This is a genomic window from Olivibacter jilunii, assembly GCF_900607235.1.
Lineage (GTDB): Bacteria > Bacteroidota > Bacteroidia > Sphingobacteriales > Sphingobacteriaceae > Olivibacter > Olivibacter oleidegradans.
Map to the genome: position 1 here is coordinate 1036764 of NZ_LR027849.1, position 230467 is coordinate 1267230.

Genomic DNA, 230467 nt, shown 5'->3' on the forward strand with positions numbered 1-230467 from the left:
AAATAAGCGAATTATTTTCACGAATGGCTGCTTTGACATCATGCATTGCGGGCACACACACTACCTACAGGAAGCAAGAAAAATGGGCGATGTACTAATTGTTGGTGTAAATTCCGATGAAAGCGTGCGCCGTTTAAAAGGAAAAAGCAGACCGATTAATATACTGAAAGATCGAATGCATGTTTTAGCGGCATTCTCATCAATTGATTATATCATAAGTTTTGGTAATGAAAATGATGAAGATAACCCAGCAAATTTAATACGGGCATTGAAACCCGATATAGTGGTGAAGGGAGAGGACTATAGAAACAAACAAATGCCCGAATTGCAAGCTATAAATGAAGTTGGTGCCAAATTGGTGCTCTTACCTTTTACGCATGGAAAGTCAACTACCAACATAATTAGACGTATCCAGGAAAATTCATCGCCAAACCAAGTCACCAAAATGAAAGCTTAAATGACTACATGGCATGGCTGTAAAAATATACTCGTGATTCGAGCAGATAATACAGGAGACGTACTCATGTCGTCTCCTGCAATCCGAGCGCTTAAAGATAGCTTTAATTGTAGGATTACATTGTTAACATCAACAGATACATCAGAAGTCGTTTCACTGTTGCCTATGGTTGATGAAACCATTGCAGTCGATTTGCCCTGGGTTAAGTTAAAAGCCAATCATGCAACTCATATAGTAGAAAAACTAGTTTCACAATTGAAAGTGGCATCGTTTGATGCTTGCGTGATTTTTACCGTTTACAGTCAAAGTCCGTTACCCGCAGCAATGTTAGCATGGATGGCGGGAATTCCGAGACGTCTAGCATATTGTCGAGAAAATCCTTATGAGCTTTTAAATGATTGGATTCCTGAGAAGGAACCCTACGAACTTATTAAACCTCAGGTCGAACGTGATCTCGACTTAGTTGAGCGTGTTGGGGCTGTAGCAAAGGAGAAAAAAATAACAGTAGCGATTAAGGAAAATGCCATTTCAAGCGTAAGAATCAAACTCGAAGCTTTGGGAATAAATCTATCGAAACCTTTCATTGTACTACATCCAGGTGTGAGTGAAGAAAAAAGGCAGTTTCCCGAAGAAAAATGGGAAGAGCTCGCTAAAGAAATGTTAAAGCTATTAGATACACAGATTGTGTTTTCCGGCTCGGATAGTGAAAGTTCAATAACAAACCGCTTGAAAGATCGTGTGAAAGATAACTCTTTTTCAACCGGAGGCCTTTTCCGAATAGATGAGTTTGCAGCACTTCTCCAAATGTCCAAACTTGTCATATCTGTCAATACAGCTACCGTCCATTTAGCGACGGCCGTTGAGACTCCTCTAGTTGTACTTTATGCTCAAACAAATCCACAACACCATCCTTGGATGGGTAATGCACGCGTGCTTGAATATAGTATTGATGAACAGATCAAAAGCAAAAATGAAGTTATTCGCTATGTTGATCGAAAATATTACGCTGACTACTTGCCTTTACCATCGGTGAATGATATCATGCAAGCGGTATTGTCTATGTGGTGATTTTATATATTACACAACACTGTATTGTTGAAATGTTGAAGCACCTTTTCGACATTTGGCTTTCTTTGACAATCTATTATTTGCTGCCTTGTAGGAGTTAGGGGGCCCCACCGATGAGGTTCACCATCCATACTAACGACCACTGCAGGCACCTGCAGTGCATAGGCTATATGGGCTACCCCTGTGCAGTTGGATAATAATCCCCTCGCTTGTTTAAGTAAAAGGGCGATCTCATCTAAATCTGTTTGACCGACAAGAAATAATGGCGGGCGGTTCATATGTGCTGATAGTTCGTTGGCAATCGTTTCTTCCTCTTTTGTCCCCGTAATAGCGACATCATAACCCGCTTCTAAACAACGGTTGGCTATTTGCGCAAAGTACTTTGGATTCCATCTACGAGATTCGCCACGTGACCCAGGATGTATACAAACGAAATTCCCCGGCGTTAAATGGAATTTTTCGCAGATATGACGATCGTCTTTTAGAAGCGGAAATTCGAGTTGTTTACCTGCATCAGGTATGCCGAGATGATGCATCAAATATAAGTGCCGTTCAATCTCATGCAAGTGTTCAGGATAGGGAACAAAATGTTCATTGTTTGGTCGAAAGAGTGAATCCTTGAAAAAGCCAGCCAATTTATTTGCATCAAATAATGAAACGAGTGCATTAACATAGGTGCCATTTCCCTGCATTTGTATTACCAAATCAAATTTACGCCTCTGCATATCTTGTAGAAAGGCCAAAATCTTTTTCGGTTCAATGGGCTGCTCAGGCAGCCCCGGATAGCCGGGGAAGGGAATGAATTCATCAATATAATTGGCAAAACGATGTTGCAGATGTTGTGTACCCGGCAGTCCTATCCAAGCAATACGCGCATTCGGATACGCTTGTCTTAATGAGCGTATTGCCGGTATCGCACATAAAAAATCTCCTAATTGTAAGGCTCTGAAAATTGCGATTGATTTCATTTTCCGATCTTAATATTATAAACGGTTCGGTATTTAATAGAACCATACAGCTGCCAAAAAATAGATAAGTACGGTATTAGTATTGAAGTAAAAACCATTTCTGCAATATGAGAGGGTGATTTACTGGTTCCTCTCAGACGTATTAAAATAAATTTAGCGGTAAGAAACAACCAAAAACTTAGACTGGCAAAAAAGGCCCACTTCAGGTTCACATGCCATAAGAGAACCATGGAAATCAATAGCAATAAAAGACTGTAATATAAAGCATTTGTTGGATGGCCGATTCGGGCTTGATAGAGACTTGGAAATTTCTTTGCCAATAACGCATTATATATGCCTTTCTTTTGTTCTTTTATGCTAATTCCCCATTTGGCCTTTCTAGCTGGATGAATAACAACGGCTTTGTTAAGTTTTATTATTGGGATTTTTGCACGGAGAAGCTTAAAATGCAAGTCGCTGTCTTCTCTCCATGCCATTTTAAATCGTTCGTCAAAACCTCCGACATGGTATAGCGCTTGTTTCGTACAAATACAATTAGCCGTGATAAACTCTGCAACCTCCAATTGTGCCGTATTCCTTTCAAAATCTGTCGGGCTCTCGGGGGTTGGTACATATACTGATCCTGTATATACGATTTTCTCCTCACCGTTATAGGCGTCAAAAATTTCCTGAAGCCAAAGTTCATCGGGAATACAATCATCATCAGTGAACGCAACCAGGTGTCCATCAGCGTATAACCATCCTAGGTTTCGGGCTGCAGCCGGTCCTTTTTTGCATTCAGTATAAAGATAAGTTATACGATTTTCAAAAGCGGTATTAAACGTAGCTACCAGCTCTTCCGTTTCTTTGTCATAACCATCACCCACCACAATAATGTCATATAAACGCTGATTAAGTGTTTGTTTAGTCAAAGCGTCTAGACATCGTGACAATAACATCGTTCTTTGGTAAGTCGGAATTACTACAGTTATCCTAAACATATCCATACGGCACCCTAAAAACTAACAAGATTTTCGTCCAAGACCATTCTTTCAGGAACATTGACATAATCCTTCTGAATTAGAAAGGATCCTATGATAAGCGCATCGAAGGGGGATGTCCAAAAGCATTCAATAGCATCTCTTGGTGTGCATACAATTGGCTTTCCCAATGTGTTAAAAGAGGTATTTACGAGTACAGGCACTCCTGTTTTCCGTTCGAACGCCTTGATAAGTCGGTAATAAAGTGGATTTTGTTTTTCATTAACCGTTTGAATACGCGCAGTACCATCGACGTGCTTTACGGCTGGTATTTGCGTCGCTTTATCGGGAATCACATCATAGATGAACAGCATAAACGGTGACTGTTTTGCTCCCACAAACCAATTTTCGGCGTCCTCTTCCGTTACAACAGGTGCGACGGGTCGAAAGTCTTCGCGATCCTTTACCTCATTTAATTTGGCTTGCATTTCAGGACTTAACGGCGAAGCCAAGATAGAACGACTTCCTAAGGCTCTTGGGCCATATTCCATCGCACCCTGAAACCATCCGATAATTTTATCTTGAGCAAGTAACGTTGCGGTCTCTTCCACTATGTCATGCATTTTGATATAAGGAATTTTATTTCGTTCCAAAATACGTTGTATGTCACTATCGGAGTAAGAGGGGCCTAAATATACGTCCTGCATGATCGAAGTCTTTTTACTTTCTCTACGTTCTTCCCGATCTTTTAATATAGCAGCCCCTAAAGCTGTACCGGAATCACCGGCAGCAGGCTGCACCCACACATTCTTGAATGGACTTTTATCCCTGATACGGGCATTTAAAACACAATTGAGAAATACACCGCCGGCGAGACAAAGATTTTCTTCCCGCGTCACCTCATAAAACCAATTCAACAACTCCAATATACGCTCTTCTAAAACATACTGAAGCGAACGTGCAATGTTAAAATGGTGTGCGGTAAAGGGAGCGTTTCTTAAGCGCTGTGGGCCAAATCTCTCAGAAAGTCGCAGATCGCTTATTTCATATTGTCCGCTTCCTGTTAAGCGCACAATCTCTCTAAATTCATCAACAAAAACAGGCTCACCATATGAAGCTAAAGCCATTACTTTATATTCGTCAGATGATCGTAGAAATCCGAGATGCGCTGTGATATCTTCATACAACAGGCCTAGGGAATGGGGCAGCTGTACTTGTTGTATCAACTCCAAGCCATTTTGGTTTCCAACGTAATAAGAACTTGATGCTGTTTCACCCCGACCGTCCATAACGAGCACGGCTGCTGCCTCAAAAGGAGAAGGAAAAAATGCACTGGCTGCATGGGACAGATGATGATCCGTAAAATGCCAGATCCAATCGTTTGTCCTTGCATTTAAAAAGGAGGATTGCAGATGGTGTGGGTAACCATCAACCAATTGTCGTGGAGCATTAATGATAGAGGAAAGAAAAAGATTTCGCCACGGCTCGGAATCTTTATCGTGTTCTGTATTTCTAACAAAAGGAATATCTGCCCATGGCCTCTTCTCATCCCCAGGGTTAACCAATAAAAAGGGATCAAACGAATAAGCGATGTGATCAACCGCAGACAAGGTGATTCCTGCTTGCTTTAGACAAAAATCAATTGCATGATAAGGTAGTTCATAGGTCGAAAATGGAATGGGGCGTTTACCATGTTTGATTTGCGTGAATCGTTCATCTTCGGCGGCTGCAATTAGGTGTCCATTTTCGATTAAACAAGCTGCGGAGTCATGAAAAGCTGCGTTAATTCCTAAGGTATACATATCTTTCATTTATAGGGTTAAATAAGAATCGGATTCCATATACAGTGCCACTTCTCTACGCCCTCAATTTTGTGCTCAAGAACCCTTTTTCATTTAGTTATTTGTTCTTTAAAATTGAGTTATTGTTATATCTTCTCGTCGAATGGGTACAGCACTATGCACTTTTTAGGACACTAATAAAATGTTGCCAATATTGCCTTCAACGGCACCGCATTGCTTGAGCTAAGGATTTTTGCATGAAGTATACTTGTGTATGTTTATAGGTTCAATAGTTGCTTATATAGGTGGTAAATAAGGATGTCATGGGATTGAAAGAACCTATATTAAAAATCTTACGTAAAAAATACGATTGCATGTCGCTCATAGCGTGTTCTTGCAATCAATACGAACTAAGTTTTAAAACTGACGAGTCCAGCGATCCAATACAGGTCTTTTTGGAACGCAAAACGTCCAAAGGAAACGTAAAGGGGCAGGGATATATTCGATGTATGATTCATGACGCTTCGGGTAGATTAAATAAAGATTACCGGCTGCCACGCAATGAATTTAATAGATTTATTATTTAACGCAAGACGCTATGTTTGCACCTATTTTATTTGGAATTATCTTTTTGTTAGCTATCGGTATCGTATACTACTTTTATAGGAAGCACTAACGTGAAATATGATATTTCACACAATGCACAGAGGTTTGTGACTTTTTAGCACCGGCAACCTAAAATATGGTATGACGTAAACAAACGAAAATGCAAACTATCGCTTATCATGCATCTCATGAACAATTTAGCCCAACAGACCTATTAGGTTGGGCTATACTAGCGGAACAGTGCGGCTTTACGGCTATACATTGCTCTGATCATTTTCATTCTTGGAGCATAACCCAACAACACAGCGGCTATGCTTTCACTTGGCTAGGCGCTGCCATGCAATCTACCAGGCTTCCTTTTGGTTTTGTATGCGCCCCTGGGCAGCGTTATCACCCTGCTATAATTGCCCAGGCTATTGCGACGCTTGGATATATGTTTCCAGATCGGTTATGGGTATCTTTGGGTAGCGGCGAAAATATCAACGAACACATCACAGGAGACAACTGGCCCGATAAAAAATTCAGAAATGAACGTTTGAGAGAATGCGCGACCATTATTCGCGCTTTATTGGGAGGCAAGGAAGTAAGCTACGAGGGTCATGTGCGTGTAGACAGGGCCAAACTTAACACGCGACCCAACAAACCCATTCCAATTTTCGGCGCTGCTGTAAGTGTGGAGACGGCGGGTTGGGTAGGTAAGTGGGCAGATGGTTTGATTACAATTAGCAGGCCGTATAACGAATTGAAGGAGGTAGTGACTGCATTCAGGAAAAATGGCGGAGAAGGGAAACCTATGTTTTTAAAAGTGCAATTGTCGTATGCAACATCAGAGGAACTGGCCCTTGTAAATGCGTACGAACAATGGAGGAATAATTTACTAGATCCAATACTTCTAAGTGATATAGCCACGATAGAAGAATTCGATGCGCTTGGATCATCCGTTAGCTTTGAGGATATACCCAAAAAAATAAGAGTATCCAGTAATTGGCAGGATCAGCTACAGTGGTTGGAGCAAGACTTGTCTCTTGGCTTCGAACATCTTATTCTTCATAATGTCAACATCTATCAAGAAGAATTTATCCGTGATTTCGGAAAATTCGTTGTCCCAAGGCTAAAAAAGCGCTAGGTTTTGTCTTGTGTGTTATCCACTCTACCGTCAAGCCCTTCCAGAAAACTAAGTCCCAGCGCATTTATCTCGAGCATTTTATTTGGATAGGGACAATCATCAGCGATGTCTACTGTAAGAATGTAGCCGTTTTGCTCCAGTATGTAGGTTGCCTTGAGAACGCTTTCAGGGTCCAATTGCATTTCCTCTGCAAACTTACCTATGGATCCAACTGACCACCTTCTTAGTAAACGAAGAAGGCGTAGGGCGTTCGAACTTAAAAACATCATAATTTATATCATTTATAATCGTAGAAAATATTTTAACAGTCTCTTGTTTCAGCAAACGATGTTTGGAATAGGTTGGGCTTAGCTTATACTTTTTTTGCTTATCCGAAACTTTCTCTTTTATTTTACTTGTGTTCCGATTAAAAAACCATAAGACTCTAAGCCTGGTATTTGGCCGCAGATAATCTTCATGACACATAGTAGAGGGATGGCCAAAATCATACCGGCGGTTCCTACACGGCTTCACCTGCCACTAAGCCTACGATCATAAGGAGTGGATTAATATTCACTTGACGGCTTACTATTAAAACTCCAATATATGGTCTGAACGAATTGCACGATCAGGTCTACTGCGGCCGATGATGCTATGGTACGCTTCAGCCCACGTTGTTCAACCAATTGCTAACTTCAATGAACAAGGTGGCCATAATGGCTGCCAATGCTATGGGTACGAGAAAGCTGCGTCCAAAATATAAAACAATAGTGCTCAGGATAGTAAACAGTAGAATATAAACAACGTATGTTAAATTTCGCATAACTAGAATTTTTACTTAAAAACAAAAAAGCGTTTAAACTGTTATAAAATAAAAAACAAAAGCCATGTATTATTTAGTTTGTTACGATTTGGAGACGGCTGTTGCGGTGGACGATGATATTGATCCTACAAACTTGAATAGTAAGCACTGTCCTCATTTAAAAAAATTTTTGCAAAAGGTTGGAAAGAAGCCAATCAGCAAAATTGACCACAATTATCCAAGTTACCGTGCTGTTTTAGATAATTATCATATTATTGGAGAAGGAAAACGTTATTCTCACTAAGAATTAGCATCTTATTTTTGAAGAAGACGTATTTACCCTATTATGAAATTTATTTTCCTAAAAAATATATTTTTTGATTTTTATCTAGCTTTTCCTTCTTTTTGGCATAAATATTGAAAATTAATAGGTACCAAGAAAGCTCCTATTCATCAAGGGCTTCCATGTTTCGGGAAATTATTTACAGTACATATATATATTCTTTTTATCTAATGAAAAACTATGAAAAAACGGGTATAGTTTTAAGAAAACTATCCCTAAGCGAGGCACGTGAGTTTTGCCATTTACATTCTTTCCCGCAGCAGTATGGTACTTACTATCAAGATTTATACGAAAATGATGAATCGCCGGAAGAATTTACAAAGCGCTTGTTATGGCTAGCAAAGTGTGTGTATACCATTCGTTTGAAATCAGCACCTGATAAAATTATCGGGTCTTGTATGATTTACAAAGGAGGAAAGAACAGGAAAGATATGTATGTGGGTGGAACCTTACTTCCGGAATATAGAAACAAGGGTTTAATGGTGGAGGCCTTCAATCAGATGTTAGAGATGGCTAAATACTTTTATGGAGTCAATGAAGTAAAGATTTTACTTAATTCTATAAATGACCAGGTTATTCAGATCATGGATAAATTGGGCTTTATGATGGATAAGAGTAGTAATGCCAATATTTACAGTAAAATATTACAGCAATATATTCCGAGAAGAACGACCAATTTACTTTATTAATGGTTTACGTATATTTAATCGGACTTAAAATCAAGTCCGATTAATTTTTTCTACCTAATCTATCACTATCGCAGTACACATGCCGGTTTTCAGAACCATTACTTTGTTAAGGGTACACTGATATTGTAAGAAACCGTTCGGTCAAAGCAGATACTTCTTTCGAACGGTTCCGGGCAGGTACTAAAGAGTGCAAACCAACGATAAAATCGCTAAATCTAATTTTGTATGAACTCTTTATGCAGACGATAAAATATCAGACTTAAATTGTCTTTCGCCCCAGTTTTTGTGATGAGGTTTTGACGTAAATCTTCGATGTTGCGTTTTGTGGTAAATAAACGGTAAGCAATTTCTTTATTGGCGTAGCCGCATACCATTAAATCAAGCACCTCCTTTTCTTTGTCAGATAGCGCGAGATCGGTGTTCAGCGTACTAATATGATCTTCAAAGTCGCTTAGTTTATTAAAAAGTCGTACCGTTAGGCTTGGATCAACGTATTTTTTACCTTGCAAAACATAGCGGATTGCAAATAAAAGTTCTTCTTTTTGAACCGATTGCGTAATGTAGGCGTGCGCCCCCGCATGCATTGCTCGGATCGCAGGCTGTAAACCATGGTCGTTGTCTAAAATTATAATCTTTAAATTACCGGATCCTTTCAACTTAGCTATCAATTCCTTGTCGATAGAATAGTTAAGATCATTACCCCAAATCAGTACGTCGACATCCGTTAGATGCTCTTTTAAGGTTTCTAGACAGTTATTGGTGTAATTGACATCTATATTGTCCTGTTGTAATATAGCTCGGATACCATCTCGACGTATAGGATTATTGTCCGCAATCGCTAACTTGGTTTTCATAATTGAGAATTAGATAATTAACCACTAAACTTTTCTGCGCAATTCACGTCGCAGTTATGCAATCTGACTGCCAACAAAGGTCGTGATTAAAGGAAACATCAATTACGTATAAATACCCAAAATTAGCTTCGGTAAATACGGTAATATACATTATTTCAGGATACCATTTTGATAAGCGTACTTTATTAATGCAGCAGTATTTCTTACACCTGTTTTTTCAATAAGACTTTGGCGGTATCCTTCTACTGTCCGTTTACTTGTAAACAAGCGTTCTGCGATTTCCTGATTCGTAAATCCATCAGCTGTGAGGGCCAAAACTTCCATTTCACGGTTATTTATTTGTAAATCAGTAGCATTTGCACTGGCTGATGAAGGGACTACTTTCATAGCTTGTCGCAAAAGTTTAAAACTAATTTCCGCGCAAATATAGGGTTCACCCTGGGCGGCAAACCGAATCGCGAACAAGAGTTCATCACGGCTTACGTTTTTGATCAAATATGCTGTTGCACCAGCCTCAAAGGCTTGGGAAACATATTTTTCATGATCCATCATTGAGAGAACGATGATATGAATACCTGGATAAAGATTTTTAATATGCTTAGTTAAGGTTATACCATCGGTATCCGGCATATTGATATCCATAACGATCGCATCCACCGTTTGTCGCTCGTCGAGGAGGAAAAGCAGCTCTTCTTGTTGATCCGTTTCGCCAACAACGGTAATATCCGATTCAATTTCCAATAAGGTCCTAATGCCTTGTCTTACAATATGGTGGTCGTCAACTAGAATAATGTTAATCATGATATCTCATTTGGTTAATGGCCAATCGCTTATTGATTCACGATAATGTGACAGCTATTTAATAAAGTGTTTTATCATGCCTACGTGTTAATATCCTATCTGTATTTTTGTCTATTTATGTGGTACGTCTAATAGATAATAGGGCTTGGCTTGATCTTCATTTCTAAGTATTGGCAAAGCCACATTGAAGACCCGGACACCGCCCGAAGTCACACCGTCGAGCTGGCCGGCATGAGCGTGGCCGTGAAAGGCAGCATAGACCTTTCTCCTATGTAAAGGGTCTGCTAGTCTCGAAGAGCCTAAAAAAGGAAAAATTTGCTCAGGTTCTCCAATTACGGTTTCCTTAATAGGTGAATAATGTAATAAAGCGATTTTGAGAATATTAGGATTGTCTTGCTCCAATCTAGCAAGTGCACGATCCAGCTGCAACGATTCATTTACGGCCTCTTGAACAAAAGATTTCATAGACTCTTCACCAAACATAGATAGCATATATTCGTCAAAGCCACCACCAAAGCCCTTTACACCCGCAAAACCAATATTATCAATAACAATACCTTCGCCATCTAGAATGACCATATTACTGTCTTGCAGAATCTGACGAATTAATTTATGTCTACCTTTTTCGTAATCGTGATTTCCCAATACACCTATAACCGGTATATTGCATGATTTTAATTCAGCAGCCAAAACGGTCGCCTCATCTTCATCTCCTGTATCGGTAAGATCGCCACAAATTAGCAGTACGTCAGCTTTGTTAGCTATTTCCTCGAAACAATCTGCCCAGCGGCCTTTATCACTCACTCGAATGTGAATATCTGCTAGCGCAGCTATTGTGGTTTTAACTTTCTTTCCCATCATTAAATTGTTGTAATTGTAGATGACTTATAATTCCATTCTTTGATATCCACCTCATATTGCGTTTGATCAATCAAAGGACCTCTACATACCTTCTCAACGGGAGGCGGTAGCTCGTATTGCTCTTTCGCTCGCTCTATGAGTTCATCAAAAAGCCATTTAGGTACTATGTGCCGATAGTCGGCCGGATAAACGAATTGAAAAGTTATTAATTGCGCTAGTAAAATGTGCCAATGTTGATCTAGGCGATTTAAAAGATGCTTCCAATCAATATGCTTTCCATATCGTAAAAAGGTATGATTGATATCAGCACTGTCGTTTCTTTCTCGATTCCTAACATACATTTTACACCAAATCAGCTCTTCAGCGGGAATAAATTTGACTGGTACACCAACAAATTCGCCGGTACTCGCACGTACGTACCAGCTGTCGTCTACCGTACAAATGTTATTAACGGTATCGAAAATAATATCTATAAAATAATCTCCCTTAAAGACTTTGGCTAGCCACCTCGCATCGGTCAATTCGGTTCGATAACCATTCAAGGCGAAATGCTTCAGGATTTTTGGATATTCACTGCTTTTACAGAAAATATCGAGATCCTTTGTATTTCTAAAAATACCGGTATAATGAAACATGGCAAAGGCGCCACCTAGCATGTACGGACTACCGCTATCATTTAAAAGTTTTAATGCTTCTTTAAAAAATGCATTGGAAATATCTTTTTGCTCCTGTGTTTCTATCATAAGTTTAGCATTCTATAAGGTTATAACAGCATCTCCGCCTTTTTTGTTCTTTTTCCGTATTGAATATACTTCACTCATGAATAACGAGATTAAAAGGAGTTTTCCTGAACCTCCTAATCTGCTATAGCTTTCAAACCTTAACCGAATCTATTTGTTTGACAACACAATAAGGTAATATTCAAACTATTATGTCTGGAAGAAAAAAAGTATTAATACCATTGAATTTCTCAGTAAAAACCTTTTATGTTCTGCAGTTTGTATTAAAGAAAGCGAATCTCTTCGATTGGTCGGTATTCATTATTTTGTCGTTCGAAAATGACAAATCTGAGAATAAAGAGGATATTGATCAAAAGCTTGAACACTTAATGAGGCAGGCGAAAAACGATTTTCCGCTTGTCCACATTAGGGGAGAGGCAATACAAGGTGACATCTTGCAGTTCCTTTTGGATTTAAACAGAAGCGAACACTTTGATCTCATTGTGTCCGGACAGTATGCAGATATTTTACATTATGCGTCGCGCGACCTTACTGAGGGATTAGTAGAGCAGTGCTATACGCCTGTATTGGTACTTCCCGAAAGCCAGCACTTGCCAAATCTTCGTCATGTTGGCGTGATGACGAGTTTTCATGAAAACGAAATAGAAAGCATTAAACTAGTTGAACAGTTATTTGATGGGAAACTAGATATAACGGTATTTCATGTGGCAAATGAGGAAAAAAAAGAGTTGGCATACGAACGAATGCGTGAATGGGAGCTTGACATTAGGGGAAATATCGAGAAGGTTGATATTCACTTTTTAGTAGTAGAAGCAGATACCGTCCTTGAAGGAGTTAAACGGGCGATAAATGAAGAGGATATAGATGTATTAGTTGTGACTTCAATTGCCAAGACCTTTGTGAAAAAGATATTGTCTAAAAATCTTTTTAAGGAACTTACGCAAGTTCAGGTAATACGACCAACATTATTCGTAAAATGTGACTAAGTCAAAATTATATAGCTATGCCCTCCACTGTTATAGATTCCGTTCATTACAATGCAGACACCGAAGTTCTTCAAATCGTTTTCACTACTGGCTTGCTGTATCTTTATTACAATGTTCCACCCATAATTTATGAGGAACTGATCCACGCCCGTTCGAAAGGTGCTTTTTTCAATAAAAAGATACGGGGAAACTATCCATTTAAAAAAAGAGAATCACAAATTTGAACATAATTAAAACAGGATATTACAGCCATAGCGCGCTCAAAGGATTAAAACAGAATACATAGCATGACTACATTTTTTGTCGCTGTTCTACTTGGAATAATTTATGTGCTATATGTGTGATTACCTTAATAAAAAAAAATGGCTATAAGAAAAGACAAGCGCTTATCCCCTTTAAAAAACAAAGCCTCTAAAAAGAGGGAAGAAGAGGACAAGCCCGATTTATCCTATGAAGCGGGAGTAGATCCACAGAAGGACCAGATAAATGAGGTTCCAAAAAATACAGAAGACTGGCAGAATGCAAATGATGAGGACAAACTAGGGGAGAAAAATAAAAGTTAACGGATACAAACCGATACGAAACTATTCTACAATTTCCTGCCTTTTTCATTAATAATAAGTGCCTCCTTTTCAATTGCAGGTTGCTTAATTCTGCCAGGCTTTTTGTCTGGGTTCTTTTTCTGTAGCATACCGTTCCGTTCGTCTGTCCCACCATTGTTCAGTTGCTGATTACGTTCATTTTTCTTTTTCCGATCCATATAATAGTCATTTTATCTTTCTAAACTTATAGCAAACGCCGTTCCGCTACCCTCACAATTGACCAATCGCATCTCATCTTCCGGCCTGGTTTTATAGATGTACTAATAAATGGATAAGTTGTTTATTTATCCGGAATTCTTTCAATCTCCAACGCGTCTTATTGTTAGTAATCTTCTAATAGATTTTATTTTTTTATTCATTTCAGTAAAAAAATATGCTTGGCTCGGTTTTTTAGCAATGGAAGTAAAGTTTAGTTGAATTTATAATATATCCTTATGAAAAAGTTATTGTTTACAGCTGCAGTAGCAGCATTTATTTTTATTGGATGCGGTAATCGTCAAGGCGATACAAACGATGGTATGGGAGCTGGGGATGGAACAGATACATTACAAGAACCCATGCATCCCAATGATACTTCAGGAATGGCAGCACCGGTTGATACCGCAATGGATACAACATCGATGCCTTAATTAACAATGAACCAACAAGAAAGGAAAACCCATATAATGGCACTTTCTTGTTTTCTATTAACCTTAATGAGAAAAGTAATGAGCAGTTCTAATCAAAATGTACAAGATCCGCAAAAAAAACACCCGGTACCGCCCTTCCCTCAACAAGAGCAGGAGGCACCCGGAGTTGAGCGGGAAATGGAGCCAAAGGCTGACCATGGAGAAGAAAGTTATCGAGGGACAGGTAAGTTGAAAGGAAAGAAAGCCATTATTACAGGAGGCGATTCGGGTATTGGAAAAGCAGCTGCAATCGCCTTTGCACGCGAGGGCGCTGATGTTCTCATCAGCTATTTGGCAGATGTTGAAGATGAAGATGCGAAGGACACCGCCCGATGGGTGCAAGAAGCAGGAACCAAAGCGCTCCTCGTAAAAGGTGACATAGGCGAGGCCTCCCATTGTCGATCGCTAGTTGAACAGGCGATTACCGAATTTGGACAAGTAGATATTCTTGTGAACAATGCCGCATTTCAAATGGGACGAGAAAGCTTACAGGATATACCGGAAGGAGAATGGGAACACACCTTCGCGACAAATATTCATAGTATGTATTATTTATGCAAGGCAGCGGAACCTTACATGAAAAAGGGCGCAAGTATTATTAACACCACTTCTGTAAATGCCTATTCTCCCACACCCATATTATTAGCATATGCAGCTACAAAAGGCGCGATCCAAAACTTCACGTCGAACCTAGCACAATTATTTCTAGAGCAAAAGAAGGGTATACGAGTCAATGCAGTTGCCCCGGGTCCTGTATGGACGCCTTTAATTCCTTCTACGATGCCTAATGCGGATAAGTTCGGTGAAAATACGCCAATGGGACGTCCGGCCCAACCTGCTGAAATGGCTCCGATTTACGTTTTTTTGGCGTCTGACGAAAGCAGCTATATCTCGGGGGCAACGATACCTGCTACCGGTGGACGAGTTACTATTTAGTATAGACAGATTTTAAATTTATTTCTTCTTAACAATGTACCAAGAGCAATTGTGGTGGCGTCATGGCATTATATATCAGATTTATCCTCGTTCGTTTAAAGATAGTAACGGGGATGGTATAGGCGATTTAAAAGGGATTATCCAACAGTTAGATTACCTAGAATGGTTAGGAATTAGAGCGGTATGGCTGTCACCAATTTATCCTTCGCCGATGGCTGATTTTGGCTACGATATATCAGATTATAAACAGATTCATCCTATATTCGGCGAGATGCACGATTTGGAATCACTCCTTGATGAACTTCATAGGAGAAACATGAAGTTGATATTGGATCTAGTGCCTAATCACACATCCAGCCAACATCCCTGGTTTATCGAGTCCAAGTCATCAAAAGATTCACCAAAGCGTTCTTGGTATATTTGGGAAGATGCCAAACCAGATGGCTCGGCTCCTAATAATTGGCTTAGCGTATTCGGTGGAAGCGCTTGGGAGTGGGATGAAGATACACAGCAATATTATTATCATGCATTTTTAAAAGAACAACCAGACCTTAATTGGCGAAACGAAGATGTTCAAAAAGCGATGTTGGAGGTAATGCAATTTTGGTTGGAAAAAGGCGTTGACGGGTTCCGCGTTGATGTTATGTGGCATTTAATTAAAGACAAACAACTTCGGGATAATCCGCTCAATCCTGATTTTCAAGAAAGGGATGCTAATTATAATCGTCTGCTCCCCGTATATTCTACCGATCAGCCGGAAGTGCATGAGTTAGTTGGACAAATGCGTGCGCTACTCGAACAGTATCAGGAGAAAGTGTTGATCGGTGAAATATACCTGCCAATCCAACGGCTAGTTACCTACTATGGAATTAATTCGAGTGGTGCGCATTTGCCTTTTAACTTCCAATTACTCACATTGCCGTGGGATGCCCAACAAATTGCTGTTGCCATTGATGAATACGAGGGGGCAATTCCGGAAAATGGTTGGCCCAATTGGGTTCTAAGCAATCACGATAAGCCGCGTATAGCTAGTCGTATCGGAGGCCAACAGGCAAGGGTTGCTGCATTTTTACTACTTACACTAAGGGGAACGCCAACAATTTACTATGGAGACGAGATTGGCATGTACGATGTTCCTATACCAAGCGATGAAGTGCAAGATCCCCAAGGACTAAATATGCCCGGTAAAAATTTAAGCCGGGATCCCGCCAGAACCCCCATGCAATGGAACAATGGTGAATTCGCCGGTTTTTCAACAGTTAAACCATGGCTTCGAGTCGACAAGCGTTTTAAACGGGAGAATGTAGAGATTCAGAAAGATAATCCTTATAGTATGCTTACCTTGTACCGGAAGCTTATCAAGCTGAGGAATGAAGAGCCGACATTGCAATACGGCAACTATGTTCCTATATTTAGCGATCAGCAGTTGATTATTTATAAACGAGCGCTCGAAGGATATCCTACCTTTCTTATCGCATTGAATTTAACGCCAAGACCCGCTTATTTTAAACAACAAGGCAAGACCGTTTTAAAAGGCGAGGTAATTTTAGCAACAACACCCGAGACTGAGGGTCTATCACTTGAAGAAGAAATCTATGTAGGTGGGGATGAAGCACTGGTTATTCGATTAGAAAAAAACAAAACCGTTTCTGCACCTGTTCTTAATACATGAAAGACCTATGCTCTCAACATTGGTTAAAAGAAGCTGTCATCTATTCGTTGGACGTTCGAAGCTTTAAAGATGCTGACCACAACGGATTAGGTGATATTCAAGGGCTTATATCTAAATTGGATTATCTTCAATATTTAGGTATCAATTGTATTTGGCTAGTACCTTTTTATAGCTCAGACGAAAAGGATGGGGGATATGATGTGGTTAATTACTATACAGTTGATACTCGGTTAGGAACACTGCAGGACTTTGAAGTACTGGTAAAATCGGCCGCAAAAAGAAATATTAAAATAATTATCGACTTGGTAGTTAATCATACAAGCAATCGACATCCTTGGTTCCTTGAAGCAATATCCGATAGAGGCAGCAGATTTCACGATTTTTATATATGGAAGGATGAGAAACCGGAAAATGACAAGGAAGATTTGGTATTCAAGACTGTCGAAGAAAGCAATTGGGAATATAATCACCAGGTGAATCGTTATTACTACCATACTTTTTATCACTTTCAACCCGATTTGAACGTGTCAAATCCCGCAGTTCAGGAAGAGATTCTTCGAATTTTAAACTTCTGGATGCAGTTTGGCATTTTTGGTTTTCGCATTGACGCCGTTCCACACATACTTAAAAACAAAGGCGACGAGCGTTTTGAAGGAAACCCCTATGACGTTCTAGATCGATGGAAGGAAGCTGTTCTTAAAATCAATAAAGACGCGATTCTTATTGGAGAGGCGGATGTTGAACCGGAAGACTATCCCCGTTTTTTTAACAAAGGGAAAAAACTTGATGGATTATTTAATTTCTTCCTGAATAACTATCTGTTTCTCGCTCTTGCAGAACACTGTGCTAAACCGCTAATAAACGCTTTTAAACGCTTACCCTTCTCAAATGGCCACGGTCAGTATCTGAACTTTCTTCGAAACCATGATGAATTGGATTTGGAACGATTAACAAACGATGAACGAGCCCGCGTTATGGAAGTTTTTGCACCCTGTCCATTTATGCGAATCTATGATAGGGGCATTAGAAGAAGATTGCCTCCTATGTTGAACAACAATCGAATGCATATTTGTTTAAGTATGAATCTTCTATTAACACTCCCTGGAAGCCCTGTAATTCGTTATGGTGAAGAAATCGGAATGGGAGATGATTTGGACTTGCAGGAACGACAAAGCGTGCGAACAGCTATGCAATGGGACGATACATTCAATGGTGGTTTTTCTTCCGTTTCACCACCCGAGCTTAAGTGGACAGTGATTGATGGAGGAGTTTATGGATATCAAAACATCAATGTTTCCAAAGAAATGGATGACGAATTTTCAATATTATGTCAAACAAAAAAAATAATCGCCTCTCGAAAGGAGTATAAGCTGGCTTTTTGCAGTTCGTTTCAAATCTTAAAGAATGATCATCCGCAAATATTCATTTATCGATATGATCTCAATGACTATGGAATACTTATCATTAATAACTTTTCGTATACAAATGCAGACGTGGAAATAGATCTAACGAAAGAAAAACCGGTGCTAACCTGTGTGTTGGGCAGCCCCTTATCAATGAAAGAATCTGCCGGAAAAATAAATCTCATACTCTCTCCTTACAGTTACCTTTGGTATAAGCTGTCTAAACTGGAATAGCAATTGTTTACCTATTATTAAATATATTTTTAAACAAATAAATTTTATACCTATGAGCACATCGAATCAAACAAGCAATCACAATGAAATAAAGCAATGGGCAAAAGAACGGGGTGGTGTCCCGGCCAGAGTAAAAGGAACAGGAAATGGCGAAGATGCAGGTATTTTAAGAATCCATTTTCCTGAACATAGTGAGCATAATGACGACCTGGAGGAAATAAGCTGGGAAGATTTCTTTGAAGAATTTGAAGAAAATAAACTGGATTTTCTTTTTCAGGAAAAAAAATCAGATGGCGAACAGAGTACTTTTCACAAATTCATTCAGCGAAAATAAAGGAGATGGCAACAACAGCAAAGCGAAAACCGGAAACGAAGAAGAAAGCGCTCGAAGAACCTACGTTGGAAATCGAAAAAAAAAGGCAAGCTCCCGGAAAAAAAGATCTTTCCAAATCATATAATGCCTTTAAGCAATATGGCGGCAAGCAATATACAGGAATGGCAATCGGCAGAAGTCACCATTGGGAATATGACCAGGGTGACTGGAAAGAAACAAAGATTACACCGGACCTTTGGGAGATTTTTTATGCAGTAACTAAGCGACGGAAGGGACATGCGCCAAAAGGGTCGGGTGTTCCGGTAGGAACGGAATACCATTGGTATATTTTGGCTCATCAAAACGTAAAAAAGTTAAATGCGAACGACTATTCCACGGAGATGTCCGGTTTAAAATTTAAGCTTGCTCATAAACGTGCAGATAGCGATAAGTGGAGTACTAAGGCACCCACCCAACGTAAGCACCTCGTTAAATTTCTTAAAGAAATCATTGCCCAGCTAGAAAGCGACCCTATTCCATTAACCTTCGATTACGAAGGAGTGCATTACGAAGGCGAGGGAATACCAATAACCGAAACATGTCATGAAGGCGTGTGTTACGAGTTATCCATTACCTTAAATGATAAAAATTTGGGCATTATCCGTTGCGCCAAAAGCGGTTGGAAAATGGACGGAGTTGAAAAAGGGCTTGTGAAAGCGATAGGAAATCAAATCTTTTTATATTTCGAATGAACGAGATCTCATGGCAAAAAGGAAAGGAGTAGCGTATATTGGGACCTCTGGGTGGCACTACAAACATTGGAAAGGGCCGTTTTATCCCGAAGGACTAAAAGAATCGGAACAATTAACATACTTCGTAACGAAAATTCCGACGGTAGAGCTCAATAATTCCTTTTATAGACTACCTTCTTCCGAAACGTTCAGCAATTGGTATCGCGCGGTGCCGGCGCATTTTAAATTTGCAGTAAAAGGAAGCCGATTTATAACACACTTAAAAAAACTGAAAGTACAAAAAGAGGTTGTTGACGAGTTTATTGAGCATGCGGGACACCTTAAAGACAAATTAGGGCCAATACTTTTTCAATTACCTCCAAAATGGAATATTAATGAGCAGCGGCTGATCGATTTTCTGAAACTTTTACCGAAAGATCATCGCTTTACCTTTGAATTTAGGGACGGGTCTTGGTATGAGGATCGAATTTATCATATACTTGAAAAAGCGAATTGTGCCTTTTGCATCTATGAATTAGCTGGTCATCAATCACCAATTATTGTGACTGCCGACTTTGTTTATATCCGATTGCATGGCCCGGGCGCTAAGTATCAGGGCAATTATACCGACGAACAGTTGCGCAAATGGGTTGATCGATGCCAAGAATGGCAAAACGAGGGTAGAGATGTTTATGTATATTTCGACAACGACCAATCGGGCTTTGCTGCATTAAATGCCCAAAGCATGCAAAAAATGCTTACCGAATAACTTGCCATCCAAGAATCGTATGCGGTATGACGAGCCGTCTTTATATTTTACAGAAATACCCTTAAAATATGGAAACCATGAACAGCGATGATGATAAAATAAATGTAAATACCATTGAACGAATTATTTCAGTAGGTTTCGGCGCATTGCTTTTGCGAAGTTCATTGAAAAAATTCAACCTTTTGAAGACAATTCCTAGTATCTATTTAATATATAGAGGAATTACAGGTAGGTGTTTATTATATAATGCGATTGATCTGGATAGCACTGAAAGACATAATGTTAATGTTAGGAGTTATTTTACTATTAATAAGCCTCGTGAGGAGCTTTATCAGTATTGGAGAAATCTAGAAAATCTTCCTTCATTCATGGAACATCTTCTATCGGTAAAAGTTCAGGAGAATAAATCTACCTGGACTGCTAAAATACCAGGGTATCACCGTGAGATTACATGGGATGCGGAAATTGTAAAGGATGAACCAAATGAGCTAATCGGATGGCAATCGATTCGTAATCCACTGATTTTTAACGCCGGAAAAGTGGTATTTAAAGATGCTCCAAATAATCAAGGTACCGAAATAACGGTCATCTTTAGCTATAGACCTCCCGCCGGTATTTTAGGAGAAGGGCTTGCAAAAGTACTAAATAAGCCTTTGGAGTATTTAATAGCAAATGAAGTAAGGGGCTTTAAACAAATAATGGAAACGGGAGAACGAGCGACGAACAAACTGAATAAAGAATAAGTATTTACAGCATGCTGTTGTTCGATTCAACAATCTAAGATGATGTATAAACACTCGCCGAACAGGTGACACGATAGAATTATAAATATGAAAGCATTATGTTGGAATGGCGTTAGGGACCTCAAGGTAGAACGTATACCTGATCCTACTATTGTAAATCCAAAGGACGCAATAGTTAAAGTTACGATGAGTTCGGTTTGCGGGTCCGACTTGCATCTTATAAACGGTTTTGTCCCGAGCATGAAAGCAGGCGACGTAATCGGCCATGAGTTTATAGGAGAAATCGTAGCGATCGGAAAAGAGGTAAAGGGATTACAAGTAGGCGACCGGGTGGTACCGGGTGGTGGTTGTTTCTGTTATCGGCTGTGGAGAGTGCCACTATTGTAAGCAACAAACCTGGTCGCTTTGCGACAATTCGAATCCAAATGCCGGATTACAAGAAAAGATTTATCAATATCCGACAGCAGGTATTTTTGGATATTCGCATTTATTTGGAGGATACGCAGGTAGTCATGCCGAATTTATACGCGTTCCATTTGCAGAATACGGGGCCTTTAAAATTCCGGAAGACATACCTGACACCAAGGCAGTTTTCGTTTCCGACGGTATTCCCACCGGCTTTATGGCGGCAGAAATGGCCTCCATAAAGCCAGGAGATATCGTGGCGGTTTTGGGCGCAGGAGGTGTCGGACAAATGGCAATACAGAGTGCTTACTTAATGGGCGCTGAAAAAGTTATTGCAATTGATCGATTTGACTACCGTTTGGCAGCGGCTGCCACCTATAGCCATGCAGAAGTGTTAAATTATGAAGCAACGGATATATTGGAGGCGTTGAAGGAGTCAACAGGAGGAAGGGGCCCGGACTGTTGCATCGATGCAGTCGGGATGGAGGCCCATACGACTGGGATGGAACATTATTACGATCGATCCAAGCAATTCTTAAGACTGCAATCCGATCGCCCGGCGGTGTTAAGACAAGCTATAACGGCCTGTAGAAAAGGTGGAACGGTATCAGTTGTGGGCGTATATGCCGGTTTAGTTGATAAAATCCCAATGGGTCTGTTTTTGAATAAAGGTCTGACAATGCGAGGTGGACAAATGCACGGGCAACGTTATGTCCCTCGGCTTTTTGAGCATATCCGCAACGGAAAAATAGATCCATCTTTTTTATTGACACACCCGATGTCATTGGAGGAAGGAGCGTATGCATACCGCATTTTTAATGATAAACTAGATAATTGTATGCGTGCAGTGTTCATACCTTCTCAATCATTCGTTGGCGACTAATGAAAAAATTTCCATTGAAGCAATGAACAAAGCCCTTCAAGCTCTGGAAAAACACTAAAGGCATTTACGCCCAATGTGTGTAATTCATCGCGAACGGACTCTTGACATTTTCCAGGAATCATGATTTTGAGTAACCGAGATGCAAAGTCTTCTTCCTGATGTAGGGAAAGTCTTTTTTTAATGGATTCCGTGCTTTGAACAGTAAAAACACCTGATTGATTATTGATACGTTGCTTGATGATCCGAGGTCGGAACAACCTTGTCTTATTTACCGTAAAGGGATTATGATTCTCTTTCATATTTAAATAGTGTGCTTCCGTAGCCATCAATATCCATATAGTAGCATAGGGTTGCCGGGATCGCTCCATCTTATATTGCTCGGTAGCAAACCATAGCGCTGTTAAGGCATTATTCGACCAATCTAAGAGGCGTGTAGGCAGTCCATAATGTTGACCCAGGGTGAGGTAATCCCAATCATTCATTGCTTGATGTTCCTTCACCAATAAGAAATTTGCCCTTTTAAACTCTTCAAGTAATTGTTGCTCAACTTTCAGAAGATCTCCCTTAGGGCGTAATCTAAGTAATTTCGAAACCAGAGGATAATCAGCCGCCTGGCCCCTAAAAAGAAAGTCATGGCTTTCCCTTTCGTTCTGTTTTCTCTTAAAATCTTTAATGGTATCAAGATATTCGTTGACAGAGGTAATTTCTGCTTCCATCACATGATGTTTCTGAAATATATACTAAAAACGTACCGAAGGCCGTACAGTCTGTGAAAACCGGCATGTATATCGCTTTTTATTACATAACATAAACTTGTGATATGAAACCAACAAAAGCTTTTTTTCCAAGCATTGTCGGCACCACAGCAATGACGATCTTCAGCTATGCTGTTTCCGGCTCAGGAGAGGAAAACTTCAAAGAACCGAAACTTCTCGCTGAGCTAACATCAGATTTTTTTGCAAAAGAATACAAATACATAGCTAAGCCGGGTGGTTGGGGTATGCACTATGCGATGGGACTTGCAATGGCGACTGTTTTTCAAGAGTTTTGGAAACAAAGAAAGCGGAAGCCTAATGTAAAGGATAGCGCTTATGCGGGGCTAATTAGCGGTTTAACCGGTATTCTTATTTGGCAAACTCTTTTTAAGGTGAGTGCTAATTCACCAAAAGTTTCTATTAAGCGTTATTACGGCCATTTAATTTTAGCACATTTGATTTTTAGTGCCGGCGTCGCGTTAACAAGCAGATTAGTAAGCCCTTTTAAAAAATATAGGTAGATTCATTCAATCGCCATAAACTTAGTACCGTCGGGTACAACGGCAGCGCCGCTCACTTTCATTTTACTTTTCATCATTGGAAAGTGCACCTTTTCCAACCTCCGTTCTTTCTTCTTAAACAGATAATCACTTAACAAAGGAAGGCACTATAATCATATCCACAAAACAACTAATATCTAGGCCTTTAATAGATCGCCACTGTAGGTAGTTTTGGTCGGTGGGAAGTGCTGTTTTTCTACCGGTTATATCAGAAATTAGGACATAGAAAAAATCTTGCCAAATATGCATAAAAAATAATATGAAAAACGAATATCGACATCCATACAGTGGATGCTGTAATAAACACATCTTATCAGCCAATTTTAACCTCGAAGAGTTTCTGTTCTTTTTTTTACGAAACCAACCCGCTATTTAGGCACAAATCCTGTAACTCTATTATCAACTAATCTTATGAGAGATCAAAACAGAACAAGTATGGGAAAAGATAAAAATGGCAGTTTCGTGCCACCAAAAGGACGTCCTTCGGGCACAGGCCGAGAAAGTAGCGGACTACGTGATGCGTTTGCCGTTACTGGGTTAGATGAAGACAATGAACTGGCGGAAAAATATACCAGCGGTCCGGATAAGCCGGCAGCAGGTATTACAATTAGGCATCAAAATAGAAATGTCGACAAGGGACGGGATAGAGAAGAAGAGCGGTAAATTAAATAAAAATCGGTGAACATAAAACAGTAAGATTATGGCAAATTCAAAAAAAAACACAGAAGGAATGCCCAATGCGCATCTGCATGAATTATTTGTAGACGAATTGCGAGATATTCTAGGAGCCGAAAAGCAACTTTTGAAAGGTTTGAAAAAGATGGCCTCCAAAGCCAATGGTGAAACCCTAAAAAACGCATTTCAGGAACACCTATCGCAAACAGAAGAACATGTGGAGCGATTAAAAAACGTATTTGATTCCATAGGTCTAACAGCAAGGGGAAAAAAATGCAAGGCAATGGAAGGGCTGTTGAATGAGGCGGAAGAAATAATGGAAGAATTTGAAAATGGGGAAGTGTTAGATGCTGCTTTAATATCCGCAGCCCAAAAAGTGGAGCACTATGAAATTGCAAGCTATGGATGTCTGGTAACCTATGCCAAATTGATGGAACATTCGGAAGCGGAGGAATTGCTAGCCACTACTCTTAATGAGGAAAAGGAAACAGACGTGAAATTAACGGACATTGCCATGTCTGAAGCCAATGTTGCTCAATAGTTCATTAGTTTTATTTAAGTGCAAAGCCCCAGTCAGTTTTAGATTGGGGCTTTGATTTATTTCATACCCCGCATGATAGGAGCAATATATAATCGTAATCAAGTAAATTTTAGCGTATGGGCACCCCTTAAGGAAACAATGGTGCTACACATTGTATCACCTAAGGAGGCGAAATATAACATGAAACCAACTAGCGAGGGCTATTTTTGTTACAAGCTGAAAGATGCAACCGGTATCATTCGATATTTTTATCAACCTGATGATAATGAAAAGGATTATCCTGACCCGGCCTCACGTTTTCAACCAGAAGGTGTACACGGTCCCTCTCAGGTAATTGACCATGCGCGGTTTCCATGGGAGGATGCCAACTGGCGCGGCATTGCTTCCCACCAATTACTTTTATATGAGCTACACGTGGGTACCTTTTCAGATGAAGGGACATTTGAAGGGGTGTTATCGAGGCTTGACGACTTGAAAACCTTAGGCATTACCGCGCTGCAGCTGATGCCTATTTGCCAATTTCCCGGGTTGCGAAATTGGGGTTACGACGGAGTTTATCCCTTTTCGGTTCAAAATTCTTACGGTGGTCCGATGGGGCTCAAAAAACTGATTAACAAATGTCACGAAAAGGGGCTAGCTGTTTTCATTGACGTAGTCTATAATCATTTAGGCCCGGAAGGAAACTATCTTGGCGAATATGGCCCGTACTTTACTGATAAGTATATGACTCCTTGGGGCCAGGCGATCAATTTAGATGGGGAATGGAGTGACGGTGTCCGTAATTACCTTTTGGCAAATATTGCGGAGTGGTTTGTTCATTACCACGTGGACGGTTTGCGAGTTGATGCTATCCATGCCATGTTTGATAATGGATCAGTTCCTTTCTGGGAGGTGGCCTGTGCCTATGTAAAGGAGCTTGAACGTGAGTTGGGGCGCCGATTATATATGATCGCTGAAAGCGATTACAATCATCCCCGGATAATTCAGCAAGGGAGCGGAGGACTTGGTTTTGATGGACAATGGTTAGACGATTTCCATCACGCATTATATACGCTGGTCTTTCCGGAGGGGAAAAAATTTTATCAAGATTTCGGAAAGATAGAACAGCTTTCCAAAGCATATAAAGAGGGCTTTGTACACACCGGTGAGTACGTGGAAGCGAGAAAGAAAAGATTCGGTGCTTCCTCTGCCGGTATACCGGGTAGTAAATTCGTGGTCTTTAATCAAAATCATGATCAGATAGGAAATAAAGGGCAAGGCGAACGTCTATCAACCAGTTTGGACTTTGAAAGACTCAAAATAACGGCAGGCGCTGTTATTCTATCACCCTACATTCCGATGTTGTTTATGGGAGAAGAATATGGTGAAAAAAATCCATTTTCTTATTTTATTAATCACGGTGATCCACAGCTGATAAGAGCGGTAAAGGATGGTAGAAGAAAGGAATTTGGAACGTTTATGGATAAAGAGGATGTATCAGCACCGGAAGATCCCGACGTATTCGAACGCTCCAAATTAAATTGGGATAAGCGAACAATAGGAAAGCACGCAATGATATTGGATTGGTACAAAAAACTGATCAAGCTTCGGTTTTCTGATCCGGTTTTTTCTAACTTTAATAAAAAAGATATACAAGTCAATGTGATCGATAGGCTTCTTGTCCTACAACGAGTGAACGAAGGAGGAAGAGATAATACATTATGTCTTTTTAATTTCTCCGAAGACGAAACTATGTATAAGATACCTATCGGCTTCCCTTATTGGAAGGAACTACTTTTTCATGATCACTCACCGGTTTATTACCAAGGGACTTCGGTGGCTATTACACCGTGGGCGGTGTGGATATTAAAGACTCTCGAAGCGCAAGAAGAAGTATATTAAATAGCATTTGCCAATCATCTCCATACGAGTGATTATCGCATTTCTTCGAATAATATAGGATATGCGATCAATCACTAAGGGTTCTGACGGCCGACAAAGTCATTGATAATCTGTATGCTCATTTTGCTATTTTTTTCGATAGACGTAATAATCTTTTGTATATCTTCCTCGTTCAATGATTTCAATCTTTCGTTTAGCAAACGGGATAGATTTTTGATGTTGCCCAAAGGCCCACCTAAATCATGCAATAGAATATGAAGGATGGAGTCTTTTTTATCATTCAGCTCATTCAAATAGTCTATATCTTCCTTTATTGTTGTGATGTCAGTCACATAACCTAAAAATAGTTCTTTATCTAAACTATTGTCAATACGTGCATATAGAGAAAGGATACATGTTTTCTCGTTAGGGAGTATCGTCCTGAATTCAAAATCGGTGAGCGAATTTCCCTGACGTAAAAATGGGAGATATTTTTTCAAACGCCGGACATCATCCGGATGAATAATACGAGTGAGTTTATTTATACTCTTATCGCCGGAGCGGATGCCGAAAAAAGACTCAAATGATGTGTTAGCATAGCAAAAAAGCTTATCTGTTAAACTGTATATGAAATAATAGCGATTGTCTTCCGCAATAAGTGAAAGTAAAAGTTCCTCAATATTCTTCATAAAGAGTGTATTTGGAAGTTAATCGTTTGTTACCCCAATATTAAATCGGTTAAATTAACAAAAAAGAATTGCAATAGCTACAAAGTTTGTGAACATTTGGCCCCTATGTACTTCATAGTAAATCAATGACAGGCTACAATCTAACTGTTGTATAAAATTCCGTTTAATATAAACGACTGAAACAACGAGCTTGGTTTTTGATTACATAAATTCGTAGTTTTGCATTAAATTCTCTCAGTGTACATTAGTAATAATTGCGGATACATTATTGGAAACACCCTTTCAAACAGCGAAACTGGGCAACAGACCGATTATCTTCCTTAAAAAAAGAATTGAAACCTTCGATTTTAAGGTCTATACATTGTTTCTTTTTAAAATTGATCCCATTGTAGCAAAGGAGGAAATTATACAATATTGCCGAAGCTATAATGCAGATAAACTCTCTAATACGACACTTTACGCATTTATTTTTTTTGACAACGAGAAATATGCTGATTTTCCTAAACGAGCTGCTACCTACATTTATAATACGCTGGAGGATAGCCTAGCTGTCCAACATATTAAAGCTGTATACATCTCCAATGTTATTAACGGTTTTAGCAAGCTTTTTTATTATCCAACAAGTTATTTCTTTGGTCACGCGGAAGAACACTATTATCTGGATGGTTTAACAAAGAATATAAAGTAGGCATACAATAACTGTATCTCTCAAATTTACCGGAAATGTAACCCTGATCACTCGATTATTTTATCGAGATTTGACTTAGGTTAAAATCCGCTTAAATATGGCTAACGATTTACTTAAAGCTTATTTTGCCCTCGCTGTTGTTTGTATAGTATGGGGCACTACTTATTTTGCTATGCGCATTGGTGTGAATACCATTCCGCCTTTTTTATTTTCCGGATTTAGGCAGGTTGTGGCAGGAGGAATACTATTGCTTTTCCTAAAGATAACCGGCAAGTTGAACGCGCTTACCAGGACTAATTTTATACGTCAAGCAATCCCCGGAATACTGATGATTACGCTTGGTAATGGTGTTGTAGGTTGGAGCGAAAAATTTATTCCCAGTGGTTTAGCTGCATTGATTGTCTCTATCATGCCTGTGTACATCGTTGTCGTTAGTTTTGTAAGCGGGGTAGATCGTAAAATGCCAAATATAGCAATAGTCGCAGGACTAATCATGGGGACTTTGGGTATTATACTCATTTTCAACGATAATTTGAGTGATTTGTCTAATCCATCCTATTTTACGGGAATGCTCGTAGCTTTCGGTGCAGCCTTAGCCTGGGCATCAGGAAGTGTGTACACAAAATATAAACCATCAAAGGCTGATCCACTTGTTAACGCCGCTATGCAAATGCTCATCGGGGGCATAGTGCTGCTACTAATGAGCCTTTTTTTAGACGACTTTAAATTAATTCAGCCAGTTTCCAGTGATAGCTTTTGGGCTTTAGTGTATCTGATTGTGATAGGATCGCTTCTATCATATCCCTGCTTTATTTATGCTTTGGATAAATTACCAGTGGGATTAGCTTCCATCTACGCTTACATCAACCCGCTTATTGCCTTAATGCTTGGCTTCTTTTTACTAAACGAAAAATTGACGACGATGTCGCTGCTAGCGTTATTTACGACTTTAACCGGTGTCTATTTTATCAACAGAGGCTACCGTCAGAAAAATCACACGCTTCGTTTGACAAGCTCAAGAAGAGAACCGTAATTATTGGTTATTTTAAATAATTTAAACATATATGTAGCATAATTTCATCAAGATTCGTCTACTAAGTAGTAATGCGTATTACTTTTTGTTTATTATTTATTTATTTAAAAACTAACAGTTATGGAAACTAAAAATCAAATGAAGAAACCCTTCTTTGCCAGATTCTTAGAAGGACAAACAGCTCAAAATGCTAAAAATCAGGATGGTAATCAGCAATCTCCAAAGTCCGAGCTTCATCAATCGCCGGATTGGAATGTTACGTTGAAGTTCCCTTCGGACAGTGACGAGGGTCTGTAAGGTATCTGAATCTTAGCATCTACAAGGGGTTGGCGCCGACCTCTTGTCCATTTTGATTGACATGATCTTATGTATTACCCATTCCAGTGACTTTTATACTATCGACATCGTTCAAAACGCCTTAAATCGTATGGGTGTACCATCAATCCGGTTAAATGTTGATGAATTTGCGATAAATTATAAAATTCATTACGATTTTACGGATAACGGACGGCAACTTTACCGATTAAATATAAACGGGTTAACCATTGAATCTTCTCAAATCACGGCCGTTTGGTATCGCAAGTTATGGGACTTAACAGTTCCCGGCGATTTGGATCTAACTTATCGATCTGTGTTCGTGAAAGAGTACCGTACCTATTTACAGTTATTCTTTGATAGTTTGAAAGATTTATATTGGATAAATGATATGCAAGTAGACCATGCTGTTGGGGGCAACAAAATATATCAACTGAAAATTGCGAATAGCGTCGGTTTACGGGTTCCCAAAACCACTATTAGTAATGAAGCGGCAACTATCCGAGCGTTCTATAAATCCTGCGTAAACGGAACGATCATGAAGCTTCATGGTGCTTTAGAGAAAAGTATGCATGCCAAATCGTTTCTTCCAACCATAAAGCTGGCCGATGAAGACTTGAAGAACCTGGAAGAGTTATCCTACTGCCCTATGATCTTTCAAGAGTATATAGACAAGTTATATGAATTACGGATAATTTATGTTGATGGTGAGTTTTTCACCGGGAAAATTCAGCATAAAGAGATGCAGACTGACTGGAGAATCACTCGGGGGACCTCTCCATCTTGGGAGCGATATCCACTGCCAAATGAAATAAAGCATAAATTACGAAGGATGATGCAACGCTTAAATCTGGGCTTCGGAGCGATTGATATGATAAGGAATAGGGAAGGTGCTTATATCTTCCTTGAAGTTAATCCGCAGGGTGAATGGGGTATGCTCCAAAAAGAACTAAATTATAAGATCGGAGAAACACTAGCAGAAAAACTAATTGAGCACGCAAGGAAAAATGAACAATAAGAAAGTATTAATTATTACCCACGAAGGTGATAACGCCTGTGTAGCAAACGTTACAGATCATATAGAACAGATTGGTGGTAACGTAATACGATTTGATGTAGATAAGTATCCAACAACGGCCTCCTTAACAAGTTCATACAACAAACAGGGGTGGTCTGTTGAGCTAGAAGGAACAATGGCTCAATTGTTGGACGACAATCTTACCGGTGTTTGGTATCGCAGAAGCCATTACATTGGTAGAAACCTTAAAAACCTAATCCATGATGCTTATTTACCCGCGACATTGGGAGAGGTTAAACGGACGCTCTATGGAATGGTAGAATCGTTGCCCTGCTTTCAGATGGAACGTTACAGCACCTATCGACGATTAGATAGCAAAGAAGAACAATTGAAAATAGCACATAAATACGGTATGCAGATTCCTGCAACCTGCATCAGTAATTCGCCACAGAAGATAAAAGAATTTATGCAGCAAGTTGGGGGTGAGTTTGTTGCCAAAATGCAAAGCTCTTTTGCAATTGTTAAGGATAATATAGAACAAGTTGTATTTACAACTCTTTTAGATCCTGAGGATATTGAACAATTGGAAGACATTCAATATTGTCCTATGATCTTCCAAGAAAAGATAGAAAAAAAACTAGAATTGCGTGTGACCATTGTAGGCTACGAGTTTTTCGCCTTTAGCATCGATTCCCAAAAGCAGGAAGACACAAAGATTGATTGGCGTAAAGATGGACTTAGCTTGATAAACGAATGGAAACCTTTTCAGCTGCCGGAGAGAATAAAGAAAAGCCTGACACTTTTGATGGATTATTATCAATTGAACTATGGGGCCATTGATCTCATTGTAACTCCCGATGATGAATATTATTTTTTAGAAATTAATCCGGCAGGTGAATATTTTTGGCTGGACCAAATGTGCGGGCATGCCATTTCACAACAGATCGCCAAGGTACTTATAGGAGCCGCATTAAGAAGAGAGTAACAACATGCAAAAACGATCCGGTGATTTTTTTGTATTAATTGTATATTCTATTAGTCTCTATCAACAGCATAAACCAAGTGTTAGGGGCATGAATAAGAAAGTTAATATTAATAAGTGAAATGACAGCATCTTTTTTGCCTATAGACCTCAATACATGGCCGCGAAAGCCTTATTTTGATTACTTTTATTATCAATTGAAGACCAAGTACAATGTCAATCATCACTTGGAAATAACCGCGTTGCTCAATTCCATTAAAAAAAGACAGCTGAAATTTTATCCTACGTTTCTCTATCTTATAACAAAAACGGTGAATCAAAACGAAGCGTTTAGAATGGCTTTCGATGAAAATGGCATTTTGGGACTTTGGAACTTTTTAGTGCCATCATATACGATTTTTCACAAGGACGATAAAACATTTTCGGATCTATGGAGCCCTTATTACACGGGGTTTAATGACTTTTATACCACCATTTTGCACGACATGGAACAATACCGAGATATCAAAGGTATTCGTGTGAAGGCCGGACGTCCTGCTAACTTCTGTCCCATTTCTGCACTTCCATGGTTAAGCTTTACAAGTATTAGCCAAGACACTTACAGTGACTCGGATCTACTTGTTCCTATCATTAGATTTGGTAAGTACTATCAAAATATGGAAAAAACCCTACTGCCATTTTCTATATATGTACATCATGCAGTGGCCGACGGTTATCATACATCCAAATTTATTAATGAGCTGCAGGACTTATGCCGGGAAATTGATGATTGGATAGATTCGTAGATGCTAAGGGATCGAAAAGTCGCAAAACTGATCATTATTGGAAACATCTTATCAAAGAAGGGGGCACCGAAGTCGCTTGTGGCTGGCTAACAGATAAATTTGGAATAAGTTGGCAGATTATTCCAAAGAAACTGAGTGCATTAGTAGGAAATCCGGAAAAGCCCCAAGGGTGATGGCTGTTTTGATGCAAATGAAAAAAGTTGATCATTGCTGATTTGGAAAATGCATAACTGTGTTTCTGCTTTTCTATCTTCTTATGTCCACCGTATTAAACTCGTCGGGTGCCCTCTTTTTTGAGCTTATATGCGGGACCTGCTTTTACAATGTTTACAGTGACATATAAAGTATACAGATATCTACTGAATATACACATAACGGCATGCCTTAAACGGTTGATTTTCATTGTGGCCTGAGAATTGCTTATATATGCTGATCGTAAAAAGTAGACACGAATGAAGAAGTTGATTTATATTCTTGAAGATGAGTCGGATATAAGGGATATATTATCTATTTTCTTATCTGAATATGCAGAGGTAAAAACTTTTGGGAACATTAAAAGCTTTAAAGAAGCCATGCTGGCTGTTATTCCTCATCTATTTTTACTGGATATAAATCTCCCTGATGGAAATGGATTGGAACTTGCAACTGATATTTCTAAAAATCAATTGGCTAAGAACAAACCAATAGTTATTATGTCTGCCCACGCAAAAGGTGATGATTTGCAAAAAAGAAAAGAGATTAGTGCTTTTATTTCAAAACCTTTTGACTTAAGTCAGATGGAGCAAAAAGTAGTCGAATTATTAGAAGCATCTTAGTGATTTGGATAAAAGAAAAGACGGGCAATATGAAGTCACTGCCCGCCTAAAGGCGCGACCTATGGCCAGGATGTCTCAGTCATGGGAAGTACCATAATTTCCGGGATCACAGTTTCTTTTGGTAGTGATAGCACATACCGAACAGTATCGGCTACATTTTCAGGATCTTGTAGCAAATTAACATCGATGTCGGGGAAACGCTCCAGTAGAAAGGGGGTTTTCATTCCTCCGGCAATTACGGCAGTGACCTTTATACCCTCTTTACGCCCTTCCACGTGTAGGGCATGACTAAAGCCCAGCAATCCCCATTTACTCGCGTGATAGGGAGAGGCGTTAGCCCAAGCTCGTTTGCTCGCTGTCGACACGATATTCACAATATGTCCTTGTCCATTCTTTTTCAAATATGGGAAAGCGCTTTTTGAAACAATAAAGGGGCCACGAAGATTGACACTCATTACTTGGTCCCATTCATTGAGGCTTAATTCTTCCACTGATTTAGTATAATCTACTCCTGCATTGTTTATTATCACATCAAGTCGGCCAAAATGGTCTACTACTTGTTTTAGTACGTTTATCACACTGGTTTCATCACTTACGTCCATCACATATGATTGTGCATTGCATCCGGCAGCTGATATTTCCGCTGACGTATGTACCAAATCATTTTCTCTTACATCTGTTAATGCAATGCTGGCACCGTCTCTTGAAAGCCTCTTACAAATTGCTGCTCCTAGACCACGACCAGCTCCGGTAACTAAAACTACTTTATCTTGCAGTGAATTTTCCATAATATATATTGTTAATAATTTGTCTGATTAGATTGCCTCAATTGCATTGATTTTTCGATTACTAGTTCGAACGCGTCCAGCCAGTCGCGAATGAATCGATCCATTCCAAAGTTTTGTATTGCTGTCTCCCTAGCATTATCCCCCAATTTTTTGGCGTGAAGTGGATCATCGAGCAACAACTGCATTTTATTTATCAAATATGACACATCCGTATGAATGTACCCAGACTTTCCATTGTCTACGGTCATGGCCATCTCCGTAGTCGCTAAGCCTATAATTGGTAAGCCTACCATCATCGACTCACAGACTGCCAAACCTAAACTTGTGTAACGTATCGGATTAAAGAAAAAACGATACTTCGAAATGAAGGATGGTAGCTCAGGAGGCGCTATCTCTCCCAATCCACCGGCCACTTCCGATTCCATACCGATTAGATCTAAAGGAACATACTTTTGCACTTGCTTAAAAATATCGTAACCTAATCGCCTCCCTCGCTTCGCTATGCCATTGATTACTACAACTCCTTTTTCAAGCACTCCGGTATAATTGACGTCTTTAGGGATCAAAACTCCATGTTGGATCACTCTAGTAGGTGTACGATTATTGTCCCACATCAGATTGTTAAAATGGGTTACATGTATTAATAGGACCTCAGGATCATCTACTATATGCCGCGTATCGGTAGGTACCTCTCTCGGTGGATCATGTTCTAAATAAATCTTAGGTAGAACTCTTTGACGTTCATCTAAAATTTCATACTGATCTTCGAGGTAGTTCTTTCTCGACTGGAACAAAATGCAATCAAAATCCATGTCCTTTAGTTCAGAAACCGGTACCTCATATACATTGTCTCCCCATTTAAAAGTTCCGGAGCGACCGCCGTATCCTTCCGGTCTATCAGACATTACCGGTAGATAGAACTGGCACGGTACCTGAGAAAGGTAGTAAAGATAACTACCATGTATATGCCAGGTTAAAATTCTTAATGGCTTTTGCGATATTATTTGCATAACTGTCTATTTATATTTCTTCGTACATTCTTGCTTCTATTTATCATTTAATAAAATTTTCACTTCCCTTAAAACTTCACTTACTTCAATGCCTCTTACGAACGAAAAAAGGTGTTCACAATTAAGATCCCGAGGTTCAAAAGGGTAAGGTTCATTCGGAACGACACCGCACCTAGGGCATTGCATATCCCACGATATAACAAATCGGTGCTTTTTCGTAAATAGCGGTCCCCATTTAGCGAAGTTGGGTGCCCAATATATACCTACCGTTTTAGCGCCAGCAGCCCTTGCCAAATGAAGCGGTCCTGTATCGTTAGAAACGACCAATTCACTTTTGGCAAAAAGTGCTCCGAGCGTTCCCAGGGATACGTTGCGGCAGGCGTAAAAAGCCTGATTTTGCATAGTTGCAATGATTTCCTGAAGGTATTGTTCATCCTCATTGTCGCCAGTGAATAGGACAGTAACCCCGCTTTTTACAAGCTCGTCCGCCAATTGTGCAAATTTATCCGGAAGCCATCGCCTTCGAAGATCCTTAGCACCGGGATGCACAATGATGTAAGGCTGACTAATAACCAAATTTTGCAAAATCTCCTTTGCATTGGCATACTCAGCAGGAAACAGGGTAATTTCGGGCTCTAAAGTATAGAGCAATGCCCCCACTAAATCTATCAGCTCTAAATAGCGCATTACCTCGTGCTGATAATGGACAAAAGGAATGCAGTAATCTGTATCTATGGCCTCCCTGCATGTATGCCCTATTGTCACGCGGGCGTTTAATTTGCTTATAAAGGGATTGGACGCTATACCTCTGCCTTGAAAATGAATAGCTAGATCGAACTTCTCTTCTTGCATACGTTGAAAAAAATGGTCTATTTCTGCTTGATCTGCCTCTTTTCCTTCTTCATCCCGAATACCTTTATACAGGGGAACCACAACAACACGATCGATTACCGTTCGCTTTTTGACAAGAAATTCGGCGTGCCAAGGACTTCCCAGCAGTACAATCTCAGCCTCTTCATAAGCGTGTTTAAGAGCATGAATGGCTGGCAGGGTAACAAGAAAATCTCCAAGAGCGTTGGCTCTTAGAACGGCTATTTTTTTTACCTCTTTCTCTTTAATTTTATTCATCTGTTGTAGCGTCGGTTACTTCATCCGATAAGTCATTTATATATGTGCCACTATCACAAATCCCTACTAAATCAGCAAAGTCAATAATATGTTCTTTCATCAGCTCTTTGATTGTGGCAGGTTCGGTGGCTGCCGATAATTCTAAGCGTGTATCCAGTGCATATAATCTGAATACATAATGATGAATCCCTTTGAAGTATTTTGGGCAGGGGCCTTCATAGCCAAACGTATGATTATTGCACAAACCTTCAATTCCACCGGCAGGTACCTGCCCTTCTTCAATTAACGTAGTGGCAGGAGGAATATTAAAAACATGCCAATGCGTCCATGGGACTGGAGAAGCGTCTATATCTTCGATCAACAATACTAAGCTTTCGGCATCAGAAGGAACACCTTCAAATACGAACGATGGGCTAACATTTGAGCCTAAACATGTAAATCTTTTCGGAATCTCGGTACCTGGTTCAAAAATGCTTCGTATTTTCATCTGTTTTTTTTTTCTTCGTCAAACTATTCATGCATCGTAAAGCGCAAAATCTGCCACGAATACAACCTCGCTATAATCATTTTGATTATCGAAAATTCCGTATCTTAATGATTGCCAGAACCGGACAGACAAGCACAAACTCCTATCCAAAAAAGGAAAAGCTGTGAAGTAACTGCATCTAAAAAAGTCGTAAATAAGCGAAGAGAAGTGCTTTAGGTATAAAATTCAACGTAATTTCTTTTTCAATATCAGCACAACGTCAAGGAAAAATTAGAAAAGGAGAAAGCAGTTTATACAAAGAAGTGAACAACGGAGAACCTTTTTTAGGACAGTAATAAAACGTTGCCACTCCTTGATTAATCTTCATGGCTACGAAGAAGGCCACATCTACGCTCTTTTTCTCATACTGTTTGTGTAAAAGATGTATAATCATATTGTTTCATTTTAATTTAATTTTATATCGCTAAAACAAACTTATTATGGAGAATTTTAAAGCTTTATCAGCCTTCCCTGATCATTTGCAAAAGTACTTGCTTGAGCATCCCGAGGAATTGCCTACTGAAGTCAACATGACAAATTTTAAAGTGAAGCCCTTTCAAAATGCATGGACCGATATCCGGTTAAGTGCAGATTATGAATATACACGTTACATGGATGTCGTTTTTATTGATGGTGAAAAATACCCTAACAAATTACACAGTTATCTGGTTACCTACTCGAGCTCTAAAAATATTATTAATCTGAAGAGAATTATACTTTCTTAGTCCGACACTTATCTTAAGTTATTATCTTGCTGACACTTAATTGGTTTAAACCAATTAACGGTAACCATGGCGACCTTCCATTGAATTGCCCACATAAAGCATCGGCAGTAACCCATATGCAACACGGCGTTACTGCTGATAATTTCAAAATAATCACAACAAAACGCATATATCTTTTACCTTTGCTTTTTACTAAGTAAAAACTAATAGATTTTGGAAAATCTTCACGAAAACACGTCAAATCAGCAAGAACTTAAACGGGGATTATTAAATAGACATATACAGCTTATTGCTTTAGGCGGCGCCATCGGTACCGGCTTATTTTTGGGAATTGGACCGGCAGCCGTTATGGCAGGTCCTGCCGTTGTCTTCGGTTATGCAATAGCAGGTTTCATCGCCTTTCTAATTATGCGGCAATTGGGAGAGATGGTGGTTGAAGAACCGGTATCAGGAAGCTTCAGTCATTTTGCGTATAAGTACTGGGGAGCCTTTCCAGGTTATGCATCGGGATGGAATTACTGGATCTTGTATATCTTGGTGAGCATGTCGGAGCTGACCGCCATAGGCATTTATGTACAATTTTGGTGGCCTGAAATCCCACTTTGGGCATCCAGTTTGTTTTTTTTCCTCGTCATAAATGCCATTAATCTAGCCTCTGTGAAAATATACGGAGAAGCTGAGTTTTGGTTCTCAATTGTTAAGGTGATTGCCATTATTGCGATGATCCTTTTTGGCACCTATCTCCTAATTACCGGGAAGGGCGGAGAAGAAGCAAGTATTCGTAATTTATGGAATGATGATGGTTTCTTTCCAAAAGGTCTGTTTAGTATCGATGAAGGAGGGAATTACCAAGGTTTACTTACGGCTATGGCTTTGATTATGTTTTCTTTCGGAGGCCTGGAATTAATTGGTATTACAGCAGCAGAGGCAGAGAACCCCGAAAAAAACATCCCAAAGGCAACCAATCAAGTAATTTACCGTATTCTAATTTTTTATGTCGGTGCCTTACTGATTTTATTTTCCTTGTCTCCATGGCGAGAAATTACGACCGGTAGCAGTCCCTTTGTTGCTGTTTTTGACACTTTAAAGGGTTTTGAATTTACAGTCTTAGGTAAAACGTTCTCTTTTACAAGCATTATAGCCAATGTGTTAAATATTATTGTACTCACTGCAGCATTATCTGTTTACAACAGTAGCGTTTATAGCAATAGCAGAATGCTGTTCGGATTGGCGAAGCAAGGCAATGCACCCCGATTTTTGTCGAAGCTGAACAGAAACCACGTCCCGATAATGGCTATTTTAGTTTCGGCTATCTTTGCTGCTATTTGCATTGTTATTAATAAACTAATGCCCGAGCAAGCATTGGGGATTCTTATGTCTTTAGTGGTGTCGTCGTTGATTATCAATTGGATTATGATAAGTATTACCCACTTGTTTTTTCGTAAAGCAAAAAATGTTGAGCAGCTAAAATCAAAATTCCCAACGTTCCTATATCCTTTTACAAATTATATCTGCCTATTGTTCCTAATTGGTGTGCTCGTTATCATGTGGCTTACGGGTATGAAAACGCCCGTTGAACTGATTCCCATCTGGTTAATACTATTATATGTGAGTTATTTGGCCGTAAAAAGAAATAAACAAAAAACCACCGACAGATTTTAGGTGTTTTAACCTAAAGCAATTATAGATCGATGACCCTAATATATTGCATAGAAAATAAAGGGATTGCACGCAGATTAAGAATATTATTTATTCTTGCTTTTTCTATCTTGTCACAGCCTATCGAAGCGCAAGAGAAATTAGAAAGAGAATACAGGATAGCGGCGGAACATGTGCCTGAAAAAGCAAAATCCTTTATTAAAGCTACTTATTTGAATGCAAAGGCAAAATGGTATAGAGAAGAAGGTCTAAGCGGTTTTACGTTAGAAGCAAAACTTAAATGGAAGGGACAGCGACACAGTGTAGAATTCGACACATTAGGGAATTTACAGGATATCGAGATAGGCATTAAGTTTGAAGAGGTTGAAGACATAGCCAGGAAGCAAATTGAAACCCACTTACAAACTAACTTTCAACATTATAGAATTGTCAAAACACAAGTACAATTGAAAGGCTCTTCTGCTCAACTTCAGCGAATCGTTGGTAATCAAACCAGGGAAACTACAGAAGAACTCATAATAAATTATGAACTTATTATAAAAGCGAAAAGCAGCGAAGATAAGATCAATAGCTTTTACGAAATTCTTGTTAATAAACAAGGTGAGGTAATTAAATTGTCTAAAATTGTAGAACGTGCCGTAAATCATCTCATATTCTGATTATAAAACACAAATGAAGAACCATTTCCTGTTCGGGTATTTCTTTTTATTTTGCATTTCATCTTTACGTGGGCAGGATCGCTACCAATTAGGGGTTATTCCTCAAATTAATAATGAATTTAGCTTAGGTGACCGATATGAGCTAAATTCAAAAGTAGAGATACGACAACTGTTAAAAGATGGTCCTTCAAACCTTACTGCACAAAAAGGATTTCATTTTGAAAGAAGCGATTTTGAAACAATATTAAACAGAAAGCTAAGCCCTTTAGACGGAGTGGGTGTGGGGTATCTCCTTCGAATTGAAGAAGGAAAGTTAGTCCATCGTTTCATTCAACAATATGCTCATGTTCAAAATAAAATAGGCTTTCGACTTGCCCATCGTTTTCGAAGTGACCAAACCATAACCGATAATGAATGGTCGTTCAGAATCCGGTACCGACTAAGTTTTGAAAAGCCATTAGAAGGTTTAGAGATAGATCCTAAAGAGTTTTACTTAAAAATTAACAACGAATATCTTCCAACCTATGCGAAAAAAGAACTGGATGTAGAGATTAGACTGCTTGCCTCGCTTGGATATAATTTATCTGATAAAATGAAATTCGAGACCGGTTTCGATTATAGAGCTGAAGATATAATAGCAAAAAATACGGAACACCAATGTTGGCTCAATTTGGGGTGGTTTCATAGCTTTTAAACTATTCGACATCTTGGTTGTTTAAAGCAAGTATGAAAACAACTGAAATTGAATGGTTACTTGAACCTAACGATATGATGAGCTTTCTCGTTTCGATCATTTGTGGTAGTATCATCGGACTCGAACGCGAATACAACAATAAATCAGCCGGTTTTAGAACCATTGTATTAATTTGCCTCGGTTCAACAATTTTCACGATCGTTTCAAAATATGGTACCGGAAGTGATGATCGTATTTCTGCAAATATTATTACAGGTATTGGCTTTATAGGCGCGGGTGTTATATTTAAAGATCGACTATCGGTACTGGGCCTCACTACTGCGGCGGTTATTTGGACGGCGGCGGGAATAGGTATGGCGGCTGGAATCGGTTACCACGCTTTAGCTCTGGCGCTTACGTTGGTTACTATTGTAGTTTTGTCCTTGTTTACCAAAATTGAAAATCTAATTGGAATGTACCATAATCGTAAGTTGCTGAATATTGACTTTTGTGATGGCGATCTTCGGCATCTTCATTATGTTGAGCATTTTTTAGAGGAAAGGCACATAAAGTATACAAGAATTTCGTTGCGTAAGCAAAATGAAAGATTATTTGCTATATTAGAGGTACAAGGAAGTGACAAAAAATTAAGGTATTTGGATGAAGAAATAATTCAATTGCCTTATGTACGAGCCTTTAGCTAACCATTAACCATTACATAGTAAACCTAATGAGCACCATTTTAAACAAGGAGGAGTCGGTTCAGTTTCTATCAAAGCTGGGAGTGCCGGAGGGACTTATCCAAGTGACCGCTCACGGTGGTGGCACTTTACATGAGACCTTATTTAGACTTCGACCACCTCATACAATATACGCCTCGCAAGACACCATTCCCTATAAACAGTTAGCGGTTCTTTTCGAAAAAGGGCGCCATGCAATAGCTTACGATTTAATCATGCGACGCTATATTCGTTTCGACTTAGCCTTTCCCGATACTGTTATCTCCTGTTATAAGAACGTTCAGAATGTTCTGGCTGAAGAATTAACCCGATTAGTCGCTGGCGGTTTACCTAAAACCATTTTTGAAAAAGTATCCAATTTGTTAGGCTTCAAATATACAGAACTCCTTTGGGTACATTACATCAATTTTGAACTCATATATCTGTCGGATTACAAAAATTGGCTCGATGATCTCATCATGAAAATCGATATGCACTTGAAAGAAAAATAGATGCACTTCCTCTATCTTATTTCTCAAATATTCATATATTATTGTGAAATAATGTGTATATAATTTATATTAGCAACGTCAACTAAACAAATCATTAACAAAACCAAATAAAGAAATCTGTAAATACCAATTAACATCTCGAACGTCTTATTTCTTACGATCTAAGGAAGATGTTCATTTCTGCTTGAGTTCGATAGTAACGGTTTAGGAGCACACATTCTCCGAACAACCGCCGCTGAGAGTTCACTGGATTTCTTTTTGATTGCATTCTTATGGGGATTTTAAGTTTTTTAAATAGAGAAAAGCGAATAGAAAGTTCAACATCGGCTATTATTTTAGGAATTGTATTATTAAAAGAAGCGACAATGGTACTTGATGAGGTGCTATGGTTACTTCAAAGTGAATTTAAGACCAAAATGGTAGAGCATGAGCGAGGAGAGGAAATGATGGTATTAACGATTGCGGATTATCAAATAGTTATTGCACCCATTTGTGGCAATATTCCGGATGATGAGGTGAATGAGATTGCCAGGTACAATTATTACTGGCCGAACGCCATAGAAGAAACAGCAGAACATAACGGTCATATTATTATATCGCTTATAAATGCGGGAAAAAACGCTTTAAAGGAAAATCTATTGTTCAGTAAAGTTGTATGTGCTATCTTAAAAAGCAGCAACTCTTTAGGTTTTTATATGGGAGGAAGAACACTTTTACTAGAAAAGGACTTTTATTTAAATAATGCTATTGGTGCCTCAGAAGACCGCCTGCCACTGTACAATTGGATTTATTTTGGCCTCAGACAGCTTGGAACAAAGCAATCCATCTATACCTATGGTTTGTCTGATTTTGGAAAGCAAGAAATGGAGATTATAAATTCCGAAAAGACATTTGAAGAATTAAATGCGCTTATGTATAATATTGTACATTATGTCTTGGTTTCTAACGTACATTTGAAAAGCGGCGAGATGGTTGGCTTGTCTTGGAATGAGAAGTTTACTATAAGCAAATCTAAAGGCAAATTTGTTCATGGCACCACACTTAAAATTTCTTATTAAAGATTCTTTATTACGCTAAAATAAAACCAACCAGTTATTGTTTCCCTACATATAACCAAGGTAGCGTCTATTCTCAGTTACCATGAAACCGTTCTCCCCCCTCTTCCCAATACATTAAACGCTCTAAATTTGAGCCCTTTTTGAAAGGAAACGGGTTTTGAATATACCTTACTTTTTTCATTAGGTTCCGTACCGTCTGTTGTATAGCGAATAATTAAACCTGGAAGCTGAACATTGGCATACACTGTGTTTTCAATCTTTTTTAACCCAGGTGTCGGAATTCTATACAAAAAGCCTCCTTTGTAAAAGTCTAGACGAGGCAATTCCCTTTTGCCAACGGTATTAAGAAACACTGACCAAGCGTATAAATACGAGGTTTCCGCTTTCTTCGGCTCAACATCAACGGCCCAACTAGGATCGGGTGCCCAAGCCCGCTCAGCTAAACCTAACAATTTCGGTAACAGCAGATATTCCAAACGATCTTTATTGACTATTTTTTCGCTCCATAATGGCGCCTGAATTCCGACAATATTATCCTTGCCGAATTTTGTTAGCCGTTCCATTTTTACAAAGTGGTTAGCGGGAAGAGCTCTTCCTTTTTCGTCTTCTACCTGATTTTTATAATAGTTGTACGGAATGAATCGAAAAGGTTTCTCCAGATCAACATAGCCACCCCAATATTGCCCGATTTCGTAAAAGCTAGGGTTATAAGCCAAATCAAGATACATGTTGGTAACATTTGTAAGCACAACTTGGTAGCCTGCATTGGCCAGTTTATAAGCAAGGTCTTCATTCCCGGCTAAATTATTCCAAACATCTAAATGAAAGTTATTTTTGGCGAAACGCTGTTCCACAATCATCTTTTTCTTTCCCTTCCCGTCTGCTACCTTACGCAACCCGGCTTCTTCCCAAGCAGAGAGGTACAATGCTTTAGTTGACAAGAACCTCTGCAACTTATTGAAATAATAATACCATAAATCGTCTACCGATTTTATTGTCGGATCGTTGGCCATCAACTTTCTAACGGCAGGAGATTGCTCCCAAACCCCGGAAGGCACCTCATCTCCGCCGAAATGGATGGTCTGAAGAGGCATTCCAGCCTCTTTGTGCATATTGATCAACTCATCGCTTACTTTTTCCAAGAATGTATAGGTTGATGGCAGAGCAACATTTATCACATTATCATTGAACCCTTGAACCGAACGATAATCTGAATGATCTTCCAAGTCATGCAGCAGGTATTTTCGTCCCTCTTCTTCCTTACCTTGTGCTTTAAAATGTTCATAACGGGCTTTCATCGCTTTAATAGCTGCCCGCGCGTGTCCGGGTGTCTCTATCTCAGGTATTACGCGGATGTGTCTAGACTTAGCATATCGTAAGATATCTATATAATCCTTTCGGCTGTAATATCCGCTCCCTGCTGTGTTCGTTTTAAAAGGACCGGAGCCATAGGAGGGAAGAAGGTGATCCAATTCGTTTAAGGTGTGGCCTCTGAACGCGCCGACTTCTGTGAGTTCGGGTAGGCCGGGAATTTCTAAGCGCCAGCCTTCATCCTCAACTAAGTGAAAATGAAAAACGTTCAACTTATACAGGGCCATTAAATCTAAAAGCTTAAAAATTTGCTCTTTCGGTTGAAAGTTCCGTCCAACATCCAACTGGAAAGCCCGATGTTTAAATCTTGGTCGATCTATTATACTAACACAAGGTAAGCTAATATTTTTTTGCGTACCCTTATAATATTCCGGTGCTATAAGCGTCTTAATGGACTGTATAGCATAAAACGCTCCCCTAGGATCGCCCGAATAGATGCTAATGTCATGAGGTGTTATGGTAAGTTCGTAAGCTTCCGGCGTGTTGAGCGCCTTCTTTTCAAACCGTATCGTCGCTTGGTTACGGCTATTAGTTAATATCGCGTTACAATTCAGCAATTTACATAGTTCTACTAAATGCTCTGCTTCCCCTAATATGCTAGAGTCAGCATAAATTTTCAACTCTTCATTAAACGTAAAGCTTCCCGGTTTTCGGTAATAACTTTCCGGAGTCGGAAACACAGGCGGAATCGACATGCTGTCTACGGATACAATCTTGGTATTTTCTTCATAGATTTTGGCATTCAGTGCTATTTCCTGCTTTTTAATATATTTTGGTGTGTCCAATGCTAAAGACAAACTAACTCCCTTGGTGGAATCAGGATTAAATACTGCATAAAAACCATTTGGAAAATCTGTAATATTGCGGATCTTACGTGAAAGCACTTGCATAACGATCGAATCACCGGGTCTAATCTCCGGGAAAGTGGAATCGGGAGCAATTGAAAAGACATCACCATTGATGTGCGCTATTTCAACGTGATTGGTATCGCTATCACTCAATCGTAAAGAGCCCATATTAAAAAAGAGTTTCCAATTCCCCTGTTTTAATGAACGCTTACCCGTATTAATAATGGTGAAAGCTGATTCACTTTCTGTGAGTTTTGCAGAGGAGCTTTCAAGTATTTTCCATTTTAGCTTTAAGGGTTTACTTTCTTCTGTTATACTTTTGCTATTCGAGCAAGCGAAAAAAAGAATTAACCAAAGCCAAAGGAATTGATGATTAATCTTCATATGTTAGCTTTTTGTGTTTAAATATCGGATTAATCTTCAATAATAAGATATTATTAATCGATTTTCATCTGTTTTCACCTGGTATCGATGATATTACGGATACGTACGTTATTCACTTACCTATTGCAGCCGATTGAATGTCCTGTTCAGCAAGTTCTATTGCTCGTTCCAGTATTTCGTCACGTCTTTCTTTTAGCGCCTCAAGCGTAGGTTTCACCTCTATATCAGGTATGACTCCTACTAAATAATGTTTACTACCTGTATTCGTTTTTACCAACGTTCCTGAAAAGCGTAACCTATAACCATGGGGCAAGAGCAAAATATTAACAGCTCCATCTGCACCCGCGGTAGCTTGACCAATAATAGTTCCGAGTTTATGATCCTTTATTACGCTAAGATAGGTTTCCGACACACTTATTGCATTAGCATCCGTTAGAAAGTATGCTTTTGCTTTCCACCTTTTTTGCGCCGGATGAATTAAATGCGTCAGTACTTTATAGTGCACATTCTGATAGTCTGGATAGAGAATTTGTGGAACATAAATGCGATGACCTATAATTTCTGAAGTAGTAAGCTGTTCCTGAATTTGATTAAGCATTTGAGCTGAAGAAATCGTTGCAGGAGGATAGCCCCTCATATCGAAAATGATCGCCTTTGCCTCATCCATTTCTTGCAGAATATAAGGGTTTGTTCCAAACTTATCAGAAGTAAGATCAACATAATATAATGCTTTATTAATCCACCCTGTTGCTCTTTGATACAATGAGACAGAATTGTTTTGAGGCGCTCTCGACATTTCACTTCTTGGAATTTGAATCCTTTTCTCACCTTCCGCCGTTCGTAGTTTCATTTTTAACGAACTGTGTTTCGGGCCGTTGAATAATATTGTTAATCCTTTTGATCGTTTCCACTGTTGAGATCCAGATATTAAATCTTCTTTTTCTCTAAGATACTCCATTGCGGATCGTCCGTTTATATTCATAATTTCATCGCCTATTTGCACGCGTTTTGAAAGATCCTGATCCATCACCATTTTAACGAAAATCCTGTTGTCTATGGATGTCGCAAGTAGTGGTACACTGGCTGTTGCATCATCTTTTGTTTCATTATAAAGGTCCACATACATTTGCCCGTCGTTTAAGGGGACGGTTAATAATTGAAGGGTGCTTAAGAAATCCTGTTTATCAACATCAAAAAATGCTTTTTCGAGCGATCGTTCAAATATTGAATCGGGAGCAGCAGAAGCTTCTTTCCAGTAAGGGAAGGAATGCTTGAGTACGTTCCATGCTTGAATAAGACAAGCTAGTCGTGTTTCAATTGCTTTTTCATCCTGACCTAAGAACTTTACGCTTGCCTTCTTTTGAAATCGGTCAAGCGTAGCGCTGTCAACAACCGGGTAGGTATGTATACCATTACTATATAATGAAAGCGGAATAAGGACACTGATATCAGACACTAGCTCCTTCCTTATTACTTCACCTGCCTTAATTTCCCTATTAAAGAGCGGCTCATGACGTACTTTTCCTATCATAAACGCATATTTCGTACGTTCAATATTTAAATCCCCTGAAAAATCAATTAATTCTGCTAAATCGAGATCTATAGGAATTAACTTGTTGTCGGAATTATGTATAAATAGTTGCGGACTATTTATTTGTACATTTTCGACGGATGGATCAATGTAACATCCAAATTGTATAAGGGGTAAGTTTCTGTCGATCGTTCCACGAAATATGAAACTTTCTTTCACTTCAGCAATTGCTTTTCGTTCTGTATTTAGTTCCTCTAGGTCTTCCGACGATAAACAAGGGCCTGCAAATAAATTGTCTTTATAATTGTCCGACGTCGGTTTAGCTGTAATATCCAAGGTGAATACAAAAGGCTTCCCTTTGTATTTCTCCAATTGAAGTACTTTTGTAACCGAAAAGTAACTTAAGGGGCTTTTGTTTTGGTCGTATTCTATTTTACTGTTTACCCGTATACTTCTAAAAGGGACGGACATGTTTGAATTTAGGCCGAAGCCCTGATGCTGCCAATAAACTAATCGATCTTTACAATTATTGACCGTATCTGTTAACGTAAAGCTATCGATTTTGTCTGAGAAATCAATTTTAGCTTGGGGCACAAGTGGGCAAAATAAAGCACGCAGTTCCGCTATTAATTCCTTGTCGTTCTTTACCGTGAGCATACGCTGTATTCCGTATATGGCTATTGCATTCCAACAAGAATCGTTTTGCAGTTCGTCGGCCGGATAAAAATACCTAACATATCCAAACAATTTGCTGAAAGCCATCAAATTTCGTTTTTGCTGTTTACTTGGTTGCGCATAAGCAAGTGGGTGAAGTTGGAAACAAAGGATAAAAAGGATTAACAACCTATTCATGGTTCCTCATTTTTAGCAGTAAGGTGATTTTATGACAAGTTTATAACCTATTGATAACTAATACAAAAAAGCGGAGCAGAATTAACATTTTATAACATTTCGACGTGATGCTTTGTCTTTCTTCCGGTTACTTGCAAAATTTATCACGAAAATTCTATATTCGTTTCCTTGGATCAGTTTCTATGGCTTTATGAATAAAAATATCGAGAAACTCTATAAAATAGCGGCTAAAGAAGAACGAAATATTATTGGCCTTATGTCAGGAACTTCCTTTGATGGGCTCGATATTGCGTTGTGTCAATTCAAAGGTTACGGACCGGAAACTCAGGTGAAGGTGTTGCATTTTGTAACAAAGGATTATGACACTGCTTTTAAAGAAGACTTAAAATCAGTGTTTGCAAAGAAGATGGTCGACTTAGAGAAAATCACCTTGTTAAACGCTTATATCGGCCGCTATTATGCTTCGCTCGTCTCTGCTTGTTTAAAAGAATGGCAGCTTGAAGCTGACGACATTGATATTATTGCCAGCCATGGTCAAACTATTTTTCACGCACCGAAGCATATGCATGGAAATCAAAAGTATGGCAACGCCACGCTCCAAATAGGCGATGCAGATCATTTAGCAGTAAATACCGGTATTATCACCATTAGTGATTTTCGACAAAAACATATTGCAGGTGGTGGGGAAGGTGCCCCATTAGCTGTGTATGGGGATTATTTGATCTTCTCTCACCCGAAAGAGAATAGAATTATGCTTAATATAGGGGGGATCGCAAACTTCACTTACTTACCAGCCAACTTTTCGGAAAGCGGCTTTTCGACGGATGTAGGCCCCGGTAATACATTAATGGATCAATATATTCAGCTTAAATTTCCTGGAAGATATTATGATAAAGACGCGACGATAGCTTCTGCCGGAAAGATCAATGAAGGCCTTTTGAAAGCTTTATTGGACAACGACTTTTTTAGAGCCCCTTTTCCGAAAACCACGGGGCCAGAGCTTTTTAGTTTGGCTTATTTAAATCGGGCAATTGAACGTTCAGAGCAGCAAGGTTTGAATGATTATGATATCATGGCAACGCTTGTACAGTTTTCGGCAGAAGGTATTGCACAGGCAATCATTTCATCCATAAAAAAAGGCGAGAACTATACGTTATACCTTAGTGGGGGCGGTATGTACAACCCTTTGTTGGTAGATCAAATTGAGCGACTCTTAAACAAAAAAGCAAGAACGACGAAAGAGCTGGGAATTAATCCCGATGCAAAAGAGGCCGTCCTGTTTGCATTATTGGCTAACGAAGCCGTTGCAGGGAGGCAGACCCATTTTGAACAGATGGGTGGTTTACCCGCTGTATCTATGGGGAAAGTTAGTTTTCCGTATTGATCCACAGGAGCTTTAATCTGGGTATACATGGTTTTACAGAAACAACTTGAACACAAAAAAAGTGAATGCTTGTGAAAAAAAGCAAATTTATCTATGTTTGAAAAACTTAACTAAAAGCAGAAGTAAAGGAGTTTGTGTAATTTTGATGCCCCTGTCATATGCTGCAATGCGTAGTGCTTATAGTTTGATCCCAGCTAAAGATTTGTGAAGAGTTTAATTAATGTAACATGTTAAATCAGAATTCGTTACCTAAACAGCCTAGCTGGCTGCTTTCTTATTGGAATGTCGGCGTTTTGTTACATTGCTCAGTTTTTCTTTTTCTACTTGAATCGTATTTCTATTGGTTAAAATTGAAAAGTGCTTATATAGAGGGAGGTATTATTCAAACGTTATTTTGGTTGGGGTGCCTTTTATTTGCTTTTAGCCATGTTTTTTTAGTTATTATGGACGCTTGGTCGAGATTTCAAAATTACAAAAGAATAAAAGACCATCTCTATGTACACGGTTTTACCCCTAAATTAGCCAGACACTACAGCGGCTCCAAATGTCAGCGAAATGCAGTACTTGTTGCTGCTGCTGAATTAGGTCTTCGGAACCAGGTAGAGGTTTATTATAATAAAATAGGAATTAAGTGGTTTCATTTCATACCTCAGTTTATGGTACGTGATCCGTTCTTCCTGTTTAAAAGATATTTCTGGTCGCGTACATTTATGGAGAAGTATTATGAACCGCGTTTCAACTTCCGCGACTTAGGTAATACATTGAATAAAAACATGGTCTATAATGCTTATAGGAAAGAATCTGTCTAAATCTTATCGCTCAAAAATTGCACTAGATAATGTCAGTATACAGGTTGCCCCAGGGGAGATTTGCGGGTTGTTGGGACGTAATGGTGCCGGGAAAACTACACTTTTTAAAATATTAACCGGTTTGATCAGGGCTGATAGCGGTGAAATAATTCTTCAATCACCTCGATCCAAATCTATTGGTGCCATCATTGAGAGACCTGGCTTATATAACTATCTGAACGCCTATGATAATTTGAAAATATTTGCCGGCATACAAGGTGCCAAAGCTGATCCCGACAGCATTCGGGATTACCTTTTAAAAGTAGGCCTACCTACAGATCGAAAAGATCCTGTAGGTAATTTTTCCCTAGGAATGAAACAGCGGCTAGGCATTGCTATTGCGCTGGTAAACAATCCGGGCTGTTTGATTTTGGACGAACCTTTTTCCGGGCTAGACCCTTTCGGTGTGGCATCTCTTATTGACCTTATTCTATCGTTAGCCCAATATGAAAAAATTGCCATTCTTTTATCTTCTCATCTCACGAGTGAGTTAAGTAGGTGTTGTCACTCGTTATATATAATGGACAATGGGAAAATTGTAAATTCAGGTACTACAAAACATTTAATCAGTAAATACATTTATAGCTATTCAATATTAGCAAATAATATCGAATCTTCCGAAGTACTTAGGAAGTATCAGACCGTCTTTGGCGTTAATGAAGTGAAAGTAGTTTGCAATAGCGGGGAAATTACCGGTTTGTTGAACGAATTGTTAAGTGAAGGAGTACAAGTCACAGCTTGTATTCCGGATTTAACCCTGGAACAATTAATAAAGGGAACTCTATGATGAAATCACTTTTCAGTGCCGAATTGTTGAAAATTGTGAAGCAAAGCAAAACCTATTATGCTTTGGGAGCCATTATATTAATAGAATTGCTGATTCTGCTCATCGCGTACTATCAGGGAAGCACGGTCTTGGATTTGCTTCTAGAGTCATTAAAGCAATCATTTTATTTTGAGGGTTCATTACTGAACGGTAACCTCATTATGTACATCGTTCTTAATTCACTTTGGTTCAATGTGCCATTAATTCTCATGATAATTACGTCTGGTTTTCTTACTGATGAATATAAAGACGGAACACTGCAGTCTGTTATGTTGCAGGCAGTTAGAAAAAAGCAGTTCATTTTAGTCAAATATGCAATGGCTATCTTGTTTACAATCCTTGTGATTACTTTTATGATGTTAACGACTTTCGCCTTTGCTTATGCAATTTTCGGTAAAGGAGATTTAATCGTTTATATTAACACCTTAAATTTTTTCGAATCGGGAGATGCTTTTAGACGAATATGCTTTTCATTTATTTCAGGTGCAATTGCTATGATTTTCTACAATGTTACAAGCATGACCCTTGCTATCCTGATAAAGGATTCTTCAAAGACATGGCTTGTATCTGCACTATTTCTTGTTATTACAAATCTACTTTTAAAGGTAGACTTTGGCAATGCAAGTTTCAATAATTTGTTTTTTCCAAAACTGATAGATACATGGCAACAGCTTTTTGTATATGAACTTGACTGGACACGTATTATTGGCAACAACTTTTTGCTCATATTGTACAGTTTGTTAATGGTCTTAATCGGCACATACATTTTTAATAAAAAAGATATCGGATGATTCGCGTTATTTTTGTATTGTTTTTCTTATGGTTAGTCAAACCTATTTTTGGCCAAGAAATAGACACAGATCTGCTGACCATAAAAAAGAGGATGGATGCCGTTCAACAATTCTCTGCAACCGTGATCTTTGATTTAGATGTACCATTCATTCGTATGCCCACTAAATCTGCAAAAATAACTTATTCGAAAGGGGAAAAGATGGGATTTTCCTCAACGGATTTCGTTATGCTACCAAAGCGTGGGTTGGATTTTTCAATGTCGGAGATTTTTAAATATCCGTTTATAACCGTCGACCGGGGTACGGAGAAAAGAAAGGGTTTGCTTTTGAAAGTAGTTAATGTGATTCCCACCGACAAACGCTCCGATTTAGCAATGGCTACGCTATATATGGATGTTCAAGCGAAACGTATCGTGGAATCAGAAATAAATACACGGAAAGACGGTTCTTATATACTATTAATGAGCTACGCCAGTAATAAAGATATACTTCCTAATTATGTCGAAACAACGTTTGCTATCGAACGACTCAAAATACCGTTTAACTTTATGGGAAAGGACACAAAAATCGATCGAAAGAAAATGAGAGCGATGGAAACCAAAACAGGAAAAATAAAAATGCAAATAAAGGATTACCGCATTAAACAACATTGACTTCTCCTCTGTTTGGAACCCATCGCTCTTTTGTTCTAAAGATCCAACTTTCCTTCAATCGAGTCGTCCAGCGTTTTACCTAGAATTGAGCCGACTGACTGCTTCACAAATGCCACAGCATTACCATGTTTATTATCCCAATAATACGCTTCTGTAGGCTCAACTTTGATAACCGTTATTCGCGGGTCGTCTTTTCCTTCCGTAAACCAGGTTTTCAGTAAGGGATTCCAAAGTTCATTAATTTTCTCTCTGTCGTTAACAATGGAAGCTAAACCATAAATATTCAAAAAGTCGGCATATTTTGAGCCTTGAAAAAGTAAATGTACGAAAGGATCTCTTTGAACCTCTTCATTTTTATGACTATCGCTTGCACTTAAGAACCAAAGGTTTCCATCATCATCAACTTTTTGCACCGCCATCGGCCTAATAGATAAAGGAACGCCTACTTTATTCAAGTCTGTGCAAAAAAAACAAGCCTCGGCTATATTTACCAGCTCTTTAACCTTTTCAATAGCCTCTTTTCCGTGTAAATCTTTTTTATTACTTTCTTCTTGTTGCTTATTGATACTATCCATAACTTATTGCTTTTTTAGAGTAACGAATAAATCTTCACAAGGTTTAGATTTCTCGCAATTATTGATTGGGCATCTACGAAACATTCGCGTTTTTAAGCTGTTAGTAATATACTGAGGTTTGGCTACCTTTATTTTTTAATAACCGGTATCCAGCCGAAACAGTGGCCTTCCTCTCCAACGTGGGAGGGGGGCTTTTGTACTTGACAAAATCAGTAGCCCTGTGCGAAACCTTCTCCCCGCAGGAGTATCCGACAAAGGAAACGGCAACAAGTATTTTACATATGGATGTCATAATTAGCTATTTCGGTAACTAGGACCCTGTTTTGATCAAAAAACTTTTACTTTTGCACGGAGCTTGAGCTATTGACTATTTTGTGTTATGAATCATTCTTCCCTTAAGAGCTTGTCCCAAAAGCCTTCTTTTATTATTGCAAATTATGTACTGCTGACTTTCTATGGATATTTTTCGATCGGACTAACATTGGCCGTATTACCGATATTTATCCATCAACAACTGGGTTTCAATACCGTGATAGCGGGAGCGGTTATCAGTATACAATATATAATGACTTTTCTTATGCGTGCATACGCAGGCCATATTGTCGACAACCGGGGGCCGAAACCTGCTGTAATTGCTAGCATGATTTGTTTCCTACTTACCGGCATTCTCTTAATAACATCTTTTACCTTAGCGGATAAACCGCTCTTAAGTCTATCTATTCTTATCATATCCAGATTAGTAACCGGATGTGGAGAGGGCATGGTAGGAGCTAGCCCCGTTAACTGGGCCATGCTTAGAACCGGAGAGAAGCATACAGCAACGGCTATTTCTTATAATGGCATCGCCAACTACAGTTCGATGGCTATTGGGGCTCCTTTGGGAGTCTGGATGGCCGGTTATGTTGGCAATTGGAGCTTAGGCGCCTTAACCATAGCGACCGCAATAATAGGCCTCCTTACAGCTGTTAGAAAACCTGCACTTAAAGGTGATCAGGATACTCCCCGAAAACCATTTTTGAAGGTGCTACGTACAGTTAGCCCATATGGAAGTGGATTGGCCTTAGCCGGAATGGGATTTGGTACGCTATCTACGTTCATCACACTCTATTATGCCTTTAATAGATGGAATCAAGCGGCTATCTGTATCACGGCATTCAGTTTATTCTTTGTTTTAGGTCGATTGTTATTTGCAAAAAGTATAAATCGATTTGGAGGGCTTCGGGTCGCTATTGTAAGTATGGCTGTAGAGAGTATGGGCTTGCTAATTCTTTGGTTAGCTACGAATCCTCATATTGCTGTGTTAGGAGCATCATTTACCGGTTTAGGGTTCTCGCTGATCTTTCCTGCTCTAGGAGTAGAGGCGGTAAGTCGTGCCTCTGCATCCAACAAAGGATCAGCTTTAGGGGCTTATGGCTTATTCATCGACATTTCGTTAGGTGTGACCGGCCCTTTAATAGGCTTAGTAGCTAAAGGACTGGGGATGAACTATATTTTTCCTTTCAGTATGGCTATGGTATTAATTGGCTTGGTAACTTGTGTGATACTGAAAGAAAACACTGGTCGGGAAATAGATACCGCGATGGACTTAACGACGGATAACCCTTAAATATTCATTTTCCAAGGTAAGCTTTAGGCTGCCTAAGTTGTAACATTCGATGGTAATATTACTCCAAAGAAAAATTTAATGCGTCAATCACATGAACAAAATAGCGGTAATCGTTAAAGTATTTTTTTTCAGTTGTTTTTTGTTTTTTCATCCTATAAAACAATCACTCGCACAACACTATCAATATGCTGTTAATCTTAATCAGACGAAGGAGGATAAAGTCGAGGTTTCTCTCATTCCACCGAAATCACAAGATAAAGAAGTCATATTTTCTTTTCCAAAGATTATTCCAGGCACCTACGCAATAAGTGATTATGGCAAATTTATCTCAAATGTAGCGGCATTTGACAGACGGGGTAAAAAACTTCGCGTTGCACGACTTAATGACAATCAGTGGAAAATATCAAAAGCTAGACGTTTGCATACAATAAAATACACCGTAAATGACATTTTTGATGCTGATACACCACATGATATTTATCCAATGGCTGCTACAAACATTGAAGAAGGGAGAAACGTCATAATCAATGCTCCGGGCTTTTTTGGATATTTAGAACATCATACGAAGATTCCCGTTCAAATAACCATTGATAAGCCCAATAATTTCTTTGCATCGTCAAGTAGCCTGCCCATATCATCAAATATTCAGCAAGATGTGTTTAAAATGGAAAACATTGACGATCTTTATGATACACCCATTATGTATGGAATTGCTGATACTGCATCATTGAAAGTAGGCAATTGCGACGTATTAGTTTCAGTTTATTCTCCCAATAAACAAATTCATGCAAAAGAGATTATATCCTGGCTTGGCGATTTACTTAGGGCGGCAAAAGGCTATTTAGGAGGTAAGCTTCCAGCTGACCGTTACGCGTTTCTGTATTATTTTAAAGACCCAAAGATAAAACACTCATTTAAACCGGGACTTGCAGGGGCTTTGGAACATACCACATCATCATTTTACTACCTTCCGGAGTTGCCGGCCAATCAATTAAAAAAAATTGTGACAGACGTGTCGTCACACGAATTTTTTCATATAATAACCCCTTTAACTATAGCATCGAAGGAAGTTAAAGAGTTTAATTACAGCCATGTTGCCCTATCTAAGCATTTATGGCTATACGAAGGCACTACTGAATATACAGCTCATCATGTGCAGGTTAAGTATGGCCTTAACTCTGAGCAGGAGTTTTTAGATAAATTATCGGAAAAAATTGTTGATTCTCGAAAAAATTACAATGATAAGTTGTCATTCACAGAACTAAGTAAACACGCGGCAAGCACTTATGCCAATCAATATGGTAACGTCTATCAAAAGGGAGCATTGATTGCCGCTTGTCTAGACATCTATCTTTTACATCTATCAGACGGCGGATACGGTTTGAAAAACCTAACTCATGACCTTGGAATACGTTTTGGAAAAAATAGCTATTTTAATGATGACCAATTATTTGATGAAATAGAGAAATTAAGTTATCCTGAAATTAAACAATTTCTCATCAGGTATGTTCAGGGAACGGAACCCATTCCATACGATTATTACTTTGGGTTAGCCGGTATACAATATACTTCTGATCATACAAGGCTTTTAATTCCTAATGAGCAGGCAGATACAAACGCACGTCATATACGGAAGATATGGCTGACTCCTCAAGTAAACTAGCATAAGGAGAATAAATCTATCATAGATAGAATTAATGAACACCGGAAAAAAGACAAGTCTCCTAACTTTACTTAAGCCATATAGGCTTTTGCTCTTATTATTGATGCTTCTCGCTTTGATAAGTAACGGTTTAAACCTATGGATTCCCAAAATAATAGGTGAAGGTATTGATGCTTATAACAATCAAAGTTTTTCTTACTACCAAACATTTATACGTTTCGGCTTGGTGGTTTTCATTGTTTTCATCTTCTCTTATTTGCAGATCATCATACAAACCTTTACCTCTGAACGTGTCGCAAGAGATTTACGAAGGCAAATAACAGAAAAAATTGCCGCGCAGGATTTTTCTTATATTAAGGCTGCTAATCCATCAAAATTGCTGACAAACCTTACCGCCGACGTTGATTCAATTAAGTTGTTCATTGCCCAGGCGGTTGTCTCCATCGCCTCCTCAATTTTTATTATAATAGGCGTTAGCATTTTATTGTTTACTATAAAGTGGGAATTGGCACTGGCGGTTATCGCCATTATACCGATTATCGGCGGAACATTCTTTTGGATACTCCGAAAAGTACGGGTACTTTTTATCCAAAGTAGGAGTGTAATCGATCGATTGAACAAAACAATCAACGAAAGCATTTTGGGCGCTGCAATTATAAGAGTTGTCAATTCCCAACAACTCGAGTATGATAAATTCTTAGCTAGTAATCAGCAAGCGAAGCATTATGGACTTTCTATTTTAAAGCTTTTTGCAAGTCTAATTCCGGTTATCGTATTTACCGCCAATATGGCAGGTTTGATTATTTTGTTACTAGGAGGGCATTTTGTTATCACCACAAGTATGAGTCTTGGTGATTTTGCTGCCTTTAATAGTTATTTAGCGCTTCTTATTTTTCCAATTTTAGTAATTGGATTCATGAGTAACGTGATTGCACAGGCTACGGCTTCTTATGATCGGATACGAACGGTTTTGGAGGCGCCTACGAATAAGAAAAACGGCAATCTAAAAGAAGGCGTAAATGGAGAGATTTGTTTCCAATCTGTCTACCTAAATATTGAGCAGAAACCGATACTAAAAGATATTTCATTTTGCTTAAAGCCGGGATCAAAAACAGCTATTATTGGCCCCACTGCCGCAGGAAAGACGCAACTGCTTTATTTGTTAATGGGGCTCTCAAAGCAAGATGCAGGAACGATCACATTCAATGGGCATTCAATAGAAGAATACGAAGAAACGTATTTTCATGATGAAGTAGGTTTTGTTTTTCAAGACAGTATTCTGTTTAATATGAGTATTCGCGAAAACATCGCCTTCAACAAGACCGTAACTAATGAGTACTTGCAAATGGCCGTTAAAACTGCTGAGCTGAATGAATTCGTAAATAGTCTGCCGAATAAGCTGGACACCATGCTATCAGAAAGAGGTTCGGATCTGTCAGGTGGGCAGAAACAGCGCATCATGTTAGCAAGAGCATTATCGCTCCATCCTCAGATATTACTTTTAGACGATTTTACAGCACGTGTAGATAGTTTAACGGAGAAAAATATATTGAGAAATATCAACGAAAACTATCCAAATTTAACGTTGATCTCCGTCACACAGAAAGTCACAACCGCCGAGCATTATGATCAAATTATACTGTTAATGGAAGGTGAAATTATCGCCATCGGAAAACACCAAGAATTAATGCGCTCAAGTCCCGAGTATGTACAGATTTTTACCTCACAGCAAAGTACGAGCGATTATGAACTATAACTTACATGATGAAAGTGGATCCGGTAAGCGGGAATCGTCCATGGCCGCTTTGAAAGGCATTTTTGGTCTGGTTATGCATGAGCGAGGGAAACTGATATTGGCTTTTTTGGCTATGTTAATGAATTCCTTTCTGAATCTACTGAGTCCATTCTTTATTGGGTATACGATTGATCATTATGTGGTAACAAAACAGTACCCTGGAGTACTACTGTTTTCGGGTATTTTGCTGATTATGTACCTCATACTGCTCTTAACCAGTTACCTTCAAACAAAACTTATGGGCGGTGTTGGGCAGCGATTACTATTCACGCTACGTAATGCTGTATTCAACAAGTTGCTACAATTACCGATAGCCTTCTTTAATCAGAATAAAGCAGGCGATCTAATCTCCCGCATTAACAACGATACCGATAAACTTAATCAGTTTTTCTCTCAGGCCCTCACGCAGTTTATCAGTAGCATGGTCATTATGTTTGGTGCCGGCGTCTTTCTGCTGATCATTAATATTCAGTTGGGCTTAGCCGCTTTAGCACCAGCCTTATTCATTCTCATTTTTACCAAAGTTGTATCTCCCTGGGTAAAAAAACGGAATGCGGAAAGCCTGAGAGCAGCAGGGGATATGAGTGCGGAAATACAGGAAAGTTTAGGGAACTTTAAAGTTATCATTGCCTTTAACCGTCGTGACTACTATAAAAAAAGGTTTCAAGAAGTCAATCAACAAAACTATCGCACCGCCTTCCGAGCGGGTTTAGCTAACAACATCTTCTTGCCTATTTATAGTTTTTTTTCTAGCATAGCACAGCTAATTGTCTTAACATACGGAATCTATCTGATTAGCGTGAACGAATTAACGATTGGACTATTAGTAAGCTATCTCGCTTATGTAGTTAATTTTTACAATCCATTGCGACAACTGGCCTCTTTGTGGTCAAGTTTTCAGGTTGCCATGGCTGGTTGGGACCGAATAGCTCGGATATTATCGTTGGAAACCAATTTAAACGTAATACCAAGCACTGGCACTAATTCGAAAGACTGTTTATTGGAGTTTAACAATGTCTACTTCTCTTACCCAAATGGCAAGGAAATTTTGCATGATATCAATTTTAAACTATTACGTGGAAAGACGTATGCACTAGTAGGACCAACGGGAGGTGGGAAAACGACTACAGCATCCCTAATGGCACGTTTATATGACCCCACAGAGGGACACGTTTTTCTCGATGGTCAGGACATTAGAGCATACAGTTCTTCAGAGCGGTCAAAAAAAATTGGCTTTATTCTGCAAGAGCCGTTTTTGTTTACCGGCACGGTAGGCGAAAATATTCTTTATGGAAATGAACTGTATGCGACTTATGACAGCACAGCGTTACATGAATTGATCAAGGATCGAGGATTAGAAGACTTAATTGCTGTTTTTGAGAGCGGCTTGGATACGCCTATTACATCCCAGGAAGATGGTATCAGCTTGGGGCAAAAACAGGTGATCGCATTCATTCGTGCGGTACTCAGAAATCCTGACATTCTTATACTAGATGAAGCGACAGCCAATATTGATACGATTACAGAACGATTGCTCGAGAAAATCCTGAGAAAACTGCCAGCGCATACTACTTTAGTTATTATAGCACATCGATTAAATACGATTGAAAATGCAGATGAAATTTTCTTCGTTAACTTAGGAAAAGTCACCCCTGCAGGTTCATTTGCAGAGGCTGTAAATCGCTTGTTGAACGATAAAAAAAATAGCTAGATCGGGCTGAATCCAACTATCTGCTTCATTTTTCATTAATTGTCGAATTGTGCTTAAGAATTTTTAGATCGGCAATATGATCGGTTAATCGGGACGAGACATAAATATCAAAAACAAACATCAGCGCACCACATAAAATCAATGCAATAGCAACCCCCTGTTTTCCGGATTCCGGTTTGGCGCGTAGTAATAAAAATAAGGCCAATACAGCAACACACATTTCAATAACTACCCTCGTTCTACTCTCTTTGCGGAAAACTTCTGCCTTCCTTATCTCCATATCGTAACGGATGATCTCTTTTGTTTCTTGACTAACTTTCTTTAACGCATCTTTGTAAAATCCTATTCCGATACCGGCAAACAGAAATGAAAAAAGTACGATTATAAGTATAAAACCAAATGAAAACGGCGTTTTTTTTACCGTAAGAAAAAAAACGCTAAGCACTAAAACTATCAAGTTTAATAAAAGAAGCTTAGTTCCTGTATCGAGTACCGTTTTGTAATAATCTACAATTGCTTCCATAGCTTTCGTTTCGTTCGACTTCTTACAATATTAATCAACAACTTTTTTATATCCAGTGAAAATCATTTTTTGAAGAGCATGTCTGACAATGGACTGACTAAAGCAGTAAAGATAATTTTTTTAATCTGACTATTTTATTTGAAAAGTCAAATAGTTAAATTGCAATGTTTTTTATTAGGTTACCGATTATGGAAAAAGAATTGTCCTTATTTCACCAGTCCTCGACTGCAGTTCTTGATGAGTTAGATTCATTCAAGTTTCGTTTCTCTGTACATGAAATGCAAGATTTACATGAAGCTGTTATGTTGAACAGTCCCATAAGAAGTGAATTTTTCTATATTTTCGTCGTCAAAGCAGGCGAAATTTACTTTAAGCTGAATCGAAAGGAATATCACGCAACAGCAGGTGAGTTATGTGTTATTCCTCCATCCGCTTTGATTGAGGTGTCTGCCATTCTGCCAAAGAGTGAAGCCATTGGTATTGCATTCTGTCCCGATTTTTTCTTAAGTCTGGGTCTTCATTACAGCCATCCGCAGATTCTCGAAATTTTCGCACCTGAGCCATCTCCCATCATAGCGGTAGGAGCAGACGAATTGACAACATTAGACTGGCTACTAAAACGGTTGAAGCAAATTAATTATCCAAAATCCGATCATTTGTTCCAAGAAGAGGTCTTAACCAATACGTTTTCACAATTTATATATGAACTGACTCAAGCCTACCATCGGAATAAGGTTGGAACACAGATAAAGCTTCGTCGCAAAGAGAATCTGGTGCTTCTTTTTTTTAAAGAAGTATCAAAATATTACAAAAAGGAGAGGGGAGTTCAGTTTTATGCAAACTTATTATTTATCACACGTAAATATTTAAGCAAAACAGTTAAACAGGTTACCGGAAAAACACCTGGTTTTTTTATTGACGAGGCCGTAATAAAAGAAGCAAAAATGCTACTGGCTGATCCTAAGTTAAGTATTAGTGAAATTGCTCAATCATTGAATTTTGCCGATCAATCCACTTTCGGAAAATTCTTTAAAAAACAGGTAGGATTGGCACCGACCTCATTCAGAATATAGTCAATTTAGGCGTCTTTTAGACTAAAAATAGCGTCAAAAGAGCCTTTATAGTCTGTTCAAACTGTAAGATATTTGAGTAAACTTTAAAAGAGAATAGAGATATGATTTACAATAAAAACATTCGGGAGAGAATTATCGATACAGCTGTTGAACGTTTTAATCACTACGGCGTTGCCAAGACAACAATGGCTGAAATTATACAAACCGTTGGTATCTCGAGCGCAACAATGACGCTTTATTTCTCAAACAAAATCGAGCTAATTGCCGAAATTGTAAAACATACTTTGCAAGAGGAACGCGAACAGATTAATCGGCTTATCCCCAAGGGTATGCGTGTTTTACCTTCAATTTATAAGCTCCTGGAAATAAGAGAAAGAACGAGGGGTAAGTATAACCACACACAACTGATTTATGGTTATGATGGGGTGTACTCGGGTTTACCCGAATCTGTTTTGACAATGATTAAATCCGCAGACGTAAAGCAGCTTACCCTCATTTTAAGGAGGGGGCTTAGAAGCGGTGAGCTCAAAGATTTTCCATTACAATCCATTGCGACACTATATGCTGAACTATTGTACGGACTAAATTTAGGTGCTAACGCGCGAGTTTGCAGGATGACATTGAGCGACTGTTACAATCCGGAAGAAATCGTAGAAAAGCAAAAGGAAATCAGTAAAATTTTCATTAATGGATTACGTCAACCAGTAAACAACTTTTCTTTGACTTAATTTAAAGTTCTTTATGCAATATTTAGAGAATATGCTTTTTTTGCCTACTTTCGCAGCCTTGCAGAAACAATGGTTGTTTCTGTTTAAATATTAAGCAAAAATGCAAAAATTCAATGAATTAAAGGAATTGATTGCTGCAGCAGAACAAGATGCGGTAGCTTTCTATGAAAAGGGAAACAAGGCTGCGGGTACTAGATTACGTGGAGCATTACAGCAAACAAAAACCTTAGCGCAAGATATTCGTAACGAAGTTACCGCTAAGAAAAACGAAAGCAAATAAGTATTTTATTCAGCTCTAGGCCCGATCACTTGCAGTGATTGGGCTTCTATATACGTCCGATCTTCTTGTTGACTCCTTATTTAGTTCATTATTAAAAGACGCGTTCAAACTCCGCCTTACGCGCGTCACAAGTCGGACAATTATAATCTACTAACAAATCAAATGAGGTTCCCGGACTAATCGAATTTATCGAGTCACCATATAAGGGATCATATCGGGTAAAGCAGTGCTTACATTGATAAATTTGCGCAGGAGCATCGTTCTTTTTACTATTTACTTCCTTTTTTGGAGTAACAGAAAGCCGTAATGTACTATGCATCTCATAATAGACATTACACAATCGGATCAGAAGTTCACCTAATTCTTTTATATCACCGGCACTTCCATAATTAACAAATTCTTTGGAATTCGGGTTGAAGTTAGATGTATGCATTACATGATATAACGTTTCTTCCGAAATTTCTTTTTGTATGATAATGGAACCAAAAAGTCCTGTCTGCTTACTGATTTTAATAGCAAAGCAAAGTTTCGACGTCCGGAGATCAGCCTCTTCAAATGCCTTTACCAGCAACCACTTTAGCTCTTTTGCCTCGTCTGAACGATCTTCCAGTTGCCAATTTAACTCATTGGAGGCATGCCGTACATTGATACGATATTTGTTTAACAACACACTCCATCGAATCCTGTAGGATGGAAGGATATTCTTTATCAAAATTGTTTTCCAAGGTGTTGTATATAACTGGCCTATTCTACAATCCATGCACAAGGTACAGATCTCGATTAAAAAGTCTACAAAAAAATTTTCCCACCTTCTGTATATGCCTAACCAAAGCTTATGTTCACCATAATAATTGATCCCCTCATAAAAAGGAAGATGAAAATCGGTGTGCGTCATGGGAAGATCATAGTACTGCGTATGAAAATCCGCCATTCTGTTTAGCATTTGCACAAGCTGATCCCCATCTGCATTCGGCTTATTATAAAAAAGATGATCGTTATCCATGATAATAAGCTCCAATAGACGACTTATCTCCGCGATATCAGCTGAATAAATAAGAGAAGGCCAAGGATAGATTTTATTTGTTTTCGGAAAACGAACGTGTAAATACCAGTGGTTGCTAATATCCGAAGAAATGAAGTTAAAATTCCCGGTAAAAAAAGGAATCAGGTTTTGATGGCGATCAACGATATTAATTTTCAATCTGGGATGATAATTGAACGAATCCAAGATGTCCTTGTAAACACCTTCCCTTAACCATCCGATAGGAGCAAAGACTTCCTCTGTAACGTACGAACTGACGATGTTTGGATAATCATCTCCATTTACCTCCATGATGGTGTTGGGGATATTGAGCCGGAGATGATGCAAATGTTCAGTAGCAGCGCTAAAAAGTAATTGTTGGCGATTACCGAAACTAACGGTCTCGATTCCGAGTTCTTGGAGAACTTTAAGAACACGCAATAAATTGCCGGCAGAAATGATTCCTCCCGGCAAGTTTATTTTGACGATATATTGTTCCTTTGCTTTCATTTGTTTTATATTATTGCGTGCATTTCAAGCACCTCGGAGAGTATCCTCTTTACCTCCGGCTTACACGATCCACAGCCTGATCCGGCACCTGAGTTAGTACATAGCGAATTCAAATCCCGGCTTCCTTCGTTGATTTTCTGTTTTAGATTGCCTTCGCCAACATTATTACAACTACAAACTAATTTACCAATTACCGGTTCTGCCGTTTTTCCGCTTCGCAATAACTTCAGTCTTTGTTCACCCAGTTCTAATTTCTTTTCTATTAAATCTTTGTACTCCAAAAATTCCGATTTGTCACCTATCAGTATAGTACCGACCAAGCGGTCTTGGTAGATAACACATTTTTTATAATAGCGCTGGGCCCGATCTGTAAAAGTCACTTCCTCATAGCCTGGCTGCCCGCTCGGCGCGGTTGGCAGGCCAATACTGCATAGATGAAAGCCGTGAATTTTGATGATGTTCATAAATAAACTACCCTGGTAGATACGCGCAACATCGCCATTTAGATAGTCGGCTACGACGTTCGCCTGCTGCTCGGCAGCGGCTGTGATACCGTATAGCGTATCCTCGTATTCTGCAATCTCTCCAATGGCGAATATAGCGGGATCATTCGTTTCCATGCGCCCATTTACGGTTATTCCACGTTTATAGGTCAAGCCGCAATCTTTTGCTAATTCAATATTAGGTGTGGTACCTATTGCGAATATAAGGGCGTCGCAATCAATCTTCCGTCCGCTTTTTAAGCCCACACCCGTTAAATACTTGCTCCCGTAGTATAGTTGAATTTCATCTTCATAATAAATGTCGCAGCCTTGATCGACCATTTCTTCATGTAATAACTGGCTCCCCAGTGTATCAAGTTGCCTATTTAGGAAACGGGACACACGTTGAACAATCGTGACGCTTAGGTGTATACTTCGCAACGATGCTGCCATTTCCAGCCCTAACAGTCCACCTCCTACAATAACAACATGTCCATTTGGTGGTAAATAGCTTTTGAATTCATCTGCATCGGAGCGGCTACGCATCGTAAATATTCCCTGCAAAAGCGGAACCCCCTTGGGGAGCGTTGGTCTACTTCCAGTTGCTAAAATAAGTATATCATAGCGTGTTTTTACACCTCTCGAATCTGTTACCTTTTTTGATTCACGATCTATCCCCGTGACGGTTATCCCTTTAAGAAGTGTTATTCTGTAATCTTTCTCTTCCTCTTCGCTCATCTTCAACAACTGCTCCCAGTTTTGTTCACCGCTAATGTAATCCGGTAACATAACCCTATTATAGAATGAGGTGTTTTCCTTGCTGAAAACGATAATTTCGTCGATCTGATTTTTTTCACGATAAGATTTAATAAAACCAAATGCCCCAGCTCCGGCTCCAACGATCACAATGCGTTGCTTTGGTTTGAAAAATTTCTCAATACGAACGGCGCAAAATTTAAAATCCGGTTCTTTTGAAATGGGATCTAATAGATTATTCGTTAAATTGTTGGTTCGATTAAGGTCACTGTTCAATATTTTTCCCCAATGCATTGGCAAGAAAACCACACCTTTTTTTATCCCTTTATCTAGTTTACAAGGCACACTTGTTTCTCCTCTACGCGACTTTACATGAGCAATATCGTTTTCCCTTAATCCCAATTCTCGCGCATCATCAGGATGTATACTGAGGTAAGCCCGAGCTATGTGCTGGTTTAATTTGTTTACTTTTCCGGTTTTGCTTCTTGTATGCCATTGGTCGCGTATTCTTCCTGTCGTGAGAATAAAGGGATAATCGTCGTCGGGCTTTTCACTTCCTAATGAGGTTGATGCAGCATAAATTTTTGCTCGTTTATTATTGGTATAGAACTTAAGGTCTGTGAAAAGGCGGGGTGTTGACTTTTGTTCTGTGTATGGCCACTGGATACTTCTATTGCTCCTTAAGATATCATAAGTCAATTCGCTGATATCGATATTCATTCCTTTTGTTAATTGGGCATGTTCTAGATAAACAGCTTCAGCATCAGGGAAATCAAATCCTTTGAACTGCATTTTTTTTGCAAATCGGCAAAATATCTCTTGGTCAGATAAGGCTTCACCTGGAGGCCTATTTACCTTGGGGAGGTAAGTAATGCGACGCTCGGAGTTAGTCATTGTTCCTTCCTTTTCGCTCCAAGCGGCAGCAGGTAAAATCACATCTGCATACGCAAGTGTTTCCGATTTACTACTTATTTCCTGTACTACTACAAATTTCGCATTTTTGAGAGCTTGCTCTGCTTTCCGCACGTCCGGCAAGCTGATTAGCGGGTTCGTGCAACTAATCCAAATAGCCTTCAATGTACCTTCATTGAGCGCATCGAACATTTGAGTAGCGGTAAGCCCGGGCTTTGAATCAATTGTTTTTCCTCCCCAAAAGACCTGCAAATCTTCTCTGTGTTGCGGATTATTTAGATCCCTGTGTGCCGGAAGTAAATTAGCTAAACCACCTACTTCCCGTCCACCCATAGCATTCGGTTGGCCGGTAAGCGATAAAGGACCGGAGCCAGGTTTCCCGATTGTACCTGTCAGTAGGTGTAAGTTCAGTAAACTGACGTTTTTATCGACCCCCACGACGCTTTGATTCAAGCCCATTGTCCACATACTTAAAAATGCATTGGCAGATCCAATGTACTCAGCGGCCCTATAGATATAGTCTTCACTGATACCACATATATCCGATGCCTCACTGACGGAAATTGTCAAAACTAGGTCCCTTAATTCTTCAAAACCGTCAGTATGCGACTCAATAAAGTTCCAATCCACTTTGCCCGCCTCGATGAGGAGTTTTGCAATGACATGGAATAGTGTAACATCTGTACCTGGTTGTATCTGCAAATGCAGATCGGCTATAGCGCAACTATCAGTAACACGCGGATCTATGACAATAATTTTAACAGCTGGATTGCCGGCTTTGTGTTTCTCAACTCTACGCCAAATGATGGGGTGACACCATGCGGGATTCGCCCCTGCAACCAAAATGCAATCACTTAACTCGATATCATCATAACACACCGGTACACTGTCTTCACCTAACGTCATTTTATAAGCCGCAACGGCGCTACTCATGCATAGTCTCGAGTTAGTGTCAATGTTATTGGTTCCAATAAAGCCTTTCACTAATTTATTCAGCACATAATATTCTTCGGTTAGAAATTGGCCTGACGCATAAAAGGCAACACTGTTTGGACCATACTTTTTTATGAACGTTTTAAATACTGCGGCCGTGCGTTCAAGTGCAGTGTCCCAATCTACACGCTGTAAAGGCATATCTTTGTGGTACCGCATTTGGGGAAATAGTAAACGATCACTTTGATCATTCACAGTATGATGAAGATTCATACCTTTGCTACAAAGTAAACCTTTATTTGAAGGATGGCTCTCGTCGCCTCTTACACGAATAGTTCCATCAGATTGTTTTTCAATAACAACACCACATCCCACCCCACAATAGCAGCAGGTGCTTTTTAATTCTTTTGAACTGTTCTTAGCATCTTTCATGTAAGATTGATTAAGCCTGTATAATCAATTCTGTGTCTTCCACCAAACCTGATTTCGATTTTTTAAATGGGGTAGCGAAAATCACGAAAGCCACACCGAGAATAATAAAGCCTATATATTGGAAAGCTTCGGTATAGGTGATCTGGTTTGACTTAAAAAGGAAGCCGAAAAACATTCCGCCCGCATTACCACCGGCCCCTACAATGCCACTGATAAGTCCAACATTCTTCTTGTTTACAAACGGTGTGATGGCATATGTAACTCCGTTTGCCATTTTTAAGAATAGCGCAAAGGTCAACATGGAGACGATAGCAAAAAGAAATGATCCTGCCTGAGCAAACAACAGAACACCAAGACCTTCCAATAGCAGTACGAGGCCAAGCAGCACCCCTTTACCTCTAATTCCGTAAGATAATCCCACTTTATCCGCCGCTATCCCTCCTAAGGCGCGTGCAAATAAATTCATAAAACCAAAGATGCCTGCCCAGAATCCTGCACTACTTTGAGAAAGAGAAAACGCGTCCACAAAATGAAGTGCCGCAACGTTATCAAAAGTTATCTCCATACCAAAACACATCGCATAAGCAAGTGTTAATGCCCATATGCGCCAATCTTTTAAAACTTTCCAATCCGTTTTATGATTTTGTTTTGTATGTCGATCAATTTCATCAAAGTTACCGGCAGGCGTATCTTTGGTGTATCGCCAATAGAGAAAAGCGACGATCAACATCAGTATACCGGGAACAATCATCGCGTAACGCCATGCATACGCCGGCCCGTAACCAAACCCAACAATACCGGCAAATATCAATGGCATAACCATATTGGTTACCCCTCCACCTAAGTTACCCCAACCGCCTGTAATGGCATTTGCAGTTCCTTTAATATTCGCTGCGAACATCATACTGGTATGGTATTGAGTGATGACAAAGGATGCGCCGATAACCCCGATAGCTAAACGAAATAGAAGAAAGGTCTCATAAGAACGCGCTAATCCAACCGAAAACACCGGCACGGAACCGATTATAAGAAGCCAGACGGCAGTTTTCCGAGGCCCTAGGATATCGCATAATCGGCCAATAATTAAGCGTGCTATGATTGTAGATGATACGGAAGCAATAATGATATTTCCGACCTGTTCTTTTGTAAGCCCCATTTCATCCCTGATAGTGGGCATTAGTGGAGCAAGACCAAACCATCCAAAAAAGCAAATAAAGAACATAAGCCAAGTTATGTGGAAGGTGCGCATCTGTAGTCCTTTTAGACTGAACAAGGGCAGTTTTTTTAAAGGTTGGAGAGTCGAGGCTTTCATAAGCATAATGTTAAATTGATTGTTGACTAAAAAGCGTAAAATGAAATTAAATCGTTTTTTTTAAGTATTCGATTCGCACGATGATGACGTGCTATACCATCGGCAAATAGACCAAGTCGTACATCACCGGAACCATTGATTGGGATAGGCGCTAACTTATGTTCCTCAGAAAATTGAACAGGAAAAAAATCGTCGAAGGTTGACTTTCCAATCCGATCACATGCCAACGGAAACTTAACTGAGCTAGTTGGTTTGGAATTTAAGAAAGATCTAATAAACAATATATAGGTTGTCAAACACGAAAATGGATTCCCGGGTATACCAAACACCAAACAGCCACTGGGAAGTTTTCCGCACCATAATGGCTTTCCGGGCTTTATCGCTACATGATGAAAGAGCAATTCTGCTCCGAGTGTTTTCATAACGGTTGGCACCAGGTCGCGATCACCGGCAGAAACCCCACCGTTAACGAGCATGATGTCACTATCCATGCGTTCCATAAAACCTTTATACAGATCGGCTTCAGTATCTTTAATATGCCGAATGGATTCAGGTATAATGCCGTCTTTAGCCAATAAAGCCGTTAAGAGATATTGGTTACTATTTCGTATTTGCACTTCATTTGGACTTTCTTCCAGTCCTACAATTTCGTCGCCCGTTGTAAAAACGCTGACCTTCGGCTTACGGAAAACCACGGGATTAGTTACACCAAGTGTCGCCAATAAACTTATTATAGAAGGCGTTATGTAAGTATTGTATGGGATAACCACTTCGCCACTTTGCAAATCTTGTCCGCGTAAAGCAATATTTGCATGGCTTTTGATCTTTTCATGATGAACAATTGACGCCTTGTTTGCGACATATAGCAAATCTTCGTTACGCACGATCGTATCAGCAGAAGATGGCACTGCAGCCCCTGTCATAATTTTATAGCAATTTCCATGGGTTAATACCCCATCACTAGCACTCCCTGCATAAATAACCTCCTGAATGTTAAAATTTTGCACACCGTCTAAATAATCTTGAAAACGAATAGCAATACCATCCATGGCTGCCCGATTATAGGGAGGATAGGGCCTGTCAGCTCTTACCTCTTGAGCCAAGCGATAACCCAAGGCATCAGAAAGACAGATTGTCATCTGATGGAGTTTTTTTGTGCTTGAGGAAATAAGCCGTAAGGCGTCTTCGTATGAAATCATGGCTTCTCGTCGCGTTTAATAACTTTTGATTTTCGCAAACCCTTGTTCTACGATTTTATACGTAAAGAGAGGTTTATCGTGATCAAATTTAGCATAAAAAAATCTATATACGCAAATTTTTACGTAAATTATTGTTTTATATTAAGTAAATATACTTATTTTTGATAAGTCAATTGAAAGTAAAGCACTACAGTTGACAATTAAGGGGTTCAAAATAAATAAAGAAGTAGGATGAAAAGACCGAAGATTACATTGGTGGGTGCGGGTCCCGGAGATCCGGAATTACTAAGTCTTGCGGGTGCTCGCGCACTCGAAACAGCGGATGTTGTTTTGTACGATGCGCTGGTTAATCCCGCAATCTTAGCATACGCAAAAAAAAATATAAAAAAAATATTTGTTGGAAAGAGAGCGGGGTGTCATTCCTATGTTCAAGACAATATTAATAAAATGTTAGTTGATTTTGCCAATAGCTATGGACATGTAGTACGTTTAAAAGGTGGCGATCCTTATATTTTTGGACGTGGAAGCGAGGAGCTTCAATTCGCCAAATCGAAAAATATTGAAACTTCCGTTATACCGGGAGTTTCCAGTGCTATCGCAGTTGCGGAATTAGCAGGCATTTCGCTTATAAATAAAAACGGTTCTTCTGACTTCTGGGTAATTACCGGTTCAACAAAGGATGGGGGCTTATCAAGGGATTTATATCTTGCCGCCAAATTAGATCAAACCGTTGTAATATTAATGGGAATCCAGCATATAGAAAAGATTGTTGAGCTTTATAAAATGGAGGGCAGGGGCAGTTTACCCATAGCGATTATCCAAAATGGCTCACTGGATAATCAGCGCATGGTATTTTCTACTATTGAAACGGTTCTACACGAGATTGCTGATAAGCAAGTTCTAACACCGGCAATTCTTGTTATCGGGAAATCGGCGGCAATCGAGCGGTGTTAACCCGTTGCTAATCGACTCTCTAAAACTTCTTCCACCGAAAAGGCCGCAGCCTTCAACATCCGTACGCAGGGATTTATGACAACAAGCTTGTATTGATCTTCCGCTAATCTGTCTTGTATTTCCATTAACGTATAACAATCAACACCGCCGCCAAAATCGTTTACAAGGACAGGTGTCTCTTGATGCCGATAGATACTAATAATAGTTGCCATGAATTTTAAGGCATCTATATTTATGTGTTTAATTGCCATTGCAGCATTTGAAGAAGCTACCGCATGAATTTTTTCAACCATTTCTTTTACAGATGGATAAAAAAAACGGGCATCACATACCCAAAAGCTTTCATTACGGTTTCGAATGGTTAAAGGGAAATGGTTCTGTCCTGCAATTCTATTAACCACGTTCACACCGGGAATAATCGATAGCTGATATCCGATCCCTTTTAGATAGCAGACTATCGACCCTTCCTCCTCACTGATGTCGGTATCATTACCACTAATGTGTACAATGTTGCTTGGCAGTCTATCCGGACGGGCTGACAAATAGCTACGAAGTTCATTTATATGGAGTTTAATACTGTTTACAGGTACCAGCTCATTGATTTCATCCGAAATAGCTGAATCGACCACCAAAAATTGTGCTTCGGCAATACATTTCGCCGCTTTTACGGTAAGAAAGCGAAGGTCTTCGGCATCCTTTATGAGTGTGTATTTCATAACATCTTATTTTTAAGTAAAAATACGTAAAATATTTTGCTTTTCATTTGCTATTTTAAAAATATATTCCTTTTTTTGATAAAAATTAAGTTTATATACGTAAAACACCTCTGATATGAAAATTATTATCGTTGGAAATGGCATGGTTAGTTACAAGTTTTGCGAAAAAATACGTAAAAAATCAAACAGTAACCACATCGAAATTACCGTTTATGGAGAAGAACATCGTCCTGCGTACGATAGAGTTCATCTGAGTGAATATTTTTCGGGAAAATCAGCCGACGATTTGCTGTTGGCACCTACCGGCTGGTACAATGAACATCATATTAAATTGGTGACTGGGGAGTTGGTTACCGAAATTGATCCGACAAAAAAGAAAATAACCACTCATAAAGGAACAAGCGATAGTTACGATAAACTTATACTGGCAACCGGTTCATCTCCTTTTATCCCCCCTTTGCATGGAATCGATAAAACGGGCGTTTTTGCCTACCGAACTATCGAGGATTTACAACAGATGGAGATCTACGGCAAAACAGCAAAAAAAGCAGTTGTCATAGGTGGTGGCCTGTTGGGATTAGAGGCAGCTAAAGCCTTGCTGGATATGGGACTGGAAACGCATATTGTGGAATTTGCAGACCGCTTAATGCCACGTCAATTAGATGTAAGGGGAGCCTTCATATTGCGCAATAAGTTATCAGCGCTCGGCTTACACATACATACGTCAAAAAGCACCAAGGAAATATTAGGAACTGACAAAATCGCTGGACTTGCCTTTGCAGATGGAAGTATATTGGATTGTGATATGTTGGTTATTTCCGCCGGGATAAGACCCCGGGATGAATTGGCTTCTAAAAGTGGGATACAAACGGGCAGCAGGGGTGGAATTTTGGTAGATAACCATTTGCAAACCAATTTCCCGGATATCTATGCGATCGGAGAGGTGGCATTACATAATGAAATGATCTATGGATTAGTAGCCCCAGGTTACGAAATGGCCGAAGTCGTGGCTTCCAGGCTATGTGGGGACTATGACAAATCATTTACCGGCTTTGACATGTCAACTAAACTTAAATTAATAGGTGTTGATGTTGCAAGTTTTGGAGACGCACTGGATCCAGAAGAGGAGTGTGTTCCCATTGTTTTTGAAAATAAAGCGAAGGGTGTCTACAAAAGAATTAATGTAACAAGAGATGGTAAGTACCTTAAAGGAGGAATTCTGGTAGGCGAGGCGGATTCTTATAACATGCTTTTACAAATTGCACAAAACGGTTTGCCTTTACCGGAAGATCCTGCTGATTTGATTCTGGGAAGTCGCAGTGCGGGACAAAGCAGTGGACAGGGCGTCGATTCCTTGCCCGATACCGCTCAAATCTGCTCCTGCGAGGGAATTAGCAAAGGGAACATTTGTGAGGCGATTGCAAAAGATGAATTGACTGATTTAGCAGGAATAAAGAAAGCCACGAAGGCCTGCACAGGATGTGGCGGATGCACACCCCTGGTGGCTGATCTTTTAAAATCTGTTTTGGAATCTCAAGGTAAGGTTGTCAAGAAAACACTATGCGAGCACTTTGCCTATACAAGACAAGAACTATACGACCTCATTAAAATTCAAAATATAAAGAGCTATAGCGAGCTTTTGGGTCGTTATGGCGAAGGTGACGGATGCGAGGTCTGCAAACCGGCAGTAGCATCGTTGCTTGCCAGCATATGGAACGAAGTTATTCTTAAACAAAGTACCATACAAGATACGAACGATCGTTTCTTAGCCAATATCCAGAAGGGTGGCTCTTATTCGGTAGTACCAAGAATACCTGCAGGGGAGATTACGCCGGATAAACTACTAGTAATTGCGCAGGTAGCAAAGAAGTATAACCTCTACACGAAGATTACCGGTGGGCAACGTATAGACCTATTTGGCGCCCAATTGCACGAGCTTCCCGCCATTTGGGAAGAGCTTATTGCAGCCGGTTTTGAAAGCGGTCATGCTTATGGAAAGTCGCTAAGAACCATAAAAAGCTGTGTCGGATCAACTTGGTGCCGATTCGGCGTGCAGGATTCAGTTGGTTTTGCCATAGAAATAGAAAATCGCTATAAGGGTTTACGAGCGCCTCACAAGTTAAAAGGAGCGGTTTCCGGTTGTATACGCGAGTGTGCAGAAGCTCAATCCAAAGATTTTGGAATTATTGCAACAGAGAAAGGATGGAATTTATATGTCTGCGGCAATGGTGGAGCAAGACCGCAGCATGCGCAATTGCTGATTGGAGATATTGATAAAGATAGTTGTATACGCTATTTAGACCGCTTCCTGATGTACTACATTAAAACGGCTGAACCGCTCACACGTACGGCTACTTGGTTGAACAAGTTAGAAGGCGGACTACCTTATTTATATGATGTGGTCGTTAATGATGTGCTGGGTATAGGAGCTGAACTGGAAGTTGAGATGGAAAGCTTAATTGCGAACTATGAATGCGAATGGAAGCATGCTGTCGAAAACGAATCAATAAGGAGACGATTCAAACATTTTGCTAATAGTGACGAAGGCGATCCTTTCCTGCAATTTGAGGAGCTTCGTGGACAACGAATTCCTACTAACTGGAATGTTATTGTGTAACGTTTTAAATGAATAAAAATGCAAAAAATAGATTATTTGAGTTATAAACCATCCGACGAACAACATGTAGATCATTGGTTGAAGGTTGGTACCAGTGATGAGTTTCCGGAAAACGGCGGGCTGTGCTTCAAGCACAGAGAGCTCCAGATTGCCGTATTTAATTTCACTAATCGGAATGAATGGTATGCGTGCCAAAACCTTTGCCCTCATAAAATGCAGATGATTTTATCGAGAGGCATGATCGGCTCGCAGCAAGGAGAACCTAAAGTGGCTTGTCCCTTTCATAAAAAAACCTTTTCATTGAAAACAGGCGAATGTCTAAACGGAGACGAGTGCCATATAACCACCTTTCCTGTCAAAGAGATCAACGGGGAAATATATGTTGGGTTAATAGAAAGAGCAGAACATGCAATTCAGCAGGACCTGAAAGTATAGCAACATAATTCCGGATTATGGATTATAATAAACCAACACAAATCGCTGCAAGTATGATTCAGGCAGGCGTTGATAAGCTTATGTTAGCGAGTAGAGACTTGCTAATCAGGGGTGTGTTGTCCGGTGCCATTTTAGGCTTTGGTACAACCTTAGCACTAACGGCTACGACACAAACCGGACTCGCCATCGTAGGTGCAGCATTATTTCCGGCTTGTTTTATAATCATCGTCTTAATGGGGTTAGAACTTGTCACCGGTAGCTTTGCCGTGCTTCCCATGGCTTACATGGACAAGAAAACAGATGCGCTATCGGTACTCAAAAACCTACTGTTGGTTTTTATCGGCAACTTACTTGGTGGACTTCTCTACGCCTTTCTCTTTTGCCTATCAACCACCCAATTTGGGCACGAGGAAAAGAATGCGGTGGCACTACTCATTGTAAAACTTGCTGAAACGAAAACCTTAACTTATGCTTCTTACGGTTTTGACGGCCTCTTCAGCGCCTTCACTAAAGGTGTCCTCTGCAATTGGATGGTTACAACCGGTATCGTATTGGGCATGAGCTCAACATCTTCTACCGGAAAGATCGTCGCATCATGGTTGCCTATTTTTATATTCTTCGGACAAGGTTTTGAGCATGCAGTTGTAAATATGTTCTTAATTCCAGCCGGCATTATATTGGGCGCGAACGTTTCTTTTGCTGACTGGTGGTTATTCAATCAACTCCCGGTTACATTCGGCAATTTCATAGGCGGCATCCTATTTACGGCACTTCCACTGTATTACTCATTTCATAAAAAAACAAAACAAACCAGCGACATTGAAAAAAGATACCCATCCTCCAAGCGAATACAAACAGAGGTAAAGGAAGAACAATTTTCATAAAGCAGCGTGGTGTATGATAATAACGCAATATTCGTAGCTTTGGATAATACAAACGAATGCCAAAACATCGTGCGAATATATACACAGCATAATCAATTCAGCAGACTAAGAGCGTATTATCTTCTAGCGCTTAGCATTATAGCCTTAAGTATTATCATAGGGCAATTTTTAGTACAAAGGCACTTAAGGGAGCAGGAAAGTGATGCACATATCGTCAACATGGCGGGTAGGCAGCGGATGTTGAGCCAAAAGATAAGCAAACTCATTTTACTAACAAATAGGTTAAACACAAAAGAACGTGACAGCCTTCTAAAAGAGCTCGCTTCCGTTAACGCGGAATGGATCGAGAACAACACCAGCCTACGCTACGGAAATGAAGCGGCAGCCATACCAATCAGTAAAAGCAAAGCGATCAACAGACTTTTTCTTGAAAATCAACCCGTTTTTGATAGCATTTATTTTGCCAGCAACCGTATTTATTCTCAGTTGAAAAATGGCGATAAATCTAGCTATCCACTTCTTGAAAATGATATGCGAACTGTTTTGAAACATGAGCCCATCTTTCTTCGGCATATGGATTCAATCGTGAACACCTATGAAAAACTTGCGTCGGGAAAGATCGTGAAATTGAAACGAACGGAGTATATTCTCTTTGGTATTTCTCTCCTTATAATCATATTGGAAGTACTGTTGATTTTTATACCTACAACACGAAAAGTAAATGAAACACTCATCAAACTAATCAAATCTGAAAGTGATGCCCAGCAAATGAGCAAGGAAATCGGGGCTCTTTATGCTTCACTGGAGGAATCTTATGAACGCATATCAGGCATTACCTTACCCGTTGCGCCCCCCCGTCTGATTGCCAAATCAGATAAAGGCGGAAACCTTTACTATGTAAGCGATTATTATTTACGCAGCTTCTCTCATGAAGAGCAACGATATAAAACTATTGCCAATTTATTCGGTTTAGCAGGAGAAGCCGCAGATGACTTTAATGACCAATTGATCGATGTGGTATCAAATTTAAAAAACTGGCATAAAGAGCTGGTTTACAGCGATAAGTCAGGCGAGAAACGGCATATGGATATACATATTATACCGATATATAATCAAGAAGGCGAAGTAGATGTGCTACAGGTTTTTGCTGCTGATATGACGCCGAGACGATTAGCCGAACAAGACATGTATAAAAAGGACAGGGCAGAAATAGAGCGGAAAGTTAATGAACAGAAATTCAGATCTATCCTGGTATTAGAAGGACAAGAAGAAGAGCGAAAACGTATCGCCATGAATATACATGATGGCATCGGACAAATGCTTACTTCGCTTAAGTTTCAAACTGCTTCGATCGACCTTTCCAAAACAAAAGAAACTGAGCAGAAATTACTGGATATAAATAAACTTATAAAAGATATCATTCAAGAAGTACGTATCGTTACATTCAACTTAAAGCCGCCTGTGTTGAGTGATTATGGTTTGGTTGCCGGATTGAAAAACCTGGTTCAGGAAATAGATAAACTCAGCAATAATCGCTTAATTTTTGAAAATATAACTGATTTCCAACAAAGGCTTTCGCCAAAAGTAGAAAACAACATATATAGGATTGTGCAAGAGGCTGTGAACAATGCTATTAAATACGCGAACTCACCGACAGTGCTCGTGTCTTTAGAGCATAACACAGATGAGCTTGTTCTTACAATAAAAGATACCGGTGTGGGTTTCGAAAGTAAATCCACCGATCTATTTCACGCAGATTATGGACACGGCTTCCTAAATATGCAAGAACGGGCCACTTATATTAATGGGAAGCTATTGATCGAATCAAAACCTGGATTAGGGACAATTATAAAGCTTTTTGTACCTTTGAAAAATAAACCAGGAAATATAGCTATATGAGTAAAATTACGGTGCTTTTAGCCGACGATCACATTTTAGTGCGTAATGGAATCAAAGCAATGTTGGAGGCAGATGACGATATAATGGTTATAGGCGAAGCGGATAATGGTATGCAAGCGATTCAACGTGTACAGGAGCTTCAGCCTGATTTAGCTATTATGGATATTCGTATGCCTGAAATGAACGGTCTGGAAGCATGTGAGGCTATTACCCAAAACAAGGAAAACACGAAAGTCGTTATGTTGTCTATGCATGATACCGAAGATTACGTACTCGAATCTTTACGGGTTGGCGCATGGGGGTATTTGCTTAAGGATACTGATAAGAATGAGTTCATAAAAGCACTAAAACAAATCAACAATGGTATCCGGTATTACAGCGGTTCTGTATCCAATGTATTGGCCAATCAATTGTTGGGAGGAGCTGGAAGTAGTAGCATACGGGTGAACGAAGCGGTTGAAAGTAACACCGATATTTACGGCCTCTCTAAACGTGAAAAACAAATACTTGGTATGGTCATAAACGGTAAACATAATAAAGATATAGCTGAAGTACTTGGGAAAAGTGTGCGCACAATTGAAACACATCGTTTTAATATCATGAAAAAATTAGGGGTAAACAATGCCGTCGACATGATTAATAAGGCTATGAAGGAAAACCTAATATAAACACGTAATTTTACTTGATTTGTTTTATATATTACGTATATTTACGTAATATATAAAATCTTATGCGAGTTGTATTCCCTTTATTTGTTTTTCTGTTTCTAGTTTTAGATACGCAAGCGCAAATCACGGTAAGCGCGGAAATTCGGCCACGAGCAGAGTTTCGGGATGGCTTTAAAAGACCCCTAAATCAAACTGAGCGTCCTGCCTTTTTTATAGAACAACGTTCCAGAATTTACCTGAGTTATAGTAACGAGAAAATGGATCTCGTACTGGTTCCACAAGATGTGCGCATTTGGGGCAATACGGATCAAGCGGGTAAGACTGATCCGTCGTTGACAAATTTTCAGCAGGCTTGGGCCGGATTTAAATTTAATGGCGCGCAGCGCTTTTTAGTTGGGCGAATGGAATTAGACTATGATAACGCACGTATTCTAGGAAATCTTGACTGGGCTCAGCAGGGCAGAAGTCATGACTTGCTTAAATATGAATATAATGGAAGCAAAAATCGCCTCCACATTGGCTTAGCCTTTAACCAGGACGCAAATAATCCCGAACCCACCAAATTAAGTGAAACCTATTATCAGGGATTAAACAACTACAAATCACTTCAATTCGCCTGGTTTCATCACGACTTCAAGCAAATAAGCACCTCTATTATTGCTTTAAATGAGGGGCGGCAACATGCACCGGACACCGGTTACTTTATGCAAACTGCGGGTTTCAATATGCAAGCATCATTCGCTCCTTTTGTATTTTATGGAGAGGGGTACTATCAAACCGGAAAAAATAAAGACGGTTTTTCAAAACGCGCTTTTTTAGCTTCCTTACAACTGTCTTTTAAACCTACGGGCACTTATAAGATAGAACTTGGAAACGATTATCTTAGTGGCGACAAACAAAGCTCTAAGACAAATGAAGCCTTTGATCCGCTCTATGGAACCCATCATAAATTTTACGGCTATATGGATTATTTCTATGTGGGGAGCGACCATGGCAATAAAGGGCTAAATGACTTATTTTTGAAAGTAAACTGGATCAAGAAAAATTGGACAATATCTATGGATGGGCATCATTTTTCGGCGGCCTCCGCCATAACGGATGAAGAAGGAATCCCTAGATCACGCGATTTAGGCACCGAACTGGATTGGACCTTTTCCTATAGTTTGGCAAAGGAGGTTAACTTAAAAGGTGGTTATTCGCACCTATTTTACACCTCGAGTATGGCGATTATTAAGCAGGCAGGCAGCCTACATGGACAATCATCATGGGCGTGGTTAATGATCACATTCAAACCGACACTTTTTCAGGATGCACAACACTAAATATATAATATGGCCGAAAGCTTGTTATCCGTATACGATCGGGCACATTTAGTTCGAGTATTTGTAAAGGGAGGCATGATTGCCCCCAACTATCTACTATCAGTTCTACGTGCAAGTGAACTGGCGAACAACGATTTCATCCATTTCGGATCTAGGGAAGATATATTGTTTCCGGTCGAACAGAGTAGACTGCCTATCGTAGAACAACATTTAACAATGCATCAAATAGATTTCGAATACGGAAAGCGGGATGCGTTTCAAAATATTGTCAGCAGTGCCATTGCGCTGGATATAACGGCTAATACCTCTTGGTTAAATCTGGAAAAATATCGTTTCATATTGGAAAGCTTCCATTTTGTGCCCCGGCTTAAAATTAATTTATCGGATCCTAAACAGGCTATGGTTCCCCTCTTTACAGGGCATTTAAATTTCGTCGCTTCTGAATATACGGATTATTGGTATTTATACCTACGCAGCGAACAAAATAGACACGAGCTCGAAAAATGGCCTACATTAATTCATTCGTCGGACCTTCCTAAACTTAGTAAATTTATTGAGAGCAAATGGCAGAAAAATCCGAAATTACTACTGCCCGATTTAATCGTAGGTTTGGCGGAGTATCTAAAACTGGATAGTATTGTAAGCAATGACGAACTGAAATTGCCGGACACATTTTTTCCCTATTATGAAGGGCTTAACAATGTTGACGAAACCAACCTATGGCTTGGCTTATATTGGCGTAACAATAGATTTGATATCGAATTTCTAAAAAAATCCTGCACATTATGTATTGAAAGTGGTATTCCGTTTATTTATATCAGTCCATGGAAATCTTTTGTGATTAAGGGAATAAAGTCTACGCACCAGTTAAAATGGGAAAAGTTAATGGGACAAATGGGGATTAATATGCGACATTCCAGTTTAGAGTTAAATTGGCACATTCCGGTACTAGATGAAGAAGCGTTACTATTAAAGAGATACCTAGTTCAAGAGCTTGACCAACAGGACATATGTACCCATGGTCTTACATTTACCATTGAAACGGCTGAAGACAAAAGATGGTTTACAAGTATTGTCATACAAAAAGACAATATATTAAGCAGCCATCATTTGGCAGCATATAATGTGTTATATGCTAAGGGCTTTAACCCCAACAGTACCATCTATTACAGTTACGCAAAATTAGTGGGTAAGGAAATTTTACCAGCCTTGCTTATTGAATTAAGTAAACTCTATTATAAACGGTTCAGAATATAAAGGACCTAGCTGCCCTTGATTATTCATCCTGTTATGCTTAATTAATGATATGTAACATTCTTAACCGGTTGTAAAAATTTGTGCTAAAAAAAATTATTTTTGATAGAGGCTTCCTGTGCTATAGGCAAAATAATAACAATCTCATAGGTTTTGTGGCCGCGGTCCGGCAAGCTGTTGAAATATTTTGCAGTTCACTTTCGGTTCAAATCCAACTTGTCGATGTAGCCAAATTGGAGAAAAGCTAACGGAAAACTAACTGAAAAAGAGTATACAGTGATGTTGAATTGCCTTGACGTGCAGCCATTTAAAAAATGTTTTTTGCATGAAAGAATTACCGATATATTTAGATTATTGCGCAACGACACCCTGTGATCCAAGAGTTTTGGAAAGGATGCTGCCTTATTTTACTGACTATTTCGGCAATGCTGCTAGTAAAGACCACCATTACGGATGGATGGCAAAAGATGCGGTCGAATTAGCAAGAGAACAAGTAGCTGATCTAATTGGTTCAAAACCAAATCAAGTGATATTTACTTCCGGTGCTACGGAATCTGTTAATTTGGCATTAAAAGGACTGATGGAAGGAACTAACCGAAAGCGCAGCCATATCATAACAACAAAAGTCGAGCATGAGGCCGTGTTAGATTCGTGTAGGTACCTCGAGCAGCAAGGAAATACGATTACATATCTCGACGTTGATAAAGAGGGGGGGCTTTCGCTTGAAGCATTGGAACACGCCATTACGCCCGAAACGCTTGCCATTTCAATTATGTACGCAAACAATGAAACAGGCGTGGTTAATCCGGTAAAAGAAATAGGCGCTATTGCACGGAAACATCAAGTTAAGTTCGTATGTGACGCTACACAAGCCGTAGGGAAAATCCCCGTTGATGTTCAAGCGGATGAAATCGATCTGTTATGTTTTTCGGCACACAAAATATATGGACCTAAAGGAGTAGGAGCACTTTTCATTAACGAGAAATCACAAAAGCCACTTGTTTTTAAGCAACAGCACGGAGGATCTCAGGAACGGGGTCATCGCGGTGGCACATTGAATATACCAGGCATCGTTGGCTTTGGTCAGGCTGCAGCTATATGTAAAGAGGAGATGAATGACGAGGGAGCTCGCCTACAATCGCTTCGAAATCGTTTTGAGGAATCACTCCTGGAAAAGGTAGCAGGCTCCACTGTCAATGGAAGAATAAACAGGTTACCTCATATAAGCAATATACGGTTCCCCGGGGTGGATGCAGAAAGATTATTACTGAAAGTTTCCAAATATTTAGCTCTAAGTCGTGGCAGCGCCTGTTCGGGGCTAATGCAGAAAGAATCGCATGTGTTAAAGGCGATGGGTTTAAGTAGGGAAGAAGCCGGCCAAGCGATTCGCATAAGTTTGGGTAGGTTTACAAAAATGGAAGACGTGGTATATGCTATTAACGTATTAACCGATGCTGTAGAAGAAGCATTATCGGGAAATGGATTAAGCGTATTAAAACCGCTAACTTTATAAATTTCATGAAAGAAATAAGGCAAATCTTAAGAGCATATGATATAGCTTGTCAAAAGGGACAGCGTGTAGCCTTGGCGACGGTTGTACACGTCGACGGATCCTCTTACAGAGGGCCGGGTGCGAGGATGCTGGTGAGTGAAGATGGCACCCTTACCGGCGCCATTAGTGGCGGTTGCTTAGAAGGAGACGCTCTACGAAAGGCGCTTATGGCTATTGCGGAACAAAGACCGCTATTGGCAACCTATGATACGAGCGACGACGAGGATGCTATTTTTGGCATGGGGCTAGGCTGTAATGGTATTATCCGCATATTGATTGAACCTATCAATACAAATGATGATGCGAACCCAATTGAACTTCTGAGAAAAGCCGCAGACACGCGAGAACCAAGCGTGATCGTTACTTTTTTCTCCTTAGACGACAAATGGAATCCCTTACAAGGAACCTATTTGCTGATGAAAAACAATAAGATGGTTGTTAAGTCCGGCGCACTACCCCTATCAATTGATATTTTCTTACATGATATCAATAAAACACTTGAACATAAGCATACGTATCTTGTAAAATACAACATTTCGACGACGTCTTCAAACCACAAAGAACTCACGGCAATTTTTGAATATTTAGCTCCCGATATTTCCTTAGTGATCGCGGGGGCGGGAAATGATGTTTTTCCGTTAATAGACATGGCTGAAGTGTTAGGTTGGCAGATTACATTAATCGACGGCCGACCGGCTTATGCAACAGCATCACGTTTTCCATCCTGTCATCTAATTGTTGCTGATGCCGATAAGGCATTGCATGAGGTTTTATTAGATGACAGGACAGCTGTCGTCTTAATGACTCATAACTATCAATATGACAAAAGCTTGCTAAACTCCTTACTATCAGAAAACAGAGTACCCTATATCGGCATGCTGGGTCCAAAAAAGAAAAAGCACAGCATGTTAACGGAATTACGTGAAGCCGGTGCCCATTGGCAAGAAGAGGCTTTAATTCATTTGTATAGCCCCATGGGGTTGAATATAGGCGCAGAAACACCGGAGGAGATAGCGCTGTCTGTAATTGCCGAAATAAAAGCTATTTTTGCTAGGAGAGATGGCGGGTCTTTACGGGATTATCCCGGAAAAATCCATAACCGAAACGATGAGATTGTCATATCGGATAACAAGCAATTTATAGGATAGTAATCAAAGGTGAAAAATATACAGAATGGAATTATTTTATTAGCGGCCGGTTCCTCTCAACGCATTGGTAGGCCGAAACAACTGCTATCTTATCGCGGGAGTACTTTGGTTCGCCGGAGTGTTCAGATTGCTGAAGCAACGAATCCTGCTGCATTAGTCGTCGTGTTGGGTGCAGCTGCAGATCTCGTAAAAGACGAAATACGAGGACAAAAGATTAACCTTGTTTATAATCCCGATTTTAAAAATGGAATTGCCTCCTCCATCCGGTGTGGAGTTGATTATCTCTTAAAACATTATGCGGCAATCGAGAACATAATTATTATGGTATGTGATCAGCCTTATGTAAGCAAGAAACATATAAACAGACTGATGGAAGAGCAGCGAAAAACAGATGCAAAAATAGTTGCGAGCTCATACGCGGATCAACTGGGCGTGCCTGCTCTGTTCAATAAAACATTGTTCAACGAGCTGACTCTCTTAACAGGAGATATAGGAGCAAAAAAACTCATCCAAAAACACAGAGCAGAAGCAATAGCCATTCCGCTGTCGTACGGTGAAATAGATGTGGATACAGAAGAGGCTTACACACGTCTAATTGCCTCAACGATTGAAAAAAAGCAATTAAAACAGCGAAAAAATGATAGTTGATAGATACAATAGGGTACATGATTATTTGCGGATATCGTTAACTGATAGATGCAACCTGCGCTGCTTTTACTGTATGCCCGAAGAGAGTTACGACTTTACGCCGATGAAACATTTAATGTCCGCAACCGAGTTAGAAATCATAGCTGGTCATTTTGTCCGATTAGGTGTAAATAAAATTCGACTTACGGGAGGAGAGCCGATGGTTAGAAGTGATTTTGGCGACATCATTTTGCGACTGGCGAAGCTGCCTGTAAGCTTGCATATTACAACCAATGCCATTCTATTAGATCGTTATTTTGATGTTTTACGAAAGGCGCGTATTGGCACACTTAATATTAGCTTGGACACCCTATCAGCCGAAAAGTTCAAAAGGTTAACCCGAAGAGATAAATTCGATTTAACTATGCGAAATATTCATATGGCGCTACAACAAGGTTTTCAGGTCAAAATCAATATGGTGGTGATGAGGGATTTTAATGAAGATGAAATATTGGATTTTGTGGCATGGACAAAAGAGGAAAGTTTGGATGTACGATTTATTGAATTTATGCCTTTTGAAGGTAATAAATGGACAAGCAATCAAGTATTCAGCCTCAAAGAAATCGTAAGTCTCGTTGAATCAAAACACAAAATTCAAGTGATTGAAGGATCATTACACGACACGGCCAAACATTATAAAATCAGTGGGCATAAGGGGCGGTTTTCAGTTATTAGTACAATGAGTGCGCCGTTTTGTGAAGGGTGTAATCGCTTACGATTAACCGCCGATGGAAAAATGAAGAATTGTTTATTCTCAAAAAATGAGAGTGATTTATTGAGCGCCCTGAGAGATGGTTTACCGCTCGAACCGTTAATTTTACAAAACATATCAACAAAAGCAGAAAAATTAGGCGGACAATTTAGCGTAGATTTCAGCAAGCTTAAGCAGGAGAGCCTCAAAAATAGAAGCATGATTAGTATCGGAGGCTAATAGACAAATAAATACAGATATATGGATCGATTGATTAGCGTTGAGGAAGCAAAAAACATAATTAATGAGCAGCAAATTAAGAAGAAAATTCTTCGTGTGCCTGTTCAAGACGCCTTGGGAAAAGTCTTGGCAACTGATTTATATGCTCCGATTGATATTCCTGCATTTCATCAATCTTCGATGGATGGCTACGCTTTTTCCTTTAAGTATTGGAAACAAGAACAATCACTTTCTGTAACCCATGAGATTCCTGCAGGAAGTAAGGGGCCGCTTCGGGTACCGGAAACCAATGCGGCACGTATTTTTACCGGTGCTGCACTTCCTTTAGGCGTAGATACGGTTGTCAAGCAAGAATTAATTGAACTAAAAGATAATCAGATTGTAATCAAAGATCCGTCTATTTCCTTAGGCGATAACGTGAGATTAAAAGGCTCGGAAATCAAAGAGGGAGAGCAAGCTGTGGCCGCCGGTACCGTGCTTGGCCCGGCTACCATTGGCTTTTTATGTGGAATTGGTCTGTCCGAGGTTGATATATTCGCGTCACCTTCCGTCGCTGTTATTGTTACAGGCGATGAACTTAAACAGCCGGGTACGCCCCTTGCTCATGGTGAAGTATATGAGGCATCTTCTGCTATGTTATCAGCTGCCTTGCTGCAAATGGGAATAAACAGAGTTAAAACATATTATGTGAAAGATAACTTAGATGACACAATTATCCAGCTACAAAACGCATTGGCATTTGCAGACGTGATAATTCTTACAGGTGGTGTAAGCGTTGGAGATTACGATTTTGTGGTAAGGGCAGCTGAAGCATGTGAAGTAGAAAAGCTTTTTCATAAGATTAAACAGCGCCCCGGAAAGCCGTTATTTTTCGGAAGGAAGTCAGAACAAATGGTCTTTGGACTGCCCGGAAATCCCTCATCTGTTTTAACCTGTTTTTACGAGTACGTTTGGCCGGCACTACGCTCCTTTGGAGGACACGAAAAGCAATTGAAGACATTAAAGGTACCCTTACGAATATCGTATACAAAAAATAATCAATTAATACACTTCTTGAAAGGATATTACGATAATGATAAAGTCACCATACTCCATGCGCAGGAATCTTATAGGCTACGCTCGTTCGCTATGGCCAATTGCCTTGTTGTACTGAATGAGGAAATGAAAACCTATTTAGAAGAGGAGTTGGTTGAAATACATTTAATTCCCACTTATGGATAATTTATTGGTATTTTACATAGTACTGTTTGCAGTTGCTTTTTTATATTCTTCCGTCGGACACGGCGGAGCTAGTGGCTACCTTGCCCTTATGGCTTTGTTCGGGATTACGCCTGCCGTAATGAAACCAACCGCCCTCATGCTTAATCTCTTCGTAGCACTTACTTCATTCACATATTATTATAAGGGAAAATATTTTAATAGTAGATTATTCTGGCCGCTCGCATTAGCTTCTATACCAATGGCTTTCGTGGGAGGAAGTATGGTGGTTCATGCCGATCTTTATAAAAAGCTATTAGGTATATTTCTACTCATCCCGATCATTCGTTTTTTATTTTTTAAAGATATAGAAGTAGATGAAACAAAAAAGCCGGCTATAGGTTGGTTGCTCTTGATTGGAGGAAGTATAGGTTTCTTGTCGGGATTGCTGGGAATAGGAGGTGGGGTCATACTCTCACCCATCTTATTATTGCTAGCCTGGACAAATCAAAAACAAACGGCGGCCATCAGTGCCTTATTTATTTTTGTAAATTCGTTATCAGGTTTGTTCGGTCAAATAACAAAGGGTATAACGTTTAGCCCGGATATGGTCAGTTATGTGCTTGTTGCCTTTACAGGAGGATTATTTGGCTCCTATTTTGGTGCCTTGCGTTTTCAACAATCAGCAATCAAGTTATTACTGGCCTTAGTTCTGATGGTCGCGTCCTTCAAATTATTTTTACCTAATTTGATATAAAATGTCTATTTCAATATTATTCTTTGGTCAATTAACCGATATTACAGGTTGTTCGCAATTGAAAATGGATCATGTCGAAGACACAGATCAACTGAACGCCGTTTTAACGGACCAATATCCTTTGCTTGCACAGACCAAGTATGTAATTGCAATCAACAAGAAAATCATTAGAACGAAAGTAGCACTATCCCACGAAGTAGAAGTAGCTTTACTTCCACCGTTCTCGGGAGGATAAAAAGGTGAGAAAATGGAAAAAGACATAATCGAGCGTTATCACCGACAAATTATTTTAAACGAGTTTGGCGTTGCAGGACAGAAGAAACTTTTGCAATCGTCAGTACTTATGATCGGAGCTGGCGGACTGGGATGTCCTGCTTTACTTTATTTAACTGCCGCAGGTCTTGGGAGAATCGGTATCGTAGACGATGGATTAATTGAGTTGAGTAACCTCCATAGGCAAATATTATACGGAACGCAAGATATTGGGAAGAAGAAAGTTGATTGCGCTAAAAGTGTGCTTCTACAGGTAAACCCGGGAGTTGAGATTGATTTATTCGACGAAAGGATCACCTCTGTGAATGCGCTGGATATTATAGCAGATTATGACATTGTAATTGACGGTACCGATAACTTTGAAACTCGCTATATGATCAATGACGCCTGCGCTATTCTGGAAAAACCACTGATTTACGGAGCTGTATCTAAATACGAGGGTCAAGTCGCTATTTTTGCAAATGGTATACATTACCGTGATATCTTCCCCTCTCCTCCGCGAAATGGGGAGATTATGAACTGTAGTGAAGCTGGCGTTTTAAACATATTACCCGGCATTATCGGCAATTTTCAAGCAAATGAGTGTATTAAGCTGGTAACCGGGATCGGTGAGCCACTTATAGGAAAACTTTTAACCTATAACGCGCTAAATAACCAAAGTTATACGATAGAAATTGACAGCACTGAGTTGAGCAGTCAATTAAAACCAAAAAGCCAAGAAGATTTTCGAAAAATTGACTACGGATATTTGTGTTCTGCGCCAATTGCAAGCGTAGAAGAAATCAATTCCGATCAATTGGCTGCATTATACATGAACGACCAAGTAGATATTGTAGATGTGCGCGAGATTTCCGAGAAACCAAAAATCACTAAATACAATCATCTAAGAATCCCGTTGTCTACTTTAAAGGACCAGGTCAAATTGATTCAAAAAGATACTGTTGTGTTTGTCTGTCAGAGCGGAAAGCGCAGCTTATTTGCTGCCGAACAGTATAAAGAAATCGTAGAGGTGCAGCAGAAGAGAGTTTATAGTTTGAAAGGAGGGGTAAGCTCATTGGCATGTCCGGTTTAATCTCGTGATGTTACCTAATAAAAAAAGCTTATTGAAAAAAACAGAGAAGTAAAATGGTTGATATTACTTATAAATTTAACACATTACGACAAGCGATTGCTATCGCTACTGTACAAGTATCATCAGAAGAGACAATACATGCCATTCGTAATAAGGCCGTTCCGAAAGGAGACATTTTCGAATTTTCAAGGGCGTCCGGCCTATTAGCTATCAAGAAAACAGCTGATTTGGTTCCCGACTGCCATCCCGTTCCCATTGAATATGCACATATCAGTTTTGAAATAGTAGAGCTATCGATCGTTATTCGAGTGGAAGTACACACAATTTACAAAACAGGGGTTGAAGTGGAAGCCATGCATGGTGCGATGAACGTTGCTCTTACCATATATGATATGCTAAAACCGATTGATAAGGCAATAGAGATAAGAGGCGTCAGGCTAGAGAGTAAAAAAGGAGGAAAATCGAACCTTCGGGAAGCCGTACCGATACCGTTTAAATGCGCCGTTATAGTCTGCTCGGATAGCATTGCACAAGGTGTAAAAGAAGATCGTTCGGGGAAAATCATAGCAAGTAAGCTGAAAAAATATGATATTCAGATTAGCGAATACATCATTATCCCCGACGAGAAAGATATTATCCGGGAAAAGGCAAATTATTTTAAAGAAAATGGTTATCAACTGGTGCTCTATACCGGAGGTACGGGCCTTTCATCACGTGATGTAACCCCTGACGCCATACGGCCCTTATTAGATCAAGAGATCCCCGGAATTATGGAAGCCGCCCGCGCATATGGGCAACAGCGCACGCCTTTGTCAATGCTATCGCGAGGCATCGCAGGTTTTATCGGAGAAATGCTAATCATTACGTTGCCGGGCTCCACAAGAGGGGTTGAGGAAAGTATAGATGCGTTGTTCCCAGCTATTTTACACGTTTTTAAAATAAAAAAAGGATTTAACCATGGATAACCCAATCAATCCAATTGATCCGTCATGGGACGTTGTTTTTTGACATATAATTCGTCAACCAAAACAATAATAACCACTAACAACGGGGTGGCCAATATAATTCCCAAACCTCCCGTTAGCGTTCCGAACAATACTTGGCTGATTATTATGAGCGCGGGAGGAATCTTTATCATTACATTTTGGATCATTGGAGTAACAACGTTGCTTTCTATTGCTTGAATGACCACATAAAGCAGGGCGATTAATAGCGCGGTATTGGCACTTACGGTAAATCCGATCAAAACGGCAGGAATCATAGCGATTAAAGGCCCAAAATTTGGAATAAAATTCAGAAAACCGGCTAGAAAAGCCAAGGCGAGTCCCATAGGAACACCGATAAGGGACAATCCGATAAAGGATAACGAGGCGATGAAAAACATCGCAATTAGCATCCCCTTTAACCATCCTTTCAATGTGAAGTCCAGCCTTCGGATTACATCCCTTGCTTGCTTTTTATTTCCGGGGGGGATCAGTTTTATAATTCCTTCACGATATAGTTTAGGGTTAACCGTAAAGAAAATCCCGATAAAAAGAATGATATACATATCGCCCACCACTCCAAAACTCGTTCGAAACACATCCTGAAAAGATTTCATCATCTTTTCGCCATTTCCGTCAGACAGATAAAAAAGTAATTTCCTGCCTATGTCAGAACGGCCTAAACGTTCCCTTACATCCCTCAAAATTTCTGGTATATCCTGTGTCATTTCACCTACCTGCATAGAAATTTTCGCTCCAAGAAACCAAAACAGAACACCCACCAACGCAAGCGTTATAAAGATGCCTGTTAACAGGCACCATCCATGACTAAGTTTAATTTTTCTTTCTAAAAGGTTGGCCAGCCCATGAAAATATATTGCCATCAGTGAACCGGCAAAAACCATAAGCAAGACATTAAACGCAGCCTTTAAGATAAAAATAACAATAACCAGGAGAGAGATGATGCCAACAGTTATCCACAACTTTCTTGTATAATGCTTTAAATCATTTTTTTCGGTCTCCCGGGAGTTATTTTCCGACATTATCTTCTCTATTATTTCTTTTAAACTGCAGTATTTGCTAAACGATGATGGTTTATCAGTGCTTTGGTAATCGTTTTACCAATTTGTTCGATTGTCTGGCTAATAATGGCGTCAGGTGTTCCCGTAAACAATTCTCGACAGTTCATCACTTTCTTTCCAAGAACAATACTGTAAAACATGGTTCCAACAGGCTTTTCAGCACTTTCGCTACCTCCGGCACTTGGCAATCCGGTTACCGCCACTAACACGTCAGCATCTATTAAATTTTTCAGCCGAACGGCCATTTCTTGTGTTACCTCTTTTGATTCGGGGGAATACTGATCTACCAAGCTTTTAGGTACACCTAGGAGTTTTTCTTTAAGCTTCGCATCATAACAAACTATGCCACCTTTTAGGAAGCTCCCTGCCTCTGGCAGTTTCGCGAAGGTTGATGTCAAACTACCCCCGGTAGCGCTTTCAGCAAAGGCGATAGTTAAACGGTTGTCTTTAAGTAATTTAGCACATTGCTCAATGGCTACTGAATCTGTTTCTATCATAATTATATCATTACTATAGAAATAACCATCCTAATTTTATTTTGTTCTGTAGCTGTTAAAGATTACTTCGTTCTTTGGGGCAATAATCCCTGATGTTTATCTTGCGCACTATCAACTTGATCAGAAACGATAAATTGGCGTAACTCACCTTTCTCCCAAGCATTAGCCATCGGATCCACCGTTGGGAAAGGAATTTCACTTCGTTGTTTTTTTCTTTCTCTAGATGAAACGCCCAATCTGTGATCCCTATCTCGTAGTAGATCATTTTTTAATTGTCCATCGCGTGTAAATCCCATCATAAGCATGGGACTGCCTATGGGTAAGGTATGTTGCTGATCGGTATGCCATGTATGTATGGTCTTACCGTAAGTGGAAATTAATTTTTCCATGAGTTCCTTTTCCACTGCTTCCGGAATGCCAGGTGCAACCAGCGTACCTGATTTGACTTCGTAATGATGCGAGTGCCATAGTTTTTTTTCTTCCTTAGGCAAGGTATTAAACAGTTTTTCAGTGACTATATATTCAATACCCATTATTTTCGAGTCTTTCGAATTGCCATCAAAAATAATTGCTTGATAGAAATCTTCATTTAATTGGCTAACATAATGATGCGCTTCCATTTGAGCATTCATATTACCATTGTAAAAGTGAAAGCCGTTTAGATAGACGTTAAATGCACTTAAAGGAGCTTTATTCTGTAGTATATCAGCACCCGTGTTTAATGCTTTGTCTTTGATTGTTTTATCTTTTCCCTGCTCATTCACATATGTTTGCGTGTTATTTCCTCCACAAGCAAAAATAAAAACAACGGAAACGATGGGCACTAGTGTTCTCATAGAGTCGATATTAGTTAGTTTCATTATGTTCCAATTAAGATGCCATGTTTTTGAGGATACGCTTTCTAAGGAAGATATTAAGTAAACCATTTACTAAAGCAGTACCACTCCATTCCAATTGTTATCTAAGATGTAAGACACTCTATTATGTATTTTAGTACACTATTAAAATGAAGCCAAAAAAAAATCAATGTTAATATGTTTGAAGAATATAGTTGAAAATGCCGTTTTGAACACCTTATCCATTTATTTTTAAGAATGTATTTTTTTTAGGCAATTAGGTAGAGATATTGTATAGGAATGTTAAGTAATTTAAACAATAAACGATTTACTTCAGCATTATGAACAACATACAAGAATTGAGCAACGAAAACTCTACACTATCTATTTTTTTCCATACTATGATCAGCGAAATATATTGGTCGGAAAAACATCTCGGAAATGTGCTACACACCATGAAAAGCACGGCAACGACCGATGAACTTAAGAAGGCTTTCGATATGCATATGAGCGAGACGCATGAACAATTGAGACGAATAGAGCAAATATTTGATCAGTTAGGAAAACCAATCAATGAAAGAAGCAGTCTCGGTATGCAGGGATTATTTGATGAAGGCTGGCGAGTTATTGACGAAACAGAGGAAGGATCTTTCCAGCGAGATGTAGCCTTGGTAATTGCAGCGCAAAAGGTTGAGCACTATGAAATTGCCTGCTATGGCAGTCTTATCAATCTGGCAACATTACTCGGATACAATTCGATAGTAGGGTTGCTTAAACAAAGTTTAGAAGAAGAAAAAGCGACAGACGCTAAATTGACTAAACTGGCGGAAGAACAGCTGAATAAAGCCGCTAAGCGTGAATTGTCAGATGAGCCAACACCGATAAGTGTAAGCGGCCGAAAGAAATCGTCAAAAGCACCGCTGAAAGAAGAACGGGAGACTAATGTTGCAAAACAGGGAGCTAAAGGGACTAAATCACCTACGGGGACAAGCAAAGGGAGTAAAGCTAATAAAACTGATAAAATGGACGGGGAATCAAAGATTAAGAAATAAACAAAGGTTGAGTTATGGAATTTACAATAAAAGAACCTGTTACCGACACTGTGGTACGTTTGAGTGCTGAACCTGAGGACTATAACGGACAACAGGGCTGGCGGATTCTTTATCCGGATAAAGAATCGTTTGTGATTGTAAAGGAGGGTGAGGATTGGAAAGTTGTCGATGAAGAGGATTTTAATCCGGAAATATTGTCGGTAATCGTTAATGGTCTTCGAGAAAGGGCGAACAATCCAAATAGTGATGTTGTATTCTGATAGAATTAGCTCCATCTTATAATAAACGAAGGCTGGTTTTTAAATATACCAGGGAACTCAATAGTAAGCAAAAGCAATTATGTAAGAATGAAAGATATAATTTTTATTCATGGCATGTTCTTAACTGCCAAAAGTTGGAAACCGTGGGAAAAATTCTTCGGAGCGCGTGGTTATAATTGCCGTTCGCTTTTTTGGCCTTTACATGAGGACGAACCTGCTATTCTTAGGAGCAATCCACCTGCTAATCTTGGCGATCTACATTTAGACGAGGTGGTAGCGAGTATGACGCATGAAATTTTGAAGCATGACAAGCCAGTCGTTATCGGTCATTCAGTTGGCGGTTTAATAGCCCAGTTACTTGCCAATAAAGACTTAGTTAGCCTTGCTGTAACCATTAGTTCCGTTGCACCGAATGCTATGCTTGAATTCGATTGGAACTTTATTAAAAACAGTGCGCTGATAACAAATCCGCTAAAGGGCAATAAGCCTTTTGTGATGGACGAAACTTCTTTCCATCAATTTTTTGCCAACACATTAGATAAAAGCACTTCCGACATAGCTTGGGAGGACTACGCTGTTTATGATAGTCGTAATATTTTACGCGATTGTATGGGACCGGTAGGCCAAGTCGATTTAAATAAACCACATATCCCATTACTTTTTATAATAGGGGAAGAAGACAAAATTATCCCCGTGGCTTTAGCGCAAAAAAATGCAAGGGCTTATACAGATAGTGAGAGCATTGTCAATTTTAAATCTTTTCCCCAACGAAGCCATTTCATCTGTGGAGAACCAGGATGGGAAGAGGTGGCGGATTATGTATATACCTGGATTAAAGGCCAGCAAACCGAACCCTCTGTAAAATTAATATAGCATAGCTTATAGCTATCATTCTCAACCTACGGTACTGCGGCACCCTTAAACAGTTCTTGTGATGTGGCGCGACTATCTGATGCTTGAGACCACTAGAGAAGAAAGGGATATGAAAAGAAGATATAGGAAAAATTTCAGTGATAAAGTCATCGTCATAACCGGCGCGTCTAGTGGATCAGGTAAAGCAATGGCAGAACAGTTCGCTCTAGCAGGAGCAACCTTGGTATTAGCGGCTAGAAACATAGAAGCACTAGAAGAGCTGGCATCCGATTGCCGATCTCTTGGAGCTGAGGTTCTCGTCCAGCAAACCGATGTCTCCAAGCCTTTAGAAGTTATTCGCTTGGCTGATATGGCAGCCTCTTTTAAAAAAAGAATTGATATATGGATTAACAATGCCGGTGTTCTGGCGGTAGGTAATTTCGAAGATATGCCTATAGAAGTACATGATCAACTTATTCAGACTAACCTAATGGGTTATTTACATGGTGCGTATACAGTAATACCCTATTTTAAGAAGCAGGGCAGAGGAACGCTCATTAATAATATCTCGGTTGGCGGCTTTTTACCAGTACCTTATGGCGTAAGTTATTCCGCCAGTAAGTTTGGTATTAGAGGCTTCTCAGATGCATTAAAGGCGGAATTAAGGAAATGGCCTCATATTCATATTTGCGATGTATATCCTGCTTTTCTTGATACACCGGGTATGTCGCATGCGGCCAACTATACCGGAAAAGTGATTCAACCGATGCCTCCTGTACATGACCCTGTCAGATTTGCAAAAAGTATATTGAAATTAGCTGATAATCCTGCAAGCTTTAACTGGGTTCATCTGTCTGCCGCCGCGCTTTCTCTTGCTTACCGGCTTTTCCCAAAGCTAACTTCGTACTTTTCTTATAGGATAATTTCATCATACCTGAAACGCGCAGATTTATCGGTGAAAACTGATGGTAATGTTTTTCTTCCGCTCGCCTATAATGTAGGTATAATAGGTGGGTGGCGATACGCTACGAAAGAGAAGATCAGACCTACTTTAGCGAAAGGTGCCTTAGGAATCCTCGGATTAACGGCTCTGTTGTTAGTAGCACCGCTATTATCTAGGAAGGTAAAAGGAATTGCAAGAAAACGTCAACTGTCTGAATAATTCATCTCTATTAGCTGCTTTTATTTTCTTGAACTGTCCCTTTGAGCAGCACTATCGGTGTTCATTGGATACATTTTTTCACTTAAAGTTGAATCTGAAGGCTGCTGCTTTTCAATCGTGTCCGGATCGAACTGTTCTTCTACATCATCAGGTGATTGACTGTCACAGCCACAACCATTTATAAAAAAGACAACGAAGAAAATAAAAAAGAGCAATTTGGAGCTTTTCATAGTGTTTTTTTAATAGATAGATCAATTTTTATTCCATTTGACTTAAATATACGCTTTCGATGATAGTCTTTTGATTGCAGCCGGTATTTATCCCAAATTTCTATTTTTAGCGAGTCGGTCCAACAACATTTATATTTGGCGAGGCAGTCTTTTCATTTGGACCGATTTTTTCGGTGTACTAAAATTTGTATACCGCTGTAACTCTTTTTAACATAGATAAATTCATATCCTGAAAATCTGTGCATTTTTTAAGCAGTCAATATTAGGCATGAGCAAAATTGGTCGATGGCAGGAATATTGTACCCGATGGTATACGACTCACATATAGATGTAACATGATACCAAACAAGAATAACAAAATAAATATCGATATCAATGGAGCCGGTAAAATAGAGACTGTAGATGTATTACGGCAAGGAGATGTTTTCGTTATTAACAGGGGGGGAGGTGAGCAGTTGTCGATTATTAGCAATGGTGAAGGCACATGGCGTTTAGTCAATGGAGTGGCCGATCAACAAAGCGTCGATAACATTGGAAAGGCCTTAATTTCCCATTTCGGCCTAAACAAAGTACTAAACACGGAGAGATTTAAATAAGCGATCACTTTTTTCACAAAATAGCTGAAGTCGTTTTTTGTTATTTTCATATTGTTTGGTCACTAATACCAAAGGGTAATCTATTCTTTCTCATACAAAGACACCATTAGTAAAGCAAAGAAAAAGCGTATAGAAATTTGGTCTAATTTTGCTATCAGGTAATATTAGCTTATGCGCAAATGAAGCTAAGGTGTTTTTTTTGTTCTTCGTTTCAGTATGGCAACCAGCTGCTCATGCCAATTGATAATATTTCCAATTACAAAATATTCACGTAGGTTATTTTTTATACTCGTTCGCATAATACGTTTGACAATGTCTTTTTCAACTTCGCCAACCTCTTTCACGCGACCTAAGAACTCAAGTGCAACCAAGGCAAGTAGCGCCCCGATTAAAAAAAGAAAATTCCATTCATGTAAAGAAAGGAGTTTAACCAGCTTGCTATAATAGGGGCTACTCAACTGGGCGGTCACCAAAATTTTTATATCGGTAAAATAGTCTGCCAAAAAGCCACCGATTAATGGTGCAAGCGATGAAAAAACGGCCGTGACGATATTCTTTACCGATAAATAAACAATAGCGTCGCCCTTTGGCGCTAATTTTAAGCCAACATTCGTTAATGATAAGTTAATACCTGCCGTAGCGATCCCACTCAAAATATATATGATTACCAATAGCGCGAGGTTGGCATATAAATGTGAATAAATCCCTACGAAACACCATCCAATAATACAGGCGATATAGAGTGGGGCACTTAATCTAATAATACTTTTATTGCTATATCGATCAGAAAATATGCCCCATATACGTAGTGTCAATATACTGAATAGTTGACTTATAATTCCCAAAACAATAATATACGACAGCGGTAAGCCTAAGCTTTTTATTAAAAAAACAGTGAAGAATGGCGTAGCGATGTTTAATGCAAATACCCAAGCTGAGTTGAAAACAAGTAATCGCCTGAAGTTGTCGTCTTTTAACGGAAGTGTGAACAAAGAAAAAATATTGGCACTCGTCAAGTAAGACTGAGGTTCCGGTGCTCTAGACAATAAATATCCTCCTAAAATCCCTATGCCACCTGCAATTATAAAAAAGGTTGCATACGTATATAATTCGTATTGCGGATAACGATTTTTTACAAAATCGAGTAAAAGCGCCAATATTATGCTTAAAATAACATTTACTGTTTGCGTATACCTGCTGCGTTTAGAAAAATAACTTCCCAGCATATTCTCAGGAACCATATCTTTCATCCACGAGTTCCAACTGGGCCCTGCGATAGAGCCAAAAAAATAATAGAAAAAAAGAAAGAAGATCAATATATTTACCGAAATGTCTGTTGTCCACCATACGGTAAGACCTATAAGAACCAAGGGTGTCCTTGCTAAAAAAGCACAGAAAACGGCTACAGCCCTTCGATTATTATATTTACGCACAAGCCATATTGATATGAGCTGGGAGAGATTGGTAATCATGGGTAATGCGGCAAGCAAACCGATCTGAACATTATTAGCACCTATCAAAATCGCTAAGGCAACTAAAAACGCTCCGCTTGTAAAAGAGGTCATGATTTCAGCAGCGAGTCCGTCCCATATAACCATATTAAGTCCATGGCGAATTTCCTCTTCTGTTAATACTTCTTTAGGCGTTAGCTTCATGAGAGTACAGATTTTTTGAATATTAGTCCAACTATTATTCCTAAAAGTCTCATGAGTAAAGATTCTCCGGTATGCTATAATTTTTTTCTTTTAAGATAATCAAGTCATAATGATACGAAGCAAATTCAACGGAAGACAGATTTAGTTATTGTATGTGTTAAACAAAACAGATACTATAACGTTCTTATTGCGAACATAGATCCTGTCAAAAAAACATGAAACCCGGCGACAACCACCATAAAAATAATTATAGAATCGATCACGATGAGCATAATCTTGCCTTGTTGACTCAACAAAAACAACTCACAGAAGAGAAGTATTTTTTCCTTCTCGACAATATTAATCAAGGCTTCTGTATTATAGAGCTAATCTGGAACGACCGGGAAGTCCCTATCGATTATCGGTTTATACAGGTAAATAAAGCATTCGAACGACAAACGGGCATTAAGAACGCCGTTGGTCGTACAATGAAAGAAATAGAACCATCACATGAGGAGCACTGGTTTCAAATTTATGGGGAAATAGCGAAAAGCCGCAAAGCGCGACATTTTGAAGCGCAAGCCGAGCTTCTTATCGGCGGTTGGTATGAAGTGGACGCCTTTCCGATGGAACATGATACCAATAAAGTAGCTATATTATTTAACGACATTTCAGAAAGAAAAAGAGCAGAAAAACTTACAAAAGAATTTACATTACAATTAGAACGAGAGGTTAAGGAACAGACAGCAGCCTTAAAAGAAAGTCAAGATCTTTTGCGGGCAACATTGAACAGTTCAAAAAATATAACGCAAGTATTGCAGGCCATTCGAGATGAAGAGGGCATGATTGTCGACTTTCGATACGTCTTTTCAAATAAGTTGGGGGAGCGAATTTTTGGGCATATTGCCGGCACGAACATATCGTCGTATGCTAATCACCTCGATCTGTTCGATCGTTATTCACGGATAGTTGAAACCGGCAAGGATAGTACATTTGAACAACCTCTTTCTATAAATGGAACACTGAGGTGGTATGATATGACGCTAATTAAGCTAAATGACGGTTTAGTGGTAAAAGGCTTGGATATTACCGAAAGAAAAGAAGCCGAAATTAATCTGAGAAAAAGCAACCAGTTACTCCAATCCATTTTTGACACAAGTTTAATTGGCATGTCTGTGTTGGAGGCGATACGCGATGACAGCGGCCGCGTAACCGATTTCCGCATAAAGATCGTCAGTAAAGAACTTGAACGGGAAACTAAGCGCTCAGACTTGGAAGGGAAGCTTTACTTACAAGAATATCCCGGAATAAAAAAGGTGGGTATTTTTGACATGATGCTCCGTGTAATCGAAAGTGGTAAGCCGGAGCAGATGGAATATCTATATACATACGATGGCTTTCATAAGTGGTTCTCTTGTATGTTTGTTAAAATGGACGATAGCTTGGTGGCCACTAATCTTGATATAACCGAACGGAAGATCGCTGAAGAAAAGATAAAGGAGGACGATGCGCTTTTACGAGGTATCGCTGAAGCTGCACCTGATATGGTATATGTAATTGACATCCGTTCGATGCAGATGGTATATGGGAACAATAAACTAGCTAAACTTCTCAATAGGTCATTGAACGACATCAAAGAAATGGGCGCCGAGCTTTTCGATCGAATAATTTACGCAGACGACCGCGCAAAATTTGATAATAACATTGATGCGCTCAGGCAAACAACGAAGGACGACGAAATAAAAGAGCTTGTATATCGACTAGTAGATGGTTATGGCAGATTGCATTGGATTCAGACACGGAGAACGGTATTTAAACGAGATAGTGATGGCCGACCAACTCATATCATAGGTATCTCGCTGGATATTACCGAGCAGGTATATTTACAAAAGAAGAACCTTCAATTAAGGCTGGAACGAAATGAACTGGAAAAGAAACAGCAACGGGAGATTTTTATGGCAACGCTGAATGCTCAGGAGGAAGAGAGGCGGCGGATCGCCGAAAACTTACATAACGGTTTAGGACAGTTATTGTACAGTGTAAAGCTTAACTTGGAGCAATTGAATCCTAAATTGGAAAATGATCCTGCAATTCATTTCAACTCACTAAAACAAGCTGAACGGCTGTTAACGGAAGCTATTAGAGAAAGCAGGAGGATATCACACGAGCTGATGCCTGCTATTTTAGAGGACTTTGGTTTGCAAGCCGCTATCGAAGATATATGTGAGCAGTTCAATAAGACTATCGATTTTAACTGCCAATTTCAGGGGCTGGATAGAAAGCTTGACAAACATATCGAAATAGCCGTATATCGAATGGTTCAAGAGCTCATCATCAATATTATTAAACATGCGCGAGCTACTCGAGCATCTATTTTAATAACACTTAATGGCGACATAATCTCCATTTCTATTGAAGATAATGGCGTGGGTTTCCGAGAAGTATCTCCAAAACGCGGAATAGGCCTAGGCACAATCCAAAACAAAGTCAAATTATTAAATGGTACTGTTGACATAAAGTCAACGAAAGGAAACGGAACAAAGATTCATATCCACTTTCCTTATAAGAAAGGAAAAAGTTGAAAAGAATCCTTAATTAAGTTACATAAAGAAAAAATAAGCAATAGCAAGCGCTACTATTGCAACAATGATCGCCCAATGGATCGTAAAACCTACTTTTTTATCATCCTTTTCCTCAAGTGCTGCTTTCGGTGGCCCAGGATTTTCTTCATGTTTTCCGTAATCGGTTTCCATCTTCGTTTTCGAACTATTTGCTTTGTCTTCTGTCATGTCTTCTATGCTATTGCTACATTAAGGTAACAGCCCAAACGCCCTAGTGTTTTTATAGAATGGAAAAAAAATGGAACGGTTTTTAACATGTCCTAAATCAAGAATTTCGTGTATGTAATATTATAATTTCTTCCTTCGTCGCAATTTAAACACCGACACCGGCATATTGAATCAGTTTTTGGCAAGGCTATTGGGCGTTCTAATATATGATGCAACGCAGGAATAAGATGTGGGTGGCATTCGCACTAGTTATTGCGGCCGCCATGTTGTTTCGTTTCGCAATTGCCATTGTACACAATGACTTTAGCGTGGTAATAATCATATGCGGTGCTACGTTATTTTTAGGATCACTTGTGGCGTTTGCTATTTATTTCAAAGAATGAAATGAATATACATCGTAAAAATGGTCAAAAGCTAAGGTTCGGTATCCATAGTGATAATAGTTGAGTGAAATTTTAAAGCTGGCGCAATAGGAGATATGAAAAAATGGGTAACAGAAATCACGGCAATAGATCCACATACCAGGGAACTTAAAAAATGGTTGGGGCCTTATATCACAGCTCCGACTATGGAAGCGGCGACATTGTATTGTCAGAAAAATGGATTAGGCTACTGTGAAGTGACGGGGCAGTTGATCAGCGAAATCCCTTGTAAAGAAAACAGTTACACTCCCGACTGGGTAAGAAGAGTGGATTTTGATAACCTTAACTAAATCGCAAAGACAAGACTAGTCGCTCCTGCAGGGAAACAAAAGTTGCTGTATATTGTTTACCTTACAGTTGCCTTATTCTGAAAAAGGAGATAGGCAGTAAGATTTAATCTAGAAATAATGGCAACTATAAATCGTGACGATCTTTTAAAACTAGGTTTTGAAGATTCAGAAGGTCCGGTATCAAGCGATAATTTCGACTATATTGTTATAAGATATTATATACATAAGGATAAGCCGTGGATAGGTATCGAAGAGCATTACCCAAAAAAATACGGAAATCAGGTCGATCCTTCCCACGTTACTTCTGCCGTCATCAATTATGGAACAAAAAAAGGCAAAATTGTCTATAACAAAGACGAGGTAAATGCTTTTTTATCTTCACAAGGTAATATTCCATTTAAAAAAAATCCAAAACTTTAGCGAACGAATAGGGGTGTATAGAGAGTATGTTGTCATGCATTAAAATAAGATGCATGATGAAAGCTTTTCTATTCTTTATTATTGGAGCGCTATTCGCTCTTCCATGTTTTTCCCAAAACAAGTTTACCGTTAGCGGCACTGTTAAATCAGCCAGTAAAGGAGAAACTGTTATTGGTGCCACAATAAGTGCTGGGGGTAGATATGTAACGCAGACCAATGAATATGGTTTTTATTCGCTCACAGTACCGACCGGTACATACGAGCTGACAATTTCCAATGTGTCGTTTGCACCTTATAGCCAGCAAATCATCGTAAATAAGGATATCACCCTGCATGTAGAATTAATAGATGATGCCCAAACCTTGGATGAAGTTGTGATATCTTCAAGTAGGGGTAGAAGCTTAAGTAGCCCTCAGATGGGACTAGAAAGAGTCACTCCCAATGAAATTGCAAAAGTTCCCGTTTTAATGGGCGAAAAGGATGTTGTCAAAGTGCTGCAATTATTACCAGGTATTAAATCAGCAGGAGACGGCAGTAGTGGGATGTACGTGAGAGGAGGAGCCGCTGATCAAAATTTAGTACTGCTAGACGAAGCTAACGTATATAACGCTTCGCATTTACTTGGCTTTTTTTCAACTTTTAATTCAGATGCAATAAAAGATGTCTCTGTTTATAAGTCAGGTATGCCTGCGCAATACGGTGGAAGGTTATCATCCGTTCTGGATATCAAAATGAACGACGGAAATAATCAGGATTTCAATGTAAGTGGAGGTGTGGGACTTATATCAGCTAAACTGAACGTGGAAGGCCCCATACAAACCGGAAAATCTTCTTTTCTTTTAACAGGACGCAGAACATATGCAGATATGTTTCTAAAATTATCAAACGATTCAAGTATAAATAGTAACTCGCTGTATTTCTATGACTTAAATGCAAAATTGAATTATCAATTGGGCGAGAAAGATCGCATTTACTTTTCAGGATATTTAGGAAAAGATCATCTTGGTGTTGGCGACTTGTTCGGACTTGATTGGGGAAATAAAACTGCAACTATGCGTTGGAATCATGTTTTCAACAGCAAACTTTTTTCAAATACATCATTGATATACAGCAATTACGATTACAATATATCTATTAACAGTGGAACTAATAATTTTGATATCCGATCAAACATACGCGATTATAACTTTAAGCAAGAGTTTCAATGGTATCCTAATAACCGCAATAGTATAAGAATGGGACTTAATTCCATATACCATAATATCAAACCAGGTGAGGTAAGAAGCAAAAATGAAGAGTCATCGATTAATGATATACGCATGCAGAACCGCTATTCATGGGAAAATGGGATTTATGCAAGTAATACTTGGAGCGTGTCAGATAAGTTTAACCTAACCTACGGTCTGAGGTTAAGTACTTTTAGTATACTTGGCGAAGGGGACTTCTACAATGTTAACAGTGAAGGTAAAGTTATAGACACCACGCATTATGGCAAAGGTGATTTTGTAAAAACGTATGTAAATCTTGAACCTCGCCTCGCCGCCAGTTATCAATGGAACAGTGCCAATTCAGTTAAAGCTTCTTATGTTCGCAATGCGCAATATCTCCATTTAATTTCTAATAGTACCAGCACGAGCCCCACAGATAAATGGATTGCAAGTACAAATATTATAAAGCCCGAATTATCAGATCAGTTTTCAATAGGTTATTACAGAAACCTTGCAGACAATCGCTACGAACTTAGCGTTGAATCTTATTATAAGACACTCCAAAACCAAATCGATTATCGGGATGGTGCCGACGTTTACAATAGCAACAACGCTATTGAAACCGAGCTGCTGTATGGAAAAGGCAGGGCATATGGGATCGAATGGTTATTAAAAAAGAGTACAGGCAGATTAACGGGATGGATAAGTTATACGTTATCAAAAACAGAACGTAAAATCGATGGGATTAATAATAATGAATGGTATAATGCCCGACAAGATCGAACACATGATATAGCTATTGTAGCCATGTACCAACTAAACAAGAAGTGGACATTATCAGCCAACTGGGTATTTTATACCGGTGACGCTGTTACTTTCCCCGCCGGAAAATACATAATTGACGATCGCACAGTTTATTATTACACAGCACGTAACAGTTATCGCATGCCTAATTACCATCGATTAGACCTAGGTGCAACCATGCAGCTAAAGCAGAAAAAAAGATGGAGTTCTGAACTTAGCTTTAGCCTATACAACGCTTATGGTAGAGAGAATGCTTACACCATTGAATTTATGGATAGTAAGAATGATCCCAATAAAACAGTTGCTAATCAAATCGCTCTTTTTAAGTTCATCCCCTCAGTTTCATACAATTTTAAGTTTAAATAAATTATTACCATGCATTTGAATAATATACATCTTATAATGAACGATCGTTCAAACTTTATAGCCTATACAGTCTTTAAGAAATATTGGAATAGGTTGTTTAGCATCATATGCTTAACTGTAGGCGTTCTATTAAGTTCTTCCTGCGAGAAAGAAATTGATATCGAACTCAAAGGAGCTGATCAACGCTATGTAATAGAAGGGGTTATAACGGATCAAGAGGGGGGATGCAAAGTATTGATAAGCAAGACAAAAGATTTTAATGACGATAATAGCAGAGTAACTGTTACAGGAGCGCAGGTCTTTATTAGTGAGGGGGCCGAAACGCATGAGCTGCAGGAAACCGAAGTCGGAACTTATACTGCACCTACTTTGAGAGGCTTAGAAGGACATACCTATAACTTACGAGTACAGATTGGTACTGAAATATTTACTTCAAGTTCTACCATGCCCGCATTGGTTAAGATGGATAGTCTTTATATTGTTGATGACCTGATATTCGGAGATAATTATAAACTGCCAACGATTGATTTTCAGGACCCGGCCAACGTAGTGAATAGCTACCGTTTTTTATTATATGTAAATGGAGTAAAAAAGAAACAGATTTTTGTTATAAACGATGAGTTGTCTAACGGGAAGGCAAATTCGATTAGGTTATATGCAGATGTGGGCGAAGATGAAGACAATCCGGAAAACAGACGCATCAGAAGCGGCGATCTTGTACGGGTAGAAATGTTAGGTATCGATCAAGCCGTCTACAAATATTTCTTTAGTTTGGATAATAGTGCAACGGGAGAAAACCAATCAGCCACGCCTTCTAACCCCGTGAGCAACATACAAGGAAATGCCTTGGGATACTTTAGCGCTCATAACATACAAAGTAAAGAAATCAGCGTTCCGTAAGCGAATCAAAAAAACATGAGTACCTCCTTATTGTCGAAGACAAAAGTTAAGGAGGTACTCTATTGTTTTCCAGCTCGACTAATACTGATAAAAAATTGCTTATATTTCATACAATATGTTATTTTTACCAAAGCTTATCGACATCGTGTATGAATGACAAACTGCAACAAGCGTTCGATTTATTTGACGCTTATAATAAAAGAGATCCAAACCGAATTATTTGGGAGGGGCAATCCTTCCCCCAAGAATACTTCTTGGCAATCAAATTACATGATTGGATAAAAAAGCTGGATCCTCAGGCAGAAGAGACACTGCTTCTTGCGTCAAGGTGTCAGCATATCGGTCGCTGGGAAATCCCACGTGAAAGCTACGCACCCGATAGAGAAGGTTATTTAAAATGGCGGAAAGAACTGGCTATTTATCACGCAAAGAAAGCAAGCGAAATTCTAAAAGAGGTCGGCTACTCAACCGATCAAATTAATGCAGTCCAAAATATTATCCTTAAAAAGAAAATAAAGGTAAATTCAGCTGTCCAAACAATGGAAAATGCGCTTTGCCTTGTATTTCTTGCTTATCAGTACGAAGAATTCTATCCCAAGCATCGCGATAAAATTGTAAATATCTTAAAAAAGTCCCTGCTAAAAATGGATGCCCACGGCCATAGCTTCGCGCTTTCCTTGCCTTATTCCCCCGATGGGCATGAATATATTAAAGAAGCGCTAAAACTAATTCATTAATATACCCTCAAAACATTACGCCCATAAAACGGTTAGCTATATTGGAGCACTCCTAAGCTCCACAGCACAACCTACATCAATATTTCTCTAAATAAAACAAATATTCACATAAATATTGTGAAATTATCACAAATGCGTACCTTAGTATATACAATGATATTGAACTTCGGTTTGAATATTAGCATCTTGTGAATCGACCATGAAACTATTGAAAAAGGTTCTTCCGGTGAAAGAGATATACACCGAATTATCAAAAAAAGATATCATAGAACGTCTATGTAGCATTCGTATAACCAATTATGATAATCAGCAAATTGCGATACATTCTTACATGAAGGTTTATGATGACCGGATACAGATAAAACGCGAGCCTTCATTATACGAAAGCTTTAGAGGAGCCGGTGAAGTTTCTTTTAAGCTGCATCCTTTGGAAAGCGGGACAAAAATCATTTACGATGTACAACCATGCAGTAAATCTACTATTATAAAAGGAATAACATCCATTGCTCTGTTTTTATTAGTTCTGGCCTTCTATATATTTTATTTATTCGGAATACAGATCATTTCTATCACAAGTATTCTGGCTGCATGGGCACTTGTTATTTTTATTCTTTACTATGGCTTAAATAACCATATTTTCCAATTAAGGGCTTATGCACAACAGTTGCTGCGTGGGGTAACGGATGACCATAACGTAATTGAAAAAAAATGATCCAATGACATCGTTCATTCACCGTCTGACTTTGTAAAACGCCATTCACTAATTTTCTACCACCTTTTTTCCGAAAGGGATTAGCGAAATTTCCAAAAGCTTAAGATGTTGTTTAGCAAAAGGGAGGCCTATAATGGTAATAGCCAACAAAACTGCCCAAAAGAGATGATTGAGCGCCGTATATAAGCCACCGCATAGAATCCAAATCAAATTGGCAACCAAATTTAAGCAGCCGGACGAAGTTGGCGTGTTAACCACGCGCTTCCCGAATGGAAATAAAACAATAGCTGCTAATTTAAAACACTGGATGCCAAAAGGAATTCCTATAATGGTCACACATAACACCAACCCGCCGATTAAGTAACCTAGCGCCGCTAAAAAACCTCCACAAATAAGCCAAATTAAGTTACCGATAAGATTCATAAGTCCAATTCGTCATTTTTATATTTCTATAGATAATGTTCACTCCAATTTGTTACATATTGAAGTTGTTTTCAAGATAGCAAAAAAGTGAACAAAATGCTTTAGGCTCTTTGTACTCAATTAAATCATATACCATGTATTTTAGCAAAAAGCGAGATTTAAAAGTTGTAGCCGATGCCACATATACAGATTCAAAATAGAGAAATACATATTCAGGAACTGAACAAAGATGCCCCTCAAACAATCGTATTAATACATGGTATGTTCAGCAATCTTTCTGTATACTATTTTCGAATAGCGCCTCTTTTAGCCAAATATTTCCATGTCATTATGTACGATTTAAAAAGTCATGGTCTCTCTTCCCGAGTTGATCATGGATACCGTTTTGATGATATGTCATACGATTTAATCGACCTCATGGATACGTTAATGCTTGAAAAGGTACATCTCGTTGGATATAGTTTCGGAGGCCTGGTTGCATTAAATACCTGTTTAAAATATCCAAGTAGGATTGATAGGTTAGGTGTAATCGAAGCTCCCGACCCAGGCGATCGGAAAACGATGGATATTATCGATATCTATAGCAAAGAATTTCTTGAACATTATATACAAAACTTTACGGATACGACGAAAGTCAAAATGGGAAAACGCCAGCTCGAGAAAAATCATCGAATGTATCAATACTTATTTGATCATACCAGTATTAAGGATGATATGGAGAAGGAGATAGCTTATTTCTCAAGCGTCCCAATAAGTAGTATAACACAAAACACTTTACTAATCTACGGCAAGCAGTCTAATTGCCTTGAATCGGGTAAGTTTCTAGCAAAACATATTGTCAACGCAGAATTCGTAACCTTACCGGGAGATCATAACTTACCGATACAGGCACCTGAGTTGATCGCGAACAAACTACTTGGATTTCTATCCAAACAAGCTGTGTTGGCATAGTAGCACACGAATGAATAAATAGGGCGTCGACTAAAAAAACAGCTCCATGAAAAAAATACTATTTGTTGTACCTCCCCTGATGGGGCATGTAAACCCGACATTAAGTTTAGGTAAAGCGTTGCTGGAAAAAGGCTTTAAAGTGGCTTGGTTGAGCGTTGATGAGAAACTTGAGGCCATGTTGCCACCAGGCGGTGAGTTTTTGCCACTAAAATACAATACTTCCGAGGCAGAACGTGCGCAACAGCATGTTTTTTTAACTAAAATTTCCGAAAAAAACGTAACAGGCATAGAAAGCGTGAAATTTTTGTACGAAGATGTACTTATTCCTCTTAATCGATTTATGTATCATGGAATTCGCGATTGGGTTAAGGTTTATCAACCGGATTTAATCGTTAATGATCATCAACTTTTCAGTGCAGCGATAGTTGCTATACAATCGGATGTCAAATATGTCACATCTGTTACCGCACCTGCAGCCGTTAAAATGCAACAGGACCTACCGGGCATCTCACAATGGGAAGACAATCAGATTATTTCCCTTCAACAAGAGTTAGGACTCAACCTGAATCGATCCATAGCTTGTTCAGAAGATCTAACGATCATTTATACATCGCGTGATTTCTTCGGTGATATGGAATTAGCGAAGGGCTATCGGTTTGTCGGCCTTTCAGTTCTCGACAGACCAGTGAATTTCAATTTTGATTGGAAAGCCCTGGAGGCCATGAACCATCAGCGAAAAGTATTAGTTTCAATAGGAACGACATTTGATCACAGTTTTAAACGAGATTTTTTTGCAAAGGTTATCGAAGCCTTGGGCAATCGAGATATATCGGTGGTGGTTGTTTCCGATCCGGCTTTATTTGACAAATGGCCTTCGAATTTTATTGTGGCGCCAAAGGTACCCCAACTTTCACTACTCCCCTTAATGGACGCCGTTGTTTGCCACGGAGGCCACAATACGGTTTGTGAGACCCTTATGCAGGGGATTCCCCTGGTTGTAGTGCCTATCGCTTACGACCAATCTTATGTTGCCGGAAGGGTGGTTGCCACAGGGAGTGGTTTGCGGCTTAATTATAAACGATTCAAATCGGAACATCTCAAAGACGCACTTGAACGTGTTTTAACAGAGCCTAGCTTTAAAACAGAAGCACAGAAGCTTTGCTCTTCATTTCAATTAGCCGGTGGCGTTTCGTATGCTGCGCAGCTTCTGGAAGACTTTGCTTACAATTCCATAATAGCCGATTAGGTTACAATTTAAATAACAGCTATGTCGAAATTCCTTTTTGTGGTCCCCCCGTTTTTTGGACATGTCAGCCCAACCTTAAGTGTTGGGGCTAGCCTCTTAAAGAGAGGCCATGAAGTGCGATGGGTATCTCTGGTCAATATAAAAGCAGAACAAGTTCCGGAAGGAGGGGTTTTTACTGTTCCGGCAATTTATTGGGATAAGCACGGTGAAGAAATCGAGCGGATTTTAATAATGCAGGATCAAGGACCGCTACTTTCCGGTGTTGAAACTTGGAAATTGGCGCTGGAAGATACTTACATTCCATTTTGTAAGATTATGTATCAGGGCTTGAATGATGTAATAAGCACATTTAAGCCAGATGTCGTCGTAAGTGATTGCATTACCTTTGCCGGTGGTATTTGTGCTTATCAACATGGAATACCCTATGTTACGACAACACCGGTACCCCCAGATTTAGGTGCAAATGCCATGAATAGTCCAAAGATATGGGAATGGCAACAAAATCTAATGTTCAGTTTGCAAAGAGAACTCGGAGTTGAGCGAAATGAATTAATTTTTCATTCCCGAAAACTTAATCTTGTTTTCACCTCACAATACTTTGCTTCCATAACAAAGCCCGAACCCCATATGCGATTCGTAGGCCCGGTTGCAGGACGTCCAAACAAAGTTGCGTTCGACTGGGATCGACTGGAAAAAAGTAGGGGGCCTAAAGTTTTCGTTTCTTTGGGAACTTTATTGGAAGATATTAGAAAGGAGTTTTTTTTAAAAGTCATTGAAGCTTTTAGAGATGAACCTTTAACCATCGTTGCCGCGACAAAACCGGAGATCATAGAAGATTGGCCCGAAAACTTTATTGTTCAGGGTTTTGTTCCACAATCCGAAGTGATGAAAAAAATGGATTTGGTTATTTGCCATGGAGGATTTAATACCGTTAACGATGCTATTTTGAACGAATTGCCCCTATTAATAACGCCTATTGCCTATGATCATTTTCATACTGCTGATCTCGTTGAAAAAGCCGGTTGCGGAAAAAAAATTCGTTACAAACGCATGCGGATTGCAGATCTTCGGAACGCAGTATGGGAGCTCATCGAGCAACCCGATTATAAAAAACAGGCCGGCCACGTTAAACAGACTTTTCTCGCCGCGGGAAGTAATGATAGCGCAGTAATTTTATTAGAGCAAACAGCTCAAGCGGAGGATTTGATTTATAGTTAGCTACCATGCCGGATATTAACGTATATAGGAAAGAACGACCGCTTCTTTTTTTAGAACGAACGCTGGTTGGAGATGGAACTGAACCATTTAATGGCGTATTCGCTATTAGGTTGAAAGGTAAAATAGAACATGAATCTTTGGCCGCAGCCTTAGCCAAATTGCAAGCTAAATACCTTCAGCTTCAAATGGCAATCGCAGAGATTACATCACCAAAACCCTATTTTTTCATCCCTGACACCATTAGTCCTATTCCATTGACTGTAAAAGAGTGGCAACATGCCAATCAATGGCAGGAGGAAGCGTTGGCGGGACTTAGACTTAAATTTGACGTCGTGAAAGGGCCTATGTTTCATGTTAGCTGTTTGTCGAACCATGTAACTTCAGATCTTATTCTGTCTTTCCATCATTGCATATGCGATGGCGGAGGAGGCGTACTTTTAATACGTGAATTGCTGACTTTTCTCGATGGCAAAGAATCAAATATTGACAAGCAAAACCGATTGCTGCGAATCGATGATATCATCCCTATAGAAGTTCGTAAAAGTAAGATCAATCAAGTAAAAACCTCCTGTTTGTCCGGTCTTCTGAAAACCGCTTTATCTATATCGGCTATCTTTACTTCTACCAAGAACAGTGGCACCTTAACCAGAAGCCGGGATTATTTGCTCCATTCAAAATTAGATCGTGAAAGCACCTCAATCTGGGTTTCCATATGTAAAAAACACGGCGTTACGGTAAATACTGCAATTGGCTTGCTCCTGCTTAAAGCTTATGAAAAAGTGGCTGGACCAGAGTCAAAAAACAAAATTTCCTGTCCCGTAGATATCAGGAAGTTTGCTAAACAAATAAGAGAAAATCAGCTCTTCTCTTTCGGGATGGTACTGACATTAACCAATAAAAAGGCGAACCATAAATCATTCTGGCCTGAAGCACAAATACTTCAGACCGTGGTGGATAAACAAATAAAGGCATTAAAACCTTACGAGTTTCTAATGACCTTCGAAAAATTACATAGCGCTCTGCCCCGCATGATAAAAATGCTGACTTACGGAAAGGTTGGAAATGACCTTATGTTTTCAAATATTGGAAGAATACCATTACAAAATGAATATCAAAATTTCTCGTTGGAAACAGTGTTTAGCCCTATGGTAATTGGTCCTTTTGCTAATCCTTCTACCATTATCTGCTCAACCTTTAATGATGAATTGGACTTTTCCTTCGTATCAAATGAAGGCTTTTTACCTCAAGAAAAAGCAAAAAGCATTATTGAATTTGTACGAAATGAGATGATTTTATTAATAACCTCAGCAAAGAAAAACCATGATAACACAACGTAGATTATCTGTTGGAGAGCGGATCATGTATGTGGCCGAAACAGAAGCCATCAATTGCATTTTTCCATTTAGCTTAAACGGTTTGTTCAATCAGGACCAAATCCAAGCGGCACTCAATAAACTTCAACAAAAGCATCCACTTTTACGTGCCGTCATTAAACAGGTAAATGGGTATCCATCGTTTATTTTACCGGAAAATGCACCGGTTATTCCGATCACGATATATGATCGGTTCAATGAAACTCAATGGTTAAATTTAATTAAGAAAAGCTGGCAAGACTATTTCAATGTAAGTCAAGGCCCACTTGCTAAATTAATATGGATACGCGGCAATCCGACGTCGGATTTTATACTTATTTGTCCACACTGCATAGCGGATGGTGTTAGCATTACGGCCGTTTTACGAGAGTTCCTTCTTTTGCTGGATGACGTTAGCAAGGATATCGGTGAATCACAAGCCTTGGTTGGAAATGATTTGGTGTCGCATAAATTATCCACTATCAGAAGAGTCCAACTAAATTTGAAAGCTTTGATAGGAAAGTGCGCTGCCCATCTATTTTTACCAAAGCAGCTGGATAAGAGCAAAACAATTGACTTGAATAACACCTATATGGTGCGCCACCGCTTTTCATCAGTTGATACCCGAAAGCTCCTTACTTGTTGTAAAAAGAACCAGGTTTCTTTATATACATTAATGTCGGCGGTATTTTTTGATGTTGGAGCGCACGCTTTTCCCAAACCAAAAGGGAAATTAATATGCCCTGTAGACATCAGAAAATATATAACTAGTTTAAAAGAGGACCAGCTTTTTGCTTTTGCGCCAATTGTTGACCTTAAAAGTAGCAAAAATACATCCGTTTGGGAGCATGCTAAAGATCTAAAGCAACAGTTACAAGTCGGTTTAACCAAAATCAATGCTAATGAAGTTGCCTACATAAATGCACATTTTCAATCCATCGTTCTCAAACTATTAAATCATTTACGAGTAAACGAAGGCTCACATGATTTTACCTTCTCTAACATGGGCAATCTAGCGATCCCCTCACATTTTGACAAGTTCACGGTTGAACAAATCTACAGTCCGACTGTAGCATTCCCATGGAAAAACCCGAACACGATGGTAATGAGCACATATAACAACGTTTTAGATATAACATTTACTTCAAATGACGCAGTGTTACCCCAAAAGGATGCGAATCAATTTTTAGAACGGGCAATACAAAAACTCAGCAGTCTAATAGAAGAAGAGACGATCCCTACACCAATTAATACGGTTAATTCATGACGACGCATCCAGCAAAAAAAATAAGTGAATATAAAGCAATCCGAATATTCATTCGCAAAAAGCTTATTTGGTATATGTTACCTAATTTAGTATTCAACGGTTTCATTCCTTATTATAGTTTTGAGAATCCTGCTTCTGTTGCACTTTTTAAAGGAGAGTTCTGCTTCGCTCGATTTATATTACCCATGGCTTTATTTATTCCGTTGGCGATTACCGTTGATTTTCTGAAAAAGGCGACTGAATTTATAGTAGCTACTCCCTTGGGCCTGGAAGGAAAATTAGATAGCTTAAACACCTCTTTGTTTTTACGATTAGGACTTTACAATGGTTTAACGTCATTAGCAATTACCTTTATTGGATTACTGTTTATCCACTATATCGTCCCTCCAAAGTATACCTTTGACGGTGCGCTACTGGCTTGTTTTAATGCAGTTTTTGCTTGTCTGATAGCCGTTTACTACACTTTTTGGAGTACCCATAAACTGAATTCGCTAATACAAAAATCCGATACGGAAATAAAAGGTCAATAGAGGCTTTCTTTACTTCTAAAAACAATTGGCAAGCAAAGTTTGTATTAAAGCAGAGGCTTATATGGTTTATACTCTTTAATTTGTCTAATACGTGCCCTGGAAATCAATAGAAAATGCCAGCTTAAATGACAAGCCCCGAAAAACGCTCGGCACGGTAGACGCGGTCGCGCTCATCGTGGGAATTGTGATCGGAGCCGGCGTATTTAAAACACCTTCGTTGGTGGCACTCAATACAAGCAATGACACCTTATTTCTTCTTACCTGGTTAGTAGGAGGAGCGGTTTCCCTTATAGGAGCATTGAGCTATGCAGAATTGTGTGCTACCTATCCGCATACAGGGGGCGATTATCATTTTTTATACCGTGCATACGGAAAACCTCTTGCCTTTTTATTTGCATGGACAAGAATGGTAGTCATTCAAACAGGATCCATTGCGTTACTTGCTTTTATTTTCGGTGACTATGCAACGCAATTCTACACAATCGGCCCCTATTCTGAAGGAATGTATGCCCTTGCGATCGTTATAACACTAACCATTCTAAATATACTGGGGCTCACTTTTGGTGCTATCGCACAAAAGCTTTTTACGCTGTTGGAAGTAGGCGGCATTGTATTGATTATCATTGTCGGTTTGTTCGTTACCCCTACAATAGAAGCGTCGTCTCTGCCGATTAAATCCGATATATCTACCTCTTCTTCTTTAGGGATGGCAATGGTGTTCGTACTATTAACCTTTGGTGGATGGAATGAAGCCGCCTATATTTCGGCTGAATTGAAAACGGGGGCTAAAGGCATGGCTAAAGCGTTGGTTTGGAGTATTTTGATCATTACAATTGTCTACCTTCTTGTCAATTACACCTTTATTTATGTCTTAGGACACGAACGAATGGCTTCTTCCGATGCGGTCGCAGCCGATTTAATGCGGTTTACATGGGGAGAAAATGCAGCAAAATTTATAGGCCTGCTTGTTGCCATCTCCGCATTGACTTCTGCAAACGCTACCATCATTACAGGAGCTCGTTCAAATTATGCACTCGGTCAGGATTTTCCCTTTTTTAAGAGTTTGAGCCAGTGGAATCATCGAACGTCTACCCCTGTTAAAGCCTTAATAATACAAGGAATAATCGCTACTATTTTAGTGTTGTTAGGATTAATGACTCGGAAAGGTTTTGAAACGATAGTTGACTACACGGCACCCGTCTTTTGGTTCTTCTTTTTGTTAGTCGGCGTGGCAGTATTTATTCTAAGAAAAAAAGACCCTCAAATAACACGCCCATTCAAAGTTCCACTTTATCCGGTGCTCCCCGCCATCTTCTGTATAAGTAGCTCCCTGCTCCTTTATAGCAGCTTAGCCTATACCGGTGTGGGGGCTATGTTCGGCGTATTCGTATTATTTATTGGATTTATCGTTTTCAGTCTTTTTCGAAGGTAACAATTTTGAAAAAATAAAAACTATTGTTTTTTCAAAACGTTAAGAAAATCAAGTTGTTAACTAAAATTCAATAAGATGAAGGCAATTACAGTTCTTTACGGTATGTTGATGCTGGCATTCATGGTTCCAATTACCATGCAAGCCCAGCAAATGATCGACAAGGATGTTCCCTACGTACCTACTAAACAGGAGGTGGTGGAAGCGATGTTGACCTTGGCCAATGTAGGGCCAAACGATATGTTATATGATTTGGGTTGTGGGGACGGTCGTATAGTAGTAACAGCCGCAAAGAAATTCGGCGCCAAAGCTGTGGGAATTGATATAGATCCGGAACGTATTCAAGAAGCACGCGAAAATGCACAAAAAGCAGCTGTGGAGAATAAGGTTGCCTTTTTACAACAAGATCTGTTCAAAGCCGATTTCAGTAAGGCTTCGGTGGTTTCGCTTTATCTATTGCCTTCTGTTAATATAAAGTTGCGTCCAAAATTACTCCAGTTAAAACCTGGAACACGCGTTGTTTCACATGCTTTCGATATGGGTGACTGGAAGCCCGATAAACAAATGCTAGTGGGTAACTCAACTATTTATTTGTGGACAGTTCCTGATGTCAAATAGTTTTACACTTTTAAGTTTTTTGTAAGGAAGAATATAAATAAATTGACAATCAAATTTTGATTGCCTATTTTGCATACTATTCAACCAAATTAAGTATGCGAGTTTCTCTATTTTTTTTGCTTTTGTTAGTCATTTTGACCCATGGATGCACTCAGTCAACCAATGACAATCAGGAGAAAATTTCGAGTTTAAATGGCGATATCTCATTACCCGCTCAAATTAAAAAATTAACCGGCACCGATATACTCTATATTATTGATAAAGAGAGTACATTAAAGGATACCCTTATAGACAACGTACAATGCTGGAGAGCAAATGGGGATATGTTCTTTAAGATCGATCGAGAAAAGTATCCCGTTTATATCTATACAAGCTTAATGAAATTGGAGGTAATGGCGCCGTCAACCTTTAGAATAGCTGCTTATGATCATGATCAGGGACAATCTGTTGAGTCACTAACCGGAAAAATAAAAATAAGCAAAAATTATAGTTCTCCTTTTCCGGAACCCGATACGCTACAGGAAAACAACCTATACATGGTAAATAAAAGCATCGATTTATCTGAAAAAGAAGATCTTGAGGATAAAAGACTGCAACATTGGTGGAAAAAAGTTAATGAAAACCAATAATAGCCTTTTAAACAGTTTATAAACAAGACCTATAGCCTCGTCGTAACCGACAAAGAGCATTTATTAGTGGCAAGACCAATCATGAAATATATTATTTAGAATAAGTATAAATTAAAGTAATAGCTTATATTTGTGAAAATAATAGCCAAATCATGATTGTAAAAAGTAGAATTGAAGGCTTACAGGATTGGTTATTTATAGAAGACATACCCGACACCTGTCTTCCAAATAGCCCCCTGAACGAAAAAAAGACCGTCATAGAACGCCATCCTATTCATATGGCCAACTATCAGCTTTCTACCGGCGGTCTATTCATTCTTTATTCCGAAATGAGTTTCAAAGGGCCGGTTCGCATACATACAGAAGTTCAAGGCGAAACCGTTACAAGCCAATTTGTATTCTATCGGCATCAGGATAACAGAAAAATCAAGACATCTTTTCATGGCAGGGGGCGGCATAATGTACGCTACATACCTTCCTTCGTAGAAGATTACGAGCTACAATCGGGTACTGAATACGATTACTTCCTGGTTGTTTTATCAAAAGATTTTTATTTCAGGCTGATTGCACCTGAATCCGTTTTACATGAAGATTTTGTACAAAAGATCAATAAGGGGCAATACACATCTTTTGCTCACGACGACATGTTTGTTACGCATGAAATGCTCAAAGTTATATCCGAACTGAAAGACAATAAACGTACCGGTGAATTACGCCGCATCCATACGGAGTCCAAAATATCTGAGCTGCTTGTATATCAACTAGAGCAGCTAAATGACAGCTTTATAGAAGAAAGAGAACCATTAGCTAGTGACGACGTTGTTAAATTGCTTAAAGCGAGGGCTATTCTAGACGAACGCTACGCACAAGCTCCAACGCAAAAGACCTTAGCTGAAGAGATTGGCATGAGTGAATCCAAACTGCGCCAGTCATTTAAAGATTATTTTTCAATTACCATATATGATTACTTAACGAGGGTTCGGATGGAAAAAGCCCGGTCACTTTTACTGGATGAAGGCAAAAGTATAGCCGAAGTAGCCAATGCAACCGGATATAACCATCAACAGAATTTCAGTGCCGCCTTTAAAAAATATTTTGGGATCGCACCGAGTGATATTAGGTAGTAACCTCCGTATGATCAATCGCAACTGGATAAAATAGCGAGTTGAAACGGTTAATATCAAGATTTATTTGTTTTGGAATAACTATTGGCTGCAAGGTTCTTTTATTAACCATCACATCAACTTCCGTGCTAAAAATAGCGTAAATATGGCTGGGTGTCAAAACCTCAACCGGCGTACCATCCAGCCATTTTCTGCCACCCTTTAGCATGAGGATACGATCAGCGTATTGTGCTGCCAAATTGATTTCATGCAATACAGCAATAACCATATAACCCCGTTGGCTAAATGCTCTGGCAATTGCCATTGTCTGTTGCTGGTATTGAGGGTCTAAGGCAGCAACAGGCTCATCCATCAATAAAAGGCTTTCGGGTTGATCCCAAATTTGACACAGCACTCGGGCATATTGGACGCGTTGCTGCTCGCCACCCGAAAGCGATAGATAAGACCGATCTACAAGATGGCTGATACCACATACCTCCATCGCTTCCTCCACAGCAATGAGATCTTTTATATCCGGGCGAAACCTAAAATGTGGATACCTTCCCATAAGAAGAACTTCATTAACTGAGAAGTTTAAATGTACACTATTGTGTTGCTGGAGAATTGTCCTTTTCTTGGCCAGTTCTTGCGGTAAATAGGATGACAATTCCTTATCAAAAAGTAAGACCTTACCTGATGTTGGCTTTTTTTCTCCACTCAGGATATTTATTAAGGTCGATTTTCCGGCGCCATTCGCACCAAGAACGGCCAGTAATTCTCCTGGTCGGATCTGAAAGCTGATGTCACGCAGCAAATAATGTTTTCCAACCTTATAGTTCAAGGCAGTGGCTGTAAGCATAATGAATTTATGTTAGCTAAAGAGTTTTTTCTTCTCTTTAATAAGTATAAACAAGAAAACAGGTGAACCCAAAAGGGCGGTAATTACGCCAATCGGCAATTCAATCGGAGCCGCTAAAATGCGCGCCAGTACATCCGCTACGGCCAAAGTAAGTGCGCCAAATATTGCAGATGCCGGTAATACAAACTTATGATCAACTCCCCCCACTAAACGAATAATATGCGGCACGAGTAAGCCAACAAAACTGATAATTCCGGATACAGCTACCGAAGCGCCAACAGCCATCGTGGCCAACACCACCACTTGCATCTTCACCCGGTTAGGGTTTAATCCCAAAATGCTAGCCTGTGTCTCGCCCAAAGAAAAGGCATTCAATGATTTTCCTAAAAACGGTAAGATAATTAAAGGAATTAGAATGAAAGGAGCAGCACTCCCCACTGTCTGCCAAGTGGCTCCACCCAAACTACCCAGCATCCAAAATGTAATGGTACGTAATTGTTGTTCGTTCGCCAAATAGGTCATTAGCCCAGTCAACGCCGTAGCAAAGGCATTAATCGCGATGCCGGCAAGTAACATGGTGGCTACATTGGCACGACCGTTGGTCCGTGCTATATTATATACCATGAAAGCGACGACACCAGCTCCGATAAAGGCTCCGAATGATAATAAATAATATCCAAACAGACTACTTAATCCCGCAAGTAAACTTAATTCCAATGTGATGACAATAACCGCCATAAGAGAAGCACCCGCGGAGATGCCTATCAAGCCAGGTTCTGCAAGTGGATTACGGAATATCCCCTGAATGGCAGCACCGGATATACCAAGTGCAGCTCCTACAAGTAGTCCCAATAGTAAACGCGGAAGTCGGACAATATAAATAACGCCTTCACTGGTCGCATCCACTTGTCCTTTGAAAAAACCTAACAGCTTAGCCAAGATTGTCATCACTTCACGCATGGAAATCTGAAAAGCTCCAAGTGTTAAAGAAAAAAAAACAATCAACACTAGACCGCTGATCAGTAAAGCATATATAACTGACTTTCTCATGTTCACTTTACCAATTCCTTATGTAGTGCTAAAATCGCGTCAGGTAAACGAACCGTAAAGTTTGTAAGAAGTTGACCATCCATATCAATAATGCGCTCGTTCTTACCGGCCTTGGTTAATTTGATGCCTGGCATCTTTAAAACGGAAGCCTTTCCGCCGAGGCTACTCAAACCGAAGTCAAACATCAGTATGATATCGGGATTAGCCCTTACCATAGCTTCTGTGGTATAAGGTTTAAAATCTGAAAATTCTTGAATGGCATTTTCTGCACCTGCTAATCTGATAATTGCATCAATACTACTGCCTTTACCTGCCACGCTCATTGTACCCGTACCTCGTGCATATATAAATAACACTTTCTTTTTCACTTGTTTAGACGCTTTGACTGCCGCTATTGCAGCTTGAAGTCGCCTTTCAGTTTTTTGGGCAAGTATCTTTCCCTTTTCAGGTATACCAAGTGCGTCTGCGACGGATTGGATAAATTCGATAGCTCCCCGAGAACTGTACTGTTGATCAAAAATAACTAAACGTATGCCGGTGGCTTTCAGTTGATGCTGTATTTCTTTGCTAACATGACCTTTTGGCGCTAGTATTAAGTCGGGCGCAAAAGACAATAAACCCTCCGTAGAAACCGATCGATTCCGACTGACCCGTGGCAACTGTTTGACATAAGCTGGATAAATACTCGTCACATCCGTCGCGACAAGCTTGGCGCCAAGCCCTAAGGCATCTACAGTCTCCGTCAGCGCACCACTAAGTGTTATAATCCTGTTTGGAATTGCATAACAGGAAGAAATAATGCAACCCATTAAAAAAGTAAGAAATAATTCTCTTTTCATATATGTTATTGAATACACGCAAAAATTACAACGCAAAACAAATGTTATTTAGAACAATTACAAAATACGAAAGCTTCATATTCAATGCATTCTTCCGTTTATGGCGGAATTCATACAAAATAAGGCGTTTCTCATACAACCTTTTTAATGGATTATCTCAACATTTGTATCATTATTTAGAATGATTAAAAATAATATTGAGGCAAAAATGCTCAGATTCTACATGTTTATGTTTTGCTTGTTTCCTTCAGTTGTATATGGCCAAGTCAAAGGGGGGCTAATTGGTTCGGTTTCTAACGAAGAGGGACAAACTATTGCTGCTACTTTAACTTTAAACCCCGATAATCATTTAATAGCGATAGAGAGTGATGGTTCCTTTAAAATCAATGATTTATATACTGGAACCTACACCTTAGCAATTACCCGTATAGGCTATAAAAGCTATACGCAATCTATAGACATCAAAGAGAATGAGACTACACATATAAGAATAATACTAATAAAAGACGAACATGCTTTAAATGAAGTAGCCGTTACCGATAAGCATATTCAAGAGGATAACCTTATCTCGACGATTAATTCGGCCATGCCGGTAACCGTTATAACACGTAGACAAATTGAATTGATGGGAAGTCGACGATTGGATGAAATATTAAAGGAACAAACGGGCATTGCCATCGTCAATAACATTGCCAGGGGAAACCGTTCGGTAGGCGTTCAGTTACAAGGTTTTTCTTCAGAATATGTCATGATTTTAATAGATGGACAGCCTATGGTTGGCCGTAATGGAGGAAGTTTTGATTTGTCGCGGATCAGCGTAATGAACATTGAACGTGTTGAAATCATCAAAGGAGCCGCATCCTGTCTTTTCGGAAGTGAGGCAATGGGAGGTGCCATCAATATTGTGACTCGCCATGGCGCCCTACAAACGCAAGGAGCGGCATCCTTACGTTATGGATCGCTTAATATGCTAGATGCCACCTTAGAAGGCGAAACACCTTTTGCATCCAATCGAGGGGAAGCCAGCTTATCCGCCAATTTCTATCACAGCGATGGATTCAATGTAAACAGTCGGTATCAAACTAGGGGTACTACCGTGCCGCCGTCAGACAATTATACCTTACAAGGCCGAGTGCGTTATCGTTTAAGTAAGAACACGAGCATTGGTGCAAGCGGGCGTTATGGATTGCGGGAATCGGTGATGACACGTGGATATGGAAGTGATACCTATAAAGATGATATGAATGAGGGCGATATCAACGCCTCAACCTATTTAAATACTTCTTACCAAAATGGCTTGCAATCCCTCAGCCGTTTTTATTTCACGCATTATACCTGGCATTCGAAAATCATATGGGATACCGGCGCACTGGGTGAGCAGAGCAATTTTTCACAATCCATCTTCCGCTTAGAACAGCAATTCGCTTATAATAGAATTACCGATTTATCATTAACCAGTGGCTTTGGCGGTACACTGGAAACGATGGAAGATCAATTACTTGGTGATGTTCCTTCTATGAAAAATGGGTTTGTATATGGTCAGGCGGAATGGCGGTTAACGAATCATCTACAAATCTTAGGGGGTGGTCGTTATGACTATCATGCATACTATGGTGGTCGCTTCAATCCTAATCTGGGGATTACTTATACTCCTGCTCACTTTGTAACACTCAAAGCGGCCTTTGGTACCGGCTTTAAAACACCCGATTTTCGTCAACGTTTTCAAATTTTCACTAATCCGCTCGTTGGCTACACGGTATTGGGAGCAGACATTGCCAGAACACAATTAACGGCCATGCAAGAGGCTGGGCAGCTGAGTGAACTGCGAAATTATACGTTCAATAAATTACAACAAGATGGCCTACAGGCTGAACAAAGCAATACTTTCAACCTGACTGCGACAATTGCTCCTTCAAGTACGTGGCAGGTAGAGCTGAGTGGTTTTTACCATCACATAAAGAACCAAATCAACAGTTTTCAGGTAGCCACGGCAGGCGATGGACAAATGATCTATTCCTATTTAAATCTTCCAAAGGTTAACAATAAAGGCTTCGAGGCTTCATTTTCTTATAGACCTTTACCGGATTTGGATCTTTCAATAGGTTACCAATACCTGGTTTCCAAAGACCTAAGCGTGAAGGATAGCATTTTAACGGGAAATTGGCCATATTACACTCTTCGCAATCCTACAACCGGAGAAACTTTTCGCTCGGAGACTTCGGACTACTGGGGATTGGAAAATCGCTCACGACATATGGCCAATCTCCGTGTCTTTTATAACTATCAGCCTTGGGACCTTGGACTTACTTTTAGGTTGAACTATCGAGGTAAATATCCTTTTGAAGATGCTAACGGAAATTACTACATCGATCGATTTGACATTTTTGTTAATGGTTTTTTGCTCTTCAATGCATCAATTGAGAAAAAGATATTTAAAAAACACCTGACTCTGCAAGTCACAGCCGAAAACATCGCTAATTACACCGATTATCTGATGCCCGGACAATTAGGCCGTGTCGTGTTAGCGGGAGTAACTTATCGATTTTTTAAAGAGGGATGATAAACTATGAATGAGGAATGATGAATATGGATAATCATTAACCAATAACAAACAGCCAATAACTAAAGGCTAAAACGAATACTAATAACTAATAACAACATGAAAACAATAAAATCAAGATGCCGGTGGTTCCGATACCTAAACTGGCTATTCGATGCCGATAGAAGATTATTTTTAAGTGTTGCTATCGGCCTATCGTTAATAAGTGGCTGCAGTAAAACAGATGAAGCAGTAACTCCAGGTTACGAAGATGGGAAAAGTACAATCATATATGACCTGGCAGGAGATACAGATGCATCCATGTCGAATGGTGTGGATGGTAAAGAAAAACGACCGTTTTATACTTTTCTTTATCGTCTAAGGGATAGGAGACAAATTTGGATACGTGATGCGGCCGACTCGGCCCGCTATTTTAAAACAGCCGAATGGGATCTGGCCTTCACAGGGCCTTACAATAGCGAGATTTATGTCAATAATGCCGGTGACGAATTTAATCCGGGATTTGAAGGTCCGGCAACACAGACCGCTGTTGTAAAGTACGACCGACCTTATGCTTCCGTAACCGAAGCCCCATCCGATGAGGTATTTAATCAAAGTAAGGTCGGTAAAATCGGTTGGGCATCAGGAGAAAATTCGAATGGTTGGTTCAATTATAGCCTTAACACGCATTTGGTAGTACCCATTAAGAACAGGGTATATGTCATTCGTCTTGCCAGTGGTAAATACGCCAAGCTTGAGCTTATTAATGTATACAAAGGTAATCCGCCATCAGTAACTGATCTGAACTGGCCGGCACCTTATTATACCTTCCGCTATTTTGTTCAAGAGGATGGGAGTAAAAATCTTACAACTAATTAGTCACTTTCAAAACATAGAAAAGTATGATACAAGTACCATATTCTTTAAACCGTAAATCACAGATAGTCTACATGATTTTTTGTCTTCTATTTACGATCGCTTTAGTAAACACATCTTGCTCGAAGGACAATACAAGCCCCGTGGAAGAACCGAAAGAAGAGGAGCCTGGTGAAACAGTCCCATTTTATACTTTGCAACGAGTGGAAAACCTAGCGATGGAAACAGACGATGAGAACCCCACCTCGGCAAAAACAGCCGTACTTTTCTCTTTGGAGGATAAGAAAGAAGTGCAGCTGACCTATGCAAAAACACAGCGTTGGGATGTTTCATTCACCCACCTGTATAACAGCTTCTTAGGTGCTAATAATGGTCAAAACAGCACTAGTAATGGATATGGTGGTGCCGGTCAAGGAGGGATTCTGGTACTTGAACAAGCCTTTGACGAAGTAACAACCATTTCGGCAGACAATCTATTTAAAACCGGAAGCGGAATCGTGGGCACCGATATTGCCGGGGACTTTGGCGAGGGGATAGGCTGGTATTTATATGATTTCAGTGGAACAATAGTAGGAGATGGAAGTTACGACAAACAACACGTGGCCTACGCACTTAGTAATCCTTTAACGTTAACGAATGGAACAGTCGTAAAAGCCAGAACCATCGTAATTCGCACAGCAAAGGGTAATTATGCCAAAATCAGAATGATCAGCTGTTATCAGGATGCTTTCACGTCTGATAAATGGTTTAGAAACACTCCCCATATGTTTTTCACCTTTGAGTATGTTCTTGTCCCCAAAGGCAGCACCACCTTTGAAATTAAATCCTAATCTATATATTTGAAATGAAACGAAAGTCAGCAAACCTATTTTTCATTATTATCGTTTTTCTAAGCCTCAGTGCCTGTACAAAAACAGCGGATCTTCCTCCACTTTCCAACAGTAAAATTGTAGCCTATAAAGTACCTGTAGCAGATGGTACTATTTTAGGAGCAATTGATGAGAGCGATAAAACGATTACTGTTTACTTACCATTTTATTATCAATTAGATGTTATCGATCCCGAAATAACCGTAGCCGATGGTGCCCGCTTGCAAGAGGAAGTAAAGCCTGTTGCTGTATTGGACAGTTCTATCACTTATACCGTAAAAGGGGCTGATCAGAGCACGGCTACGTATAAACTTATCATTGTGTTACAACAAATTGCTCCCTTAGTTATTCAAGAACTTTCGAGTGAAACGACTATTACAGCATGGGGCGTAGGAGCTTCTAACATTGTACTTCGTGGCAATTTTAACACCAATGATCCAGCCAAGATTTCAGCGTACCTAGTGAACGAAGCAGGACAAGAAACCGCACTTTCTGCCAATACCGGCATCGGTCCTGCCAACGTAACGGTCTCAATAATTGGCAACGAAAAGCTTTATACATTCGGTAACTTACAAATACCGCAAACATTAGATACGGGTTTATATAAGGTTAAGGTTAAGGTGCAGGCCTTATCAGCGGAAAGTCAGTATCCCGTACGGTTGACGTACCAGCAACCCGTTATAGATCATCATACCATTACTGTAAGGGGTGGGGATAATTTCACCATAAAAACGACTTCCAATGTCTTCCACGATTTTCGGGAATTTAGCATTATCGTAAATGGCGAAAAGGTATTACTACCAATCGAAAGCTATACGCGTACCGAAGCCGTGATTCGCGTACCCAACAGTGTACCTCCTGGACAATACTATCCGACAGCATTTTTCGGAACTTTTAGTCCATTCAGCACGAATTGGCCCATAACCGTTGTCAGTGAATAAGAAAACAATCCGGGCATTGCCTATTAGTTATATATAAGTTTAATTAAAAAAGAAAAAATGAAACAAAATATCTTAAAATCAATGGCGGCATTCGCCTTTTTAGCTTTAACATTTACTGCTTGTAATAAATCAGAAACAGCTGAGCCGAATTTGGCATTAGAACAAGAAACGGCGGTTATTCCTGTTGGAGGAACTGCAACGGGTGGCTTTACGAACACCGCTACCACGCCTTCGGCATCAGGCTGGGGAAATGTAGGATATAGCCTTTTCGATAATGCCGTTAGCACCAGTGGAAACGAGGTCGTATTTAACCAGAATTTTAACGGCAATATCACCGAGGCAAATGGCTATAATTTAGGTTACATAGATCTCCCTAGTGTAAGCAACGTATCGGCAATAACATTGGCTAATTTAAGTACAACCAATTGGAGCGTTACCACATTAGGAAGCAATGGCGCGGTAATCGGCTGGTATAACTATAACTCAAGCACCAGGACTATAACACCGGTAGCTAATCGTTATGCTGTAGTGGCTAATAACACTAATTTGAGCACCGCAACTGAGGTCTTCGTTGTGCAGTTAACTTCCATTGTAGGTACCGGAACCGGCCCTTACCACACGGACGTTGATTTCTCCACTAAAAGATTGAAATAAAACACCCTTCTTAAAATACTGAAACAGGGTCATACATTCGCGTGCAAACCCTATTTCAGCAGTATTTAGCAGGCTAAGCCTGCAAGTTTTAATAAATGCCCGGATTGTTCATGGTATTTATTGAGGCAAAGATAAGGAATAGAATGAAAAAAAAATTGACTTACAATCATTTACATGAAACCATTATATAGCTGTAAAAAAGAAATGTACCCTTTTAAAAATTTCGTAAAGCCTTGGTGTCTTGTTAGCTTAATATGTATTGCATTTTCTTCGTGCAAAAAGGAATACATAGATTATCCCTATGCGGAGATTATCAATTTCAGTATCATCGATGCCAACGGCGCTGTGCTAAAAGCAGCTGTTGACAATAACGAAATCATTATTTATTGGCCACCCGAGCAAGCTGTTCCCGAAACCGTGACGCCTACGGTGACAGTATCGGAGCGAGCTAATGTACAACCTGCCTCCAATACGCCGATAGCTTTTACAGACGGTACAAGTTTTACGGTTACTGCCGAAGACGGAACAGCCAAGGTATATAAACTAAAACGAATCATTAATGTACCGAAACCTTATGTGACGGACTTCAGTGGCATAACAAGTTACAACGATAAAAATTTCATATTAGTTGGTGATCAGCTTAGTTTCGCCGGAGATTATTTCAATACAACGGAAGGGCAACTGAAAGTCTTTTTTCTCACAGCAGATGGGCGAGAAGTGGAAGTACCTATTTCCAATAGTACATCGCTAAATATTTGGGCTATTCCAGATGAAATGACTGTCGGCACCTATACGTCTATTCGATTAGAAAGTGCTCCGTATACCATTACTGTAGAAAGAGATTTTGAAGTAATTGAAGATCCGCGGCCAAGTAACATACCCTTAAACGAAGCCATTACATTGAAAAGAGGAGAAGAATACAAGCTGGCGGGGAAAAACCTAGATAAAGTAACCCAACTGCTCTTGAATAATCAAAATTCCAGAACTTATATACCGGTAGAAATAGTAAACGTCTCATCCGATGAAATTACGTTAAGAATTCCGGTTGATTTCCCACTAAACACCTATCATTCGGTGCGATTTATTTATGCGTCCACTCCTTATTTCTCGGACACGATTAATACGCTTTCTTTAAACAATACTCTTACGGTGACAGAGTAATAGTATATGAATATCATTGAATGGCTACTAAAGAGAAAAGAAACAATTCATGCGTCTAATTAGCAAGATATTATGCTATCCGTTTTTAGTAACAATTCTTTTTTCCTGTAAAAAGGAGGATTTAGGATTAACAGACGAAGTAGTTTCGCCAACAACCGGTACACCGGTGGAGTTTACATTGGATTCTATTTTCCTTTACGCAAAACAAGTGTATTTATGGCGTGAAACTTTGCCCAGCTATACTGAATTTGATCCTCGAAATCGTTACGAGGCTGTCAGTCCTGAATTAAGGGCTTATAAATCGGAGTTATACGATATTTCACAGATGAACGTCAACCCTCAAACAGGCAATTCTTATGAGTTGCCTGTATATGCAGGCAGTCCTAAATATTCATACTTGGAGCAGGGAACTCCAAACAATGGCATCTCAACAATGGCCACTATAGCGAACACCGGTTCGGAGTTCATGCCTCTATATAAGGTTGTTGAAACTGATAATAAAAAAATCGGCTATCTTTCCCTGGCCTCTTTTCCCGCTCTTACTGCCATTAAAGAGCAATTGAATGCTATTTTCGCTTCCTTCGCTAAAATAGGGATTACCGGCCTTATTATTGATCTTCGATCAAATGGGGGTGGTTATGTTGAGACTGCCGAATACCTGGCTAATTTAATCGTGCCTTCCAATTTAACCGGAAAGGTCATGTACAGTGAGAAATTTAATGACCTGATGCAAAATGGAAAGGCCACCATCCTTAAAAATCAATTATATAGAGATGCCAATGGTAACGCAGTGCGCTATAAAGGGCGTTTAGCTACCATGGCGGATGTGAACTATAGCAAAAGCTTCAATACCATTCTGTTTCAAAAAGCCGGCAATCTCGAAACGATTAACAATGTTTATTTTATCATTTCCGGTAATACCGCCTCAGCCAGTGAATTATTGATCAGTAGTTTAAAACCTTACTTTGATGTTAAGCTTATTGGCCAAAAAACATATGGTAAACCGGTAGGCTTTTTTGGTGTTCATATTGGTTCTTATACCATTTATCTCAGCAGTTTTATTTTGCAAAATGCCGTGGGTTGGTATGATTATTTTGAAGGGATGCAACCAGATGTGACAATAACTTTTTCTACCGATACTTCCTTGGGTAATCTAGATGAACCAGGATTGTATACCGCTCTTTCCGTAATAGGAGGTAGCTTCAACTCGAGCAGCTTTTCAAATCGAAAATCTTTTACAAGCAGTGGTCACGAGGATATGAACAAAGAAAATTCGTCTACAATTCAAACGAGCCTATCGGGAAATTATATACCTATATATAAAAAGCAATTCAAGCTGAAATAAACATTGCGCCAGTTGCCATCATGCTAATAAGGCCTTTACAGATGGGCTGGTAAAAGCAAGGGGAATTGAAGTGATATTGACTCAACGATTTCGCTGTTATCGCTTTGGTTTAATCCAAACATGCGCAAAACCGAAGAGCGAAACGATGAACTCATGAACTCCTTTGAAAACAAGTAAACGTGGTTAGGTTAAGGCGGTGCCCGTCGCTAAACTGATTTATTTACCCAAGCTTGAAGCAAACACAACGACAGTTAAGATAAAGGTGTGTAAGTTTACAGCAATAGTCGATTGCTTTCCAACAAAGTCGATCTAATTTGCAACAAAAGTAGCTGCGTTTGTTAGAAAAACCTTCGCTTTTGCAATTAACTTTCGTTAAGCTACAAAAGACTTAGTTGTTTTTATAGCAAAGGTTCGCAACTTTATTATAGTGTTCCATGGAGCTCCTATGAACATGGTTACAGCTATAAGAAACTTACGAATGGTTGCAACAAAATTATGTGAGTTTATGACAACTTTAGGTAAAGCTGCAACAAATGCAAATACTTCTGCAATAATAGCAGTACTGTTTACAGTAAAAGTGCTTGCGTTTATAACGAACGCACAAAAAGTTATTGCAAAGTTGGCCATATTTAATTTAATGTTACCTAAAGATATTAAAAACTTACCGGAGTTTACTTCCGTCTTACTTAAGATAGTTATAAATTAGGTAAGAAAAACGTCCTCTTTCACTTGCAGCCGTAGGTCAACCGTCGACGAAATTGATACAAAATTAAGCGGATTGCATACAGACTTTATTTTCAAATTTTACAATCTTTGTTTCAGTCGATCGTTTAATTAGATATCGGTTATCGGTCATATTAACAACAAATAACGAATAACAAAATATGTTAAGTACTAAAATAAAAGAAGCTACAAAAGCACCTCATCAACAATTGGAAGGCGTAGTAGTGAGAAAATTAAAAGCAATCAACGGTGATAAGGATTATGCTGAATTTCTAAAATTTTTCTACGCCTATTTTAATGCGGTAGAAGAGGTTATCAAGCCCTATATTACAGACGCTGTTTTACCGGATTATAAAGAAAGAAGAAATTCCGGCTACATAAAAGCCGATATAGAAGATTTAGGCGAAAGCACAGATCAGCTACCTGAAGTAGAAGCTCCAACTATAACAACGGTTCAAGAAGCCTTAGGTGCGTTATATGTGTTAGAAGGTTCAATTATGGGAGGAAGTATCATTGTTAAAATGCTTGAAAAGCTTGGCATAACAAGGGGATTGTCCTTCTTTTCAGGCTATGGAGCAGAAACCCCACAGAAATGGAGCATATTTGTAACTGTTTTAAATGCGCACGCTAAAAATGAAGGAGAGGAGAACCTAGCCATTAAAGCCGCCAACAACACTTTTTCGCTATTTGGAAGAACATTTGAACGCGAAGAAGTGGCTTAACGCGTAAATGATTTTAAAACCTAACAGAAAGGCCGAAATTATTTCGGCCTTTCTGTTTATTACTTAAGGTAACCGTTATAATCCGATTATTCTACGTTGACAACTGATTTGCTATTGCTTGGGGTAGCCTTTGTTTTCCCTCTGTTATCACGTGCCATTCTCGAATAAAGTGACAATTTTCTATCAAAAATAAACCTTAATAATAAACGCGTATAAGATCTGTGATGGCCCAAGGAGTCATAGTAAGGACCTGCAATTTTCTTAATTTTTGGCAAATTGTTCCATGGAATTGATGGAAAGTCATGGTGTTCATTATGATAGCCGACATTTAAATTGACAACATTTAATACCCCATAGTAGCTTTTTGTTTCCTGATCTTCATCATGGGTTAAAAAATGCTCTTGAATCCACCGAGCACCAAGTGGATGCAACCCTACCGAGAAAAAAAAGCTGGCGACTAAATAAACCACTGCTTTCCACTGCCAGAAATAAAAAATCAAACCCATAAAGATGAACTGTACGAGATAATTCAACGCTACCCATTTATCAAACATCTTAATCTCTTTGCTCATCCGTCCCAAGCGCGATGCTTGAACAATAGGATATAAAAGTAACCATAGTGCTTTTCCCAGCGTAGAGTTGTTAACCAGCTTTGCCTCCCATTCACTGGGCATATCAGCATCCAATTCCTCGATGCCCTGAAAAGCATGGTGTTTCAAGTGATACTTCTGAAAGGATACTGAGCTTGGGAATACGAGGGGTAAATTTGCAAAAATGCCTGAAAGTGTGTTAAGCACTCTATTTTTGAAGATCAAATTGTGTGAACATTCATGAATACAAATAAATAAAGTATGACATGCAAAAGCACCAATTAAATAAGCACATGGGAAGATAAACCACCACGATTCATCATACAAAATCCATGACATGGCTATTTGTATACCTACACATAGGACTATCACTAAAAAGGTATACGGATTTCTACCTATTAAATGTCGAATTTCGGGATGACTGGATATGATTTCTTTGGTTCTAAGTTTATGCGGTTCACAATTTTCCGACCAGCTAAAGCTCTTTTTCTTACTCATTTATACACATTAGGGTTTATTCTTAATAACGTGTAAGATATTGCAAAAGTATTAGAAATGCAATTTTTTTGTAAAAATTCACGAAATTATTTCTCTTTTTGAAATCAAAACGATTAATCGACATACAATCATTTCTTATTCAATAAATTAGCCTTTTCCTCAGCACTTATATCTCCTTTTTTATCCCTATTTCTATTGCGAAGCATATAGATAAGACTCGATTTTTGCGGCAGTTTTAGCGCAGGCAAAACAGCTAGCAGGATAATAACGGCCGTTATTAGAAAACTATTTTGCAAGGCGAAATGTTCCGCTACCTGATCGGGGTATTGGTTTTCCAAATAACGATCATATATAAATGTATGTATAACTGCACTTACGGCTATTCCAATGGAGCCTCCTACCTGTAGGAACAAACTGTTCAGCGCCGTTGCAGTTTGCGTCTGATTTGGTTTAACAGCATTGAGAAGTGCTGTAGAAACCGGTGCTACCAGTAGGCTCATGCCGAGTCCTCTTATCGCCATCGTAAACAAAATAAACCATACGGAAACACCGATATCAATTCTAGCCAGCATAAAGAAAGAAATAGATACAATTAAAATACCGCTAATTGATATATTTCGGATCATTCCTTTATCGGCTAATCTACCCGATAACGGCCTGCTTACCAGCATAATTAATGCGTTTGGCAGCATTAACAACCCGGATTCAATTTCGGTATAACCTAACAGTCCCTGAAGCAAAAAAGGTAAAAAGAACATGCCGCCATAAAGAGCCAAAGATCGAATAATCGTTATCGTAGCAGCAACATTAAATTGCCTTATTCTAAAAACATTCAGGTCGAGCAGTGATTGGGGCTTCTTTGCTGACTGTACAAAGAAGTACAGCATCAAAAGTGTAATCAGGAGGCCAACGAAAAATGAAACAGATAAAAAGCCTTGCTTACTGATCGTCGATATCGTGTATTGTAAAATGATAATAAAGATTGAAAAGAATATAAATCCCCTTACATCAAACCTACTTTCCTTATCAACTTGCCGCTTTAAAAAGCTTAAGTAACGTATTGAAAAAAAGATCGTTAAAGCCCCGATCGGTATGTTAATATAAAAAATAGATTCCCAGCCCAAGTAGTGCGTGAGTACTCCACCAAGTGTTGGGCCCAAGGCGGGGCCCATCACATTTCCCATTCCCCACCAACCAATTGCCGTACCGCGTTCTTCTTTCGGAAAGGTCTCGCTTAAAATTGCCAGCGAAGTGGGGGATAGCGATCCGCCGCCTATAGCCTGTATTATCCTGGAAATAACTAGCATGTCCAAACTTACCGAGAGACTACACAATAAGGAACCAAGGGTAAAAATGACAATACTTCCAAGAAACAAATAATAGTAACCAAAGCGTTTCTTTAGCCAGTTCGTCAAGGGTATAAAAAGCGAGAACGAAATCATATAGGCAGTGATTACCCATTCAATTTGGTTAAGATCAACCCCGAAATCATTTCGCATTACCGGCAAAGAAACGTTTACAATGCTACTATCAATTGCGGCCATGGACGTAGCCATCATTAATGTAGCGAGTACAAAGGACCTGTTTATTAACATGTTTTGCAAAGATACTCAAATCGTATATAAACTCTAGTTGATCAACTTCATATCTCATGCCGGTTTATATTGAGATTAATCGGCGCTTTATTCTCGAGAACTTCACCCGATAATAAACATCTTACCCCTTTAACTGTTAAAAACATAGTTGCTTAACTGAACTAATTTAACTTGAACGCTATGTTAAGAGATTTACTGAACGATTTTTTAGCACCATGTGATATACAGATTAACGGTTCCAGACCCCACGACTTACAGGTTGTTGACAGTCGATTCTATAAAGAAGTTCTAAAACGAGGTTCGCTCGGTTTAGGTGAGTCATTTATGCAAGGCTGGTGGGTTTCAAACGATATTGAGGAACTCTTATATCGTTTAATCCAAGCTAATTTAAGTGACAAATTTAAAAGAAAACCAACCCTATTCTGGTACTATCTGAAATCAAGGCTATTTAATTTACAGAATAAGAAAAGATCGATAGATGTAGCCTTAAAGCATTATAACATTGGCAACGAACTTTATCAATATATGCTCGGAAAAACGATGATGTATTCTTGTGCCTATTGGAAAGATGCCAAGACTCTAGAGGAGGCCCAAGAAAGAAAACTAGATCTTATTTGTAAAAAACTGGATTTATCCGCCGGTCAAACTGTTTTGGATATAGGTTGCGGTTGGGGCGGTTTTGCAAAGTTTGCAAGTGAAAATTATGGTGTTACCGTAACAGGAATCTCCATTGCCGCGGAGCAGATTGAGTTTGCCAAGACATGGTGCCATAAGTTGCCTGTTGAATTTAGATTGCAGGATTATCGCGACTTGGATGAAAAATTTGACCGTATCGTTTCCATTGGAATGTTCGAGCATGTCGGATACAAAAACTATCGCATCTTTATGCAAACAGTGCATAATTGTTTAAAATCCAACGGTCTCTTTCTGCTTCATTGTATTGGTGGAAACGAGGCTTCAACAGCAACTGATCCGTGGATACATAAGTATATATTTCCAAACGGACTAATACCTTCACCAAGGCAATTAACCGCTGCCATGGAACCTTATTTCACGTTGGAAGATTGGCATAACTTTGGTCCTGATTACGAGTTGACCCTGAATGCCTGGCAAGAAAATTTTAAAAACTATTGGCATTGCATAAAAAACAGTTATGACGATCTCTTTTACAGGATGTGGCTGTATTATTTAAATGTAAGTGCAGCTTCGTTTAAAGCCCGTCATAATAATGTTTGGCAATTGGTCTTATCAAAAAAAGGGAATATAGCCCGCTATTTCTCTGTACGTTAAGAGCCCATTCCGAGGATGTCTAAAAGCCGTCTTTGTGACCGACATGTTTAGTTCATGTAATGAAAGAACCCTGACGTTGGCAGCGTAGCGACTTCCAGACATCCTACGGATTAAATGGAATATTAAACTTGAGAAGAAAGTATATAATTTACGATGTCCTTTATTTTTAGATCAATCAATTGATCCAAATCCAAGCCAGAGAGCCAACCGGTAAAATCGATACCCTCTCCAAAATGTGCTTTTACTTTTTCCGAAAAAGAGACGATCTCAATACTATCCATCTCTAAATCTTTTGTAAAAGAACTTTCCATCGAGATGTCCATTTCTTCAATAAATTCTTCACCGATAATATCTGTTATAAACTGCTTCAATAAGCTAAAGATTTCCTCACTTTTTAGTTTGTTGTAATTTTCTACAGTGTCCATCCTATGATATAATTGTTGTACTTAATTGTTTTAACTTTTATACTTTCAATAATCAGCTCATCCCCCTCAATTGCACCTACTTGATAAGTCTTTGGATTGCCAGCCAAGCCCTTCCCAATTGACTTCCCATAAGCCTCTTTTGCTACCCAAAAGCGCGTAATCCACTCGTCCCGATCTTTTTTTCCTTTTAACAAAAGTCGTTCGTTGGCCGTCAGGGCGATTTCTTCAAAACCCACCCCTCTCGACTTGATTTCTTCCATATCGATTCCAACAGGTTTACCGAGTCGTGCAATGGCTACGGCTTCATCATTTTTATGTGCTATTGAGATCTGAACATCTGCAGCTAAAGGCCCTTGTATAACGGGCTGTCCGGTAGCAAGTTTAGCAATACTAAATTCTATGGGGTAATAGGCAGTGTTCGTTTCTCTTAAGAGTAATGATCTTATCGCATCTCTTAGGGCAACACGACTAACTAACCATTTCTTTCTCTTGTTAAGCGCTAAGCCGTTTAGGAAGTTACGATCCGCTAGTGGCAAGTAACGTTTTGCAATAAAATCCCACGAAATAACTTTTTGGTAAGCCTTGTGAAATTTGAATACCTCCGGATATATCTCCTCCGACAATAGGTTGAATTTAGGAGACATAGACACTTGCCATAGGCGTTCGTCAAACTCCAACCGTATATTCTGCCATCCATTAATCACCGCCCAGACCTTTCCGTCTCTTTTAAGCAGAAAGTTGGCAGTAGCCGTTTCATCATTGATGTCCGTTAGCGAACACGTACATTCGAATTCGCCTGTCTGATCAGCGAAATCCTGATAAAATATAATTTCATCGATTTTGATAGGAAATGCAACTTTATTCACCTTTAAGGTTAATTGCAACCATAAGCCGAATAATTGCCCGGCATTATCTAGCAGTGAGCCTTTTCCTCCACTGCCAACGATTATTCCCCTTATTCCCTTATCACCAATAGAATTGACAGCTTTTATACCTTGATAAGCTGGCCCATGGAACATGTGTCGATCATAAATGGTTACGGGATCAATTTGTATATCCAATAAATTACCCACCGTTAACAGTTGCAAAGAAGAGCTCTCCAATTTTTCAGCTAATACAACTTCCGCCTCGGCATACTTATCAATACGGACGCTCCATATAGAGTCATTTTTCCTCTCACCAACTACTTTTTCCCTGAACGGCTTACTCACATTCATCCATTGGAAAACCCGGATCTGTTGTATTCTGCTCAACTTTCGTTGTCTTTCGTGATTAAAAGCAGCTTCACCTAGCAATTCCAAAATCATTGTCATCGGAATTACCGGATCCATATCTTCCGGACAATGCCAACCTGGCTTTTGTTTTACCAGTGCATGGTCTATAAGATAGGGATGCTGATCTAGCGAAATATTGAACGGTGTTTCAAAATGCCCGGGCACATGAGATTCGGTTCCAAACCTATTAAAACACTGTGGTAGTGGATTCGAAAACTCCTTGTTTTCAATCAGTTCGATCAGATCCGAATACATACCCATCGCTTCCTCCATATTGTCCATCACAGCCATCGCAAGTGGATGTTTTACCGTTCGTTGTGTTCTCACATAACCGGTATCTTTAGGTGGCTTTGTAAACGATGAATGGATCGGAAAATCCCACGTGCTTACAAGCGGTGAACCAAGATTTAACTTAACAGATGCATTCTTCTGTGATTTTGTTTGAAGACCTAAAAAATCTAAGTCGACTTCTTTACCGTCGACATACAATGAGGCAAGTATTCTTCGCAACTGAGATAATCCATCTCGATAGGGAGAAGTAGTAGATAAAGCATTATATGGATTTCCTTTAAGGGTATCATCAACAAAGCCTGTTATGCCGCCTGCTCCAATCTGGATAAAAACACGCACTTGTTCTTGATGGTATAATTTTTCAATAAGCTCCCTGAATCTAACCGGCTGTATTAAATGTTCAACATTAAGTTGCCTTATCGCCTCCACTGTATCAGGGTAAGGGGCCAGGTTTGTGGCAGACCAAACTGGAATCTTTACCCTTAAAAAATCTATTTCTTCGATGCCTTCTAATATTTGAGGCACTCTATCTTTAATAAAAGGACTATGGAAACCGGATTGAAATGGTAAAACCTGATGAAAAATTTGGTGTACCTTCAATTCCGTAATGAGCTGCTCAATTGCTTCGTACGTACCGCAGAGTATTACTTGCTGAGGGCAATTGTCATTTGCTAAATAGAGGGACGGAATTTTTTCTGAAATCCCCTTAATACGTTCATAACTACAACCAACTGCGATAAACCTGGCATAGCTTACTTCAAACAATTGAGGATCAAGCTTTGTTATTAAATGTTTGACAGAACTCGTTGTAACCAAACCTGCTGACATGGCCGCCAGCCACTCGCCCATGCTATGTCCTGCATTGATATCCGGTACAACCCCGAGTTTTTTCATCGCTAGATCAATCGTTCTACTATTTTGAAGTTGATTCAAGGCAGAAACAAAAACTTTTGTATCATGCATAGAATCTTCAAGTAGAAACTCCTGCTCTATTTTAAAGTATTTGGAAACACTTTCGGTTTCGCCCGATGATAAGCCATCTAGACCGGGGAATAGAAAAGCAATTTTCTTCTCTCCGCGTAGTAGCGGCGCATTTGTATACCATATATCCTGTCTATTACGCCAGGGCTTATTTTTAGTCACGATATTGATCGCCTTTTTAATCCGGTCTACCGTTGGATTAAAAACTGCTATGCGAAAATCACCATCGCCTATATCATTGCTGCCACTTTCTAGCGCTAATATTAATTCATCCACACTTTTTCGTGCCAATACTCGCACTTCATCCTCTGCTACTCGCTTGGCCTGATGTACCGTATTTTTTACTGTAAAAGCTTCCAATACAACATGCGCATTGATGCCGCCAAAACCGAAGGCATTTACACCGGCCCTTAGCGGTAAACCGCTGCTAGACCAGTTTATCGGTTCATTTACCGGTTCAAATCGAGTTTCGGCCAAAACCTCAATAGGTGAATCGCAGTGCAAGGTAGGGGGAAGCGTGTCATTATACAGTGCTAGAGCCGTTTTTATTACACCGGCAATGCCAGCCGCGGGCATCGCATGTCCAATCATGGATTTTACACTCCCGATTTTTGCTTTATTCCCTTTGCTAGCCGAACCAAACACCAATTTAAGCGTTTCCAGTTCAGTACGATCGCCAATAACCGTGGCGGTACCATGGGCCTCTAAGTAACCGATATCGTTAACAGACAAACCAGCTTGTTGCCATGCCTGTTCGATTGCCCTCGCTTGTCCTTTGGTGGAGGGACTCATGACACTCGTTCCCGAACCATCGCTGCTTATACCGACACCTTTTATGACACAATAAATCCGATCACCGTCTAATAATGCTTTATCGAGCGTTTTCAAGACTACGAAACCACAACCTTCACCAATTATTAATCCGTCGGCGTCCTTATCAAACGGCCTACTTTGCTGCCGTTTGGAAAGCGCTCCCAATTGATGGAAAATACTCCAAAATGTGGCGTTTTGGCCGACATGAACACCTCCGGCAATGACCATATCCGATCGATCGTTTACTAATTCGTTCACGGCATGGTCTATAGCCAATAACGAACTTGCGCAGGCAGCGTCAACGGTATAAGCGGCTCCTCCTAGGTTAAAACGATTAGCCACTAATGAAGCAATCAGGTTAGGTATGAGGCCCATCGCAGTATCCGGAGTGAAGCGCCCTTTTTTCTTCTGGAACTCCTTTTTTATCCGCTTGATCTCCTCCTCTTTTAAATCTGGCATTAAGTGCCGTATAACATTCACCAGCTGCTCTGCTACATGTACAACTTCGACCGCTCGCGTCGCCCCAGGCCCCACGTAATTGCCTTTTCCTATGATAATAGAAGTTCTATCAAGTTTGTATTTGTTCTTCCAAACACCGGCATCTTCCAAAGCGCTATGAACTAACTGAAGCGTGAGTAATTGGTCAGGTTCCATCCCTTCTACAGCAAGTGGAAGAATACCGAATGTAACGGGGTCAAAATGCGCATAATCATCAATAAAGCCACCACGCGAGCAATAGAATCGATCGTAGGATTCATCATCGGGAATAAAATACCGCTCGTTAATTCTACTTGACGGTATGGGTCCCGTAGCATCAACTTTCTTTAAAATGTTATTCCAATACGAATTGATATCGGGAGCTCCCGGAAATACAGCAGACATCCCGATAATTGCAATATCTTTTTTATTCATTTCTGCGTAACTATGCCATAATTAAAACCCGACTCTCATTTCCATATTTTATTTCATTGGCAAATGTTTCTTTTCCTCTTTCCAAGGGAATTAGCGATATGCCCCGACGTTCGTATTCTTTCTCGAGACTGGAGGACACCATCCCGGCACCTTTCCATGGTCCCCAATTGATTGCCATTACTCGACCTTTCATTTTCTTTCGTAACACCTCTGCATAATGATCCAGCACACTGTTTGCCGCTGCATAATCTGTTTGGCCTCTATTTCCATAAACAGAAGCTATGCTGGAAAAGAACACAATAAATTGCGTATCGTTTCTCAATTGTTCAGCGAGTACGCGTAAGGGGGTCACTTTCGTACTAAAGACCCGTTCGAAGGAATCAGCCGTTTTATTTTCAAATAACTTATCTTCCAAAATACCTGCTCCATGAATTACGCCATCAATTCTGCCATATTTCTTATAGAGCTCCTGTATCAGAAGCACTAGCGCATCTTCATCTCTTACGTCAACAGCATGATAACTCACATTTGCACCTTGTTCCCTAATAGCCTGCATGCTACTTAGGATTTGTTGTGTTTTATGCAACTGTATTGTCCTTTGTTCAATCTCTGCAGGTGACTTGGAATACCCTTGCTCAATTAGGCTCTTTCTGATTTCCTCTTTGCTTTGCATGATAATCTGATTTGAGTCCACGTCACTCGGATATGAAGACCGGCCTACTAGCACATAATTACAAGGATACTCCTTCGCTAAATGTGTAGTTAACGCGGCGGTAATCCCTTGGGCACCCCCTAAAACAAGAACAACAGCATCCTTATCCATAACAAACGGACTTCTGTTTGCAGTCTGTAAAGGATCGTTCGTTTCTTTAACTGCATGTCTAAAATTATCTTTGTAATAGATAACTGATGGCTCATCCGTGCAAAGCATTTCATCAATCAATAAGTCAGGAATTTTATCTTCTTTTGTTTCATTCATAAAATGAATGGTCCGACATTTTGCCTGATCATATTCTTTATCTAGACTTTTAATAAAACCCGTATATCCCTGATAACTTCGTAGAAATTTGGGATCTTCATTCTTATCAACATGAGCACCGTGATCAGATAACACATAAACCCACTTAACACGGTTCATATCCAACGATTTTACCATGCGGACGGCATCGATAATATTTAATCGGTGATTAGATGCGACCATATCTAAAATCACCAGTCCGTCATAGCTTGCCAGGTCTTTTTCTTGTGGTACAATATCGACAATTGCGCCTCGTTCTTCCAGCTTCTCTTTAATCAGAAAACCGAGATTCCCATCGCGTGTAATGGCAACTTTTGCACCTTGCAAGGTATTAGGATAGTCCTGTTTTAATAAAGCATGAACATCTGTCAATTCAAACTTGATCCGTTTCAATGTATCACTAAGTTCGTTATTTCCAAGTAAGGTGTCAACGAACGGCTTTTCTTTATCTGCAAGGCTTTTAGATTCACCGTTAGCTAATAGTTTGGCGGCTATCCAATCGATCAAATGATTTAAGGTTTTAAACGCAGATAGCTTTTCCATTTGCTCTTGGTTTTCCTCATCGCCAGGCATAATAGCCTCTAATTTAACTTTGAGTTCACCGATTATTTCGATTCTTTTGATGGAATCTATACTTAGATCAGCCTCCAAGTCGAGATCAAGACCGAGCATTTCCGTTGGGTATCCTGTTTTCTCACTTACAATTCCTAGAATCATATCTTGGATATCACCTTTCTGAAGCGCAGGTTGTTGCCGGGTTATTTCCGTTGTTAAGGTTTCATTAACATCGTTTATAATGTTTGCGTCAAACCATCCAAGTAAACCATTAAGTGTTTTGATGGAAGCCAATTGTTCCACCATTTCATCTTGGCTTTTATTTTTAAACTGAAAGTTACTTAACTGTATACGCAACTCGCCAATAATTTCGAGTCTCTTAATGGAATCAATACTCAAATCTGCTTCCAGATCCAGATCCATTCCTAGCATATCCTTTGGATAACCTGTTTTTTCGCTTACCACCTCCATCAGAATCGTAGACAAAGGCTTTGTCGTTTTTGGACCGGATGTTATTAGTTCGTTTTCATTAGCTTTCTTACCTACAGGATCCGGAGATTGTTCTCTCTTTTCAATGAGACTAGGCATTGATACCGGAACCGTATTAGGATTTGTATGGATATAATTGTTCGTACTAGGCTGTCCTAGATAGGCGAGGAGGACATCCCGTTGTGCTTGAATTAGCATCTTCATACCTGCTAAATATTCCAAGGTGAGCTGCTCAGCAGATCCTTGTACCGATAAAGTATCACTTTTTGTGTTGTTTTGCACGGTCAGTTCTTTAAAATTAATGATAGGCTTCGTTACAGGCAGTGCACTGTAAGCGGGTAGTTTGCCTTGAGCAGGCATCGCCATCTGACCATCCACGAGCCAGATTGAGGAACTTTTCTTGAGTTTCTCCGGGTTGTCCAGATCTAACCAAGTTGCTTGTCGATCTGCAAATAAAACATCTATCTGTACGGTTTTCCCTGTAGCTATATATTGCGCTAAAGCCACTAATAGTTGGAAAATACCGTGTTTTCCATTTTCCTCTGTATGTATAACAACCTCTTCCTTGCCTAAAATCGACTTTGTCAAACTTGTTAGCGTCTTACCTGGCCCAACCTCAATAAAAATTCGGGCACCATTCGCGTACATTTCTTCTATTTGGTCTGAAAAAAGCACAGGATTGACAATATGAGAAGCCAAACGGTTCTTGATTTCGGTACTTTCCGTTGGATATAAAGCAGCACTTGTATTTGACCAAACAGGAATGCTAGGCTGTTTAAATGAAAAATCGTTCAACAAATCAGCGTAAAGAGATTCCGCCTTTGCAATTAACGGACTATGAAAAGCACAGGCTACTTCCAGTTGCCGGTAGGAAACTTTTTGTTCCTTCAAGACCTGCATAAAGCTTTCCATCACAGCGGATTCGCCTGCTAGAACCCATTGCTGTGGAGAATTATGATTGACGGCGTATATGTTCTTTCTCGAAGACAACAACTGATCGATCATCGCTTTATCACCGTTTACGGCTACCATAATCCCCTTGTCGTCACCTGTCGAGGCCAAGATAGCTTCGGCTCTCCCTTTACTTAAAGCAACGAGATCCCCCTCATTGAACACCCCTGCAAATGCGAGTGCCGGAAGCTCTCCGTAGCTATGGCCTGCCAGCATATCGGGGATGACGCCAAGATCACTCAAAAGGTTAGCAATCGCTATATCTATTATTCCTAAAAGCGGTTGCGCCATACGCGTATCTTTAATGGCTTCCTTTTGCTTCTTTAAACTTTCTTCACTGAAAGCATTGCTAGGAAAAAGTATTTTTTCGTATGCCGGGTAACGACTGAGAAGTGATCTCATCCGTGGAAAGTTCACCAATAGCTCTCTAGCCATGTGTATTCGCTGACTTCCTTGACCAGCAAACAGGAAGGCCGTTTTTCCCTTAACCTCCTTTGTTATGTATGTATCCTTCGCATGCGTACCGGACAATACCAAATCTATCTTGAATTGCAGATCTGCTATGGAATCAGCGATTATAGATAATTGTACCGGAGCATTGCTATAGGTAGCAAGAGAGAACGCAATATCACGTAACTTTACCGAGTCGTTCAGATCAATTAATCGTTTTGTTTTCTTGAGTAGGAGACTGGCCTCTTCGTAATCATTTCCTCTGAAAACAAAGAGCTCCGCGGGCCATTGCTTCGTAACAGAGAACGGTATTTCCTTGTTATCTGCATGATTGGAAATAACGGCATGAAAGTTCGTGCCGCCGAAACCAAAAGCACTAACTCCGGCTACTCGTTGTGGATTGGACCATAAACCAGCTTTGTCGGTAAATACAAACGGACTTGTTTTTTCGTTGTAAAAACCATTAGGTTCTTTTAAGTTAATAGTCGGCGGTTTAATTCCGTAATATACACTCAACGCACTTTTAATCAGGCCTGCCATACCCGCCGCGCATTTTGTATGCCCAATTTGGGTTTTAACTGAACCAAGATGGCTTTGTTGCGGGATGGCTCCGCTCTTAACCATTGCCTGCGTTAATGCACTCAATTCAGTGCGATCTCCAACCACCGTGCCGGTACCATGTGCCTCGAAGAGTTCAACAGATGATATGGATAAACCCGCCTGCGAATAGGCTCTTTCCAATGCCTTCGTTTGTCCGGCAAGTCGAGGTGCTGTTAACCCAAGACTCTTTCCATCGCTGGAGCCGCCTACACCTTTAATTACGGCAAAAATTTGATCACCGTCCTGTTGCGCATCTTCCAATCTTTTCAGCACAACCATTGCCACACCTTCGCCTAAAGCGATGCCATCAGCCTCCGCATCAAAGGTTGCGCATCGACCTTTTTTCGAAAGAGCATGTGTACTGGCAAACATCAGATAATCATTGATACCATTATGTAAATCCGCCGCTCCGGCAATCACCATATCAGATTTGTTGAGGATGAGCTCTTGACATGCCAAGTCAATAGCCGCCAGCGAAGAAGCACATGCAGCATCCACTGTATAATTACGGCCACCAAGGTCTAATCGATTGGTAATTCGACCGGCAATTACATTTGCCAATACCCCCGGAAACGAGTCCTCAGTAAGTTTTGGTAAGGATTCATCAACTTCCTTCGGTATTTCGCCGAAAAATTGCGAGAAAAGTGCTCTGAAACTGTAATTATTGGCCAAGTCATTGCCACCTTCCGCACCTATGATAACCGATACATTCTCCTTATTAGCGTCCTTCGCGGCATAACCTGCATGTTCAAGTGCCCGCTTTGCAACAAGCAGACTCAACAGCTGTGTTGGATCAATAGCGGCCAACGACTGCGGGGGAATTCCAAATTCAAGCGGGTCAAATTCGATCTTCGGTATAAATCCACCCCATTTTGATGGAGATTTGCTGCCGTTGGTATCTAATGGATCATAATAAATCTCTTTATTCCATCTTTCATCAGGCACCTCCGTAATACAATTTTTAGCATCTAGTATATTCCGCCAAAAAGCGTCAATATCCTGTGCTCCCGGATAGATACATGCCATTCCAATAATAGCTATATCGATCGCATGATTGGTTGTTTCTGTTAAGGTAAAGGTCTCTGCATGTTCAATATGTTTATAATTGTTTTTGGCGACATCTTCGTGTAAATCAGCTATGGTTCTGATCTTATTGTTTAAAGCGGCTACCTGTCCGATCATGTACATACCCTTTTGATATTGCACATCCTCGTTCAGATATATCAGATTCTCAGATACCCGTTCGATTCCTTTGCTAGCGATGCGCAAACGCCCCACGTTTAACTGCTCCAATGATTCCCATATCTGCTTTTTATCGACACCATCCTTTTCAAGTCTCCGCTTTTCTTCTTCGAAGTAGGAGGTAAAAGGCGATTGCAAACATCTGGTTTCATGGCCGGGAGCAGTTTCTAACAGAACGGTTTCCGCCTGCTTTATCGCTTGTTCCTGAAAACCAGGCAGAATAGCACCCGAATCAACCGCCTCCTTTGTGTAAATATAAGCTGACCCCATGAGCACACCAATTTTTGCACCACCGATAGCTAATGGAGCACTCATGATGGATACAAAGGCACTTGAAAAACTATCATGTATTCCACCGGCAAAAAATAGTTCAAATGATGGTAGCTGTTCCTCTTTTAAAATACGCTCAATTTGAAGTTCCCAAAGTACCAGAGACGATAACGGACCAACGTGCCCCCCACACTCTCTTCCTTCGAATACGAACTTTCTTGCACCCTCTTTTATAAATAGGTCAAGAAGGGTAGGAGAAGGAACGTGCAAGAAGGTTTTAATTCCGGCTTTTTCAAAAGGAATCGCTTGGGACGGACGACCACCGGCTACGAGTAGGACAGGGGGCTTTGCCTCTAAAATGTAGCGAGACTGTTCCTCCCTTAATTCTTGCGGCGCAAAACCGAGGATTCCGACACCCCAGGTTTGGTCTTGAAGCACTTCTTTCGTTTTTACGATCAATTCTTTTGCTTTTTCACCCGTCATTAACGAAAGTGCTACAAAAGGCAGTGCACCTCCCAAAGATACAGCTTCCGCAAAACTTGGAAGATCACTCACTCGAGTCATTGGTCCCTGCGCTATTGGATAGCGTATCTTAAGCTCCTTCGCTAAAGGATTATCTTCTCTTAACACATGCTCAGTTTTGGCTTGCTTAATATGACCATTGATAGCTTCAAGTAAACCAGATGCGAGGTGATTGATTGTTTTATAGTTGCTAACAAGTCCTTTTGACAAGATAACATCTTGCCCCATAGGCAAATAAGAATCTTCCAGTGTATAGTTTCCATTCAAGTATGGAAGTAAATCCGAGAAAGTAGCACCTTGGGGAAGTTCCGGTGCATTAGGGCGATTTAATACGCGGAAGTTACCGACTAATTTAGTTTCGGTACCGTTTAATTTTTCAATGACATTTTTTAGCGCTTGCGGTGCCTTACATTCCGGGAATAACGATAGTTGATTATCCATTACGATTCCGTCCGCTCCTAATCCAATAAGTGCTGCGGCAGAATGAATCCCTATACCACCTTGTACCCATACTGATAGACTTTGCAGATCAAAATCCTGGATCACATGCTGGAATAGAATATAAGTGGCTTCATAGGCAACATGACCTCCCGATTCATTTCCCTTAATAATAATTGTTTTTGCACCTCTGGCCTTGGCGAGTCTTGCCTCTTCCACAGAATAAACTTGAAAAATAATTTCTACGTCAATAGCCTCCATTGAGATTTCGTTAGAAAATGGCATAATAATATAGGCTACAGACGATGGAAGTTCCTTTGATGGAATGTGGGAGTCAGGAAAACAAAGACCTATGGACTTTGGCTTATAGGATTTTATATTATCGTATATTTTTTCTATCTGATCGTGATTTCTACCGATATGGAGAACCGGTGCAAAAGGGGTTTTACTAAGTGCCTTCAATAAAGCCAAATCAGGAAGCTCGAAAGGGGTAATACCAATCAACTTTGCTGTTTTCATGATGCTAATAATTATAAGTGTAGTAAACGATAAAAAATAGTTGGTTGGATTTTTTTCGTTTAAGGAATCTGCTTATTGTTCTGTTTCATAAATTTGATGAACTATTATGTGAGGTTCTTACGAAGGCCAAATCAGCATTCGTTTTATTAATTTGCTTTGTATGTGCATAAATTCAAAAGCGAACAAAGAAATAGAAGAGGTGTCTTTAAATTACAATATGCAATCATCATTCTTTTGTGTTTGCCTCGAATAGCGTGAGATTATAACAAAGCATTTCTATCTGTTATTTGTGATGCAAATTAGTAAATGATGGACTTTTTTCTTTTGTTCATTTTGTTCATTGGTTTTTTAAAGCAAATCGGCAACATTTCAACTGTTTTTCGATCGGTAATGATGGTTTTGTTGATTTTTTGTTAAGAAAACATTAAAGAAGCTCGATTCCATGTTAAATACGCATAAAAAAAGTTCCAAATATTATGCGAGCGCCCTCCGCATTAGCATAAATCTAATGTGGTACCAAAAAACATGCTAAGCCTATTCTGCGTCATCATGTGCTAAAATGAAGTGTCTGACACTTTAGTAAAAAACATTCGATTATTCAGCTCCCTAATTCACACAAAAGCTTAGTAATATATGTTAACTATTCTAAATTCGGACAGTTATGTTAAAAGTAAGCAAGCAGCAGTTGCGCTATTGTAATGATAGTTCTGATGGTTATACTCGGGTAAAAAAGGGGAAGGGATATTGCTATTTAGACATCAATAAAAAGCCGATCGTTGATAAAGAATTAATAAAAAGAATAAAAAGTTTAGTGATTCCGCCAGCTTGGAAAAACGTTTGGATAAGTCCTTACGATAATGGCCACCTTCAGGCCACCGGATTGGACGATAAGGGGAGAAAGCAATACTTATATCACCCGCTATGGAACGAAACAAGAGAAAAACACAAAATTAATCGTATCCTCGCCTTTGGAAAGGTACTACCATCATTGAGAGAGGCGATTACGGCTGATTGCAGACAACGAAACCTTGGTAAAGACCGCGTTTCTGCCATTGCACTCAGCATCATGGAAAACACTCTTATGCGCGCCGGGAACGACCGCTATCGACGGGAGAATAACAGTTATGGATTGACGACCTTACGAAGTCGACATGTAAAAATAGAAGGACAAATTGTTACTTTTAACTTTACAGGAAAAAAGGGCAAAAAGCACAACATTAAACTCAGTAATCGTAGTTTGACTAAGAGACTTCGTCAGGTTATGGAAATTCCAGGCCAAGAGGTTTTTCAATATTATAATGACGATCAGGAAATCTGCTCCTTAGATTCCGGCGATTTAAATGAATATATCCAAAGGCACACCGGACAGAACTTTACGTCAAAGGATTTTAGAACATGGTATGCAACCTTATGGGCTTTTAAGTACCTACTTGAGCTAAGCACTGAAGAGCAACAGGTGAAGTCTTATAAAAAGAACCTAAATGCCTGTCTCGATTTCGTTGCTAAAAAATTGGGAAACACAAGAGCCGTATGTAGAGCTTCATATGTTTGTAATGACTTAATTGACGCCTATTTAGCGGGCAGCTTGCAAAGCTATCTTCGCAAAACTACTAGCGATGAAGTGAAATCGCTGCCTATTCATGAAGTCGAACCACTCTTGATAACATTTCTTCATAACTTAAAGAAAAGCCAGCAAATCCTATTGAGATTAACTTCTTGATTGATCCAAATAGGACGAAGTGATTATTCAACTATTCATCCGAGCATTAAGGAGAGAAAAAGCCTGATCAAGGAACGAAAATTGCTTTTCGTTTATCAATCGTTTTGCTTCGTCTATGGAAAACCATCCAGCCTTGTCTATTTCGGGAAACTGTTGTATTCTTCCCGATTTGGGAGGCCATATCATCTCAAAGGTATTACTTCGGATGTTATCCAAGTCCATATTCCCTTCCAACAACCAGCATAGGACTTTCTTTCCGCCCTTTTGAATCACAGGGTCCAGCTCAATAAATTCGCCTTCAATGGAGCATCCCGTCTCTTCCTCAAATTCGCGTTTTGCTGCGGAAAGTGGAGGTTCGGCATTTTCAAACTCTCCTTTAGGGATCGTCCAAAAGCCCTGATCTTTTTTCGCAAAAAATGGCCCACCGGGGTGAACGAGGAAAAACTCCACCTTTCCGTCTTTTAGTCGATAAAGCAAAATACCTGCGCTTCTTTTCATAAGTATAAGGGCTCTTTAATTGACAAATGTATACCTTCTGTCAGAGAAAATCGAAGAATCAATCTGAATTGCGTTTATTTTTACAGGGAGCTGCCACATATTTATACTTTTGCACAAATTATAACTCATGACTAAAACTAAACTAACAATCAACGAAAACGGCTCCCTAAGGGTGGAAGGAGAATTTGAAATAGTTGACAAAAACGGTACGCCATATGGTTTGGATGGACGCACGGTTGTATCGATCTGTCGTTGCGGCCTGTCATCAAAAAAACCGTTTTGCGACGGCTCTCATAAAGGACATTTCGAACACGAAGCAATCGCGTTCGATCTCCCGCCGAAAAAATAGAACAACGATTCTCCAAATTTAAAAGCAGTTGTCATTCAAGGCAAATTGCGTCATAAAAGGGTGTTGCTTGCGACACCCTTTTATGCTAAATTTGTTATCTGAATTAAAGCGTTTAAGGCGGTATTTTAACATTAAACCTCGTTCCATGAAACATATCTCTTTACTTAATCCAATAGGCGAAACGAGCTTGAGTAGCATGGAAGCCACCTATAAAATGTTCTCTAAAATTAATGAAGCGCTACAAAGCACCGGAAAGGAAGCTCTTTTCGACATTCAGATAGTGGGCCTTTCAGACGAAGCAGTTTCATCGGGCAGAATCTTTAGCATACGTTCTGACACGACGATTCATCAGCTAAAAAAAACAGACCTCATTGTTATTCCTGCTATTCACGGAAATATGAAAGATATTGTAGCCGTAAATCGTGAATTTGTGCCTTGGATTCAAAAGCAATATCAACTTGGGGCCGAAATTGCCTCATTATGTGTCGGTGCCTTTCTTTTGGCCTCTACTGGCTTGTTAAACGGTAGAAGCTGCACAACGCATTGGTTATCGGCTAATGAATTCAGTAGTATGTTCCCACACGTGAAACTGATGCCATACAAGGTTATTACGGACGAAAGGGGAATTTATACAAGTGGGGGTGCCTACTCGTCGCTAAATCTCATCCTGTATTTGGTGGAGAAATTTGCCGGGCGTGAAATGGCCATTCGATCATCGAAAATGTTTGAAATTGATATCGAAAGAAACAATCAATCTCAGTTTATCATCTTTCAAAGACAGAAAGATCATGAAGATTTAACCGTTCGGCGTGCACAGGAGCTTATTGAGGAGAATTTCCGCGAACGCATTACCGTTGAAGATCTTGCGGATAAATTGGCCACCGGAAGAAGGAACTTTGAACGACGCTTTAAAAAGGCAACCGGCAACACGATCTTAGAATACATACAACGCGTCAGAATTGAAGCCGCCAAGTTAAGTTTTGAGACAAGCAATGAAAACGTAAATGAGGTAATGTATAACGTGGGCTATAGTGATTCCAAGTCCTTTCGGACAACCTTCAAACGTATCACGGGCCTTTCACCAACACAATATAAAAGTAAGTATAATAGACAGATTGCCGTTTAAATAGAATAAGAACTTCAGAAGTACTAAAAACCAATAGATGCCCATTTTGTTAGATAAAGATAGAGATAAACCCGTCTTTTAGATTTATTTAATAGAATAATGGAAATTGTAATCATCATTGCACTCATTCTTATCAATGGCCTTTTTTCGATGAGTGAGCTCGCCTTGGTTTCAACCAGAAAGTTCAAGCTGGAAGCTTCAATAAAGAAAGGGGATACGGGGGCAGCTAAAGCGCTCGAATTAGCCAACAATCCAACGACCTTTTTATCAACGGTTCAAATAGGTATTACGCTTGTTGGTATTCTTACCGGACTTTTTAGCGGCAAAAGTTTAACGCTGACCGTGGCCAACTATTTAAGAAGCATCGAGTTAATCACCCCTTACGCGGAATCAGTTGCAGTCTTTTTAGTCGTTTTATTTATTACCTATCTTACTATTGTATTCGGTGAACTCATTCCAAAACGGATAGGTTTGCATTATCCTGAGGCAATTGCGACAACTATCGCGGCGCCAATGACCATACTTTCCAGAATCTCTTTACCTATTATCTGGATTTTGACGAAAACCAGCAATCTTTTTTTTAACTTATTTGGAATAAAGGACTATCATGATGAGGCCGTCTCTGAAGAAGAAATAAATGCCATCATTAAAGATAGTACGGAGGGAGGGGAAATACAACCAATAGAACAAGATCTTGTCCGGCGTGTTTTTTCATTAGGAGATAGAAGGGCCGGCGAATTAATGACTCATCGCATGGATCTTGTTTGGATTGATATAAACGATAATTGGGAGACCATAAAATCAAAAATCCGAAGTCGACCTCATTCGGTTTATCCGGTATGTGAACGATCGTTGGATAATTTACTAGGACTGGTTTCGGTTAGGGAACTTTTTCTGCAAGAATCCTCCACTTCTTCACCGAACCTGAAGCGCCATGTCAGAAAAGCGCTGTTTGTTTCGGAATATACCGCGGCCTATCGAGTTTTGGAGCTATTAAGAAGCGCACAGCAGCATTATGGAATCGTTTTAGATGAATATGGTGATCTTCAGGGACTGATTTCTATCAATGATATATTAGATGAATTGATAAGTGATAAGACGGATACAGCAAACGATTATCAAATTATACAGCGTTCTGAAAATACATGGTTAGCTGACGGTAAGTTGCCCCTCTTTGAATTTATTCAATATTTCAAGGTGTCTGATGTCCCTGAAACCAATAATTTCACCACGCTGGGAGGTTTATTGTTAAAACTGTTAGACCATATCCCTACCTTGACTGAAAAAGTTAGATGGAATAATTTTGAGCTTGAGGTTGTTGACATGGATGGAATGCGTATCGATAAGATACTTATTACCCGCATTCCCGAATAGCCTATTACAAGGACTGAAGAACTTCGCCCATTATGCTAACACCCTTGTCAATATCGTCACGTTGTATTACCAAAGCTGGCCGAAAACGAATGCTTCGCTCTCCACATCCCAACAATAACACATTTTTATCAAGGCTTTTCTTTAAAAAATGGTTTCGACTTTCTTTGTTCGGAAAATCAAAAGCTGCTAGTAATCCTCGACCTCTAACATTATTAATTATCGTGTACTTGTCTGCTAAGGTCAAAAGCTTTTGCTGTAAATATTCACCGAGTTCGGCGGCTTGCGAAACGAGCTTGTCTTCTTCAATGATTTGCAAAATTTTAGTCGCTCTTACCATGTCAACCAAATTTCCGCCCCAAGTAGAATTAATCCGTGAGGGAACCTTAAAGACATTTGTTTTTATATCATCAATTTTTTCGCCTACTAAAATGCCACAGACCTGCATTTTCTTCCCGAATGCGATAATATCAGGCCTCGCCTTCGCCCCAAAATGCTCGTGGCACCAAAATTTACCTGTTAAACCTACGCCGGTCTGCACCTCATCGTAAATTAAAAGCGCATCATTTTCATTCGCTAAAATACGTAGCTGTTCCAAGAATTCTCTCCTTACGTGATTATCGCCACCCTCAGATTGTATAGGTTCAATAATAATAGCGCAAATATCATCTCTATTGTCGGCAAAAGCTTGCTTAATTTGAGCTAGCGACTGTTCTTCGCGTTTAAGAAGATCTTCATATCCTTGGTCAGTAAAAGGAAATTCGATATACGGAACGCTCACTCTGGGCCAGTCAAATTTGGCAAACCATTTCGTTTTCTCCGGTTGTGTATTGGTCAAACTAAGGGTATAACCTGTACGACCATGAAAAGCTTTCTGAAAGTGTATAACTTTAAACCCTCTTTCTTTAATATATCCCTTTTGGAAATTTTTTTGTACTTTCCAATCCATTGCTGTTTTCAGCGCGTTCTCCACGGCCAAACCACCTCCCGCAATAAAAAAAGCGTGCGGTAAATAAGAGGGAATCCCCACACGATCAAATGTGTCTACAAATTTAGCGTACTGCATTGTATAAATGTCCGAATTAGATGGATTTGTTAATGCCGCTAGTAGTAAATCTTCTTTGAAATCGCCATCATTTAACATTTTAGGATGGTTATAACCCAGTGGTACGGAAGCAAAGCAAGTGAAGAAGTCGAGAATTTCTCTGCCATGCTTTGAATCATACATCATAACGCCTTGGCTCTTCTTTAGATCCAATGTTAAGTCATAACCATCAGTAAGTACGTGTTTACCAATAATGGCCTGTGCATTTTCGGGAGTAATGGAGATCCTGTTCATAAAATGCTATTGATTTGGTTTATTATCAAACATAAGATAAAATTTCAAAAAACGCAATTTATACCGAATAATTATTTCATATTTAAATTTCAACCTATTATTTATGACAAAAAAATACCAATTCAACAAAATATCACTAAAACTCGTCTATTTTACCTAAAATACCGATCAGTCCACCGGTATGCAGGACTAAAATTCTTGCACCTTCTTGGAAGTAATTGTTTTCAATCAAATCCATCAATGCATAGAAGGTTTTAGCGGTATACACAGGTTCTATTAAGACACCGGTGCTGCTAACAAACGACTTAGTAAAATCCATTAATGGGGGTTTTGTTTTTGCGTATCCACCAAAGTGATAGCTTGTATGTATTGTAATGTTGTCTGCTTCACCGTACAATTTTTTTATATCCTCTAAGAGAAAATCACCACCGGCGAGAACAGAAACACCATGTAATTTGGTTTGTTGGTTACGCTGTTTTAATCCCATACTTAAGCCAGCTAAAGTCGTACCCGTCCCACAGGCGCAAAAGATATGATCATAATCTGTGCGAAGCTCATCAATTATTTCCGCACAACCGAGTAAAGCAAGAGAGGAAGCGCCTCCTTCGTTGATGAAATAGGCATATTTGTCCTGTCCAAAGTAGTGATCAAACACATGTTGTTTATTTCTATAAGCCTCTCTTTCAACAAATATAAGCTGCATACCAAATAATTGACAAAGTTTCAGATTGGCGTTGTCTACCAGTTCGCCTCGCACAAAGCCGGTAGATTTAAATCCGAATGAAGCAGCGGCAGCGGCGGTTGCAAGGAGGTGATTGGACCAAGCTCCGCCAAATGTTACCAAATGATTCCTTCCGTTTTTATGAGCATCTTGCAACAGATACTTTAACTTTCTCCATTTGTTGCCTGAGATAAAGGGATGGATCAGATCATCTCGTTTGATATCTACTGTATAGTTCTTTTTATAAAAAGGCTCGTATCGTAGTCGCTCTATAGGACTAAAAAAATTAAAAGGAAACATGCTGTGTAATTTTTGCCATACAAAACTAAACGGAAAAGCCGGCAAATATTAGATTGTTAGGTTTTTTATTCTAAAAATTATAGTAGGTTTGCTAACCCAAAATAAAACAACAATCTATGGTAAAATATGAAAGGTTCACGTTAAACAATGGCTTAAGGGTATTGGTACACGAAGACAAGTCGACTCCAATGGCCGTACTCAATATACTTTACGATGTAGGAGCAAGGGATGAGGAACCCGATAAGACGGGGTTTGCTCATCTTTTTGAACATTTGATGTTCGGTGGATCCGTTAATATCCCTCAGTTTGATTTGCCGCTGCAACGAGTTGGTGGCGAAAGTAACGCCTTCACCAGCAATGATATCACAAATTATTACATAACGCTGCCTGCCATTAATCTGGAAACTGCTTTCTGGTTGGAGAGCGACCGCATGTTAAGTTTGGCGTTTAGCGAAAAAAGCCTGGAAACGCAAAAACAAGTAGTATCGGAAGAATTCAAGCAACGTTACCTTAACCAACCTTACGGAGATGTATGGCTTAAGTTACGACCGTTGGCATACAAACAGCATCCCTACAAATGGGCCACCATCGGAAAGGAAATTTCCCACATAGAACTGGCATCAATACAAGATGTGAAGGATTTTTTTAAGAAACATTACACGCCGCAAAATGCCATATTAGTTATTGCAGGAGACGTGGACGTAAGTGTGGTAAAAGATTTAGCCGAAAAGTGGTTCGGCTCCATTTCTTCCGGTACCAAATATATTCGCAATCTTGAGGCGGAGCCAAAGCAATTGGAGGCGCGAAGAGAGGTAGTTACCGCCAATGTACCGGTTAATAGTCTCTATATGGCATTCCATATGAGCGATAGGCGTTCAAAAGACTATTATACCTGCGATTTGATTTCAGACATATTATCAAGAGGTAATTCATCCCGATTGTACCGTCGATTAGTAAAAGAGCAATCGCTTTTCAGTGAAATAAATGCTTATTTATTGGGCAGTTTAGATAATGGTTTATTTATAGTAGAAGGTAAACCTTTGCCAAGTACCACAATGGAGCTTGCCGAAAACGCTGTATGGGAACAATTACGTGATTTACAAAATACGCCCGTGTTGGGATATGAACTTGAAAAGGTAAAGAATAAAATAGAATCGACCATGGTATTTGCAGAGATGTCAATTCTTGACAAGGCGATGAATCTGGCATATTTTGAATTGCTAGGCAACGCAGATATGCTTAACGACGAAGTTGTAAAATACCTAAATGTATCCCCTGAGGATATACAGAAGACAGCACAACAAATATTTCAATTAGAAAATTCGTCCACTTTATTTTATTTAGCAAGTTAGCATGATAGACAGAACCATTGCCCCCCAATTTAATGTTGTAGAAGAAGTAAGGCTTTTGCAACCCGAACACGAAGTGTTACAAAACGGAGTAGATCTCTTTGTTTTCAACTCCGGGGAGCAGGATTTGGTAAAAATAGAATGGGTATTCCAAAACCTGAATACCGAAGATCTGCACCTTCCATTACTTAATATTGCCTTAGCCGGTATGTTTTTGGAGGGCACTAAACAATATGCGAGCGCGGAAATAGCGGAAAAAGTAGATTTTTATGGCGCATTTTTGCAGCCGGAGTATTCTTTTGATCATACCTCTCTTACTTTATATGCCCTAAATAAGCACGTAGAGAAGTTATTGCCTATTGTAAAAAGCGTTCTAACAGAAAGTATTTTCCCCGAAAGTGAGCTAAATACTTATGTTCGTAACAACAAACAAAATCTTTCTGTATCATTAAAGAAAAACGACTTTGTTGCAAGAAGAGTTTTTAACAAAACTATTTTCGACAGCAATCGATATGCATATTCCCCCGAAATAGAAGACTATGATCGATTAGAGCGTTCGGATATTTTGAAGCTCTATCAGCACCAGATAAATGCAGGTAATTGCACGATATTTATATCGGGCAGAGTGACAAACCAAGTCCATCAAACTGTTAGAAAGATTTTCGGAGATCAATGGGATGCCCGCCCGCTTGATCAAACGCAACAGCGCATGGTGGACAAGGGCTCGCAAAAGGGAAATTTCATACTTATTGAACGACCGGATGCCTTACAATCAGCTATTCGAGTAGGCTACCAAACCATCAACCGAAAGCATCCTGACTTTTCTTCACTTCAGCTATTAAACACGATTTTAGGAGGTTATTTCGGGTCACGATTGATGTCCAATATTCGCGAAGAAAAAGGTTTTACGTATGGCATCGGATCAGGCATCGCATCTTTAAAATATGGGGCTTTTTTTACCATAGCAACTGAAGTTGGCGTAGAGGTAACCAATGCAACACTGGTAGAAATCGAAAAAGAAATCGATCGTTTGCGAAATGAGCCAATACCGATAGAAGAGCTAAACTTAGTAAAAAATTACGTGAATGGTGCTTTTCTTGGCTCACTGGAAAACGTTTTCTCTCATGTAGATAAATTTAAAAACGTACACTTCGTTGGATTGGATTTAACATACTATAATCGCCACTTACAGATTGTAAAAAGTAGTACACCCGAAACCATTATGAATACTGCTAACAAATATCTTGATTATAATAATATGATCAAGGTAGTAGTTGGCAAAATGGTTGGTTAATCCGAAATAAACACATTCATAAAGGCAGTCTCCGATAGGGGTCTTCGTCAAGAACCGGAGACTGCTTCTTTTTTAGAATATAAAATTAGTACTCAAGAAATTAGAATCTTGATGATTTACAATTTCATTGATGAGTTCTTTATTCTTGTCATTCATTTTGGTGGCTACCAATGATCGAATAGAGAAGGAACGCAAAGCGTCTACAACAGACAAGGTGCCCTCTGCACTATCTTTCCTACCAGTGAAGGGGAATTTGTCAGGTCCCCTTTGGCACTGGCTATTGATGTTCACTCTGCTAACGAGATTTACGAATGGATCAATCAACGATGCAATCTCCTGCGCATGATTACTAAAAATACTTACCTGCATACCGTGGGGAGAATCAATCTGATATTTAATTGGCTCCTCAATCGAGTCATAGGGAATTACCGGAATAACGGGGCCAAATTGTTCTTCGCGATACAATTTCATTTTTTCATTTACAGGATAAACCACTGCGGGGTAAACAAAAGAAGCTAGACTAGCTCCGCCATTTTCGTTAACGACCTTTGCACCGTGTAGGAGAGCATCATCGATGCACTCTTTTAAATATTCCGGTTTACCTGGCTCCGGTAAGGGGGTTAAGCTAACACCCGGAACCCAAGGCATACCGAATTTCAATTTTGCAATGGCTTCCCCTAACTTAATAAGAAAATCATCCACAATGTCCTTATGAACAAAAACGATCTTAATAGCGGTGCACCGCTGTCCATTAAATGATAAAGCGCCCAATACAGTTTCATTAACAGCAAGCGAAATATCGGCATTTTTAGTAACGATTGCCGCATTTTTGGCATCTAAGCTAAGTACAGCCCGCAAGCGATTAATCTTTGGATGGCGTTTTTTAAGGTCATTTGCTACTTTACTTGAACCTATAAAAGCTAACACATTTATTTTGCCTGTTTGCATCAGGCCCGGTGTAATCGTTGCTCCTCGTCCATAGATCGTATTAACTACACCCTTTGGAAAAGACTCCTGAAAAGCCTTCAATAAAGGATAATGCAATAATGTACCGTGTTTCGGTGGTTTAAAAAGCAATGTATTTCCCATAATAATCGCCGGGATCAGCGTTGTGAATGTTTCATTTAATGGATAGTTAAATGGCCCCATGCATAAAACTACACCAATGGGCGACCGTCTTATCTGTGCTACGACGCCTTCTTCGATCTCAAATCGGGATGACTGACGGTCTATATCTTTTAGTGCATCAATCGTAGCGTTTATATAATCAACTGTCCGGTCAAATTCTTTCGCCGCGTCCGTATGAGATTTCCCAATCTCCCACATAATCAGCTTAACTACCAACGAGCGTTGCTCGTTCATTTTGAAAACAAATTTTTGTAGACATTTAATCCGATTGTCAATACTCATAGTAGGCCATTCGCCACGACCGTTGTCATAGGCGTTTACAGCGGCATCCAGTGCTTCCAAGGCTTCCTTGTCGGTACAAATAGGATAGGTGCCAATAAATTTACGCTGCAAAGTTCCTTGCGCGTCGGGTACACATATGGGCGAGTACACTTCGCTGACAGGACCTGTCCAGCTACGCATCTCCCCATCACAGAGATATTCTCGCTGATGGAGTTCTTCATGAATGGCAAACTCTTCCGGTATTTCGCTTTCCGGTACAAATAGAGATTTCAATTGATCGTTAAAGTTCATTTCTTTTGTTTGAATGATTGTAAAACAGTCGATATTAAGCTGTGGCAACTTATCATCGCCTTCTGTTTGGATTTGGTGAAAATAGATAATTTATTAATATTTTCACAACAAAAACACATATTAATAAACAGTTAAATAATTTTTAAGGCTTTATTTTAACAAACAAAAAAGGACTGAAAATCTAATACTAAATCCTTTTTCGTTTTAGCAGCTGCTTTAACCAACAAATAAGGAAACAGTTCACTACTTCTTTCTCACTAAGCAAACGAGTTAATCGTATGCAGGATAGAACGGAACGAAGTCCATTTTTCAAGGCTTTTTGCCAAACATCTTTGTCAGGAGATCGAAAAGTTCGGGATGGTGATCTCTGAATTTAGTTGGCTTTTCGAAGAAATATTCCGATACAACAGCCAAAAATTCTGCTTCATTTGTTAGCGCATAAGGATCAATATCGGAACGACCCGCTTTAATCCGATGCATTTCAGCATGCATCATTTTTATCCAGGGAATCACGTAGGGGCGTGCCAAAAGAAGCTCAGGGATTCCGTCGACACTTCCATCTCGCTTATCGATCAGATGAACAAACTCGTGAATTGCTGTATTACTCCCATTGCTATTTTCCGAAAATCCGTGATGTAAGGCACTTTTCGATAATATCATTTGGCCATTCATAAAACCTTCGCCTACCATACCCAACGTGTTTCGGCGTGCACCAACAAATTGAAAGTCACTGTTAAACGTATCAGGATATAAGACAATGTTACTAAGGTTTTTATAGCGCCAACCGCGAAAATTAAAAATTGGGATAACAGCGCTCGAGGCAATCAAGACCCGGTCCAACTCATTCACCTCTGTACCAACACCTTCAATGTGCACGTCTCTTAAAAAAATGGTAATCTCGTTAAGAAAGCGCTCTTGGTCCGCGTCATTAAGGTCCCTATAAAAGGATACGTATTGTTCTAATATCCCGCTATAAGTTTCGGTCAAGCCTTCCTGCGCCCCCTTTCTCCAGGCTCGTTTCCTCTTTGACCAGATAAACAATAACACGATCGAAATCGTTATTCCAAAAAAGAGGTATGATAAGATTTCCATATTATTTTTAAAGTAAACTAAAATACAATTTGCTAAACAAAAGACAATCAATCATCTAATAAAAAAAGACGAAATTTAAGCGTAGATACCCTAATTTAGCGGTTCCAAAAGCAATCTTAATGAAGATCATTATAACAGAAAAGCCGTCTGTAGCACGTGATCTGGCAAAGGTATTTGGAGCTACGACGAAAAGAGACGGATATATAGAAGGCAAAGGATACTCCTTCACCTGGGCCTTTGGTCATTTACTGCAATTAGCCCCACCGCAAGAATATGGATATATAGGATGGAAAGTAAAAAATCTGCCGATGCTTCCGCAAAAACTAAAGCTGAGTGTTCGAAAAATCAGAACGAACGAAGGTATGATTGAGGATCCATCTGTACGCAAGCAGCTCAATACCATAAAAGCTCTTTTTGATATAGCGACGGAGATTATTGTAGCAACGGATGCCGGTAGGGAAGGAGAGCTTATCTTTAGATACATTTATCATTATCTCCATTGTCAAAAGCCGTTTAGGCGACTTTGGATCTCCTCACAGACTGATGCAGCCATTAAAGATGGGTTTAGGAACCTTAAACCCGGCAAGGATTATGATACCTTGTTTTATTCAGCTCATTGCCGCTCTGAATCTGATTGGCTCGTAGGGATGAATGCGACCCAAGCCCTGAGTATATCAGCCGGATCTAAAACCGTGTTATCCTTGGGTCGGGTGCAGACTCCCACCTTGGCAATGATTTGCGCTCGATACCTGGAGAACAAGAACTTTATCCCTCAGACTTATTTTCAGGTCATCATTTCCTTGCAAAAGGACGGGCAGAACTTCAAAGCCGTTTCCAAAAAAAACTATTATAAAAGGGAAGAGGCAGAAGAAGTTCTTAATGCCGTCAAAAGTGTAGCAGATGGATTTGCTACAGGGGGGGATATCAGCAAAGTCGAAACAAAAACAAAAAAGGAGCAACCTCCATTGCTGCACGACCTCAGTAGCTTACAGCAAGAAGCGAACAAAAAGAAAGGATACACCGCTGATGAAACGCTGGCAATTCTACAACGCCTATATGAGGAAAAATTAATAACATACCCTCGTACAGGTAGTCAATATATAGGTGATGATGTTTTTGAAACCATTCCGCAACTCATCGAAAAGCAACAACAGCATCCTTTTTTTTCGAAACAAGCTATAGTTTTGGCCAATAACAAACTCAACAAAAGAAGTGTCAATGCCAAGAAAGTGACAGATCACCATGCTATTTTACCGACGGGAGAACCGGCACGAAACCTGTCACCTGATAAGCAGGTACTATATGACATGATTATCGGAAGGATGTTAGAGGCTTTTCATGAGGTCTGTGTGAAGGACCTCACTAAGATTACCATTGAATCAGGTTCAAAATTCATCGCAAATGGTACCGTAATTCGATCTGCGGGCTGGCGCGCCGTATACAATGAACCGGAAGAGAATGATCAAGATCAACCGGAGAACAACACCATACCGAAAGTAAGTGAAGGCGAAAGCTTGGCTATTATAGAAAAAAGCATCGCTGAAAAACAAACCAAGCCTAAACCACTTTATACCGAGGCAAGCTTATTGAAAGCAATGGAAACGGCAGGTAAGGAAATTGAGGACGAAGAATTGCGATATGCAATGAAAGGAAGTGGGCTAGGGACTCCGGCAACGCGCGCATCAATCATCGAAACCTTGATAAAGCGTTCTTATATTACAAGAAAGAAAAAGAACTTACTGCCATCGGAAACCGGGCTTGCTGTATACGACATAGTGAAAGATAAACTAATTGCACAAGCGGAGCTAACAGGTCAATGGGAAAAGCGATTGGAAGAAATACGCTCCGGAGCGTCCGTCAAGGCATTTAAAGAAGAAATTAAGCAGTACACGAGAAAAATCACGGAAGAGCTATTAATAGCAGGAAAAGAACTTGAGCTTTTGTTGGAAGATCAGGGATAAAATGTATTATCAGCGATTGTCAAAAATTGCGCAATCGCTGACAGTCGATCATGATGAACAAGTTATTTATCCTTATCTAATTTATCCTTTAACTTCCATCTTTTTAGTAATACCATTGTCGAATGCTTTTTCAAATGATATTTTTCGGGTTCTCCTATTAGAAAACCAAAAGCTTTCATGGAAGGAATAGCGTCAAATAAAACTTTAATAACCGCCGTTAACGGCAGTGCCAGTATTAACCCCGCTAGTCCGAACAACATTCCCCCAAGCAAAATAGCAATTACCGCCATTAGCGGATTAATACTCACTTTACTACCGACAATATTCGGTGTAATAACGTTGCCTTCCAAGAATTGCACAACTTGAAACCAAGCGACAACGCCAATGGCATACCAATAACTATCCTTCGTGGCAAGTGCAAACACTGCAGGTAGTATAGACCCAATGGCAATACCAATATAAGGCAGTAACATCAGTAGAGATGCTAAGGTGCCAAAGAACCAAGCATATTCCACTCCCATCAACAGTAATCCAACCGTATTCAAAACGGCAACAATAGCCATTACCGTAATCAAACCAAGCAAATAGCTTTGAACAACACTATAAATACGATTAAGGGTTTCGTGAACTTTATCTTGAGATGTACTGCGGAAGGCATGAAAGAAAAATTCGCGAAAAAAATCCCGGTAATAAAGAAGGAAAAAAGAAAAAAGTGGCACAATCACAAGACCTGCTAAAATACCGCCCACAGAGCCAAAAGCAGCTGAAAGATAGGTGCCTGCGTTCGATAAAGCCCGATTAGACAACTCCTTTACCTTTGCGGTCAGCTCCCCCGGCTCAACACCGAATTTAACAGTTATCCATTGTTGGATGGTATTAAATATGGTCAAGAATTTACTTTGAAGATCTGTTCCGTTATGGCCAATCACGATTACCTGATGTACAATAAACCAGATGAGTCCGGCTATAACTAATATCGCTAATATAACAGAAAGAATTGCTGAAAGTGCTCTATGAACATTGAACCTTTCGAGGAACCTGGTTACGGGATAAAGCGAAATAGCAATTAGAATAGAAAACATGAGAGGGACAAGCACGCTTTGTAAAAAGTAGAGAACTGCAATGATGAGTACTAATGACAATAAGCTTGAAGCCAACTCAAAAGAATAAGGTCTTTTTTCCGGAGAAGGGGAATTTAACATGTGAATAAATGAATCTTTAATAAATCCATCACTTAACAATAGCTTAGCATAATTGTTTTCGTTGTGCTGTATTTGGTGAAAATTGAGATTATTTCCCGCTGCAGAAGAAACGATGAATATTTCAAATTTGGCACAAATTAAGCTTAACTTCGCAGCTCTGTAAAATTAATAGGCAAATAGCTCGTTAAAATGCGTGACATGGCAGAATGGCTAACTATCTTTAAAGAACAGTTAATACAAACACCACTGATACAATGGTTTGGAGTCCTTTTCGGAATAGCGGAGGTGTTACTGGCACGGTACAACAAAGTAGCTCTGTATCCCTGCGGCATTATCAGTATTCTCATTACGATGTTTGTTTTGTACGAAGCGGGCCTATATGCGGAAATTTTACTAAATGCCTACTACCTCGTAATGAGCATATATGGATGGTATTACTGGCTTAGAAAAGGAAGTAGTGAAAAGGTGCCCATTACGACCTGCTCAACAAGTGATTGGCTGGTCGTTGCTGGTTTTCTTTTGCTGGGAACGCCTTTTCTATATAAGATTCTCATCCATTTCACGGATTCTACCGTCCCACTGTGGGATACTTGGGTAAGTGTAACGGCTTGGGCCGGGATGTGGTTATTGGCAAAAAGAAAAATTGAAAATTGGTTGCTACTGAATATAAGCAACGCTTTTGCGATCCCGCTTTATATTCATAAAGATCTTTTGCTTTATGCGATATTAACGTTGATACTTTTCATTGTCGCCATTTTTGGTTATTTCGCATGGAAAAAGAAGATTTACCGACAGCTTAATGTATAAATGATAAATCAATGAAACTTCTTCAAGAATTAAAAAAAATAGCTGCAGAATTGCGTCAAGAAAGCTTAGAAGCCGAATTACAAGGTAGTTTAACAACTAAACAATTAGCAGTTATATACGAAAATAAGCTTTTTAATCTCTTTGTACCCAAAGCTTACGGCGGGCTGGACCTCTCCCTAACAGAAGCCCTTCAAATAGAACGGTTGTTGGCCGAAATAGATGGAAGCCTAGGCTGGACGGTGACGCTCTGCAGCGGAGCCAACATGTTTGTCGGCTTTTTAAATCAGGACATCGCACACCCCTTATTCAGCAACAAAAAAGTGTGTTTCGGTGGCAGCGGACGAGTAGGTGGCCATGCTGAAATAATGGAAGAGGGTTATTTAGTATCCGGTAAATGGCAATATGCCACCGGGGCTGCACATAATACTGTTTTCACGGCAAATTGTGAAATTTACCAAAATGGAGAACCGTTACTGGATGCGGCAAAGAAACCGGTAATAAAATCCTTTTTCTTTTTACAGGATGAAGTCACCATTTTGCACGACTGGAATGCCATGGGCTTGAAAGCAACAGCGAGTCATAGTTTTGAGGTAAATAATCTAAAAGTAGAAAAGAGGAGGGCTTTCAAAATAGACCCCCAAGGTGCAATATTAAAGGCTCCGATTTATCGTTATCCGTTTCAACAGTTCGCAGAAGCTACATTATGCGTTAACACCCTCGGTATGACCTGTAGGTTTCTCGATTTATGCCACGAAATCTTTGATGAAAAGTACAGTGACGTACGGGATAATTACCATGGGAAAATGAAGTTACCCGATCAATATTTGTCAAATGCCAAACTGGAAATGAATAACTTACAACGCGAACTTTATGAATTAGTTGAAAAATCCTGGATGCAATTGAATACAACGAATGCTATCGACTTAGCTCTACTCGAACAAATCAGTAAACATACTCGTTTGTTGGTAAAGACCGCGCAGCAATGGGTAGCCAAACTATATCCCTATTGTGGTATGAAAGCAGCTAGCCCCACCGAAGAGATTAATCGTATGTGGAGAGACTTGTTCACTGCCAGTCAACACAGTCTGTTTACATCGCCTATCATCGATGAAATTGACTAGTAATAAATTGGTCGACAGCAATATATAGCAAGGTTAAACATCGCATAAAATAAAAAAAGTTGTACATTTTCCGTAGAATCGGATCCTATACAACTTTTGGTGCCGCCAACTTAAGTTAGCTACCATTCTATTTCTTTATTCTTCTATGGTTGTGGCGTCAGGTGCATTTTTCTTAACGGAACTGATACCATTATCACGACCGGAACTCGTTTCATACATCTCGCTGGTACCAATAATTTGTCCGTTTTTTGCCTTCAAGTTGAAAAAGAATTTTCCATTGCTAGATTCTTTGCTATCGTACCGCTCATCTAACTTTGCGTTTTCTTTCACGGACGATATACCATTATTACAAGCTGATTTGGTTGTATACTGTTCGCTTGATAAAATCACCTGACCATTATCTGCTTTTAAATTAAAATAAAATTGGCCGTTTTTAGCTGTTTTAATAACAAATTTTCCCATAACAATAAGTTTAATACCTAAACAAACATAATAATTAAGTTATTTAATAACAATGGTTTTATCCATTTTATTTCTTTTAAAGTAACAAATGATCGTATGGCATGTACGGATTGGTTTATCCGATCTATTTTCTTTTTAACACAAGGGCTAGCCCCGCTATCACCAACATTACACCTAGGCCGGTATATGCATCAATTGGTTCGTTGGCAAGCAACCAGGCAATAAAAAAACCGGATATTGGGCACAAAAAGAGCCAAAAAGAGGCTTTAACGGCATCTTGCCTAATCAAGTAAAGCCAAATTTGAACAGCACCAATCGAAACAACAAATGCTAACCAGCTCACCGCGCTCCAAAATGTTATATTATAAGTATTTAGGGACCGATCGTAATAGAAGAGCATGAAGGGTACAAGCAGTAAACCGCCTAATATCGTTTGCCAACCATTTATAGTAAGTATATTTAGTTTCTGCCAGTTCTTCTTAGCGAAGTAAATAGACCCCAACGAGTAAGATAACATGCTCAGTAGAAGCAAAAACAAACCGATAGGGGACGCATAGCTCTTCATTAATAAAGGATAGGCGGCAACAACAATACCGATGAGGCACAAGCTTAAGCTGAACAATATTTTGGCGGTGATTCGTTGTTTATAAACCAACGCGGAAATCACACTCACAAAAGCTGGACTTGTTGCGGGAAAAAGTGATCCAAGACCTGCGGACACGTGCTGCATAGCAAGGACATACAATCCCAAATAAACGCCAATATTGAGAATACCGTAGGCAAACAGCTGTTTCCATTCATTCCCATGAGGTAAACGATGTTTCAGCATAATATGAGAAATAAAAATCATAATGCCGCCGGCCAGACAAAATCGAGTAATCGCTAGAACAAAAGGTTGTGAAACCTGTAATCCCCATTTCGTAGCTATGGACGCAGACGACCATAAAACTGCGAATACTAGGCCCGCCAGTATATATTGTAATTGCTTTATATACATGTGTTTGTCATCGCTTAGTTAGGTATCCCGCTCGAACAATACGGAAAAGGATCCTATTCATTTTCAATAATTTTTAATAGCTTTGTTCGTAGTTGATCAATAGCGATGGCAATATTAAAGAAAATAAGTGTTATCTATTTCTTTATTTGGATGATAATTCCACAAGATGCTTTGCTATTTGTGACCTCGTTTCCTGCACACTACGCTCATCATTTAGAAGATCATGGAAAAATATCACTTTTAGAATTTCTGAAAGAGCACAGTCAGGGAGTTGAAAAGCATGATGCTTCAGATGATGAAGAAGACACAAATTTCCCCTGTGATCATCACCATAATGAAAGTTGTGGTTATTCCCTACATAACTTTAAAATTCTTCCGGCAACGAATGATTGGTTACCGTATATACCCTTACAAACTTGTCCGGCAATCCCTTTAACAGTTTACTTCTCAAATGAACAGGTATCAAGTATCTGGCAGCCTCCAAAAAGCACATTAGTCTTTAACAGGATGTTGTGTAATACTTAGAAACTATGTGTTTAGTGATGGTAATTCTTCAATAATTACCTTTTTTGCTATTGACGCATAACAGATTACACCTTCCATAAAAATGTCATTCACGGGAAAGTCTTATAATCCGCCCGTGAACAATCGTTAGTCATATTGGAATAATTTGTATAGATACCGTTACGGTATGCTATACATTACGTGTAACTTATGTTGAATAAAATCATTTTTTTTTGTATAAAAAACAAGCTGATTGTAGGTATATTTACCTTTGCACTCATTGTTTGGGGGGTATGGTCTGCAACTAAACTTCCTATTGATGCGTTACCTGACATTACCAATAATCAGGTGCAAATAATTACCAGTGCTCCCAGTCTGGCAGCTCAGGAAATCGAACGATTAGTTACTTTTCCAATTGAGCTATCCGTTGCCACCATTCCGCAGATGATCGAAATAAGAAGTATTAGTCGTTTCGGTCTTTCAGTGATTACGGTAGTATTCAAAGAGAAAGTAGATATTTATTGGGCAAGGCAACAGATTGCCGAGCGTATAAAAGAAGCTCAAAGCCAAATTCCACCAGGTATCGGCGAACCGAAATTGGGACCTATCACTACTGGTTTAGGGGAAATTTACCAATATATCATCCATCCCCGACCAGGTGCTGAAAAACGATATTCACCTACTGATCTTCGAACAATGCAAGATTGGATAGTAGCGCGGCAACTGTATGGAACTCCCGGTGTAGCCGAGGTTAATAGCTTCGGCGGAATATTAAAGCAGTACGAAGTTGCAGTTCGTCCGGATAGATTGCAGGCTCATAACATTACAATTGCCGAAGTATTCACCGCCTTACAAAACAATAATGAGAATACAGGCGGTGCATATATCGATAAAAAGCCCAATGCTTATTATATCCGTTCACTCGGCTTGGCGCGGAGTTTAACCGATATTGGAAACATTGTGATCAAAAAAGATAGTAAGGGTGTTCCAATTTTAATTAAAGATGTCTCCAGTCCACAATTTGGCGGAGCCATACGATATGGCGCTTTAACTTATAATGGAGAAAGGGAGGCAGTGGGAGGTGTGGTTATGATGTTAAAGGGCTCTAATAGTGCAGAGGTCGTAAAGCTGGTTAAGGAAAAGATGCGGACGATACAAAAGTCGCTTCCCAAAGATATTGTAATCGAACCTTATCTAGACCGAACAAATCTAGTGAATCGCGCCATTGATACCGTCAAAAGTAACCTAATAGAAGGTGCCTTGATCGTTATTTTGGTTCTTGTCCTGTTTCTGGGTAACCTTCGTGCCGGCCTTATCGTCGCATCTGCTATTCCACTTTCCATGCTTTTTGCATTCTCAATGATGAACATCTTCGGTGTCAGTGCCAATCTGATGAGTTTAGGTGCGATCGATTTTGGCTTGATCGTAGACGGAGCAGTTATTATCGTAGAAGCGACAATGCATCACTTTGGCCTACGAAAATCTGCCTTCAGATTAAACCAAGAAGAAATGGACGATCATGTATTTGATTCAGCTGTAAAAATCCGATCGAGTGCTGCTTTTGGCGAAATCATTATTTTAATGGTATACATCCCTATTCTAGCATTAACGGGTATTGAGGGGAAAATGTTCAAACCAATGGCGCAGACTGTTAGTTTTGCGATCATTGGTGCTCTCATACTTTCCATGACCTATGTCCCGATGATGTGCGCGCTTTTTCTTTCTAAAAAACCGATACAAAAAAAGACTTTTTCCGATCGTTTAATGTATAAATTACAACGGTTTTATACTCCTTTATTAAAAAAAGCATTAAGAGCACCCTATTGGATTCTATCATTTACCTTGTTGCTTTTTGGAGGAAGTGCATACCTATTCTCAAGAATGGGAGCAGAATTCATTCCGCAACTAAAAGAAGGTGACTTTGCTTTTCAGTGTGTACTTCCACAAGGTGCGTCACTTTCACAGAGTATCGAAACGTCGATGAAGGCCGCTAAAATTCTCAAAACTTTCGATGAAGTAAAAATGGTGGTTGGAAAAACGGGTTCTGCTGAAGTCCCAACCGATCCAATGCCACCTGAAGCAACCGATCTCATGGTTATTCTAAAGAATCAATCAGAATGGAAAAGCGACCGCAGTTATGAGCAGCTTGCTACCGATATGGAGAAGGCGTTAAATTTACTACCAGGCGTGTATATCGAAGCCAATCAGCCCATACAAATGCGCTTTAACGAGTTAATGACGGGTATTCGGCAAGATGTGGCAATCAAAATTTTTGGCGAGAACTTAGATTCGCTTGCGACTTATGCTGATAAGGTGACAACTTCAATCGCCACCGTTCGCGGAGCTTCCGGTGTATTACCCGAGCCCATCAGTGGATTACCGCAAATTACAGTAACCTATAATTATGACCAACTTGCAAACTACGGTACAACCATCAAAGCACTAAACACAGCACTAAATACGGCTTTCGCCGGTGCAATTGCCGGTGTAATTTATGAAAATGAAAGGCGGTTTGATTTAGTTTTACGCTTAGATAGTACTGTTAAAAACAATATTGACGATGTTCGTAATTTGCTCGTGCCGATTTCAAATGGTGAACAAGTTGCACTTTCTCAACTGGCAAATATCGAGTTTAAAGATGGCCCCGCGCAAATTAGTCGCGACGATGCAAAAAGACGTATAGTAGTCGGTTTCAATATTGTAGGTCGTGACGTCCAAAGTGTTGTTGACGACATCAAAAATAAAATTGATGAAGAAGTAAAATTACCGGATGGTTACTTTTATACCTTTGGAGGTCAGTTTGAGAATCTGCAAGAAGCAAAATCGAGACTACTCATCGCAGTACCCCTAGCTTTGTTGCTAATTTTCGTTTTACTGTTCTTTACATTCCGCTCGACGAAAGAATCCGTATTAATATTTACCGCCATCCCGATGTCGGCTATCGGTGGAATAATCGCTCTAAAGCTTCGTGATATGCCATTTAGCATTTCAGCCGGCGTCGGCTTTATTGCTTTGTTCGGCGTAGCCGTATTGAATGGTATCGTATTGATTAGTACATTCAATCAGTTGAAAAAAGCAGGACAGGGAAACATCCTACGCCGTATTCTTGAAGGATCACTCACCAGGCTGAGACCTGTTTTGATGACAGCAACAGCGGCGTCCCTCGGGTTTCTACCTATGGCTATATCCTCCGGTTCCGGAGCTGAAGTTCAGAAGCCATTGGCCACCGTTGTCATAGGAGGTTTAGTAACCGCGACACTCCTTACCTTATTTGTTTTGCCGATACTTTATTTTCTTTTCTACTCTTTCAAACTTAGGAGTCCTAAACGCTTGATCCGAATGATTTCCTTAGCGCTAGTACTGCTTACCGAACCTTCCCTTATCGTTTCCGCTCAAAATCAACAAGACATGATCCAAGGCAGAATTAGCTTAGACGAAGCCATAAACATGGCCTTGAAAAACAATCCTGGACTTAAAGAAGCTGATGTAAATCGGCTTAGACAGAAAGCTTTGGAAAAAAGCGCTTTTGATCCGGCCAACATAGATATTTCGGCAGCGCAATCTCCTTTAGAAGGCGCCAGTCCGGACAACAACATAGGTATTGGTCAAACATTCAGCTTCCCAACGGTATACGGTGCTAAAAGACAACTGTTAGAAGAACAAACCACATTAGCGGCAACAAGTCTAACAGTAAGTAAGAACGACCTTATACGTGACGTGCGTATCGCTTTTGCTAATCTCGTTTATGCCAATCAATCACTCAAGCTCCGGACAAAACAGGATAGCATCTTGAATGAATTTCTCAAAATCGCCGAACTGCGTTATAATACAGGAGAAACTTCGAAGACCGAGTTACTGATTGCATCCAATCGTTATCGACAGCTTCAATTACAACAGCAACAGGCAGGCGCTGCTAAAATAGCTGCTTTGCAGGAGTTGATGCGTTTGCTTAATGTATCCGAACCATACGATATAAAAGAGCAAGAAGATTATAAATTAAGTATTTTATCAACAACAGATAGTGTCGCACTTAAAAATAACCCGCTGCTATCTTTTGCTAATCAACAAATCCGCGTAGCGGAAGAATCGGTCAAGGTACAGAAATCGGCTTTTTTACCGGATATCACTGTTGGCTATCAACAGCAACTCATTCTTCAGGGATGGAATCCGGAAGGAATAAACAAATCATACGGACAAAGAACTAAAATAGCTGGTGTTTCTCTAGGGGTCGCAGTACCTCTATTTAATTTAGCCGCACAAAAAGCGAAAGTAAAAGCTTCTCTACTGGCAACCAAAGCTGCTGAATACGCATATGAGCAGACCTTCAATAATTTAAAAACGACTTTTATGCAACAATTAAGTTATTACCGACCGTTACAGGCTGCCCTTATATTTTATGAAGATAGTGGACTGCAAGAAGCGGACGAATTGATCGCCTCTTCGAGATTAGGATATAGAAAAGGTGAGATTGACTACGTAGCTTATACACAAAGTATAGAACAAGCTTTTAATACCCACCTCCAATACCTTGAAACACTTAATCGGTATAATCAGGTGGTAGCCACTATAAATTATCTAACCGGGAAATAACCATACCAGCATAGCTCAAAAAAACAAAAAATGAAAAGAATAAAATTATGGGGATGCGTTTGTGCCATCCTGTTGAATTTATCCTGTCAGTCAAATCGCTCAAATAAAGCATCAACCAATTCTTTCCGCACCGAAACGGCAGAAAACACCGCAAAAGAGGCTAAAACGTTCGACTTGCTCAGTATTCGCGAAGATCAACTCAAGGCCATCGATGCTACCTTAGGTTATATTGAAAAAAAGGATCTAAAAAACGGCTTGCAAGCTGTGGGTTTTGTTCGGGTACACAATCAAGATAAAGCCTCCATATCGTCGTTATATGGAGGTAAAATACAATCCTTATATATTTCTCCCGGCTCTGTTGTAAAGAAAGGACAACTAATCGCTACGCTGCTTAATCCGGAAATTATCGTATTGCAAGAGGAGTATCTGACATTAAAAAACAGCATCGAGCTTACAAAGATCGAATTAAATAGACAAGAGGAACTCATGAGAGGAAATGCCGGTGCATTAAAGAATTACCAAAACATAAAAGCGCAGCTTGCCCAACAACAAATCCGACTCGCATCTATCCGGAAACAGCTAAGTTTGGCCGGCATAGATGCCCCGAAACTAAGCGTAGAAAACATAAGAGAAAGCCTATCGGTAACAGCTCCAATGGCCGGCACTGTTGCCAGTGTTGAAATGGGGCTTGGTGCCAGTGCTGATGCAGGGATGATTATTGCACGCATTGTGAATAATGAGGAAGTAGATCTCGATCTGTATGTTTATGAGAAAGATTTGGAGAAAGTAAAAATAGGGCAGGAAATCACATTCAGCCTTTCAAATAATCCCAACAAAGAGGGCAAAGCAATTGTCGATAAAGTAGGAAGTTCTTTCGAAGGAGAAAATAAAGCGGTTGCCGTGCATGCACGAATAGTAGGCAATCGGAATGGGTTCATAGACGGAATGGGTGTAAATGCGATACTGAGCATCGGAAATACCACGGTTAACGCGATTGCTAATGACGGAATTGCTCAGAAAGAGGGTAACAGTTATATATTTTACGTTAACGAAGAAAAGATCAACACAGACAAAGAAAAAGAATATCTCTTCAAACGTATTCGAATAAAAAAGGGTGCAAGCTCGCTCGGCTACACCGAAATTATCCCAATCGATGTATTACCTGACAGTGTTAAAGTCGCCACATCCTGCGCGGTATTCATTCAAGCCAAAATGGACGGCGGCAATCAGCATGGTCATTAACAATGATTATGAACAAGGGCATCTAATTTTTTTATTTATTAATTTTATTATTATGAAAGAACAGCATAAAGAGCAGCACAATACCGGTTTTTTTTCCAATATGGAGCTCGTATTTGCGCTGCTTTCGGGGCTCGCTTTGGGCATCGGCTATTTACTATCAATAAACAACGAAACATTCATGGCATTGGCAGCCTCTATTTTGGCCTATTTTTTTGGCGGGTTTTTCACATTAAAAGAAGCAATCAAAACCATAGCGAAAGGAGCTTTCGAGATTGATTTTCTCATGTTTGCCGCAGCAGTTGGAGCAGCTATATTAGGAAAATGGTCAGAAGGCGGCCTGTTACTTTTTCTATTCAGTCTTGGTCATGCTTTAGAACACTATGCACTCGGTAAAGCACGTAAATCGATACAAGCATTGACGGATTTAGCCCCGCCGACCGCCCTGTTACTGCAAGCAGGCAAGGAAGTGGAGATCAAAATAGAAGAATTGCAATTAGGGGATACTATACGTATAAAACCGAATAGCAAAGTTCCGGCAGACGGGGTTGTCGTAAGAGGTGAGGGGACTGTTAACCAGGCACCAATTACAGGTGAAAGTATTCCGGTAGATAAAATGGCCATTGATGACCCTACGAGAGATTATTCCAAAGTTAAGAAGATAGATCAAAAAAACCGGGTGTTTGCGGGCACTATCAACGGAAACCGAGTGCTAGAGGTCCAGGTAACAAAAGAGGCGAAAGATTCGACCATTGCACGATTAATACATATGGTTAATGAAGTAGAAGAACAAAAGTCGCCTACCCAATTATTGACCGATAAATTTCAGCGATATTTTGTTCCGGCCGTTCTTTTATTAGTGATCCTACTATGTTTCGCGTTTTTAATTGTTGATGAAACATTCAACGAAAGTTTTTATCGGGCCATATCAGTTCTGGTAGCGGCGAGCCCATGCGCCTCAGCTATTTCTACACCGAGTGCTGTATTAAGTGGTGTAGCCCGTGCAGCTAAAGGAGGAGTTTTGATCAAAGGAGGTAGGCCACTTGAAGATTTGGGTATATTAGATGCCGTAGCTTTCGATAAAACAGGGACTTTGACAGAAGGCAAGCCAAAGTTAGCTGAACTAATCATATTCGACGGAGTTGATAAGCAAGAATTTTATTCCACAGTTCTAGCTGTCGAACAGCAAAGCGATCACCCTTTAGCTCAGGCAATCGTTAACGGCATTAATGAAATCGTTGAACCTAATAGGATAAGTGAGGCTATCGATATAGAAAGTGTTACGGGTAAAGGCGTGAAAGGTACGATCGACAACAGTTTAGTTTTGATAGGGAATAAGGCTCTTTTCTCAAGTGACGACGGGAATCTTCCACAGGATTATAAAGAACAAGTGGAGACATTAGAAGCAGAAGGAAAAACGGTGATGTTAGTTAAAAAAGGGAAAGATTTTCTCGGAATTATTTCTGTAATGGACAAACCCCGAGTAGGCGCAAAAGAAACACTCGCAGCGCTCCGAAAGCTTGGCATTCGACGAATGATCATGTTAACGGGCGATAATCAACAGGTTGCAAATTCTATTGCAAAGGAGATCGGATTAACAGACGCGTTCGGTGATTTAATGCCTGAAGATAAGGTAAGAGCCGTTAAACAACTCACAGACAAAGAAGGCAAGGTAGCCATGGTGGGCGACGGGGTGAACGATGCCCCCGCCATGGTAAAAAGTACGGTTGGAATCGCAATGGGAGCGGCGGGTTCGGACGTTGCACTGGAGACAGCAGATATAGCCTTGATGGCGGACAAGTTAGAAAACCTGCCTTTTGCGATCGGCCTAAGCCGTAAGTCGAAAGCAATTATTCGTCAGAATTTGTGGATAAGCTTAGGAGTAGTCGTGCTTCTCATTCCGCTAACTATGTTCGAGCTTGCCTCCATTGGCCCGGCTATTTTCGCTCATGAAGGCTCTACCTTGGTGGTCGTTCTTAATGCGTTGAGATTATTGGCTTATAAAAATTAAAACAGGGGGAACGTCTATAAGTTGCATTTTCGTCGCGCATTGAATGGAATGATTTGAAACGCTAGAATCGGGATGATAATGAAGCAATACGCCTAGACGTTCCTCTTATCCAAACCAACCGTAATAAAACAAGCCAATCACGACAGCAATACCAAAGCTTAGTAATGTACCTATTAACACATATTCAGTCAGTCTTCTGTCATCACCTTGCTTCAAGTCGCCGAATCTGAAAATTGATTTAGCGGCCAATAAAAAACCAACCGCGTCGAACTTTCCTACGATAATGAAGACAAAAATCAATAATCGCTCCAAATAACCAATCCACTTCCCCGCATTCTGCAATGAACTGTCAACCCTTCCGTCCTCTTGAGGTGTCCATTTAGAAATAGCCGTTTTAATAAGTATTGAACATGGTTTTGTGAGAAATAGCAGGCAAAAGTATAGGACCAGTTTTTCCGCATCGAACAGCTTGTCCAAAGAGGGTATCTCCACACTTTCAGCCATTATAACGGCCGCAGCAATAATTGAAACATGAAAGATCTGGTCAACAATTAGCGCCTCCACCTGCCATTTCTTTTGTTGAAAATATAGTTTCGCCAAATCGATTAAATAATGTGTCAATCCAATGAAAACAGCATAAGGCCAAAATTGGATATCCCAAGCCATCAACCATGCCAAACCGATATGAAGCAAACAATGGTAGTAGAGGTAAGGGGATTTTACTTTCTTATGTTCTTTTGACTTTACGCCTTTATCACTTTGTATAAAGAAGTCGCCTATCAAGTGGGCCAATAACAACCTTAAAAACAGCTCCATTTTAAGTTATTAAATTGATTTCAGTCTTTTTTCAAACAATTCAATGAGATCCCTAATTTCCGCAAGATAGGCACGATTAAACCGTTCACTTACCGACGACTGGCTTATTCCCAAAATTTCACCCAATTCCTTTTGTGATAAGCTCGGATGATCAAAAACCGTTTGTACCAACATAGCCGAATTTGGTGTCCAATTATCGATGAAGGTAAGGGCAAGCCTGAAAAACAAATTGAAATCTTCATTAAAAGTATTGTTCCCGGTTCGAATGGCCAAAGTTTGTTTATTTTTTTTAAGTAATTCAAATTGTTCGCCCGAGAAAAGATAGGCATCACCATATGATTCGGTGACACGCTCTCCTGTAAAGCTTTTCGCTCCAACACCTATTGATATTCGAGCGTCTAAGTCCTTTACGGTCTTTAAGCTCGCTTTTAAGTACAAAGCGCTATGCAAGGCATTTACTGGATTTGATAGTTCCAGCTGAAAACTATCGCCTCTAAAGATTTCCCAGTCTGTATCACTTTCAGTCACCTTGGAAAGACTTTCCTTTAACAGATCATTCCATTCTCTCGCAGATTTCGCCTTTCTTGAATTGATTATATCTCCTGTTAGTACCGCTATCATAAGCAGCAATATCGGACAAAAATCCGATATTAAAAAATATCGGCTAAATAATCTATAAAAATCGTTAAAACCTATATTTTTACATGATAAAACTATATAAAATGAAGACTTTCAAAATCTTATTTTTATTTTCTGCAGCACTTATAGTATGCGCCTGTAATAAAATATCGTTAACAAAGGAAGAGGCGTACAAGCTCATTGAGCAGCATAGAAAATATCCGCAGATTCAGAGCTATCAAATTTATACGAAAGATGCCGAAGACGGACGTCGAGTGTTAGATGCCGGTTTGGAAAAAGATGGATTGGTACAGGTAGAACGCAATCATAAAACAGGAGAGAATCAAAAGGCTATTATTCGTTTTACTGACAAAGCAAGTGAGCTCTTATTGCCTCCCGATAAAGGGCAGTTAAGCTCTGTCCAGAAGGTAAAAATCGCAGAGGAGGTACTTGATTCGGTTGTGTCGGTACAAGTCAGCGAACAACAAAAAACCGCCCTTGTTACCTTTACAACCAAGTATATAAATGTTAATCCCTTTTCAAAGTTAGATAAAAAAGACTATAGCCAAATAAAAAAGCATGAAGCTAAACTGAGCCTAACCAAGGATGGTTGGACTGTGCAATGATTACCGGATTAGCTACAATTATTAACTATTAAGATATTGTTAAACAAAAGATCAATAGAATTAAAAAAGAATGGCGACAAAGGGCATATCAGAAGACAATATTTTATAAATATGAAAAAAACAATAGAATTATGAAACACTTCTAGACTTTCTCAGTATATTTGCAATCCTATGTCTAGGCCATCCGGCCGCTTTTTTTAATAATAACAAAGGCCTCCAATCTCCCTGGAGGCCTTTTTACTTATAAAGAAATAAGAAAAAAACTATTTTATTAAATCTCTTATAACAGCTGAGGCAGCCGCCGCTCCAAATGTTGCCGGTATGTAAGACATCGTGCCGTAAGCAGATTTTTTATAGTTACTTCCATCTGTATAGATCAGTGAGTTCTTATCAGGAAGCTCAGAAGAAAAAACGACTTTAACCCCTTTGTAAATTTTGTGTTTCTTAAGTTTTTTACGAATATGTTGCGCCAATGGACAATTGTAAGTCTGTGAAATATCAACCACTTCCAATTTGGTGGGATCTACTTTACCACCGGCTCCCATTGAACTGACAAAACGGATTCGTTTTGCATAGGCTTGCCTAATAAAAGAAAGTTTGGGTGTTATACTATCTATAGCATCTACCGCATAATCCGGATTCATATTAATTAGGGATTCGATGCGTTCAGGGCTCATAAAATCGTTGATGACATGCAATTTCAATTCGGGGTTAATGGCGTACAAGCGTTCAGCCATTAATGTCGCTTTTGATTGCCCATGCGTTGTTGCTAATGCGGGCAGTTGTCTATTTCTATTGCTCGGATCCACCACATCGCCGTCGATTATGGTCATTTCTCCTACACCTCCTCTACATAAAAATTCGGCGGCAAACGAACCGACACCACCTAAGCCCAGTACCATTACATGGCTATTAATTAATTTATTCAAATTTTCCTTACCTATCAGAACTTCCGTTCTCGACAACCAAGCTGTTTCTTGCATGTATTTTATATATTAAATTTTGTCTTTTTAACACGGGCATAGTTCTCGTGAAGTTGTACGGCCAATGCCTCTACCGGCATACCTAGCACTACCGATGCTTTGTTGTAAACCGTTTCTATTTCTAATTCGGCATCATCTGTTTCCAGAAAGAGTTGAGTGAGCGGACATGCTTTTAGCGATTCAAGATGTTGATCTCTAATTAGAGAACGGCCAAATGACAAATAATATCCTTTCTCTATCAAAGTACGAGCAACAGTTATGCCCCTGTTAAAACCATGAAAAATGACAGGCACTTTGCTGTTAACTTTTTGCAGGCACTGAACAACTTCGCCAAAAGCCTTTACGCAATGAATTAGTAGGGGTTTATCAATCCGATTCGCAAGCTTTATTTGTTCAAAGAAAGCCTTTTCCTGAAGAAGCCATTCAGTCTCGCACCGTTTATCCAAACCACATTCACCGATTGCGAAAACCGTTTCATGTGCAGCATAGTTTGCTAGCTCATCCAGTTGACCTTTAAAAGAGGTATCGGTCACAAACCAAGGATGGATACCAATCGAACACGGATTGAAATCAAGACATCGGTTGTAGTTATCTCCAAGATTAATAACACTTACAACCCCTTCTGTTTGTTTATTATGGGTATGAATGTTTATAAACTTTCGCAAAAGATTTACCTAAACAAAATGATTTTTATTTTTACAGCGCTTTTTCCTCACGATCAGTTAGCTCAGTGGAAGACGCTAATGCATCTCCTGCAACTACGTTGAGCGAAGCGAGAACCTCTTGCTCTCTTGCTACGACAGCCTTGAAAGCCGATAGAAATTTAGAGGGAAGGGGCGTGGTTTCTCTAAAGTTTTGCTTTAGTGCATCCACTTGTTTTCCATTCTTCCAAAAACGGTAGCAGACATGTGGACCGGTAGCCAATCCCGTGCTTCCCACGTAGCCGATAACTTGACCTTGTTGAACACGTTGACCGGAACGAACCGCCCGTTTGCTCATGTGTAAATACTGCGTAGTGTAAGTTCCATTATGTTTTATTTTCACATAATTACCATTGAATTTAGAGAAGGCCGACTCGGTAACCACGCCATTACCGGTAGCAATGATGGGTGTGCCTCTCGGAGCAGCATAATCGGTTCCCAAATGCGCCTTCCAAATTTTCTGTACAGGGTGCAACCGTCGCTTTGTATACCGCGAGGTTATCCGGCTAAATTTCAGGGGTGCTTTCAAAAAAGCCCTTCTTACGCTATTACCTTCTTCATCATAATACTCTCCTTTAGTTGTACTGTCTGTCTGAAAATAAAATGCCGACAATTCTTTCCCTTTATGTGAAAACACCGCAGACACAATATGACCTGCATCTACAGGCCGATCATCTACATATCGCCTTTCATATTGGATTTTAAACCAATCATTCTCACCAATCGCATAAAAATCGATCGCCCATCCATAAATTTCCGCTAACTTGATAGCTAGTTGTGGATCTGCACCGTTCCGCTGCAGCGCTTCATAAAGCGAATGATTGATATCACTCGCCACGGTTTCCAACCTGACAGCAACATCCTTCTTACCAGCATACACATTTAACGTATCCCGGAGATCATATACAATATAATCTATCGGATTCGGTTGATAAATAAAGTAGGCTGCTTTTTGTGGGTTATTTTTATACGTAAAGATCGTATATGGATTTCCGGCTGAAATTTTACGTACATTGAATATAGCTCTTGATTTATCAGCAAGTTTGCTGATCGTAACAGGGTCAACCTGATAAGCCGATAGAATATTGGACAGGAATTGATTTCTCTCAACCTTATTATTATGAACATCGAAGGAATCGACGGCTAGATTGAATTGCTTTGGAAGTGGAACCGGAATCTTCTCTTGGGCATTTACTGCTTTGGTGGGTGATTCTTCTGATGTTCTATTTATTTCGAATCCAGAAAAGAATACAATACCTGATCCTAAAACAAGTATTAAAACTACCAGGATCTTAATGGTATACTTATTGAATTTCATATAGTCGGGTTTGGGCGATTTACTGTTATGTATCAAAATTTGTGTACTAAAATCTAAATAATGTATTAGAATAACAAAAAAAGAACAATTTTATTGTGTAATACGCCGAAATATTATGGATGGACTGATCTACTCTTCTTCAGATACGGAAAAGTGGTATACATATTGGTAACTATTACGTGATTAAAACCATCTGGGGAAAATTTAAAATGCACTATTTCATTAACCATTAACCCATATCACCATGGAGATTACAACTACTACCATACATCAGCTTAAATGGGATTTTCCGGATACCAACGAATTCCATGCCGTTATTAGCAATGGAAAAATTACGACACTTCACTTTCAAGACATTGGAGATCTCACCGATAGTGATCTCTGTTCTACGAATGAAAAATATTTAAGAAACATTTGCAAAGCACTGAAAGAGCTTTTTCAACATTTAGATTCCGTACGAGCCGTAGGAAATGTAGAAACCAAAGAAGAGGAGAAACAAGAAGGTACTCATTTGAACCCCATTAAACCTCAAATAAAATCATTTGCATTAGAAAAAGACCAGGCAGACGATCGTGGTTATGAAGGAAAATACGTTTAGTTAAACAATAATATATTTAGCAATTCGTTTTTACTATTTAACACGGGAGAAGTAAGAGACTTTTCGCCCGTGAGCGAGCCATCTCGAGGATAAAGAAAAACGTGAGTTTTGCAAGGGTTTTGTAAAACTCACGGATGCTCTATGTAAAAATTCTTAGTTTTATAATTGATTAGTTGAACAAATGTAACGTTTAAAACGTAAAACCAAAAAAATATTTAAAAATTAAGTAAGTAAACACTCACCTTTTGGTAAAACAATTGTTTCACTCCAAGCCATACTTCATCTTTATCAGTCTCGCAATTTCATCTATGTTCTCCATATCCCCGGTAGCTTCTTTTTTCCACAGTGTATCAATCAACAATAAAAGAAATTGCGTTTCAAGTGCGGGATTCTCCATTCCCAACTCGGTAAACGCTTTATTAACAACCGTATCAACAGGTTTCATAAATAATATATGCTGTTGCTTCGAAAATTCATGATGAGAAAGCCTTTCTTGCAATTTCCAGAAAAGTGGCTCTTCACTTACTAATTTTTTGGGAAGGTCAATCATATAACGCAAAAAAGATTTGGGATCATGATAGGTTAACATTCCCTTATTCTGGACTAGTACCCTGCGATAACCCGATTTAATAAGGTGGAATAACAATTTATCTTTATTCTCAAAATGTTTAAATATAAGCGCCTCTGAAACATTGGCTTCTTTGGCAATCAATTTAGTCGATGTGTCTGCATAGCCTTTAACTGAAAACAGCAGAAGTGCAGCTTCCATTATTTTTTCTCTTCTATTGGCTCCCTGTTTCTTCATAGAGCAATTCTAATGCTTGCATGTTCAGATTATTTGCAAAGATATTATTCTTTGCAAATATTTATCCGATCGCATCGATTTCAACAAGTGTTTAAAAAGGGAAGGTGATCTAAGTCATTAAAATATTGAAAAATTAGCGGTAACTTTAACGTAAAGTTGCTTTAGTTAACTTAAAAAATAAAGATTATGAAAATTTTAGTGCCAACTGATTTTTCCATTAATTCCCTTGCCGGTATTCATTTTGCCATACATTTGGCAAATCAAACGGACGCTGAAATTCATTTACAGTTTATATATGTGAATCATTTAGCCAAAGTATTCGCTGTCAAGGAAGATCCTGTTGTTCAAACTTCTCTCACTGAGGATAAGGAACAGTCAGCATATCAGGTAAAACTGGAGGAGTTCGTTTTAGGTATATATAACGAAATGGGAATCCAGCCAAAGCGCTTTTCTGTAGAAGTAATCAGAGGCGTTAGAGCAGACAGTGCCTTGTTAAATTACTGCGCAAAAACTTCGGGTATCGATTATATATGCATGAGCACGAAGGGAGCGGACAAGATAGACCGGCTTTTCGGAACAAATACCGGCAATTTGGTAACAAAATCTGATGTCCCCGTAATTGTTGTACCGCTAGACTATGCAATTCAACCTTTTACCAAGATCGTATATGCATCAGATCTGCAAGATTTTGATGCGGAGATTGAAAGGGTTGTTAATTTTTCTTCCGCACTTAAAACCCCTATTGAAGTACTACATTTTGTTCCGGATCTGGCTCTTATACCGGACAAGTATAATCAACAGGAAGTTGAAAAAAAATACAACTATGGCATTACGTTCCATTTTGAGAAAACGAATCCGGTTCATACGCTGTTAAAAAACCTAAGAGATCAGCTGGTGCGCATGAAACCTTCCATTTTAGTCTTATTTACAAAAAGACACAGGTCCTTCTTTCACAAGTTGTTTCTGTCCGACTTAGCAGAAGATTTAGCCTTTCATGCGGTTGTACCGATGCTTGTTATAAATAAAACGTAGCCTTGTATAGAGCTGGCAAATATTAAGGCAGTGTAATTCAAATAATAACAAAGGATAAGCCTTCTGAATATTTTATTGTCATTTTTTTGCCTATTGCGATAAAAAGATGTTAATTTGGAAACCACTAAGCGCCGCTTATTGGTTCCAATAAAATTCAGCTTAAAAAAATGGCATTTAGCTACAAGAGGATTATTGTCAAGATAGGGTCGAATGTGCTAACAAAAGAAAATGGGTTACCGGATTATTCCCGTATTCAGCATCTCGTCGAACAATTAGTCTATTTAAAGAAAAAGGGTATTGAATTGATCGTCGTGTCGTCCGGTGCTGTTGCATCAGGCAGAAGCTTACTTCCCTCGGTAAAAGAAGCTAAACATGCCGTTGCTATAAGACAGGTATTATCTTCCATCGGACAGGTAAAACTTATCAACACCTACTCGCAACTGTTTAACGAACACGAGATGCTATGCGCGCAAGTTTTGGTTACAAAGGAAGATTTTCGTGATCGGGTACATTACTTAAACATGAAAAACTGTTTCCATTCTCTATTACAGAATGATGTAATTCCCATCGTTAATGAAAACGATGTGATTTCGGTAACGGAGCTGATGTTTACGGATAATGATGAATTAGCAGGCCTAATCGCATCTATGTTAAACGCAAATGCGCTGATTATACTATCTAATATAGATGGAATATATAATGGTGACCCCAAACTTCCCGATACGCATATTATAGAAAAGGTTAAACAAAATGAATATAATTTTTCCGCTATTATCAAAGCCGAGAAGTCTACTTTTGGGAGAGGTGGCATGATTACAAAAGCCTCTATTGCGGGTAAAGTTGCAAAACTGGGAATTGCGGTACATATTGCAAACGGCAAACGCGACAATGTGTTAAAAGATCTATTATTTGAAGATTTGGTGCATACACATTTTTTACCGGAAAAACACAAATCCGAACGGAAGAAATGGATTGCACATGCGGAAGGCGCCGCATCGGGTACGGTTCAACTGAACACCGGCGCCAAAGAGGTACTGACTTCCGGTAAAGTTAGCAGCCTTTTGCCTATTGGCATAACTGCTGTATCCGGTGAATTCAAGAAAGGTGATGTTATCAAGATACTCGACGAACACCAGCAAACTATTGGCTGGGGAATTGCTCAATATGGTGCCGACAAAGCGCGCGAACGGATGGGTGTAAAAAATCAAAAACCACTTGTTCATTACGATTACCTGTACTCTGTTTATTAGTTTAATTTTTATCAGGTACCCATTTTAGCGGTAACCCATAAAGGCAAGACAAAAAATGAATTACTTGCAATACTTTCAGCATGCGAAAAACGCACAACAAGAAATGCTGCGTCTATCAAATGAAACGATCGACCTAATACTGACTGATCTTGCGAATGAGATTAGAAATAAGACTTCTTTTTTATTGGAAGAAAACCAGAAGGACCTTAATAGGATGCCGACTGATGATCCGAAATATGACCGATTGCTGTTAAGTGAACACCGAATATCAGCAATCGCATCCGATATAGAGCATGTTGCTCATCTTAAAAATCCAATTGGGGGCATCCTTGAAAGTCGCACGCTTCCTAATAAGCTTCATATTGAAAAAGTAAGGGTTCCACTGGGTGTTATAAGCGTCATTTACGAAGCTCGTCCAAATGTAACGCTTGATGTATTCGCTCTCTGCTTTAAAACAGGCAATGTGACGCTATTAAAAGGGGGCAGCGACGCAGCATTTTCTAATACGGCTATTGTTAAAATCATACAAACTGTGCTTGAGAGGCACAATGTATCGCCAAAGGTCGTAACTTTATTGCCTGCCGAACGCGAAGCAACAGAGGCTTTACTACAAGCTGTGGGTTATGTAGACGTACTTATTCCTCGTGGTAGCCAGCAGTTAATAAACTATGTGCGTACCGCGAGTAAGATCCCCGTTATTGAGACAGGCGCAGGCATTGTCCACACTTATTTTGATGTATCTGCGGACGTGGAAAAAGGAAAAGCTATTATTCATAATGCCAAAACTCGCCGTGTCAGTGTTTGTAATTCGCTTGACTGCCTGCTTGTACATAAAGAACGATTAGCTGATTTAGCTTTACTAACGGAGCCTTTATCACATAAAGAAGTTGAGCTCTTCGCCGACGAAGAAAGTTACAGACAGCTTGAAAGTCATTACCCTCAACATTTACTTCGTCAAGCGGAAGAAAGCCATTTCGGAACCGAATTCCTTTCGCTTAAACTGGCCATAAAAGTGGTAAAAGACATTGACGATGCACTTACACATATAGCGCAATACAGCTCTAAACATAGCGAAGCCATTATCGCTGAAAACCCTGAAACAATCGCTCGATTTTTACATACCGTGGATGCTGCCGCGGTATATGCAAATGTTTCTACCGCATTTACAGACGGTGCTCAGTTCGGTCTAGGTGCTGAAATAGGTATCAGCACCCAAAAGTTGCACGCGAGAGGCCCCATGGGCTTGGAGGAACTGACCTCTTACAAGTGGATAGTTAGGGGCGATGGGCAAATAAGAGAATAGCTTAAGATTAGCTATCAAAATACTGATTAGTCATCGTAGCTATTCGCAATGTCGTGCATTTTATCTAAGTTTGTCCTGTTATTTGGTTTTCAATCTAGATTAGATTGAAATGAAAAAGGGAATTTGGTGCAAATCCAAAACTGTCCCGCAGCTGTAAGTTCATTAAACTATGTTTCATTGGCCACTGTACAGGATGTATGGGAAGGCGAAACAATTGAGAACAAGTCAGAATACCTGCCGAATAATAAAAAATCTAGGCTTTCGTGGATTGAAGCATCAGATTAAACTTTACCCTGTATTATACTTATAAACAAGGAGTTATTCTGCCGCTTCTTTTACTGCCTTAACGGATCAAGCTATGTTAAAACGAATCGTTATACGTAAAAGAACTCTTTTTTTCGGCCTTTGTACCGCATGCTTAACACAGGCCTGCTCAAAGAGCGATACCGAACCAACTGATACTGGGCCGATCAAATATGTAACAGAACTCTTTGACTACCAACCGGCACCCGGACAATTTATCAGTCAATCATTAGATAATGAAAACGGCGCGCGAAGCATTCTGAGAGGCAATCAAGGAATCGTTTCTTTGGGCGCTTTTGGGGGATACATTGTTCTGGGGTTCGACCACCCGGTGATTAACGTACCTGATAAAGCAGATATCGCCGTTTATGGTAATTCCATGGACAACTTTGCAGAACCGGGAGTTGTCTGGCTCATGAGAGACGAAAACGGTAATGGGATTCCGGATGATACTTGGTATGAAATCCAAGGAAGTGAATTTGGGAAACCTGGATACGTGCGTGATTATATGGTTACTTATTTTAAGCCTGCTACAGATACTTCCGATATTCTGTGGAAAGATAGCTCAGGAAATGAAGGAAAAATAAAAAGGAATAATACACATCGCCAACTCTATTTCCCGAGTTGGATTGATCAGGACTCCTATTCATTGCAGGGCTCTTTACTCCCTAGCACTAATATTGATCAAACAAACCCCGACTTTATTACGAGCGCGCCATTTGTTTATGGCTATGCAGACAATAGGTATAATGGAGATGAGATAGACATCGCCGATGCAATAGACGAAAAAGGGGTAAAGGTAAATCTTCCTTCTATTAATTTTATCAAGATACAAACCGGTATTTTGGCAGATCTTGGAAGGCTAGGGGAGCTATCCACTGAAATAACGGCTGTAGAAGATCTTAATATTCCTTGATAACACTTGAATAATTATTCACTATACCCTTCTTTTTGGCTTGTCCTTTTTACGCTTTTTCTTACGCGAAATGTAAGTGCGCAAACAAACAAAATGGACACCGTTTCCATTTATGGCACAAAAAACAACCTCACCATTCAATCGGCGGTTCCTGTCCAGATTTTAACTTCTAACGAACTGAAAGGATTAAATAGTTTATCGGTAGCAGATGCCACACGCTTCCTTTCCGGAGTCCAGCTAAAGGACTATGGAGGAGTGGGGGGACTAAAAACTATCAATGTCAGAAGCATGGGGTCCAGTCATACACAAGTACTCTTAGATGGTATTGCTGTAGGCAATATGCAAAACGGACAAGTTGACCTCGGAAAATATTCGCTTGAAAACATAGAACAAATTAGCCTTTACAATGGCGACCGCCAAGCTTTACTACAACCGGCCAAAAGTTTTGCCTCGGCTTCTTATATGTATTTACAAAGTAAAACACCTCAATTTAAAGAAGGCAAAGATTATAATCTAACCGCAGGTTTAAAGCATGGCTCTTTTGACCTAATCAATCCTTCTTTATTAGTTGAAAGAAAAATCAACGAAAATTTAAATGCTACTATCAGCACCGAATATACTCAGGCGAGCGGAAAATATAAATTCCGATTGCAAGACCCAAACTATGATACCGTGGCTTACCGAGAAAACGCCGATATCAAAGCTTTTAGAGCAGAATCAATCATCAATGGAAAATGGTTATCCGGTGATTGGCGTAGTCATGTATACATCTATTCATCTGATAGGGGACTTCCCGACGCAATTATTGCCAATCGATTAAAACCCACAAGTCCGGAGAAAGGACAGCGTCAAAAAGATCGCAATATTTTTTTTCAAAGTTCCTATCGAAAAGAACTCAACCGGTATTCGTTTTTGGTAAATGCTAAATACGCAAATGATTATACGTATTATTTAAACCCCAATATCATTAAGATCGAAGGACCGCTGGAGAATAATTTCAGGCAACAGGAAATCTTTTTATCGTTCGCTAATCAATATAAAGTGACCCGACAATGGGGCCTGTCATTAAGTGCGGACTGGCAATGGAATAAATTAAACGCGAACTTAGACGATTTTGCCTATCCTACGCGATATACTACGCTCTTAGCATTAGCGTCGCAATATAAAGTAGATCGGGTTACCTTTCAATCGAGTTTGTTGGCAACCTTGGTACAAGATCATGCAAAACATGATGCGGGCGCAGGAGTTAAACGCAGGCTGAGCCCCACTTTTTCTATATCCTGGCAGCCCTTTACTTATCAGGATTTCCGAATAAGGGCGTTTTATAAGAACATTTTCCGAATGCCTACCTTCAATGACCTATATTATACTGATATTGGAAACACTTCATTGAGGCCCGAAAATGCCAACCAATTCAATGTAGGTGCAACTTATGGGAAGTCTTTGGCAAAGGCACTGAAATATTTCAGTATACAGGCAGATGTATACTATAACACGATTAACGACAAAATAATTGCCTCCCCGGCCAATAATCAATTCCGTTGGATAATGTATAACTTAGATCGCGTAGAAACAAAGGGTGTCGATGTCCTGGCAAAAGTGGTTTATCAGCCCTTTAAAAAGGCCAATATTACCATGGGATTGAATTATACGTTCGAAGAGGCATTGGATATGACAGAAAATCAGGAAAATCACCAAGCCTTTAATCGCGGACAGCAGATTCCGTATATCCCGAAGCATAGCGGTTCATTAATAGTACAAATGGACTATCGAAGCTTTCGTTTAAATTATAGCTTTCTTTATACCGGTGAGCGGTACAGTCAGGCAGCTAATCGTGCAGACAATTACTTGCAACCTTGGTACACACATGACATTTCAATCGGAAAAGAGGATCTTACCTTTACAGGAAAGGTAAAGCTGAATTTGATGCTGGAAATGAATAACTTTCTCAATCAACCCTACGAGGTTGTTAAAAATTTCCCTATGCCGGGAAGAAATTTCCGTATAAGAATATCATTTAAATATTAAGCATGCGCAATACAGTTACAATATTTTATATTTTCATTGCGATACTCGGTTTTGGGCTTTTGAGTACTTGCAGAAAGGATACAATCCCTTCAGCAGAGGAAACCTTTCGTTTTAGTAGGGGCCTATATTTACTGAACGAGGGTAATATGTCGATGAACAAAGCGTCTCTCGACTTTTATGATTTCACTACCGGAACCTATGAGAGAAATGTATATCAGCGAGCTAATCCATCCGTTGTCTTGGGTTTGGGCGATGTCGGTAATGATATACAACTGTACGGAGGCAAACTATACATAGCTGTAAACGCATCCAATAAAATAGAAGTGCTAGATGCGTTTACTGCCAAACGTATTAAGTCGATTGATCTTATTAACTGCCGCTATATAACAGCCGCACAGGGGAAAGTCTATGTCAGCTCTTATAACGCATCCATATCCTTAAGCCCTAATTCTCCGAACGGAACGGTAGTTGAAATCGATACCATGTCGCTAAACATTTTGAGAGAAGTTTCAGTAGGTCGGCAACCGGAAGGGCTTGCTGTTTCTAACAACAAGCTTTATGTCGCCAATTCAGGCGGATACAATCCGAATACCTATGAGCGAACGTTGTCCGTTATTGATCTGCCAACCTTCAAAGAGCTAAAGAGAATTGATGTTGCCATAAACCTACAACAAGTAAAAGTAGATCAACACGGCAAAATCTACGTAACGTCCAGGGGAGATTATAAAGGCAAGCATTCTAATCTTTTTTTCATCGATCCCTACACGGATCGTATAATAGAACAATTGGATAAACCCGTAAGTAATTTTTGGATTGACGACGAAAAAATATATACCTATGCTACCGAATGGGATAGCGACGCACAAAAGAACACGATTCTTTTTAATTCATTTTTGATTAACGACTTGAATAACGGTTTTCCTTATATAGATACTGACATAGCCGGCCGCATCACCATCCCGTATGGCATCGCCGTTGATGCTAATACTAAAAACGTTTATCTAACGGATGCAAAAAACTATGTTAGTCCAGGAACATTGTATGAGTTCAACGCAACAGGTAGATTATTAAGGTCTTTTGAAACAGGTGATATCCCCGCCCATATGGCTTTTTTGGGGAATTAATCGATCGTATCACTGCGATAGCAAGTACTTTGGGGTGAAAAATCAGAGGTGGATTAATCCTTTGTGTTTAAATATTGTCAAAATTAGCAGAAACACAAAATTATTGCTCGTAAGTAAAAGTTTATTAATAAACATCTATCTTAATTTAATAGCTTTGCTTACATTAAATTTTCTTTGTTATGAACAAGAAGGGTATATTTCAGCTACTTTGCATGACATTCTTGTCATTTGCAGTAGCAAACGCTCAGGAAATAGAATCGGCAGATCAAAACCCAAACTTCAATAGAAGTCTTCAACGCTATGCGAGGCTAAGTGATTCGTTACTTCGTTACCAGGGAGCGACCATTCAACAAACTTACAAGGCGTATGATTGGTACCAGGCAAGAGAAGAGCGAAGAGCCTTACGACGAGAAAGAAGGCATTTAGAGCGAATGGCCAATCCCTACTATAATGATTGGTATTATCCTTCCATTGGATTTGGTTATTACGGCTATAACAATTGGGGTTGGTCGCCATATGTGGGTTTAGGATTCAACACCAGAGGCTTTTGGTATTAACACTTTTAACTTAAAAAATAAAAAATTAAAATGAAACTTAAGCACTTTTTATTTTCCGCCGCTATAACGGCTGCTTCTTTCACTATATTTTCCTGTGCACGCCAAGTCACTCGTGTAAGTCCCGAAGAAACCATAGATATCAGCGGAAATTGGAATAATACGGATTCGAGGATGGTAGCTGACGAAATGACAAAAACGATTCTTGGAGCGGATTGGTTAGCTGATCATCTAGAAAAGCATGCCGGGAAAAAACCAGTAGTAATTGTAGGTATGATGCAAAATAAAAGCCATGAGCATATTGATGCTGAAACCTTTGTAAAAGATGTAGAAAGAGCTTTTATACAAACACAACGGGTACGCTTAGTTCAGGGAGGGAAGAAGCGCGAAGAGCTAAGAGCAGAAAAGGCCGATCAGCAGGAAAACGCTTCGCTTTCTACCATGAAGAAGTTTGGATTGGAAAATGGTGCTGACTATATACTTCAAGGCTCGATCAACTCTATAGTCGATTCACATAAAAGGCAAAAAGTTGTTTATTATCAGGTAGATTTGGAATTGACCGACATCCAAACAAATGAAGTTGTCTGGATTGGAGATAAAAAAATTGCTAAATACGTTAAAAACTAGTAGTTGAATCATCGTTGCAGTATGAAGAAATATTCTAAACAAATACCAATATCATTAATGGGTTTATTTTTGATGGTATTTGTTTATGGCTGTGCAAGTTATAACGAGCGAGTCGCATCATACTACAAAAAAATCGCAGAAGGTGATTACCTGGCAGCAGAAAAAGATCTCGAAAGGAACTCTTTATTAAAGAAACCCCGTAACAAATTGCTGTACTTAATGGAACTTGGCCGTGTTAGTCAATTAAATGGCAATTATGAGGCTAGTAACCGTTATTTTAACGAAGCAGACAGGTTGCTGGAAATCGGTTTAGGGAACACCCGAGATGCGATAGTTGGAACACTGGTAAATCCAATGACGCAAAACTATAAGGGCGAAGACTTTGAAAAGTTTATGATTCATTATTACAAGGCACTCAATTATATATACCTGAATAATACTGAGGAAGCCATTGTAGAGGCCAGACGCATTAGTTTACAAACGCAGGCGCAAGCAGATAAATACAACGATAAGGCCAATAGATATTCTCAGGACGCTTTCTCCCTTATGTTACAGGGGCTTATTTATGAACGTGACCGGGATGTTAATAATGCCTTTATCGCTTATCGAAATGCGGTAGAAGTGTATCTTAAACAAAAGGACACGATCTATTACGATACCCCCATCCCAACCGGTTTAAAATATGATGTAATGCGAATGGCCTACCTTAATGGTTTCGAATCGGAGCTTCAACGTTTTGAGAAAATTTTCAATATGCCTTACAAACATTACCAAGCAGGTGCGGGAGGAGAACTCGTCTTATTCTGGGAAAACGGCTTGGCACCCATTAAGCAACAAGAGGATTTAGTGTTTTCTTTGGTTAAAGGAAGTAATGGTGATTTTGTATTTACCAATGCAGCGGGAACGATTCTTATTCCAATTGATCATGATGTGTACCGTAATAACAGTACCAGTTTGAACGATGTACATAGTGTGCGGGTGGCCTTTCCTAAATATGTCTCAAAACCAGCTTATTTTACGGACGCTTCGATTAACGTTGACAGTAACCATTTTTATTTTGAAAAAGCGGAAGATATCAACGCATTAGCTGTAGAAACATTAAAACAACGTTTTGGCAAAGAAATGGGAAAAACACTTACCCGTTTAGCCATAAAAAAAGGTGCCGAGTACGCATTAAAGGAAAGCGCAAAAGGTTCCGGAAAAAACGGAAAAGACAATGCATTACTGGAAGGATTAGGTTTCGGCGTTCAATTATACAGTCTACTTTCTGAAAAAGCTGACACACGAAATTGGCAATCCCTCCCGAACCAAATACTTTACACCAGGGTTCCACTAAAATTAGGAGAAAACAAAATCGCCCTCCAACTGAAGAGCAAAGACGGCAATTCCCATACCGATACCCTTACTGTAAAGGGCAACGGCAACTTGCAGTTTTTAAGCTATCCAACGCTACGTTAATTAGCTGAATCAAGCTTAACTTACCACTCACTGGTTTCATGAAACACAACATCGGGATACTCACGCATTGTTGAATCAATATCCCACTTGGAGTTTGAAAGGTACACGGGTCTATTTTCCTTATCAAAAGCAATACGATTGGCCTGAGACCGCATGAGCTTTTCCATCTGATTTTGATCATTGGATGTTATCCAACTTGCTTTTGTGAAACTGATTGCCCTAAAATTACATGACGCACCATACTCATGAAGTAAGCGAAATTTAATCACTTCAAACTGAAGCTCACCCACCGTACCAACAAACTTTCTGCTTCCCAGATTTTGCGTAAAAAGCTGCGCCACACCCTCATCCACAAGCTGCGTAATTCCTTTTTCCAATTGCTTCGTTTTCATCGGGTCCATGTTTTCCAGCTCTTTAAAAATTTCCGGAGAAAAGCTTGGAATACCCAAATACTTTAACGTTTCGCCCTCAGTCAATGTATCGCCAATTTTAAAGTTACCAGCATCATATAATCCGATTACGTCACCGGGCCAAGCTTCTTCAACCAAACTCTTGGCATCGGCCATAAAGCTTGTAGGGGACGCAAATTTTAATTTTTTATTGGATCGGATATGTTGATAAAATTTATTACGTTCGAATTTTCCGGAGCATACGCGACAAAAAGCAATACGATCCCGATGGTTTGGGTCTAAATTGGCATGTATTTTAAACACAAAGCCTGTAAATTTTTCTTCGTTGGGCTGCACGGTCCTTTTATCTGTCTCTCGCGCTTGCGGCTCCGGTGCTATTTCTACAAACGTGTCCAATAACTCTTCAATACCGAAGTTATTGATTGCACTTCCGAAAAAGACAGGAGCCAAATAACCTGATCGATAAAGCGTCAAATCAAAAGGTTCATACACGCCTTCTACTAACTCAACCTCATCGCGTAATTTTCTCGCGGCTTTATCCCCCAGTTGTCGCTCAAGTTCAATACTCGACAGATCTTCAACTTCGATAAAGTCGTCAGCGATATTCATTTTATTTTCAGCGCTGAACAATTTTAGCTGTTTTTTGTAAAGATGATAAACACCCGCAAAGGTACTACCAATTCCAATGGGCCAACTAAGTGGGCGGGTAGAAATGTTTAGCTCCTTTTCGATTTCTTCCAATAGGTCGAAAGGGTCCTTGCCTTCACGATCCATTTTATTGATAAAAACCATTACAGGGATATGCCGCATTCTACAAACACTCATTAGCTTCCGTGTTTGTTCTTCAACTCCTTTAACACAATCAATCACCAAAATGACCGAATCAACCGCAGTGAGCGTTCGGTAGGTATCTTCTGCAAAGTCTTTATGACCGGGCGTGTCCAGTATATTTATTTTTCGGTCTTTGTAATTAAACCCCATCACTGAGGTGGCAACCGAGATACCCCGTTGTTTTTCAATTTCCATAAAGTCAGAGGTTGCTGTTTTCTCCGCTTTATTTCTTTTGACCGTGCCAGCTTTCTGTATAGCTCCTCCAAACAACAATAGTTTTTCAGTCAACGTCGTTTTACCAGCATCCGGGTGACTAATGATCCCAAAGATTCTTCGTTTATTTATCTCTATTTGCAAGTTGCTCATCGTTAACAGCGAAATTTAAAGGGGGCAAAGGTAAGGAATATATCGGTAAATATAGCGTTGGATTTTAGCAATACGCAATAGTAATGGATCTCCGAAACTTCCAGTTCAGCACAAAATTACTTTGTATTTACAAAAAGACCGACATTATACGTATAGATTTGAAAAAAAATCGTACTTTTGCCTGGCAAATAGTAACCCCTATACATATTTGCCATGCAATTAGATCCAGAAAAATTTGTAGCTGAAGGTCTCACCTACGACGATGTATTATTAATTCCTGCTTACTCCGAAGTATTGCCCCGTGATGTGGATACAAGTACGCAGCTAACGAAAAAGATCAGACTAAATATTCCTTTGATTTCTGCGGCCATGGATACGGTTACTGAGGCAGAACTAGCAATCGCTCTTGCCCAAGCAGGCGGTATCGGTATATTACATAAGAATATGACCAAGGAGGCACAAGCTCATGAGGTGCGTAAAGTAAAGCGATCGGAAAGCGGAATGATCCAAGATCCGGTAACTTTGAATGAAGCAGCGCTTGTTAAAGATGCTTTTACCATCATGAAAGATAATAAAATAGGAGGGATACCGGTCGTTGATGGCGAGAAAAAATTGGTCGGGATTGTTACAAATCGCGATCTACGTTTCCAAAAAGATATGGAAAGACCCATTAGCGAGTTAATGACCAAAGACAATCTAGTAGTAGCCCCCATAGGTACTAACCTTGTTAAAGCGGAAGAGATACTCCAAAACTATAAAATAGAAAAATTACCGGTGGTGGATGGCGAAGGGAAGCTTGTCGGCCTGATTACCTTCAAGGATATTCAGAAATTTAAACATTATCCAAACGCCGCGAAGGATGAGCATGGCCGCCTACTTGTCGGCGCAGCCGTTGGTGTTGCGGCAGATAATTTGGAACGCGTAGCCGAACTTGTTAAAGCCGGTGTAGATGTGATTACCGTAGACACCGCCCATGGTCACTCCAAAGGAGTGATAGATATGGTAAAAAGTGTCAAAAAATTATATCCCGATCTACAAGTAATAGCAGGCAACATAGCCACGGCTGAAGCAGCGATCGCTTTAGCTGATGCAGGCGCCGATGCCGTCAAAGTTGGCATTGGCCCGGGGTCTATCTGTACCACGCGTATTGTTGCGGGCGTTGGTGTACCTCAACTATATGCAGTTTTTGAATGTGCCAAAGCACTTAGAGGACGGAACATCCCGGTAATAGCAGACGGCGGAATCAAGCAAACGGGCGACATCGTAAAGGCAATTGCTGCAGGAGCAAGCACCATCATGGCCGGATCCTTATTTGCCGGGGTAGAAGAGTCTCCGGGAGAAACCATTATCTATGAAGGCCGAAAATTTAAGTCGTATAGAGGAATGGGATCAGTCGATGCGATGGCAAAAGGCTCAAAGGATAGATATTTTCAAGACGAAACAGATGTGGTCACTAAACTGGTTCCCGAAGGAATTGTCGGTCGGGTTCCTTATAAAGGCACCCTTGCAGAGATTGTTTATCAATATATCGGTGGGTTACGAGCCGGCATGCACTACTGCGGCGCTGCAACCATCGAACAGCTACAAGGTGCAAAATTTGTAAAAATAAGTGCTGCCAGTATGCGCGAAAGTCATCCACATGATATAACGATCACAAAGGAGGCTCCGAATTACAATAGCAGACAATAATAAAAAACGATTTAGCAATAAATAATGACCTGAGGCGTCTACCTGCCTCAGGTTTTTTATTGCCAGCCACTTTATATAACCAAATTGTTAATAAAAAATCCGCAGTGTAGAAACACCCCCTTAGTGTATTTTGTACAAGCTGATTATCAACAAGTTCTGCTAAAACCTTCATTATTAACAATAAATCCAACGCTTTTGTCGTTTCAATAAAGTTCAAATAAATTTTACAAGCATTTTGGTTTTTTTAAAAATTCGACTACATTTAGTAAATTTTAGCTGAAACATTTCTACCATAAAGTAGGGAAGGTGTTAAATAAAATAACCAGTAAAGCTAACAGAGACTGTTTAAAACCAACAATTTAAATGATAAGAATTAAATATTTTATTAACGCAACCAGAATCTTATACTAACCCACCTTATGAACACTATTACTCGTGCAAAATTGTCATTCATGATGTTTCTGGAATTTTTTATCTGGGGAGCATGGTTCGTGACCTTAGGAACATTTCTAAATATTAACTTAAATGCATCTGGACTGGAAAGCGCCAATGTCTTTTCCACACAATCTTTTGGTGCCATCATTGCACCTTTTATTATTGGTTTAATTGCCGACCGCTACTTTAATGCTGAACGGATTCTCGGTGTACTTCATTTAATCGGTGCCTTTTTGATGTACCAAATGTATAGTGCCCCTGATGTCAGTGTATTTTATCCCTACGTACTGGCGTATATGATCGGCTATATGCCTACCTTGGCGTTGGTAAACTCCGTTTCGTTCCGCCAAATGCAAAATCCTGAAAAAGAATTCTCTTCTATTCGTGTTTGGGGTACAATTGGTTGGATCATTGCAGGCCTAGTTATCAGCTATGTATTCCATTGGGACTCGGGTGATAATTTGAAAGCAGGCGCCTTGAAAAACACCTTTTTAATGGCCGGAATAGCGTCTTTAGTTTTGGGGCTATATAGTTTTATCCTTCCTAAAACTCCTCCGGTTGCACGCGAAGCAGGTGAAAAAAGCAGTATCTCGGAGATTTTAGGTTTAGACGCACTAAAACTCCTCAACAAAAAAGACTTTCTGATATTTTTTATTTCGGCTATTCTTATTTGTATTCCCCTGGCCTTCTATTACCAGAATGCGAATCCATTCCTATCAGATATTGGTTTACCAAATCCAACCGGTAAAATGGCTATTGGCCAGATATCGGAAGCATTCTTCCTACTGCTTCTTCCAGTTTTTTTTAGCCGTTTTGGATTTAAAAAAACCATTTTGTTCGGAATGCTGGCGTGGGCGATAAGGTATGCTTTATTTGCATATGGCAACGCTAATGAACTTTCGTTCATGCTTATTATCGGTATTGCACTTCATGGAATATGTTACGACTTTTTCTTTGTTTCCGGTCAAATTTATACCGATGCTCGCGCAGGCGAAAAGTATAAATCATCCGCTCAAGGACTGGTTACATTAGCAACCTATGGAGTGGGAATGCTTATCGGTTTTTGGGTGGCAGGCTTTGTCACAGAACATTATAAAGCAGCAGCGGTGGATAATTTATGGCAACATGTCTGGATCGTACCGGCATCGATAGCCGCTATAATATTTGTATTATTTGCACTTTTCTTTAAAGAAAAGAAAGAGATCCATGCAATCAGTGAATAACTTATTAAAATAAACATGGACTTACCAGGCAAAGAAATAGCACATTACTAACGAATACTAAAACGACAAATAAACTAAATCAATTATGGCAGATAATGTATATGATGCGATAGTAATCGGATCAGGTATCAGCGGAGGCTGGGCAGCCAAAGAATTAACAGAGAAAGGGCTCAAAACAATTATGTTGGAGCGCGGCAGGAACATCGAACACATAAAGGATTACGAAAGCCCCAATAAGAACCCTTGGGATTTCCCTCACCGCGGTGGCAGAACGCAAAAAATGATTGAAGATTATCCGGTATTGAAGAGGGATTATCCCCTCAACGAAACGAATTTAAATTATTGGGTAAACGAAAAAGAAAGCCCGTACGTTGAGATAAAACGATTCGACTGGTATAGGGGTTATCACGTAGGTGGACGCTCATTAATGTGGGGCCGCCAAAGCTATCGTTGGAGCGATCTTGATTTCGAAGCGAATTTGAAAGATGGAATAGCGGTCGACTGGCCAATAAGATATAAGGATATTGCGCCGTGGTATAGCTATGCCGAAAAATTTGCGGGTATCAGTGGAAATCGGGATGGATTGGCCGTGTTGCCTGATGGTGACTTTATGCCGCCGATGGAAATGAACGTGGTAGAAAAGGATGTTGCCGCACGGATTAAACAGCATTTTGGTGGAAAAAGACATTTTATTATTGGTCGTACAGCGAATATCACGGTTCCGCACAATGGACGCGTAAATTGCCAATACCAGAATAAATGTTGGTTAGGATGTAATTTTGGCGCTTATTTCAGCACGCAGTCCGCAACGTTACCAGCCGCTGTAAAAACAGGTAATTTAACGGTTAGACCTTGGTCAATTGTAACTAAAATCATCTATGATAAAGATACTAAAAAGGCCAAAGGTGTAGAGGTGCTGGATGCGCAGAACAATCAGACATACGAATATTTTGCTAAGATCATCTTTGTAAATGCGTCCGCACTAAATTCTGCTTGGGTATTAATGAACTCAGCAACAGATGTTTGGGAAGGCGGGCTTGGAAGCAGCAGCGGTGAATTGGGACATAATGTGATGGACCACCATTTAGGTGTTGGAGCTAGTGGAAGAGTCGAAGGCTTCGAAGATAAATATTATTTTGGGCGCAGAGCAAATGGTTTATACATCCCTCGCTTCCAAAACGTCGATGGTGATAAGAGAGATTACTTACGAGGATTTGGCTATCAAGGTGGTGCCAGTAGACAAGGGTGGAGTAGGAATGTCGCTGAAATGAATATTGGTGCTGACTTCAAAGATGAATTATGTGAACCTGGATCATGGACAATTGGTTTCGGTGGATTCGGTGAAATATTACCTTATCATGAAAACAAAATCACGTTGGATAAGGAGAAAAAAGATAAGTGGGGTCTTCCTGTACTGGCGTTCGACGTAGAAATTAAAGAGAATGAACTAAAAATGCGTAAGGACATGGCCGAAGAGGCAAAAGCAATGCTGGAAGCCGTTGGTGTAAAGGATGTCTTTACCTACGATCGCGAGTATGGTTTCGGTCAGGGAATCCATGAAATGGGAACAGCACGCATGGGTAGAGATCCTAAAACTTCCGTATTGAACGGAAATAATCAAGTATGGGATGCTCCTAACGTTTTTGTAACAGATGGTGCTTGTATGACCTCTGCGGCTTGCGTGAATCCTTCGCTTACGTATATGGCTTTAACTGCACGTGCCGCTGACTTTGCTGTGAAGGAGTTGAAAAAGGGAAATATTTAACAACCAATTTATTTAATCATGTCTGATACTAATAAAAATAACAAATCACAAACAAATGAATCCAGAAGGAGCTTTATAAAAGCCGGTGCTTTAGCAGCGGCTGGATTTATGATTGTTCCTAGACACGTTTTAGGAGGATCCGGTTTTATTGCGCCAAGCGATAAACTACAGGTTGCAGGTATTGGTGTAGGTGGTAAAGGATCAAGTGATATCAATGCTTTTTTTGAGAGCGGAAAAGCGGATATCGCCTTTTTATGTGACGTAGATGATAGAAGAGCTGCAGGGTCTGTAAAAAAATTCCCGAAGGCAAAATACTACAAAGATTATAGGGAAATGCTTGACAAAGAGCATAAGCATATAGACGCTGTTTCTGTATCAACTCCCGATCATAATCATGCTATTCAGGCACTCGCAGCCATGCAGTTGGGAAAACACGTATATGTTCAAAAACCGTTAACTCATGATGTTTGGGAAGCGCGCGTATTAACCGATGCTGCAAAGAAATATAAGGTAGTAACTCAAATGGGTAATCAAGGAGCCTCAAATGACGGCCCAAGGCAAGCCCGCGAATGGTATGAGGCCGGAATTATCGGTGATGTGCATACGGTATACTGCTGGACAGACAGACCGGTATGGCCTTCTGGAATTCAGTGGCCTACACAAAAGGCTGAAATTCCTAAAGAATTAAATTGGGATCTTTGGTTAGGCACCGCACCTCAAAAGGATTATGTGGATAAATTGGTTCCATTTAACTGGCGTGGATGGTGGGATTACGGAACCGGTGCATTGGGAGACATGGGCTGTCACTTACTAGAGCTACCATTCAGCGTATTGGGTCTTAGTTATGTACAAGATGTTCAGGCAAGTGTAGGTACCGTATATGTAGATGAATTTAAACGAGGGTATTTCCCTGAGAGTTGTCCTCCTTCAAGTCATGCTACGCTTACCTTCCCGAAAGGCACTAGAACCAACGGGCCCGTAACATTACATTGGATGGACGGGGGTATTCAACCGGAAAGACCCGAGGAGCTGGAACCTAATGAGATTTATGGCGATGGTGGAAACGGAATTCTATTGATCGGTACCAAAGGAAAAATTCTAGCCGACACTTACGGAAAAAATGCACGTCTTCTTCCAACGTCAAAAACAGCAACTGTCAATGTACCAAAGAAGTACGATCGCGTTGTCGGTCAAGAGGGAGGACATTATGCGCAATGGGTGGAGTCTTGTATCGCCGGGTACGGAAAGAAACCGGTGAGCTCACCCTTTGAAATTGCCGGACCACTTACCGAGGCTTTGCTAATGGCTAATTTAGCAATTAGAGGTGCCGACTTGCGCATCAATAATCAATATCCGGGCCGCAACATTAAATTGGTTTGGGATAACAATGCGATGAAGGTGACGAACTTTGACGAAGTGAATCAATTCGTTAAACGAAACTACCGTTCAGGCTGGGATGTAAAATACACAATATAAAAACCGTTAAATAAACTAAAGATATGAATAGAAGAGAAGCCTTGACCCGAGTAGCTTGGATAATGGGAGGCACTGTAATCGGTGCTAATCTCTTTCTTGAGGGCTGTACTCGCCCTGCATCGAAAGATGTAGAAAGCTTATTCAAAGAGGATCAAATAGACTATTTAGGTGATATTGCCGAAACCATTTTACCTAAAACATCCAGCCCGGGTGCAAAAGAGGCGGGCGTGGGTGCATTTATACCAGTAATGGTGCGCGACTGCTACACCAAAGAAGATCAAAAAGTATTTCTAGAAGGATTGGGAAAACTGGAAGATGCTTCAAAAGCTAAATACAGTAAGAAATTCCAGGAATTATCTAAAGAAGAACGCACCAGCTTGCTGACCGAAATTGATAAGGAAGCAAAAGAATACGGGAAGAACAAAAAAGAGGGGGATGCTAACCACTACTTTAGCATGATTAAGCAACTTACCTTACTGGGTTTCTTTACCTCTGAATTAGGAGCTACCAAAGCCCTAAGATATGTTAAAATACCAGGTCGTTACGATGGTAATTTACCTTATAAAAAGGGAGATAAGGCCTGGGCAACCTAGAATTAGTAAGCGCGAAAATAGAGAGCAACCCTCAACAGGTTGCTCTTTTTTATGTCGTACCGTTGGAGAATACTTTTTACTGGAGTAAATAATAATGCCTTATGGATACCAAATCACCCGTCCTATTTAGATTCAAGCAATTTCATGTAGAACAAACCAATGCTACCATGAAAATAAATACGGATGGCGTATTGTTAGGAGCCTTGGCTGACCATCCGTCACCCAACCGGATATTGGATATCGGATCAGGTACGGGAGTGATAGCAATGATGATGGCACAGCGGTTTCCACATGCTATAATTGACGCCGTTGAAAAAGATGAATTAGCAGCACAGTTATCGGATAAAAACTTTAAGAATTCTATTTTTTTCAATCGAATTCGAGCGCATTGTACGCTTTTTCAAGAGTTTGCCCCACCAGCGTTATACGACTTGATTGTTAGTAATCCACCCTTTTTTTTGAACGCACTTCAAAATCCTGATAAGCGAAAGTCCATTGCTAGACACACAGATGCATCCTTTTATCGCGAATTGATACAAAAAGCTTGGAGTTGGCTCAATGATGGCGGACAGTTACAACTTGTCCTCCCACCAGTCATCAGCACTAGTGTCCGGGAATATGCGGATAAGTTAACAGATTTTCATCCTGCTAAAGCAATCCATATAAAGTCATTTGAAAGCGAAGACGCCTTCAGACAAATTATATGTCTAAGAAAGGGGGAGCGAATGCAACCCAATGAAGATACGATCTTTACAATATATAAAGAAAGGGGTATATACTCCAACGCTTATAAAGAACTTTTGAAACCTTTTTTTGTTAATTTTTAATGCGTTAAACTTAGATACAGGGCCAATGAAAGAAGTTATATTAGTTAATGAGCAGGATGAAGCAGTCGGTAAAATGGAAAAGCTGGAAGCGCATCAAAAGGGTTTATTACATCGAGCCTTTAGCATTTTTGTTTTTAATACCGCAGGCGAACTGCTTTTACAAAGAAGGGCTTTGAATAAATATCATAGCGGGGGCTTATGGACAAATACTTGCTGTAGCCATCCTTTACCAAATGAAGATACACTTATCGCCGCTCAAAACAGATTACAAGAGGAGATGGGATTTCAAACGACACTGAGACCCCTCTTTTCCTTTTTATATAAAACGTCTTTTCACAATGGCTTAGTTGAACACGAATTCGATCATGTTTATGTAGGTGAGTTTAGTGGAGAAATTATACCAAATAGGGAAGAAGTTATGGATTACCAATGGATCGCTTATCAAAATCTTGAACAAATGATTAAGTCAAGCCCGGACGCTTTCACTTTTTGGTTTTTGGAAGTATACGAACGTGTTTTTAAGGAGTATAACAAAAAAAGCTAACTTCTCAACCAGCCCCATGTAGCATAGCACGCGGTGCCTAAGTCTTTACGTTAAAAAGGCACGCTCAAGTTAACTCGGCGCGCCTTCTTAATGTAAAGCCCTTGCGAAAGCAAGCGTACTATAAGAGCTGTGCGGAAGAGCAGATTCGAACTGCCACGCCCTTAGGGCGCCACCCCCTCAAGATGGTGCGTCTACCAATTTCGCCACTTCCGCATAATCAAACTACGATCATTTGTGCCCAGGGAGGGACTCGAACCCTCAAGAGCCGAGCTCAACGGCTTCTGAGACCGCAACGTTTACCAATTTCGCCACCTGGGCGTGGCTGCAAATATAGTACTTGTATTTGGTTCAAAAAATTTTTCTTATCATCAAATTCACTAAATTTCGTAAGAAACTCTTTCACAAAGTATTATTTTTTTAAGGATGGAAAACAAATAGGAGACTATACAGTTAATCCGTAAAGAGATGATTACTATGCATGCATAATTTATGTAGAATATTACTATATTTATCCTAGACTAAAATGCTAAATCATGAAAAATCTAACATTATTTGCGGTATTCATGCTACTGGTAAGTAGTGTCTTTGCCCAAAATCACAATGGAATATTAGGAAAGTGGCAAAACCCAAGCGGTGAAGGAAGGATCGAGATAACAAAAAAGGGAGAAAAATACTACGGAACCCTATATTGGCTAAAGCAACCCAATGATGAAAACGGCCAGCCTAAAAAAGATAAAAAGAATCCGGACGAGACAAAAAGATCGAGAACCATACAAGGAAGCCAAATATTGGAAGGCTTTACCGCTAAAGAGAACGGTTTATACGATGGGGGGACGATATATGATCCAAAATCGGGCAAAACATATAGTTGTAAAATGACCTTAAAAGGTGACAAGCTCGATATTCGCGGTTTTGTTGGTTTAAGCCTATTAGGTCGAACAGAAACATGGACGCGCGTAAAGTAGATGCAACTATTAAAAAAGAAAAGGGCCTCATGTAAAAATGAGGCCCTTTTCTTTAGGAGACCGATTTTTAATCTTCGGAGTGAAGCATGTCTTTGTGATCGTCTGGGTTATAGTTAGCTTGTAATTCGGCCAACTTCTTTTTTCCGTAAGCCAAACGCGTAATCAAAACAAACAATACCGGCACAAAGAAGATGGCTAATAGCGTGGCTGCCAACATTCCGCCAAATACGGTCCAACCGATAGTTTGGCGTGATACGGCACCTGCGCCGCTCGATAACATCAATGGTATAATACCTAATATAAAAGCCATAGACGTCATCACAATCGGGCGTAACCTTAACTTGACAGCATCAATGGTTGCGGCAATTAGTTCCATTCCCATATCGACCCTTTCTTTGGCAAATTCCACAATTAAGATAGCGTTCTTCGCCGCTAAACCAATCAAGGTGACCAAACCAATTTGAGCATAGATATTATTATCCAGCTTGGGGAGGAAGGTAAGCGCAAGAATCGCTCCGAACACTCCAACAGGCACCGACATCAAGATAGAAAACGGAACCGACCAGCTTTCATAAAGTGCCGCCAGTAACAGGAAAACGAAAATAATACAAAGCGCAAATATCATGACTGTCTTATTTCCCGACTCAAGTTCCTGCAAACTTAAACCTGCAAAGCTGTAGGTGTAACCCGTAGGGAGCGTTTGAGCAGCAACTTCTTTTAATGCATTCAAAGCGTCACCACTACTGTAGCCAGGTGCTGCATTACCACTGACCTCTATAGCACGAAAGATGTTAAAGTGATTGATAATTGACGGATTCTCAACAACTTTATAATCTACCAAGGTCCCGAGCGGAACCGACGTCCCTTTCGTGTTTTTCACATACAGATTATTGATATCTTCGATATGTTTTCTGAAGTTCGTATCGGCTTGGGTTACAACACGGAACGTACGTCCATACAATACAAAGTCGTTAATATAGCTACTACCGAAATAAGCCGATATAGTTCCGTAAACTGAATTAATCGGAACCCCCATCTTCTTTGCTTGCTCTCTATTTACTTCTACACGATAGTTGGGTGTTTTGGTATTAAATAGCGAATAGGCCATGGCTATTTCGGGACGTTGGTTAGCCGCCATCAAGAATTTACCGACAACACCCTCAAAGGCTTTGATATCGCCTGCTTGCTGTTCTTCAATCTCCATAGTAAAACCGCCCGTAGTACCCAAACCTGGGATAGGAGGGGGAGCAACGGCTATTAAGCTACCTTTGGTATTGGCCATATATTTTCCCATCAACTGTCCTGTTATTTCGGTAACAGAACGATGGCGTTCCTCCCATGGCTTCAACTGTACAAAACAAGTCGCCGCACTCGATTTAAAAGCCCGGTTCAGGATATTGATACCGGAGATCGCAGTGATATTTTGTACCTCAGGAACCTCCTTTTGTATATACTTGGTAATTTCGTCCAAGTATTCGTTTGTTCGAGCTGCAGAAGCGCCTTCGGGTAGGGAAATCCCCATAAAGAAAACACCGGCATCCTCTTGCGGTATAAAACCGCTCGGCTTGGCTGTAAATAAGCCGTAGGTCCCCACAAAGATACAAATAAGTAAAATCATCACTAACGGCGTCTTCTTGATGCACCATTGCACGCCCCTTGAGTACTTTTGTGTAACACGATGGAACCAAGAGTTGAACAAATAGAATATGCGATCCAATCCTTTCGAATCCTTATCCAATTTCATTGGCTTTAACATTAATGAGCATAAGGCAGGTGTAAGGGAAAGGGCGATAAAAGCAGACAATAAAACCGAAACGGCAATAGTGATCGCAAACTGTTGATACAATTTACCCACCATGCCCGGTATAAAGCCCACCGGCACAAACACCGCTGCCAATATCAAAGCGATCGCAATAACAGGTGCAGTAATATCCTTCATCGCTTTCTGGGTAGCCTCTTTAGCCGAAAGGTGTTCATTGTCGATATAATGTTGCACAGCCTCCACCACCACAATCGCGTCATCCACCACAATACCGATCGCCAATACAAACGCCAACATTGTTAACGTGTTCACCGAAAAACCTAAAAGAATGAAGAAAATAAATGTACCAACAATAGATACCGGAATTGCTAACACCGGAATCAGAGTAGCTCGCCAGCTTTGAAGGAAAACAAATACCACGATGGTTACGAGCACCAATGCTTCTACCAGTGTATGAATCACGGAGCTAATGGATGCTTTTACCATTGAGATCGTTTCATAAGAAATCACATAATCCACGTCATCGGGGAATGATTTCTTAAGAGTTTCCAATGCCTGTTGAATACCCTCTGCAGTTTCTACTGCATTACCACCAGGCATTTGATTAATCATCATCATGGATGCAACCTGCCCATTCACCTTCGAGGATGTACTATAAGCAAACTCGCCCAATTCAATACGGGCCACGTCTCGTAGATAAACTAAAGACCCATCCGCATTGGTTTTAACGATGATATTTTCGAACTGCTCCGGTGTAATCAAATCGCCGTCAAGAATCACGTTAAATTCGAAAGCTTGAGAAGACGATTGCGGTTTCGCTCCGACACTACCACCCGGTATCCGTAGATTCTGCTCTTGGATAGCGGCGCTGACGTCTGCGGGTGTTAAGCTTAATCGCGACAATTTATCGGCGTCCAACCAAACGCGCATACTGAACGGTTGACCAAACGCTTGCACATCACCAACACCAGCTACACGTAAAAGTGCGTCTTTTACATAGATTTGAATGTAGTTTGACAGGAATTTTTCATCATGTGTTCCTTTTGGAGACACCAAACCTGCAACCATCAATATATCGTTATTAGCTTTCCGGGTAATAATTCCCAGACGCCTAACAGCTTCGGGGAGAGCCGGCTCGGCAATACCAACCCGGTTTTGGACATCCAGTGTCGCTATATCTATATCGGTACCTACGTCAAATGTTACAGTGATAGATGAACGACCGTCTGACGTACTATTTGATTGCAAATAGGTCATGCCCGGCGTACCGTTAATTTGACTCTCAATTGGTGTCGTTACAGTTTGCTCTACCGTGGCCGCATCAGCCCCTGTATAAGTACCTGTAACGGTAACGGTAGGAGGCGCCACATCCGGATACTGGCTAATAGGAAGCGTAGTAATCGCAATTGCTCCTATAAGAACTATTAATACAGAGATGACAATTGCGGTTACCGGCCTTTTTATAAATACTTCAGATATCATGTTTCGCTTATTATAAACTATTTCTTACTTGAACCTTGTCCCTGACCTTGCGGAGCTTGTGCTTCCATTTTGCTTTGATCTACTACTTTCGCTCCAGGTTGAAGATTTTGTGTTCCTTCCACAACGATTTGCTGACCCGCCTGCAGCCCCTCATTGATCACTACCTTGTCAGCGATTTTTTGTCCCAATTTCACAGGTTGTTGTATAACGGTACTGCTATCCGTTACTACATAAACTTTAAACTCGCCGAGTTGCTCAATCACAGCCTGATACGGAATAATTGGCATCTTTGTAGTTGAATTTGCTGCTACCAACACATTAGCATTCATTCCTGCTCTCAAAACATTACTTGGATTGTCAAAAGTTGCCCTTACTGTAATAGTTCCTGTCGACGGATCAACAGCCCGATCAATAGCGGTCACTCTGCCCGGTTTTTCATAAGTGTTATTTCCTGATAACTGGAGCGTAATAACCGAATCTTTCAGGGATGCAGCGCTATTGCTCTGTAAGTCCACAAACTGTTTGATATCCCTTTCATTAACAGCGAAATCTACAGCAATTGGGTTGGTGGACGAAATGGTGTTAATAAGTGTTGTACCTGCGGATACCAAGGCTCCAGTACGTACCTGAGAAATACCAATCGTTCCATTGAAAGGGGCCCGAATAACGGAACGCTCTAAATCTGTGCTTGCTGAAGTTAATGCTGCTCTAGCAGACATAACCTGTGCTTGTGCATTATTTAAATCGGTCATTGCATAATCCAATGTCTGCTTGGCAATCGCATCTTGTTCAGCCAATCGCTTATAACGCTCCACGTCTCTATTTACCTTATTTAAATTAGCTTCTGCAATCGCTAAGTTTGCTTTTGCTTGTTCCTGGGCCGCTTGATAACGTGTACGATCAATCTCATATAATTTTTGTCCCTTCGTTACAGTTGCACCATCCGGTACCAATATCGCTGTAATATAACCATTCACTTCCGCTCGCAATTCGGTTTGGTTAAGTGCTACTACAGTTCCCGGGAAATTATTGATTCCTTTCACAATTTCCTCAGGAACGGAGGCTATAGCCACTGGAACAGGTCCACCGGCACCAGGTCGTTGTTGGCCTTGCTGATTCTTATTGCCACAGGAAGATAATACCAAACTTCCAGATAAAACGGCTAAAAAATGTATTAAATTTCTATTCATGTTATTTCGATTTATTGCTATTTATAAGAGATATTACCAAGGGCCTGTTGTACATCTAATTTACCCGATAGAACGGCGTATAAGGCATTTAAATAATTTATTTGTGTTGTACGTAGGTCTGTTTCAGCGGTCATTAAATCTAAGTAAGTTTTAATTCCCTCATCATATTGCAGTTTGATGGTATTATAAACTTCCTTTGAAAGTTCCACGTTTTCCTTGGCTGTCTTCCAGTCATTTAAATTTGCCTTATAAGTAGCCAATGCTTGCTGATGCTGTGTATTGATTTGATTTCTCAAATTAGTAATATCCCAATCGATACGCTTTTCCTGTAACTTTGATTTCCTGATTTCCTGTATACGTTTTGTCCCTTGAAAAATAGGAAAAGAAAGTGTTACACCAAGTACCGAACGCGGATAATCAACATCATAAAGGCTAGATAACCCGTTGTTGGTGCGCCAGTCCCAAGCATAATTGTAAAAAGCTGATAAATTAGGCAAAAAAGTCCATTTATTATATTGGGTATTGATTTGTTGCAAACGCTGCTGAGTTAGCAATTGTTGAAATTCAATGCGTCTTTCAAATTGCAGAAGTTGGGTGGTGTCAACCAACATTTCGTTTTCCATCGTCTTTCCATCGTACGATAAATCCAAAGGTTGGTTAACGTCAACGCCAATCATCTCTTTTAAATAGGCATATTTATACTTAAGCATTTCCACCGTACGCTTTCTTTCTGCTTCGGTATTGCTCAAAGTAATTTGTGCTCTCTTATAGTCCGTTTTATCAACAAGCCCGGTCTCATAACGAGCATTCGCATCCGCTAACTGCTTTTTCGTTCTCGCTATATTCTCATCAATAATTTTTATCTGTTCTTCACTGGTCAATACATCATAAAAAGCCTTACTAACAGCCACTGTAATGTTAATCCGACTGTTTTCGGTATTTTGTGCATTCTGTAACTTCACATACCGAGCAGCTTTGGATGCCTGTAACAACGATGGATCCAGAATCTTCTGATCTGCCTGAAGTACTACCGCGGAAGTATGTTTCTGGCCAAATTGAATTACCTGATCTCCGATTACGTTTGTCGGAATTTTAACATTATAATTATAAGAAGCGTTAGCGCTTATTTGTGGAAACCAGCCGGATAATGCAGATGCTATATCTCTCTTGCCAATTTCTTCGTCGATCAAGGCCTGCTGAACGCTTGCCTGATTCTTCAAAGCAAAATCAATACACTCCTGCAAAGTGGCATTTTGCGAAATGCTATTATTAACTTGCGCGGTATCTTGTGCCTTGGCGCTAAAACCCGTAAGCAACAAAACCAATAAACTTAAATAGGTATACTTCATATGTTATTTATAAACTATCTATAGGTAATTAACTATATTTTAAGACCGTCCCACATGATGGAAGCCATGGCCTTTAATTCACTCTCTGTAAAATTGTGGTAACCGTTATTCTGCTTCTTAGCGGCGATTATTAATCCTCCCATAAATACCGAACTCACAATATGAATTCCATATTTTTTTAAGAAGCCGGCTTCCATTCCGCTCGTAAAAAAACTAGAGAAATTATCCTCATAGAACTGACTTTCCGTCGACTGCACAATGCGTTGAAAAGGACTGGAATAAAATTGCTCCATAAACGACAGCACCTTTGGATATTTCACAAAATATTGAAACAAATTGATCCATATACTTTTAAATCGTTCACTGTAATTATCCATTGAGCGATCTTTTATCCTAAAAATTTCATGCGAGATGCTATCTCTTACATAATCAAATAATTCCAGAATAATCGCATCCTTCGAGTCAAAGTAATGATAAATCGTACCTGCCGCAACTCCCGCTTTTTTTGACAACATACTCATCGGAACCCCGAGCAAGCCGTGCTCTTCAATCAATTCAAGCATGTTATCTAATATAACCTGCTTCTTCTCTGACGTATTTTCCAATTCAATCGAACGTTTATTCGGGAGCAAAAGTACTAATTATTTGTTACCTCGATATTACACTAAAAATAAGTACCGAAATATGATATTGATTTTACAATTGGTAATAAGCCCTACAACAACGCATTTAGCGGGCTTTATTGTCAAACTTAATTTTATTTATGGCTTCTTTTGTTTGTGTGTCTACAATTAGTTTGCCGCTTATTTCGGCTTGAGATAGCAACAATGAATCCCAATGTTTGGTTTCATTCCAAAGGTATTTTTTTATTTCGCAAAGCGCTATGAATGAATAATCAGCTAATTGCTTGCAAAAATTTTCCACTGTGCTATCTAATGCTTCTATATCGTCTAATACGGATTGGTACAATCCTCGTTCAGCGGCCCAGTACGCGCTCTTAAAGCTTAATGGATTAAAAGCTAATTCGGTAAATGCACTTAGTCCGACCTTCCGCTGTACTGCAGGCGCTATAACAAAGGGGCCTATCCCGATCGATAGCTCACTCAGTTTTACAGAAGCATCTTTCGTAGCAAAACAATAATCGCATGCAGCGGCTAAACCAACTGCTCCTCCTATCGCTTTTCCTTGAATCCGACCAATAACCGGTTGTCGAGCTAAACGGATAGCATTAATTACCTTGGCAAAACCGGAAAAGAAAAGCTTTCCTTCTTCTTCGCTTTTAATGGTCAATAGCTCATCGAAATTGGCGCCGGCACAAAATGTCTTTTCTCCTTCGCTTTTTAACACGATGACATGAATGGACTCGTTTTTTCCGAACTTATCAATCGATTGGGCCAACTGGTTAAGAAGGGAAGAGGGGAGTGCGTTATGATTAGGATGGTAAAAGCTTATGGTAGCGATCTTGCCATTTATAACGCTTGTAATCGTTCCCGACTCGCTTTTTAATTTGCTCATATCTTTAGATTTACGATGACATGGATTTTATTAATTTATTAACAGTAAACGCGTTTACTGTTTCCAACAGCCGAATAACAAAGTAAAGAAATAGGTCGGTAGAAACCAAAAGTAGTTATGGGCTCCCATAGCAATTCCGTCCTTATTTCTTGGAAATCAGGTTATAATATCGACAGATGTCGGACACTACTAGAAATTAAACGAATATTTGAAAACTGCCATTCTCCCCCTTAAGTCGTAAAGACTGTACCAGATATTATTGGCATTTATATGATAGCTTTCATAACCCCTCACATTAGCCAGATTTGTCAGATTTAATTCAAGATCCGACTTCAGTTTAACAAGCTTTAAACGAAAATTGGCATCCATGAAAAAATAGGTTAGCCTATTATTTTGCTTGATGGATTGATAACGGCCTGCTATATTAACAAACAGATTTTTACCAATATAGAACACGAATTGCACGTGCTGATCATCGTATTGCATATATTGTTCGGGCAAAACAGACGTGATTCCATTCGTTATTACTTTGCTGCTCAACCACGTTCTTGTCGCCCGATAATTAAAAGAGACCCAGCTCCATAAACGAGCTTCAAAATTCGGACTTAAGGAAAAAGTTCGGTTATTATAGGGAAATAGCTCATTGTTTATTATTTGATTATAGCGTGTAGTGCTCCAAGAAGCCCGAATTTTCGCCGCAGACCCTAAAGCAAAGATAAACTTACTAATTTCTATATGCGTATTCAGTGTACTTACATTGTTTTCAAGCGGCAGTAGTACGGTTTGGGATATATTTTGATTTACCACATTAGACGCAATCGTATTGGCTATTGATTTGTTCCAATTTAAGCCTGCATTCATAAAGAGCATCGCAATACTCCTTTGGAAATTATATTGCAATCCCACGTTGTGGCTACTCCGCTCCTGCAGACCGGCATTATTGACCTGTATAGTTCGGTAATTGGTTAGAATCGCTCCACGGTAGATACCGCCTATGTTACCCATGTGATTCGAATAAGTGTAATTGGTAGAAAGGTAATCTTCCTGGTTGACCATCCACTTTAATCGCAAAGCAGGGTTAAACAATAATTGATATTGATTACGCACAAGCATAAAGTAGGGGTCTTTGTATCCAATCCGTTGACCGGCAAGTGGAAGAGCGAGCGAAGTTTCCCATCTTCGTGCTTTATATTCGTAGTTAGCTTCCGCATAGAGCCTATGTCGGCTCCATTGCAAGTCATTGTCTTTACTCCCGGCAAAAGCGAGTGTTCGACCGTCATCCTGATTCAGCCGCAATACCGATTCCAAATGCTGTAACTCATTCAAAACACCTAGCCTATAATGCTGCTTGACTTTATTTTTTACTAAACCATAACTTAATGATAGACGGTTAAACCAGGTTGGTGTTTGTACAGATTGAGTGGTCGACTGATAAGCAACACTATCGTTTAATATCGGCGCATTTACACCCGGTTGTAAGAACAACTGTTGGGGTAGATTGGAGTAATTGACGTACCAAGTAAGCTGAATTACGTTTCTATTATGCAATTCAGGAATATATTCCAAACGATTCGAAAGATCTCGGACTTTGCTTGTTAAACGTAGGTTTAAGGCAGCACCATTATTGAACATATTCGCGTCGGCGCGATCGCCCGAATAAGAAAAACGTAGTTCATTCTTAAAATAATGGCTTTTTTTATTGGCTTCTGCACTTAAAGTAAAGTCGGCCAGAAAAGGATGTCGAAACAAAGCTTGTCGCTCACTGTAATGAATAGTATCTTCACCTAAATAAGTATCGCTCAAACCATTATAATTCAGTTGATTCCGATCCACCAATATATTAATAGTTGACTTAAGCTGTAATCCATTTCTAAGATTCAGCAGGTTATTGGCATTAACGGCCACTGACTCATTTAAATAGTAACGCGGCTTTGGTAAATTCGGAGTTCCGACTGTACCTGTGGATAATAGGGCATCCGGACGCTCATTTCCTATCGTGGATAATATAACAGATCGATTAAAAGCCGTAAAATCCAATGATAGATCCTCTCCGATATTATTTCCTTTCATCACATTAAGCATCTTATATTTCTTATTAAATAAGATGCCGTTTATTTCACTATCGTATTGGGGCGGTAAACCAAGACCAAGCTTGGCCTGTCCCGTCATTTTGAGCTTAACGTCCTCTTTAATTACCAAATTCAGTGCTACCTGATCACTCGATACTTTATTCTGGAGTATTTTAATGGGTTGATGATTCTGCATAACTTCAACATTCTTCACCATACCATGGGGGATCGTTTTTGATCCGATAACGTAACGGTCGGCAAGAAGGTCATCTCCGTCGATGTACAGACTGGAAATACTTTTTCCGTTGTACTTGATTTCGCCGTTGTCCGCGACTTCTATACCAGGTAGGCGCTTTAAGACTTCTCCGATAGAGCGATCCTCGCCTTTCGCAAAATTGCTCACCTGATAGCTCAGGGTATCGCCTCGACGCCGAATCGAGGGTTTGCTTTTTACTTCTACCTGAGAAAGATCGATTGTTTGCTCTTCTAATATAATCTTATAAAAATCTTGCCCATTTAACGATAAACGAACCTGCTTATAACCAAGATGGCGTATTTCTAAGACCAAATGATTGTTGTTCGCGGTATCAGGCAAGGCAATCATGAAATTCCCTTGAGCATCACTTGTTTTAAAACTGACAACACGGTTATCCCTGTTTTTAATAACAACATTGGCGTAAGCGACATCCTTCCCATCTTTTGTTTGCAACCGGCCCTGAACCGCTTGTTTCTGGGCAGATAACAAAAAAGGAAAAATCAATAAAAGAAAGGTAGTTAAGCTTACTTCCCATGGATATATCTTCGAAACCATGAAAAAGAACTGGACAGCCCGAGTCACTCATTTATTTTGTTAATTCGATCGGATTATTGTCAGTGTTAGAAACTCCTCCGGCATTTTTGTTCACATTGATGGATTTAATTTTACCGGGATCTATTGAACTAAATGCATCCTCTTTTTTAGGTAATCCGCTGATTACATTCGCTGCATTGGAGCGCCCTCCTTGTCCCTGCACATCCATAAACGTCTGCCTGTTTTCTTTAAATGCTTTTAACAAACGATCTAACGCCTCTTGATTTGTTTCAATATAATCGGTTGTTGTTCCTATCTGTAAATTTACATGGTCCAATTTCTCAAACCCAACAAAATGGAATACCACTTCCTTTTTGCTATCAGCCACATCAAGAATTAATCCAGGTAAACCATGCAACTTCCAAGGACCAAAAGAAAAAGGCAATTCCGGCGAAAACCAAGCGGTATAGGTTCTACCTTTAAATGATACGGTAGCTTTCTGACAATTATATCCTCCAATTGTTAGGGTATCGTCACTAATTTTCCAATCTAATTGGGGATAAGGTTCATCTAAAATATACTGGTTTTGCATCAGCCGATATATTCTTTTCAGTGTCTGTGTATTGGACACAAAATAGAACGACTCATTGGTAGAACTCCCTTTGCTCACCAAGTTGATATTACCGTCAAAAGAGGGGTTGGCAACCTGCTCTTCCATTTGTCTGTTGATTTCCTCTTCTGCGTTTGACGTAAAGAAAGACCGGTTAATGCCGGCATAAAGTACCATCTCTTCTTCTTTCGGATGATCCCTATTAGCAGTATCGTTCACATGAATAAACTGATAACGTGCCCGTGCCAACACTGGTTCTGTTTCCTGTGCGTTCACTTTCACTATGAAGAAAAAACATACGACTCCTACATACCATAATTTGAGGTGCTTCATAATTTCATATTTATATTTTGCTAGTAACCTTAATTCAGGAAATCACCAAGGTCAACAGACGGCCTTTAACATATTTTCTTCGTGTAATCGCATCCAATATAGCTTACTTGTATTTCGTTGTGATCAATATAACTCCATTTTTGCCCATGCTACCATACATAGCTGTCGCCGCGCGATCTTTTAGGACGTTAATACTTGCTATGTCATTTGGATTGATTGCATTAATATCTTCGCCTTCTTTCAAGACGACACCATCAAGCACCAACAAAGGTTGCACTTGGTTTTTTGATCTGATAGTCAGCATTTTTGCTTTTTTCCTTCCATTTTGGAATGCTAGTTTCGGAAGCTCCTTGGGGCGATCTTTTTCTTGAATTGCCGTACCTAACGTTTCTTCTTTTTCATGTTTATTGCCCGCGTTCGGTGTGACATGTGATAAACCGGCATTAATCAACTTACCATCTTCTTGATAAGCTTTGCTGATCGTAAACACCATCGCTGAAATAGTAATTGCAGGTACAATAAACACATACTTGCTGAGATGCAGTTGTGAAGATTTCTTTTTGTTCATCATCGCAATTCTTCGTTTTAAGGCGTTAAAATTGAAATGATTGCTAAGCTCCGGAGAAATAGTTCGACTGTTAAGATTAACAAGACTATATTGGTATTTTTTCTTGTCTACGCCGCTTTGGAGAACTTTATGGTCTGTTAAAAATTCTAAATTTTCTTTTATGGCCGAACGGGTCAACCAAATAATTGGATTAAACCAGCAGCATAGGCTAGCGATCTCTACAAGTAGCACATCAATGGTATGCAACTGTTTTACATGCTCTATTTCATGCTTCAGGATTTCTCTTAAATCACGTTCTGTGTGAAGCGATTTATTTAGATAAATGGATTTCCAAAAAGAAAAGGGAGGGATGTCTAGCCATACTTGACGATACCGACAGCTTTCAAAAATGGCGACCGTTGATTTTTGATGAATCTTCGATAAACTAAACAATCGGAGAAGGAACCTCAAGGTTAGCAAAGCAACTACAGACGAAAATAACAAGGTAATAATATTCCATAAATCTACTTTGGGCGGTATGATAGACAGGAGATCGTCCCAAGTCATTATTTGCATTTCACTCCTTCCTGCAGAATTTTCTTTAGCAAAAAACATAGAAAGATCAACGAGCGGATACAAGGCAGAAAACAGGAGTCCCATGATAAAATAACATCTATTCAGAAGGTAAAAAGTTAGCTTCCGTAAGAACAGGTAGTAACCTCCGTAAAATAAGGCAATTGATAAATTAACCTTTAATAAATAATCAATCCATTCAGGCATAGCTAATCCTTATCTTGTTCATCAATCATTTTAATAATCTCTTTCAATTCCCGCGCACTGATTTTCTCTTCTTTCGCGAAAAAGGATACAAGTTCTTTATAAGAATTTCGAAAATACTCGCTTACAAATCCGTTCATAAACCCACGCTTGTATTCCTCTTCCGTAACAGTCGGTTCATATCGATAGGCATTGGCATATTTTACCGATCTAACAAAGCTTTTTCGTTCAAGGTTCTTCAGTGTAGATGCCAATGTTGTATAGGGAATTTTAGGATCGGGCATACTATCCAATAATTCTTTTACAAAGCCGCCTCCGTTTTTCCAAATCAACAGCATGGCTTCCTCTTCTTGTGCACTTAGTTTCTGCATAACTCTATGTTTATTTCGTAAATCTACGAAATTTTCGTAAAAAACAAAATATTATTTGAAATAACGGATCTACGAGTCGGGTACAAAATGTTTATATTTGACTTTTTCATTGGTACAAATTGTTTTTAGTGAAACCGAAACTTGCCTATTATGTTAACAGCATAAGAAAGTTTCGACTTTAAATTGATCATATGAAACGAAGAAAAGGAATAAGTCCATTGTTTTATACGGCATTGGCCATATTGTTTATTAGTTGTCATAGCGGCCCTAACAAAAAGGGGCAGGATGCCGATACAACACGTGTGAGCGAACAAGGTATCGTGATAGAAAACGACACCTTGTCGCAAGTCTTTGCCGCTTATATAAAGGTAAAGGATGCACTGGTTGCCTCAGACCCTAAATTGGCAGGCGAAGCGTCCAACAGACTTTCAGAAAGCCTTAAAGGTATTCACGGTTGTGAAAATACAGCCATCTTGGCACAGGAGCTTGCCAATTCAACAGATTTAGCCTTACAGCGTTCGGCATTTTCGGCAATAAGCAAAGATCTGATCGACATGTATCAACGTCCTTCTTTAAGTGCGGGCAAAATTTATGTAATTCATTGCCCGATGTACAACAATAAAGCGGGCGGAGATTGGCTTTCTACCAGTCCGGAGATAAAAAACCCTTACTTTGGTGAAGAAATGTTAACCTGTGGAACTGTCACACAGGAAATTAAGTAGAATCGGGAATAAAATCGTGTCATCGCAAATTAATTTATCGTAAATAAATTGAAATATTTATAGGTTTCCCTATGTTTTAAGCCATTTTTTTTTAGTTTTGTTACAAACCATAGAATCATTATGTCAGAAAAAGTTTCTTTAAATATTGGAGATAAGCAGGTAGAGTTACCAATCATTACAGGTACAGAAAACGAGAAAGCAATAGATATTTCGAAAATTAGAGCAGAGACAGGATTTATAACGCTTGATCCGGGTTTTAAAAACACCGGTGCAACAACAAGTGCTATCACATATTTAGATGGCGAAGAAGGTATACTTCGTTATAGAGGCTATCCCATAGAGGAATTAGCTGAAAAATCAACCTTTCTGGAAGTGGCGTACCTGTTGATATATGGAGAATTGCCAACCCAAGCTGAGTTTACTGATTTTCAGAATAAAGTAAGCCGACACACGCTTATCCATGAAGATATGAAGAAATTTTTCGAAGGTTTTCCTACCAAATCCCATCCGATGGGACAGCTGTCGGCCTTGGTAGGAGCTCTTTCAGCATTTTATCCGGAATCGCTAAACCCGGACGCCTCCGAGGAGGAAGACAATCTTACCATCATTAAACTACTTGCTAAGTTTCCAACCATTGTTTCATGGATTTATAAGAAGTCCTTGGGACACCCGGTCATATACCCAAAAAATAAGTTAGACTATGTAAGCAATTACCTGAACATGACTTTTGGTCAATTGACGGAAGAAGTCGAAATTGATCCAATTGTTACCTCAGCGATGAATAAACTACTCATTCTACACGCTGATCATGAACAAAATTGTTCAACATCAACCGTTAGAATCGTTGGATCTTCAAATGCCAACCTTTTCACTTCCATCTCTGCCGGTATTTCCGCGCTTTGGGGGCCGCTTCATGGCGGGGCTAATCAGGCCGTAATAGAAATGCTGGAGCGAATAAAAGAAGATGGCGGTGATTCGGAAAAATGGCTGGCTAAAGCAAAAGATAAAAACGATCCGTTCCGCCTAATGGGATTTGGCCATCGTGTATATAAGAACTTTGACCCGCGCGCTAAAATAATAAAAAAGGCATGTGACGATATTCTGGACAGTTTAGGAGTACAGGATCCCGTATTAAATATTGCGAAAAAACTGGAAGAAACCGCGCTAAGTGACCCCTATTTTGTGGATCGTAAGTTATATCCGAATGTAGATTTTTATTCCGGTATTATTTACCGGGCACTTGGCTTCCCTACGGATATGTTTACGGTGTTATTTGCCCTTGGCCGCTTGCCCGGTTGGATAGCGCAATGGAAAGAAATGCGTACAAACAAAGAACCAATTGGGCGCCCACGTCAAGTATATACAGGACATCCAAAACGTAATTTCGTTGCGATGAAAGACAGATAACCAGGGTTTAATAAATCATTTAACAAGAGAGGGGCTAACTAGAGTGCTCCTTTCTTATTTTGTACCCTTGTTCGCTTGACTAACTAACGCAATAATTCCCCCACCAATTAGAATGGCACCTAAGTAAGGTGGCCAGTTAACTTGCTTTTCCTTATCAGCATTGATTTCTACGGGACCTGCATCTACTACTTTTTCCTTTTTTGTATAACTGAAACCTGTCCAGATCAACATCACAGCTCCCACAATTATAAGTATAATACCTAGTACCTTCATCCGTCTTCGTTTTGATATAGTAAACAACAAAGCAATCGACATATAGTTTATAAGAAGGGTAGGCGCTCGCAAATCTTTTTCGTTTTTTGCATAAAAAAATTATCTTTAGCTTTATGTTTCCTACCTTATCTCATCTGATCGCATATCTTTTCGGGATATATATTCCATTGCCAATTCAGACATTTGGCTTATTTGTTGGCTTTGCCTTTCTGTCTGCATACTACATTTTTAAGGTTGAGCTTATACGTAAAGAACAACTGGGATTAATTATGCCTGTTAAGCAGGAGGTAAGGGTAGGAGAACCCGCACATCCGGTTGAGATACTGATGAACGCATTGGTCGGGTTCATCATTGGTTATAAGCTAATACATGCTATTTTCAACTATGCCGATTTAGTTGATAACCCTCAAGCTTTCTTACTATCCACTAAAGGTTCCTTAACAGGTGGTGTGCTGCTGGGTATTCTATTTGGCTATTGGCTCTATAAAGATAAGAAGAAGCAAGAGCTTGCAGAAGATAAAATAGAAATACAACAGATACATCCCTATGAACTGATGAGCAAAATTTTAGTTTGGGCAGCCATTTGGGGCCTACTGGGGGCGAAGCTTTTCCATAACTTAGAGTATTGGGACGATTTTATACATAATCCGGTAGAAAGTCTCTTATCTTTTAGCGGACTTACTTTTTATGGTGGTATCCTGTTCGGTGGTGCAGCAGTTATTTATTACACCAAAAAACAGGGCATACATCCATTACATATGCTTGATGTGGGTGCTCCCGGCATGATGTTAGGTTACGCCGTTGGTCGTTTAGGTTGTCAGTTATCAGGGGATGGCGATTGGGGCATTGAGAATTTAGCTACTAAACCATCGAGCCTTCAATGGATTCCCGATTGGGCTTGGGCATTTAAATTTCCTCATAACGTGATTAACGAAGGTGTGCCTATTGTAGGCTGTGAAGGTAAATTTTGCCATGAGCTACCGGTTGCCGTGTTTCCCACATCTTTTTACGAATTTTTGATGTGTCTTATCCTTTTTGCCTTACTTTGGTTTTTAAGGCAAAAAATACATACTGCCGGAATGCTCTTTTCTATTTATCTTATGTTAAATGGTGTCGAACGTTTTTCGATAGAACTAATCAGGGTAAATGCAAAATATCACCTTTTAGGAATATCATTTACGCAAGCTGAATTGATTTCCCTCGCCATGGTCCTGGTCGGACTTATCGGCGTTTTTTACACCCGGTCAAGAGCACAAAAAACTGCTTATTCCATTACGCAAAAATATGCTTAATTTATCTCAACTCACGCAACAAGTACGATCCATAGCGATCGAAGCGGCTAACTTTATCAGGCAGGAACGGTTAAGCTTTGATAAAAGTAAAATAGAGCAAAAGGGCCTTCACGACTTGGTTTCATATGTAGATAAAGGCGCTGAATTTATTATTGTAGAACGGCTCAAAGACTTATTACCGGAAGCAGGCTTTATCACTGAAGAAAAAACGATCGTGAAGAAGGGCGACGTCTATAATTGGATCATAGACCCACTTGACGGAACTACCAATTTCATTCATGATATTCCCGCCTATTGTGTTAGCATTGCGCTTGCTCGTAATCGTCAACCTATTATAGGGGTTGTTTATGAAGTGACCAGCAAAGAATGTTATTATGCCTTTGAACAAGGAGGCGCATTTTTGAACGATCGCCGGATAAAAGTCTCTGCATCGACGACTTTATCCGATTCATTGCTCGCTACCGGTTTTCCTTTTTATAAATTTGAGTATCAAAATCAATACATCAATCTACTTAAACATTTAATGCAGCAATGCCGTGGCATTAGGAGAATCGGTTCAGCCGCCCTGGACTTGGCTTACGCTGCCGCAGGAAGATTCGATTGCTTCTTTGAATATAATCTGAATGACTACGATATGGCTGCCGGCGTATTGTTGGTTAAAGAAGCGGGTGGTATCGCTTATGATTTTGAGGGAAGTCAAGAGATGCTGGATAAAAGATCTGTTATTGCAGGCAATTTTGATATTACTAACCTCGTACTATCCGCAGTAAAAATGCACTTTAAATAAGAAGAGCCCGGTTTCTACCGGGCTCTTCTCTTGAATTTCTATTTATTATTATATTACATAGCTTCCGCCACAACCTCTTGAACCTCAGGAACCATTCGCTTTAACAACCCTTCTATACCTGCTTTTAGCGTAATTGTTGAAGACGGGCACCCGCTACATGAACCGCGTAATTCAACTGTTACCACGCCTTCATCAAAAGATTTATAAGCAATAGCACCACCATCTTGTTCAACAGCAGGACGGACATAATCGTGTAATACTTGCTGAATTTTCTTTTCAGTTTCACTGCCTTCGAAAGCCACATTCTCATCACGCTCTACCTCATGTATTAGCAATTCAGATTCTACCGCGCCCTTTACGAAATCTTTCAATATGGGCAGGATGTCTTCCCATTCACTATCTTCGGATTTTGTAATAGTGACAAAATTACTGGCAAAGAAAACACCATTAACAAAATTAAATTTAAAGAGCTCCCGTGCGAAGGGAGAACTTTGGGCTTTCTCCTTATCAGGAAAATCTAAACTCCCATTATACAACAACTTATTTACCAGAAACTTCATAGTTGCCGGATTGGGGGTACTCTCTGTATATACGTTGATCGTGGCCATTTTTATTTATATTAATTACACAAAGCTAACAAAAATATAACGGACAAGAAGTCAACTGCACGTCATAGTTAATATAGCGATGCGATACCTCTCCCTAAACCCCGGTATAGTTCCAGGGTGTAATGGCCTTGAGCTCCTCTTTAAGCGGATCAGCGATATTCAGATTATTGATAAAAGCGGCTATTGATTCCTGATTAATTGCTTCGTTTGTCCGCGTTAAATCCTTCAATGCTTCATAGGGCTTGGGGTATCCTTCTCTTCTCAATATTGTTTGTATAGCCTCCGCTACAACAGCCCAATTTTTTTCCAGATCGGCCCGAAGCGCGTCTTCGTTCAATATGAGTTTTTTGAGTCCTCGCATAATGGACTTGAAGGCAATGAGTGTATGGCCAAAAGGAACACCTATGTTTCTCAACACAGTCGAATCTGTTAAATCGCGCTGCAACCTGGAAATAGGCAGCTTAGCAGCTAAATGCTCAAACAAGGCGTTGGCTAGACCTAAGTTACCTTCTGCATTTTCGAAATCTATAGGATTGACTTTATGTGGCATAGCGGAAGATCCGATCTGTCCGGCAATAATCTGCTGTTTAAAGTAATCCATGGAAATGTAAGTCCAGATATCTCTACACAAATCAATTAAAATATTGTTTACCCGCTTTAAAGCGTCACAATGTGCCGCAAAGTTATCATAATGTTCAATTTGGGTTGTTTTTTGCGACCTATGGAGACCTAAAATATCGTTTACCAGGTGATTACCAAAGGCAACCCAGTCAATGTCTGGATAAGCGATATGATGTGCATTGAAATTTCCGGTAGCCCCCCCAAATTTAGCTGAGAAGGGAATCGCCTTAAGTTGATTTAGCTGTCCCTCTAATCGTTCAACAAATACGGCTAGCTCTTTACCTAAACGAGTCGGCGAAGCGGGCTGCCCATGTGTCTTTGCCAGCATAGGTATGGCTTTCCATTGCTTGGCCATAGCGTCAAGTTCGCTGATAAGTACGTGAATACCCGGATAATATACTTTGTTTAAGGCTTCCTTCCAGGAATAGGGAATGGCTGTGTTGTTAATGTCCTGTGACGTCAATCCAAAATGAATAAATTCTTTCGAATCTGTCAACCCGATTGCCTCAAACTTTTCTTTGATGAAATACTCAACGGCTTTCACATCGTGATTAGTTGTCTTCTCCAGATCCTTAATACGTTGTGCGTCGTTCTCAGAAAAGTCCTCATATATGGTCCGCAGAGCCGCTTTATTCGGTAAAGCACTTAATTGGGATATACCGGTTTCAGCAAGTGCGATAAAATATTCAATTTCTACAAATACACGATATTTTATTAAAGCGGCCTCCGAAAAAAAAGAAGCTAAATCTTTTGTTGCACTGTGATAACGACCATCTATCGGTGAAACTGCTGTAAGTGGAGATAAACTCATGTCAATGAAATATGTCGGGTTAAAAGCGCAAAGTTAAAAAAATATTGCATTTGTCCATTTTCTCCCATCAGAGAATGAGATCAATTTTAGAAACAATGCCACGGAGGGGACCCGTACCATTTTACAAAAAAAAAGCGTTTCCGCTCATGAACGGAAACGCTTTTTACTATTTCAGTTTTAATTACTGAGCTTCTTTAACTGTAGTATCAGCAGTTACAGTAGTATCTGTAGTGATAACAGTTGTATCTGGCTCGCTAGGAGTAACAACAGTAGTAGTATCAGTTGTTTCTTCAGTAGCAGATCCTTCGCCAGAGTTTGAGTTACAAGCAGCAACAGTTAAAGTTAAAGCTAAACCTAAAAAACCGAATTTGAATAAATTTTTCATTGTTAATTTTCTTTTCTGATTAAATAAAAATTGTTTATTTACCTCTTTATACCGCATATGTTGAAAGGTAACCCAACATTTTTAAAAAAAAATTTTTCGTTCTTTTTTGCGGCTGCAAAGATGGAGATATTTTAGAAAAATACAAATAGAATTTGCTGACTGATCAAACTTCATTTACTGTTTACTTTTATTTCCCTAGTTTCTGTACTTTTGCCTCTTTGCAACTGAAACAAACAGGCGATAATAAAATCGTCGGGGGAACAGTTATAAAAAAGACAGACCTTATTTAAGCACCGTTTTTAATTTCAAAACGTGCTAAAAAAAACACGAATGGGTGGGTTACTATTTGCATTTTAACGTATTAACTAGTGAGTAAAGAAAGAAAACATACACCATCTGACGATAACGAAATACTTGCAGGGGTTTTAGAAGGGGACACCAACATTTTGGATAGTTTATATAAGGCTAATTTCCCGATGATTGCTCGATTGATTATCAATAACGGTGGTGATATTGACGACGCAAAGGACATATTCCAAGAAAGCATTATTATTTTATATGATAAACTCTGTGGCGGCGACTTTGCACTTAATAGCAAACTCAAAACGTTTTTGTATTCTGTCTGCAGAAATCTTTGGCTTAAAAAGCTAACAAAAAAAGGGATTTATACCCGGATCGACGATTTTGAAGAAAAGATTCTTGTAGAAGACGACATCGACACACATAAAGAACGAGACCGGCAATTTTCCATGATGGAAGATGCCTTGAAAAAGCTGGGCGAGCCCTGCAAAACAATAATAGAAGATTTTTATATACGAAATTTAACAATGCAAGATATCTGTGAAAAGTTTGGTTACACGAATACGGATAATGCAAAGAATCAAAAATATAAATGTCTGCAACGTTTAAAGAAACTTTATTTTGGTTAACATTTTACAACAATGAAAAGTGAACGAGATTTTCTAGACCAGTCGGAAGCCTACTTAAGAGGTGAAATGAATGCCCTGGAAAAAAAGGTATTCGAAGACCATCTTGTGAATGATCCTGAAGCTCGTAGAAAATTTGACGAGCACGAAATATTTATTGGAAACATGAAGAGTTACGGAGCTAGGACCGATTTACGACATAAGCTCGAGGCCATTCATGAAACAATTAATATAGAAGAAGTGGTTCCAAAAAAGCCACTCATTATACGCTTATGGGATAAATATAAGATCAATTCCCTTGTGGCCGCGTCGGTTGCACTTCTTGCTGTTTTCACTACCTTATGGCTTACCGGCTTTTATTCAAAAGACAACACATCCCAATATATTGCTTTGCGACGCGATATGAATAGCATTCGACAAAATGTTAAAGCCCAAAATGCACTGATTAAGGATATTAACAAAGGCAAGAACGACGCCGGTACTCCCAGTCATTATGGAGCCACCGGTTTTGCTCTTTCTTCCAATGGCTACGTTATGACAACGTATCACGTAATTAAAGATGCTGATTCTGTTTACTTGCAGAATTATACAGGCAACTCATACAAAGCAAAGGTCATATATACGGATCCCACATACGATATTGCAGTGCTGGAAATTATAGACAAAGACTTTAAAGAAGTAGGGAATTTACCCTATACTTTTAAACAAAACGCAGCTGATATAGGAGAGGACGTTTATACGATTGGTTTTCCGAGAGAAGAAGCAGTATACGGAAGGGGTTATTTAAGCAGTAATACGGGATATAGTGGCGATACCATTGCTTATCAGGTTTCCATTCCCGTTAACCCAGGTAACAGCGGGGGACCTGTATTGGATAATCGGGGCAATATAATCGGCGTTATTAACAGTAAACAAACGGAGACTGATGGAGCCGCTTTTGCCATCAAATCGAACTATGTTTTGGAAGCGTTGGCGTCAATTCCCGAGGATAGTCTGGAGAAAAAGCTAACATTAAATAAAAAGAACACCCTCGCCAATTTGAGCCGCACGGAACAGATCAAAAAGGTACAGGAATATATCTATATGATTAAAGTATATTAATAGACGACACCGAATAAAACAAAAATGGCTTCCCCCCTGTGGTGGGGAAGCCATTTTTGTTTTATTTTCAGTATATTAGGAACCTAGATCAAAATCATATGACTCAAGCGCATCGGAATATTGACCGTTTTAACTTTCGAGCCGATAACTATGATAAATATCGTCCAGGTTATCCGCAAGGTCTTCTGGATTTCATATATAAACATAATTCCCTAAATGAACAAAGTGTTATTGCTGAGTTGGGGGCAGGAACCGGCATCTTAACAGAAGAACTAGTAAAATGGCCTTGTAGCATCATTGCGATTGAACCTAATGATGAAATGCGCGAAAAAGCGATCCAAACTTTACAAAGAGTTAAAAATTGTGTAATAAAGGACGCAACCGCCGAAGAAACCGGTCTGGCAGACCATAGTATTGATCTCATAATCTGTGCGCAATCATTTCATTGGTTCGACGCGATGAAAGCAAAAAGAGAATTTGAGCGAATATTAAAAAATCAGGGAAAAGCAGCAATTATATGGAATATCCGTAGCGCAGAAACGACTTTTGAAAAAGAATATGAAGAATTCATTTTGGAGTTTTCAATAGATTATAAAGAGGTTAAGAATAGAGAAACACGAGGAAATAACCTTAAAAATTTCTTTCTGCCTAATAGCATGGAAGAACATCTATTTATATACGATACTTACCTGACATTCGAACAGTTATTGGGCAGAACACTTTCTTACTCCTATATGCCTAATGAAGGCCATAAAAGAACACCCGAAATGAAGACTCGATTACGGGTCTTGTTCGACAAATATGCTACCAATCAAATTATAAGCCTCTCGTACAAAACTAAATTGTTTATGGGTATGCTTTAATTTTACATCAAAAACGTTACAAAGTTGCGTTTTTCCCGTTCGATGTTTTGACAATTTTCTCTAAGTTTGTGATATTATTAATCAATAAAAAATCACATGAAGAAACGTTTAATCAATCTAAAATTTCTATTAGCCGTATTTTTTTTCCTGAGCTATTCATATCAAAGCCAGGCCCAATCAGAGGCTTTATGGCTCCGGTATCCAGCCATATCACCGGACGGCAAAACTATTGTTTTTGGATATCAAGGTAATTTATACCGTGTAAGCGCCAGTGGGGGAGCAGCCACCGCCCTTACAGTCGGAAGCTCACACAGTATGATGCCCGTATGGAGTCGTGATGGTCAGTTTATAGCTTTCGCAAATGACCGAAATGGTAATTTCGACATCTATGTAATGCCGGCAAGCGGCGGAAAGTCAACACGACTTACCTATAATAGCGCAAATGATTACCCATACGACTTTAGTATCGATAATAAGGAGGTGATATTTGGAAGTGCCAGGCAAGCACCCGCCGAAAGTACGCGTTTTCCAAGCTTGCGACTGTTTCAAAATCTATACCGGGTGGCTATCAATGGGGGCCGACCGCTACTTGTGAGTGCTGCCGGCATCGAAAATGCCCACTTTAATCAAGATGGCAGCTTATTGGTTTTCCAAGACAGAAAGGGTTACGAAGACCCTTGGAGAAAACATCACAATTCTTCCGTAACGCGTGATATATGGCTATATAATTTAAAAACCAATACATACGAGGCCTTAACTAATGAGGAAATCGAACACCGCGAACCGGTTTTCAGCCATGACGGACAATTTGTTTATTATCTAAATGAGAAGGATGGAACCCTAAATCTCTATAAGAAGGGAATTCGATTACGTATTGCGGATCAACAACTAACACATTTCACAAAAAACCCGGTTCGCCATTTGAGTATTTCAAATGACAATACGCTAGCCTTTACACAGGACGGCTCTATCTATACACTAAAGGAAGGGGGTGAACCAAAAAAGCTAACCGTAGTCATCGCAGTTGATAATGGAAATGCTTTAGCGAGCAATGTGCCATTAAACGGGCAAATTAGTCAGTTTGAGTTAAGTCCTGACGGTAAACAAATCGCTTATGTGAGTAGAGGAGAGCTATTTGTTACAAGTGTTGAAGGCGACTTTACAAAACGAATTACTAATACGGCCGATCAAGAACGAATGGTAAAATGGTCGCCGGATGGAAAAACGTTAATCTACGCCGCTGAACGAGGCAGAAATGGTTGGGGTATTTATCAAAGCGCCATTCTCAATCAAGAAGAATCCTATTTCTTTAATGCAACCGTTTTGAAAGAAGAGCCTCTTATTACCGGAAAAACAGACAATTTTGCTCCTAAGTTCTCACCTGACGGTAAGTCTGTGGCTTATATCGAAGAAAGAAACGTATTGAAGGTATATAATATCAATACTAAAAAAACGGTCGAGTTGCTCCCGAAGGGACACAACCACTCTTATGCCGATGGCGACTGGGGCTTCGAATGGAGTCCGGACAGCAAGTGGTTATTGGTCGATGATCAAAGAGGATACTTTTTTAATTCTAATGTAGCCTTGATAAAAGCGGATGGAACTGCTGAAATAAGACATCCGCTTCTTACTGGTTTTGGTGAAGAGGGGGCGCGTTGGCAGATGGAAGGAAAAATGCTCACCTGGCTAAGCAGTCGCTATGGAAGAAAATCCTTAGCCCTACAGGGCAGTCGCGAACTAGACGTTTTTGGTGTTTTCTTTAATCAAGAAGATTACGATCGATTTAAGTTAACTAAAGATGAATTCGACCTGTTGAAAGAAAAGGAAGAAAAGGCAAAAAAAGACGAGGCGACAAAAAACAATGATCAAAATACGTCCAAAAAGAAAAAAAATGAAAAGGGTGAAAAAGAGGAGGAAAAAACGCTAAAGATAAATTTTGATAATTTACGTGATCGAGAAGTTAGGTTAACCATCAACAGCTCATCCATCAGTGATTACGCATTAACCAAAGATGGAAGTAAATTATTCTATCTGGCATCTTTTGAAAAGGGCTACGATTTGTGGTTAACAGAACCGAGGACAAATCAAACAAAAATTTTGGCTAAATTATCAGGTTCCCCTAGCGGCATTGAAATGAGCAAGGATGAAAAAACCTTATTCGTAGTAAATCGTGGCGCACTGGTAAAAGTTGATGCCGCAAGCGGCAAGATTACACCACTCAACAGTAAAGGAGAGCTTGAACTGAATGCCGCTGCCGAACGTGAGTACATCTTCAATCATGCTTGGCTGCAAGTGAAAAAGAAGTTTTATGACCCTAATTTGCATGGAATCGATTGGGATGGCTATTATCAAACCTATGCTAGATTTTTACCGCATATAAATAACAATTTTGATTTCCAGGAACTTTTAAGCGAATTATTAGGAGAACTTAACGCATCCCACACGGGAGGGCGCTTTTCTCCTCGATATACCAATCCGGATATTACGGCATCTTTAGGTTTACTCTATGATGAAACCTATACCGGTAAAGGGTTGAAAGTGGCAGACGTAATCCCGGGTGGTCCGGTAGCCAACGCCAAGTCGAAAATTGAAAAAGGAACGATTATACTGGAAATAGATGGCAACACCATTGATGATAACGTCGACTGGGCAAAGTTCTTAAATCGTAAAGTTGGCCAATATGTAAGCATTCGCGGTAAGAATGGAGCAGGTGGTGTATTCAACGAAACGATTAAACCAATAAGCACAGCTGATGAAATTCCACTTATGTATAAACGCTGGGTTAACGGACGAAAAGCGTATGTTAACAAAATAAGTAACGGAAAGATTGGTTATGTACATGTTGAAGGTATGAATGACGCAAGCTTTAGGGAGGTTTATGACCGCGTCATGGGAGAGAACTTAGATAAGGATGCACTTATAGTTGATACGCGTTTTAATGGTGGAGGATGGCTACATGACGACCTCAATACGTTTTTAAGCGGCAAAGAATACCTGAAATTTGCCCCACAGGGGAATACCTTAAAAGGTGGCGAACCGAGAAGTCGCTGGAACAAACCGAGTGCTGTTGTAATGAGCGAGGGAAATTATAGCGATGCTTTTATCTTTCCTTATATCTATAAACAAAATGGTTTAGGTAAATTGATCGGCATGCCCGTTCCGGGTACAGGAACAGCCGTCTGGTGGGAAACTCAAATTGATCCAACATTGATATTTGGGATACCTATGATTGCTACGATCGGAAAGGAAAATCGCCCTACCGAAAATCTTCAGGTTGAACCGGACATTCGGGTTCCCTTACCTTACGAGGCTTTTCTAAAAGGCGAGGATCCACAGTTGGAAAGAGCGGTAAAAGAGCTCCTTCATTAGTTTATTTATTCTTTAAAACTACCATAAGCTCCTTTTATGGAGGCTGTATAAGACTTCCGCGCGATAATCGCCGGAAGTCTTATATTTATATACACTTTTTTCAGATTATGAAAACGCTTATCTCTTTGCTATTAAGCTTATCTTGCTTATCTCTTTTTATAGGTTGCAAGGAAAAAGAACGGGTTGACCTCATTCTTCACCATGCTACTGTTTATACAGTAGATAGCACCTTTTCGCTCCAGCAAGCTTTTGCAGTAAAAAATGGAAAATTTCTGGATATCGGTTCAAATGAATCCATTTTGGACAAATACGAGAGCGAGCATATGGTCGATGCGAAAAATCATCCTGTTTATCCTGGACTTTACGATGCTCATTGCCATTTCTTTGCTTTGGCTCGCGGACTACATCAGGTCAACCTGGTTGGTGCAAGTTCCATGAAAGAAGTAATTGAAAGGGTAAAGAACTTTCAGGCAAAATTTCCAAATGACGCTTGGATTTTAGGACATGGTTGGGACCAAAATCTATGGAGCGACAAAAGTTTCCCTAATAATAAGGAGTTGAATGCCGCTTTCCCGAAGATCCCGGTTTATTTAAGCAGAATTGACGGTCATGCGGCCTTAGCCAATGACGCAGCTCTCCAATTAGCGCATATTCCGCTTCATGGGCAACCCACAGGCGGTTTAATTGTAAAAGCGGGAAATACCCCAACAGGTATTCTTATTGACAACGCAATGGATTTAGTGCAACAGAAAATACCACCACCTTCTGAATTGCGATTAACGGAATTCTTATTGGAAGCGGAGAGGGCCTGTTTCTCCGTTGGATTAACAAGCCTGGCCGACGCTGGCTTGTCAATTGAAGAAATCGATTTACTAAAAAAACTGTATAAACAAAACAAATTAAAGATAGGGGAGTACGCAATGGCAATGCTCAATACAGGCACCTTTAAAGAGCTAGTAAAAGCAGGTGTGTATGATCGAGGGCAGTTGACGGTTCGTTCCTTTAAAATTGTGGCAGATGGCGCGTTGGGGTCTAGAGGGGCTTGCTTATTGCAACCGTATAGCGATGCTTCAACAGAGCAAGGTTTTTTACTTCTAAAACCTACTACGTTGGATACTATAATCCGTGAATTGGCACAAAGTAATTTCCAAGTTAATGTGCACGCTATAGGGGATTCGACCAATCGCTTTATTCTTCACACTTTCAATAAATATTTAAGCGAGAATAATAAAAAGCGTTGGCGCATTGAACACGCTCAAATTGTTCAACCCAATGATTATCGACTGTTTACAACTGCTAATCTTATCCCTTCCGTGCAACCAAGCCACGCTACCTCGGATATGCATTGGGCAAAAGACCGATTAGGAAACGATAGAATACAATATGCTTACGCGTATAAACAGTTATTACAAGCCGCAGGTAGTTTAGCTTTGGGAAGTGATTTCCCCGTAGAAGACATCAATCCGCTGTATCAATTCCATGCCGCAGTAGCACGGACCGATAAAAACGGTAAACCCGTCGGTGGATTCCAAATCGAAAATGCCCTGACAAGAGAAGAAGCATTGAAAGGCTTAACGCGATGGGCAGCCTATGCTTGTTTTCAGGATGAGAAAAAAGGAAGTATAGAGAAGGGAAAGCAAGCAGATTTTATCCAGCTAGAGAAAGACATCATGCAGATTCCCTTAAACGAAATAAGAAATACCAAAGTGCAGCAAACCTGGGTAGCGGGGAAAAGGGTTTATTAGAATAGGTGCTTCCTTCGAACCCACTCAACCCCTCTGTTCGAGCCCCAGCTTAATGACAAAAGCCCCAACTTTCGTTGAGGCTTGGTGATCCCGCTGGGACTCGAACCCAGGACCCATACATTAAAAGTGTATTGCTCTACCAGCTGAGCTACGGAATCCTATTCATATTTAATTTCTCACTAAAATTAAATATCATTAACTCTTATTTTTCAGAATTTTATTTTATTTCTGAACTGTTAACGGGTGCAAAGGTATGTTTTTTATCCATACACGCCAAATTTTAAAACAAAAAAAATAGCATTTTTCAATTATTCACTAAGTATCAGTTTGTTATTTTTTAATCATGTAAACGTGTAATGGAGCCAAGCCGGTCAAGCTTTTGTTTAGCCCACATTCCGGACATTAATTCGCTCAAGAGGCCTTCGGCGTTCGAACTCCCGCTTAACGACAAAAGCCCCAACTTTTGTTGAAGCTTTGTGATCCCGCTGGGACTCGAACCCAGGACCCATACATTAAAAGTGTATTGCTCTACCAGCTGAGCTACGGAATCTTCCTTTATTCGAAACCTACCAGGTTTCTTTGAAAGAGCTGCAAAGGTATAATCTTTACCATTATAATGCAAGACAAATTCTATCTTTTAACGATATTTATCTGCAAAATACTGTATTTCAATCAGAAAAAAATCAATCTATTCTCAATACTATTTTTCCTATATGCCTTCCTTCTTCCATTAAATCATGAGCTCTCCAAGCTTCCGCCAATGGAAATACAGCATGAATCAGCGGTCTGAAAAAACCGGAATGCATCAGCGGCCAAACATTGTTTAGTATGTCCGCCGTCAACATAGCCTTAAAATGTTTATCTCTACTACGTAAAGTACTACCGGTAACGCTGATTCTTTTATGCATAATTTCCATGATATCCAGCTCAACCAAGGAACCATTCATGGCATTGATATATACTAAGCGCCCATCATGGTTCAAAATACTGATATTCTTCCTGAAATAGGATCCACCTACCATATCTAATATAACATCTATTTTTTCCTTTGCAAAAACCTTTTCAAATTCGTAAATCCGGTAATTGATACAAACGTCAGCCCCCAGGTCAAGACAGGCTTTACATTTCTCCTCCGAACCAGCGGTGGCGTACACTTTCGCCCCAATGCTTTTTGCAAGTTGAATCGCCGTAATACCGATACCACTCGAACCACCATGCACAAGAAAATGTTCGTTTTTTTTCAGTGCTCCGCGGCGAAAAACATTATCCCACACCGTATAAATGGTTTCCGGAAGGCTCGCAGCTTCAACAAAACTCAAACCTGTAGGGATGGGCAAACAATGACCTGCATTGGCAACCGCTTTCTCCGCATAACCACCTCCGGCAATCAATGCACATACATGATCTCCAATCTGCCATTGAGCTACCTCGGCACCTATTTGTTCAATAACGCCTGCAATTTCTAAGCCCGGTATATCACTTGCAACGCCTTCAGGAGCTGAGTACTTCCCCTTGCGCTGAAATATATCCGGTCGATTTACCCCGGCTGCCGCCACCTTAATAAGTACTTCATCGGGTTTTATTAATGGATCAGGCTTATCATGTAGTTTTAGAACGTTTGGTGCACCATATTCAGTAATCGAAATTGCTTTCATGTTTATTTTTCTTTCTAGCTTAAGTTCAACGTTTGTGCCATCAAATTGTTTATAAATTCACGCTAACGCTCCTTGAATGAAAAAGATTTGTCTGAGGGCCTTTTTTGTATTTCTTCTCATTAAAACAAGATCCTTTTAACCAAACCATACAAAACAAAACAAAAACAGGAATTAATCACAAAAATTAACAGAAAAATCAATCAAAAAACCATAAAAATATCAATATAGACATGAATATATCATAATATTTTATAAAAATTGAAATAAATACACAAAAACAAAGAAAAAAAAGGAAGCATATAATACAGTAAACTTCCTATTTATTAGTTTATGACTTAAAATATTTTAAAATG

The 230467-nt window shown here is 39.7% G+C and carries 209 protein-coding genes, 4 tRNA genes and 1 riboswitch (1 of these 214 running past the window's edge); of the genes, 140 read left to right on the forward strand and 73 right to left on the reverse strand.

What is annotated here, in order from left to right; all coding sequences use genetic code 11:
* Together rfaE2 and E0E36_RS10415 are read left to right on the forward strand one after the other, a co-directional pair.
* Positions 1–457 carry the 3' end of a D-glycero-beta-D-manno-heptose 1-phosphate adenylyltransferase gene (gene rfaE2 / locus E0E36_RS10410; RefSeq protein WP_130855884.1) on the forward strand. The gene continues 1040 nt to the left of window position 1, outside the view, so the window shows 457 of its 1497 coding nt (coding positions 1041–1497); the start codon falls outside the window, past its left edge; the stop codon is at positions 455–457.
* Complete coding sequence (locus E0E36_RS10415) at positions 458–1525, forward strand: glycosyltransferase family 9 protein (RefSeq protein ID WP_130855885.1); 1068 nt, start codon at positions 458–460, stop codon at positions 1523–1525.
* Between the two features lie 2 nt (positions 1526–1527).
* On the opposite strand, the gene E0E36_RS10420 is transcribed toward E0E36_RS10415, so the two are convergent.
* The 3 genes from E0E36_RS10420 to E0E36_RS10430 are packed head-to-tail and all read right to left on the reverse strand — an operon-like array spanning position 1528 to position 5263.
* The gene (locus E0E36_RS10420) at positions 1528–2493 is read right to left on the reverse strand and encodes a glycosyltransferase family 9 protein (protein ID WP_130855886.1); all 966 of its coding nucleotides are present in this window, start codon (positions 2491–2493) and stop codon (positions 1528–1530) included.
* The gene (locus tag E0E36_RS10425; RefSeq protein WP_130855887.1) at positions 2490–3479 is read right to left on the reverse strand and encodes a glycosyltransferase family 2 protein; all 990 of its coding nucleotides are present in this window, start codon (positions 3477–3479) and stop codon (positions 2490–2492) included. The genes E0E36_RS10420 and E0E36_RS10425 overlap by 4 nt, the downstream gene beginning before the upstream one ends.
* Positions 3480–3487: 8 nt before the next feature.
* Positions 3488–5263, reverse strand: coding sequence for a carbamoyltransferase family protein (locus tag E0E36_RS10430; RefSeq protein ID WP_242627179.1), 1776 nt, complete (start codon positions 5261–5263; stop codon positions 3488–3490).
* 293 nt (positions 5264–5556) lie between these two features.
* On the opposite strand from E0E36_RS10430, the gene E0E36_RS10435 reads away from it, so the two are divergent.
* Both E0E36_RS10435 and E0E36_RS10440 read left to right on the forward strand, forming a co-directional pair.
* The gene (locus E0E36_RS10435; RefSeq protein ID WP_130855888.1) at positions 5557–5820 is read left to right on the forward strand and encodes a hypothetical protein; all 264 of its coding nucleotides are present in this window, start codon (positions 5557–5559) and stop codon (positions 5818–5820) included.
* A 179-nt stretch (positions 5821–5999) separates the two neighbouring features.
* Positions 6000–6965: a TIGR03885 family FMN-dependent LLM class oxidoreductase gene (locus tag E0E36_RS10440; RefSeq protein ID WP_130855889.1), complete on the forward strand. Its 966-nt coding sequence runs from the start codon at positions 6000–6002 to the stop codon at positions 6963–6965.
* Here the strand turns inward: E0E36_RS10440 and E0E36_RS10445 are convergent.
* Together E0E36_RS10445 and E0E36_RS27730 are read right to left on the reverse strand one after the other, a co-directional pair.
* Positions 6962–7234: a hypothetical protein gene (locus tag E0E36_RS10445; RefSeq protein WP_130855890.1), complete on the reverse strand. Its 273-nt coding sequence runs from the start codon at positions 7232–7234 to the stop codon at positions 6962–6964. The two genes, E0E36_RS10440 and E0E36_RS10445, sit on opposite strands and share 4 nt — an antisense overlap.
* A gap of 374 nt (positions 7235–7608) precedes the next feature.
* Positions 7609–7767 carry a hypothetical protein gene (locus tag E0E36_RS27730; RefSeq protein ID WP_165446957.1) on the reverse strand — a complete coding sequence of 53 codons (159 nt, stop codon included), beginning with the start codon at positions 7765–7767 and terminating at the stop codon, positions 7609–7611.
* Positions 7768–7831: 64 nt separating this feature from the next.
* On the opposite strand from E0E36_RS27730, the gene E0E36_RS10450 reads away from it, so the two are divergent.
* Positions 7832–8050, forward strand: a complete 219-nt coding sequence (locus tag E0E36_RS10450) for a hypothetical protein (RefSeq protein ID WP_013667072.1) — start codon at positions 7832–7834, stop codon at positions 8048–8050.
* A 209-nt stretch (positions 8051–8259) separates the two neighbouring features.
* A complete protein-coding gene (locus E0E36_RS10455) occupies positions 8260–8778 on the forward strand; it encodes a GNAT family N-acetyltransferase (RefSeq protein WP_013667070.1) in 519 nt (172 codons plus the stop codon).
* A 215-nt stretch (positions 8779–8993) separates the two neighbouring features.
* Here the strand turns inward: E0E36_RS10455 and E0E36_RS10460 are convergent, their stop codons facing one another.
* From E0E36_RS10460 to E0E36_RS10475, 4 genes are all read right to left on the reverse strand, one after another.
* Positions 8994–9632 carry a response regulator transcription factor gene (locus E0E36_RS10460; protein ID WP_013667069.1) on the reverse strand — a complete coding sequence of 213 codons (639 nt, stop codon included), beginning with the start codon at positions 9630–9632 and terminating at the stop codon, positions 8994–8996.
* Between the two features lie 150 nt (positions 9633–9782).
* Positions 9783–10433 carry a response regulator transcription factor gene (locus E0E36_RS10465; protein ID WP_130855892.1) on the reverse strand — a complete coding sequence of 217 codons (651 nt, stop codon included), beginning with the start codon at positions 10431–10433 and terminating at the stop codon, positions 9783–9785.
* A gap of 111 nt (positions 10434–10544) precedes the next feature.
* Entirely contained in the window at positions 10545–11294 is a 750-nt protein-coding gene (locus E0E36_RS10470) for a metallophosphoesterase family protein (RefSeq protein WP_130855893.1), read from the reverse strand.
* Positions 11294–12037 carry a nucleotidyltransferase gene (locus E0E36_RS10475; protein WP_130855894.1) on the reverse strand — a complete coding sequence of 248 codons (744 nt, stop codon included), beginning with the start codon at positions 12035–12037 and terminating at the stop codon, positions 11294–11296. Before E0E36_RS10475 ends, E0E36_RS10470 begins: the two co-directional genes overlap by 1 nt.
* A 188-nt stretch (positions 12038–12225) precedes the next feature.
* On the opposite strand from E0E36_RS10475, the gene E0E36_RS10480 reads away from it, so the two are divergent.
* From E0E36_RS10480 to E0E36_RS10490, 3 genes are all read left to right on the forward strand, one after another.
* Positions 12226–13020: a hypothetical protein gene (locus tag E0E36_RS10480; RefSeq protein WP_130855895.1), complete on the forward strand. Its 795-nt coding sequence runs from the start codon at positions 12226–12228 to the stop codon at positions 13018–13020.
* A gap of 17 nt (positions 13021–13037) precedes the next feature.
* Complete coding sequence (locus tag E0E36_RS10485; RefSeq protein ID WP_013667064.1) at positions 13038–13244, forward strand: KTSC domain-containing protein; 207 nt, start codon at positions 13038–13040, stop codon at positions 13242–13244.
* Positions 13245–13382: 138 nt separating this feature from the next.
* On the forward strand, positions 13383–13583 hold the full coding sequence (locus E0E36_RS10490; RefSeq protein WP_013667063.1) for a hypothetical protein: 201 nt from the start codon (positions 13383–13385) through the stop codon (positions 13581–13583).
* Positions 13584–13609: 26 nt separating this feature from the next.
* Here the strand turns inward: E0E36_RS10490 and E0E36_RS27735 are convergent, their stop codons facing one another.
* Positions 13610–13780, reverse strand: coding sequence for a hypothetical protein (locus E0E36_RS27735; RefSeq protein WP_165446958.1), 171 nt, complete (start codon positions 13778–13780; stop codon positions 13610–13612).
* 276 nt (positions 13781–14056) lie between these two features.
* Here E0E36_RS27735 and E0E36_RS10495 point away from each other — a divergent pair, with 276 nt between their 5' ends.
* The 10 genes from E0E36_RS10495 (at position 14057) to E0E36_RS28170 (ending at position 22379) form a co-directional block, all read left to right on the forward strand.
* Positions 14057–14251 (forward strand): hypothetical protein, encoded by a 195-nt coding sequence (locus E0E36_RS10495; protein ID WP_130855896.1) that lies wholly within the window; start codon positions 14057–14059, stop codon positions 14249–14251.
* Between the two features lie 78 nt (positions 14252–14329).
* Entirely contained in the window at positions 14330–15226 is an 897-nt protein-coding gene (locus tag E0E36_RS10500; RefSeq protein ID WP_130855897.1) for an SDR family oxidoreductase, read from the forward strand.
* A gap of 34 nt (positions 15227–15260) precedes the next feature.
* Positions 15261–16898 (forward strand): alpha-amylase family glycosyl hydrolase, encoded by a 1638-nt coding sequence (locus tag E0E36_RS10505; protein ID WP_013667059.1) that lies wholly within the window; start codon positions 15261–15263, stop codon positions 16896–16898.
* Positions 16895–18535 carry an alpha-amylase family protein gene (locus E0E36_RS10510; RefSeq protein WP_130855898.1) on the forward strand — a complete coding sequence of 547 codons (1641 nt, stop codon included), beginning with the start codon at positions 16895–16897 and terminating at the stop codon, positions 18533–18535. The genes E0E36_RS10505 and E0E36_RS10510 overlap by 4 nt, the downstream gene beginning before the upstream one ends.
* 52 nt (positions 18536–18587) lie before the next feature.
* On the forward strand, positions 18588–18869 hold the full coding sequence (locus tag E0E36_RS10515) for a hypothetical protein (protein ID WP_013667057.1): 282 nt from the start codon (positions 18588–18590) through the stop codon (positions 18867–18869).
* 5 nt (positions 18870–18874) lie between these two features.
* Positions 18875–19600 carry a hypothetical protein gene (locus E0E36_RS10520; protein WP_130855899.1) on the forward strand — a complete coding sequence of 242 codons (726 nt, stop codon included), beginning with the start codon at positions 18875–18877 and terminating at the stop codon, positions 19598–19600.
* 10 nt (positions 19601–19610) lie between these two features.
* Positions 19611–20348, forward strand: a complete 738-nt coding sequence (locus E0E36_RS10525) for a DUF72 domain-containing protein (RefSeq protein WP_130855900.1) — start codon at positions 19611–19613, stop codon at positions 20346–20348.
* Positions 20349–20416: 68 nt separating this feature from the next.
* Positions 20417–21091, forward strand: a complete 675-nt coding sequence (locus tag E0E36_RS10530) for an SRPBCC family protein (protein WP_130855901.1) — start codon at positions 20417–20419, stop codon at positions 21089–21091.
* 87 nt (positions 21092–21178) lie between these two features.
* Complete coding sequence (locus E0E36_RS28015) at positions 21179–21478, forward strand: alcohol dehydrogenase catalytic domain-containing protein (RefSeq protein ID WP_246860293.1); 300 nt, start codon at positions 21179–21181, stop codon at positions 21476–21478.
* Positions 21432–22379, forward strand: coding sequence for a zinc-binding dehydrogenase (locus tag E0E36_RS28170; RefSeq protein WP_278045555.1), 948 nt, complete (start codon positions 21432–21434; stop codon positions 22377–22379). Before E0E36_RS28015 ends, E0E36_RS28170 begins: the two co-directional genes overlap by 47 nt.
* Here E0E36_RS28170 and E0E36_RS10540 read toward each other — a convergent pair.
* Positions 22376–23095 carry an FRG domain-containing protein gene (locus tag E0E36_RS10540; RefSeq protein WP_130855902.1) on the reverse strand — a complete coding sequence of 240 codons (720 nt, stop codon included), beginning with the start codon at positions 23093–23095 and terminating at the stop codon, positions 22376–22378. The genes E0E36_RS28170 and E0E36_RS10540 overlap by 4 nt on opposite strands.
* Before the next feature lie 104 nt (positions 23096–23199).
* On the opposite strand from E0E36_RS10540, the gene E0E36_RS10545 reads away from it, so the two are divergent.
* The 4 genes from E0E36_RS10545 (at position 23200) to treZ (ending at position 26791) form a co-directional block, all read left to right on the forward strand.
* Complete coding sequence (locus E0E36_RS10545) at positions 23200–23655, forward strand: hypothetical protein (RefSeq protein WP_130855903.1); 456 nt, start codon at positions 23200–23202, stop codon at positions 23653–23655.
* Positions 23656–24129: 474 nt separating this feature from the next.
* Entirely contained in the window at positions 24130–24357 is a 228-nt protein-coding gene (locus E0E36_RS10550; protein ID WP_130855904.1) for a hypothetical protein, read from the forward strand.
* Positions 24358–24394: 37 nt separating this feature from the next.
* A complete protein-coding gene (locus E0E36_RS10555) occupies positions 24395–24910 on the forward strand; it encodes a ferritin-like domain-containing protein (RefSeq protein ID WP_013667047.1) in 516 nt (171 codons plus the stop codon).
* A 72-nt stretch (positions 24911–24982) separates the two neighbouring features.
* Positions 24983–26791, forward strand: a complete 1809-nt coding sequence (gene treZ / locus E0E36_RS10560) for a malto-oligosyltrehalose trehalohydrolase (RefSeq protein WP_130855905.1) — start codon at positions 24983–24985, stop codon at positions 26789–26791.
* 74 nt (positions 26792–26865) lie between these two features.
* Here treZ and E0E36_RS10565 read toward each other — a convergent pair whose 3' ends face one another.
* A complete protein-coding gene (locus E0E36_RS10565; protein WP_130855906.1) occupies positions 26866–27459 on the reverse strand; it encodes a PAS domain-containing protein in 594 nt (197 codons plus the stop codon).
* Positions 27460–27727: 268 nt separating this feature from the next.
* Between E0E36_RS10565 and E0E36_RS10570 the strand changes: the two genes are divergently transcribed.
* The 8 genes from E0E36_RS10570 (at position 27728) to E0E36_RS10605 (ending at position 33095) form a co-directional block, all read left to right on the forward strand.
* Positions 27728–28147, forward strand: a complete 420-nt coding sequence (locus E0E36_RS10570; RefSeq protein ID WP_130855907.1) for a hypothetical protein — start codon at positions 27728–27730, stop codon at positions 28145–28147.
* 97 nt (positions 28148–28244) lie between these two features.
* A complete protein-coding gene (locus E0E36_RS10575) occupies positions 28245–29180 on the forward strand; it encodes a DMT family transporter (RefSeq protein ID WP_130855908.1) in 936 nt (311 codons plus the stop codon).
* Between the two features lie 120 nt (positions 29181–29300).
* Complete coding sequence (locus tag E0E36_RS10580) at positions 29301–29477, forward strand: microviridin/marinostatin family tricyclic proteinase inhibitor (protein ID WP_130855909.1); 177 nt, start codon at positions 29301–29303, stop codon at positions 29475–29477.
* A 61-nt stretch (positions 29478–29538) separates the two neighbouring features.
* Entirely contained in the window at positions 29539–30513 is a 975-nt protein-coding gene (locus E0E36_RS10585; RefSeq protein WP_341273586.1) for an MvdC/MvdD family ATP grasp protein, read from the forward strand.
* The gene (locus E0E36_RS10590; RefSeq protein WP_130855911.1) at positions 30503–31498 is read left to right on the forward strand and encodes an MvdC/MvdD family ATP grasp protein; all 996 of its coding nucleotides are present in this window, start codon (positions 30503–30505) and stop codon (positions 31496–31498) included. Before E0E36_RS10585 ends, E0E36_RS10590 begins: the two co-directional genes overlap by 11 nt.
* Positions 31499–31617: 119 nt before the next feature.
* Positions 31618–32280, forward strand: coding sequence for a chloramphenicol acetyltransferase (locus E0E36_RS10595; RefSeq protein ID WP_130855912.1), 663 nt, complete (start codon positions 31618–31620; stop codon positions 32278–32280).
* Positions 32265–32453 (forward strand): VOC family protein, encoded by a 189-nt coding sequence (locus E0E36_RS10600; RefSeq protein ID WP_041387554.1) that lies wholly within the window; start codon positions 32265–32267, stop codon positions 32451–32453. Before E0E36_RS10595 ends, E0E36_RS10600 begins: the two co-directional genes overlap by 16 nt.
* A 279-nt stretch (positions 32454–32732) precedes the next feature.
* The gene (locus E0E36_RS10605) at positions 32733–33095 is read left to right on the forward strand and encodes a response regulator (RefSeq protein WP_013667037.1); all 363 of its coding nucleotides are present in this window, start codon (positions 32733–32735) and stop codon (positions 33093–33095) included.
* Between the two features lie 59 nt (positions 33096–33154).
* On the opposite strand, the gene E0E36_RS10610 is transcribed toward E0E36_RS10605, so the two are convergent.
* Genes E0E36_RS10610 through E0E36_RS10625 form a run of 4 tightly spaced genes read right to left on the reverse strand, consistent with a single transcriptional unit; the run spans position 33155 to position 36508 of the window.
* The gene (locus E0E36_RS10610) at positions 33155–33883 is read right to left on the reverse strand and encodes an SDR family oxidoreductase (protein ID WP_130855913.1); all 729 of its coding nucleotides are present in this window, start codon (positions 33881–33883) and stop codon (positions 33155–33157) included.
* Positions 33884–33894: 11 nt separating this feature from the next.
* On the reverse strand, positions 33895–34893 hold the full coding sequence (locus tag E0E36_RS10615; RefSeq protein WP_130855914.1) for a glycosyltransferase: 999 nt from the start codon (positions 34891–34893) through the stop codon (positions 33895–33897).
* 36 nt (positions 34894–34929) lie between these two features.
* On the reverse strand, positions 34930–36021 hold the full coding sequence (locus E0E36_RS10620; protein WP_130855915.1) for a glycosyltransferase family 9 protein: 1092 nt from the start codon (positions 36019–36021) through the stop codon (positions 34930–34932).
* On the reverse strand, positions 36014–36508 hold the full coding sequence (locus tag E0E36_RS10625) for a YbhB/YbcL family Raf kinase inhibitor-like protein (RefSeq protein ID WP_130855916.1): 495 nt from the start codon (positions 36506–36508) through the stop codon (positions 36014–36016). Before E0E36_RS10625 ends, E0E36_RS10620 begins: the two co-directional genes overlap by 8 nt.
* Before the next feature lie 479 nt (positions 36509–36987).
* Here E0E36_RS10625 and E0E36_RS10630 point away from each other — a divergent pair, with 479 nt between their 5' ends.
* The 7 genes from E0E36_RS10630 to E0E36_RS10660 all read left to right on the forward strand — a co-directional run bounded on the left by E0E36_RS10630 (position 36988) and on the right by E0E36_RS10660 (position 42552).
* Entirely contained in the window at positions 36988–37272 is a 285-nt protein-coding gene (locus E0E36_RS10630) for a hypothetical protein (RefSeq protein WP_013667031.1), read from the forward strand.
* Between the two features lie 213 nt (positions 37273–37485).
* Positions 37486–38934 (forward strand): amino acid permease, encoded by a 1449-nt coding sequence (locus tag E0E36_RS10635; protein WP_130855917.1) that lies wholly within the window; start codon positions 37486–37488, stop codon positions 38932–38934.
* A 29-nt stretch (positions 38935–38963) separates the two neighbouring features.
* Entirely contained in the window at positions 38964–39590 is a 627-nt protein-coding gene (locus tag E0E36_RS10640) for a hypothetical protein (RefSeq protein WP_130855918.1), read from the forward strand.
* 13 nt (positions 39591–39603) lie between these two features.
* Positions 39604–40284: a DUF2490 domain-containing protein gene (locus tag E0E36_RS10645; protein WP_130855919.1), complete on the forward strand. Its 681-nt coding sequence runs from the start codon at positions 39604–39606 to the stop codon at positions 40282–40284.
* Positions 40285–40316: 32 nt separating this feature from the next.
* The gene (locus E0E36_RS10650) at positions 40317–40967 is read left to right on the forward strand and encodes an MgtC/SapB family protein (RefSeq protein ID WP_013667027.1); all 651 of its coding nucleotides are present in this window, start codon (positions 40317–40319) and stop codon (positions 40965–40967) included.
* Positions 40968–40993: 26 nt separating this feature from the next.
* Complete coding sequence (locus tag E0E36_RS10655; RefSeq protein ID WP_130855920.1) at positions 40994–41494, forward strand: hypothetical protein; 501 nt, start codon at positions 40994–40996, stop codon at positions 41492–41494.
* Between the two features lie 272 nt (positions 41495–41766).
* Complete coding sequence (locus tag E0E36_RS10660; protein WP_242627180.1) at positions 41767–42552, forward strand: DUF4261 domain-containing protein; 786 nt, start codon at positions 41767–41769, stop codon at positions 42550–42552.
* A 77-nt stretch (positions 42553–42629) separates the two neighbouring features.
* Here the strand turns inward: E0E36_RS10660 and E0E36_RS10665 are convergent, their stop codons facing one another.
* Entirely contained in the window at positions 42630–45155 is a 2526-nt protein-coding gene (locus tag E0E36_RS10665) for a family 20 glycosylhydrolase (protein WP_130855921.1), read from the reverse strand.
* Between the two features lie 112 nt (positions 45156–45267).
* Complete coding sequence (locus E0E36_RS10670; protein ID WP_130855922.1) at positions 45268–47538, reverse strand: S41 family peptidase; 2271 nt, start codon at positions 47536–47538, stop codon at positions 45268–45270.
* 190 nt (positions 47539–47728) lie between these two features.
* Here E0E36_RS10670 and E0E36_RS10675 point away from each other — a divergent pair, with 190 nt between their 5' ends.
* From E0E36_RS10675 to E0E36_RS10695, 5 genes are all read left to right on the forward strand, one after another.
* Entirely contained in the window at positions 47729–48922 is a 1194-nt protein-coding gene (locus E0E36_RS10675; protein WP_130855923.1) for an anhydro-N-acetylmuramic acid kinase, read from the forward strand.
* A 227-nt stretch (positions 48923–49149) separates the two neighbouring features.
* On the forward strand, positions 49150–49731 hold the full coding sequence (locus tag E0E36_RS10680; protein ID WP_130855924.1) for a hypothetical protein: 582 nt from the start codon (positions 49150–49152) through the stop codon (positions 49729–49731).
* A complete protein-coding gene (locus tag E0E36_RS10685) occupies positions 49706–50557 on the forward strand; it encodes an ABC transporter ATP-binding protein (RefSeq protein ID WP_130855925.1) in 852 nt (283 codons plus the stop codon). Before E0E36_RS10680 ends, E0E36_RS10685 begins: the two co-directional genes overlap by 26 nt.
* On the forward strand, positions 50554–51387 hold the full coding sequence (locus E0E36_RS10690) for an ABC transporter permease (protein ID WP_130855926.1): 834 nt from the start codon (positions 50554–50556) through the stop codon (positions 51385–51387). The genes E0E36_RS10685 and E0E36_RS10690 overlap by 4 nt, the downstream gene beginning before the upstream one ends.
* Entirely contained in the window at positions 51384–52040 is a 657-nt protein-coding gene (locus E0E36_RS10695) for a hypothetical protein (protein ID WP_013667018.1), read from the forward strand. Before E0E36_RS10690 ends, E0E36_RS10695 begins: the two co-directional genes overlap by 4 nt.
* Positions 52041–52075: 35 nt before the next feature.
* Here E0E36_RS10695 and E0E36_RS10700 read toward each other — a convergent pair whose 3' ends face one another.
* The gene (locus E0E36_RS10700) at positions 52076–52615 is read right to left on the reverse strand and encodes a pyridoxamine 5'-phosphate oxidase family protein (protein ID WP_013667017.1); all 540 of its coding nucleotides are present in this window, start codon (positions 52613–52615) and stop codon (positions 52076–52078) included.
* A gap of 379 nt (positions 52616–52994) precedes the next feature.
* Here E0E36_RS10700 and E0E36_RS10705 point away from each other — a divergent pair, with 379 nt between their 5' ends.
* The 4 genes from E0E36_RS10705 to E0E36_RS10720 all read left to right on the forward strand — a co-directional run bounded on the left by E0E36_RS10705 (position 52995) and on the right by E0E36_RS10720 (position 59390).
* Positions 52995–54221, forward strand: coding sequence for an MFS transporter (locus E0E36_RS10705; RefSeq protein ID WP_165446959.1), 1227 nt, complete (start codon positions 52995–52997; stop codon positions 54219–54221).
* 91 nt (positions 54222–54312) lie between these two features.
* On the forward strand, positions 54313–55884 hold the full coding sequence (locus E0E36_RS10710; protein ID WP_130855927.1) for a M61 family metallopeptidase: 1572 nt from the start codon (positions 54313–54315) through the stop codon (positions 55882–55884).
* Between the two features lie 34 nt (positions 55885–55918).
* Positions 55919–57640: an ABC transporter ATP-binding protein gene (locus tag E0E36_RS10715; protein ID WP_130855928.1), complete on the forward strand. Its 1722-nt coding sequence runs from the start codon at positions 55919–55921 to the stop codon at positions 57638–57640.
* Positions 57630–59390, forward strand: coding sequence for an ABC transporter ATP-binding protein (locus E0E36_RS10720; RefSeq protein ID WP_130855929.1), 1761 nt, complete (start codon positions 57630–57632; stop codon positions 59388–59390). Before E0E36_RS10715 ends, E0E36_RS10720 begins: the two co-directional genes overlap by 11 nt.
* A 25-nt stretch (positions 59391–59415) precedes the next feature.
* Here the strand turns inward: E0E36_RS10720 and E0E36_RS10725 are convergent, their stop codons facing one another.
* Positions 59416–59913 carry a hypothetical protein gene (locus tag E0E36_RS10725; protein ID WP_130855930.1) on the reverse strand — a complete coding sequence of 166 codons (498 nt, stop codon included), beginning with the start codon at positions 59911–59913 and terminating at the stop codon, positions 59416–59418.
* A 188-nt stretch (positions 59914–60101) separates the two neighbouring features.
* Here E0E36_RS10725 and E0E36_RS10730 point away from each other — a divergent pair, with 188 nt between their 5' ends.
* From E0E36_RS10730 to E0E36_RS10740, 3 genes are all read left to right on the forward strand, one after another.
* Positions 60102–60986, forward strand: coding sequence for a helix-turn-helix domain-containing protein (locus E0E36_RS10730; protein WP_165446960.1), 885 nt, complete (start codon positions 60102–60104; stop codon positions 60984–60986).
* Between the two features lie 101 nt (positions 60987–61087).
* Positions 61088–61714, forward strand: a complete 627-nt coding sequence (locus tag E0E36_RS10735) for a TetR/AcrR family transcriptional regulator (protein ID WP_130855932.1) — start codon at positions 61088–61090, stop codon at positions 61712–61714.
* A 100-nt stretch (positions 61715–61814) separates the two neighbouring features.
* The gene (locus E0E36_RS10740; RefSeq protein WP_013667009.1) at positions 61815–61994 is read left to right on the forward strand and encodes a hypothetical protein; all 180 of its coding nucleotides are present in this window, start codon (positions 61815–61817) and stop codon (positions 61992–61994) included.
* A gap of 91 nt (positions 61995–62085) precedes the next feature.
* Here the strand turns inward: E0E36_RS10740 and E0E36_RS10745 are convergent, their stop codons facing one another.
* Genes E0E36_RS10745 through E0E36_RS10760 form a run of 4 tightly spaced genes read right to left on the reverse strand, consistent with a single transcriptional unit; the run spans position 62086 to position 69551 of the window.
* Positions 62086–63525, reverse strand: a complete 1440-nt coding sequence (locus E0E36_RS10745; protein ID WP_130855933.1) for a rubredoxin — start codon at positions 63523–63525, stop codon at positions 62086–62088.
* 5 nt (positions 63526–63530) lie between these two features.
* Positions 63531–67040 (reverse strand): nitrate reductase, encoded by a 3510-nt coding sequence (locus E0E36_RS10750; RefSeq protein ID WP_130855934.1) that lies wholly within the window; start codon positions 67038–67040, stop codon positions 63531–63533.
* A gap of 10 nt (positions 67041–67050) precedes the next feature.
* On the reverse strand, positions 67051–68352 hold the full coding sequence (locus tag E0E36_RS10755) for an MFS transporter (protein WP_242627181.1): 1302 nt from the start codon (positions 68350–68352) through the stop codon (positions 67051–67053).
* A 26-nt stretch (positions 68353–68378) separates the two neighbouring features.
* On the reverse strand, positions 68379–69551 hold the full coding sequence (locus E0E36_RS10760; protein WP_130855936.1) for a molybdopterin molybdotransferase MoeA: 1173 nt from the start codon (positions 69549–69551) through the stop codon (positions 68379–68381).
* Positions 69552–69782: 231 nt separating this feature from the next.
* Between E0E36_RS10760 and cobA the strand changes: the two genes are divergently transcribed.
* On the forward strand, positions 69783–70505 hold the full coding sequence (gene cobA, locus E0E36_RS10765; RefSeq protein ID WP_130855937.1) for a uroporphyrinogen-III C-methyltransferase: 723 nt from the start codon (positions 69783–69785) through the stop codon (positions 70503–70505).
* Here cobA and E0E36_RS10770 read toward each other — a convergent pair.
* A complete protein-coding gene (locus E0E36_RS10770) occupies positions 70502–71221 on the reverse strand; it encodes an SAM-dependent methyltransferase (protein ID WP_130855938.1) in 720 nt (239 codons plus the stop codon). The two genes, cobA and E0E36_RS10770, sit on opposite strands and share 4 nt — an antisense overlap.
* Before the next feature lie 115 nt (positions 71222–71336).
* Here E0E36_RS10770 and nirB point away from each other — a divergent pair, with 115 nt between their 5' ends.
* The 16 genes from nirB to moaCB all read left to right on the forward strand — a co-directional run bounded on the left by nirB (position 71337) and on the right by moaCB (position 88882).
* The gene (nirB, locus tag E0E36_RS10775; protein ID WP_013667001.1) at positions 71337–73838 is read left to right on the forward strand and encodes a nitrite reductase large subunit NirB; all 2502 of its coding nucleotides are present in this window, start codon (positions 71337–71339) and stop codon (positions 73836–73838) included.
* Between the two features lie 18 nt (positions 73839–73856).
* Positions 73857–74273, forward strand: a complete 417-nt coding sequence (gene nirD / locus E0E36_RS10780) for a nitrite reductase small subunit NirD (RefSeq protein ID WP_013667000.1) — start codon at positions 73857–73859, stop codon at positions 74271–74273.
* Positions 74274–74290: 17 nt separating this feature from the next.
* The gene (locus tag E0E36_RS10785; RefSeq protein WP_130855939.1) at positions 74291–75157 is read left to right on the forward strand and encodes a formate/nitrite transporter family protein; all 867 of its coding nucleotides are present in this window, start codon (positions 74291–74293) and stop codon (positions 75155–75157) included.
* Positions 75158–75226: 69 nt separating this feature from the next.
* Entirely contained in the window at positions 75227–77056 is a 1830-nt protein-coding gene (locus E0E36_RS10790) for a sensor histidine kinase (protein WP_130855940.1), read from the forward strand.
* Positions 77053–77724, forward strand: coding sequence for a response regulator transcription factor (locus tag E0E36_RS10795; RefSeq protein WP_013666997.1), 672 nt, complete (start codon positions 77053–77055; stop codon positions 77722–77724). The genes E0E36_RS10790 and E0E36_RS10795 overlap by 4 nt, the downstream gene beginning before the upstream one ends.
* A gap of 62 nt (positions 77725–77786) precedes the next feature.
* Positions 77787–79046, forward strand: coding sequence for an alginate export family protein (locus E0E36_RS10800; RefSeq protein WP_130855941.1), 1260 nt, complete (start codon positions 77787–77789; stop codon positions 79044–79046).
* A 9-nt stretch (positions 79047–79055) separates the two neighbouring features.
* The gene (locus tag E0E36_RS10805) at positions 79056–80303 is read left to right on the forward strand and encodes a rubredoxin domain-containing protein (protein ID WP_130855942.1); all 1248 of its coding nucleotides are present in this window, start codon (positions 79056–79058) and stop codon (positions 80301–80303) included.
* Positions 80304–80625: 322 nt separating this feature from the next.
* Positions 80626–81813 carry a cysteine desulfurase family protein gene (locus E0E36_RS10810; protein WP_130855943.1) on the forward strand — a complete coding sequence of 396 codons (1188 nt, stop codon included), beginning with the start codon at positions 80626–80628 and terminating at the stop codon, positions 81811–81813.
* Between the two features lie 5 nt (positions 81814–81818).
* Positions 81819–83000 (forward strand): XdhC family protein, encoded by a 1182-nt coding sequence (locus E0E36_RS10815; RefSeq protein ID WP_130855944.1) that lies wholly within the window; start codon positions 81819–81821, stop codon positions 82998–83000.
* A gap of 9 nt (positions 83001–83009) precedes the next feature.
* On the forward strand, positions 83010–83648 hold the full coding sequence (locus E0E36_RS10820; protein ID WP_130855945.1) for a nucleotidyltransferase family protein: 639 nt from the start codon (positions 83010–83012) through the stop codon (positions 83646–83648).
* Entirely contained in the window at positions 83638–84618 is a 981-nt protein-coding gene (gene moaA / locus E0E36_RS10825; protein WP_130855946.1) for a GTP 3',8-cyclase MoaA, read from the forward strand. Before E0E36_RS10820 ends, moaA begins: the two co-directional genes overlap by 11 nt.
* Before the next feature lie 21 nt (positions 84619–84639).
* Positions 84640–85839, forward strand: coding sequence for a molybdopterin molybdotransferase MoeA (locus E0E36_RS10830; protein ID WP_130855947.1), 1200 nt, complete (start codon positions 84640–84642; stop codon positions 85837–85839).
* Positions 85832–86572, forward strand: a complete 741-nt coding sequence (locus E0E36_RS10835) for a sulfite exporter TauE/SafE family protein (RefSeq protein WP_013666989.1) — start codon at positions 85832–85834, stop codon at positions 86570–86572. Before E0E36_RS10830 ends, E0E36_RS10835 begins: the two co-directional genes overlap by 8 nt.
* Position 86573: 1 nt before the next feature.
* Positions 86574–86807, forward strand: coding sequence for a MoaD/ThiS family protein (locus E0E36_RS10840; RefSeq protein ID WP_130855948.1), 234 nt, complete (start codon positions 86574–86576; stop codon positions 86805–86807).
* A 12-nt stretch (positions 86808–86819) separates the two neighbouring features.
* Positions 86820–87917, forward strand: coding sequence for a HesA/MoeB/ThiF family protein (locus E0E36_RS10845; RefSeq protein ID WP_130855949.1), 1098 nt, complete (start codon positions 86820–86822; stop codon positions 87915–87917).
* A gap of 53 nt (positions 87918–87970) precedes the next feature.
* Complete coding sequence (gene moaCB / locus E0E36_RS10850; RefSeq protein WP_130855950.1) at positions 87971–88882, forward strand: bifunctional molybdenum cofactor biosynthesis protein MoaC/MoaB; 912 nt, start codon at positions 87971–87973, stop codon at positions 88880–88882.
* 5 nt (positions 88883–88887) lie between these two features.
* Here the strand turns inward: moaCB and E0E36_RS10855 are convergent, their stop codons facing one another.
* The 3 genes from E0E36_RS10855 to E0E36_RS10865 form a co-directional block, all read right to left on the reverse strand.
* A complete protein-coding gene (locus E0E36_RS10855; protein WP_013666985.1) occupies positions 88888–89943 on the reverse strand; it encodes an AI-2E family transporter in 1056 nt (351 codons plus the stop codon).
* Between the two features lie 20 nt (positions 89944–89963).
* Entirely contained in the window at positions 89964–90479 is a 516-nt protein-coding gene (locus E0E36_RS10860; RefSeq protein ID WP_013666984.1) for a CinA family protein, read from the reverse strand.
* A 62-nt stretch (positions 90480–90541) separates the two neighbouring features.
* Positions 90542–91315, reverse strand: a complete 774-nt coding sequence (locus tag E0E36_RS10865) for an OBAP family protein (protein WP_242627183.1) — start codon at positions 91313–91315, stop codon at positions 90542–90544.
* Between the two features lie 341 nt (positions 91316–91656).
* Here E0E36_RS10865 and E0E36_RS10870 point away from each other — a divergent pair, with 341 nt between their 5' ends.
* The 4 genes from E0E36_RS10870 to E0E36_RS10885 all read left to right on the forward strand — a co-directional run bounded on the left by E0E36_RS10870 (position 91657) and on the right by E0E36_RS10885 (position 94641).
* On the forward strand, positions 91657–92367 hold the full coding sequence (locus tag E0E36_RS10870) for a YciE/YciF ferroxidase family protein (protein WP_130855952.1): 711 nt from the start codon (positions 91657–91659) through the stop codon (positions 92365–92367).
* Positions 92368–92381: 14 nt separating this feature from the next.
* Positions 92382–92627, forward strand: a complete 246-nt coding sequence (locus E0E36_RS10875) for a hypothetical protein (RefSeq protein WP_013666981.1) — start codon at positions 92382–92384, stop codon at positions 92625–92627.
* Between the two features lie 87 nt (positions 92628–92714).
* The gene (locus tag E0E36_RS10880) at positions 92715–93500 is read left to right on the forward strand and encodes an alpha/beta hydrolase (protein WP_130855953.1); all 786 of its coding nucleotides are present in this window, start codon (positions 92715–92717) and stop codon (positions 93498–93500) included.
* Positions 93501–93561: 61 nt separating this feature from the next.
* On the forward strand, positions 93562–94641 hold the full coding sequence (locus E0E36_RS10885) for an SDR family oxidoreductase (protein ID WP_130855954.1): 1080 nt from the start codon (positions 93562–93564) through the stop codon (positions 94639–94641).
* A gap of 20 nt (positions 94642–94661) precedes the next feature.
* On the opposite strand, the gene E0E36_RS10890 is transcribed toward E0E36_RS10885, so the two are convergent.
* The gene (locus E0E36_RS10890) at positions 94662–94871 is read right to left on the reverse strand and encodes a hypothetical protein (RefSeq protein WP_130855955.1); all 210 of its coding nucleotides are present in this window, start codon (positions 94869–94871) and stop codon (positions 94662–94664) included.
* A 335-nt stretch (positions 94872–95206) separates the two neighbouring features.
* Here E0E36_RS10890 and E0E36_RS10895 point away from each other — a divergent pair, with 335 nt between their 5' ends.
* The gene (locus tag E0E36_RS10895) at positions 95207–95467 is read left to right on the forward strand and encodes a hypothetical protein (protein ID WP_130855956.1); all 261 of its coding nucleotides are present in this window, start codon (positions 95207–95209) and stop codon (positions 95465–95467) included.
* A gap of 185 nt (positions 95468–95652) precedes the next feature.
* Here the strand turns inward: E0E36_RS10895 and E0E36_RS10900 are convergent, their stop codons facing one another.
* Positions 95653–97122: an MFS transporter gene (locus E0E36_RS10900; RefSeq protein ID WP_013666977.1), complete on the reverse strand. Its 1470-nt coding sequence runs from the start codon at positions 97120–97122 to the stop codon at positions 95653–95655.
* Positions 97123–97337: 215 nt separating this feature from the next.
* Here E0E36_RS10900 and E0E36_RS10905 point away from each other — a divergent pair, with 215 nt between their 5' ends.
* Positions 97338–99683 carry a sensor histidine kinase gene (locus E0E36_RS10905; RefSeq protein WP_130855957.1) on the forward strand — a complete coding sequence of 782 codons (2346 nt, stop codon included), beginning with the start codon at positions 97338–97340 and terminating at the stop codon, positions 99681–99683.
* Positions 99684–99701: 18 nt separating this feature from the next.
* Here E0E36_RS10905 and E0E36_RS10910 read toward each other — a convergent pair whose 3' ends face one another.
* A complete protein-coding gene (locus E0E36_RS10910; protein WP_013666975.1) occupies positions 99702–99890 on the reverse strand; it encodes a hypothetical protein in 189 nt (62 codons plus the stop codon).
* A gap of 478 nt (positions 99891–100368) precedes the next feature.
* On the opposite strand from E0E36_RS10910, the gene E0E36_RS10915 reads away from it, so the two are divergent.
* The 6 genes from E0E36_RS10915 (at position 100369) to E0E36_RS10940 (ending at position 105749) form a co-directional block, all read left to right on the forward strand.
* A complete protein-coding gene (locus tag E0E36_RS10915) occupies positions 100369–100602 on the forward strand; it encodes a hypothetical protein (RefSeq protein WP_013666973.1) in 234 nt (77 codons plus the stop codon).
* 117 nt (positions 100603–100719) lie between these two features.
* Positions 100720–101022, forward strand: a complete 303-nt coding sequence (locus tag E0E36_RS10920; RefSeq protein ID WP_013666972.1) for a hypothetical protein — start codon at positions 100720–100722, stop codon at positions 101020–101022.
* 53 nt (positions 101023–101075) lie between these two features.
* Entirely contained in the window at positions 101076–103400 is a 2325-nt protein-coding gene (locus E0E36_RS10925) for a TonB-dependent receptor (RefSeq protein ID WP_130855958.1), read from the forward strand.
* A gap of 36 nt (positions 103401–103436) precedes the next feature.
* On the forward strand, positions 103437–104300 hold the full coding sequence (locus tag E0E36_RS10930) for a DUF4249 domain-containing protein (protein WP_083812314.1): 864 nt from the start codon (positions 103437–103439) through the stop codon (positions 104298–104300).
* Positions 104301–104449: 149 nt separating this feature from the next.
* The gene (locus E0E36_RS10935; RefSeq protein ID WP_130855959.1) at positions 104450–105037 is read left to right on the forward strand and encodes a DUF4202 domain-containing protein; all 588 of its coding nucleotides are present in this window, start codon (positions 104450–104452) and stop codon (positions 105035–105037) included.
* A gap of 199 nt (positions 105038–105236) precedes the next feature.
* Positions 105237–105749, forward strand: a complete 513-nt coding sequence (locus E0E36_RS10940) for a hypothetical protein (protein ID WP_130855960.1) — start codon at positions 105237–105239, stop codon at positions 105747–105749.
* A 48-nt stretch (positions 105750–105797) separates the two neighbouring features.
* Here the strand turns inward: E0E36_RS10940 and E0E36_RS10945 are convergent, their stop codons facing one another.
* On the reverse strand, positions 105798–106172 hold the full coding sequence (locus E0E36_RS10945; RefSeq protein WP_013666967.1) for a YccF domain-containing protein: 375 nt from the start codon (positions 106170–106172) through the stop codon (positions 105798–105800).
* A gap of 174 nt (positions 106173–106346) precedes the next feature.
* On the opposite strand from E0E36_RS10945, the gene E0E36_RS10950 reads away from it, so the two are divergent.
* The 10 genes from E0E36_RS10950 to E0E36_RS10995 all read left to right on the forward strand — a co-directional run bounded on the left by E0E36_RS10950 (position 106347) and on the right by E0E36_RS10995 (position 116536).
* Complete coding sequence (locus tag E0E36_RS10950) at positions 106347–107123, forward strand: alpha/beta fold hydrolase (RefSeq protein WP_130855961.1); 777 nt, start codon at positions 106347–106349, stop codon at positions 107121–107123.
* 46 nt (positions 107124–107169) lie between these two features.
* A complete protein-coding gene (locus E0E36_RS10955; protein WP_130855962.1) occupies positions 107170–108369 on the forward strand; it encodes a glycosyltransferase in 1200 nt (399 codons plus the stop codon).
* Positions 108370–108390: 21 nt separating this feature from the next.
* Complete coding sequence (locus E0E36_RS10960; RefSeq protein WP_130855963.1) at positions 108391–109587, forward strand: glycosyltransferase; 1197 nt, start codon at positions 108391–108393, stop codon at positions 109585–109587.
* A gap of 5 nt (positions 109588–109592) precedes the next feature.
* Positions 109593–110924, forward strand: coding sequence for a condensation domain-containing protein (locus E0E36_RS10965; RefSeq protein WP_130855964.1), 1332 nt, complete (start codon positions 109593–109595; stop codon positions 110922–110924).
* Entirely contained in the window at positions 110908–112206 is a 1299-nt protein-coding gene (locus E0E36_RS10970; protein WP_130855965.1) for a condensation domain-containing protein, read from the forward strand. The genes E0E36_RS10965 and E0E36_RS10970 overlap by 17 nt, the downstream gene beginning before the upstream one ends.
* A 74-nt stretch (positions 112207–112280) precedes the next feature.
* Positions 112281–112736 carry a hypothetical protein gene (locus tag E0E36_RS10975; RefSeq protein WP_130855966.1) on the forward strand — a complete coding sequence of 152 codons (456 nt, stop codon included), beginning with the start codon at positions 112281–112283 and terminating at the stop codon, positions 112734–112736.
* A gap of 91 nt (positions 112737–112827) precedes the next feature.
* Entirely contained in the window at positions 112828–114168 is a 1341-nt protein-coding gene (locus E0E36_RS10980; protein WP_130855967.1) for an APC family permease, read from the forward strand.
* 75 nt (positions 114169–114243) lie between these two features.
* On the forward strand, positions 114244–114783 hold the full coding sequence (locus E0E36_RS10985) for an SAM-dependent methyltransferase (protein ID WP_130855968.1): 540 nt from the start codon (positions 114244–114246) through the stop codon (positions 114781–114783).
* Between the two features lie 95 nt (positions 114784–114878).
* On the forward strand, positions 114879–115412 hold the full coding sequence (locus tag E0E36_RS10990) for a hypothetical protein (protein WP_130855969.1): 534 nt from the start codon (positions 114879–114881) through the stop codon (positions 115410–115412).
* A 152-nt stretch (positions 115413–115564) separates the two neighbouring features.
* The gene (locus E0E36_RS10995) at positions 115565–116536 is read left to right on the forward strand and encodes a helix-turn-helix transcriptional regulator (RefSeq protein ID WP_130855970.1); all 972 of its coding nucleotides are present in this window, start codon (positions 115565–115567) and stop codon (positions 116534–116536) included.
* Here the strand turns inward: E0E36_RS10995 and E0E36_RS11000 are convergent.
* From E0E36_RS11000 to E0E36_RS11010, 3 genes are read right to left on the reverse strand one after another with little or no spacing between them, the layout of a single operon-like run.
* Positions 116529–117377 (reverse strand): heme ABC transporter ATP-binding protein, encoded by an 849-nt coding sequence (locus E0E36_RS11000; RefSeq protein WP_423213031.1) that lies wholly within the window; start codon positions 117375–117377, stop codon positions 116529–116531. The two genes, E0E36_RS10995 and E0E36_RS11000, sit on opposite strands and share 8 nt — an antisense overlap.
* 9 nt (positions 117378–117386) lie before the next feature.
* The gene (locus E0E36_RS11005; RefSeq protein ID WP_130855972.1) at positions 117387–118424 is read right to left on the reverse strand and encodes a FecCD family ABC transporter permease; all 1038 of its coding nucleotides are present in this window, start codon (positions 118422–118424) and stop codon (positions 117387–117389) included.
* Between the two features lie 2 nt (positions 118425–118426).
* Positions 118427–119263 (reverse strand): heme/hemin ABC transporter substrate-binding protein, encoded by an 837-nt coding sequence (locus E0E36_RS11010; RefSeq protein ID WP_013666954.1) that lies wholly within the window; start codon positions 119261–119263, stop codon positions 118427–118429.
* A 181-nt stretch (positions 119264–119444) separates the two neighbouring features.
* On the opposite strand from E0E36_RS11010, the gene E0E36_RS11015 reads away from it, so the two are divergent.
* The 9 genes from E0E36_RS11015 (at position 119445) to E0E36_RS11055 (ending at position 129093) form a co-directional block, all read left to right on the forward strand.
* Entirely contained in the window at positions 119445–121823 is a 2379-nt protein-coding gene (locus E0E36_RS11015) for a TonB-dependent receptor (RefSeq protein ID WP_130855973.1), read from the forward strand.
* A gap of 99 nt (positions 121824–121922) precedes the next feature.
* Positions 121923–122681 (forward strand): HmuY family protein, encoded by a 759-nt coding sequence (locus E0E36_RS11020; RefSeq protein WP_130855974.1) that lies wholly within the window; start codon positions 121923–121925, stop codon positions 122679–122681.
* Positions 122682–122704: 23 nt separating this feature from the next.
* Positions 122705–123508, forward strand: a complete 804-nt coding sequence (locus E0E36_RS11025) for an HmuY family protein (protein ID WP_130855975.1) — start codon at positions 122705–122707, stop codon at positions 123506–123508.
* A gap of 14 nt (positions 123509–123522) precedes the next feature.
* Complete coding sequence (locus E0E36_RS11030) at positions 123523–124488, forward strand: hypothetical protein (protein WP_013666950.1); 966 nt, start codon at positions 123523–123525, stop codon at positions 124486–124488.
* 57 nt (positions 124489–124545) lie between these two features.
* Positions 124546–125142 (forward strand): hypothetical protein, encoded by a 597-nt coding sequence (locus tag E0E36_RS11035; protein WP_013666949.1) that lies wholly within the window; start codon positions 124546–124548, stop codon positions 125140–125142.
* 174 nt (positions 125143–125316) lie between these two features.
* A complete protein-coding gene (locus E0E36_RS11040) occupies positions 125317–126303 on the forward strand; it encodes a hypothetical protein (RefSeq protein WP_130855976.1) in 987 nt (328 codons plus the stop codon).
* Between the two features lie 49 nt (positions 126304–126352).
* Positions 126353–127648 (forward strand): S41 family peptidase, encoded by a 1296-nt coding sequence (locus E0E36_RS11045; protein ID WP_130855977.1) that lies wholly within the window; start codon positions 126353–126355, stop codon positions 127646–127648.
* Positions 127649–128126: 478 nt separating this feature from the next.
* Positions 128127–128354 carry a hypothetical protein gene (locus tag E0E36_RS11050; RefSeq protein ID WP_130855978.1) on the forward strand — a complete coding sequence of 76 codons (228 nt, stop codon included), beginning with the start codon at positions 128127–128129 and terminating at the stop codon, positions 128352–128354.
* A 178-nt stretch (positions 128355–128532) separates the two neighbouring features.
* On the forward strand, positions 128533–129093 hold the full coding sequence (locus E0E36_RS11055; protein WP_130855979.1) for a biliverdin-producing heme oxygenase: 561 nt from the start codon (positions 128533–128535) through the stop codon (positions 129091–129093).
* 86 nt (positions 129094–129179) lie between these two features.
* Here E0E36_RS11055 and E0E36_RS11060 read toward each other — a convergent pair whose 3' ends face one another.
* Positions 129180–130181 (reverse strand): fatty acid desaturase, encoded by a 1002-nt coding sequence (locus E0E36_RS11060; protein WP_130855980.1) that lies wholly within the window; start codon positions 130179–130181, stop codon positions 129180–129182.
* 128 nt (positions 130182–130309) lie between these two features.
* Positions 130310–131776: an MDR family MFS transporter gene (locus E0E36_RS11065; RefSeq protein WP_130855981.1), complete on the reverse strand. Its 1467-nt coding sequence runs from the start codon at positions 131774–131776 to the stop codon at positions 130310–130312.
* Positions 131777–131956: 180 nt separating this feature from the next.
* Here E0E36_RS11065 and cfa point away from each other — a divergent pair, with 180 nt between their 5' ends.
* Positions 131957–133066 carry a cyclopropane fatty acyl phospholipid synthase gene (gene cfa / locus E0E36_RS11070; RefSeq protein ID WP_130855982.1) on the forward strand — a complete coding sequence of 370 codons (1110 nt, stop codon included), beginning with the start codon at positions 131957–131959 and terminating at the stop codon, positions 133064–133066.
* A gap of 122 nt (positions 133067–133188) precedes the next feature.
* Here the strand turns inward: cfa and E0E36_RS11075 are convergent, their stop codons facing one another.
* Genes E0E36_RS11075 through E0E36_RS11085 form a run of 3 tightly spaced genes read right to left on the reverse strand, consistent with a single transcriptional unit; the run spans position 133189 to position 144816 of the window.
* Complete coding sequence (locus E0E36_RS11075; protein ID WP_013666941.1) at positions 133189–133491, reverse strand: acyl carrier protein; 303 nt, start codon at positions 133489–133491, stop codon at positions 133189–133191.
* Entirely contained in the window at positions 133479–137762 is a 4284-nt protein-coding gene (locus E0E36_RS11080; RefSeq protein WP_130855983.1) for a type I polyketide synthase, read from the reverse strand. Before E0E36_RS11080 ends, E0E36_RS11075 begins: the two co-directional genes overlap by 13 nt.
* Positions 137763–137772: 10 nt before the next feature.
* Positions 137773–144816, reverse strand: a complete 7044-nt coding sequence (locus E0E36_RS11085) for a type I polyketide synthase (protein WP_130855984.1) — start codon at positions 144814–144816, stop codon at positions 137773–137775.
* Between the two features lie 661 nt (positions 144817–145477).
* Here E0E36_RS11085 and E0E36_RS11090 point away from each other — a divergent pair.
* Positions 145478–146536, forward strand: a complete 1059-nt coding sequence (locus tag E0E36_RS11090; protein WP_130855985.1) for a DNA topoisomerase IB — start codon at positions 145478–145480, stop codon at positions 146534–146536.
* Positions 146537–146563: 27 nt separating this feature from the next.
* On the opposite strand, the gene E0E36_RS11095 is transcribed toward E0E36_RS11090, so the two are convergent.
* Complete coding sequence (locus E0E36_RS11095; protein WP_130855986.1) at positions 146564–147034, reverse strand: NUDIX hydrolase; 471 nt, start codon at positions 147032–147034, stop codon at positions 146564–146566.
* 127 nt (positions 147035–147161) lie between these two features.
* On the opposite strand from E0E36_RS11095, the gene E0E36_RS11100 reads away from it, so the two are divergent.
* The 3 genes from E0E36_RS11100 to E0E36_RS11110 all read left to right on the forward strand — a co-directional run bounded on the left by E0E36_RS11100 (position 147162) and on the right by E0E36_RS11110 (position 149883).
* Positions 147162–147383, forward strand: a complete 222-nt coding sequence (locus tag E0E36_RS11100; RefSeq protein WP_013666936.1) for a CDGSH iron-sulfur domain-containing protein — start codon at positions 147162–147164, stop codon at positions 147381–147383.
* Between the two features lie 145 nt (positions 147384–147528).
* Positions 147529–148509: a GlxA family transcriptional regulator gene (locus E0E36_RS11105; RefSeq protein ID WP_130855987.1), complete on the forward strand. Its 981-nt coding sequence runs from the start codon at positions 147529–147531 to the stop codon at positions 148507–148509.
* A gap of 99 nt (positions 148510–148608) precedes the next feature.
* Positions 148609–149883, forward strand: coding sequence for a hemolysin family protein (locus E0E36_RS11110; protein ID WP_130855988.1), 1275 nt, complete (start codon positions 148609–148611; stop codon positions 149881–149883).
* Between the two features lie 4 nt (positions 149884–149887).
* Here E0E36_RS11110 and lat read toward each other — a convergent pair whose 3' ends face one another.
* Together lat and E0E36_RS11120 are read right to left on the reverse strand one after the other, a co-directional pair.
* Positions 149888–151219, reverse strand: a complete 1332-nt coding sequence (gene lat / locus E0E36_RS11115) for an L-lysine 6-transaminase (protein ID WP_013666933.1) — start codon at positions 151217–151219, stop codon at positions 149888–149890.
* Positions 151220–151355: 136 nt separating this feature from the next.
* Positions 151356–152240 carry a 1-aminocyclopropane-1-carboxylate deaminase/D-cysteine desulfhydrase gene (locus tag E0E36_RS11120; RefSeq protein ID WP_165446961.1) on the reverse strand — a complete coding sequence of 295 codons (885 nt, stop codon included), beginning with the start codon at positions 152238–152240 and terminating at the stop codon, positions 151356–151358.
* Positions 152241–152356: 116 nt separating this feature from the next.
* Between E0E36_RS11120 and E0E36_RS11125 the strand changes: the two genes are divergently transcribed.
* Positions 152357–153592 carry a M16 family metallopeptidase gene (locus E0E36_RS11125; protein WP_130855990.1) on the forward strand — a complete coding sequence of 412 codons (1236 nt, stop codon included), beginning with the start codon at positions 152357–152359 and terminating at the stop codon, positions 153590–153592.
* Position 153593: 1 nt separating this feature from the next.
* On the forward strand, positions 153594–154883 hold the full coding sequence (locus tag E0E36_RS11130) for a M16 family metallopeptidase (RefSeq protein WP_130855991.1): 1290 nt from the start codon (positions 153594–153596) through the stop codon (positions 154881–154883).
* 72 nt (positions 154884–154955) lie between these two features.
* On the opposite strand, the gene E0E36_RS11135 is transcribed toward E0E36_RS11130, so the two are convergent.
* Together E0E36_RS11135 and E0E36_RS11140 are read right to left on the reverse strand one after the other, a co-directional pair.
* A complete protein-coding gene (locus tag E0E36_RS11135) occupies positions 154956–156584 on the reverse strand; it encodes an NADP-dependent glyceraldehyde-3-phosphate dehydrogenase (RefSeq protein WP_130855992.1) in 1629 nt (542 codons plus the stop codon).
* 309 nt (positions 156585–156893) lie between these two features.
* Positions 156894–157676, reverse strand: a complete 783-nt coding sequence (locus tag E0E36_RS11140; protein WP_130855993.1) for a M90 family metallopeptidase — start codon at positions 157674–157676, stop codon at positions 156894–156896.
* Positions 157677–157795: 119 nt separating this feature from the next.
* Here E0E36_RS11140 and E0E36_RS11145 point away from each other — a divergent pair, with 119 nt between their 5' ends.
* Positions 157796–159637 (forward strand): DNA topoisomerase 3, encoded by a 1842-nt coding sequence (locus E0E36_RS11145; protein WP_130855994.1) that lies wholly within the window; start codon positions 157796–157798, stop codon positions 159635–159637.
* Between the two features lie 62 nt (positions 159638–159699).
* Here E0E36_RS11145 and E0E36_RS11150 read toward each other — a convergent pair whose 3' ends face one another.
* A complete protein-coding gene (locus tag E0E36_RS11150) occupies positions 159700–160839 on the reverse strand; it encodes an AI-2E family transporter (protein WP_041388430.1) in 1140 nt (379 codons plus the stop codon).
* A gap of 198 nt (positions 160840–161037) precedes the next feature.
* Between E0E36_RS11150 and pnuC the strand changes: the two genes are divergently transcribed.
* Positions 161038–161646 (forward strand): nicotinamide riboside transporter PnuC, encoded by a 609-nt coding sequence (gene pnuC, locus E0E36_RS11155; RefSeq protein ID WP_013666925.1) that lies wholly within the window; start codon positions 161038–161040, stop codon positions 161644–161646.
* Positions 161647–161657: 11 nt separating this feature from the next.
* Positions 161658–162767 (forward strand): acyl-CoA dehydrogenase family protein, encoded by a 1110-nt coding sequence (locus tag E0E36_RS11160; RefSeq protein ID WP_130855995.1) that lies wholly within the window; start codon positions 161658–161660, stop codon positions 162765–162767.
* Positions 162768–162902: 135 nt separating this feature from the next.
* Here E0E36_RS11160 and E0E36_RS11165 read toward each other — a convergent pair whose 3' ends face one another.
* Complete coding sequence (locus E0E36_RS11165) at positions 162903–163229, reverse strand: YegP family protein (RefSeq protein ID WP_013666923.1); 327 nt, start codon at positions 163227–163229, stop codon at positions 162903–162905.
* Positions 163230–163353: 124 nt separating this feature from the next.
* Positions 163354–164226, reverse strand: coding sequence for a DMT family transporter (locus E0E36_RS11170; protein WP_130855996.1), 873 nt, complete (start codon positions 164224–164226; stop codon positions 163354–163356).
* 150 nt (positions 164227–164376) lie between these two features.
* On the opposite strand from E0E36_RS11170, the gene E0E36_RS11175 reads away from it, so the two are divergent.
* From E0E36_RS11175 to E0E36_RS11190, 4 genes are all read left to right on the forward strand, one after another.
* Positions 164377–164751, forward strand: coding sequence for a hypothetical protein (locus E0E36_RS11175; RefSeq protein ID WP_130855997.1), 375 nt, complete (start codon positions 164377–164379; stop codon positions 164749–164751).
* 189 nt (positions 164752–164940) lie between these two features.
* Positions 164941–169320: a CusA/CzcA family heavy metal efflux RND transporter gene (locus E0E36_RS11180; RefSeq protein ID WP_130855998.1), complete on the forward strand. Its 4380-nt coding sequence runs from the start codon at positions 164941–164943 to the stop codon at positions 169318–169320.
* Between the two features lie 30 nt (positions 169321–169350).
* Positions 169351–170562 (forward strand): efflux RND transporter periplasmic adaptor subunit, encoded by a 1212-nt coding sequence (locus E0E36_RS11185; RefSeq protein WP_130855999.1) that lies wholly within the window; start codon positions 169351–169353, stop codon positions 170560–170562.
* A 52-nt stretch (positions 170563–170614) separates the two neighbouring features.
* Entirely contained in the window at positions 170615–172570 is a 1956-nt protein-coding gene (locus E0E36_RS11190; RefSeq protein ID WP_242627184.1) for a heavy metal translocating P-type ATPase, read from the forward strand.
* 105 nt (positions 172571–172675) lie between these two features.
* Here E0E36_RS11190 and E0E36_RS11195 read toward each other — a convergent pair whose 3' ends face one another.
* The gene (locus E0E36_RS11195) at positions 172676–173386 is read right to left on the reverse strand and encodes a DUF3307 domain-containing protein (RefSeq protein WP_130856000.1); all 711 of its coding nucleotides are present in this window, start codon (positions 173384–173386) and stop codon (positions 172676–172678) included.
* Positions 173387–173395: 9 nt separating this feature from the next.
* Positions 173396–174007, reverse strand: a complete 612-nt coding sequence (locus E0E36_RS11200) for a MarR family transcriptional regulator (protein ID WP_130856001.1) — start codon at positions 174005–174007, stop codon at positions 173396–173398.
* Between the two features lie 101 nt (positions 174008–174108).
* On the opposite strand from E0E36_RS11200, the gene E0E36_RS11205 reads away from it, so the two are divergent.
* A complete protein-coding gene (locus E0E36_RS11205) occupies positions 174109–174630 on the forward strand; it encodes a hypothetical protein (protein WP_130856002.1) in 522 nt (173 codons plus the stop codon).
* A gap of 263 nt (positions 174631–174893) precedes the next feature.
* Here the strand turns inward: E0E36_RS11205 and E0E36_RS11210 are convergent, their stop codons facing one another.
* The 3 genes from E0E36_RS11210 to E0E36_RS11220 are packed head-to-tail and all read right to left on the reverse strand — an operon-like array spanning position 174894 to position 177632.
* Complete coding sequence (locus E0E36_RS11210) at positions 174894–175613, reverse strand: tRNA threonylcarbamoyladenosine dehydratase (RefSeq protein WP_013666914.1); 720 nt, start codon at positions 175611–175613, stop codon at positions 174894–174896.
* A gap of 5 nt (positions 175614–175618) precedes the next feature.
* On the reverse strand, positions 175619–176278 hold the full coding sequence (locus E0E36_RS11215) for a TatD family hydrolase (protein ID WP_130856003.1): 660 nt from the start codon (positions 176276–176278) through the stop codon (positions 175619–175621).
* Between the two features lie 31 nt (positions 176279–176309).
* Positions 176310–177632 (reverse strand): M23 family metallopeptidase, encoded by a 1323-nt coding sequence (locus tag E0E36_RS11220; RefSeq protein WP_130856004.1) that lies wholly within the window; start codon positions 177630–177632, stop codon positions 176310–176312.
* Between the two features lie 244 nt (positions 177633–177876).
* Here E0E36_RS11220 and E0E36_RS11225 point away from each other — a divergent pair, with 244 nt between their 5' ends.
* A complete protein-coding gene (locus tag E0E36_RS11225; RefSeq protein WP_130856005.1) occupies positions 177877–178230 on the forward strand; it encodes a hypothetical protein in 354 nt (117 codons plus the stop codon).
* Between the two features lie 262 nt (positions 178231–178492).
* On the opposite strand, the gene E0E36_RS11230 is transcribed toward E0E36_RS11225, so the two are convergent.
* Positions 178493–179035 carry a TetR/AcrR family transcriptional regulator gene (locus tag E0E36_RS11230; RefSeq protein WP_013666910.1) on the reverse strand — a complete coding sequence of 181 codons (543 nt, stop codon included), beginning with the start codon at positions 179033–179035 and terminating at the stop codon, positions 178493–178495.
* A gap of 186 nt (positions 179036–179221) precedes the next feature.
* Between E0E36_RS11230 and E0E36_RS11235 the strand changes: the two genes are divergently transcribed.
* The 9 genes from E0E36_RS11235 (at position 179222) to E0E36_RS11275 (ending at position 189630) form a co-directional block, all read left to right on the forward strand.
* Positions 179222–180067: a universal stress protein gene (locus tag E0E36_RS11235; RefSeq protein WP_130856006.1), complete on the forward strand. Its 846-nt coding sequence runs from the start codon at positions 179222–179224 to the stop codon at positions 180065–180067.
* Positions 180068–180234: 167 nt separating this feature from the next.
* Complete coding sequence (gene proB / locus E0E36_RS11240; protein WP_130856007.1) at positions 180235–181317, forward strand: glutamate 5-kinase; 1083 nt, start codon at positions 180235–180237, stop codon at positions 181315–181317.
* A 55-nt stretch (positions 181318–181372) separates the two neighbouring features.
* The gene (locus E0E36_RS11245) at positions 181373–182620 is read left to right on the forward strand and encodes a glutamate-5-semialdehyde dehydrogenase (RefSeq protein ID WP_130856008.1); all 1248 of its coding nucleotides are present in this window, start codon (positions 181373–181375) and stop codon (positions 182618–182620) included.
* Positions 182621–182686: 66 nt separating this feature from the next.
* A riboswitch (cobalamin riboswitch) is annotated at positions 182687–182876 on the forward strand.
* A 102-nt stretch (positions 182877–182978) separates the two neighbouring features.
* Positions 182979–183839: a cell surface protein gene (locus E0E36_RS11250; protein ID WP_130856009.1), complete on the forward strand. Its 861-nt coding sequence runs from the start codon at positions 182979–182981 to the stop codon at positions 183837–183839.
* Between the two features lie 6 nt (positions 183840–183845).
* The gene (locus tag E0E36_RS11255) at positions 183846–185867 is read left to right on the forward strand and encodes a TonB-dependent receptor plug domain-containing protein (RefSeq protein WP_130856010.1); all 2022 of its coding nucleotides are present in this window, start codon (positions 183846–183848) and stop codon (positions 185865–185867) included.
* Positions 185868–185869: 2 nt separating this feature from the next.
* Positions 185870–186991 (forward strand): YncE family protein, encoded by a 1122-nt coding sequence (locus tag E0E36_RS11260; RefSeq protein ID WP_130856011.1) that lies wholly within the window; start codon positions 185870–185872, stop codon positions 186989–186991.
* Positions 186992–187170: 179 nt separating this feature from the next.
* Complete coding sequence (locus E0E36_RS11265) at positions 187171–187548, forward strand: hypothetical protein (protein WP_130856012.1); 378 nt, start codon at positions 187171–187173, stop codon at positions 187546–187548.
* 30 nt (positions 187549–187578) lie between these two features.
* Entirely contained in the window at positions 187579–188172 is a 594-nt protein-coding gene (locus E0E36_RS11270) for a penicillin-binding protein activator LpoB (RefSeq protein WP_013666902.1), read from the forward strand.
* 21 nt (positions 188173–188193) lie between these two features.
* The gene (locus E0E36_RS11275; protein WP_041387532.1) at positions 188194–189630 is read left to right on the forward strand and encodes a COG3014 family protein; all 1437 of its coding nucleotides are present in this window, start codon (positions 188194–188196) and stop codon (positions 189628–189630) included.
* A 20-nt stretch (positions 189631–189650) separates the two neighbouring features.
* Here E0E36_RS11275 and E0E36_RS11280 read toward each other — a convergent pair whose 3' ends face one another.
* On the reverse strand, positions 189651–191237 hold the full coding sequence (locus E0E36_RS11280) for a peptide chain release factor 3 (protein WP_130856013.1): 1587 nt from the start codon (positions 191235–191237) through the stop codon (positions 189651–189653).
* 213 nt (positions 191238–191450) lie between these two features.
* Between E0E36_RS11280 and guaB the strand changes: the two genes are divergently transcribed.
* From guaB to idi, 7 genes are all read left to right on the forward strand, one after another.
* On the forward strand, positions 191451–192926 hold the full coding sequence (guaB, locus tag E0E36_RS11285; RefSeq protein ID WP_013666899.1) for an IMP dehydrogenase: 1476 nt from the start codon (positions 191451–191453) through the stop codon (positions 192924–192926).
* A gap of 419 nt (positions 192927–193345) precedes the next feature.
* Entirely contained in the window at positions 193346–194584 is a 1239-nt protein-coding gene (locus tag E0E36_RS11290; protein ID WP_013666898.1) for a nucleoside permease, read from the forward strand.
* A gap of 85 nt (positions 194585–194669) precedes the next feature.
* Positions 194670–196349: a GMC oxidoreductase gene (locus E0E36_RS11295; RefSeq protein ID WP_013666897.1), complete on the forward strand. Its 1680-nt coding sequence runs from the start codon at positions 194670–194672 to the stop codon at positions 196347–196349.
* An 18-nt stretch (positions 196350–196367) separates the two neighbouring features.
* Positions 196368–197825 (forward strand): Gfo/Idh/MocA family protein, encoded by a 1458-nt coding sequence (locus E0E36_RS11300; protein WP_013666896.1) that lies wholly within the window; start codon positions 196368–196370, stop codon positions 197823–197825.
* Between the two features lie 23 nt (positions 197826–197848).
* Entirely contained in the window at positions 197849–198418 is a 570-nt protein-coding gene (locus E0E36_RS11305) for a gluconate 2-dehydrogenase subunit 3 family protein (RefSeq protein WP_130856014.1), read from the forward strand.
* Between the two features lie 101 nt (positions 198419–198519).
* Positions 198520–199245, forward strand: coding sequence for a tRNA1(Val) (adenine(37)-N6)-methyltransferase (locus tag E0E36_RS11310; RefSeq protein ID WP_013666894.1), 726 nt, complete (start codon positions 198520–198522; stop codon positions 199243–199245).
* Between the two features lie 25 nt (positions 199246–199270).
* Positions 199271–199789, forward strand: coding sequence for an isopentenyl-diphosphate Delta-isomerase (idi, locus tag E0E36_RS11315; RefSeq protein WP_013666893.1), 519 nt, complete (start codon positions 199271–199273; stop codon positions 199787–199789).
* Between the two features lie 130 nt (positions 199790–199919).
* Here the strand turns inward: idi and E0E36_RS11320 are convergent.
* Together E0E36_RS11320 and E0E36_RS11325 are read right to left on the reverse strand one after the other, a co-directional pair.
* Positions 199920–200002, reverse strand: a tRNA-Leu gene (locus E0E36_RS11320).
* Positions 200003–200024: 22 nt separating this feature from the next.
* Positions 200025–200107, reverse strand: a tRNA-Leu gene (locus tag E0E36_RS11325).
* A 215-nt stretch (positions 200108–200322) separates the two neighbouring features.
* Here E0E36_RS11325 and E0E36_RS11330 point away from each other — a divergent pair.
* Positions 200323–200754: a DUF2147 domain-containing protein gene (locus tag E0E36_RS11330; protein WP_130856015.1), complete on the forward strand. Its 432-nt coding sequence runs from the start codon at positions 200323–200325 to the stop codon at positions 200752–200754.
* A 67-nt stretch (positions 200755–200821) separates the two neighbouring features.
* Here E0E36_RS11330 and E0E36_RS11335 read toward each other — a convergent pair whose 3' ends face one another.
* The 9 genes from E0E36_RS11335 to E0E36_RS11375 form a co-directional block, all read right to left on the reverse strand.
* Positions 200822–203998: an efflux RND transporter permease subunit gene (locus E0E36_RS11335; RefSeq protein WP_013666891.1), complete on the reverse strand. Its 3177-nt coding sequence runs from the start codon at positions 203996–203998 to the stop codon at positions 200822–200824.
* 17 nt (positions 203999–204015) lie between these two features.
* Positions 204016–205188, reverse strand: coding sequence for an efflux RND transporter periplasmic adaptor subunit (locus tag E0E36_RS11340; RefSeq protein WP_130856016.1), 1173 nt, complete (start codon positions 205186–205188; stop codon positions 204016–204018).
* A gap of 17 nt (positions 205189–205205) precedes the next feature.
* Complete coding sequence (locus tag E0E36_RS11345; RefSeq protein ID WP_130856017.1) at positions 205206–206537, reverse strand: TolC family protein; 1332 nt, start codon at positions 206535–206537, stop codon at positions 205206–205208.
* Positions 206538–206569: 32 nt separating this feature from the next.
* Complete coding sequence (locus E0E36_RS11350) at positions 206570–207142, reverse strand: TetR/AcrR family transcriptional regulator (RefSeq protein WP_049795052.1); 573 nt, start codon at positions 207140–207142, stop codon at positions 206570–206572.
* A gap of 124 nt (positions 207143–207266) precedes the next feature.
* Positions 207267–208052 carry an enoyl-CoA hydratase/isomerase family protein gene (locus tag E0E36_RS11355; protein WP_130856018.1) on the reverse strand — a complete coding sequence of 262 codons (786 nt, stop codon included), beginning with the start codon at positions 208050–208052 and terminating at the stop codon, positions 207267–207269.
* A gap of 189 nt (positions 208053–208241) precedes the next feature.
* On the reverse strand, positions 208242–210932 hold the full coding sequence (locus E0E36_RS11360; protein ID WP_130856019.1) for a TonB-dependent receptor: 2691 nt from the start codon (positions 210930–210932) through the stop codon (positions 208242–208244).
* Positions 210933–210963: 31 nt separating this feature from the next.
* Positions 210964–211854: a GLPGLI family protein gene (locus tag E0E36_RS11365; protein ID WP_130856020.1), complete on the reverse strand. Its 891-nt coding sequence runs from the start codon at positions 211852–211854 to the stop codon at positions 210964–210966.
* A 103-nt stretch (positions 211855–211957) separates the two neighbouring features.
* Positions 211958–213181, reverse strand: coding sequence for a M56 family metallopeptidase (locus tag E0E36_RS11370; RefSeq protein WP_130856021.1), 1224 nt, complete (start codon positions 213179–213181; stop codon positions 211958–211960).
* A gap of 2 nt (positions 213182–213183) precedes the next feature.
* Complete coding sequence (locus tag E0E36_RS11375) at positions 213184–213549, reverse strand: BlaI/MecI/CopY family transcriptional regulator (protein ID WP_013666883.1); 366 nt, start codon at positions 213547–213549, stop codon at positions 213184–213186.
* A 191-nt stretch (positions 213550–213740) separates the two neighbouring features.
* Here E0E36_RS11375 and E0E36_RS11380 point away from each other — a divergent pair, with 191 nt between their 5' ends.
* Positions 213741–214271 carry a DUF3347 domain-containing protein gene (locus E0E36_RS11380; RefSeq protein ID WP_130856022.1) on the forward strand — a complete coding sequence of 177 codons (531 nt, stop codon included), beginning with the start codon at positions 213741–213743 and terminating at the stop codon, positions 214269–214271.
* A gap of 120 nt (positions 214272–214391) precedes the next feature.
* The gene (locus tag E0E36_RS11385) at positions 214392–215678 is read left to right on the forward strand and encodes a citrate synthase (protein WP_130856023.1); all 1287 of its coding nucleotides are present in this window, start codon (positions 214392–214394) and stop codon (positions 215676–215678) included.
* 54 nt (positions 215679–215732) lie between these two features.
* Here E0E36_RS11385 and E0E36_RS11390 read toward each other — a convergent pair whose 3' ends face one another.
* A complete protein-coding gene (locus tag E0E36_RS11390) occupies positions 215733–215951 on the reverse strand; it encodes a hypothetical protein (protein ID WP_130856024.1) in 219 nt (72 codons plus the stop codon).
* A 113-nt stretch (positions 215952–216064) separates the two neighbouring features.
* Here E0E36_RS11390 and E0E36_RS11395 point away from each other — a divergent pair, with 113 nt between their 5' ends.
* Together E0E36_RS11395 and E0E36_RS11400 are read left to right on the forward strand one after the other, a co-directional pair.
* A complete protein-coding gene (locus E0E36_RS11395; RefSeq protein ID WP_130856025.1) occupies positions 216065–217243 on the forward strand; it encodes a prolipoprotein diacylglyceryl transferase in 1179 nt (392 codons plus the stop codon).
* Positions 217236–218030, forward strand: coding sequence for an inositol monophosphatase family protein (locus tag E0E36_RS11400; protein WP_013666878.1), 795 nt, complete (start codon positions 217236–217238; stop codon positions 218028–218030). The genes E0E36_RS11395 and E0E36_RS11400 overlap by 8 nt, the downstream gene beginning before the upstream one ends.
* Before the next feature lie 53 nt (positions 218031–218083).
* Here the strand turns inward: E0E36_RS11400 and E0E36_RS11405 are convergent, their stop codons facing one another.
* From E0E36_RS11405 to E0E36_RS11415, 3 genes are all read right to left on the reverse strand, one after another.
* Complete coding sequence (locus tag E0E36_RS11405; protein WP_013666877.1) at positions 218084–218638, reverse strand: NifU family protein; 555 nt, start codon at positions 218636–218638, stop codon at positions 218084–218086.
* Between the two features lie 94 nt (positions 218639–218732).
* On the reverse strand, positions 218733–220070 hold the full coding sequence (purB, locus tag E0E36_RS11410; protein WP_130856026.1) for an adenylosuccinate lyase: 1338 nt from the start codon (positions 220068–220070) through the stop codon (positions 218733–218735).
* Positions 220071–220251: 181 nt separating this feature from the next.
* Positions 220252–220512 carry a hypothetical protein gene (locus E0E36_RS11415; RefSeq protein ID WP_242627185.1) on the reverse strand — a complete coding sequence of 87 codons (261 nt, stop codon included), beginning with the start codon at positions 220510–220512 and terminating at the stop codon, positions 220252–220254.
* 311 nt (positions 220513–220823) lie between these two features.
* Between E0E36_RS11415 and E0E36_RS11420 the strand changes: the two genes are divergently transcribed.
* From E0E36_RS11420 to E0E36_RS11440, 5 genes are all read left to right on the forward strand, one after another.
* Positions 220824–221384, forward strand: a complete 561-nt coding sequence (locus E0E36_RS11420) for an RNA polymerase sigma factor (RefSeq protein WP_130856027.1) — start codon at positions 220824–220826, stop codon at positions 221382–221384.
* A 12-nt stretch (positions 221385–221396) separates the two neighbouring features.
* A complete protein-coding gene (locus tag E0E36_RS11425; protein ID WP_130856028.1) occupies positions 221397–222482 on the forward strand; it encodes a S1 family peptidase in 1086 nt (361 codons plus the stop codon).
* A gap of 98 nt (positions 222483–222580) precedes the next feature.
* The gene (locus tag E0E36_RS11430; RefSeq protein WP_130856029.1) at positions 222581–223345 is read left to right on the forward strand and encodes a class I SAM-dependent methyltransferase; all 765 of its coding nucleotides are present in this window, start codon (positions 222581–222583) and stop codon (positions 223343–223345) included.
* A gap of 96 nt (positions 223346–223441) precedes the next feature.
* Positions 223442–226714 carry a S41 family peptidase gene (locus E0E36_RS11435; RefSeq protein WP_130856030.1) on the forward strand — a complete coding sequence of 1091 codons (3273 nt, stop codon included), beginning with the start codon at positions 223442–223444 and terminating at the stop codon, positions 226712–226714.
* Between the two features lie 107 nt (positions 226715–226821).
* Positions 226822–228459: an amidohydrolase gene (locus E0E36_RS11440; protein ID WP_130856031.1), complete on the forward strand. Its 1638-nt coding sequence runs from the start codon at positions 226822–226824 to the stop codon at positions 228457–228459.
* Positions 228460–228541: 82 nt separating this feature from the next.
* On the opposite strand, the gene E0E36_RS11445 is transcribed toward E0E36_RS11440, so the two are convergent.
* The 3 genes from E0E36_RS11445 to E0E36_RS11455 form a co-directional block, all read right to left on the reverse strand.
* Positions 228542–228617, reverse strand: a tRNA-Lys gene (locus E0E36_RS11445).
* Between the two features lie 319 nt (positions 228618–228936).
* A tRNA-Lys gene (locus tag E0E36_RS11450) sits at positions 228937–229009 on the reverse strand.
* Positions 229010–229142: 133 nt separating this feature from the next.
* Positions 229143–230114, reverse strand: coding sequence for an NAD(P)H-quinone oxidoreductase (locus E0E36_RS11455; protein WP_013666810.1), 972 nt, complete (start codon positions 230112–230114; stop codon positions 229143–229145).
* Between the last annotated feature and the right edge of the window lie 353 nt (positions 230115–230467).

Coding starts and splice junctions, on each gene's coding strand:
- E0E36_RS11150 (WP_041388430.1), bottom strand. CDS start 160,839: ATGTTAAATTCCCCTTCTCCGGAAAAAAGACCTTATTCTTTTGAGTTG.
- E0E36_RS11355 (WP_130856018.1), bottom strand. CDS start 208,052: ATGAGCAAATTAAAAAGCGAGTCGGGAACGATTACAAGCGTTATAAAT.
- E0E36_RS11060 (WP_130855980.1), bottom strand. CDS start 130,181: ATGAGTAAGAAAAAGAGCTTTAGCTGGTCGGAAAATTGTGAACCGCAT.
- E0E36_RS10420 (WP_130855886.1), bottom strand. CDS start 2,493: ATGAAATCAATCGCAATTTTCAGAGCCTTACAATTAGGAGATTTTTTA.
- E0E36_RS11160 (WP_130855995.1), top strand. CDS start 161,658: ATGAAACTTCTTCAAGAATTAAAAAAAATAGCTGCAGAATTGCGTCAA.
- E0E36_RS11430 (WP_130856029.1), top strand. CDS start 222,581: ATGACTCAAGCGCATCGGAATATTGACCGTTTTAACTTTCGAGCCGAT.
- E0E36_RS10910 (WP_013666975.1), bottom strand. CDS start 99,890: ATGACAGAAGACAAAGCAAATAGTTCGAAAACGAAGATGGAAACCGAT.
- E0E36_RS11390 (WP_130856024.1), bottom strand. CDS start 215,951: ATGAAGGTACTAGGTATTATACTTATAATTGTGGGAGCTGTGATGTTG.
- E0E36_RS10425 (WP_130855887.1), bottom strand. CDS start 3,479: ATGGATATGTTTAGGATAACTGTAGTAATTCCGACTTACCAAAGAACG.
- E0E36_RS10620 (WP_130855915.1), bottom strand. CDS start 36,021: ATGAATAAAATTAAAGAGAAAGAGGTAAAAAAAATAGCCGTTCTAAGA.
- E0E36_RS10460 (WP_013667069.1), bottom strand. CDS start 9,632: ATGAAAACCAAGTTAGCGATTGCGGACAATAATCCTATACGTCGAGAT.
- E0E36_RS11290 (WP_013666898.1), top strand. CDS start 193,346: ATGAACACTATTACTCGTGCAAAATTGTCATTCATGATGTTTCTGGAA.
- E0E36_RS11035 (WP_013666949.1), top strand. CDS start 124,546: ATGAAACAAAATATCTTAAAATCAATGGCGGCATTCGCCTTTTTAGCT.
- E0E36_RS10745 (WP_130855933.1), bottom strand. CDS start 63,525: ATGAAAGCAAAGGAACAATATATCGTCAAAATAAACTTGCCGGGAGGA.
- E0E36_RS11065 (WP_130855981.1), bottom strand. CDS start 131,776: ATGTTAATAAACAGGTCCTTTGTACTCGCTACATTAATGATGGCTACG.
- E0E36_RS11435 (WP_130856030.1), top strand. CDS start 223,442: ATGAAGAAACGTTTAATCAATCTAAAATTTCTATTAGCCGTATTTTTT.
- E0E36_RS10945 (WP_013666967.1), bottom strand. CDS start 106,172: ATGAATCTTATCGGTAACTTAATTTGGCTTATTTGTGGAGGTTTTTTA.
- E0E36_RS11250 (WP_130856009.1), top strand. CDS start 182,979: ATGTTAAAACGAATCGTTATACGTAAAAGAACTCTTTTTTTCGGCCTT.
- E0E36_RS10925 (WP_130855958.1), top strand. CDS start 101,076: ATGATGAAAGCTTTTCTATTCTTTATTATTGGAGCGCTATTCGCTCTT.
- E0E36_RS10880 (WP_130855953.1), top strand. CDS start 92,715: ATGAAAGATATAATTTTTATTCATGGCATGTTCTTAACTGCCAAAAGT.
- E0E36_RS11310 (WP_013666894.1), top strand. CDS start 198,520: ATGGATACCAAATCACCCGTCCTATTTAGATTCAAGCAATTTCATGTA.
- E0E36_RS11085 (WP_130855984.1), bottom strand. CDS start 144,816: ATGAAAACAGCAAAGTTGATTGGTATTACCCCTTTCGAGCTTCCTGAT.
- E0E36_RS10515 (WP_013667057.1), top strand. CDS start 18,588: ATGAGCACATCGAATCAAACAAGCAATCACAATGAAATAAAGCAATGG.
- E0E36_RS10500 (WP_130855897.1), top strand. CDS start 14,330: ATGAGCAGTTCTAATCAAAATGTACAAGATCCGCAAAAAAAACACCCG.
- E0E36_RS10520 (WP_130855899.1), top strand. CDS start 18,875: ATGGCAACAACAGCAAAGCGAAAACCGGAAACGAAGAAGAAAGCGCTC.
- E0E36_RS11080 (WP_130855983.1), bottom strand. CDS start 137,762: ATGAATAAAAAAGATATTGCAATTATCGGGATGTCTGCTGTATTTCCG.
- E0E36_RS10655 (WP_130855920.1), top strand. CDS start 40,994: ATGAGCACCATTTTAAACAAGGAGGAGTCGGTTCAGTTTCTATCAAAG.
- E0E36_RS10555 (WP_013667047.1), top strand. CDS start 24,395: ATGGCAAATTCAAAAAAAAACACAGAAGGAATGCCCAATGCGCATCTG.
- E0E36_RS10930 (WP_083812314.1), top strand. CDS start 103,437: ATGAACGATCGTTCAAACTTTATAGCCTATACAGTCTTTAAGAAATAT.
- E0E36_RS11100 (WP_013666936.1), top strand. CDS start 147,162: ATGACTAAAACTAAACTAACAATCAACGAAAACGGCTCCCTAAGGGTG.
- E0E36_RS10495 (WP_130855896.1), top strand. CDS start 14,057: ATGAAAAAGTTATTGTTTACAGCTGCAGTAGCAGCATTTATTTTTATT.
- moaA (WP_130855946.1), top strand. CDS start 83,638: ATGATAGTTGATAGATACAATAGGGTACATGATTATTTGCGGATATCG.
- E0E36_RS11360 (WP_130856019.1), bottom strand. CDS start 210,932: ATGGTTTCGAAGATATATCCATGGGAAGTAAGCTTAACTACCTTTCTT.
- E0E36_RS10545 (WP_130855903.1), top strand. CDS start 23,200: ATGAAACCAACAAAAGCTTTTTTTCCAAGCATTGTCGGCACCACAGCA.
- E0E36_RS10575 (WP_130855908.1), top strand. CDS start 28,245: ATGGCTAACGATTTACTTAAAGCTTATTTTGCCCTCGCTGTTGTTTGT.
- E0E36_RS10705 (WP_165446959.1), top strand. CDS start 52,995: ATGAATCATTCTTCCCTTAAGAGCTTGTCCCAAAAGCCTTCTTTTATT.
- E0E36_RS11185 (WP_130855999.1), top strand. CDS start 169,351: ATGAAAAGAATAAAATTATGGGGATGCGTTTGTGCCATCCTGTTGAAT.
- E0E36_RS10615 (WP_130855914.1), bottom strand. CDS start 34,893: ATGCAAATAATATCGCAAAAGCCATTAAGAATTTTAACCTGGCATATA.
- E0E36_RS11440 (WP_130856031.1), top strand. CDS start 226,822: ATGAAAACGCTTATCTCTTTGCTATTAAGCTTATCTTGCTTATCTCTT.
- E0E36_RS10935 (WP_130855959.1), top strand. CDS start 104,450: ATGAATGACAAACTGCAACAAGCGTTCGATTTATTTGACGCTTATAAT.
- E0E36_RS10505 (WP_013667059.1), top strand. CDS start 15,261: ATGTACCAAGAGCAATTGTGGTGGCGTCATGGCATTATATATCAGATT.
- E0E36_RS11380 (WP_130856022.1), top strand. CDS start 213,741: ATGAAACGAAGAAAAGGAATAAGTCCATTGTTTTATACGGCATTGGCC.
- E0E36_RS10965 (WP_130855964.1), top strand. CDS start 109,593: ATGCCGGATATTAACGTATATAGGAAAGAACGACCGCTTCTTTTTTTA.
- E0E36_RS10480 (WP_130855895.1), top strand. CDS start 12,226: ATGTCTGGAAGAAAAAAAGTATTAATACCATTGAATTTCTCAGTAAAA.
- E0E36_RS10800 (WP_130855941.1), top strand. CDS start 77,787: ATGCGAGTTGTATTCCCTTTATTTGTTTTTCTGTTTCTAGTTTTAGAT.
- E0E36_RS11345 (WP_130856017.1), bottom strand. CDS start 206,537: ATGAAGTATACCTATTTAAGTTTATTGGTTTTGTTGCTTACGGGTTTT.
- E0E36_RS11145 (WP_130855994.1), top strand. CDS start 157,796: ATGAAGATCATTATAACAGAAAAGCCGTCTGTAGCACGTGATCTGGCA.
- E0E36_RS10940 (WP_130855960.1), top strand. CDS start 105,237: ATGAAACTATTGAAAAAGGTTCTTCCGGTGAAAGAGATATACACCGAA.
- E0E36_RS10530 (WP_130855901.1), top strand. CDS start 20,417: ATGGAAACCATGAACAGCGATGATGATAAAATAAATGTAAATACCATT.
- E0E36_RS10415 (WP_130855885.1), top strand. CDS start 458: ATGACTACATGGCATGGCTGTAAAAATATACTCGTGATTCGAGCAGAT.
- E0E36_RS11370 (WP_130856021.1), bottom strand. CDS start 213,181: ATGCCTGAATGGATTGATTATTTATTAAAGGTTAATTTATCAATTGCC.
- E0E36_RS11220 (WP_130856004.1), bottom strand. CDS start 177,632: ATGAAATTCAATAAGTATACCATTAAGATCCTGGTAGTTTTAATACTT.
- E0E36_RS11030 (WP_013666950.1), top strand. CDS start 123,523: ATGAAACGAAAGTCAGCAAACCTATTTTTCATTATTATCGTTTTTCTA.
- E0E36_RS11375 (WP_013666883.1), bottom strand. CDS start 213,549: ATGCAGAAACTAAGTGCACAAGAAGAGGAAGCCATGCTGTTGATTTGG.
- E0E36_RS10895 (WP_130855956.1), top strand. CDS start 95,207: ATGATACCAAACAAGAATAACAAAATAAATATCGATATCAATGGAGCC.
- proB (WP_130856007.1), top strand. CDS start 180,235: ATGGCATTTAGCTACAAGAGGATTATTGTCAAGATAGGGTCGAATGTG.
- E0E36_RS11110 (WP_130855988.1), top strand. CDS start 148,609: ATGGAAATTGTAATCATCATTGCACTCATTCTTATCAATGGCCTTTTT.
- E0E36_RS11265 (WP_130856012.1), top strand. CDS start 187,171: ATGAACAAGAAGGGTATATTTCAGCTACTTTGCATGACATTCTTGTCA.
- E0E36_RS11045 (WP_130855977.1), top strand. CDS start 126,353: ATGCGTCTAATTAGCAAGATATTATGCTATCCGTTTTTAGTAACAATT.
- E0E36_RS10430 (WP_242627179.1), bottom strand. CDS start 5,263: ATGAAAGATATGTATACCTTAGGAATTAACGCAGCTTTTCATGACTCC.
- E0E36_RS11050 (WP_130855978.1), top strand. CDS start 128,127: ATGGTTGCAACAAAATTATGTGAGTTTATGACAACTTTAGGTAAAGCT.
- E0E36_RS10640 (WP_130855918.1), top strand. CDS start 38,964: ATGACCCTAATATATTGCATAGAAAATAAAGGGATTGCACGCAGATTA.
- E0E36_RS10770 (WP_130855938.1), bottom strand. CDS start 71,221: ATGAAATACACACTCATAAAGGATGCCGAAGACCTTCGCTTTCTTACC.
- E0E36_RS10475 (WP_130855894.1), bottom strand. CDS start 12,037: ATGATAGAAACACAGGAGCAAAAAGATATTTCCAATGCATTTTTTAAA.
- E0E36_RS10975 (WP_130855966.1), top strand. CDS start 112,281: ATGTTACCTAATTTAGTATTCAACGGTTTCATTCCTTATTATAGTTTT.
- E0E36_RS10455 (WP_013667070.1), top strand. CDS start 8,260: ATGAAAAACTATGAAAAAACGGGTATAGTTTTAAGAAAACTATCCCTA.
- E0E36_RS10960 (WP_130855963.1), top strand. CDS start 108,391: ATGTCGAAATTCCTTTTTGTGGTCCCCCCGTTTTTTGGACATGTCAGC.
- E0E36_RS10985 (WP_130855968.1), top strand. CDS start 114,244: ATGAAGGCAATTACAGTTCTTTACGGTATGTTGATGCTGGCATTCATG.
- E0E36_RS11230 (WP_013666910.1), bottom strand. CDS start 179,035: ATGAAGAAACAGGGAGCCAATAGAAGAGAAAAAATAATGGAAGCTGCA.
- E0E36_RS11295 (WP_013666897.1), top strand. CDS start 194,670: ATGGCAGATAATGTATATGATGCGATAGTAATCGGATCAGGTATCAGC.
- E0E36_RS11140 (WP_130855993.1), bottom strand. CDS start 157,676: ATGGAAATCTTATCATACCTCTTTTTTGGAATAACGATTTCGATCGTG.
- E0E36_RS10725 (WP_130855930.1), bottom strand. CDS start 59,913: ATGGAAGCAATTGTAGATTATTACAAAACGGTACTCGATACAGGAACT.
- E0E36_RS11010 (WP_013666954.1), bottom strand. CDS start 119,263: ATGAAAAGAGAATTATTTCTTACTTTTTTAATGGGTTGCATTATTTCT.
- E0E36_RS10550 (WP_130855904.1), top strand. CDS start 24,130: ATGGGAAAAGATAAAAATGGCAGTTTCGTGCCACCAAAAGGACGTCCT.
- E0E36_RS10735 (WP_130855932.1), top strand. CDS start 61,088: ATGATTTACAATAAAAACATTCGGGAGAGAATTATCGATACAGCTGTT.
- E0E36_RS10835 (WP_013666989.1), top strand. CDS start 85,832: ATGGATAATTTATTGGTATTTTACATAGTACTGTTTGCAGTTGCTTTT.
- E0E36_RS11395 (WP_130856025.1), top strand. CDS start 216,065: ATGTTTCCTACCTTATCTCATCTGATCGCATATCTTTTCGGGATATAT.
- pnuC (WP_013666925.1), top strand. CDS start 161,038: ATGGCAGAATGGCTAACTATCTTTAAAGAACAGTTAATACAAACACCA.
- E0E36_RS11015 (WP_130855973.1), top strand. CDS start 119,445: ATGATTAAAAATAATATTGAGGCAAAAATGCTCAGATTCTACATGTTT.
- E0E36_RS11200 (WP_130856001.1), bottom strand. CDS start 174,007: ATGATAGCGGTACTAACAGGAGATATAATCAATTCAAGAAAGGCGAAA.
- E0E36_RS11175 (WP_130855997.1), top strand. CDS start 164,377: ATGATAATTCCACAAGATGCTTTGCTATTTGTGACCTCGTTTCCTGCA.
- E0E36_RS10995 (WP_130855970.1), top strand. CDS start 115,565: ATGATTGTAAAAAGTAGAATTGAAGGCTTACAGGATTGGTTATTTATA.
- E0E36_RS10470 (WP_130855893.1), bottom strand. CDS start 11,294: ATGATGGGAAAGAAAGTTAAAACCACAATAGCTGCGCTAGCAGATATT.
- E0E36_RS11125 (WP_130855990.1), top strand. CDS start 152,357: ATGGTAAAATATGAAAGGTTCACGTTAAACAATGGCTTAAGGGTATTG.
- E0E36_RS10855 (WP_013666985.1), bottom strand. CDS start 89,943: ATGTCGGAAAATAACTCCCGGGAGACCGAAAAAAATGATTTAAAGCAT.
- E0E36_RS10445 (WP_130855890.1), bottom strand. CDS start 7,234: ATGATGTTTTTAAGTTCGAACGCCCTACGCCTTCTTCGTTTACTAAGA.
- E0E36_RS10675 (WP_130855923.1), top strand. CDS start 47,729: ATGAATAAAAATATCGAGAAACTCTATAAAATAGCGGCTAAAGAAGAA.
- E0E36_RS10700 (WP_013667017.1), bottom strand. CDS start 52,615: ATGGATAGTATCAATAAGCAACAAGAAGAAAGTAATAAAAAAGATTTA.
- cobA (WP_130855937.1), top strand. CDS start 69,783: ATGAAAAGACCGAAGATTACATTGGTGGGTGCGGGTCCCGGAGATCCG.
- E0E36_RS11025 (WP_130855975.1), top strand. CDS start 122,705: ATGATACAAGTACCATATTCTTTAAACCGTAAATCACAGATAGTCTAC.
- E0E36_RS10660 (WP_242627180.1), top strand. CDS start 41,767: ATGGGGATTTTAAGTTTTTTAAATAGAGAAAAGCGAATAGAAAGTTCA.
- E0E36_RS11190 (WP_242627184.1), top strand. CDS start 170,615: ATGAAAGAACAGCATAAAGAGCAGCACAATACCGGTTTTTTTTCCAAT.
- E0E36_RS10715 (WP_130855928.1), top strand. CDS start 55,919: ATGAACACCGGAAAAAAGACAAGTCTCCTAACTTTACTTAAGCCATAT.
- E0E36_RS11225 (WP_130856005.1), top strand. CDS start 177,877: ATGGAGATTACAACTACTACCATACATCAGCTTAAATGGGATTTTCCG.
- E0E36_RS11165 (WP_013666923.1), bottom strand. CDS start 163,229: ATGGGAAAATTTGTTATTAAAACAGCTAAAAACGGCCAATTTTATTTT.
- E0E36_RS27730 (WP_165446957.1), bottom strand. CDS start 7,767: ATGCGAAATTTAACATACGTTGTTTATATTCTACTGTTTACTATCCTG.
- E0E36_RS10830 (WP_130855947.1), top strand. CDS start 84,640: ATGGATCGATTGATTAGCGTTGAGGAAGCAAAAAACATAATTAATGAG.
- E0E36_RS10875 (WP_013666981.1), top strand. CDS start 92,382: ATGGAATTTACAATAAAAGAACCTGTTACCGACACTGTGGTACGTTTG.
- E0E36_RS10815 (WP_130855944.1), top strand. CDS start 81,819: ATGAAAGAAATAAGGCAAATCTTAAGAGCATATGATATAGCTTGTCAA.
- E0E36_RS11195 (WP_130856000.1), bottom strand. CDS start 173,386: ATGGAGCTGTTTTTAAGGTTGTTATTGGCCCACTTGATAGGCGACTTC.
- E0E36_RS11330 (WP_130856015.1), top strand. CDS start 200,323: ATGAAAAATCTAACATTATTTGCGGTATTCATGCTACTGGTAAGTAGT.
- E0E36_RS11260 (WP_130856011.1), top strand. CDS start 185,870: ATGCGCAATACAGTTACAATATTTTATATTTTCATTGCGATACTCGGT.
- E0E36_RS11275 (WP_041387532.1), top strand. CDS start 188,194: ATGAAGAAATATTCTAAACAAATACCAATATCATTAATGGGTTTATTT.
- E0E36_RS10650 (WP_013667027.1), top strand. CDS start 40,317: ATGAAAACAACTGAAATTGAATGGTTACTTGAACCTAACGATATGATG.
- E0E36_RS10670 (WP_130855922.1), bottom strand. CDS start 47,538: ATGAATAGGTTGTTAATCCTTTTTATCCTTTGTTTCCAACTTCACCCA.
- E0E36_RS10630 (WP_013667031.1), top strand. CDS start 36,988: ATGGAGAATTTTAAAGCTTTATCAGCCTTCCCTGATCATTTGCAAAAG.
- E0E36_RS11180 (WP_130855998.1), top strand. CDS start 164,941: ATGTTGAATAAAATCATTTTTTTTTGTATAAAAAACAAGCTGATTGTA.
- E0E36_RS11105 (WP_130855987.1), top strand. CDS start 147,529: ATGAAACATATCTCTTTACTTAATCCAATAGGCGAAACGAGCTTGAGT.
- E0E36_RS10565 (WP_130855906.1), bottom strand. CDS start 27,459: ATGAAGAATATTGAGGAACTTTTACTTTCACTTATTGCGGAAGACAAT.
- E0E36_RS10440 (WP_130855889.1), top strand. CDS start 6,000: ATGCAAACTATCGCTTATCATGCATCTCATGAACAATTTAGCCCAACA.
- nirB (WP_013667001.1), top strand. CDS start 71,337: ATGAAAATTATTATCGTTGGAAATGGCATGGTTAGTTACAAGTTTTGC.
- E0E36_RS10690 (WP_130855926.1), top strand. CDS start 50,554: ATGATGAAATCACTTTTCAGTGCCGAATTGTTGAAAATTGTGAAGCAA.
- E0E36_RS10905 (WP_130855957.1), top strand. CDS start 97,338: ATGAAACCCGGCGACAACCACCATAAAAATAATTATAGAATCGATCAC.
- E0E36_RS11385 (WP_130856023.1), top strand. CDS start 214,392: ATGTCAGAAAAAGTTTCTTTAAATATTGGAGATAAGCAGGTAGAGTTA.
- E0E36_RS10485 (WP_013667064.1), top strand. CDS start 13,038: ATGCCCTCCACTGTTATAGATTCCGTTCATTACAATGCAGACACCGAA.
- E0E36_RS11210 (WP_013666914.1), bottom strand. CDS start 175,613: ATGCAAGAAACAGCTTGGTTGTCGAGAACGGAAGTTCTGATAGGTAAG.
- E0E36_RS10865 (WP_242627183.1), bottom strand. CDS start 91,315: ATGAGAACACTAGTGCCCATCGTTTCCGTTGTTTTTATTTTTGCTTGT.
- E0E36_RS10695 (WP_013667018.1), top strand. CDS start 51,384: ATGATTCGCGTTATTTTTGTATTGTTTTTCTTATGGTTAGTCAAACCT.
- E0E36_RS10525 (WP_130855900.1), top strand. CDS start 19,611: ATGGCAAAAAGGAAAGGAGTAGCGTATATTGGGACCTCTGGGTGGCAC.
- E0E36_RS10900 (WP_013666977.1), bottom strand. CDS start 97,122: ATGAAGCTAACGCCTAAAGAAGTATTAACAGAAGAGGAAATTCGCCAT.
- E0E36_RS10955 (WP_130855962.1), top strand. CDS start 107,170: ATGAAAAAAATACTATTTGTTGTACCTCCCCTGATGGGGCATGTAAAC.
- E0E36_RS10845 (WP_130855949.1), top strand. CDS start 86,820: ATGGAAAAAGACATAATCGAGCGTTATCACCGACAAATTATTTTAAAC.
- E0E36_RS10750 (WP_130855934.1), bottom strand. CDS start 67,040: ATGAAAGATGCTAAGAACAGTTCAAAAGAATTAAAAAGCACCTGCTGC.
- E0E36_RS11075 (WP_013666941.1), bottom strand. CDS start 133,491: ATGGACACTGTAGAAAATTACAACAAACTAAAAAGTGAGGAAATCTTT.
- E0E36_RS11135 (WP_130855992.1), bottom strand. CDS start 156,584: ATGAACTTTAACGATCAATTGAAATCTCTATTTGTACCGGAAAGCGAA.
- E0E36_RS27735 (WP_165446958.1), bottom strand. CDS start 13,780: ATGGATCGGAAAAAGAAAAATGAACGTAATCAGCAACTGAACAATGGT.
- E0E36_RS11415 (WP_242627185.1), bottom strand. CDS start 220,512: ATGCGGTATAAAGAGGTAAATAAACAATTTTTATTTAATCAGAAAAGA.
- purB (WP_130856026.1), bottom strand. CDS start 220,070: ATGAGTTTATCTCCACTTACAGCAGTTTCACCGATAGATGGTCGTTAT.
- E0E36_RS10625 (WP_130855916.1), bottom strand. CDS start 36,508: ATGAAAATACGAAGCATTTTTGAACCAGGTACCGAGATTCCGAAAAGA.
- E0E36_RS11365 (WP_130856020.1), bottom strand. CDS start 211,854: ATGAAGCACCTCAAATTATGGTATGTAGGAGTCGTATGTTTTTTCTTC.
- idi (WP_013666893.1), top strand. CDS start 199,271: ATGAAAGAAGTTATATTAGTTAATGAGCAGGATGAAGCAGTCGGTAAA.
- E0E36_RS10990 (WP_130855969.1), top strand. CDS start 114,879: ATGCGAGTTTCTCTATTTTTTTTGCTTTTGTTAGTCATTTTGACCCAT.
- E0E36_RS10685 (WP_130855925.1), top strand. CDS start 49,706: ATGCTTATAGGAAAGAATCTGTCTAAATCTTATCGCTCAAAAATTGCA.
- E0E36_RS10870 (WP_130855952.1), top strand. CDS start 91,657: ATGAACAACATACAAGAATTGAGCAACGAAAACTCTACACTATCTATT.
- E0E36_RS10885 (WP_130855954.1), top strand. CDS start 93,562: ATGTGGCGCGACTATCTGATGCTTGAGACCACTAGAGAAGAAAGGGAT.
- moaCB (WP_130855950.1), top strand. CDS start 87,971: ATGGTTGATATTACTTATAAATTTAACACATTACGACAAGCGATTGCT.
- E0E36_RS10890 (WP_130855955.1), bottom strand. CDS start 94,871: ATGAAAAGCTCCAAATTGCTCTTTTTTATTTTCTTCGTTGTCTTTTTT.
- E0E36_RS10950 (WP_130855961.1), top strand. CDS start 106,347: ATGCCACATATACAGATTCAAAATAGAGAAATACATATTCAGGAACTG.
- E0E36_RS10595 (WP_130855912.1), top strand. CDS start 31,618: ATGACAGCATCTTTTTTGCCTATAGACCTCAATACATGGCCGCGAAAG.
- lat (WP_013666933.1), bottom strand. CDS start 151,219: ATGAACAGGATCTCCATTACTCCCGAAAATGCACAGGCCATTATTGGT.
- E0E36_RS10810 (WP_130855943.1), top strand. CDS start 80,626: ATGAAAGAATTACCGATATATTTAGATTATTGCGCAACGACACCCTGT.
- E0E36_RS10610 (WP_130855913.1), bottom strand. CDS start 33,883: ATGGAAAATTCACTGCAAGATAAAGTAGTTTTAGTTACCGGAGCTGGT.
- E0E36_RS11405 (WP_013666877.1), bottom strand. CDS start 218,638: ATGGCCACGATCAACGTATATACAGAGAGTACCCCCAATCCGGCAACT.
- E0E36_RS10860 (WP_013666984.1), bottom strand. CDS start 90,479: ATGATAGAAACAGATTCAGTAGCCATTGAGCAATGTGCTAAATTACTT.
- E0E36_RS10645 (WP_130855919.1), top strand. CDS start 39,604: ATGAAGAACCATTTCCTGTTCGGGTATTTCTTTTTATTTTGCATTTCA.
- E0E36_RS11095 (WP_130855986.1), bottom strand. CDS start 147,034: ATGAAAAGAAGCGCAGGTATTTTGCTTTATCGACTAAAAGACGGAAAG.
- E0E36_RS10435 (WP_130855888.1), top strand. CDS start 5,557: ATGGGATTGAAAGAACCTATATTAAAAATCTTACGTAAAAAATACGAT.
- E0E36_RS11120 (WP_165446961.1), bottom strand. CDS start 152,240: ATGTTTCCTTTTAATTTTTTTAGTCCTATAGAGCGACTACGATACGAG.
- E0E36_RS10970 (WP_130855965.1), top strand. CDS start 110,908: ATGATAACACAACGTAGATTATCTGTTGGAGAGCGGATCATGTATGTG.
- E0E36_RS10915 (WP_013666973.1), top strand. CDS start 100,369: ATGAAAAAATGGGTAACAGAAATCACGGCAATAGATCCACATACCAGG.
- E0E36_RS10490 (WP_013667063.1), top strand. CDS start 13,383: ATGGCTATAAGAAAAGACAAGCGCTTATCCCCTTTAAAAAACAAAGCC.
- E0E36_RS10585 (WP_341273586.1), top strand. CDS start 29,539: ATGATCTTATGTATTACCCATTCCAGTGACTTTTATACTATCGACATC.
- E0E36_RS10760 (WP_130855936.1), bottom strand. CDS start 69,551: ATGATTTCATACGAAGACGCCTTACGGCTTATTTCCTCAAGCACAAAA.
- E0E36_RS11020 (WP_130855974.1), top strand. CDS start 121,923: ATGAAAACAATAAAATCAAGATGCCGGTGGTTCCGATACCTAAACTGG.
- nirD (WP_013667000.1), top strand. CDS start 73,857: ATGCAAAAAATAGATTATTTGAGTTATAAACCATCCGACGAACAACAT.
- E0E36_RS11040 (WP_130855976.1), top strand. CDS start 125,317: ATGAAACCATTATATAGCTGTAAAAAAGAAATGTACCCTTTTAAAAAT.
- E0E36_RS10710 (WP_130855927.1), top strand. CDS start 54,313: ATGAACAAAATAGCGGTAATCGTTAAAGTATTTTTTTTCAGTTGTTTT.
- E0E36_RS11055 (WP_130855979.1), top strand. CDS start 128,533: ATGTTAAGTACTAAAATAAAAGAAGCTACAAAAGCACCTCATCAACAA.
- E0E36_RS11090 (WP_130855985.1), top strand. CDS start 145,478: ATGTTAAAAGTAAGCAAGCAGCAGTTGCGCTATTGTAATGATAGTTCT.
- E0E36_RS11270 (WP_013666902.1), top strand. CDS start 187,579: ATGAAACTTAAGCACTTTTTATTTTCCGCCGCTATAACGGCTGCTTCT.
- E0E36_RS10785 (WP_130855939.1), top strand. CDS start 74,291: ATGGATTATAATAAACCAACACAAATCGCTGCAAGTATGATTCAGGCA.
- treZ (WP_130855905.1), top strand. CDS start 24,983: ATGATAGGAGCAATATATAATCGTAATCAAGTAAATTTTAGCGTATGG.
- E0E36_RS10510 (WP_130855898.1), top strand. CDS start 16,895: ATGAAAGACCTATGCTCTCAACATTGGTTAAAAGAAGCTGTCATCTAT.
- E0E36_RS10465 (WP_130855892.1), bottom strand. CDS start 10,433: ATGATTAACATTATTCTAGTTGACGACCACCATATTGTAAGACAAGGC.
- E0E36_RS11130 (WP_130855991.1), top strand. CDS start 153,594: ATGATAGACAGAACCATTGCCCCCCAATTTAATGTTGTAGAAGAAGTA.
- E0E36_RS10755 (WP_242627181.1), bottom strand. CDS start 68,352: ATGAAAGCCTCGACTCTCCAACCTTTAAAAAAACTGCCCTTGTTCAGT.
- E0E36_RS11170 (WP_130855996.1), bottom strand. CDS start 164,226: ATGTATATAAAGCAATTACAATATATACTGGCGGGCCTAGTATTCGCA.
- E0E36_RS10540 (WP_130855902.1), bottom strand. CDS start 23,095: ATGGAAGCAGAAATTACCTCTGTCAACGAATATCTTGATACCATTAAA.
- E0E36_RS11245 (WP_130856008.1), top strand. CDS start 181,373: ATGAATTACTTGCAATACTTTCAGCATGCGAAAAACGCACAACAAGAA.
- E0E36_RS10680 (WP_130855924.1), top strand. CDS start 49,150: ATGTTAAATCAGAATTCGTTACCTAAACAGCCTAGCTGGCTGCTTTCT.
- cfa (WP_130855982.1), top strand. CDS start 131,957: ATGTTAAGAGATTTACTGAACGATTTTTTAGCACCATGTGATATACAG.
- E0E36_RS10840 (WP_130855948.1), top strand. CDS start 86,574: ATGTCTATTTCAATATTATTCTTTGGTCAATTAACCGATATTACAGGT.
- E0E36_RS10805 (WP_130855942.1), top strand. CDS start 79,056: ATGGCCGAAAGCTTGTTATCCGTATACGATCGGGCACATTTAGTTCGA.
- E0E36_RS11455 (WP_013666810.1), bottom strand. CDS start 230,114: ATGAAAGCAATTTCGATTACTGAATATGGTGCACCAAACGTTCTAAAA.
- E0E36_RS11005 (WP_130855972.1), bottom strand. CDS start 118,424: ATGAGAAAGTCAGTTATATATGCTTTACTGATCAGCGGTCTAGTGTTG.
- E0E36_RS11335 (WP_013666891.1), bottom strand. CDS start 203,998: ATGATATCTGAAGTATTTATAAAAAGGCCGGTAACCGCAATTGTCATC.
- E0E36_RS11340 (WP_130856016.1), bottom strand. CDS start 205,188: ATGAATAGAAATTTAATACATTTTTTAGCCGTTTTATCTGGAAGTTTG.
- E0E36_RS11300 (WP_013666896.1), top strand. CDS start 196,368: ATGTCTGATACTAATAAAAATAACAAATCACAAACAAATGAATCCAGA.
- E0E36_RS10590 (WP_130855911.1), top strand. CDS start 30,503: ATGAACAATAAGAAAGTATTAATTATTACCCACGAAGGTGATAACGCC.
- guaB (WP_013666899.1), top strand. CDS start 191,451: ATGCAATTAGATCCAGAAAAATTTGTAGCTGAAGGTCTCACCTACGAC.
- E0E36_RS10920 (WP_013666972.1), top strand. CDS start 100,720: ATGGCAACTATAAATCGTGACGATCTTTTAAAACTAGGTTTTGAAGAT.
- E0E36_RS10450 (WP_013667072.1), top strand. CDS start 7,832: ATGTATTATTTAGTTTGTTACGATTTGGAGACGGCTGTTGCGGTGGAC.
- E0E36_RS11280 (WP_130856013.1), bottom strand. CDS start 191,237: ATGAGCAACTTGCAAATAGAGATAAATAAACGAAGAATCTTTGGGATC.
- E0E36_RS28015 (WP_246860293.1), top strand. CDS start 21,179: ATGAAAGCATTATGTTGGAATGGCGTTAGGGACCTCAAGGTAGAACGT.
- E0E36_RS11205 (WP_130856002.1), top strand. CDS start 174,109: ATGAAGACTTTCAAAATCTTATTTTTATTTTCTGCAGCACTTATAGTA.
- E0E36_RS10605 (WP_013667037.1), top strand. CDS start 32,733: ATGAAGAAGTTGATTTATATTCTTGAAGATGAGTCGGATATAAGGGAT.
- E0E36_RS11400 (WP_013666878.1), top strand. CDS start 217,236: ATGCTTAATTTATCTCAACTCACGCAACAAGTACGATCCATAGCGATC.
- E0E36_RS10665 (WP_130855921.1), bottom strand. CDS start 45,155: ATGAAGATTAATCATCAATTCCTTTGGCTTTGGTTAATTCTTTTTTTC.
- E0E36_RS11305 (WP_130856014.1), top strand. CDS start 197,849: ATGAATAGAAGAGAAGCCTTGACCCGAGTAGCTTGGATAATGGGAGGC.
- E0E36_RS10720 (WP_130855929.1), top strand. CDS start 57,630: ATGAACTATAACTTACATGATGAAAGTGGATCCGGTAAGCGGGAATCG.
- E0E36_RS10580 (WP_130855909.1), top strand. CDS start 29,301: ATGGAAACTAAAAATCAAATGAAGAAACCCTTCTTTGCCAGATTCTTA.
- E0E36_RS11235 (WP_130856006.1), top strand. CDS start 179,222: ATGAAAATTTTAGTGCCAACTGATTTTTCCATTAATTCCCTTGCCGGT.
- E0E36_RS11425 (WP_130856028.1), top strand. CDS start 221,397: ATGAAAAGTGAACGAGATTTTCTAGACCAGTCGGAAGCCTACTTAAGA.
- E0E36_RS10795 (WP_013666997.1), top strand. CDS start 77,053: ATGAGTAAAATTACGGTGCTTTTAGCCGACGATCACATTTTAGTGCGT.
- E0E36_RS10740 (WP_013667009.1), top strand. CDS start 61,815: ATGCAAAAATTCAATGAATTAAAGGAATTGATTGCTGCAGCAGAACAA.
- E0E36_RS10730 (WP_165446960.1), top strand. CDS start 60,102: ATGGAAAAAGAATTGTCCTTATTTCACCAGTCCTCGACTGCAGTTCTT.